The organism is Burkholderia sp. PU8-34, from assembly GCF_053427725.1.
Genome location: NZ_JBSAXC010000004.1, coordinates 398,302 through 590,670, shown reverse-complemented (window position 1 = coordinate 590,670; position 192,369 = coordinate 398,302). Strand labels below are relative to the sequence as shown.

Below are 192,369 nucleotides of genomic sequence, written 5' to 3'. Positions count from 1 at the left end.
ACGTCTAACCGCGTTACGCCCGTTATCGAATCCCGTTTCTATATTTCGATTGAGGATGTGCCATGACTCCGTCTGATGTAAAAGCCACGCTATCGTTCAGCGACAATTCGCCGAGCGTCGAAATGCCGATCTACAAGGGCACCATGGGCCCGGACGTAATCGACATCCGCAAGCTGTACGGCCAGACCGGCAAGTTCACGTACGACCCGGGCTTCATGTCGACGGCAGCTTGTAATTCGGCGATCACGTACATCGACGGCGACAAGGGCGAGCTGCTGTATCGCGGCTACCCGATCGACAACCTCGCACAGAACGCGGACTTCCTTGAAAGCTGCTACCTGCTGCTGAAGGGCGAACTGCCGAACGAAGCGCAGAAGAAGGAATTCGTCGACACCGTCACGAAGCACACGATGGTGCACGAGCAGATGCACTTCTTCTTCCGCGGTTTCCGCCGCGACGCGCACCCGATGGCGATTCTCGTCGCCGCAGTCGGCGCGCTGTCGGCGTTCTACCACGACTCGCTCGACATCAACGACCCGCGTCACCGCGAAGTGTCGGCGATCCGCATGATCGCGAAGCTGCCGACGCTCGTCGCGATGGCGTACAAGTACAGCATCGGCCAGCCGTTCGTGTATCCGAAGAACTCGCTGTCGTACAGCGCGAACTTCATGCACATGATGTTCTCGAACCCGTGCGAGGAGTACAAGGTCAACGACGTGCTCGTCCGCGCGCTCGACCGCATCCTGATCCTGCACGCCGACCACGAGCAGAACGCATCGACGTCGACCGTCCGTCTGGCCGGTTCGTCGGGCGCGAACCCGTTCGCGTGTATCGCGGCCGGTATCGCCTGCCTGTGGGGCCCGGCGCACGGCGGCGCGAACGAAGCCGCGCTGAACATGCTCGAGCAGATCGGCTCGCCGGACAACATCCCCGAATTCATCAAGCAGGTGAAGGACAAGAACTCGGGCGTGAAGCTGATGGGTTTCGGCCACCGCGTGTACAAGAACTACGACCCGCGCGCGAAGCTGATGCGCGAGACGTGCTACGAAGTGCTGACCGAACTGGGCCTGCACGACGACCCGCTGTTCAAGCTCGCGATGCAGCTCGAGAAGATCGCGCTGGAAGACGAATACTTCGTGTCGCGCAAGCTGTACCCGAACGTCGACTTCTACTCGGGCATCGTCCAGCGCGCGCTGGGCATCCCGACGTCGATGTTCACCTGCATCTTCGCGATGGCGCGTACCGTCGGCTGGATTGCGCAGTGGAACGAAATGATTGCGGATCCGGAGCAAAAGATCGGCCGTCCGCGTCAGCTCTTCATCGGCGACACGCCGCGCGAAGCGAAGCCGATCAGCGCACGCTAAGCGGTCCGCGGCGCGAATGGCCTTCGGGCCGTTCGCGTCGGGCGAAGCGCAACGTCAAGACACCCCGGTGGGTTTATCCCGCCGGGGTGTTTTTTTTGCGCGTTTTACCTGTCTCGGCGACCGGGCATTCGAGCGAAGGCGGGCGCCGCCGGATCGCGCGCGAGCGTTTGCCGATTCGGCTGCGGGCGATGCGCAATTCGACGCAATCGGCTGTGAGCGCAGCCGAAATCGACGCAGTTGGCGTATTTTGACTTCCGATAATGGTCTGGAACCCGGGCGGCGACACCGCAGGTCGCGCCAGCCGTCCCCTTGACCATGGAGGAGTCGATGTATTTCACGCAAGCGATCGTCCGCCGTCCCGCGCCGTCGTGCGGCGCTGGCCTCACCACCGCACAGCTCGGCGCACCCGATCACGACAAGACGCTGACGCAGTTCCACGGATACTGCGAAACGCTGCGCAAGCTCGGCGTCGAGCTGACCGAACTGCCGCCGCTCGACGCGTTTCCCGATTCGCACTTCGTCGAGGATGTCGCCGTCGTCACGCCGGAATTCGCGGTGATCACGCGTCCCGGCGCGCCGGCGCGGCGCGGTGAAATCGCGCACATCGAAGCGGCGCTTGCCGCGCATCGCGAATTGCTGCCGATGCGCACGGGCCGGCTCGACGGCGGCGACGTGATGCTCGTCGGCAAGCGTTTCTACATCGGCCTGACCGGCCGCACCGACGCCGACGGCATCGAGGCCTTTGCATCGCTCGTGTCGCCGTACGGCTACACGGTCGTCGCGGTGCCGGTGGGTGACGGGCTGCACCTGAAGTCGGTCGTCAACAGCGTCGGCGACGACACGCTGCTCGTCAACGAAGCGCTGGCCGGCCATCCGGCATTCGCCGGGTTTCGCCGGATCGTCGTCGCGCCGGCCGACGAATACGCGGGCAACACGCTGCGCGTGAACGACGCGCTGATCACGCCGGCCGGCTATCCGCGCGTGCATGCGAGCCTCGAGACGCTCGGCCTGCCGCTGCACGTGATCGACACGAGCGAGTTCCGCAAGATGGATGGCGGGCTGACCTGCCTGTCGCTGCGGTTCTAGCCGATGGCGCGTGGTCCGGTTCGGTCGGATAATGTGGCGCGCGCGCGGGGCGGTTGGCGCTCCGTGCGCAGACCACGACCCGACCGGAGCGAACGCGGATGCCCGACAAGAAGATGCAGCTCGACAAGATCGATCTCCGGATCCTCGACATTCTGCGCAACGACGGGCGAATCTCGTACCGGAAGCTGTCCGAGCTCGTCAACCTGACGCCGCGGCCGTGCCAGGCGCGCGTCGAGCGGCTCGAGGCGCTCGGGATCATCGAAGGGTACCGCGCGGTGATCAACGCGCCGCGCGAGACCAAGCCGATCGTCGTGCTTGCGCAGATAGTGCTCGCCGATCACGGGCGCTCGCAGGTGCCGTTCGAAGAGGAGATGCGAGCGAATCCTGCGGTGCTCGATTGCTGGCTCGTCAGCGGCACGTTCGATTTCCTCGTGCGGCTCGCGTGTGAGGATCTCGACGAATACCGCCGCATCGCGAACCGGTGGCTCGAGAGCTCGCGCTACAGGATCGAGAAGATCGTGACGACGGCCGAACTGCAGGTGATCAAGCGCAGCGCCGCTTGACGCGGCCGGTGGTGCAGGGCGGGCGCTGCGGATATCGGCGCCGTCGTCCTGGTCGGGCCGCGGTTCCGGTGTGTTTTGCGCGGCGCGGTTGTCCGTCGTCCGCCGCGTGATGCGTGCATCGATGGGTACGTCGGGCGCGACCTGAACCATCTTGCGAGCGACGCGGGAAACCGGGTCGTTTGCTTTGCATACCGAATCAAATAGATTTGATCGAATTTTTCAAGGTGAACACTATGGACGCTTTGCAAGCGACAGAGCGGTCGGTTTCCCCGTCGTCGACGACACTGAAGCGCCGTCTGCAGAGCCGCCATATCGCGATGATCGCGATCGGCGGCTCGATCGGCACCGGCCTGTTCGTTGCGTCCGGCGCGTCGGTTGCGCAGGCGGGGCCGGGCGGCGCGATCGCCGCGTACATCGCGATCGGGCTGATGGTCTATTTCGTCGTCACGGGCCTCGGTGAAATGGCCGCGCTGATGCCGGTTTCGGGCTCGTTCGCGATCTACGGCGAGAAGTACGTCGACGAGGGCTTTGGCGTTGCGCTCGGCTGGACCTACTGGTACAGCTGGGCCGTGACGATCGCGATCGAGCTCGTGGCCGCGCAGATCGTGATGCGCTACTGGTTTCCCGGCGTGCCGGGCGTCTGGTGGGGCGCGGCGTTCCTCGTGCTGATCTTCCTGCGAACACGCTGTCCGTGCGCGGCTTCGGCGAATCCGAGTACTGGTTCTCGCTGATCAAGGTCGTCACGGTGATCGCGTTCATCGCCGCCGGGCTGCTGATCGCGGCCGGCGCGATCGGCAACGGACACGCGGTCGGCTGGCGCAATTTCACGACGGGCGACGCGCCGTTCGTCGGCGGCGTGCACGCGATGATGAGCGTCGCGCTGATCGCGGGATTCTCGTTTCTCGGGACCGAGCTGGTCGGGATCACGGCCGGCGAATCGGAAAACCCGCGCAAGACGATCCCGCGCGCGGTCAAGCAGATATTCTGGCGGATCATGCTGTTCTACGTGCTCGCGATCTTCGTGATCGGGCTGCTGATACCGTACACGGACCCGAACCTGCTGAAGAGCGACGTGACCGACATCGGCGTGAGCCCGTTCACACGGGTGTTCAGCCACGCGGGTTTCCCGCTCGCGGCCGGCGCGATGAATCTCGTGATTCTCACGGCGGTGCTGTCGGCCGGCAATTCCGGCACCTACGCGGCCACGCGGATGCTGTACAACCTCGCATCGGAAGGGCGCGTGCCCGCGATGTTCGCGACGCTGTCGCCGGGCGGCGTGCCGCGCAACGCGCTGTACGCGACGATGGCGGTGGGCGGGCTGTGTTTCCTCACGTCGCTGGCGAACAACCAGAGCATCTATCTGTGGCTGCTGAATACGGTCGGCATCACGGGGTTCATCGCGTGGCTCGGCATCGCGGTCTGCCACTACCGGTTCCGCAAGGGCTTCCTGAAGCAGGGCTACCGGCTCGACCAGTTGCCGTACCGCGCGAAGTGGTTTCCGTTCGGGCCGCTGTTCGCGATCGCGATCTGCATCGTGATCTCGCGCGGGCAGGACTATCAGGCGTTCTTCGCGGCCCGCATCGACTGGATGGAGGTGCTGTCGATCTACGTGTGGATTCCGCTGTTCGTCGCGCTCTGGTACGGCCTGCGGCGGGAACCGCTAATCGGGGAGCGCGCCGACGCTATTTGTCCAGTTCGGGATAGTGCCGGAAGATCCCCATGTCGTTGAACGGGATGCGCCGTTCGGACGCGAGATAGCGCGCGATGGGCGGATGCTCCGCGACCCGGTCGTGCAGCCCGACCAGCCCCGCATGCTTGCGCTCGACGCGGGCCATCGCTTTCGGGAATGCGTAGCGCAGGCCCTCGATCAGCTGGAACATCGACAGATCGGCGTAGCTCAGCGCGTCGCCCGCGAGGTAGCCGCGCTTGTGCGGATTCCGTTCGAGCACGCTGTCGAAATAGCCGAGGAACTTCGGCAGGCGATGCGCGAGGAAATCCTTCGCGCGCGCGGCGGCTTCCGGCATCTGGTCTTCGTAATACAGGCCGCTCGCGATCGGGTGATGCGTGTCGTGGATCTCGGTGACGAAGTCGCTCACCGTCAGTTGAAGCTGATGCACCCATAGCCGCCCGGCTTCGTCCGTCGGCGCGAGGCCGTGCCGCGCGCCGAGGAACAGCAGGATGTTCGCGGTCTGCCCGACGATCTGGTCGCCGGCCTTCAGGAACGGCGGCGCGAACGGCACGCATTCCACCGATGCGCTGGACATCACGCGCATCATCGCCGGCACGCCCATGCCGCGCCCGGAGCGGCGCGCGACGTCCACGTATTCCGCTTCGGCGGCTTCGAGCGCGAGTCGCACGAATTCGCCGCGGCCCTGGATGTCAGGCCAGTAATAGAGTTCGTAACGCATGCTGTTCTCCTGTCCGTTGCATCGGCACGCCGACGGAGGGAGCCGGTGGCTGCCCGGCAACACGGCGGATACCCGGCGGCCAATGGCAGTCCAGGAAACGCCCGGCGTGCCCGGTTGCAGCGTCGTTTTCTCCGCGATTCGAGCCGGGGCGGCGTTGCGCCGATGGTCTGAAACGGATTCTAAAGCGCCTGACGATTCGATCGAAGCCGATTCCCGTTTCCTCGTATCGGGCCGGGAATTGGTTGGGCCACTGCGGGTTGGGCAACTGCCGGTCGGGTAACCGCGGGTCGGGCAATTGCGCAGAGGGTTCGGGGGCTGCGTTGCCGCGCAGCCCGGCATCGTACGGTTCGACCGGATCGATCGCGAATGTCCGGACGAATGGGCCGGCATCATGCCGGCCTGCCGGGCAGGCGGCGTCCGGGCGCGTGGCGCGCGAGGCTCGAGCACGATCGCGATGTGGCATGCGATGCGCGCCGGTTTGCACGTTCGCGCCGCGTCGGCGGAAATCGTGCAACACTGACGAGCCTTCCATGGCGCGCGGTGCCCGGCAGATCCCCCCGTGCGCCGTCGTCGTGCGCTGTGTCGGTGCGCGGCGTGCTTCGGCCGCCGCTTCGTTTTCTACCGTTTGACCTTGTCGAGGAGAAGATGATGAACGCACGTAGCATGATCGTTGTTGCAGGCATTACGCTGTTGTCGTCGCTGGCGTGTCACGCGCAATCGGCGGCGTCCGATGCCGCGGCGCCCGGAATGCAAGCCGCCCCGGCCACATCCACGTCGCCGCATTCAGTGAAAAAGGCGGAACGCGCGGCGAACCGTGCATTCGCGAAAAAGGTGCGGCTGGCGATCGTGAAGTCGCCCGGCATCGGCAATGCGCAGGTCACCGTGTTCGCGAAAGCCAAGAGCGGCGAGGTGACGCTCGCGGGATTCATGACCGACGAGGGGCAGGGCAAGGCCGCGGAGGACGCGGCGCGCAAGGTGGCGGGCGTGACGTCGGTGACGAACAAGATTCAGCTTCGCCTGGAGGGCGGTCAGTGACGTGGCGCACCGGACGCGAACCCTGGCGTGATGTCCGGCCCGGTGCGAGTGCATGAAAGCGCCGTCTCCGCAGCCGCGCAAGCAGCGCTTGCGCGAAATCACCGCGCCGCATCGCGAAGAACACTTCGCGGTTCGGCCGGCCGGGCAGTCACGCGAGGATCAGGGCCCGTTATTGGCGTGAACAGGCCCTGATCCGGTGAAAGACAGCGCGAGGCAGGCCGTCGCGCCACTGCGTGCGCGCCGCGCCGTGCGTGCGCAATCTGTCCGCGCTGTCGCCCCACCCGAACCTTGCCGCAGACGGGCACCGCGCATAATGTTTAAGCGCTGGCCCCGGCAGGAGAAGAGGTGGTATGTACTGCGCAAACTGCGGATCCGAGAACCTCGCCGGGGCCCGCTTCTGCGAAGCGTGCGGGGCCATGCTGTCGCGTACCTGTCCACGCTGCGGCCACGAGGCCAGCCCTTCCGCCAGATTCTGCAATGCATGCGGCGCGCCGCTGGCCGATGCGCGTGCGGAACCCGCGCCGAGCGCGGAGACGGTTTCCGCACCCTCGGTCGCACCGGTCCCGCCGATTCATTACACGCCGCACCACCTCGCCGAGCGCATCCTCGCCGAACAGGCGGCAATGGAAGCGCGGGGCGAGACCGCCGGCGAGCGCAAGACCGTCACCGCGCTGTTCGCGGACATGGCCGGTTCGACCGCGTTGATCCACGACCTCGACCCGGAAGAGGCGCACCGCCTGATCGAGCCTGTCGTCGCGCTGATGATGGAAGCGGTCCACTACTACGAAGGCTACGTGGCCAAGTCGCTCGGCGACGGCATCCTCGCGCTGTTCGGCGCGCCGATCGCTCACGAGGACCATCCGCAGCGTGCGCTGTTCGCGGCGCTGCGGATGCAGGACGCGATGCGCCGGCATGGCGACCGGATTCGTCTGGAGAAGGGCATTCCGCTGCAGATTCGCGTCGGCGTGCATACCGGGGAAGTCGTCGTGCGCTCGATCCGCACGGACGACCTGCATACCGATTACGACCCGGTCGGGCATACGATCCACATTGCGTCGCGGATGGAAGGAATCGCGACGCCGTCGTCGATCCTCGTCAGCGATTCGACCCACAAGCTGGCCGAAGGCTATTTCGAGTTCAAGGCGCTCGGGGCCACCCAGGTCAAGGGCATTCCCGAGCCGCTGTCGGTGTACGAGGTGCTGGGTCCCGGCGCGCTGCGCACGCGGCTGCAATTGTCCGCGCATCGCGGCCTTGCGCGGTTCGTCGGCCGCGACGCCGAACTGGAACACCTGCACGGCGCGCTGGAGGAGGCCAAGGCGGGCCGCGGGCGGGTCGTCGCGGTGGTCGGCGAGGCGGGGGTCGGCAAGTCGCGGCTGTTCCATGAATTCAAGGCGCGCTCGCGGCGCGGCTGTCTGGTGCTCGAAACCTTCTCGGTGTCGCACGGCAAGGCGTTTGCGAACCTGCCGCTGATCGAACTGCTGAAGAACTATTTCCAGATCGCCGCGGACGATGACGAACGGCGCTGCCGGGAAAAAGTCATGGGCAAGGCGCTGACGCTCGAGCGCAGCTTCGACGAACTCGTGCCTTACCTGCTGCATCTGCTGGGCAGCGCCGAACCTGGTTCGGCGCTCGCCGAGATGGATCCGCGGGTCCGGCGCGATCGCACGCTCGACGCGATCATCCGGCTGCTGACGCGCGAGAGCCGCGACCAGCCGATCGAGCTGCTGTTCGAGGATCTGCAATGGCTCGATCGCGAGACTGAAGCCTTTCTTGCCTGCCTGATCGAACAGGTGTCGGACACGCGGATCCTGCTGCTCGTGAACTACCGGCCCGAGTACCGGCCGGGCTGGCCATCCGCGGATCATTGCACCCAGTTGCGGCTCGAACCGCTGGGCCCGGCCGAGGCGCAGGGGCTGCTCACCGCGTTGCTCGGCGACGATCCGGGGCTCGGCCCCATCAGGCAACTGATCCTCGAGAAGACGGAGGGCAATCCGTTTTTCATGGAGGAAGTGGTCCAGGCGCTCGTCGAGGAGCAGACGCTCGTCGGCGAACCGGGCCGCTACCGGATCGTGCGGACACCGGCCGCGCTGCACATCCCGACCACGGTCGAAGGTGTGCTCGCGGCCCGTATCGACCGGCTCCCTGTCGCGGAGAAGGAACTGCTGCAGACGCTCGCGGTGATCGGCAAGGAGTTTCCGTTCAGCCTGATCCGGCGCATTTGCGGCGAGCGCGTCGCGCACACGGACGACGACCTGCGCCGGTTGCTGGCCCACCTGGAAGCCGCCGAGTTCATCTACGAGCGGCCCGCGTTCCCGGAAGTGGATTACTCGTTCAAGCATGCGCTGACGCAGGAAGTGGCCGGCCATTCGCTGCTCACGGAGCGGCGCAACGCGCTGCACGAGCGCACCGCGCAGGCGATCGAGGCGCTGTTTCCGACGCGGATCGCCGATTACTGCAGCGAACTCGCGCATCACTACAGCCTGAGCGGCAATCTTCCGAAGGCCGTCGAGTACCTGCATCGCGCGGCCCAGCAGGCGCTCCGCCACGCGGCGCATCCGGATGCGATGCATCATCTCGGCGCGGCGCTGGAGTTGCTGAAACGCCTGCCGGACACGCCCGCGCGCGCGCAACAGGAGCTGGCGCTGCTGCTCGCGCTGGGCCCCGTGCTGATGGATGTGCGGGGCTATGGCACGCCCGAGGTGGCCGCGACTTACTCGCGCGCGATGGCGCTGTGCGAGCAGGCCGGCGACATGTCGCAGCGCTTCGCGGCCCAATTGGGATTGAGGATCCACTTCATGACGCGCGCCGAGTATGCGACGGCGCGCGAACTCGGCAAGCAGATGCTGCGCACGGCGCGCAGCGCGAAGGATCCGGGCCTGCTGCTGGAGGCGCATGGCGCACTCGGCGCATGCCTGTTTCTGCAGGGGGATTTCGATCGCGCCCGTGTCCACCTCGAACAGGCACTGGCGATCTACGACCCCGAACAGCATCAGGCGCACGTGTTTGCGCACGGCGTGGATCCGGGCATCCGGGCCCTGAACTTTCTCGCGCTGCTCTCGTGGCTGCAGGGATACCCCGATCAGGCGCACGCGCGGATCCTGGAAGCGCTGGCGCTCGCTCAGAAGCTCGCTTATGGTCCGACGCTGGCGTTCACGCTGGCTTACGCGGCCGAGCTGCATCAGCTGCGGCGCGAGGTCGAGCCGACGCGCGAGCATGCGGAGGCGCTCTTCACCGTCGCGACCGAACTGGGGCTGCCGTACTGGCTCGCATGGGGAGCGATTTTCCGCGGCTGGGCGCTGACCGAGCGGGGCGGCCTGCTGGAAGGCATCGCACAGATGCGCGAAGGTCTCGCGGCGGGACGGGCAGCCGGCGGCGTGGATCAGCGCTCGTATTTTCTGTCGCTCGCGGCCGACCGCTGCCAGCGCGCGGGCGATGCGGACGCCGGCGCGGCGCTGCTCGACGAGGCGATGGCGATCGTCGCGAGGACAGGCGAACGTTGTTTCGAGGCCGAACTGCACCGTCTGAAGGGGAGCGCGATGCTCACGGGAAACGCGATGCACGGTTCACCGGAAGACGGCGCGGGCGCATCGTCATCCGCTTGCAGCGACGCGGCACAAGCGTGCTTTCTCAAGGCGATCGCCGTGGCGCGCGATCAGGGTGCCCGTTCGCTGGAATTGCGCGCGGCATCGAGCCTTGCGCGCCTGTGGCAGCGTGCGGGCCGGATCGACGAGGCCCGGCAAGCGCTGTCGGACGTGTATGGCCGCTTTACCGAAGGCTTCGACACGGCCGATCTGCGCGACGCGAAGGCGCTGCTCGATGCGCTCGAGTCCGCTCGCGCGCACCGCTGAACGCGAGCGGCGTGCGGTGCACACGATGCCGGCCCGCGCGCCGCGATTGCCGGGTAATGCCGATACAGGTATTGGCACTACCAGCCAAACCACTGTTTTTAATGGGTTTTTTCTCAATTCCGCCGCGCCGGAGCGCGATCTGCATGGCATAATCGACCGCATCCGCAAGGCTTGAAGTCATCACGACCCCGCATACCCATGGCACAGACTCTCTACGACAAACTGTGGAATTCCCACGTGGTCCACACCGAGGACGACGGTACGACGTTGCTCTACATCGACCGTCAACTGCTGCATGAAGTCACGAGCCCGCAGGCGTTCGAAGGGCTGAAGATCGCGCATCGCCCGGTGTGGCGCATCAGTGCGAACCTCGCCGTCTCGGACCACAACGTGCCGACGACGGATCGCAGCCACGGCATCGCTGATCCGATCTCGAAGCTGCAGGTCGACACGCTCGACGCGAACTGCGACAGCTTCGGCATCACCCAGTTCAAGATGAACGACGTGCGCCAGGGCATCGTGCACATCATCGGCCCGGAGCAGGGCGCGACGCTGCCCGGCATGACGATCGTGTGCGGCGATTCGCACACGTCGACGCACGGCGCGTTCGGCGCGCTCGCGCACGGCATCGGCACGTCGGAAGTCGAGCACGTGCTCGCGACGCAGACGCTGCTGCAGAAGAAGAGCAAGAACATGCTCGTGAAGGTCGAGGGCCAACTGCCGCGCGGCTGCACCGCGAAGGACATCGTGCTCGCGATCATCGGCAAGATCGGCACCGCGGGCGGCACCGGCTACGCGATCGAATTCGGCGGCTCGACGATCCGCGCGCTGACGATGGAAGGCCGGATGACGGTCTGCAACATGGCGATCGAAGCGGGCGCGCGCGCCGGCATGGTCGCCGTCGACGACACGACGATCGACTACCTGAAGGGCCGTCCGTTCGTGCCGTCCGGCGCGGAATGGGACCAGGCCGTCGAATACTGGCGCTCGTTCAGGTCGGACGACGGCGCGCAGTTCGACCGCGTCGTCGAGCTGAACGCGGCCGAGATCGTGCCGCAGGTCACGTGGGGCACGTCGCCGGAGATGGTCACGTCGATCGACGGCCGCGTGCCCGATCCCGAGCGCGAGAAGGATCCGGTCAAGCGTGACGCGATGGAGCGTGCGCTGGCCTACATGGCGCTCGAGCCGAACACGCCGATCGAGGCGATCAAGGTCGACAAGATCTTCATCGGCTCGTGCACGAACGCGCGCATCGAGGACATTCGCGCCGCGGCGTACGTCGTGAAGAAGCTCGGCCGCCGCGTCGCGTCGAACGTGCGCCTCGCGATGGTCGTGCCGGGCTCGGGCCTCGTGAAGGCGCAGGCCGAGCACGAAGGGCTCGACAAGGTGTTCACGGAAGCGGGCTTCGAATGGCGCGAGCCGGGCTGCTCGATGTGCCTCGCAATGAACGCCGATCGTCTCGAGCCGGGCGAGCGCTGCGCATCGACGTCGAACCGCAACTTCGAAGGCCGGCAGGGCGCGGGCGGCCGCACGCACCTCGTCAGCCCGGCGATGGCGGCGGCGGCGGCGATCGAAGGCCATTTCGTCGACATTCGCAAGCTGGGGTAACGAGACGGATCATGGAAAAATTCATTGTGCATACCGGCGTCGTGGCGCCGCTCGATCGCGAGAACGTCGACACGGACGCGATCATCCCGAAGCAGTTCCTGAAGTCGATCAAGCGCACGGGCTTCGGGCCGAACGCGTTCGACGAATGGCGTTACCTCGATCACGGCGAGCCGGGCCAGGACAACTCGAAGCGTCCGCTGAACCCCGATTTCGTGCTGAACCAGCCGCGCTACCAGGGCGCATCGGTCCTGCTCGCACGCAAGAACTTCGGCTGCGGCAGCTCGCGCGAGCACGCGCCGTGGGCGCTGCAGCAGTACGGCTTCCGCGCGATCATCGCGTCGAGCTTTGCCGACATCTTCTTCAACAACTGCTACAAGAACGGCCTGTTGCCGATCGTGCTGACCGAGCAGCAGGTCGATCACCTGTTCAACGACACGTACGCGTTCAACGGCTACCAGCTGACGATCGATCTCGACGCGCAGGTCGTGCGCGCACCGGACGGCCGCGAGTATCCGTTCGAGATCACCGCGTTCCGCAAGTACTGCCTGCTGAACGGCTTCGACGACATCGGCCTCACGCTGCGCCACGCGGACAAGATCCGCCAGTTCGAGGCCGAGCGCCTCGCGAAGCAGCCGTGGCTGAACCACAAGCTGGTCGGCTGACGTCGTCCTTCGGGCGGACGCACCGCGCGTTCGCCGGCGGGGCACGTTCGCAAGTCCGTCATGGGCGCGAACCGGCCCCGGCATTCACAACCTACCCAGTCAGGAATAACGCATGAAGATTGCAGTGCTGCCCGGCGACGGCATCGGTCCGGAAATCGTCAAGGAAGCTGTGAAGGTGCTGAACGCACTCGACGAGAAGTTCGAACTGGAAGAAGCGCCGGTCGGCGGCGCGGGCTACGAGGCGAGCGGCCACCCGCTGCCGGACGCGACGCTGAAGCTCGCGAAGGACGCGGACGCGATCCTGTTCGGCGCGGTCGGCGACTGGAAATACGACTCGCTGGAGCGCGCGCTGCGTCCCGAGCAGGCGATCCTCGGCCTGCGCAAGCATCTCGAGCTGTTCGCGAACTTCCGCCCGGCGATCTGCTATCCGCAGCTCGTCGACGCATCGCCGCTTAAAGCCGAACTGGTCGCGGGCCTCGACATCCTGATCGTGCGCGAACTGAACGGCGACATCTACTTCGGCCAGCCGCGCGGCGTGCGTGCGGCGCCGGACGGCCCGTTCGCCGGTGCGCGCGAGGGCTTCGACACGATGCGCTATTCGGAGCCGGAAGTGCGCCGCATCGCGCACGTCGCATTCCAGGCCGCGCAAAAGCGCGCGAAGAAGCTGCTGTCGGTCGACAAGGCGAACGTGCTCGAGACGTCGCAGTTCTGGCGCGACATCATGATCGACGTGTCGAAGGAATACGCGGACGTCGAGCTGTCGCACATGTACGTCGACAACGCGGCGATGCAGCTCGCGAAGGCGCCGAAGCAGTTCGACGTGATCGTCACCGGCAACATGTTCGGCGACATCCTGTCGGATGAAGCGTCGATGCTGACCGGCTCGATCGGCATGCTGCCGTCGGCGTCGCTCGACAAGAACAACAAGGGCCTGTATGAGCCGTCGCACGGTTCGGCGCCGGACATCGCGGGCAAGGGCATCGCGAACCCGCTCGCGACGATCCTGTCGGCCGCGATGATGCTGCGCTACTCGCTGAATCGTGCGGAGCAGGCCGATCGCATCGAGCGCGCGGTGAAAACGGTGCTCGAACAGGGCTACCGCACGGGCGACATCGCGACGCCGGGCTGCCAGCAGGTCGGCACCGCGGCGATGGGCGACGCGGTGGTCGCGGCGCTGTAAGCGGTGCGGCAGCAACGCAAGCAATAACGTAGAAAGGGCGCGAACGAGCCGCAAAATCGGCCCGTTCGCGCGCGGTGGGCCGTTGTGCGGCCAACCGGCTTTGTGTAGACTCGAGCGATGGCGCTGATTTCCCTGATCTCCCCGGTCCTGAAAACCCACGGCAACACTGCCCGTGCGGTTACGCGCGTCATCGTCATCACGAAAACCATTACCACGAAAACGATCATTAAACGCTGATCGTCCGTCGGTGCCCGCCTGTTTCCCCGCGCGGTCACGCCGGGGACGGAAATGGCGGGGAAGCTCCATTCAAAGGGTTAGTCATGAACGTAGGTCTCGTAGGTTGGCGCGGCATGGTCGGCAGCGTCCTGATGCAGCGCATGCAGGAAGAGGGCGATTTCGACCTGATCGAACCGGTGTTTTTCAGCACCAGCAACACGGGCGGCAAGGCGCCGTCGTTCGCGAAAAACGAGACTACGCTCAAGGACGCGACCAACGTCGACGAGCTGAAGAAGTGCGACGTGATCATCACGTGCCAGGGCGGTGACTACACGAACGACGTGTTCCCGAAGCTGCGTGCGGCCGGCTGGAACGGCTACTGGATCGACGCGGCGTCGTCGCTGCGGATGAGCGATGACGCGGTCATCATCCTCGATCCGGTCAACCTCGACGTGATCAAGGACGCGCTGGTCAAGGGCACGAAGAACTTCATCGGCGGCAACTGCACGGTCAGCCTGATGCTGATGGCGCTCGGCGGCCTGTTCCGCGAGAACCTCGTCGACTGGATGACGGCGATGACCTACCAGGCCGCATCGGGCGCGGGCGCGCAGAACATGCGCGAGCTGCTGTCGCAGATGGGCGCGCTGAACGGCGCGGTGAAGGAGCAGCTCGCCGATCCGGCGTCGGCGATCCTCGACATCGACCGCCGCGTGCTGGCCGCAATGAACAGCGACGCAATGCCGACCAGCCACTTCGGCGTGCCGCTCGCCGGTTCGCTGATTCCGTGGATCGACAAGGATCTCGGCAACGGCATGTCGAAGGAAGAGTGGAAGGGCGGCGCGGAAACCAACAAGATCCTCGGCAAGCCGGCGATGGGCGAGCCGGGTTCGATCCCGGTCGACGGCCTGTGCGTGCGGATCGGCGCAATGCGCTGCCACTCGCAGGCGCTGACGATCAAGCTGAAGAAGGATGTGCCGCTCGACGAGATCAACGGCATCCTCGCGTCGGCGAACGACTGGGTCAAGGTCGTGCCGAACGAGCGTGAAGCGTCGATGCGCGACCTGTCGCCCGCGAACGTCACGGGCACGCTGACGGTGCCGGTCGGCCGTCTGCGCAAGCTCGCGATGGGTGGCGAATACCTGTCGGCGTTCACTGTCGGCGACCAGCTGCTGTGGGGCGCGGCCGAGCCGCTGCGCCGCATGCTGCGCATCCTGCTCGACAAGTGATCCAGCGCGCTTGACGCGCGTTCACGACACGCCTGCACGCCCTTGACGGGGCGGCAGGCGTTTTTCATTCTGTGGTGTCCGGTGTCCGGTGTCCGGTGTCCGGTGTCCGGTGTCCGGTGTCCAGCGTCCAGCGTCCAGCGTCCGGAGGGCCGTGCCGCGATGCGCGCCCGAAACGCGAAGGCCCCGGACCGCTTGCGCGGCCGGGGCCTTCTTGCATCGATTCCTTTGGCACGAGGAGAAGATGCGACGCGAAGTATAAGCCACGTCATTCATCCTTCGTGGTTGATCACTGTAGGGATTTGCATCAATTGATGATGGATTTTTTATAAACTGCGGATGCGGCGCCGAGTGGCGGTCGTCGGACGAGCGCAGCTTCGCCGGCCGGCCGCCGCGGACGAATTCGGCCCGAAGCCGATCGTGTGAAGTAAACTACGCGGTTACGACGCGCAGACAAGCCGAAAGCGTCGCGTTCTACGCGGCGCTTTTGCATTTCTGCGGCGATTTTTTGACGCTTCTCAACGAGAATCCGAGCCGCGCGCCAGCGCGGCGATAGAGCCCACGATGTTCCGAATTTCCTTGTTTCCGCGTCAATCCCGGCTGGCGCGCGCGGTGCGCAGCGCGCTGGCGATTCTTGCGCTCGGCACCGCCGCGTCCACGTGGGCGTTCGGCGCCAGCGACGCCGCGGCGACCGATGCCGGTTCCGCGGCGCCGCTCACCGTCACGGCCCAGCCCGGCCAGTCCCTCAACGATCTCGCGATCGCGGTTACGCAGTCGCGCGACCCTGGCGTCATCGCGCGGGCAGGGCGCGCGCTGTTCGACGCCAATCCGCAGGCGTTCATGAAGCGCGATCCGAGCCGCCTGAAGGTCGGCGCGACGCTGACGGTGCCGGCGCTCGATGCAACGGGCACGGCGGTGGCCGCAGCGGGTGCGGCTGCCGCACCGGCTCCCGCTTCGGGGCCGGTGGCGCCCGCGGCGCATGCCGCGTCGGCGCCGCATCCGGCGTCAGTCGTGCCGGCTGCGCCTTCGGCATCCGTGACGCATGCGGCGCAGGCCGGCGAAGCACACGCTTCGGCTGCGACTGGTGCGTCGTCTGCCGTCGGCGCGTCCGCTGTTCACGGCGCGTCCGAAGCCGGCGCCCAGTCGGCGGCTTCACCGGCCGGCGCGAGCGGGCCGCACGTCTGGAGCGGTGCGATCCAGCCAGCGCCTTCGTCCGCCAGCGAAGCGGCGATGACGTCGATGCAGGGCGGCCCGGCGGGCGCGAATGCTTCCACGGCCGCGGCGCCGGTCGCACGCGCATCGCAGCCGCGGCCGTCCAGCCTGCAGCAATTGCTCGCGCTGAAGAATCGCGTGCTGATGGAACTGCAGAAACACGGGATCGGCAAGCCGGTCGCGGCGGATCGCGCCGCAGTCGACGCGGGCCGTGCGCAGGCGCCGGCCGCGCCGCGCCCGGCTGCGAACGCGAACGGCGCATCCGATGCGTCGCCGGCAGCGAGCGAGGCTGCGGTAGCGGGCGAGACCCCGAGCGCGGCGCAGCCTGAGGCGGCACCCGCGCGTCCGGCCGCACCCGTTGCGGTACCGTCGGCGACGGGCGCCAACGCGCAGATCGACTGGCGTGCGGTTTCCGCGGGCGGTGCGGCGGCCGTGGTGCTGATTGCCGGCTTCATGTGGCGCAAGCGCCGGAAAGCCCGCCGAGGCGACGTCGCGGCCAAGGGGGAGGCAACGGAGGCTGTATCGGGTGTGGCCGGCACCGACGACGTGACGCCGTCCACGGTGCGGGAATTGCCGGTCCAGCCGGAAATGCCGCTGTCGCGCGATGCGGAAGCGGACGTGCATCTGGCTGCTGCGATCGCGGTTGCTGCGGAAACGGCCGACGCGCGCGACGCGCAAGAAGCGGAGCATGCGGCGCCGGCCGACGAGCCGACGCGCGCGGATCGCGCGACGCACGACGCGACAGGCTCGGCGGATGCCGTCGGCGGCCAATCCGCCGACGCTTCGGCGACGCCGTCAGAGCAATCTGCACCGTTTGCGCCGCCGGTGTTGTCCGCGCAGTCGGAGCAGTCGGAGCAATCGACGCCGCCTGGATTGTCCGCGCCGCAGGCCGCCGACTCGCAGCAGGCGATTCTGCTGAACGCGATTACGGCGCTCAACAGCCTCGACATGCCGCTGCCGCCGCGTACGGCAGACGTGACTTCGCCGAAGACTGACGACGTCTCGGCGCCGCACGACCTTTCTGTTGGCGCCGCAATCGCAACTAACGGTCAAGTCGCACCCCGCCCGCCAATTGGCGCGGCGCATCCGGACCCGGAACATTCAGCCGACCACGAGGACGACCTCGAATGGGACGCGGATATCCCGCCGGCTGGCCATGAAGGCGCGTCGCAGGCGGCTGCGCCGACGCTGCCGCCGCTCGGCGGCGCGCAATTCGGCGCTCTGAAGCTCGATTTCGATCTCGATCTGCCGGCCGCGCCCGGCGCGGCGCTGCCGGCGCTGACCCCGGACGAGCTTGCGCGCATCGCGCGCAACAAGCTCGACCTCGCGCACGAGTACGTCGAACTGGGCGACCTGTCGGGCGCGCGGACGCTGCTGCAGGAAGTCGTCGACGCGAACGATGCTGCGACGCACCGCGATGCGCACGCGCTGCTCGCGAAACTGGCGGACGAAGCGTGATGCGGATCGCGCTGGGCATCCAATACGACGGCGCGGCGTTTTGCGGCTGGCAGTCGCAGCCGCACGGCAAGACCGTGCAGGACGCGCTCGAGCGCGCGCTGGCCGAATTCGCGCAAATGCCGCTGCACACGACGGTGGCGGGGCGGACCGACACCGGCGTGCATGGCCTCGGGCAGGTCGTGCACTTCGACACCGAGCTGGACCGCGCCGACTTCTCGTGGGTACGCGGCACCAACGCGTTTCTGCCGTCGACGGTCGCGGTGCAGTGGGCGAAGCCGATGCCGGACGCATTCCACGCGCGCTTCTCGGCGTTCGAGCGCACCTACTACTACGCGCTGTACGTGCATCCGGTGCGCTCGCCGATGCTCGACGCTCGCGCCGGCTGGATCCACACGCCGCTCGACGACGACGCGATGCGCGCAGCCGCGGCGCACCTGATCGGCGAGCACGACTTCTCGGCGTTCCGGTCGTCGGAATGCCAGTCGAAGACGCCGGTCAAGCACCTGTATCAGATCGACATCCGGCGCTCGGGCCATTTCATTCACTTCCGGTTCCGCGCGAACGCGTTCCTGCACCACATGGTGCGCAACCTGATGGGCTGCCTCGTCGCGGTCGGCCGCGGCCGCTATCCGGCCGAGTGGATCGAGGACGTGCTGGCCGGGCGCGACCGCAACCGCGCGGCGCCCACGTTCATGGCCGATGGGCTGTATCTTGCCCATGTCGGCTACCCGGCGGAATTCGCCGTCCCGCCCGCACACCTCGGCAGCGTGCCGTGGAGCGGCGTCTGGGCTGATCTGGATCCACAAACATGACGGACAACGCGCTTTCTTCCGCTTCCACGCCGGCTGACGTACCGCCGCGCACGCGCATCAAGCTGTGCGGGCTGTCGCGCCCCGACGACGTGCTGCACGCGGCGGCGCTCGGCGCCGACGCGATCGGCCTCGTGTTCTACCCGAAGAGCCCGCGCGCGGTGACGATCGCGCAGGCGGCCGAACTCGCGCGCCTCGCGCCGCCGTTCGTGTCGGTCGTCGGCCTGTTCGTGAACGCGACCGCCGACGAGATCGAGGCGGTCGTGCGCGACGTGCCGCTCACGCTGCTGCAATTCCACGGCGACGAGACGCCCGAGCAATGCGACGCGCTGGGCCGCGCGGCACGCCTGCCGTGGTTGCGCGCGGTGCGTGTCGGCCCCTCGACGCAATCGGCCGATTTGGTAGAATCGGCACTTCATTATTCGAAAGCGCGCGGCCTCCTGTTCGACACCCTCGTGCCGGACTACGGTGGCAGCGGCAAGGTCTTCGATTGGTCACTTATTCCAGCAGAGCTCGCGCGTCGGGCCGTTTTGAGTGGTGGGTTGAACGCGCAAAACGTCGGTGACGCGATCCGTCAGCTGCGTCCGTTCGCTGTCGATGTCTCGAGCGGCATCGAAGTGGAGGGCGCCAAGGGCGTGAAGGATCACGCCCGGATGGCGGCGTTCGTGCGCGCAGTGCGCGAAGCGGACGCCGGGTGATGCATGCCGGTGCGCGGCGCCCGAAAAGCGGGCCGCGCACCGTCCGATCGAGAGTGACACCATGTACAACCTTCCTGATGATCGCGGCCACTTCGGCCCGTATGGCGGCACGTTCGTTGCCGAGACGCTGATTCACGCGCTGGACGAACTGCGCGCAGCGTATGCGAAATTCCAGAACGATCCCGAGTTCGTTGCCGAATTCGAGCGCGAGCTGAAGCACTTCGTCGGCCGTCCGTCGCCGATCTATCATGCGCAGCGCTGGAGCGACACGCTCGGCGGCGCGCAGATCTACCTGAAGCGCGAAGACCTGAACCACACCGGCGCACACAAGATCAACAACGTGATCGGCCAGGCGCTGCTCGCGAAGCGGATGGGCAAGAAGCGCGTGATCGCCGAGACGGGCGCGGGCCAGCACGGCGTCGCGACCGCGACCATCTGCGCGCGCTTCGGCATGGAGTGCGTCGTCTACATGGGCTCCGAAGACGTGCGCCGCCAGGCCGCGAACGTCTACCGGATGAAGCTGCTTGGAGCTACGGTCGTGCCGGTCGAATCGGGCTCGCGCACGTTGAAAGATGCGCTGAACGAAGCGATGCGCGACTGGGTCACGAACATCGAGAACACGTTCTACATCATCGGCACGGTCGCGGGCCCGCACCCGTATCCGATGATGGTGCGCGACTTCCAGCGCGTGATCGGCGACGAGTGCAAGGTGCAGATGCCGGAACTCGCGGGCCGGCAGCCGGACGCGGTGATTGCGTGCGTCGGCGGCGGCTCGAATGCGATGGGCATTTTCTATCCGTACATCGACGATGCGTCGGTGCAGCTGATCGGCGTCGAAGCGGCCGGCGACGGGCTCGACACGGGCCATCACGCGGCATCGCTGATCGCCGGCAGCCCGGGTGTGCTGCACGGCAACCGCACGTACCTGCTGCAGGACGACAACGGCCAGATCATCGAGACGCATTCGGTGTCGGCGGGCCTCGACTATCCGGGCGTCGGCCCCGAGCACGCATGGCTGAAGGACACCGGCCGCGCGCAGTACGTCGGCATCACCGACGACGAAGCGCTGAAGGCGTTCCACGACTGCTGCCGGATCGAGGGGATCATCCCGGCGCTCGAATCGAGCCACGCGATCGCATATGGCGTGAAGCTCGCGCCGACGCTGCCGAAGGACAAGATCCTGCTCGTCAACCTGTCGGGCCGCGGCGACAAGGACATGCACACGGTCGCCGAGCGATCGGGCATCGCGCTCTGACCCCGACCGATGCGTGACCTGATCGAACAGCCGGCGGGCGGCGCCGCGAGCGAAGCGGAGGCGGTGCAAGCCGCCGTCGCCGCGCCGCGCGCGCCGCACGCCGGCATCGAATTGCACAACCGCGATTTCCTGACCGAGGCCGCGCGCCTGCCGGATGCGTCGATCGACCTGATCGTCGCCGATCCGCCGTACGGGCTCGGCAAGGACTACGGCAACGACTCGGACAAGCTTTCGGGCGACGACCACCTCGCGTGGACGCGCGAATGGCTGGAGCTGGCGATTCCGAAGCTCAAGCCGAGCGGGTCGATGTACGTGTTCTGCACGTGGCAGTACGCGCCGGAAATCTTCAGCTTCCTGAAGACGAAGCTCACGATGGTCAACGAGATCATCTGGGACCGGCGCGTGCCGAGCATGGGCGGCACGACGCGCCGCTTCACGTCGGTGCACGACAACATCGGCTTTTTCGCGGTGTCCAAGGCGTATTACTTCGATCTCGATCCGGTCCGCATCCCGTACGACGCCGACACGAAGAAGGCCCGCTCGCGCAAGCTGTTCGAAGGCAGCAAGTGGCTGGAGATGGGCTACAACCCGAAGGACGTCTGGTCGGTCTCGCGCCTGCACCGGCAGCACGCGGAGCGCGTCGATCATCCGACCCAGAAGCCGCTGGAAATCATCGAGCGGATGGTGCTCGCAAGCTGCCCGCCGGGCGGCCGCGTGCTCGATCCGTTCATGGGCAGCGGCACGACCGCGGTGGCCTGCGCACGGCAGGGGCGCGACTTCGTCGGCTACGAGATCAACGAAAGTTATTGCGCGATCGCGCACGAGCGCATTGCCGCGCTCGCAGCGCAGGCGTGCGCGTGAGTCGCGCCGCCACCGTGTCGCCGAACGAATCCAGGAAAATTGCCATGTCCCGTATCCAGCAGACCTTCGCAGCGCTCGCCGAACAAGGCCGCAAGGGCCTGATCCCGTTCATCACCGCGGGAGATCCCGACCCCGCCAAAACCGTCGACTTCATGCACGCGCTCGCCGAAGGCGGCGCGGACGTGATCGAACTCGGCGTGCCGTTCTCCGACCCGATGGCCGACGGCCCCGTGATCCAGCGCTCGTCCGAGCGCGCGCTCGCGCGCGGCGTCACGCTGACGAGCGTGCTCGCCGACGTGAAGCGCTTCCGCGAGCGCGACCAGAAAACGCCCGTCGTGCTGATGGGCTACGCGAACCCGATCGAACGGATGGGCGTCGACGCGTTCGCCGAGCACGCACATGCGGCCGGCGTCGACGGCGTGCTCGTCGTCGATTACCCGCCGGAAGAGGCGGGCGTGTTCGCGGAAAAAATGCGCGCCGCGCAGATCGATCCGATCTTCCTGCTCGCGCCGACGTCGACCGACGAACGCATCGCGGACGTCGGCAAGATCGCGAGCGGCTACGTGTATTACGTGTCGCTGAAGGGCGTGACCGGCGCCGGAAATCTGGATGTTTCGAGCATTGCGGGTAAAATCCCGGCCATCAAGTCGCGTGTGCCGGTTCCGGTGGGCGTCGGCTTCGGCATCCGCGACGCTGAAACGGCGCGCGCGGTGGCCGAAGTGTCGGACGCCGTCGTGATCGGCAGCCGTCTGGTGCAGCTCCTCGAGAGCGCCGCGCCGGAAGGCGCCGTCGCCGCGCTGAAGGCGTTCATCGCCGAGCTGCGCGCCGCGCTGGATGGCGCGGGCAAGACGGCCGCATAAACAACAGATGAAAGCGGGCCCGGGCGCATGTCGCCCGGCCCGCCATGGAACAGGAAACCATACGATGAGCTGGCTCGACAAACTGCTGCCGCCGAAGATCAAGCAGACCGATCCGAAAAGCCGCAAGGGCATTCCGGAAGGCCTGTGGATCAAGTGCCCGTCCTGCGAGGCCGTGCTGTATCGCAACGACGTGGAGGCGAACCTGCACGTGTGCCCGAAGTGCGATCACCACATGCGCATCGGCGCGCGCGAGCGCCTCGACGGGCTGCTCGATGCGGAAGGCCGCTACGAGATCGGCCAGGAGATCGTGCCGGTCGACACGCTGAAGTTCAAGGACAGCCGCAAGTACCCCGATCGTCTGAAGGAAGCGATGGACGAAACGGGCGAGACCGACGCGATGGTCGTGATGGGCGGCGCGATCCACACGCTGCCGGTCGTCGCCGCGTGCTTCGAGTTCTCGTTCATGGGCGGCTCGATGGGCTCGGTCGTCGGCGAACGCTTTGCGCGCGGCGCGCAGAACGCGCTCGAGCAGCACGTGCCGTTCATCTGCGTCACCGCTTCGGGCGGCGCGCGGATGCAGGAAAGCCTGCTGTCGCTGATGCAGATGGCGAAGACCACCGCGATGCTGACCAAGCTGTCGGAAGCGAAGCTGCCGTTCATCTCGGTGCTGACCGACCCGACGATGGGCGGCGTGTCGGCGAGCTTCGCGTTCCTCGGCGACGTCGTGATCGCCGAGCCGAAGGCGCTGATCGGCTTCGCCGGCCCGCGCGTGATCGAGCAGACAGTGCGCGAGAAGCTGCCGGAAGGCTTCCAGCGCGCGGAATTCCTGCTGAAGACGGGCGCGATCGACATGATCGTCGACCGCCGCAAGATGCGCGACGAGATCGCGCAGCTGCTCGCGCTGCTGCAGCGCCAGCCGGCCGACGCGCTGGCCTGATCCGGCGCACGGCAGGCATGCCGAACGCGCGTCGCCCGGCCAGCCGCCGGGCGGCGCGCTTCGTTTTTTGGCATAACGGACTCGATTGACGGTTTGACCCGATGAGCACTTTTCCCACTCTCGACGCGTGGCTTTCGCATCTCGAACGCGCGCACCCGGTCGGCATCGACATGGGCCTGACCCGCATCGGCCAGGTCAAGGCGGCGCTGCAGCTCGAATTCGCGTGCCCCGTGATCACGGTCGGCGGCACCAACGGCAAGGGCTCCACCTGCGCGTTTCTCGAGACGATCCTCGTGCGCGCCGGCTACAAGGTCGGCTGCCACACGTCGCCGCACCTGCTCGAATTCAACGAGCGGGCGAGGGTGAACGGCCAGACGGTGGCCGACGACGATCTGCTGCCGCACTTCGACGCCGTCGAAGCCGCGCGCACGTCGCTGCCCGAGCCCGTATCGCTCACGTACTTCGAATTCACGACGCTCGCGATCCTGCACCTGTTCGCATCGCGCGGGCTCGACGCGGTGATCCTCGAAGTCGGCCTCGGCGGCCGGCTCGACGCGGTCAACATCATCGATGCCGACTGCGCAATCGTCACGAGCATCGATATCGACCACACCGACTACCTCGGCGACACGCGCGAGAAGATCGCCTTCGAGAAGGCGGGGATCTTCCGCTCCGGCAAGCCCGCGATCTGCGGCGATCCGGCCGCGCCGCAGACGCTGATCGACCACGCGGAGGCCATCGGCGCGGACCTGTGGCTCGTCGGCCGCGATTTCCGCTGCGAGGCGCAGCCCGGCGCGGAACGCCAGCAGTGGAGCTACATCGGCCGCGACAAGCGCTATCCGTCGCTCGCGTATCCGGCGCTGCGCGGTGCGAACCAGCTGATCAATGCGTCGGCGGCGCTCGCCGCGCTCGAATCGCTGCGTGCGGTGCTGCCGGTGTCCGCGCAGGACATCCGGCTCGGGCTCGCGAACGTCGAGCTGCCGGGGCGCTTCCAGGTGCTGCCGGGCAAGCCCGCGATCGTGCTCGACGTCGCACACAATCCGCACGCGTCGGCCGTGCTCGCGCAGAATCTCGGCAACATGGGCTTCTTCCCGTACACGTATGCGGTGTTCGGCGCGATGCACGACAAGGACATCGAGGGCGTGCTGCGCCACCTGAAGGGTGAGATCGACCACTGGTGCGTGACGGACCTGCCGCTGCCGCGCGCGGCCAGCGCCGAGCAGCTCGAAGCCGCGCTGCACAAGGCGGGCATCGAGAATGGCCCGGATTCCAGCATCACGCGCTATCCGTCGCCGGCCGATGCGTTTCGCGATGCACTAAAAAGAGCATCGGAGAATGATAGAATCGTGGTTTTCGGCAGTTTCCATACGGTGGCCGGCGTGATGGCCTATCGTAAATCGCAGCAACACTGACTGACGGGCAGTTTCGGACTCAGCCATTCATGGGAATTTTCTCGTTCGGCAAAAAAGACGACGACGCGCCTACCCGGCGCGGTGGTCGCACCGGGGCCTCCCGGAATGTACGCACCGAGCGTACCGAGCGCGTCGAGCGACGCTCGCGCCGCACCGAGCGTCCCGAATCGGACGCGCTGCTCCTCGATCCGACCCTTCCTGAAAAGCAACGCGCGCGTCGGCGCCTCGTCGGCGCGATCGCGCTCGTGGTGGCCGCCGTCATCGTACTGCCGATGGTGCTCGACTCGCACCCGAAGCCGGTGACCGACGACATCTCGATCGACATCCCGAACCGGCCGTCGCACCAGGCGGCCGCGCCGCGCGACGAGGACGCGTCCGACGTGCAGGCGGGTGTCGCGCACGACGAGCCGCCCGCGTCCGACACGGCCGTGGCCGCGGCGCCTGCGCTCGCACCGGTCGCGAAGGACACCGGCAAGACTGCGCCAAAGCCGGCGGCGACCCCCGATACCACTACGACCGCGAGCGTCGCGCCTGAGCCGGCTGCGCCCAAGCCCGCCGCACCGAAGCCCGCGCTGAAGCCGGCCGCGCCGAAGCCCGCACCGGCACCGGCGCCTGTTGCGAACACCGCGTCGGACAGCGGCGACGCGGCGACGCCGTCGTCGCCGGCCGGCGCGCGGTTCGCGGTGCAGCTCGGTTCGTTCAAGGATGACGCGACGGCCCGTTCGTGGGCCGCGAAGTTGAAATCGGCGGGCGTGCCCGCATATGTCGAGCACCGCAAGCAGGCGGATGGCAGCGCGGCTACACTGTTGCGTGCGGGTCCGTTCGCGGATCGCGCGGCGGCGTCCGCCGCGATCGCGAAAGTGCGCGAAGCCGGACTGACCCAGTAACGCACGATGCTGACGGCTTTCGACTACGCTGTATTGGCGGTGATTGTGTTGTCGGCGCTGCGCGGTGCGTGGCGCGGCTTTGTTTCAGAGATTTTCGGGCTGATCGGCTGGATCGCGGCGATCGTGATCGCGAGCCGCTACGTCGGGCACGTGGTGCCGTACATGCCGGCGAACTGGCCGGGTGGCGCGCTGACGCAGTGGGTGCTCGCGTTCGCGCTGCTCGTGATCGGCGTCGTGTTCGTCGCCGGTGTCGCGAACGCGCTGCTGTCGCGGATCGCGCAGGTGACGGGCCTCGGCGGCATCGATCGCTCGCTCGGCATGATGTTCGGGCTCGTGCGCGGCGCCGTGCTGGTGGTGCTGCTGGTCGCGGCGGCCGGGCTGACCGAGCTGCCCAAACAGGAATTCTGGCGCGATGCGCTTTTGCGTCCGATTGCCGAACAGGGCGTGCACGAGCTGAAATCGCTCCTGCCCGACGGCATGGCCCAGTACGTGCGCGTATGACGCACGCACCGGGCAGGACGGAACCGTTTTTGTATCCTTGAAGGACATGCCATGTGCGGCATCGTAGGCGTTATCTCCCAATCCCCGGTCAACCAGCTGATCTATGACAGCCTGCTGCTGCTGCAGCATCGCGGTCAGGACGCGGCGGGCATCGCGACGGCGGACGGCAGCAATTTCCACATGTACAAGGCGAACGGCATGGTGCGCGACGTGTTCCGCACGCGCAACATGCGCAGCCTGCCGGGTACGGCCGGGATCGGCCAGGTGCGTTACCCGACGGCCGGTTCGGCGTCGAGCGAGGCCGAAGCCCAGCCGTTCTACGTGAACGCGCCGTTCGGGATCGTCCTGTCGCACAACGGCAACCTGACGAACTGGAAGCAACTGAAGGACGAGATGTTCCGGATCGACCGCCGGCACATCAACACCAATTCCGACAGCGAGGTGCTGCTCAACGTGCTCGCGCACGAGCTGCAGCTGTCGACGACGGGCTTCGAACTCGACCCGACCGCGCTGTTCAAGGCGGTCGCCGGCGTCCATCGCCGCGTGCAGGGCTCGTACGCGATCGTGTCGCTGATCGCCGGCTACGGCCTGCTCGCGTTCCGCGATCCGTTCGGCATCCGCCCGCTCTGCATCGGCAAGCTCGAGACCGAGCACGGCACCGAGTGGATGGTCGCGTCGGAGTCGGTCGCGGTCGAAGGCATCGGCTTCGAATTCGTGCGCGACGTGCAGCCGGGCGAAGCGGTCTTCATCGACAACGCAGGCAATTTCCACAGCCAGCAGTGCGCGCAAAGCCCGAGCCTGAATCCGTGCATGTTCGAGTACGTGTACCTCGCGCGTCCGGACTCGTGCCTCGACGGCGTGCCCGTCTACAACGTCCGTCTGCGCATGGGCGACTATCTCGCGGAGAAGATCAAGCGCGAGCTGCCGAACGTGCCGATCGACGTCGTGATGCCGATTCCCGATTCGTCGCGGCCGGCCGCAATGCAGGTCGCCGCGAAGCTCGGCGTCGAGTATCGCGAAGGCTTCTTCAAGAACCGCTACGTCGGCCGCACGTTCATCATGCCGGGCCAGGCGGTGCGCAAGAAGTCGGTACGCCAGAAGCTGAACGCGATGAGCATCGAGTTCAAGGACAAGCACGTGCTGATCGTCGACGATTCGATCGTGCGCGGCACGACGTCGCACGAAATCGTGCAGATGGCGCGCGATGCGGGCGCGAAGTCGGTGATCTTCGCGTCGGCAGCGCCGCCCGTGAAGTTCCCGAACGTGTATGGCATCGACATGCCGACGCGCGGCGAGCTCGTCGCGCACGGCCGCACCGACGACGAAGTCGCGAAGATCATCGGCGCCGACTACCTGATCTACCAGGACGTCGACGATCTGCGCCGCGCGGTGCGCGACATCAACCCGAAGCTCGAGCGCTTCGAGGCGTCGTGCTTCGACGGCGACTACATCACCGGCAACGTGACGCCCGAGTATCTCGATTCGATCGAGCGTGCGCGTCTCGCGCCGGCGTCGCAGGCGGATCGCGACGCGAGCGGCGACGCCGCGCGTTCGCAGATGAACCTGCAACTGTCGGTCGAGTGATGCCGATACACGTCGCTACATGCCGTCGTACAGGCGTGATACGATGTGGCCCTGCGTCGATTTGATCTCAGCTTGCGGACGCGGGGCCACTCCCCAAAACAGCTAAAGCGAAGGCCGGCGGCAGCCGGCCCGAGTCGACCGCTGTCGTACCGCACGAAGCCCGCTGATGCAGACGCATAGCGGGCTTTTTGTTTGGTCTGGTCCGTGCGGCGCAGCACGGACATCGAAAACGGAAAACGGAACATGGACGACTCCCTCAACTTCGACACGCTGGCCGTGCGCGCGGGCACGCTGCGCAGCGACTTCAACGAGCACTCGGAAGCGCTGTTCCTCACGTCGAGCTTCTGCTTCAAGAGCGCGGCCGAAGCGGCCGAGCGCTTCGCGAATTCGGAAGACTATTTCACGTATTCGCGCTTCACGAACCCGACGGTGACGATGTTCCAGGAGCGTCTCGCGGCACTCGAGGGCGGCGAGGCGTGCATCGCGACCGCATCGGGGATGGCGGCGATCATGTCGGTCGTGATGGCCGCGCTGCAGGCCGGCGACCACCTCGTCAGCTCGCGCAGCCTGTTTGGCTCGACGCTCGGCATGTTCTCGCAGATCTTCAGCAGGTTCGGCATCGAAACGACGTTCGTCGATCCGACCGATCTGAACGCATGGCAGGAAGCCGTGCGTCCGAACACGAAGATGTTCTTCCTCGAGACGCCGTCGAACCCGCTGACGGAGCTGGCCGACATCGAGGCGATCGGCAAGATCGCGAAGGCCGCGAATGCGCTGTTCGTCGTCGACAACTGTTTCTGCAGCCCGGTGCTGCAGCAGCCGCTGAGGCTCGGCGCGGACGTCGTGATGCACTCGGCGACGAAGTTCCTCGACGGCCAGGGCCGCGTGCTCGGCGGCGCGCTGGTCGGCTCGAGGGAATTCATCATGGGCAAGGTGTTCCCGTTCGTGCGCAGCGCGGGGCCGACGCTGTCCGCGTTCAACGCGTGGGTGCTGCTGAAGGGGATGGAGACGCTGTCGCTGCGCGTCGAGAAGCAGTCGGCGAACGCGCTGGAAATCGCGCGCTGGCTCGATTCGCATCCGGCCGTCGCGCGCGTGTTCTATCCGGGCCTCGAATCGCATCCGCAGCATGAGTTGGCGAAGCGCCAGCAGAAGGCGGGCGGCGCGATCGTGTCGTTCGAGCTGAAGGGCGACACGCCGGAGCAGCAGCGCGCGAACGCGTGGCGCGTGATCGACAGCACGAAGCTGATCTCGATCACCGGCAACCTCGGCGACACGCGCACGACGATCACCCATCCGGCGACGACCACGCACGCGCGCATCACGCCGGAAGCGCGCGCGGCGGCGGGCATTACCGAAGGGCTGATCCGTCTCGCGGTCGGCCTCGAGAACGCGGGCGACCTGCGCAACGATCTCGCGCGCGGCCTCGAAGGCTGAGCGTGTGCCGGTGGCGGCGTGGCGGGCGCGCAATGCACCCGGCCCCGCTCGCCGCGCCGGTCGGCTAGCAACGAGCGGGGCAGGGCGGCCGGGTGCATGGCGTGCCTGGCGCACAAAGGCGAACTACTCAGGCGAACTGCTCAGCCGAACCACTCAGGCGCTCGCCTGATCGCCGCAATCGAACCGATCGTGCCTGCCCGGCGGTTGCAACAGAATCGTTCAGCCGTGCGCTGCAGGTGTGCCACGCATCGCGTCCACCATCCACCGCAGCGTCTCGTCGAGCGGCGTGACGGGCAGCTCGCCCACCGCGCGCCGCAGCTTGTCGCGCGAGCCGCTGAGGCGCTTCACCTCGTTGTGCCGCACGAAGCGCGGATCGATCGTCACGTCGATCACGTAGCCCGCGATGCGCGACAGCATCGCCAGCACTTCCTTCAGCGAATACGCACGTTCCGAGCAGACGTTGAACGTCTCGCCGGCGGGTGCGGCTTCGATCAGCCGCAGATAAGCAGCCGTGACATCGCGCACGTCGGAGAAATCGCGGCTCACGTCGAGATTGCCGAGCGAGATCCGCGGTTCGTTGCGCGCGTAATGCGCGGCGAGCTTCGGCAGCAGGTACGCTTCGCTCTGGCCGACGCCCGTGTAGTTGAACGGGCGTGCGATCACGATCGGCAGCCGGTCGAACCAGAGCTTCGCCGCATATTCCATTGCAAGCTTGCTGACCGCGTAGTCGTTCGCGGGCGCCGGCGCGACGGTCTCGTCGAGCACGCCGGGCGTTGAATTGCCATAGATATTCGCGCTGCTTGCGAGCAGCACCGCGGATGGACGGCGGTCGAGGCCCGCGAGCGCGGCGAGCAGGTTGCGCGTGCCGACGATGTTGACCTGGTAGGTCGCCGCGGGCTCGTCTTGCGCGACATGCGCGCGAGCCGCGAGGTGCACGACCGCATCGGGCCGCGCGTCGGCCGCCGCCGCGCGCAGCGCTTGCGCATCGAGCAGGTCGACCGGCAACAACGTGCAGCGTGCGAGCGCCGGATCGTCGAGGCGCGGCGCGCCGGGCGCGACCGTGCCCCACACCTCGTAGCCGGCCGCTTCGAGGCGTTGCGCCATGTAGCGGCCGGTGAAGCCGGTCAGGCCCGTGACGAATGCACGGCGCGACGGGCGTTCAATACGTGTCATGGTGGCGATTCCGCGTCAAATCCGCTTCGACCATCATCTGGCAAAGTTGTTCGAGCGTCGTCTGCGGCGACCAGCCGAGCTTGGCTTTAGCCTTGTCCGCGCAGCCGATCAGCAGGTCGACCTCGGCCGGGCGGTAGAACTTCGGATTCACCTCGACGAGCACGTCGCCCGTCGCTGCATTGAGGCCGCGCTCCTGTTCACCCTTGCCGGTCCACTCGATCTGGTAGCCTGCGGCCGCGAACGCCATCCGCACGAAATCGCGCACGGTCTCGGTGCGGTTCGTCGCGAGCACGTAGGTGTCGGGCTCGTCCACCTGCAGCATCCGCCACATCCCTTCCACGTATTCGAGCGCGAAGCCCCAGTCGCGTTTCGCGTCGAGATTGCCGAGCTCGAGGCGGGTCGCCTTGCCGATCTTGATCTTCGCGACGGTGTCGGTGATCTTGCGCGTGACGAATTCACGGCCGCGCAGCGGCGACTCGTGATTGAACAGGATCCCGCTGCTGCCGAACAGGCCGTACGACTCGCGGTAGTTCACCGTCGTCCAGTGCGCGAACAGCTTCGCGACGCCGTACGGGCTGCGCGGATAGAACGCGGTGGTTTCCGTCTGCGGAATCGCCTGCACCTTGCCGAACATTTCGGATGTCGAAGCCTGGTAGAAGCGCGTCTTCGGGGTGACGACGCGAATCGCCTCGAGCAGGTTCAGCGTGCCGAGGCCCGTCACTTCGGCAGTCGTCGACGGCTGGTCGAACGACACGCCGACGAAGCTCTGCGCGGCCAGGTTGTACACCTCGTCCGGCTGTATGCGTTCGAGCAGGCGCAGGCTCGAGCCGGCGTCGGTCAGGTCGTGCTCGACAAGCGTGAGGTTCGGGTGCGTGTCGACGCCGAGCTCGGCGATACGCCAGAAATTGACCGAGCTGGTGCGGCGGTAGGTGCCCGTGACCTGATAGCCCTTGTCGAGCAGCAGCTTGGTCAGGTAGGCGCCGTCTTGCCCCGTTACCCCGGTAATGATGGCCTTGCGAGTTTGGCTCATGGCGATGTCCTAGTCGAAACGATGAAGTAGTTCAAGCAGTGGTGCGGGTGGCTGCCGCCGGCAGCGCGCTGCGCGCAGGGCCGCGCGTCAGGCGCCGCTCGAAGCCGTACCAGGTCGCGGTTGCATACGCGAGCGTGATCGCGAGCGCGAGCACCGCGGTCAGGTAGCGGTTCAGGTGCAGCGGCCAGAGCGCGTACAGCACGCTCAGGTGGATCAGGTACACGGTGTAGCTGACGGTGCCCACGTAGACGAGCACGGGGTTCGTCAGCACGCGCTGCACGATGCCGCGGCCGCGCAGCGCGATCACGACGATCGACGTGCACAGCAGCAGCGAGATGCTGTAGAGCGCGGCGTTCGACAGCGGCGTGTTCGCCGCGCGGAAGCGCGGGAACGACAGGTGCAGCCAGCCGAGGATCGCGAGCGCGACGAGCGCACCGACAACCGCGAGCGGATAGAACGGCTCGAGCGCGCGGCGGTCGCGGCGCAGCAGGATCGCGAGCAGCGCGCCGGCCGCGAGCAGATCCATGCGGAACGGCGTCAGGTAGTAGATCGGCCAGAACGAATCGAACCACGGCGTCGCGATCGCGCGCAGCACTGGCGCTACGACGATCAGCGCGGCCGCGATCCACAGCAGCGCGCGCTCCGAGCACCACAGCACGACGAACGGCCAGAAGATGTAGAACTGCTCCTCGACCGCGAGCGACCACAGCACGTTGAGGCTGTCGTGACCGATGCTGCCGAGCGACAGGCCGATGTTGGTCGAGAAGAACGCGAACCACGGCCAGTGCGGCAGCCAGCTCGCGCCGAACAGCAGCGTCGACACGACGAGCAGCAGCACGTACGGCGGCAGGATGCGCCGCACGCGGCGCGCGTAGAAGTGGCTGAAGTAGGACTGCCCGCGCGCCTTGCGGTCGAGCAGGATGCCGGTGATCAGCAGGCCGCTCAGCACGAAGAACAGGTCGACACCCATCCACAGCGGCGCCTTCAGCGCGTGCTGCAGGAACACGGCGCCCACGGCGATCGCGCGCAGCCCGTCGAGCGGCACGATGCGGCCGTGTTGCGGCACGGGGGTGTCGGCGGGTCGCGAGGCCGTCATTGTGCCGCTCCTTCGCGACGGGCCGCGCAGTGCGCCGCCATGTTCGCGGTGCCAAGCGCATTCGATGCGTGAACGTAATGCATGCCTTTAAATGGAATATCGAGTCGAAATCGATTCTAGGGAAAAGAAATCGGCAAAAAAACGCACGTCATTTCACTGACGAAAAACATTCGATAACCATTCGTTTTGCTACGCCGGTGAAATTCTCCCCGCGGCGGTGCCCGATCGGCCTCGCGATTCGGCATTTTCTACAGATCCGACCCCGTCGGGCGGTCGTTATTGCCGGCTGGCGGCGCTATTCGACGCGGGTTCCGGTTCAATATTTCACGCGGAAACATCCCCAAATATTTCCAAATTTCTTGTGATTATTTTTGCTTGTAACCTGCATCGCGTCGTTTGAAACCCATTTAGCGGCACGGCACGATGCGGATTTTCGTCGTTGCGCCGGGCCGCTGAAGCCTCGAATCTGGAGAAGCGCATTGCGACGTCTGATACTGGCCGGGATGACGGTGAGCGCAGCGCTCCTGACCGGCGCCGCGACGGCCGAAACGGTGTTGCCCGCGACTACTTCGTGGATCGGCAACACGTTCGGCTATGGCGACGGCACCTGGACGCAGATCGATATCCGCGCGATCGCGGTGACGCCTGACGGCAAGGTGTATACGAATGCGCCGTGGGACGAGAGCGGCGCGGAAGCGAGCGTCTACCAGGACGGCAGGATGCTCGGTTTCGCGGGCGGCACGCACGGCTGGGGCAACCTCGGCGGCAATGCGGTCGCGGTGAACAGCAAGTATGCGTATGTCGCGATCGGCGTCGGCAACGAGCGCGGCCACCTCGTGTCGCCCGGCATCTGGCCGGACAAGGGCAAGCAATGGTTCGGCATCTCGCGGCGCACGATCGGCGACATGAAGCAAGCCGCGCCGTTTCGCGCCGCGCCGCAGGTCGCGCCCGGCGGGCGGGCTGACGCCGGCCGCGCGCGGATGGCCGCGAGCTTCATGATGGTCAACGAGGTGCCGGCCATCGCGAAGCCGGAAGTGGGCGCGGTGAAGGCGGAAGTGGGCGGCCTCGCGGCCGACGACAAGACGCTGTTTGCGACCAACCCGACGCATGACGAAGTCGACGTCTACGACGCCGAGACGATGCAGAAGAAGGGCACGTGGAGCGCGCACGAGCCGGGCCGCATCGCGCTCGCCAGCGACGGCACGCTGTGGCTGCTGGCCGATACGCTCAACGGGCCCGCGCATCTCGTGCACGTGCGCGCGGACGGCCGCAAGCTCGACGACGCGCCCGCGCTGCCGGAGAACACCGACGCGGTCGACGTGACGGTCGATGCGAAGGGCCGCGTGCTCGTCGCCGACAACGGGCCGCGCCAGCAGATCCTGATCTTTGCGAAAGGCGGCAACGGCTATGCGCTCGCCAGCTCGTTCGGCGAGCGCGGCGGCATTTTCGCCGGCCCGGTGCCCGGCCGGCCGGGCCCGCAGCGCTTCAACGGGCTGACCGGCGTCGGCGTCGATCGCGCCGGCAACATCTATGTGGCGACGAACGGCATCGGGCCGCGTCACGACACGATCGGCGCGGGCCTCGGCGCGGTGCTCGAGAGCTACACGCCGGACGGCAAGCTGCGCTGGCAGGTGCAGGGCCTGCTGTTCGTCGACGGCGCGTGGCTGGACCCCGCGCGGCCGAACAGCGTCTACACGGGCAACAAGCGCTTCGAGCTCGACCTGTCGAAGCCGGCGGGCCAGGAGTGGAAGTACGCGGGGTTCCTGTCGAATCGCTTCAGGTATCCGGACGATCCGGTGTTCCACACCGACCAGTGGCCGGGCATGCCGATGGCGCGCCGCGTCGACGGCCGCACGTTCCTGTACCTGACCGACATGTACGCGGACCACCTGAAGATCTACCGCTTCGACGCGAAGCGCGACGGCGAGGTCGCGATCCCGTCGGGCCTGCTCGCGGGCCGCGCGCGGCCGGTCGACGCGGTGCCGAACAAGCCGCCGGGCGGCGACTGGATCTGGCGCGACGCGAACGGCAACGGCCGCCTCGACGCCGACGAATTCCAGACCAACACGACCGGCAAGGCAAAGGCGGGCGGCTGGGGCTGGTGGGTCGACACGAAGGGCGACATCTGGCGCACGAGCGACGTGCGCGGGATCCATCGCTTCCAGTACGGCGGCGTCGACAAGGCCGGCAACCCGATCTATTCGTACGACAAGGTCACGACCTATCCGATGCCGCAGCCGTTCACGCAGCTGCGCCGCGCGATCTACGAGCCGCAGACCGACACGCTGTACGTGACGGGCTACACGGCCGACGCGCCGCCGCAGCCCGGCATCAACAAGGAAGTCGGCCGCGTGCTGGTGCGCTTCGACAAGTGGTCGACGGGCTCGCCGGTCGCGCGCTACACGGTCGCGCTGCCGTGGCAGCTCGACGCGAAGCCGATCCTGGACCTGATCGGGATCACGGTCGAGGGCCGCTACATCTTCACGGTGGAGCCGGTCGGCAAGATCCACGTGTACGACAAGGAAACCGGCAAGGAAGTCGGCGTGATGAACCCGGGGCCGGAGGTCGGCAAGGCATCGGGCTGGGTCGACGTGCCGTTCGGCATCAGCGCGTTCCGGCGCGAGAACGGCGAGTACCTCGTGTTCGTCGAGGAAGACGCGCGCGGCAAGGTGATGATGTATCGCTGGAAACCGTGACGGGAGGCGTGCCGGAGTCATTAGGCAACGCACGTTCGCAGGCCCGTTGTCAGCGGGAACAGGCCCTTAGGCAAAAGCATGGATAAAGGCATACTCAAGAACGTTTCGATCAATTTCATCGGGCTGATCCTGCCGACCTTCGTGTCGCTGGTGACGGTGCCCGCGTACATTCACGCGCTCGGCGTCGAGCGCTACGGTGTCGTCAGTCTCGTGTGGACGCTGATCGGCTATTTCGGGATTCTCGATCTCGGGATGAGCATGGCCGCGCAGAACCACATCTCGAAGGCGCTCGCGAGCGGCGATGCGGCCGAAAGCGCGCGCGTGTTCTGGAGTGCATTCTGGCTGAACCTCGGCACCGGCATTGCGGGCGGGTTGCTGATCTACTTCGGCGCGTTCGTCTACACCGCGTATTTCACGAAGGTGTCGGCCGCGATGCAGCACGAGGTGTATCTCGCGCTGCCGTGGCTCGCGATCGCGATTCCGCTCGCGAACGTGTCGTGGGTGTTCGCCGGCGCGATCAACGGCGCCGAGCGGTTCGGCGTGTTCAACACGAACCAGACGATCGGCACGTTCCTGTTCCAGCTGCTGCCGCTCGGCGCCGCGTGGTGGATCGCGCCGAACCTGCAGACGGTGCTCGCCGCGGCGGTCGTCGCGCGCCTGATCGCGGCGGTGATGCTCGGCCACGCGAGCATCAAGGTGCTCGGCATCCGGCGCATCGATCCGCCGCAGTGGGGCACCGCGAAGGGGCTGTTCAACTTCGGCGGCTGGATGCTGATCGCGAGCACGACGAGCATGATCGCCGACACGCTCGACCGCGTGATGCTCGGCGCCGGCATGGGCGCGAAGTTCGTCACCTACTACACGGTGCCGCAGAACCTCGTCACGCGGCTCAACATGCTGCCGAACGCGCTCGTGCGCACGCTGTTCCCGCGCCTGTCGGCGGTCGGCCGCGACCATGCCGATACGCTCGCGCGGCAGTCGCTCGAATTCCTGAACGGCGTGTTCACGCCGGTCGGCATCGTGGCCATTTTCGCGCTCGCGCCGTTCCTGACGCTGTGGGTCGGCCCCGATCTGGCCGCGCATTCGGCGCCGGTCGGCCGCGTGCTGGTGATCAGCGTATGGCTCGTCGGGCAGGCGAGCGTCACGCGGATCCTGATCCAGTCGCAGGTCAATCCGGCCCGCGCGGCATTCGCCGGGCTCGTCGAGATGCCGTTCTTCGTCGGCGGCCTGTGGTTCGGCATCCATCATTTCGGGCTGATCGGCGCGGCGGTCGTCGTCGCGGCGCGCGCGCTCGTCGATTACGGCGTGCTGCTGTACCTGTCGGCGATCCGGATGCGCGCGATCGTGCTCGACATGGCCGCGCACCTTGCATTCCTGCTCGCGAGCCTGTTTCTCGCGCAGGCATGGCCGGGGCTCGTCGAGTCGGTCGGCATGTGCGCGGTCGTGCTGGTGCTGAACGTCGCGTGGTCGCTCACGATGACGCCGGGGCTGCGCGCGCTGGTGCGCGACCTGTTTGTCCGTCTCAATGCGAGGAGAACTGCATCATGAATCGCGATCTGGCGGAACACGCCGTATTGAATGTGGCCGCGGCCGATGCCGCCGCCGTGGCCGACTCCCGCGACGCCGCTGCGCTGCGCCGTGCCGCGCCGGCCGAACCAGCGCCCGCGCGCGATGCGTCCCGGCCGCTGCGCGTGGCGATCATCCACGACTGGCTCGTCACCTATGCGGGTGCCGAGCGGGTGCTCGAGCAGATCGTCGCGTGCTTCCCGGACGCGGACCTGTTCAGCCTCGTCGATTTTCTCGACGACCGCAAGTTCGTGCGCGGCAAGCCGGTGACGACATCGTTCATCCAGAAGCTGCCGTTCGCGCGCACCAAGTACCGCAGCTACCTGCCGCTGATGCCGCTTGCGATCGAGCAGCTCGACGTGTCGGACTACGATCTCGTGATCTCGAGCAGCCACGCGGTCGCGAAGGGTGTGTTGACCGGGCCTGACCAGGTGCACATCAGCTACGTGCATTCGCCGATCCGCTACGCTTGGGACCTGCAGCATCAGTATCTCGAGCAGTCGAACCTCGTGCACGGGCCGAAGTCGCTGCTCGCGCGGATGATCCTGCATTACATCCGCAACTGGGACACGCGCACCGCGAACGCGGTCGACGGCTTCGTCGCGAACTCCGCGTTCATCGCGCGGCGCATCAAGAAGGTCTACCAGCGCGACGCCGCGGTGATCTTCCCGCCGGTCGACGTCGACGGGTTCTCGCTGAACACGGTCAAGGAGGATTTCTACCTGACTGCATCGCGGATGGTGCCGTACAAGAAGATCGACCTGATCGTCGAGGCATTTTCGAAGACACCCGAGCGCAAGCTGGTCGTGATCGGCGACGGCCCGGAAATGCAGAAGGTGCGCGCAAAGGCCGGCCCGAACGTCGAGATCATGGGCTACCAGCCGTTCGCGGTGCTGCACGACCGGATGCGCCGCGCGAAGGCGTTCGTGTTCGCGGCCGAGGAGGATTTCGGCATCTCCGTCGTCGAGGCGCAGGCGTGCGGCACGCCCGTCATCGCGTACGGCAAGGGCGGCGCGCTCGAGACCGTGCTCGATCCGCATTCGGCCGCGCAGCCGACCGGGCTGTTCTTCGACGAGCAGACCGCGCACGCGATCGTGGCGGCCGTCGACGATTTCGAACGCGCGCCGCAGCGCTTCACGCCGCAAGCGTGCCGCCAGAATGCGGAGCGGTTTTCGGCGGACACGTTCCGGCGGCGCTTTCTCGACTATGTCGAGGCCGCGCTGCCCGGCGCGACCGCGCGACAGGGCGCCGGCGCCGTGCCGATGCCCGCGCCGCGCGGCCCCGCGACGCTCGTGCTCGACCAGAGCGGCGTGCTGGGCGGTGCCGAACTGTCGCTGCTCGAGATCATGAAGCACATGCGCGCGAATGCCGACGTGCTGCTGTTCGACGACGGACCGTTTCGCGCGGCGCTCGACGAGATCGGCGCGCGCGTCGACGTTGTCGACCAGGGCGCGCTCGCGGGCGTGCGCAAGCAGGGTGGCGTGTCGGCGGGGGCGCTGAAAGAGCTGATCCGGCTCGTGCGCGACGTCGCGCGCCGCGCGCGCCGCGCCGAGGTGATCTACGCAAACACGCAGCGCGCGATGGTGGTGGCCGCGCTGGCCGGGCGTCTTGCGCGCAAGCCGGTGGTCTGGCATCTGCGTGATATCGTCAGCGAAGCGCACTTCGGCCGCAAGCAGCTGCTTGCGATCAAGTATTGCGCGCGGCTCGGCGTGACGCGGGTGATCGCGAACTCCGATGCGTCCGCGCAGGCATTCCGTGCGCTGACCGGGTTCACGCCGCAGCACGTCGACGTCGTGTTCAACGGCATTTCGGCCGAACCGTTCGACGCGCTGGCCGGTGTCAGCCGGGCCGCGCTGCGCGCGCGCTTCGGCCTGCCCGAGCATGCGTGGCTCGTCGGCTCGTTCAGCCGGCTCGCGCGCTGGAAGGGGCAGCACGTGCTGCTGGAGGCGGCGGCGTGCCACCCCGACATGCACGTCGTGCTGGTTGGCGCGCCGCTGTTCGGCGAGGATGACTATGCGGCGCAGCTGCACGAATACGTCGCGCGGCACGGGATGGACGACCGCGTGCATTTCCTCGGGTTCCAGCGCGACGTGGCCGCGTGCATGAAAGCTGTCGACGTCGTCGCGCACACGTCGATCACGCCCGAGCCGTTCGGGCGCGTGATCGTCGAAGGGATGCTCGCGCGACGGCCGGTGGTGGCGGCGCGTGCGGGCGGTGTCGTCGAGATCATCGAGCACGACGACAACGGGCTGCTGTGCGAACCGGGCGACGCGCATGCGCTCGGGGAAGCGCTGACGGCGCTGCAGACGGATCGCGCGCTGCGCGAGCGGCTGGTGGCGAGCGGTTACGTGACCGCGCTGCGCCGGTTCGGCACGAAGACCTACGTGGAGCAGGTCGAGAAGATCCTCGCGGATACCGCGCGCGCGGCGAAGAAGCGCTAGCGCGTCGTATGCAAGGGGCGGAGGTACTGCCCCGGCCGCGAGCGGCATGAGTAAGCGGCCCCCGTGCGGCGATGCGCCGTGCGGGGGCTTTGTGCATGCTTGCGCAGGATGGTGCGGCGGGCCGAAGGGTGTCGCCGCGCCGATCTCTTCAGAGCGTCATGGCGGCCATCTGCGTGCCTCGTGTGGCGATATTCCGGGCGGGATGGTTGGCGTCGGAGAAGTTGGCAGGCGAGGTCGAACCATGCGGCCGCGTCAATCTGCCCGGGGTGGCGTGGCGATTCCGCGAAAGCACGCGCGCCCGCGATGGGGGGCCTGGAGCCCGGAGGCCCGGAGGTTCGGAGGTTCGGAGGCCCGGAGCGCGACGGCGGTCAGGCAAGCAAAAGCCCCCGCGCAGCACTCCACCGCGCGGGGGCTCGATTCCGGGCGTAACAGTCAGATCAGGTCAGACCGCCCGTTCAGGCGCCGGCGCGACAACCCGTGTGCCGCGCGACGGCTTGAAGCTTGCCGACCACAGCATCGCGGGACGCTCGAACAGCCGGTAGAACAGGTAAGCGACCGGGATCGCAAGCACGATGAACGCGAGCGATGGCCAGATCGACAGTTGCAGCTCGGAGTGGAACAGCACCGAGCCGAGGCAGACGAACAGCGGCAGGTGGATCAGGTACAGCGAGTAGCTGAAGTCGCCGAACCAGCCGAGCACGCGCAGCGGCGGCGTCGTGCGCGGCGGACGGGCGAGCGCGCGGTACAGGAAGCATGCGAAGCCGGCCGACCAAAGCTGGAACGCCCCGTACTGGCCGTAATGGAACGCGCCGCAACCGGCGGCGAGCAGCACGGCGGCCGCGGCGTACCACGCGCGCGACGGCACGGCGGCGGGCTGCGTCGCGCGCGCCTGCTGTGCGCGCACGTCCGCGATCCACGCGCCGATCGTCCACGACAGCCAGTACGACGTGAAGAACTGCAGGTCGTGCCGCTCGAGCAGCCATGCCGACGCGACGTTGACGAGCGCGACGATCGCCAGCACGGCCGGCATGCCGATGCGCCGGCGCACGGCGAACAGCAGCGGGTAGATCGCATAGAACTGCACTTCGAGCGACAGCGTCCACAGCGCGCCGTTCGACCCGTACGTATAGCCGGCGACGCCCTGCAGCGAGAACAGGTTCACGAGGAACGACGCCAGCCCGACATCGCGGATCTTGTGGCTGACGGGCTCGATCTGCAGGCTGATCGAGTCGAGCGCGAGCGTGAACAGCAGCGCGGCGAGCAGCACCGGATAGATGCGCGCGAAACGCCGCGCCCAGAAGTTCGGCGCGTTGAGCCGGTACGCGGGATCGGCGGCGAGCTTGAGCGCCGCGTTGCGGTGGATGCAGTAGCCGCTGATCACGAAGAAGATCGGCACGCCGGCCGAACCCCAGCCGAACGGAAAGGTCAGGTAGCCGACGATCACGCTCGGGTCGAGCGCATGACCGTAGGCGCGGTGAAAGCTCTGCATCCCGACCCAGACGACCTGCCGGCAGTGGAAGTAGGCGACGAGCAGCGCCGCGAAGCCGCGCATTGCGTCGATCACGTGCTCCTTGTGATCGGCGGCGGGCGGTGCATTCAAAGTCGATCCGCTGAAAGCTTGCATGCGATTCGGTTCCCTGGGACGAATGGACGGATGGTCCAATCGTAATCCGCAAGAATTCGTTCAATGAATAAAAAAAGTCCCGCCGTGAAATACCGGTATTTCACGTGTTGGTTTTATTCCGGCCAGATATCGGTTTCACGGTGCGGCCAATTATTTGTCGATTTTTTTCTGATAGTTTGAAGCTCCAGTTGATTGAAGCAAGGAGCGGCAAGATGGACATGCACTGGATCGCGAGCGCAGCGGTATTGCTGGTAATGGCCGTACTGTCGGCGTACCGCGACGCGTTGAAGAACGAACCGATTCGACCGGGCTTCGAGCGGGGCGGCGTGCCCTATATCGAGGAGTTCGAATCGTAAGATTTTGTATCCGGAAAATCGGTAAATTGTCGCTGGTCGGTGAATCGTACCGGCAATATCGACCGGTTGGCGGCGATTGTCCGTAAATCCGGAATGACAGGCAATGGGGCGATACCGGAAAGCGATGTCGAACGCATTTTCGGCGCGTTACCGTATCACCCGGCACCGTCCGGAAAATTATCGTGCTGCGTCGTGAAACGGCGCGGCGCAATCAACGCAATCAGGAAGCGATCATGTTGAAAGTTACCAAGGCCGTGTTCCCCGTTGCCGGTCTCGGCACACGGTTCCTCCCGGCGACCAAAGCGAGCCCGAAGGAGATGCTGCCCGTCGTCGACAAGCCGCTGATCCAGTACGCGGTCGAGGAAGCGATCAACGCCGGCATTACCGAGATGATCTTCGTGACCGGCCGCAGCAAGCGCGCGATCGAGGATCACTTCGACAAGTCGTACGAGATCGAGGCGGAGCTCGAGGCGCGTGGCAAGGAAAAGCTGCTCGAGCTGGTGCGTGGCATCAAGCCGAGCCACGTCAACTGCTTTTACGTGCGTCAGCCGGAAGCGCTCGGCCTCGGCCACGCGGTGCTGTGCGCGGAAAAGCTCGTGCACGGCGAGCCGTTCGCGGTGATTCTCGCCGACGACCTGCTGCACGGCGAGCAGCCGGTGCTCAAGCAGCTCGTCGACGTGTTCAACCACTATCACAGCTCGGTGATCGGCGTCGAAACGATCGCGCGCGAGGACAGCCGTTCGTACGGCGTCATCGAAGGCCGCGAGTGGGAAGAGGACATCATCAAGCTGTCGGGCATCATCGAGAAGCCCGCGCCCGAGGATGCGCCGTCGAATCTCGGCGTGGTCGGCCGCTACGTGTTCATGCCGACGCTGTTCGATCACCTGCGCAAGATCAAGCCGGGCGCGGGCGGCGAGCTGCAGCTGACCGACGCGGTGCAGTCGCTGCTCGCGCACGAGCAGGTGCTTGCGTACCGCTACTTCGGCACGCGTTTCGATTGCGGCAGCAAGATCGGCTACCTCAAGGCGACCGTCGAGCTTGCCCTGCAGCACCCGGAAGTCAGCCGCGAATTCGAGGCGTATCTGCGCACCTGTCTGCCCGCGCTGGCTGCCGTCGCATAAGTTTTCTTCGCGTCACGTTTCAGGTGGTGGTTGTTCCGTTGGCCCCGGTTCGCTTCGTGCGCCGGGGCATTTTTGCATGTGCGGGCGGCGGCGGCGCGGGGCTGCGCTCGGGGTGGCCCGGAGTGGTGTGTGGTGCCTCGCGCAGGCCGGCTGGCACGGCTAACGGCCCGGCTTGAGCGTATCCGCGACGAACGCCGCGACCGCCTTCCTTGCATCGGCTGAGGCCTTCCGGTCGTAGCCGAGGCTCGCGCTGCGTTCGACGCACGCGTCCGCATACGAGAACGGCTGCTTCGTGTCGGCATTGATGAGCTGCACATGCTCGTTCTCGACGATCTTGCAGTGGCGCAGCGTCTGCGCTTTCGGCTGCGCCACCGGCGGACTGAACGCGCGTCAGTCGAATGCGTGTGCGGCGAGACGCGCGGCGTGAAGTTGTCGATCGCGTTGCCGCCGGACCCGCGCATCAGGTTCATGAGCGGGAAGCGTCCGTTGCCGGCGCGACGCAGCGCAAACACGCGCAAAGGCCGTCAGGCGCAGGCATGGCGACGTCCTTGTTCATCGCGTATGACGAGCGTCCTGCTGCTGCTCGCGTAGTCCATCGCCTGACGCGCACAGGCCGGCTGCAAGCCAGCCGTGCACGGCCGGCATGCGTCAGCGCGCCGACGAACGCTGCGGCGCCGCGAAATGCCGGGCGAGCAGCGCGGTGGCCGGCTTCTTGTAGTCGAGCAGCTTCCTTTCGAGATAACGCCAGGACAGATGCGCGAGCAGCACCGCGAGCCCGAACTGCAGCATTTCGGGCAGCGCGTCCCGCACGAAATGCGGCAGCCGCGCGCGATTGTAGAGCCCGGGCATCACGCCGAAATGCGCGGGGATCAGATTGTGGAACAGGTAGAAGCCGTAGCTGATCGTGCCGAGGTACACGAGCGGCGCCCAGTCGAGCAGCGCGACGGCAGGGTGGTCGGGCTCGGTGACGATCCACAGCAGCAGCGAGCCGAGCGACGCGGACAGGCCGAGATCGGCGAGCCCCTCGACGCCATCGGGCAGCGCGACGCACGCGGGCAGCACGAGGAAGAACACGACGCCGGCCGCGCCGAGCCAGCCCGGCGGGATGCGGCGCAAGACGTGCGGCCCGTGATCGGCGAGGGCCATCGCGCCGATGCCGCCCAGCGCGATCAGCGCGAAATTCCACGGCGAGAACGCGTAGATCAGCACCGGCGACGCATCGGCGAGATAGAGCCCGAGATGCGCGGCCGCGCAGAGCGCGACCGCCGCGATGCCGAGCGCGACGTGCCGTGACGCGGGCATCGCGAGCAGCGTGAGCGGTGCAATCAGGTAGAACTGCTGCTCGACGGCGAGGCTCCAGAAGTGCGACGTGGAGCCGGGCCAGCCGTCCTTGACGACGCCGATCCACAGATTCGACAGGAAGATGGCATGCCATGCGAGGCCGAGGTTCACGCCGCGCTGGTAGAGCAGCGCATGCGCGATCGCGAGCGCGGCGAGCAGCAGGTAATACACGGGGAAGATCCGCAGCGCGCGCTTCACGAGAAAGAGGCAGAGCGCATGGCGGCGCGTCAGCGTCCCGTGTTCGATCGCCTGCCGGTTGCGGTGCAGCTCGCCGACGATCAGGAAGCCGCTGATGAAGAAAAACGTCCACACGCCGAGCTTGCCCACGTCGATCGCGAGGACGTGGCCCTTGTGGGACAGGAAGACGAGGATGACCGCGATGGCTCGCAGGCCGTCGAGTCCTTTGACGTATCTGGCTTCGCGCATGGGGGCGTCCGGGCATTGAGCGAGGCCAGTATAGGCGCGCAAATATCGAACGTAATTCGCGTTTTCGGCGCATACGTGAAGGCGTTTTTCTGCATGGCGGGTCGCGTCGCAGTCTGCGGAGCGCAACAAAACCTGCGGAAAACCCCGGGAAAACGCATAAAAGTACTGCACGAAGCGTCACGGCGCTTGTAGAATCCGGCGTTGAAGCGTGCGTGTTGCGCGTTTCAAGTATCCAACGACCACACCTGGTAGGAGAAACATGGCGACTTCCGCAAAAAAGGTGGCCAAGAAGGCTGCCGCACCGGCCAAGAAAGTGGCTGCCAAAAAAGCCGCGCCCGCGAAGAAAGTAGTGGCCAAGAAGGCCGTCGCTAAGGCACCCGCTGCTCCGACGCCGCTGAAGGACAAGTTCACCAAGGCATCGCTCGCAGTGCACATCGCTGAGCGCGCAGCTGTCGAGGTGAAGGCGGTCAAGGCAGTGCTCGCCGCACTCGAGAACGTCGTGCTGGGCTCGGTCCACAAGAAGGGCGCAGGCGAGTTCACGCTGCCGGGTCTGCTGAAGATCACGGCACAGGCTGTGCCGGCGAAGAAGAAGCGCTTCGGCAAGGATCCGTTCACGGGCGAAGAGCGCTGGTTCCCGGCGAAGCCGGCGAGCGTCCGCGTGAAGGCACGTGCGCTGAAGAAGCTGAAGGACGCGGCTGCGTAAGCAAGTGCGGCGCGACAGGCGCCGGCCGTATGCCACGCATACGCCGGCGGCTGTGGCGGTGTCCGACGATCCCCGTGCGCGAAAGTGCATGGGGATTTTTTCTGTGCGTCGCCATTGTTGGTGATCCGAATTGCTGCGACGCAATCGCCTCAACCGTCGTGCGGTTGCGCGGGCGTCTCGAGGTTGAGCTGGTAGAACGCCGCATCGAGCCAGCGGCCGAACTTGAATCCGACCTGCGTGAGCGTGCCGGCATGCGTGAACCCGAGCCGCGTGTGCAACGCGATGCTGCCGGCATTGGTCGCATCGATGCAGCCGACCAGCACGTGCACCTGCGCATCGCGCGCACGGCGAATCAGCTCGCGCAGCAGGCGCTCGCCGAGCCCGCGGCCGCGCTGCGCGTGATGCACGTACACGCTGTGCTCCACCGTGTACTTGTAGGCCGGAAACGCGCGGAACGTCCCCCAGCTCGCGAAGCCCAGCAATGTACCCGACGCATCGACCGCGCCGACGACCGGAAAGCCCCCCGCGCGCTTCGCCGCGAACCACGTGGTCATCGCCTCCGGCGGGCGGGGCACGTAGTCGTAAAGGGCCGTGGAATTGACGATGGCGTCGTTCAGGATCTCGAGGATGGCCGCCGCATGCTCGGCCTCGCTGCAATCGATCAGGCGCACGTCGTCGTGCGGTTCGGAGGGGTTCATTTGAGCTCCTGTTGGCTGGAGGAAATGTCGGATGGGCGGCGACGGATTCGACGCGGCAAGCCGGATCGTGCGATCGCGCGCGCCGCGCTTTCACGTGTCCGTCAGGCGCCCTTCGTGCCGGCCGCGGCGAGCCCGTCGCAAAGCACCACGACGTAGCGCGCCGAACGGGACGCGGGGTTGCTGAAGACGATCGGCTGATCGAGCCGCATCGCCAGGCAGTCGCCTTCGCGAAGCTCGTGGCACTGATCGCCGAGCGTGACGTCGATGCGCCCGTCGAGCACCCAGACCTGCTGGTGCACGGTGGCGTCGCGTCCGCCAGTCTCGTACGCGACGCGCGCGCCAGGCGGGAAATTCACCTCGACGAGCTGGATCGGTGACGGCCAGCCGGGCGGTGACAGATTACGCCGGACGTATCCGGATGCCGGATCGCGCCAGTGCGATTGCTGCGCGCGCCGCGCGAGCGGCTGGGCCGGCACGCCTTCGGGTTCGCCGTCGAACAGGCTGGCAAGCGATACGCCAAGCCCGACCGCGAGCTTGTCCAGCACGACCGCCGTCGGGCTCGCGGCGCCGCGCTCGATCAGCGAGATCATCGACCGGCTGACGCCGCAGCGTGCGGCCAGCGCGTCGAGCGTATGGCCGCGCATGGCCCGCAATTCGCGCACGCGGCGTGCGATGCGCTCGTTGACGTCGCTGTCGGCATCGTTATCCGTGGACACTGTCTGCTCCATCATAATGAAATTTACGTCCAGTATAGTAGAAACCGACAGCGGCAGAAACCTCGCTCGATGTGAGCCGTGTCGTATCCGGGGCGCAGGGCGTGAGCGGTCGTTGCGTGGCGCGGGCTGTCGGATGGATGCAGCGCGTCGTGCTGTGGTTCGCGTGGCGGGCGGTGGTGACGCCGGTATGCGGGCGTGTGATGCGTGGATGCGTGTGATTCGGACGATGCGGACGATGCGGACGATGCGGGCGATGCGGACGATGCGGGCGATGCGGGCGATGCGGACGATGCGTGTGATTCGGACGATGCGTGTGATTCGGACGATGCGGGCCGAGGGCCGAGGGCCACGCGCCACCGCGCCGACAACAGGTCAAAAAAAAAAGCCAGCCACGGCCGAAACCGATGACTGGCTTTCCAGTTCGGCGCGATGGCGTCGCAAGACGCCATGCACGCCGGGTATGTCGTCGTTTTTAGAACTTGTGACGCAGGCCCAGGGAGACCATTTCCTGCGAGCTCTTGCCGGCGAAGCCGTACGAGCCGATCGATGCTTGCGCGTCCTGGACCCCGTTGGCGCCGGCGCCGAAGCGCTGCTGGCCGGTAGCGTGCTGGTACGCGCCGAGCAGGTAGACGTCCGTGCGCTTCGACAGCGAGTAGTCCCCACCGAGCGAAACCTGGTGGTACTTCGCGTCCGTGTCGCCGTTCGCCTTCGTGTACGCGTAGCCGAGACCCAGCAGCAGTGCCGGCGATGCCTGGTAGTTCACGAACACGCGGCCGGTATTGAACTTCTCTTGCGACGTGAATGCCGACAGGTTGTCCGGCTTGTACTGCGCGAAGCTGTAGCCGAGGCCGAACGTCACCGGGCCGATGCCGTATTGGCCGGCGACTTGTGCGATGTTGATCGACCGCGCCGTTGCGTATGCGCCGACGATCGGGTTGTTCGAGACATCGAGGCCGGTCGCCGTCGGGCTCGTCCAGCCGCCTGCGCCGTTCGTAATCGTGCGATCGTCGCCGTTCTGCACGCGCAGGAAGCCGGCTGCGACGCCGAGCGGGCCGTTGTTGTAGGCAGCCGCTGCACTCCACGTCTGACCCGTGCCCGGACGGCCAGCGATGCCGCTCAGCGCGTACATGCCTTCGAACTGCAGGCCAGCGAACACCGGCGACGTGTACTTGATCGCGTTGTTGACGCGGATGCTGTTGTCGTTGTTGTCGACGTCGCCCGGGGTCGCGAAGTAGGAGCCGAAGTAGTTGTCGTTCGTCACGGCCTGGACCAGATCGACCGTCGGGTCGTACTGGCGACCCAGCGTCAGCGTACCGTACTGGGCGTGCTCGAGGCCCACGTAAGCCTGACGACCGAACATGCGGCCACCCTGGTTCAGCTTGCCGGTGCCCGGATCAAAGCCGTTTTCCAACTGGAAGATCGTCTTCAGGCCACCGCCCAGGTCTTCGGAGCCCTTCAGGCCCCAGCGGCTGCCCTGCAGGTTGCCCGACAGCATTTGCCACGAATTGTTGGCCTGGCCGTTATTGCCATGAACCCACGTGATCGACGTATCGATCAGGCCGTACAGCGTCACGCTCGACTGAGCGTGAGCAGCGCCGGTGGCGCCGAGCATGGCGAGCGAGAGGGCGGACAGTGCGAGCTTCTTCATCGTTGAGTTTCTCCACGCAGTGATTCGTGTTTCGTTATTTGTTGCGGATTGGAGAATAGCGCAGTGCTAACCGCGCAAGAAAGCTCAAAAAATAAAGTGTCTCGAAAACATCACAGCGTTGGAAAATCCATATATATCAAGGACATCAACGAATATTGCTATTTTTGGAATAGTTGACAAATGGTGCGCTGCGATTGTTGTGGGGTCTGATGCGCCGTGCGCGACGCATGCGGATTCCGTGCCAGCGCGGCAGGAATAGGGGGTGAGCAAACGTTTGCGATCGCTTGCATGGGCTCGGTGGGTGTAAACGCGGATGCAGGCGTGCGTGAGCCTGCGGCTCGGGGCGTGAAAACCGGGATTGCGGAAACCGCGTCGCTCGCGTAGGTGGGCGACGCACATGGGGAATGCTGCGAAGCCGTCAGCATGGGTTCGTCGCGCACGCAGCATGGCAACTGAGTGCGCATCTGCGTGGCGGTGTCAGGCGGCTGCGTCAGCCGGCGGGGGCGCGGCGCATCAGGTCCCGGGCAACTCGTCGCCGGCGGCCGCGTCGGTGCGCGCATGCGCGGCGCCGCGGGCCGCCGCGAATTCCGCGCCGAGCAGCAGCACGGCGGCCGAGAAGTACAGCCACATCAGCAGCACGGCGAACGACCCGGCCGCGCCGAACGCGCTCGCGGTGCCCGCGTGCGCGAGATACAGCGCGAACAGCTTTTTGCCGCCGGAGAACAGGATCGCGGACACGCTGCCGCCGATCGCGGCGTCGCGCCACGCGACGCGCGCGTCCGGCAGGAACTTCATCAGCGCGGCGAACGCGCCGGCGAGCACGGCGATGCCGACGACGAACTGCAGCACGTTGGTGATCGCGATGTACGGCGAATCGCCCCACAGCCATGTGCCGACGAACGTGATCGCGGTATCGAGCACGAGCGACACGATCAGCAGGAACGCGACGCCGAGCACGAGCCCGAACGAGACCAGGCGCACCCGCACGAGGCCGAGGACGCTCGACCAGCGGTTTTCGGTCGTCGGCCAGATCACGCTGAGCGCGGTGTTCAGCGATGCGAACGTTGCAGACGCGCCGATCGCCAGCGCGGCGAACGAGATCAGCGCGGCGACGCCGCCGCGCCCGCCGCTGCGGTGCGCGTTCTGCACGATGGTCTGCACGCTCGTCGCGGCATCGTTGCCGATCAGCTGGTGCGCCTGCTCGTACACCTGGCCGCGCGCGGCGTCGTCGCCATAGAACCAGCCGGCCACCGCGATCACCATCACGAGCATCGGCGCGAGCGAGAACGCGGAAAAGAACGCGATGCTCGCGGCCATCGCCGAGCAGCGGTCGGATGAAAAGCGCCTGAACGCGGTCAGCGCCCAGTTGGCCTGCTTTTTCGCCAGGCGTGTGGCTTCTTGAACGGGAATCGGTGATTTCATGGCATGTCGGAGCGCGACGCGGATCACGGCAATCGCTGTAAGCGCAGGAAAAAACGGACAATTCCGCATTGATCTGAAGAATGAGTCATAGTTGCGCGAACTGTCTATAATTCCTTTCAATTCCCCCCACGATAAAGCCGAGACCATCATGCTACAAATGTCCCGGCGCCAGTTCCTGAAAGTGACGGCCACGTCGCTCGCCGGATCGAGTCTAGCCCTGCTGGGCTTCTCGCCGACCGAAGCGCTCGCCGAGGTCCGTCAATACAAGCTGGCGCGCACTGTCGAAACGCGCAATACCTGTCCATACTGCTCCGTCGGCTGCGGCATCCTGATGTACAGCCTCGGTGACGGCGCGAAGAACGCGCAATCCAGCATCATCCACATCGAAGGCGATCCCGACCACCCCGTCAACCGCGGCACGCTGTGCCCGAAGGGCGCGAGCCTGATCGACTTCATCCACAGCCCGAGCCGGCTGACGCATCCGGAATACCGTGCGCCGGGCTCGGACAAGTGGGAGCGCATCTCGTGGAGCGACGCGCTCGACCGGATCGCGAAGCTGATGAAGGCCGACCGCGACGCGAATTTCGTCGAGACGGCCGAGGACGGTTCGAAGGTCAACCGCTGGCTCACGACCGGCATGCTGGCCGCGTCGGCGGGCAGCAACGAGGTCGGCTACCTGACCCACAAGACCGTCCGCAGCATGGGGATGCTCGCATTCGACAATCAGGCGCGTGTCTGACATGGCCCGACGGTGGCAGGTCTTGCCCCGACGTTTGGCCGTGGAGCGATGACGAACCATTGGGTCGACATCAAGAACGCGGACGTGATTCTCGTGATGGGCGGCAATGCAGCCGAGGCCCATCCGTGTGGTTTCAAGTGGGTGACGGAAGCGAAGGCGCACCGCAAGGCGCGGCTCGTCGTCGTCGATCCGCGCTTCACGCGCACCGCCTCCGTGGCGGACTTCTATGCGCCGATTCGCACCGGCACGGACATCGCGTTCCTGGGCGGCGTGATCAACTACCTGCTGACGAACGACAAGATCCAGCATGACTACGTGAAGAACTACACGGACTTCACGTTCATCGTGCGCGACGACTTCGCGTTCGACGACGGCATCTATTCGGGCTACGACGCGGACAAGCACGCGTATCCCGACAAGTCGAGCTGGGACTACGCGCTCGGCGATGATGGCTTCGTGAAGGTGGACCCGACGCTCGCGCATCCGCGCTGCGTGTACAACCTGATGAAGACGCACTACGCGCGCTACACGCCCGAGATGGTCGAGCAGGTGTGCGGCACGCCGAAGGACAAGTTCCTGAAGGTGTGCGAGATGCTCGCGTCGACGGCCGTACCCGGCCGCGCCGGCACGATCCTGTACGCACTCGGCTGGACCCACCACTCGATCGGCGCGCAGATGATCCGCACCGGCGCGATGGTGCAGCTGCTGCTCGGCAACATCGGCATTGCGGGCGGCGGGATGAACGCGCTGCGCGGTCACTCGAACATCCAGGGGCTCACCGACCTCGGGCTGATGTCGAACCTGCTGCCCGGCTACATGACGCTGCCGATGCAGGCCGAGCAGGATTTCGACGACTACATCAAGAAGCGCGTGCAGCATCCGCTGCGGCCGAACCAGTTGAGCTACTGGAAGAACTACAAGGCGTTCCACGTCAGCTTCATGAAGTCGTGGTGGGGCGACGCGGCGAACGCCGGCAACAACTGGGGCTACGACTACCTGCCGAAGCTCGACAAGCAGTACGACCTGCTGCAGACGATCGAGCTGATGAGCGCCGGCAAGCTGAACGGCTACATCTGCCAGGGCTTCAACCCGCTCGCGGCGGCGCCGTCGAAGGTGAAGACGTCCGCGGCGCTCGCGAAGCTGAAGTGGCTCGTGATCATGGATCCGCTCGCGACCGAAACCTCCGAGTTCTGGAAGAACCACGGCGAGTTCAACGACGTCGACGCGTCGAAGATCCAGACCGAGGTGTTCCGGCTGCCGACGTCGTGCTTCGCGGAGGAGCGCGGCTCGCTCGTGAACTCCGGCCGCGTGCTGCAGTGGCACTGGCAGGGCGCGCAGCCGCCGGGCGAGGCGAAGAGCGACCTCGAGATCATGTCGGGGCTGTTCCTGCGGATGCGCGACGCGTACCGGAAGGACGGCGGCAAGTATCCCGATCCGATCGTCAACCTGACCTGGCCGTATGCGAACCCGGAAAGCCCGACGCCCGAAGAGCTTGCGATGGAGTTCAACGGTAAGGCACTCGCCGACCAGCCCGATCCGAAGGATCCGACGAAAACGCTCGTGAAGAAGGGCGAGCAGCTCGCCGGCTTCGCGCAGCTGAAGGACGACGGTTCGACCGCGAGCGGCTGCTGGATCTTCTGCGGCGCATGGACGCAGGCCGGCAACCAGATGGGACGGCGCGACAACGCGGATCCGACCGGCATCGGCCAGACGCTCGGCTGGGCGTGGGCGTGGCCCGCGAACCGGCGGATCCTGTACAACCGCGCGTCGTGCGACCCGTCCGGCAAGCCGTTCGACCCGACCCGCAAGCTGATCGGGTGGAACGGCAGCGCGTGGACCGGCCCCGACGTGCCCGACTTCAAGGCGGACGAGCCGCCCGAGAACGGCATGGGCCCGTTCATCATGAACCCGGAGGGCGTCGCCCGTTTCTTCGCGCGCGCCGGGATGAACGAAGGCCCGTTCCCCGAGCACTACGAGCCGTTCGAAACGCCGCTCGCCGCGAACCCGTTCCATCCGAACAATCCGCAGGCGCTGAACAACCCGGCCGCGCGCGTGTTCCCGGACGACCGGGCGGCGTTCGGCAAGGTCGACCAGTTCCCGCACGTCGCGACGACCTACCGGCTGACCGAGCACTTCCACTACTGGACGAAGCACGCGCGGCTGAACTCGATCATCCAGCCGCAGCAATTCGTCGAGATCGGCGAGGACCTCGCGCAGGAGATCGGCGTCGCGCACGGTGAACGCGTGAAGGTGTCGTCGAACCGCGGGCACATCATCGCGGTGGCGCTCGTCACGAAGCGGATCAAGCCGCTGACGGTCGACGGCAAGAAGGTGCAGACAGTCGGCATCCCGTTGCATTGGGGCTTCAAGGGACTGACGAAGCCCGGCTATCTCGCGAACACCCTGACTCCGTCCGTGGGCGACGGCAACTCGTACACGCCGGAATTCAAGTCGTTCCTGGTGAAGGTCGAAAAGGCGTAAGGGGGCAGAGATGGCATTGCAATCGCTGGACATCAGGCGCGTCTCGGCCACCACCACGCCGCCGCCCACCGCGCGCGAGCCGGTGACGGGCAGCGTCGCGAAACTGATCGACGTATCGAAATGCATCGGCTGCAAGGCGTGCCAGACGGCCTGCATGGAGTGGAACGACCTGCGCGACGAAGTCGGCACCAACGTCGGTGTGTACGACAACCCGGCCGATCTGTCCGAGCATTCGTGGACGGTGATGCGGTTCGCCGAGTACGAGAACCCGGACGGCAACCTCGAATGGCTGATCCGCAAGGACGGCTGCATGCACTGCGAGGATCCGGGCTGCCTGAAGGCGTGTCCGTCGCCGGGCGCGATCGTGCAGTACAACAACGGCATCGTCGATTTCCACGAGGAGAACTGCATCGGCTGCGGCTACTGCGTGACCGGCTGCCCGTTCAACATTCCGCGGATCTCGAAGAAGGATAATCGCGCCTACAAGTGCACGCTCTGCTCCGACCGCGTCGCGGTCGGCCAGGAACCGGCCTGCGTGAAGACCTGCCCGACCGGCGCGATCGTGTTCGGCACCAAGGAGGACATGAAGCAGCATGCGGCCGAGCGGATCGAGGACCTGAAGGAGCGCGGCTTCGAGCATGCGGGGCTGTACGATCCGCAGGGCGTCGGCGGCACGCACGTGATGTACGTGCTGCACCACGCGGACAAGCCGTCGCTGTACCACGGGCTGCCGGACAATCCGTCGGTCAGCCCGATGGTGAAGCTGTGGAAGGGTTTCGCGAAGCCGCTCGCGGTCGCGGGCATCGCGCTGACGGCGCTCGCGGGCTTCTTCCACTACACGCGGGTCGGCCCGAACGAAGTGAGCGACGAAGACGAGGCCGCCGCCCGGGATGAAGCGCGACGCATCAAGGAGGACGCGAAATGAAGCACGACGACCCCAACCTGATCGTCCGCTACACGGCGAACGAGCGCACGAATCACTGGATCACCGCGATCTCGTTCGTGCTGCTCGCGCTGTCCGGGCTCGCGATGTTTCATCCGTCGATGTTCTGGCTGTCCGCGCTGTTCGGCGGCGGCCAGTGGACGCGGATCCTGCATCCGTTCGTCGGCCTCGTGATGTTCGTGTCGTTCGCGGTGATGGCGGTGCGCTACTGGCACCACAACCTGCTCGACAAGGACGACCGCCAGTGGCTGCGCCAGATCGGCGACGTGCTCGCGAACCGCGAGGACAGGCTGCCGGAGGTCGGACGCTATAACGCCGGACAGAAACTGCTATTCTTCGCGATGGTGGCGTGCCTCGCGCTGTTGCTGCTGTCGGGCATCGTCATATGGCGACGGTATTTCTCGTTCTACTTCCCGATCGGGGTGATCCGGGTCGCGGCAGTGGTCCATGCCGTCGCGGCGTTCGTGCTGATTGTCGGCATCGTCACGCATATCTATGCGGCGCTGTGGATCAAGGGCTCGATCCGGGCGATGGTGCGCGGCACGGTGACCCTCGGCTGGGCGCGCAAGCACCACCCGAAATGGTTCCGTGAAAGCGTGAAGTAGCGCACCAGAACGGGGCGGCGTGCCGCCCCGTCAGCCGTCGGAATCGCCGAAAGCGCCGATACGTCGGCGCTTGTTTTTTTGGAATACACAATCGTGACACAACGCATTCTCGAACCGAACGATATCGCGGCGCTCGATCGTTCGGCGATCCCGCGCTTCCGCCTGCCGGAGCGCGCAACGGTTTTCTCGGCGCGCGCCGCGCGCCTGCGCCAGCTCGCCGATCTGAACCCGATCGGCGGCTATCTGCGGCTGATGGCCGTCGTCGCCGACGCGCAGCACGCGTTGCTGCAGGAATGCGCCGCGCAGATGCCGTCGAAGGACGCGATCGCGCGCGCGCAGCAGCATTCGATGCCGCTCGTGCCGGCGCTGTCCGGCGAACGCGATCCGCAATGGCGCGACGTGCTGCACGACCTGCTCGACCGCGTCGAGCGCGCGGGGCTCGTGAATCCGTCGCTCGCGAAGCTGCTCGACCGGATGCGCATGATGGCGCCCGCCGAACTCGATGCGCAAGCCGATGCGATTCTTGCGCTGCGCTTCGCGGAGGTCGACCCGGCCACCGCGCCGTTCCTGATGGCCGCGCTGCAGATCGTGTGGACCGACCTCGCGAGCGGCACGCTGCCGGCCGACGTGCCGTTCCTCGACCAGCCGGGGCTGTGCCCGGTGTGCGGCACGCACCCGGTCGCGAGCGTCGTGCGCGTCGGCGGCCCGTTCCAGGGTTACCGCTTCCTGCAGTGCGGGCTGTGTGCGACCGAATGGCACATGGTGCGCACCAAATGTTCGCACTGCGATTCGACGAAGGGTATTGCGTATCACGGCATCGAGGGCGGCAGCGAAGCCGTCAAGGCCGAATCGTGCGACGAATGCAAGACGTACCGCAAGATCGGCTACCAGGAAAAGGACTACGATTTCGAGCCGCTCGCGGACGATCTCGCGAGCCTCACGCTCGACCTGCTGATGAACGAAGCCGGCTACCAGCGCAGTTCGCCGAACCCGCTGCTGTGGCCGGACGTGTCGCGGGAAGGGTGAGGGCGTGGGAACGGAGCGGGGCGGCGCGGAAGCGCCAACCGCTCTGCATGAGACCGAACCAAGCGCCAAAGCGCAAGGTTCGGCCGACATGCGGTCAACCGCGAAGCATGGGACGTGAGTAAGCGCTGAAGCGCCAACTCCCGTCGACCGCGAAGCATGGGACGTGAGTAAGCGCTGAAGCGCTAACTCACGTCGACAGGAGACCATAACCAGTGACCGAACCAGGCCTGAACGAACTGAATGCCGTACTCGCGCGCGTGCCGTCCGTCGAGCGCGTGCTGTCGTCGGCACCGCTGCAGCCGGTGCTCGACGAGTACGGCCGCACGCGCGTGCTGAATGCGGTACGCGCGGAACTGGAACGCTGGCGAACCGCCGCGCAGCACGATCCGTCGGCGGCCGAGCCGCTCGATGAAGCGCGCATCGCCGCCGCTGTCGCGCGCACGCTCGCCGCGCAAAGCGCGAGCGCGATGCGGGCGGTGTTCAACCTGACTGGCACGGTGCTGCACACCAACCTCGGGCGCGCGCTGCTGCCCGACGACGCCGTGCGCGCGGTGGTCGCGGCGCTCACGCAGCCGGTGAATCTCGAGTTCGACCTGGCGACGGGCCGCCGCGGCGACCGCGACGACCTCGTCGACGCGCTGCTGTGCGAGCTGACGGGCGCCGAGGCCGCGACCGTCGTCAACAACAACGCGGCCGCGGTGCTGCTGACGCTGTCGGCGCTCGCGTCGCGGCGCGAGGTGATCGTGTCGCGCGGCGAGCTCGTCGAGATCGGCGGCGCATTTCGGATTCCCGACATCATGAGCCGCGCAGGCGCGCGGCTGCGCGAAGTCGGCACGACCAACTGCACGCATCCGCACGACTACGCGGACGCGATCGGCCCACGCACCGCGCTGCTGATGAAGGTGCATTGCAGCAACTACGCGATCAGCGGCTTCACGAAGGAAGTGACGTTGCCGGAACTCGCACCGCTCGCGCGCGAGCACGGGCTGCCGGTTGCCGTCGATCTCGGCAGCGGCACGCTCGCCGACCTCACGCAATGGGGGCTGCCGCACGAGGCCACCGTGCGCGAAACCGTGGCCGGCGGCGCAAACGTTGTCACGTTCAGCGGCGACAAGCTGCTCGGCGGACCGCAGGCCGGCCTGATCGTCGGCGACCGCGCGCTGATCGCGAAAATCAAGCAGCATCCGCTGAAGCGCGCGCTGCGCGTCGGCAAGCTGACGCTCGCCGCGCTCGAACCCGTGCTGCGCCTGTACCAAGCGCCGGAATTCCTGCGTGAGCGGCTGACGACGCTGCGCCTGCTGACGCGCCCGCAACGCGACATCGCCGATGCTGCAGCGCGCGTGGCCCCGGCGCTGCAGGCCGCGATCGGCAGCGGCTACACGGTGAGCGTCGAGCCGATGTTCAGCCAGATCGGTAGCGGCGCGCTGCCGGTCGACCAATTGCCGAGCGCGGGGCTCGTCGTGCGCACGCCGGACGGCAAGCGCGGCGGACGCGCGCTCGCGCAGCTCGAGAAGCGGTTGCGCGCGTGGCCGCGGCCGGTGCTCGGGCGCGTCGCGGACGGCGCGCTGCGGCTCGACCTGCGCTGCCTCGAGGCCGCCGACGAAGCGGCATTCGTCGCGCAATGCGCGCGCGTCGCGGAGCCGGCTGCATGATCGTCGGCACCGCGGGACACATCGATCACGGCAAGACGACGCTGGTGCGCGCACTGACGGGCGTCGATACCGACCGCCTGAAGGAAGAGAAGGCGCGCGGCATCTCGATCGAGCTCGGCTATGCCTATGCGCCGCTCGACAACGGCGACGTGCTTGGCCTGATCGACGTGCCCGGCCATGAGAAGCTGATTCATACGATGGCGGCGGGTGCATGCGGGATCGACTTCGCGCTGCTCGTGATCGCCGCCGACGACGGCGTGATGCCGCAGACACGCGAGCATCTCGCGATCCTGCAGCTGCTCGGCGTCACGCACGGCGCGATTGCGTTGACGAAGTGCGATCGTGTCGACGCCGCGCGCCGCGCGCAGGTGCGCGACGAGATCGCCGCGTGGCTGCACGATTCCACGTTGGCTGGCGCGCCGATCTTCGACACGTGCGCGACGGTCGCGGACGATCCGGGCGTCGCGACGCTCAAGCGCCACCTGTTCGACGCGGCGTGTCGCTGGCGTGCGCGCCGCGCCGACGGGCTGTTCCGGCTTGCGGTCGATCGCGTGTTCACGCTGGCGGGACAGGGCACGGTCGTGACCGGCACCGCGTTTGCGGGGCAGGTGACGACCGGCGACACGCTCGCGATCGTGCGCACCGGCGAAGCGGCGCGTGTGCGCAGCATCCATGCGCAGAATCGCGCAGTCGACGCCGGTCGCGCGGGCGAGCGGTGCGCGCTGAATCTGGCCGGCGTCGACAAGGAAGACGTCACGCGCGGCGACACGGTGGCGGATGCGCGGCTCGTCGCGACGTCGCCGCGGCTCGACGTCGAGCTGACGCTGCTCGCGGACGCCGGGCTCACGCTCACGCACTGGGCACCGCTGCATGTCCATCTCGGCACGCTGCATCGCGTCGCACACGTTGCGTTGCTCGATGGCGATTCGCTGGCGGCGGGGCAACGGACGCGCGTGCAACTGGTGTTCGACGAACCGGTGTTTGCGCTGCCGGGCGACCGCTTCATCGTGCGCAATCCGCAGGCGACGCGCACGGTCGGCGGCGGGCGCGTGCTCGATCCGTTCGGGCCCGCACGCAAGCGTCGCACGCCGGCGCGCCGCGCATGGCTTGACGCGCTCGCGGCATGGGTCGACGAGCGGCGGCTCGATGCGCTGCTTGGCGAGGCGCCGCTCGGCATCCCGCGCGCGACGCTCATGCACCTGACCGGCTTCGCGCCGGATGCGCTGACGTTGCCCGGCGACGCACTGGCGATCGGCCAGCACGGCCCCGCGTCGAACGACGGCTGGGTGATCGCGCGGGCGCACTGGCGGGCGCTGCAGGAAAAGGCGATCGCGACGCTGGGTGCACACCACGAACGGATGCCGGACGAGCAGGGGCTCGACGCCGCACGTTTGCGGCGGATGGCCGCGCCGCTCGTCAGTGACGTGCTGTGGCGCGCACTCGTCGATGCGCTGGTCGACGGCGGCGACATCGCGCGAAGCGGCCCGTGGCTGCATCTGCCGTCGCATGCGGTGCGTCTCGATGCGCGCGAAGAAGCGCTCGCGCAAACGCTGCTGCCGCTCGTCAGGGCCGGACGTTTCGATCCGCCGTGGGTGCGCGATCTCGCCGGCACGACCGGCGCGGCCGAGGACGCGGTGCGCGCGCTGTTGCGCAAGCTGGCGCGGCGCGGCGACGTGCATCAGGTCGTGCGCGACCTGTTCTATCACGCGGACGTGGTGCGGGAACTGGCGGGACTCGTCGCACAGCTCGCGCACGCGCGTGCGGACGGCGTCGATGCGGCGACGTTCCGCGATGCGACGGGGCTCGGACGAAAGCGCGCGATCCAGATTCTCGAGTTCTTCGATCGCGTTGGGTATACTCGCTTCCACCGTGATCTCCACCTGCTGCGCCCCGATAGCGGTTGGCTCGATGCCATGGCGTAGGCACGCGTTTTTTCTCGAGGAAGGCATTCGCATCCGGTGGTGCGGCCGGACTTCAAATCCGGTTGGGGGTGTCAGACACTCCCGGGTAGGTTCGACTCCTGCTGCCTTCCGCCACACGGGTTTCAAGCGATTCAGGGGCTCCGATTGTAGAGTTCATCAATTGATGTCGTCTACGACACGAATTGGTTGTTTTTCCATAGATATCGGTCCATATATGGACAATTTTCCCGTCGCCGTCTCCCACCCCTCGCGCGCTTAGAGCCTCCCGTCCCGCTGCGCAAGTCGACGCGCGCTAGCCCCCCTTGCTCGCGTGAGGAAGATGCAGGCTTGTTCATATCGAAACGTCAAGCCGGTTCTTTCGAACACGTCCCGCTGAACTTTGCGTCTCACTCCTGTTTCTCGACAATAGCGTCGAGCGATTTCCGAAATTCGTCGAACCTCAAATCTTCCAACCCTTGCTGTGCGGCGTACACGCTTGCGGTCGACGCGAAAACATGGATGTGATCAAAGCGTCGAGCAGGCCTCCGTCATCTCGTCACTCATCGACTCTCGATCGTACATGTGGACATGATTCGCTCCTCCTTCTTCAACGGATAGATCGTGTCCACGAAAGCGGGTCATCACCAAACAGCGATTCGGCGAATGCCGCGCAAAGGCGCTGCGTGAGGCGTTGTTCAGCTTTACGGGCAAGCGGTGACGTTCAATTCCCTCGATGCGCCGCGCATTGCTCGGTTGCCTCGCCTTCCTGAACTGGAATGGCGAGTTTCGCGTCGTTCAGGACCGAATCGAACCGCGCGCGAAACGCCGGGTCCCGCCTTGCGAGAAGGCACGCCTCGACCCAGAGGGTAAAGCAATCGTCGCTTTGCAAGTAATCGTGGAGTTTCAAGAACGCGAAGCGCAGGTTGCACGTCAGCTCGTCCTGCTTCCAGTGCAATGATTCGATCAACAAGTCGGACTTGTCGTAAAAGTTGCAATAGAACGCGCCGCGCGTGTAGCCCGCCGCTTCGGCGACATCGGCCACGCTGGTCGACGGAAACCCCTTTTCGATAAAGAGCTCCCGAGCTGCTTCCACCATTTGCTCGCGCGTTTGCGCTCTTCGTTCCGCGTGCGTCAGCCTTTTGCGTTTCATTGGATGTCCATGAGAAGTCCAGTGTCCCAATGGGCGGATCGGAGCAGGCTGCCGGCTAACGCCTGACTAAAGATAAGGCCAATTCCGCGATGATGAATGATATGTTACTCAACAGTGATTGCTTTGTCGATTGAGACGTTTGAATCTATACTGCGGCTCTGATCGAGATCGAAATCGTCATGTCGAAGACAACAAATCGCCCGATACAAAAGCGCGCTTCCCCGCGAACGCCTGCCGTCACTTTGGAGGCCGCTGACGCGCGCGAGCCGCGCGGCGCACGCCGCAAGAGAGAGACGCGGGCCCGCTTGCTTGAGGCAGCGCTCAAGCTCATGGCCGAAAAAGGCATGGAAGGTGTCGCCATCAACGAAATCACCGAGGCGGCCGACGTCGGCTTCGGCTCGTTCTACAACCATTTCGAGTCCAAGGAGGCGATTTACGCGACGCTGGTTGAGTCCGTGTTCGAGGAGTTCGCCGACTGGCTCGATCGTCTCACGACCGGCTTGTCCGACCCGGCCGAGGTGATCGCCGTCTCCGTGCGCTATACGTTGATGCGCGCGCATCGCGAGCCACTTTGGGGCCAATTTTTGGTACGGGAGGGCTTTTCCTCGCGCATGCTTGACCGTGGACTTGGTCAGCGGTTGTTGCGGGATGTGCAAAGGGGCATCGTCGCAAAGCGTTTCGCCGTCGCGGATCCATTCGTCGCGTTCTTGTCCGTGGGTGGCACCGTGCTCGCCGCGGTGACAGCCGAACTGGGCATCGTTGCGCCTGGGGCACCGAATGCCGACGCGTTGAAGGCGTTGGGTTTCAGCGGTGAGCGACTCGCCGAGCGCGTTGCCGGAGCCTTGCTGGAAACCTTGGGCCTCAAACGGGGGGAAGCGGAAAAGGTCGCGACGCGTCCGTTGCCGGTCGTGGAACCCGCTGCCCAAGCCGACTGAAAAGCATTGCGGCAAGCCGTTCGGCTGACGGTCGGCAAGGCGGATAGGTAAGGCGGTATTCATTCCGCGAACCCCGAACGGGCTGCATTCGATCCCGAAGTCGGTATGACGTAGTTTGCGACGATGGTCGCGGGTGACGGACAATGGACCGTCGGCGCCGGATTCGATGAACGGCTTGTCGGCGTCATTGTCGACCCATCCGCGGCAGAGTCGAGGACGCGAACGGTCGCCGCCAGATGTCCCGCAATGGTCGTCAGCGCGCGACGATGACCGTCCGCCAGTGCGTCGTAACCGGCGGCTACAGGCTCGACGACCGTGCTGCGGCAAGTCAGCTTTCCAACGGCCTCTCCCGGCGGGCGAATACTCCAGATCGCATCGATGACCACCCGCGCATCGGGCCACGACTCGAAACGCTGCACGTGGACGGCAATGCGATAGACGGGCGCATCGCCTTTTTGCTTCGGATGGCGAGCGTTGAAGTCGCTCAACTGTTGTGTCGCTGCGATCGATAGGGCCGTGCGAATTTCATCGCTCAATGGCGACGCCCAGCGTTCGTTTTCGAGCACTTCAACCTGCGTCTCGCTGACCCTGACGACCAGCTGATTGCGGTCAACCTCGGCCGGCACGCTGACGGACTGAACGTCGATCAAGGCTGCGGAACTGGAAACGCTCGAGGCGGCCGCAGCATGCACACTCGGAGCCAGCGTATAAAACCGACTCGGCGGTGACGAGGCGCAGGCGGATAGCGCAAGCGCACACGCGGCTGCAAGCACTCGAATGGCAGCGCTGCGCCGATGCAATAGGTTGAACATCATTGACGATCCCCTTTCTTACCGAACACGAGTGCTTCGGGATGGCGTTCCAGGTAGTCCGCGAGCGCGTTCAGAGACTGCAACGTGCGGGTCAATTCCTGCATCGCCCCGTGAACGTCCGCTTGCATCGGCGAATCTTGTCCAAGGGTCGCTTGTGCCGCGTCGAACGTTTTCTGGGCGGATGCCAGCGTGGATCGCGCTTGCGGAACGACTTCCGTGTTGAGCTGACCGAAGAGGCGATTCGCGCTTTCGAGCGTGCCGTTCAGATTCGCCCCGATCTTGTCGAACGGAACTTGATTGAGCTTCTTGGCGATTTCGGCAATCTGCACTTGCAGTTCATCGAGCGTATTCGGCACGGTGGGCAGCTCAATCGGCGTGTTGCGCAGATCGACCGTCGCGTGCGCTGCATGCGGGAACATGTCGAGTGCCACATAAAGCTGGCCAGTGAGCAGGTTGCCGGTTCGCAATTGGCCGCGCAGCCCCTGCATGACGAGGTGTTGCAGCATGTCGTGCCCGCCCTGGCTATTCGGCGCAGGCAGCGACGTGTTCGAACGACGGCTGAGCCTGTCGGGATAGAGCGCCATGGTCACTTCCATGCTGAAGTTCTGAGCCTTCTCGTCGTACTCGAGACCGATCTTCGTCACTTGACCAAGCGTGATGCCGCGCAGATCCACCGGTGCGCCGACCGATAGTCCGCGCAGCGACTGGTTGAAATGCATGACGACATAGAGCGGTGCGCCGTCCGGCTCTCGCATGGCGTCGGTTTCGTCCGACGCGAGCCTGAACGTCGCGCCGTCGGCGGCTTGCGGGCCCGCATCCTGTCCCGGCGGCGCTTCGAAGGCCAGCCCCCCCATGATGACGGTGGCAAGCGATTGCGTGTTGAGCTTGAGCCCGCCGGAGTCGAGGCGCAGATCCACGCCGCTCGCGTGCCACCACCGCGTGTCGGTCCCGACGTACTTGTCGTACGGCGCATTGACGAACACGTTGACGATCACGCCCGATCCCTTGGGGGCGAGTGAAAAACCGACGACTTGGCCGACTTGAATCCTGCGGTAGAAGATGGGTGCACCGATATCAAGCGAGCCGAGCGAATCTCCTCGCAGCGTGTATTGATGTCCCTGCTGATCGGCGGTCACGATCGGAGGATTCTCGAGACCGGTGAAGGCTGTTTTGCGCAGGGTCGAGCGGCCAATATCGGCGCCGATATACGCGCCGGACAGCAATGTGCCAAGGCCGGATATGCCGCTCGCGCCGACGCGCGGACGCACCACCCAGAATCGCGATCCCTCGGTGGCGAACTTTTCGGCCTCCTTGTCGAGTTGGATCTTGACACGGACATGCCGAAGATCGTCCGATAGCGCGATAGTGCGCACGGTGCCGATCTCGACATCCTTGTATTTGACCTTCGTTTTGCCCGCCTCCAGCCCTTCGGCGTTATTGAAGGTCACGGTGACGGTCGGCCCTTCATCGGTGATGGATTTCACGAGAAGCGTGATACCGATCAGCGCCGAGATCAGGGGAATCAGCCATACCAGAGAAGGAAGCCAGCGGCTGCGAGGCTTGATCTCCGGATGCGGTAAGTCAGGGATTTGCATCGCAGGAAGGAATCGAATGAAGGGTTGTCGAAGCCGGAAGGTACGCGGCGATTACGATCGTGCGGGAGCGCGTGCCGGCCGGCGCCGGACGTTGTCCCAGATCAGGCGCGGATCGAACTCGTTCGATGCGAGCATGGTCAGCACGACGACCGAACCGAAGGCCAAAGCCCCCGGTCCCGCGGTGATCTGCGCGAGCGATCCGAAATGCACGAGTGCCACAGTGAGCGACACGACGAATACGTCGAGCATCGACCAGCGCCCGACGCGTTCCACCATGCGGTAGAGCTTGGCGCGCTCGAGCGGCTGCCAATCGGAACCGCGATAGGCGGCGACGGTTTGCAGCGTGAGAATGGCGAGCTTGAGCATCGGCACCATGACACTGGCGACGAACACGATCACCGCAAGCGGCCAGTCCCCCGAACGCCAGAAGTAGGCGATGCCGCCGAGGATCGTGTCGTCCTCGGCGCGACCCAACGACGAGGTGTGCATGATCGGCAAAAGGTTCGCCGGGATATAGAGCAAAGCGGCGGCAAGAAGAAGCCCGAACGTACGGGTAACGCTGTCGGGGCGGCGCTCGTGCAGCGGTGAGTGGCACCGAACACAGTGTGAATCGGATGCTTGCGCGCTGCGCGAGTGAACGAGCCCGCAGCAGTGACAGGCGATGAACCCGGCGTGCTTGGCGGTGACGGAGGCGGTTGCTGGCTGAGTAGCCGGCACAGCGCCGCCTTGTGCGTTACGCTGCTTGTTACGCCGACGGGTCAGCCCGGCGCGAGCGCCGCCCCGATTCATGACCTCGTCGCGAATCTCCCATAGCATGCACGGGTCGAAAGTAGCGATCACGCAAAACATCAGCGTCAACGCGCCGAACGCGAACAGCGACGTTCCCGGGATGACTCGCGCGAGACTCACCATCTTCACGATCGTGATCAGCACCCCGAGCATGAAAACCTCGGTCATGCCCCACGGACGCACGAATTGAACGAGGCGCAGCACAGCGTCGAAAGCGCGCGGTACACGGCCCGCACGCAGCGGTAGCAATAGATAGAGCAGGGCGACGAGTTCGAATGACGGGAACAGCATCGTCGTGCAAAAGACCATCGCTGCGACGACATGCATATGGCCTTTCCACAGCGCCTGCACGGCTTCAAAAAGCGTGGCGTGCGACGTCAGGCCATTGGTTTCCAGCGCGAGTACCGGGAACGCCTGCGCAATCAAGAACGTGATAAGTGCGGCGACCGTGACCGCGCAGACCTTCTCGAGCGTCAGACCGGCGTGGCGCACCCCTTTCATGCTTGCGCCGCAAGACGAGCAGTGCGCAACCAAACCGCGCAGACGCGGCGGCTTGCGAAAGAGAGAGTCGCACTCGTGACAGGCAATCAAATCTCGATGTTCCATATTGAAGAAAATCGAACGGACAAACGTGGACGACCGATCGTGGCGGGGCGGCCTGCTTCTCGCGTGCCGGCCCGCCCGATCGCAAATGGACCGAACGAGCGCGAATCAATCGCGCGACGCCGACTTCCCTGGCTCGGGCGGCAATTCGCCCATCGCCTGAAACAGCGCGGCGGTATCGCCGAGCCGTTGGCTCTGCGCGCGAACCGTGTCGAGCTGTGCAGTCAGAAACTGCTGTTCGCTAGCTTGAGCCGCCGATATCGGCAAGGACCCGAGCCGATAACGCGAAGTCGTTTCGTCGAACAGTTCATGCGCCGAGCGAGCCTCGCTTTCGGTCGATGCGAGCGTCTGCGCATCGTTTTCGAGCGCGGCGAGCGAATCGGCGACGTTCTCGAAGGCGGACAAGACTGTCGATTTGTAGTGCAGAACCGCTGCCTCATACGCCTCCTTCGTTGCACGCCGATGCGCCAGCAAGGCGCCGCCATGGAAGATCGGTTGCGCAGCGCTTGCACCGATCGCCCATATGCCGCCGGCGCCGGAGAGCAGGGCTGGCCAACTGAATCCGGCGCGTCCCATCGAGGCCGTCAGCGACAGGCTCGGGAAAAGCTGCGCCGTCGCTTGACCGACATCGGCTGCGGCCGCTTGCACAGCGGCTTCGGCGGCTTGAATATCCGGACGCGAGCGAAGCAACTGCGCCGGTACGGCGACCGGTAGGCGCTCGGGCAGCGCAAGGCTATCCAGATCGGGGACGCCAGGCGCCGCATCTGGCGTTCGACCCAACAGCACGGCCAGCGCGTGGACCGTGCTCGCGCGCTGCTGGCGCAGCGGCGGGAGGGTAGCGGCGAGCGCGGCGGCCTGCCGCGCGGACGCCAGTGCCTGCGCATGCGAGATCGAGCCGAGCGCTTGACGCTGCGCATCGTCGCGCGCGGTATCGCCGGCAAGCGTCACGAGACGTTCGGTGAGCGCGATCTGACGATCGAGCGCCGCGGCATTGATGGCGGTGCCGACGATATTCGCGGCGAGCGCGCGGCGCGCTGCGTCGAGTTCGTACGCCTGCACGTCGACGCGAGCCGCGCTGGCCTTGTTCCCGTAGCGAACAGCGCCGAACAGATCGAAGTTGTACTGCGCCTGCAACTGACCGACGAAGACGTTGTAGCGTTCGGTGCTTGGACCGATGCCGGGGACGACGGGCGAACGCGTACGCTCGACCTGCGCACCCGCGTCGATCGACGGCAACGTCGAAGCACCGATCTGGGCCCGCAGTTCCTGCTGCGCGGCATTCAGCGACCTCTGCGTGGCGGCGAGTGTCGGGTTGTTGCGCAGCCCTTCTTCGACAAGCGCATCGAGCGCGTCGGAGCGGTACAGCTTCCACCATTGCGGGACTGACGTTGCGCCGACATCGAAATATTGCGCTGTACCTCCCGCCGCGACGGTCTGCTGAGGTTGCGGCTGTGCCCCATAATGCGCGGGCGACGGCATCGCGGGCGGCGTACCGCTCGGGCCTAACGAACAGGCGCTCGCTGCAAGTGCCGCGAACACGGCGATAACGGCTGTCTTGATGGCAAGTTGCATGGTCAGATCTCCGCGTGTTCGACGACGCTCTGTTGCGGTTCGCGCTCGTCGCGGCGAACACGGAAGGAAGTCGCATAAAGGGCCGGCAGGAAGAACAGCGTGAGCACCGTGGCGATCGTGATGCCGCCCATGAGCGAGGTAGCCATCGGGCCAAAGAAGCCGGAACGAAGGAGCGGAATCAATGCCAGCACCGCAGCGGCGGCCGTGAGCATGATCGGACGGAAGCGCCTGACGGTCGCGCCGACGATTGCATCGAAACGGGGATGGCCGGACGCGATGTCCTGCTCGATCTGATCGACGAGGATCACCGAATTGCGCATGATGATGCCGAACATCGCGATCACGCCGAGCATGGCGACGAACCCGAACGGTTCGCCGAGCAGCAGCAGCGCGGCCACGACGCCGATCAAGCCGAGCGGTGCGGTCAGCACGACGATGAGCGTGCGCGCGAAGCTCTGTAGCTGGATCATGAGCAGGGTCAGCACCGCGATGATGAGGATCGGCATTTCGGCATTGATCGACGTCTGGCCCTTCATGCTTTCCTCGACCGAGCCGCCGACCACGATGCGATAGCCGATCGGCAGTTGCGCGCGAAGCTGGCTCAGTTGCCGGTCGACGTCGTGCGTGACGTCGATACCTTGCGCGTCGCCACGAACGTCGGCTTGCACCGTGATGGTCGGCTGCCGATCGCGTTCCCAAATCACGCCGTACTCGAGCGCCGTGCGCACATGGCCGAGCGTGCCGAGCGGCACCGGCCCGCTGGGTGTCGGAACGGCCAGGCTCGTGAGTTGCGAGGGATCGACGCGCTCGCTCTTGGGCGCGCGCAGATCGACGTCGATCAATTTGTCGCGCTCGCGGTACTGCGTCACCGTGTAGCCGGAAAGCGTCATGGCGAGGAAGTTCGATACATCCTGCGAGGTCACACCGAGTTGACGGGCCCGGTTCTGGTCGATTTGGAACGATAGGGAGCGCTCTTCCGGCTCATCCCAGTCGAACTGCACATTGCGTGTGCGTGCGTCGGCACGTACCTTGTCGGCCACCTTCTGTGCGATGTCATGCACCGTCGTGATGTTGTCGCCGCTCACACGGAATTGAATCGGATAACCGACGGGAGGCCCGTTCTCGAGTCGCGCCACACGTGTTCGTACGCCGGGGAACTGATTCTCGAGCGAGGCGTCGAGCCATTTCAGGAGCTTTTCCCGTTCTTTGACGTCCTTTGCCGTGATGACGAATTGCGCGAAGTTCGGCTGCTGCAATTGCTGGTCGAGTGGCAGATAGAAGCGGGGCGCGCCGGTGCCGACGAAGTCGACGACGCGATCGATTTCGGGGCGGCCGTGCAGGGTCTGCTCGAGGCGTTGTGCTTCACGCAGCGTCGCGGCGAATGAAGCCCCCTCGGGCAGGCGCATATCGACGAGCAACTCGGGGCGCTCGGAGTTCGGGAAGAACTGCTTGGGCACGCGAGTGAAGGCCGCCATGGCGACGGCGAATGCGATGGCCGTTACGCCCAGCACCAACCAACGGTGCTCGATGCACCAGGCCACCCAGCCGCCCATGCGGCGATAGAAACCCGTGTTGTAGATATCATCGCCGTGGCCGTGGCCATCGTGCTTGCCCGCCTTGCGTTCGGGGAGCAGGTGATAACCGAGCAGCGGAACGAGCACGACGGCGGCGAACCATGAAACGATGAGCGCGATCGCCGACACTTCGAAGATCGAGCGCGTGTATTCACCGGTGCTCGACTTGGCGAGGGCAATCGGCAGGAAGCCCGATACGGTGACGAGCGTACCCGTCAGCATCGGAAAGGCCGTGCTCGTGTAGGCGAATGCCGCCGAGCGCATGCGGCTCCAGCCTTGTTCGAGTTTCACGGCCATCATCTCGACGGCGATGATGGCGTCGTCCACGAGCAACCCCAGCGCGAGCACGAGGGTGCCGAGCGAGACCTTGTTCAGGCCGATGCCGAACAGATACATGCACAGCGACGTCACGGCGAGCACGATCGGGATCGAGATTACGACGACCATGCCCGTGCGCAGGCCCAGCGAGACGAGGCTGACCACCAGGACGATCGCGACGGCCTCGGCCACTGCCTCGACGAAATCGTCGACCGAATGCTTGACGGTGTCGGGCATGCTCGAGATCTGGACGAGCTTGAGCCCCGCGGGCAGGCGTGCTTGCAATTCGGCGCGCTCGCTATCGAGTGCCTTGCCTAGCCGGATCACGTCGCCGCCTGTCTGCATCGTGACGCCGATCCCGAGCACGGCATGGCCGTTCGTCCGCATCTGCGTGACGGGCGGATCGTCATAGCCGCGGTGGATCTTTGCGATGTCGCCGAGGCGGAACGTACGGCGATTCACCGAAATCAGCATGTCTTCGAGCGCATGCACGTCTTTGAATGCACCGCTCGTGCGCACGAATACGCGATCGTCGGGCGTGGTGAACGTGCCGACCGGCGCCACGGCGTTCTGCGCATCGATGGCGTGAGCGAGTTCCGCGGGCGTGATCGCGAGCTTCGTCAACTGCGTGTTCGAAATCTCGATGAAGATGTGCTGGTCCGGATCGCCGAAGTAGTCGACCTTCGCCACGCCAGGCACGCGCAGGAGCACGGTGCGCAGTTGGTCCGCATAGTCGTGCAGTTGCGCGGGCGAAAATCCGTCACCTTCGAGGGCGTAGATGTTCGTATAGACGTCGCCGAACTCATCGTTGAAGAACGGGCCGACGATACCCTGCGGCAGCGTTGCGCGAATGTCGCCCACCTTCTTGCGAACCTGATACCAGGTTTCAGGCACTTCCTTGACGGGCGCCGAGTCCTTCATCGCGAAGAAGATCATCGACTCGCCGGGGCGCGAATAGCTCTTGATGTTGTCGACGTAGGGCGCGGCCTGAAGCTGGCGCGCGATGCGATCCGTGACCTGCTCCTGTACTTCACGTGCGCTCGCGCCGGGCCAATACGTTTGAATGACCATCGTTCGGAACGTGAACGGCGGATCTTCGGATTGCGAAAGATGGGTGTAGCCGATGACGCCGAACAGCGTCATCAGACCGATCAAGTAAATCACGAGCTGCTGATGACGCAGCGCCCATTGGGAAAGATTGAAGCCGCCTTTGCCTTCGCTTTCGGCCTTGGGGGCGGTGGCGAGCGTGGCGTCGCCCGCCTTTTCACGGTCGACGATGCTCATGATGCGAAGTCCTCGGGATGCAGCGGGGCGACGGCTTGCACATGCTCGCCGGCGCTCACGGTATGGACGCCCTGCACGACGACGCGTTCACCGTCGTGCAGGCCTGCGGCGACTTCAACCGTCCGTTCGCCGTAGTTCGTGACGGTGACGGGACGCAACACGAGCTTGTCGGTGCCCGGTTGAACGACCCAGACGGCGGGCTTGTCGCCATCGTGGAAGAGCGCCGTGGCCGGCAGCTCGAAGGGGGAAGCGCCGTCGTTCGCGTGGGCCATATCGAACTGCACCTGAGCCGTCATGCCGAGCCGTATCTCGGGGGTCGGCGCAATGAGCGTGAGCTTCACGCGCCAGGTGCGGCTTTGCGGATCGGCGCTGGGCGCCACCTCGCGCACGCGTGCTTCGAATGTCTTGCCGGGCAAGGCCGACAGCGTGACTTTTGCGGTCTGGCCGACCTTGAGCGAATTCAGTGCGCTCTCGGGGGCGTCGCAGGCGATATCGACATCGCCACTCCAATCGAGGTGATAGACGGCCTGGCCTTGCTCGACGTTCTGGCCCGTATCGGCGCCCTCGGACTTGATCACGCCGTCGTGGTCCGCCACCAAAGTGGTGTAGTGCAGGTGGTCTTGGGCCAGCGCCATTTGAGCCAACGCGGAATCGCGCTGCGCGAGCGCCGTTGCATAGGCATTTTGCGTTTGCTCCAGCTGCGCCGGCGCAATCAGCTTGGCCTGCGCCTGCGCTTGATCCCGAGCGAGCTGCTGCTTCTGATACGCGAGTTGATGCTCGGCCGCATCGAGCTGAGCGCGTGCGCTCGCCGCATTGTTGCGCAGATCGGTGGGGTCGAGCAGTGCGAGCACTTGCCCGGCCTTTACCGTATCGCCCAGATGTACGCGACGCTCGGCGATTTTTCCGCCGACGCGGAACGAAAGTGCCGTCGAGTAGCGCGCCGCGACTTGAGCCGGCAACGAAGTGGCGTCCGGCGTACCGTCGGCATGCACGGCGAGCGCGACGACGGGCTTCACCTCGGGGGCGACAGGTTCGCGCGTATGACAAGCCGCGAGCAGGACCGCGCCGCAAACGGCGAGACAAAGGCCCGCCCGACGGGGCAACGCAGTGGAAGACGGGCGCGAGGACGACCGCGTTTCAAGACCGGGGAGTTTCACGATGTTTCCAAAGCAAGGGGTTAGCAAGAGGAAAGGGGACCGTTCATTCATCAGGGTTTTCACTGACGAGCATCGATCTGTGGTGACATTAAAGTCGAAGATGATAAACTTGTCAATTATGACTTGTGGATCTGAATCGATGAGCGATAAAAAAGAGACGAGCGCGCCGGTGAACGGTGGGCACCCCGGTTCGCGACGGCCCCGCCAAGGGGCCATGGAAGTCGGCGACGCTCATGCGGTGGACGGTGCGACCCCAGGCGAGGGCGACCGGCGCGAACCTCGCGGTGCGCGGCGCAAGCGCGAGACGCGTGCTCGCCTGCTCGAGGCGGCGCTCGCCCTAGTGGCGACGAAAGGTTTCGAGTACGTGACCATCAACGAGATCACGGAAGCGGCGGATGTGGGCTTCGGCTCGTTCTACAACCACTTCGAATCGAAGGATGCGCTTCATGCGGCGCTCGTCGATTGGGTGATCGAGGAGTTCGGCGACCGGCTCGATGCGCTTGTGAGCGGTCTATCTGATCCGGCGGAAGTGGTCGCGGTGTGCGTGCGACACACCGTGATGCGTGCGCGGCGCGAACCGGTTTGGGGGCGTTTCCTGATTCGCGAGGGATTTTCGGATCGCGCACTGCACCTCGGTATGAATCGGCGGTTGAGGCGCGATAGCGAGATGGGTATTGCAGCCGGACGCTTCGCCGCGGCCGATCCCTTCATGAGCCATGTCTCGGTGACCGGCATCGTTCTCGCGGCGATTGCCGCGGAACTCAATGTTGTCGCTCCGGGCCGATCCCCGGCCGAACGGGATCAGGACCGAGACGTTGCGCAAGAGCACCTTGCGGAGCGCGCCGCCGTGGCCGTATTGCAGGCGTTGGGTTTGGATCGTGTCGAGGCCGAGGGTGTCGCGCGGCGGCCGTTGCCGGTAGCGCCGCATTGACGGCGAGCGGACGGGCGTAACCGGGACGATCTCATTTCCCGACACACGAATTGCGGTGAAGATTCTCGGCATCGTGCGGCACCTCCGGCAATGGCTGATGGACGCCGCGCGCAAACTGGACGAGGAGTTGCCGCGAAAGCGCGAACACGTCGTGATCGACCGTCACGGCGAGCCAATTCTGCGCAAAGCGATCGCGAAGGAGAAACTCATCCCCCATTGATGACTCATTCTTTGTCGATCCGACTACCTGTCAGATCGAGTCCCGGCCAATACACCTTACAGTAACGCGGGCTCACCTGTACCGCTCGCGCGAGCGACCTTGGACGACATTGGCGAGCTTGCTCCCTGATTGATACATTTCAGGTTCCCGACAGCGTGCTTCGTCGGGCAGCTTCTGCCTTCCACGTTCCGTTTCGCACGAAAACCTACTGCGGCTGCTCGATCATCAGATACCGAACGACCAGCGCCGGATCGGTGATTTCCAAAATGAGACGGCGCAGAATGCGATTGCGCATGTGGTCCTCATCCAGCAGCCATGGACCGCCTACGTCGCTCAGATGACGGGAAATCGCATTGCGCATGGCGTCGCCTTCCGAAGGCGCGTCCAGCCGCACCGCCAGCAGCCCGGCGATTACGTCATCAAGCTCAATGCTCAAAGGCTTGGAATCAATCGTCAGGTTCAGCTTCATGGTCAACAAACATGGAAATCGTGTCCGCCGCAACAGCGAACGGCGTGGACTGGCTATTACGAGATGTCTGTGCCGGGTATCGGTTCGTCCAAGCCTGGAATCGAGCCGAAGCATGATTTTGCTGCCGCTTACCGCTTTGTCTTCACCTCCTTGAACTCCGCATCGACCACGTCCTCCTCCCTTGTTCCACCACCGGCCTCTTGACTGGCCGAGCCTTCTGAGCCACTGGCTGCCTGCGACTGCAGGTCGGCATACAGCTTTTCGCCGAGTTTCTGCGAGGCCGTGGCGAGCGCATGCACCCGGGCGTCGATCGCGGCTTTGTCGGAACCCTTGAGCGCCCCCTCGAGCTCCTTGATCGCGGCTTCGATCTTTTCCTTCTCACCCGCCTCCAGCTTATCGCCGTACTCGGTGAGCGCCTTCTTCGTGCTATGCACCAGGGCATCGCCATGGTTACGCGCGTCGACCAGCTCACGCATTCGGTGATCTTCAGCGGCGTGGGCCTCGGCATCCCTCACCATCTTTTGTATTTCCTCCTCGGACAGACCTGAATTAGCCTTGATGGTGATGCGGCTTTCCTTGCCGGTCGCCTTGTCTTTGGCCGACACGTGCAGGATGCCATTCGCGTCGATGTCGAATGTCACCTCGATCTGTGGCACGCCGCGCGGCGACGGTGGGATACCTTCGAGGCTGAACTCGCCCAGCAGCTTGTTGCCCGCGACCATCTCGCGCTCGCCCTGATAGACCTTGACCGTCACGGCAGGCTGGTTGTCGTCGGCGGTGGAGAAAATCTCCGAGAATTTGGTCGGGATAGTGGTGTTCTTCTCGATCATCCTGGTCATCACGCCGCCCTGTGTTTCGATGCCGAGCGACAGCGGCGTGACGTCGAGCAGCAGCACATCTTTGCGTTCGCCCGCGAGCACCGCGCCCTGGATGGCCGCGCCCACCGCCACGGCTTCGTCCGGGTTGACATCCTTGCGCGGCTCCCGGCCGAAAAACGCTCGAACCTTGTCCTGCACCCTCGGCATGCGGGTCATCCCGCCCACCAGAATCACGTCATCGATCTTGTCCACGGCCACGCCGGCGTCCTTGATGGCGATGCGGCATGGCGCCATCGTGCGCTCGATCAGATCTTCGACCAGTGCTTCGAGCTTGGCCCGCGTGAGCTTCAGCGTGAGATGCCTGGGGCCGCTCGCGTCGGCCGTGATATACGGCAAATTAATTTCGGTCTGCTGGGCCGACGACAGCTCGATCTTCGCCTTTTCGGCCGCCTCCTTCAGGCGCTGCAGTGCGAGCACGTCCTTCGACAGGTCGACGCCTTGCTCCTTCTTGAACTCGCCGATGATGTAGTCGATGATGCGCTGGTCGAAGTCCTCGCCGCCGAGGAACGTGTCACCGTTGGTCGACAGCACTTCGAACTGCTTCTCGCCCTGTACGTCGGCGATCTCGATGATGGAGATGTCAAAGGTGCCGCCGCCTAGGTCGAACACGGCGATCTTGCGGTCACGGTTTTCCTGCTTGTCCAGGCCGAAGGCGAGCGCCGCCGCGGTTGGCTCGTTGATGATCCGCCTCACTTCGAGGCCGGCGATGCGGCCGGCGTCCTTGGTGGCCTGGCGCTGGCTGTCGTTGAAGTAGGCGGGCACCGTGATGACGGCTTCGGTGACGGGTTCGCCGAGGTAGTCCTCGGCGGTCTTCTTCATCTTGCGCAGCACCTCCGCCGATACTTGCGGCGGGGCAAGCTTCTTGTCCTGCGCCTCGACCCATGCGTCGCCGTTGTCGGCCTTGAAAATTCTGAAAGGCATCAGGCCGATGTCCTTCTGCACTTCCTTCTCTTCGTAGCGGCGGCCGATCAGCCGCTTGACGGCAAACAACGTGTTCTTTGGATTGGTCACGGCCTGGCGCTTTGCCGGTGTGCCGACGAGCACTTCGTCCGCGTCCATGTACGCGACGATCGACGGCGTGGTGCGCGCACCTTCCGAATTTTCGATTACCTTGACCTGACTGCCTTCCATCAGCGCCACGCACGAGTTCGTGGTGCCGAGGTCGATGCCGATGATCTTGCCCATGGTGTTCACTCGCTCGATCTGGTTCGGGGAAGGTTACGTGAATCCCGCTCCGTTACGCCATCATCTCACCACGCATCCCGGTCAATACTCCATCTCGGGTGGTGACACGGCGGGCCGGACCTCTTCCTTCGGCAACTCAGCCACCACCGCGTCCGTAGTGAGGATCAGCCCGGCGACCGACGCGGCGTTCTGCAGGGTCGTGCGCGTCACTTTCGTCGGATCGACCACACCTATCTCCATCAGGTCCCCATAGGTATCGGAGGCCGCGTTCCAGCCGAAGTTGCCGGACTGCTCCAGCACCCGGTTGAGCACGACCGAGGGCTCTTCGCCCGCGTTCAACGCGATCTGGCGCAGCGGTTCGGGGATGACGATGCCTGCTGCGGTCCTGCGCTCCTGCTCCTGCCGCCGGACCACGACCCGATCATGCAAAGGGCAGATTTTCATGGTTGGCTCCGTATCGTCAGATACCTATGAGGATTCGGTTGCATGCCGAATCGACTGCATGGCGATTCCGTGCGGGTCGCTCAGCCAGTCCCCGAAGTCAACGCGGAGCGCCCGATCGCAGATCTTCCACGGCTTGACCGGGTCCCCTGGCCGGGGGCAACAGACGAACGTTTTGCACGTCCCGGCGTCCGGCGCGTCCGCGGCGCGCCCGCCTCGGACGCCGGCGTGCACGCAATGGGATCGCTGGCCGGAAAGGTTTCCTGCAGCGCCTCGTCGAGCAGCGCGTCGACGTCTGCGAGGTCCGAATGTGGCGTCCTGATGGTCATCATGGTTCACCTCCATGCCGAGCCCTACGCGGGCGCATCACCCCGCATGGCGTCATCGAACTCCCAGGTCAGCCGGGACGCCGGTGGCGGCGTGCCCGTCACGATATAGTCCGCGGCCACGCCTGCATCCCGCGGCGTAAGCCGCAGCTCGCCAAGTCGGGCCTTTAGAAACGCATCGGCATCCACGAGCCAGCGCTCGAGTTCCTGCTCGCTGGTGCCGAGCACCTGAGCGGCAGAGGCTCGCGGCACGGCTTCCATCCGACACAGCACCAGCGCCTGGCGCCACGACGTCGGCATGTCTGCAACAAGCGCTGCCACGAGTCGACGAGTTTCCTTTGCACTCAATTCCTCTTCGGGCGTGCCGTCGGCCGCCGGCGTCACGTCCTCGAGTCGCAGCACTTCGTCGGGTTGCCAGTATTCGAACAGGATTTCGTCATCGTCTTCGTGCGGCTCGCGCAATTGAACCGGCGGTCTGCCTTCCAGGGAGACCCAGCGGCCCTCGTCGGTCTGCCGGCGGCTCACTTCCTCGGCGAGTACGTCGAGCGCGATCTGGTAGAGCCACTGTCTCGGCTCGAGCTTGCGTGGACGCTGCGCGAGTCTTTCGCAGGCGCGGGCCAGCGTCTCGTCGACGACCTCATCGACGGCAGGGTCCCCCGGTGCGAGATCGCCGCGCGCCTGCAGGTAGGCGAGTTCGCGCTCCACGAAGCGCTTGAGCTCCGGCAGCAATGGGCGCACGAGCTCGCTGAACAGCGCCAGCCCGGCGCCAGCGGGACCGGCCGCCGCGTCTTTGAGTCGCCGCAACCCGGCGCGGCGCTCCTTGCGGCGCCAGTTGTCCTCGTGACGCAGATGGGCGATGTGGCGCTCGAGTTGCCGCTCCAGTTCCGCGAAGGACAGTTCGAGGGATTTGCCGAGCTCGGGCGATTCGTCTGAGCAGGCGAGTGTGGCATTCGGCAACCCGAGTCGGAGCCTTGCCCGGTAGAGACTGCGATGGCCGCTTCGTTCGAGGGTCGCACGTAACCGAACGAGTTCGGCGGGGAAGTGCGACAGGTGCGGCTGAAGGTGTCGGTCGAGGAGATTGCCAATCAGGCCTTTCAGGTCGGGGCGGGCAAGCTCCGAAATGTTCCGGTAACTGATCGCCGTTTTCATGACAGCCCTGCACGTCTTCCACTGGCCGCCGCATCGGAGGCGGCCGTCACTCCCTCAGGGGCGGGCGCGCGATCGCCGGCGGGACCACCGGCCCGACGCTTGCGCTGCGAGCTCACCGCATCCGGTGAGATTTCGCTTCGCACCCCTGACTCTGCCCGCTCGCTGTGTTTCCCAGACACGCGTCATCCGACGTCACGGGCATACGCCATTTGCCCTTCATTGCTATCCGGGCTGGCAAAACAAAATATAAAAACAGTTGCGAAAAAATCAAGGTCGTCGATGCACTGTTGGGCATCGCGGGCGACTGCAACGACATCCGCCCGGTGCGCGAACCGAAGCCGCGCAGAAAATGGACGCCGCGCACGGTAGTGCATGCGCCTTGGAAGCTCTCCCGCCGGGTCAGTAGATCGGGAATACGAAGTCCGGCGTCGGTGCAAACTGGATTCCGGAATCCGGGCAGGTAATGCGCCCTTTTACCGCGACCCGCTGGTTCAGATACGGCAATAGCAGCAAGTGTTCGGTGGTGCCGGCCTGGCCGAGCAGAATGTCGGTCACGACCTTGTCGCTGCACGGTGACGCGGCCGGACGATCCAGCCGGATCGTCGTATAGTCCCCCGGGGCGAACTCCCCGTTGCCCCGCTGGATCGTGCCGGAGATCCAGATGTCCTGCAGGGCCGGCAATGCCCGCGGCAGCGGCGCCACAGCAACCACCGCTCCAGGGAAGGCACCCGCGGCCAGGGCGGCCGCGGCGAGTAGCCCGCGTGAACGTACTTTCATGATGGTGCTCCCATTCCGCGATCGTTGCCGCCGTGCCCGCCCCGCGCCAGCATGGCAGGAGACGCGAACCTGTGCCGGCCGCATGGCGGAGCGCTGGACCGATCGGTCAGCGGGTCGGCGGCGTCGTACTCAGCTTCTCCGACAGCATCCGCTCGTACACGCCAAAGTGCAGATCGACCTCCTTTTGCGTGACGGGGGTGACCGTGATGTTGATCTGGTCAGGCAACAGGCCCAGCACAACCGCAACCGCGGCTTCAAGTTGCGGTGCACAAACCTTGTCCTCCGCCATCGTCGTGCCGACCAGCACGTCGTAGGTCTTTTCATGCCGGCAGACGACCTCGACGAGTCGCGCCCGCGCGCTCATGTTGTTGTCGATCGCGAGCCTGACGACCTCGGTCACAGTGCGCATCGTCTCGGTCGGAAAGCCCTTCGTCGAGCGCAGCCGGATACGATGCCTGCCCAGCGTAAGCCAGTCCGTGTCGAATTCCATGGCGTCCTCCGAATGCAGTTCCAAGCCGCTGCGATGATAGGTTCAAGCACCGAAATTTCAAGTGCAAAAATCTGCCGACGCACCTTGAAATTTTTCGCAGAGTTCCTATCTTAAGTTTCGCTCAGGCAGACGCGCGGGCCTCTTGATCCCGCGCGCTGCGTGTTTCGATTTGTTTGCCAACAGTCTGGCAGGCGAACTGGAGCGCGTAGGCCCGTTCGCCTCCCGGCTGCATTCAAGGAGGATACGATCATGAGCGATCTTTACTTCGGAACCGACCTCTTCAGCGAGTTCGACCGCCTGCAGCAGCAGATGGCGCAACTCTTCGGCGGCTTCCCGTCCAGCATCCGCGCCGGCCGGCTTGGCGCGTTTCCTCAGATCAACATCGGTGCGACCGACACGTCGATCGAGATCGTTGCCTTCGCCCCGGGCATCAACGCCACCGAACTCGACGTATCGATCGACAAGGGCTTGCTGACCATCAGCGGCGAACGCAAATCGACACAACCCGACACTGGAAGCGAGATGCGTACGTATGCGCAGGAGCGCTTTGTCGGCACCTTCCGGCGCGTCATCGAGCTGCCCGACACCGCCGATCCCGACAAGGTCCAGGCGCGCTACGAAAATGGCTGTCTGTCGATCAGTGTCGGCAGGCGCGAATCGTCCAAGCCGCGCGCCATCACTATCCAGTAATCCGAGGAGCCGATCATGACTGACACGACCCAACTGGCCGAACGCGACCCATCCACCGTAGCACGTCGCGACACCGAACAGCCCACGCGCCGGATCACGCTTGTCCCGGCCGTCGACATATACGAGGACAGCCAGGTCGTCACGCTATGGGCGGATCTGCCCGGCGTGACGAAGGACAAGCTGGACGTCAAAGTTCACGACAGCAGCCTCTCGATCGAGGCCGAGGCGGTGGTGCCAACGCCGGCAAATCTGCGGCTGCAGCATGCCGAGGTCCGCGAACCGCACTTCGCCCGGACGTTCACGCTGTCACCGGACTTCGATACGTCAAAGATCGAGGCGAGCCTCCAGGACGGGGTGCTGAAGCTGACAATCCCACGCCGCGACGAGGCGCGCCCACGGCGCGTTGAAATCAAGACCAGCTGACCCGTCGGCAACGGCAGGTCAGCAAGCAGGGCGGCAGCGATCGCGCTGCCGCCGTCGCGAACCAGGAGCAGGGGGGGGCCGGTGTCTGATGTCACGCAGGAGTCCTGGAAAGAACATGCGATCCATATTCGCACCATTCCCGTGCGACGGATCGTGACCCGCCTGTCCGCACCGGACGGCCACATCGCTATCGTCCGGATCGAACGGAACGATGAGGTGTTAGCCGACCGGCATCTGCCGCGTTTCAGCGAACGCTGAACAAGCGCGGCCGAAGCGCGGCGCGATGCGGTCGAGTACGCGGTGAAATTGATCGATCGCGGCGTGCTTGGGACCGTCGAAGCTCAGGGCGCGCTCGCTACCTGATGGGCTGGCCGCCACGCTCAAAACAGGTTGAAGCTGAATCGGAGGACGCTATGAATACCGATCTGAAAAAGTGGAACCCCTTCAAGTTCCTTCGCGGAGCTGCCCGCAAGTCGGATGCTGAAGGCCCGGAAAGCCCGCCGACAAGCGAACAGTGGCGGGCCTCGTGGCCTGACATTCCGCGACTGTTCTCACGCGAACCGTGGCGTGCAGTGGAGGAGTTCTTTCATGACCCGTTTGCAGGCCGTGGCGCGCTCGAACGATGGTTTGGCGACTTCAGTTCATCGCGCTTCCAGCCGCGCATCGACGTCGTCGATGAAGGGCAGGTGCTGCGCGTGACCGCCGAACTGCCCGGAATGGAGCGCGAAGATCTGAAGGTGAGCGTCGAGGATGGGGCAATCGTGCTGCGCGGAGAGAAAAAGCAGGATGTGCGCAGCGAGGAAAACGGCTGCTACCGGCTGGAGCGCGCCCATGGAAGCTTCATGCGCACGATCCCGATGCCGGAAAACGCCGACCCCGATCATGCTTTGGCAAAGTTTGACAACGGTGTACTCACGTTGACCGTGCCGAAATCGGAGCCGGCGCAGTCCGCGAGTCGCACGATCGATATCGGCTAGGGCAAGCACGCAAAGTGCCACGGTGGAGGGCGGATATCAGACGGTACGCGCCATCAACGCGGGCTGTCTCGACGACACCGGTTCGCCGGCGCGCTTTTTTGCGTGACGGCGTCGCGCTGCGTGGTAGCGCGGCCCCTATACGGCCTGCACTACGTGTCGTTTTTCTGCACCGTTCCCCTGCATTCGGGACCATGTTTTACGGGAGACGGAGATGCTCAGTCCACACGAATTTGCGACCTTGATGCTGGTTCGCCAGGCGCCAGAGCAGATCGACATGAATCGCGCCGAGCTTGACGCGCTGCTCGACCGCCAGCTGGTAAAGCTGGAACATTGCGCCGCAGGCGCACGCCGCGCGCACCTGACCGAGAAGGGCAAAACGTTCCTCGACGCGCTCCACCCGAGCGACACACCACGCCGAAGCCGGAAGACCGCAGGCAACGGCGGTGGGGAAAGCACGGAGACGCCTTCCGTGCAGGGTGGCCGCACAACGGAGATCGTGGCGCCAGGACGCGCAGGCTGAATGGCTGCGCGATCGCAACGACAAGCTTGTCGTCGCCGCCGTGACGTGCGGCCACAAGGTTACGTGAACCTCCCGGTAACCTCGCGGCGACGACAGCCGTCGTGGTAGCGGCCTCGCGCATTATCGGTGACCCGGGCCCGCGGTGCCATGAGGAATGCCGTGCGCGCCCGGTCGAACTGCAAATCCCGCATCGCCGGCTCGCTTCGGGCGCAACGCTCTGTAGGAGGTGTCATATGCAAACGGACAACGTAGGCAGCACTGCCCGACGAACTGAACAGCTGGGTCGACGATTTCGATCGCCATCTCTCGCAGGTCGTGGGGCTTGCACCTGCGTCCCGCCGCCAATATCGCTTCTTTGTCCGACGATTCCTGGCGGAGTATTGCCCGGCAACCGCCCGTGACCAGTGGGTGCCGCGCGCGGAGGAATGGCTCACCGCCTTTGTTCGCCAAGAGGCTGCACGTCTTCACGGACACCTGTCGCAGCATCTCGTTGCATTGCTCGATCCCGCGGATATCGAAGGTGTGTTGATTCGTGGTGCACAGGGCGTCCGATCGCTGACGATCGTGCCGGTTCCGAGACCCGGCGCCGAGCGGCACGGAGCGTGACCAGCTCGTGTGGCGTACTGAAGCAAAATTTTCGGAGGCGATGCGGCGGTGGGGAACCTACTCCCGCCCATTCGCATAAAGCGCGCTTGCCAGATAGCGCCGACGCACCTCGCGCAGTGCCGTCGCAAGGATGGCGCTGACAGGAAGCGCGAGCAGTACGCCGAAAAAGCCGAATAGTTGGCCGAACGCCAGCAGCGCAAAAATCACCGCGAGCGGATGCAGACCGATGCGCTCGCCGATGAGCCGAGGCGTAAGAAACGCCGTCTCGAGCACTTGCCCAATCCCATAGATCAAGGCCACCGCACCGAAACCGTACCAGTCGCCGAATTGGAGCAGCGCGGCGAGCAGCGCGAGTACGAGCCCCGTCGCGAAGCCGACATACGGGATGAAGACCGCAAGCCCGGTAAATAGACCGACAGGCAATGCGATGCCGAAGCCGGCGAGGCCCAGCGCGATCGGGTAGAACGTTGCGAGCACGACCATGACGAGCAATTGGCCGCGCAGATATTGCGACAGAATCTGATCCATCTCGGTTACGAGCGCGCACGTTTTGCCGAGCCACGGCCGAGGCACGAGGCTTTCGATCCGAGCGAAGAACTTACGCCTGTCGTAGAGCAGGTAGTACAGCACGAGCGGTACCACGACGACATTGCCCACCACGGTAACCAATGCGCTGCCGCCCGTGCGCACATAGCGCCATGCTGCAGGCTGCACCGATTGTCCGCCGCCTTCGAGCCGGCTCGTCAGTACGTTGCGCAAGCTCGACAAATCGAACGACCCGTCCAGGCCGAACATGGCGAGCTTCGGCTGCAGCCACGCATTGATCTTTGCCGTGAAACCTGGAATTTGCGCGGCGAGCGCCGGCAGCTCTGTTTGGATCACGGCGAACACGAGCAGCCCGAGCGACACGATGATCGACGCAAACAAAAGCATCATGACGAGCGCCGCCAGAGAGCGTGGAATACGCTGACGGACGAGCCATTCGACGCCGGGCTGGAGCATGTAGGCAATCAAGCCGCCAAGCAAGAACGGCGTCAGCACCGGACGCAAGATCCACATCAGCACGCCGAGCCCGACTACGAGGGCACCCCAGAGCACGGCCTGCCGCTGGTAGGAGTTGGGTCGCGCACGCGCTTGCTGCAGCTCGCGCGTTGCGGGTGGATTCGTCGACATCTTGGGGCTCGTGCTTGGCTGCCGTGGCTGCTTCTCGGGATCAGTAGACGACGACCGTCCGGCTCGACGCCTGCTCTAGATGCGATATATTGCACACAAATGATAAAACAATCAACCATGATTGTGAAATTTAATTATGTGCATACCGGCATCCGAGGATAAAGCCACCCCAGGCAGAGTCGCTGCGCAAGTACGGGCTCGCTTGCGATAGTTGACAAAAGTATCATCGATGAGTTTAATGTCATCAACAAGCCGAGCAATGAATCGGACGAGCAACCATAGAGACGATAGGAGCTGAGCGTGGAGACAAGTGCGCATCTTGGCGTTCCCGGATTGACTACTGCACAACCGTCGCGTCATCCCCATCCCACGACCAAGGCGTCGGCGTTGTCGTACTTGATATTTGACCGTCCCGACCTCGAACAGGCCGAGCGGTTTCTGAACGACTTCGGGCTGCAAACGGTCTTGCGAAACGAAGCGCTGTTGCTTTTGCGCGGCACCGGCCCGGCGCCGTTCTGTTATGTCGTTCGCCACGCGACGAAGGCACAGTTTGCCGGCTTTGGGTTGCAGGTCGATAGCAAGTCGGACCTGCATGCCCTGACCAAGCTCCCCGGCGCCTCGGGGGTGGAATCGTCGGACTGGCCAGGCGGCGGTTATCGCGTGACGTTGACCGACCCCTCGGGCTTTCGCGTCGATGCGGTCTGCGGCCTTCGCGAAGTTGAACCGTTGCCCCATCGAAACGCGCTTCAATTCAATTCCGTGGACGCGGCAGTACGAATCAACGACACGCAGCGCCCGCCGGCGGACGCGCCTGAAGTCATCAAGCTGGGGCATGTCGTGCTCGAGTTGGCGGACTTCCAGGAAACGTGCGCGTGGTACACACGGCACTTCGGTTTTATCCCGAGCGATGTGCAGACACTCCCGGACGGCTCACCCGCCGTCGCATTCATGCGTCTGGATCTGGGCGAGCGGCCAGCCGACCATCACACGCTCGCGTTGGCGCAAGGTTTCATTCCGAAGTACAGCCATAGCGCCTTTGAATTGATCGATGCGGACGCGGTCGGCATGGGGCAACGCGTCCTGCGCGAAAATGGTTGGACACACGCTTGGGGTATCGGACGTCATATTCTGGGCAGCCAGATATTCGACTACTGGCAAGACCCTTGGGGCGACAAGCACGAACACTACTGCGACGGCGACCTCTTCACGGCGGACATACCCACCGGCCAGCATGCGGTCAGCCGTGAAGCGATGGCCCAATGGGGGCCGGCGATGCCACGCAGTTTCACCAAGCCCAAGCTCTCGCCGTCGAGCTTGGCCGCCCTCATTCGCAACCTCCGACGCAGTCCGGATCTGACGGTGAGCAAGCTGCTGGCGCTCGCCAAGATATTCGCCTGACACCCCCGCATCTCCGAACATTAGAGGCTCGACACCATGTCACTGCATGTTTTGCATTATCGCCACGAAGGCCACGCTCGTTGGGGCGTGGTACGAAACGGCGCCATCACGCCTATTCCCGGCGAATTCGCGACGACGGCGGAATTTATCGCCGGGAATCCGGTTGAGCGCCTGCTCGAACTCGACGGTCCGACGATTCCCGAGTCGGCCGTGCAATGGCTCTCGCCTGTCACGGTGAATCAGCAGTTCATCTGCCAGGGTGCGAATTATCGCCAGCATATGATCGAATCCGGCATGGACCCGGATGTCAAGAAATTCAACATGATCTTCACGAAGGCCGCGAGCTGCATCGTCGCTGCTGACTCGAAACTGGTGAAGCCACACGAGGTACGGTTTCTCGACTATGAGATCGAGCTCGGTCTTGTCCTCAAACGCGACATCACATCCCGCGAAACGGTTACTGACGAGAACCTGCACGATTTCATTGCCGGCGCCGTGATCGTCAACGACTACTCTGCGCGCGACATCCAGATTCCACAGATGCAGTTCTACAAGGGCAAGAGCTATCGTACGTTTGGCCCTGTGGGTCCTTACCTTTGCCTGCTCGAAAAGCACGACATGCCGAAGCTGAAGGACCTCGTGCTGACGCTGACCGTCAACGGGAAGGTTCGACAGAACGATTCCACTTCGGGTCTTGTCTACGGCCCGGCAGAGACATTGACCGAGTTGTCCGGCGTTCATGACCTGCATGCCGGTGACTTGCTCGCAACGGGTACGCCATCCGGTTGCGCGCTGATCGTTCCGTCGCCGGAGAAGCAACGCGCCGCGGCACAGCTGCCCGAAGCGGAGAAATGGCGTCTTTTCCTCGCCTTGCAAGCGGATCGACCGCAGTACCTTCAGGATGGCGATGTGGTCGAAGCACGTATCGTCAGCCAGGATGGCTCGATCGATCTTGGCACCCAGCGCAACGTCGTCGTCGCAGAGGCCGCATGAAAGGCATTGCAAACGAGCAGGATGTCCTCGCTATCGAATCGCAGGGGCAACCGGCGGATATTCCGTCGAGCACCTACGAAATGATCTGCCGGGGCGCCGCCATCAATCCATCGGCACCCGCGCTTTCGTTCTTCGCGACCACGGACGACTACGCGAACCCGGAGCGCTGGACTTACAGTGAACTGGTGCGCGACATCACGCGCACTGCAAACATGCTGTCGCGACTGGGTGTACAGCGAGACACGGTCATCGCCTATGTATTGCCGAATCTGCCCGAAACGCACTTTGTGATCTGGGGAGGCGAGGCGGTCGGCATTGTCTGCGCGATCAATCCACTGCTCGAGAGTGACGCGATCGGCGAGCTGCTCAATGCCTCAGGCGCCAGCGTGATTGTCACACTGGCGCCGTATCCCGACACGGACCTGTGGCCGAAAGTGCAGGCGGTCTTGCACAAGGTTGCGTCGCTCAAGCATGTCGTGCTGATAAACCTTGCTGACCATGTGCCGGGCGAACAGCGATTTGCGGCCCGAATGCTTCAGCGCGACGAATGGTCGAGGTTGCACGGCGAGGAAGGTGTGCGAGGTGCGGTTCCTTCGCAGATCGCCATTCACGACTTCGGCGAAGCAGTCGCACGGGAGCCGGGCATGGTGCTCTGCACCTCACACCGGATGAACAGGGAAGACGTATCGTCCTACTTCTGCACGGGCGGCACCACAGGCCTGCCAAAAATCGCGATGCGCCGGCACGGCAACGAGGTGGCCAATGCATGGAGCGCCGGACAATTCCTCGGTGAAAGCGTTGGCCCGGGCAAGACGATCTTCTGCGGATTGCCGCTTTTCCACGTCAATGCCGTGATGGTGACGGGACTGCTGCCGTTTTCACGCGGTGCGCATGTCGTGGTGGGCACGCCGCAAGGTTATCGCGGAGAAGGCGTCGTCAAACGCTTCTGGGATATCGTCGCGCATTACCGGATCAACTTTTTCAGCGGCGTGCCGACCCTCTATGGCTCGCTGCTGGACGTGCCCGTTGACGGCCGAGACATCAGTTCGCTCGAATACGGGTTGTGCGGTGCTGCGCCGATGCCGATGGAATTGTTGCGTGCTTTCCAGGCGCGAACCGGAATCAGGATCCTCGAAGGCTACGGCCTCACGGAAGGTACCTGCATTAGCAGCGTCAATCCGCCGCTTGGCGAACGGCGGGTCGGCTCGATCGGCCTTCGTCTCCCGGGCCAGGCCATGAAAGCCGTGATGGTCGATGAAACGGGCCGTTATGCGCGGGACTGTGTGGCGGATGAGGTTGGCCAACTGGTGATCTCCGGTCCGAACGTGTTCATCGGCTATATGCGGCCGGAGCAAAACAGCGGCATCTGGATGGATCTGGCTGATGGCGGCAAATGGCTCAATACAGGCGATCTGGGACGCTGCGACGCAGACGGTTACTTCTGGCTCACAGGCCGAAAGAAGGAGCTGATCATTCGTGGCGGACACAACATCGATCCGGCAGCGATCGAAGAAGCCCTGCACCGACATCCCGCAGTGCAGATTGCCGCAGCAGTGGGGCGTCCTGACATGCACGCAGGCGAACTGCCGGTCGCCTATGTCCAGCTCAAGCCGGGCATAACGGCAAATGAAGCAGAAATGGCAGAGTTCCTGCGTGACGAGATCAGCGAACGAGCTGCGTTCCCCAAAGGCATACGGATCGTTGAAACGATGCCCTTGACGGGTGTCGGCAAGATCTTCAAGCCCGCGCTGAAGCGGATCGAAACCGTAGATGCCCTGCGGTCGGCGCTCGTGGAAGCTGGCGTCGAGGGCGCAGCCGTTAGCGTCGTTGAAGACGCGTTGCGTGGGATTTCAGTTCACGTCGAACTTCCCGACGCAGAACTTGAATCATCGGCGACTTCCGCGCTTGGACGCTTTCCGTTCGCGTTTTCAATCGCTGTCGCGGCGAGTTCCAGGAGCAGCGTTGACTGCAATGCTGCGTCAGAGACGCACCGGGTGTCAAAGTGACATGGTTTCTTACATTGACGCAGGCGTCCAGTCACTCGCATGCGCGGTGATGCCACGCCTGAATCGCGAACGTCACCGGTAATTTTGATTGGGGAGGAAGATGGGTATGGCGTCAGAGAGATCCTTGCGTTCGCTCGAGCGCCTCGTGATGCGTATTCACTAACGTGCCGGACAACTTGTCAAACTTGACTGCCGCGTAGAAGGGCAAAAAAAGTAACAGACGTTCGCAGTTCCTGACTCCACACGGTGCGGAGACAGTAAGCAAAGCAGGGAATCGGATAAGTCAAATCGTTGTATTTAGTATACCTACGTAACAAAGGAGACGATTTTTAGATTCGGTCTAAAGATACGAGAACCGATCCAACGATCCGGATCAATGGGCGGATCGTTAAAGCCGTGTGGACGATAAAAACTATTTAGCCGATGAGGCAGGAGAAGACGCGTGAGGAACTACTGGAAAGATGTTCGGCCTGCCGTTGTGGCGGGTTTTATCTGTTCGGCTGCGCTTGCTGGAAATGCGAATGCACAGTCGGCCGGAAGCTTTACCCTGTCGACGGGGTGGCTTCACGTAGCACCACAGGGTAATGCCACGCCGCTCACCGTGGAGAGCGTGGGTGGTATTGCCGTCAATCAGCAGTTATCGGGCACTGGTGCACACGCGTCGTCAACGGATACGCTCGGCATCAACACCGAGTACTACGTGACCGACAACATCGGCATCGCCACACTCATTGGCCTGCCACTAACAGTCAATCTGCAGGGCAAGGGGACGCTCGCGAAGTACGGCACCCTCGGCACGACGAGGCCGATGCCGCCCGCCATCGAGCTTCGATATCACCTGTTTGAGGCTCAGTCGAAATTTCGTCCTTTCGTCGGATTGGGCGTGAACTATACGTGGTTCACCCAGGTTCGCGCAACCAACGGCCAGTTCATCACCAATAGCGTTGGTCCTGGCGGATCGATACACGCGACCCTCAGTGCATCGTGGAACCCCGTGTTCGACGTCGGGGCAAATTACGCGCTTTCCAAACACTGGTCGGTCGGAGCGTCTGTCGGCTACATCCCGCTCAAGACGCACATGACTATATACGGACAGACCGCAACCGGAACGCAGATCGTTTCCAGGTCGACGCTCCGGATCGAGCCCATTAACGTCTTTCTGAACGTCGGCTACACATTCTAGCGCGGACGACCAGCGTTCCCGGACGTCAATCCCGGCGGCGGATTGTGCCGCTAACGCATCAATCGTGAGATTTCTCATGCTCATCGAAGACATCGAATACGTTATGTTTCGCCACCCGGACCTGGCTGCCGTCCGCAATTTCATGGTCGATTACGGTTTGCTGGATCTGCAACAGGGCGGCGACACGCTTTATCTGCGCAGCTACGGGGACGCGCCTTTCTCCTACGTCTCGACGCAAGGCGAGGCGGCGTTTGTTGGTGTCGGGTTCCGCGCGAGTTCGCGCGACGCGCTCGATACGTTGGCGGCCCGCTTTGACTCACCCGTGACCGATTGCCCGCATCCGGGCGGAGGCCTGTACACGGTGGGGGCCGATCCCGATGGCCGTCGGCTGGAGTTCGTGTTCGGCGCCGAACGTCTCCCAGTCGTTCCGTCGGGCGGCACTCCGATTGTGTGGAATGACGCCCATGCGAGGAACCGGCTGGGCCATTTCCAGCGCCCGGCCTTCGGCCCGTCGCACATTCAGCGGCTTGGCCATGTGGCCGTCTTCTCGCCGGACCCGCAGGGATTGATCTCGTGGTACGGCGACACCCTCGGCATGCAGCCGTCGGAACGGATCTACCAGGGCGACGAGAATCGTGTCGTGGCCGCCTTCATGCACCTGGATACAGGCGCAACATGGACCGATCACCACACACTGGCCATTGTCGGCGGCGAGGCGGTGGGCCTGGACCACGCCTCCTTTGAATGTCGCGATATCGATGACGTGGGCATCGGCCACATGGTCATGGCCGATAAAGGCTACAAGCACCGCTGGGGCATCGGCCGCCATTTCCACGGCAGCCAGATTTTCGATTACTGGACTGATCCCGCGGGCTTCCACATGGAGCATTACGTGGACGGCGACCTCGTCAACAGCGACTCGCCGACCCTGAGCTATCCGTTCGGACGAAATACATTGTTGCAATGGGGCCCGGCTTTCCCGGGTCTTTAAACCACCACCAGACATGACCGCGCCCACCTGAGCGGCTTGTCCGCTCGGGAGGGGACCTGGTCCGTAATGCCCTGATGCTTGCATCTGCGCAGCCTTCCCATTGGATCAAAAAGTGAAACGACAGATCCTCAAGACCATTCTCTTTGCCATGCCCAAGGTCCTCGACCTGACGGCTCGCCGCTTCCCTGCCTATCGCGATCGGCTAAAGGAGCGCGATCTCGTCGCGTGGATCGGGCTCATGGATCAAAGCATCGGTCGCGTCATCAAGTTCAAGAATGGCCGCATCCGGTCGTGTGCCGGCAGGCATCCGCAGCCCGACGTGCGCATGCTATTCAAGGACGTGGCCACCGCCCTGAAATTTCTCTCCGCCAGTCCGGACTACCTGGATATCATCCATGCGGCGAAAAATTTCAAGGTGGTTACTGAAGGCGACGATGAGTTGCTGGTGTGGTTCATGCAAACGCTGAGCATGATGCAAACCATCAGCCTGCCGATGGGTATGCCCATGCGCGACGGCACGCAGCGCTACACCACTTGCACCAATGGCGGCCCTTTATTCGTGTACGTGAAAAATGGACGCATCATTCGCGTGACGCCTGTCGATCTCGACACCAAGGATGCCCCGAGCTGGGAGATTGAAGCGCGCGGACGCCGTTTCAGCCCGCCACGGCGCGGCCTCGTCGCACCGCACGCATTGGCGATCAAGTCGCTCGTCTATTCGGACAAGCGCATCCTGCACCCGATGAAGCGAGTCGATTTCGACCCAGACGGCGAGCGCAATCCACAAAACCGTGGCAAGTCTGCCTATGTGCCGATCAGCTGGGACGAGGCGTTGGACATTGTCGCGAAAGAGATCAACCGGCAAAAGCGTGTTCACGGTCCGGGCTCCATAACGTTCCCCATGTCGTCGCACCACCAGTGGGGCAATATCGGCTACTACCTCAGTGCGTTGACGCGTTTTGCCAACCTGATCGGCTTCACACGGGTGGCCGCCAATCCGGACAGCTGGGAAGGTTGGTACTGGGGCGCCATGCATCACTTCGGCAACTCGATGCGCGTTGGCGTACCGTCCGGCTATGGCGGAATCGAGGATTGCCTGAAGGAAGCCGAAATGATCGTTTTCTGGTCTAGCGACCCGGAAAGCACGAATGGCGCCTATGCCGGATTTGAAGGTACGCCGCGGCGTCTTTGGGCAAAGGAACTGGGAATCGAGTTCGTCCATATCGATCCGCACTGCAATCCGACTGCCCAGTTGCTGGGTGGGCGATGGGTTCCGGTCCGACCGCAAACTGACGCGGCCCTCGCCACTGCAATTATGTATGTATGGCTGATGGAGGACCTGTACGACAAGGATTACGTCGCTAACCGGACGACCGGGTTCGACGAATGGCGGGCCTACCTGACGGGCGAGACGGATGGCGTGCCCAAAACGCCCGAATGGCAGGAGCTGGAAACTGGCGTGCCCGCCAAAGACGTCCGAGCCCTGGCGCGGCGGTGGGGGACGAGGAAGGTGTATCTCGCCGTCGGAATGACGGGTGCGGGATTCGGGGGGGCTGGACGCGGTGCGACTGGGGCCCAGTGGGCGCGTTGCATGATCATGATGATGGCGATGCAGGGTTGGGGCAAACCGGGCGTGAATTTCGGCTGCCTCGAAATCGGTGTTCCGCACGATCTGAATTTCTACTTTCCGGGCTACGCGGACGGTGGGATGTCAGGCGAGCTCGCGTGGACCGCGAACGCCGTGAACAACTATCAACGCATGCCGCACATCCTGACAATGAATCCCGTCAAGCAGATGGTCCCGCGGCAGCAGTTGCCCGATGCAATCATCAACGGCCACGCGACAGGCTACCTCTGGGACGGCATGTCCCAGGAAGCGCAGTTCGCGCCGTTTAGTTACCCGATGCCCGGTTACTCGCCGATCCGCATGATCTATCGCTATGGCGGCTCTGCCTTCAGCACTGTCACGAAATCGGGGCGCTGGGCCGACGCTTACCGTCACCCGAGCATTGAGTTCGTGGTCAATCAGTCAATCTGGATGGAAGGCGAGGCGAAGTTCGCCGATATCATTCTGCCCGCATGCACGTCGCTGGAGCGGTGGGACATCGGCGAATGGTCGAATTCCGGTGGCTACGCGCATCACGGCTTCAACACGGTCAATCACCGCATGATTACGCTGCAGCATAAGTGCATCGAACCTTTGGGCGAGTCCCGCTCCGACTATGACATCTTCACCGCTATTCTGACCCGTCTGGGACTTGGCAGTGTGTTCACCGAGGGCTGCGGCGAGTTGGACTGGGTCAAGCGGGTATTCAACTCGTCGGATTTGCCGGATCACATTTCGTGGCGTGAGTTCTGCCGTAAGGGCTACTTCGTTGTGCCGACCGAAAAACCGGAATTGCGACATCCAGTGGATATGCGCTGGTTCGCGGAAGGCCGGCGCAAGGATCTGCAGGAACCGCATCCGATGCCGTCGCAATATGCCGAAAAATTCGGCATGGGCTTGCAGACGCCCAGCGGCAAGCTCGAGTTCGTACCCGAGTTGCTGAAGCGGCACACAGCTGACAACCCGGAGCGACCGCCGGTGAACCGATACATCCCGTCCTGGGAGGGCTTGCGCTCTCCGCTGGCACAGCGGTATCCACTGCAACTGATCGCCACGCATAGCCGTTACAGTTTTCACACGCATTGCGACGGCAAGAACTCATCGGTCAACAGCATCGAAGATCATCGTGCGTTGATTGGCGGACATCGCTTCTGGCTGCTGAGACTTGGTGCCGTCGACGCGGCGGCCCGGGGCATTGCTCATCGCGATCTCGTCAAGGTCTACAACGACCGGGGTGCGGTTATCTGTGCGGCTGATGTATCGCCTCTGGTCACTGCCGGGGTAGTCAAGTCTTACGAGGCGAGCGCTGAATTCCAGTTGATCGAAATAGACGGGGAGCGCGTCGAAATTGGCGGTTGCATGAACCTGCTGACCCCAGATCGGCCCCAGACGGCGGGTACGAGCAGCATGAGTCCGAATTCATGTCTTGTGCAGGTGGAAAAGTGGAAAGGCGCGGACGCTTTCATGATCGGTCGAGCAGCGTGAGGAGCACACGATGAGCAAGTGGAATCTGGTTATTAAGGTCGGGCAATGCGAGAACTGCCAGAACTGCGTCATCGCTGCGCGGGATGAGCATGTTGGCAATGACTTTCCTGGGTACGCCGCGCCTGCCGCGGCCAGCGCCGAAAGCCCCATTCGCATCCTGCGCCGCGTGCAGGGCGAGTCCCACATGGTCGAAACGACGTACTTGCCGGTGATGTGCAATCACTGCGACGACGCGCCCTGCATGCGCGTCGGCGGCGATGCGATCCGCAAGCGATCCGACGGCATCGTCATCATTGATCCGGACAAGGCGCGAGGGCGCAAGGACATCGTCAAGTCCTGCCCGTACAAGGCGATAGTCTGGAACGAGGAACTGCAACTGCCGCAGACCTGGATCTTCGACGCGCATCTGCTCGATCAAGGTTGGTCGCACCCGCGTTGTCAGCAGTCGTGCCCGACCGAAGTGTTCGAAGCGGTAAAGCTCGATGACGAGTCGATGGCCGAAAAGGCTCGGCGCGAGGGCCTCAGCGTGCTGCAGCCCAACTTTGGGACGAAGCCACGCGTGTGGTACAGCGCCCTGGAGCGCTGGGACACATGCTTCATCGGAGGAAGCGTGAGCGCGCAGATTGGAGATGTGGTCGAATGCGTCGCGGGTGCGGAAGTGACCCTGTACGGCGGCGAGCGCATGGTGGCCGAAACCGTGTCGGACGGCTTCGGCGATTTCCGGTTTGGCGGCTTGACGAAGAGTAGCGGCGTTTACAAAGTCGAAATCCGTCATGCACACGGGGAGGCTTCGCGCCAGTGCGAATTAGGCGAAAGCGTCTACCTTGGCGAACTCAGCCTTGCTCCGTCTTCACGAAATATGGCGAATGACGGACTTCATTACGCTGCGTTATCCCAGGACCGCGATTCCGTCGCATCGTGACGGACTTTACATCTGAGCATGCCTGGCACGGAGAGCCATTCCACTCAATGACTTGAAGTCTGTCCGTTAGCAAGGCTCTGGGCAAACGCGAATCGAGTGTGCTTGACCGTTCAACAGAGCTGAATGCACCACGACGCGCACCGATTGGGCCGGATCGAAGCTGGCGGGCACGCGCTGAGCCGCATTCGTCGACTGCGCGCAAGGCGTCGCTGGGAGCCCGAAACGCGCTCATGCGCGGGCAACCAGCAGTCCCGCGATTACCCCTGCAAATATTTCGCCCACGCATACTCAATCTTCGCCGAACGCTTCGTCCGGGTACAACGCTTCGAGCGGATCAAGAATCGTCCTCACCCGCGTCAGTTCGACAATAAATTCGTCGACCAGGCCCAGCGCATCCAGCACCTGCTTGGAAAAGCTGCCTTCGCGGCGCGATGGCACCGGCGGCATGCTGTTCAAGATCGAGGTGCAGCTTATAGTGGCCGAAGCGGCGGATGTTGTGAGTCGGATACGGGCTCAGAAACTCGATGTCTTCGGCGCGCACTTGCTCGCCGTTTGCCGCCATCTCCCGCAGCGCCTGCATCATGTCCACCGTGTTCTGCAGGATCACGGCCGACGCGACCAGGTCATAGTAGCGTAGCCGTTTCTGCTGCTCCTCCGGCTCGTTCTCGGCGATCACGTCGCCACCGAACGACAGCCACTTGGAGAAGCCATTGTACGACTCGATTTTGTTCGTGTTCGCGGTGACCTCCTGGCGCAATTCGAGGCTGCCGATCCACTCAAGCAGGAACACCGTGCGAACGACGCTGCGCGGTCTCGAGCTTGTCCAGGCTCACATGCCGACGGTTGACGAACGAGAGCATGTGCGCGGTGACATCCGAGTCGAATGGTGTCGATCGGCGGGAAATAGTGAATATAAGTAGTTCGATATTTTCGGTCTGACGGGAGCAGTCGATGGGAACTCCGGGAATCAGCGCATGCCGCGTTTCCCCCGCATCGACTGGCTGAACGAAGCCGCAGCGTTCTCGCCAACCACGCCGCAAGCAGGTTCTCGTCTGATCAACGGCTTCGACGAGAGGCGTCTTCTGCTACGCGATAGGTGACTATCTGCGATGCGTCAGCTCGCTCAACCGCCAACCGAGAGATTAAACTCAAAACGGATAAACGCGTCAATTATGAGAGATCGATCTGGAATTGAGGCATGCAGAATCAACTTCCCGATATGCGAGACGTTCCAAAGCACCGTACGACCCGGCAACGCAATGCGAGAACCTCCGGCGCGTCCGCACAGGCGGGCGAACCGCGTCAGCCGCGTGGCGCCCGCCGCAAACGGGAAACGCGCATGCGTATGCTCGAGGCGGCACTCAGGCTGATGGCCGAAAAGGGTATGGATTGCGTGGCCATCGACGAAATCACCGAAGCCGCCGATGTTGGCTTCGGCTCGTTCTGCAACCACTTCGAATCGAAGGAGGGGATCTTCGCCGCACTGATCGAATGGGTTTTCGAGGAATTTGCCGACGCGCTCGACTGCCTTGTGAGCGGACTATCCGACCCGGCCGAAGTGGTCGCCGTTTGCGTGCGTCACACGCTGATGCGCGCGCGAAATGAGCCGGTGTGGGGGCAATTCCTGGTGCGCGAAGGCTTTTCGGCGCATGCGCTGCATCGCGGTCTGGGGCAGTGGTTGCGGAGAGACAGCGAAAGAGGCATTGCGGAGAAGCGCTTCGTGGTTACCGATCCGCTGATGACCATTCTCTCCGTCACCGGCACTGTTCTCGCGGCGATAGCGGCTGAGCTACACTCCGCTGCATCGCTTTTGCCCTCCTCTCGCAGGCAGAAAACGCTCGGAGTCGGAGATGAACGATTTCCGGAGCGCGCCGCAGTGGTCGTGTTGCAGGTGCTTCGTCTGGCACGCGCGGTGGCGGAGAATATCGCGGCGCGGCCTCTACCGGTGGCTGGGCTCGAATTTGATGCTGGCGGGGAAGCGGCGCGCTGATTGGACAGGCGCGCATCCATGTCCGACTGGGCAGCAACGCAGCCGTGCGCGCAGTCGCTTCACCAACTCTGTGGACAACCACGTCACGCTTTTCTCGGTGTCAATGTTCGACGAAGGCGGCAAGCAGGCGATTTTGAATGCGCAGCGAAACGACCTTGCCTGAACAATTCTCAGAGACTCCGTAGCGCAATCAAGGTACCTGGCCCTTTGGACACACGCGACGGGCGCCGGATGTTACAGAATCGTGGCAATGCGTGGGAAATCGCCGCACGAACGGTGACACACACCCGAGAATGATCAAGGTCAAAACCTTGCTGGAATTCCCTTGGGGGAGCGGTCCATTCAACGTAAATTTCTCCGCATGTTCGGACGGTTCGTGCCTGTCCCGGCGCAGCAAGACCGGCCAACAATCTCCCTGCCCCGAACGAACTGATCAAGCCAATCGATTGACGTGCCGGTCCGACTTGCGGCCCTTTTTCGCGATCGCACGGGCCGGAACGATTTCTTGAATGGTCGTCAGTGCCGTACGAAGTTCCTGCAACAGGAGTTCCAGCATGTCCGATGTCAATCACCCCATCCCCGTTCTGGCTCAATGTGCGCAAGACGCCGCCGAATACGGGATTGACGCGTGGCAACGTAGCGTATTGTTTCTGGACGTGCTGCGTGAGAGAGGGAATATCTACCTCGAGCACGCGATGTCCGGCAAACCCCCCGTCCTTGCGTTCGAATACGAAGTCGTCGCCGATGGCCGGGAATTGCCGCATCCGGCGAACTACGCGCTGGCGCGCATCGTCCCCCCGGCAGGGTCTCCCGAGACCGATCCGAAGAAACGTCCGTTCATCGTCATCGATCCGCGTGCGGGCCACGGGCCGGGCATCGGCGGCTTCAAGATGGACAGCGAGATCGGCATCGCGTTGCAGCAGGGGCACCCGTGCTATTTCGTCTTCTTCTTTCCGCATCCCGAACCGAGCCAGACGATCGAAGCGGTGACACGTGCCGAAATCGCCTTTCTCGAATGTGTCGCGCAGCGACATCCGGAGGCCGAAGACAAGCCGTTCGTGATCGGTAACTGTCAGGGCGGATGGGCAACGCTGATCCTCGCCGCGGCCGTGCCCGACCAGGTCGGGCCGATTCTGCTTGCGGGCTCGCCGGTGTCGTACTGGGCGGGCGTCGAGGGGAAGTATCCGATGCGTTACACCGGTGGCCTGCTCGGCGGAACCTGGCTCGCGTCGTTGGCAGGCGATTGCGGGAACGGCGTGTTCGACGGCGCCTATCTGGTCAACAACTTCGAGCAGATGAACCCGGCCAACACGTACTGGACGAAGCTGTACAACGTCTATGCGAACGTCGACACCGAGCGGGACCGCTTCCTGGAGTTCGAGCGCTGGTGGGGCGGCCACTTCCTGATGAACAAGCGGGAAATGGAATGGATTGTGCAGAACCTCTTTGTCGGCAACCGTCTGTCCGCGGGTGAGGTGGTGTCGGCCGACGGCAACGTGCGCATCGATCTGCGCAATATCCGGTCGCCGATCGTCGTCTTCGCATCGTGGGGCGACAACATCACGCCGCCGCCGCAGGCGCTCTACTGGATTGCGGATCTGTATGACAGCGTCGACGCGATCCGCTACAACGAACAGACGATCGTCTATTGCCTGAACGACAAGATCGGGCATCTGGGCATTTTCGTGTCGGCGGGCATCGCGAAGAAGGAACATGCCGAACTCATCAGCGCGCTCGACCTGATCGACGTGCTTCCACCCGGCCTGTACGAGGCAGTGATCGAGGATACGCATCCCGACCTGCCGGGGCTGGAGTTCGTCGCGGGGCGGTACCTGATTCGCTTCGAGGCGCGGGAAATCAGCGACATCCTCGCGCTTGGCGACGGGCGCGAAGGCGAGCGTGCGTTTGAAGTCGTCAAGCGCGTCGCCGAAATCAATCAGGGCGCTTACGACACGTTCGTGTCGCCATGGGTGAAAGCGGCATCGAATCCCTGGATGGCGGCATGGACACGACTAATGAACCCGGCGCGCTTCGAGCGGTGGGCGATGTCGGATGTCAATCCGGCGACGTGGGCTCTCAAGCTGATGGCCGATACGGTGCGGGCATGGCGGCAGCCCGTATCGCCCGGGAACTCGATGCGCGAAGGCGAGAGCCAGGTGTCGCAGGCGATCGTGAGTGGCCTGGAAGGGTATCGGGCATGGCGCGACGGCGGCGTCGAGATGCTGTTCAGGGCAGTCTACGAATCGCCATGGCTGGCGTCCCAGGTCGGCCTGAAGGAAGGCTCCGTACAACGCCGGGCGCACGAAACAGATAGCTGGATCGAGGAGGAGTTCAAGCGGCTGAAGCGCCGTGAGCTGGAAACGTCATTCGAGAGCGGCACGCTGCTGGACGGCGCGATGCGCGTGATCATCTATTGCGCCCGCGATCTCCACGTGGTCGACGAACGCCCGTTCAATGCGATGCGCAAACTGATGCGCGAGTCCGGGCTCGACGACACGATCCGGATCGCCGACCTCAAGCAAGTGGCGAAGCGTCAGACGTTCCTCATGTTGCTGGACGAGGAGCGCGCACTGGCGGGCCTCACGGCATTGTTGCCGGGCACGGCCGAGCGCCGTCGCGCGTTCGATGTGGCACGCACGCTGGCGTCCGTCCGTGGCGAGATCACGTCCGAGGAACAGGCGCGATTTGCACGCGTCGCCGAGACGCTCGGGCTGGAGCCGCGTGAGCGTCGCGCAAAATCGACCGAGTCTGTCTAAGAGTCCATCATGGAACACAAACGCGAAAAATATGAACGCCTGATCGCATTCGCGAGGACGTTGCCGGCCACGCCGACGGCCGTTGCACATCCTTGCGATCTCAGTGCGCTCGGCGCGGCGGTCGAGGCGGCTCAGCTCGGCTTGATCGAACCGATTCTGGTCGGCCCGTCAGCGAAAATCGCCGCGCTGGCCGACGAAGGCGGACTCGACATTTCGAACCTGCCGCTCGTGGACGCGCCGCACAGTCACGCGGCGGCAGAAGCCGCGGTGCGTGTCGTGCGCGAGGGACAGGCGCAGGCGCTGATGAAGGGTTCGCTGCATACCGACGAGCTGATGGGTGCGGTCGTCGCGCGCGAAACCGGGTTGCGCACAGCGCGCCGCATCAGTCACTGCTTCGTGATGGACGTACCGGGCCATGAGGATCCGCTGATCATCACCGATGCTGCCGTCAACATTGCGCCCACGCTCGAGGACAAGGTCCACATCGTGCAAAACGCGATCGATCTGGCTCACGCGTTGCAATTCCCCACCGCGCGGGTTGCGATCCTGTCGGCGATGGAAACAGTCAACCCGAAAGTGCCGTCGACGCTCGATGCGGCGGCGCTGTGCAAGATGGCGGACCGCAAGCAGATCGTGGGCGGCGTGCTCGATGGTCCGCTCGCGCTCGACAATGCGATCAACGTCGAAGCCGCCGAGCTCAAGCACATCGACTCGCCAGTCGCCGGTCGCGCAAATGTCCTCGTCGTGCCGGATCTGGAGGCGGGCAATATGCTCGCCAAGAGCCTGTCGTTTCTCGCGGGCGCCGACGCGGCCGGCATCGTGCTCGGCGCGCGCGTACCGGTGATCCTCACCAGCCGGGCCGATTCCGTGATCACCCGGCTGGCTTCTTGTGCTGTCGCATCAATGATCGCGCTTTGGCGACGTGATCCGTCACGTGCCGTCGTCAATTGAGCCGAGGACCCATGAACATCATTCTGGTTGTCAACGCGGGATCGTCGAGCGTCAAATTCTCCGTCTTCGCGGTGAGCGGCAGTCCGCTCGATCCGGTGTGTCACGGCAGCTTCGAGGAAATCCATACGGATCCGCGTGTCCATATCACGGACGTGCATGGGGCGGTAGTCGACGAGAAGCGCTGGCCCAAAGGCGAACGACTCGGACACGACGGCGCCGTTGCCTTCCTGTTCGACTGGCTGCGCAGCCACTCCGCCGGCTACAAGGCGATCGGCGTCGGCCACCGCATCGTGCATGGCGGTAGCCAGTATGCGTTGCCCGTACGCGTCGACGAGGGTGTCATCGCCAATCTCGAGACGCTCGTGCCGCTGGCCCCATTGCACCAGCCGCACAACCTTGCTGCGCTGAAGCTCATTGCCGAACGGCATGCGGATCTTCCGCAGGTCGCCTGCTTCGATACTGCGTTTCATCACGGGCAGCCCGCTATCGCGACGCAATTCGCACTTCCACGCGAAATCACTCAGCAAGGGGTGCGGCGCTACGGATTTCATGGTCTGTCGTACGAGTACATCGCCTCGGTACTGGCGCGCCACGATGAACGGGCGGCACGCGGCAAGACGGTGGTCATGCATCTGGGAAATGGCGCGAGCATGACTGCACTGGCGAATGGCAAGAGCATCGCGAGCACGATGGGATTCACCGCTGTCGAAGGGTTGCCCATGGGCACGCGCTCGGGTGCCGTCGATCCGGGTGTGCTTGTATGGCTGATGGATCATCACCACATGGACGCCCGCGCGATCGAGACGCTGCTGTACAAGCAGTCCGGACTGCTTGGCGTTTCCGGTATTTCCAGTGACATGCGCACGCTGCTCGAAAGCGACGATCCCGCTGCGGCGGAAGCGGTCGATCTGTTTTGCTATCGGATTTCGCGCGAACTCGGTTCCCTCGCGGCGGCCCTTGGTGGCCTGGATAGCATCGTCTTTACGGCAGGTATCGGCGAGCACTCGGCGCCAGTACGCGAGCGCGTATGCGTGGCGGCGGAATGGCTCGGCGTGTCGCTCGATTCAGGCTTGAATGCGCGCCACGGGCCACGTATCAGCACGTCCGACAGTGCCGTTTCGGCGTGGGTTATTCCGACCAATGAAGAGCTGATGATCGCATCGCACACTCTTGAGCTGCTCGAGGCCTGAATGGATGACATCCGGAACCTGCCCCTCGCGGGTCGTAAGGTACTGATCGCTGGAATCGCAAACGAACATTCGATCGCGTACGGATGCGCGCGCGCGTTTCGCGAGCTGGGCGCGGAACTGGCGATCACCTACGCGAATGAAAAGTGCAGAGGGTATGTCGAGCCACTCGCGCGGGAACTCGGCGTTGAGCTCATGATGCCGCTCGACGTGTCGAAGCCGGATGAAATGGACGCGCTGTTCGAGGGGATCCGCAATACTTGGGGCCGTCTCGACGTCGTGGTTCATTCGATCGCATTTGCGCCGAAGGAGGACCTGCAGGGCGGGTTGATCAACAGCTCCGCACAGGGGTTCGCGACGGCGATGGACGTGTCGTGCCACTCGTTCATCCGGATGGCGCGACAGGCCGTGCCGTTAATGGACCAGGGCGGGACGCTGTTCGCGATGAGCTACCTGGGCGCTTCGAAGGTCGTGCCGAATTACGATCTGATGGGACCGGTCAAGGCGGCACTCGAGGCCGCGTGCCGGTATCTCGCCCACGAGCTCGGACCGCGGGGCATTCGCGTCCATCCGATTTCGCCGGGGCCGCTCAAGACGCGTGCCGCATCCGGACTCAAGGACTTCGATCTCCTGCTCAATGAAGCGATCGAGCGCGCACCGCTAGGCGAGCTTGTCGACATCATGGATGTCGGGTTCGCGTGCGCGTATCTGGCCACACCTTACGCGCGGCGCATCACCGGCAACACGATGTTTATTGATGGCGGCGTCAGCATCATGGGCTGATCGCCGGACCTGTTCACGCTCGACGCATGGTTGCGTCGGGCTCGACGCCCGTTTTGGAGGGGCACTGATATGAGACTATTGATCGGTAATTTGCCGCCCGATACGACTGACGATGACCTGCGCGCGTTCGTGCACAAGTACATGCACGAGGTCGAAATCGGCCACATGACCCATCTCGACGGCGACGACCCGCATCTGGGCATGCTGCTCGAAATCCCCGGTGCGGAACAAAAGCTACTGGCGGAGTTGCAGCGCCGCCTGCATCACATGGTCTGGAAAGGATGCGCGCTATCCGTACATGTGATGCTGTTTGCCGAATGAGTGATTGCAACCAGCCTTCGCCGGTCCTGACGAACGTGATGTCGCTTACGCATGCCTGATTGGGCCGCCAGCCGCCGAAACGCCGATCCAGCAGATTCGGCGCCACGGGCAGGCGATGCGTCGAATCCGTGGTTGGCCAAGAACGTACTTTCGGCGTGGTGTCCGGATAACAGCCGTTCGACGCTGCAGTGACGCAGTCAAAAATCAGGGGCAGCAAAATGGGACATGCGAGTATGATCCCTCTTTAAGTCTGCTCGATTTCGGCATGCTCGCGCTCAAACTAACCCTTGTCCCGCTGTTCTTGCTTGTCGTTTCAATGTCGAGTAAATGGTGGGGACCATCGATTGCTGGCTGGTTGGCTGGTTTGCCCGTGGTGGCCGGTCCGATTCTTTTCCTTCTCGTGCTCGCACATGGCCCGATCTTCGGGGCGCATGCCGCCACGCTATCCCTTTCCGCCATCCTCGCGTCAGAAGCTTTCAATTTCTCATACGCATGGACCTGCCGCTCGCGTAAGTGACCTGTCGCACTAGTTGTCGGGCTCATCGCGTGGTTTATATCCGTGTGCGGCCTATCAATGTTGCCAACTTCACCGGGCCGCAACCGCCGCCATCGCGGCGGTGTGCTTCGGGCAGTCGTTCTTGCCACACAGCTCAGCGGTCGCCGCGGGCGCACCGCTTACGATATCCGACCTGGTAGGCAGGGTGGTCGCCGGCGCGGTGCTGACGGTCCTAGTCACCTCGCTATCTGGATGGGCAGGCCCCGCATGGAGCGGCCCGCTAGCAGTATTTCCACTTCTCGGAATCGTCTTATCGGTGTCGTCTCACCGCGCACATGGGCCAGCCTTTCTCATCTCGCTGCTTCGGGGCATGGTGCTTGGCAGGTTCTCGTTCGCCGCAATATGTTTGCTGCTTTCGTTCTCACTGCCTTACCAGCATCCACTCGTGGCCTTTACGGAGGCGGCAGTCTTAGCGATGCTCGTGCAATGGGGTACCAAGCGACTAGCAACGACGAGACGGTCAAAAATTCCGGAGCGGAGCATCGTTGCTACTGAATGACTCCCTAAACCGTGTATCGTCCGGGTCGAGTGCCGGCTGAGCGTCCGCTTTCACGTCTGAAAAACGCATCAGATGGATAAACAGGTGCGGACCGCGGAATTTTTAAGCATCCGTGTATCAAAGCGACAGGAATTGAGTGTTTTTGCCGCCTTTAAGTCTGTCGTGTGGCCGTTTCGCAGCTCAAAGCGACGAGAATTGGTTGTCAAACCGCGACATCAATTGATGAACTCTACAGCTGCTCCGATCCGTACGCATTCGCCGATCGTAACGATTGGCTTTCACGCCCGTGTCGCGATTGCATACACGTCGGCGTTCCATTGGCGGCCTAGCTCGTCAGCTTCGCTCACAGAAAGTCCCGCAGGGATGAGTTTTGTTTTGCGGACAGCATTGCGAATCTCTGTCGTCTACAACCTGTGCGACGGTTCTGCTCAGGCGCTTACAAATCAATCTGCGTTGGTGAATGTCATGAAATGCGCCTGGAAATCGAACTGATCTCCACCCCGCATGCCAGCCGGAGATTCCCCTTTGAGCATTTGACCCGGCGTGGTTCCGAAGCGCTCGCGGAAAGCACGGCTGAAGTTATTGGGGCTCGTAAAGCCACATTCCAAACTGAGGCGCTTGATTGATTCCCCGGAGGCATGGAACGACGGCGCGCTGAGCATCCGATAAGCCAGATCAAGACGCTTTTCGCGAATCAGCAGGGCGATGCCGCCGTCCTTTTCGAACGCACGATAAAGATGCGCACGCGAGATTCTGAATCGCGTCATTAGTTTTTGCGGCCCCAGTTCGACATCGCGGAGATGTTCGTCGATATAGGCAAGTATGCGATCCCGCAGCACAACACCCAGTTCAGACGGGTAGCCCGAGACCGTCGGAGCTTTCCCGCTCAGGTTCCCGGCAACCAGTGTCGCCAACGCGTCCTGGACCGCGGACGATTCCTCGGTGGAGATCGGGCCGCCTGCCACCGAAAACAATCCCTGCATGTAATCGATCAGCAACCGCGTGAGAGGCCAATCCGCTTTGAGCGTAAGGCCATGCAGATTTGTTCGCCCGACCATCTTCTCCAAACGCTCTCTCGGCACGGCTACGGACAGCCGGCTCCCGGCATCGGAGAGCGTAACGTACGGTTTAGCAAGATCGATGATGAAGACATCGCCTCGACTCGCGCGGAACGAAGGCCCACCGAAGTCTCCGGTGACGTCGCCGGACACAACAAGCTGGACCAGATAGTCCGCCAGATCGCTGGATACAATGACTTTCCTGTCACGTCGGCATTGCTGTGCGCTGAACGAGATGAGCGCGATTGTCCCGGCGCCGAATGCCCTTGAACGGATCGAAGCTTCAGGATTCACCTCGTCGGCAAACGAGCTGAGGAAGAACGGGCGAGTCACCTCGCGCCAGAAATCGCCACGCAGCCCGGATTCGACATGCGCGGTCGATATAACTATCTCGCCTTTCTTCATGATTCTCCATAAGAGGCCGCCGCGCGAATTCGGACAGCCAGATAAGTGGATTGGTCGAGGCCTGAGCCGGCGATAATGCTGGCAAAGGAACCGGAAAGATGACGAAGTAAATCCGACGGACGCACTCAGCAGCGTTCATGGCGAAGGTGGCCCTGGCCGCGATTAAAGGCGAGCGGACGCTGACCGAATTGGCCCAGCAGTTCGATACGCATCCGAACATTGCAGGAACGCGCGGCGGATGTATTGTAAGCGATCCATCATTGACGCCTCCCACACTCACTGATCAGAGGCGTCAATGATGGATCGCTTACGATTGATCAACTCGCGCGAGTCAATACGGCACGTGAACAATGGGTGAAGTTTTTTGATCCCGCTGTGTCTTGCGGTATCTGGGCGGGACGTTTCGCAGACTGATCAACAAGACACACTTGCAGTAGTTGACACATTCCGAGACGTACTTGCCGGCGCAGATCGCGGCGAAATTGAACAACGTGCCAGTGGGCCAGCAATCTCGCGGTTGATTCGACGCAGGTCAGAAAATGATGGGTTGTTCGGTCGCCCGATCTGCATTCTCGCTTATTGGTTGGCTGAGCAGAAACCTCGAAATCTAATGGAAAACCGGCCCAGCGCAAGCGACGGACCGAGTCTGCGGCCTTCACGCGTAGCGGAAGTCGGCTGATCTTCGGTACGGCCGCGCCCCTTCTTCGTACCCCGATAAGATCGACTAACCTGTAGCCATGCAGGCTGCATCTACGCCGTCACCATCGATACTGCTTCGCAACCCTGGCGCAATTTCGATGCCTGCTGATGGGATAAATTCAGGGCGATAGCGCGTCCTCGATCCGATACGTCGCGCGCATCGCAAGATCGATGGATCGACTGGCGACGACCCTGCCACGCTGGCTCGATGATCAGGCCGCGCGGCGGAGGAGGAGCCATGCAAGGAATCCATCACACGTTGCGCGTCGCAACGCTTGCCGTCGCGCTTTTTCTGCTTGCCGCGTGTGGCGGCGGAGACGGATCGGGCGGCAGCGCGAGTTCCGGCCCTCCGCCCGGCGGCATCCACCTGCAAGTCGTTTCGTTCGGCGACAGCCTGTCGGATGTCGGGACCTATGCGCCGATCGCGAGCGTGGTGGGTGGCGGGCGTTTCACGACCAACCCCGGGCAAGTGTGGTCTCAAGACGTCGCGCAGTATTACGGTGACACGCTGACTGCGGCGTTTACGATCGACGCGACGCACAAGCTGAGTGCGCAAGGCGGGCTCGGCTATGCGGAGGGCGGCGCCACGGTCGCTACGCCGGCAAACCTCAACGACTTCCTGACCGATGTGATCGGCAACATCGAAATGCCCGTCAATCAGCAGGTTTCGAGCTACCTGTCCGCTCATGGCGGCTTCAATTCGAGTCAGCTCGTGCTGGTCTGGGCGGGCTCGAACGACGTGCTGCGTGCCGGGGCGCCGCCGGCCGCCGCGCAGACCGTGCAGACCGCTGCCACCGCGCTGGCTCAGGTCGTCGCACAGATCTTGCAGAACGGCGCGACGCATGTCGTGGTGGTCAACGTGCCGAATGTCGGACTGTCACCGAAAGGCATCGCGTCGCCCGATGGCGGAGCGAACCTGACCCAGTTGTCGCAAGACTTCAACAACGACCTGAACGCTGCGTTGCAGGCCAACGGCGTTCAAGGCAAGGTCATCCAGATCGATTCCTATACGTGGGTGAACCAGATCGTCGCGAACTTTCGGGCGAACGGTTTTGTCGTCTCGAACACCGCCGTCGCCTGCGATCCCGCAAAGACGCCCGATGCAACGTCGTTGCTTTGCTCGCCGGCTACCTACGTGACGGCCAATGCCGACCAGACCTACATGTTTGCCGACGACCTCCATCCGACGACGCGCGTGCATGCGCTGTTCGCCCGGTTCGTGGAGCAGCAGATCGCGAGCAGCGGTCTTGGCCATTGACCGAAGGAACGCGTCGTCGCCGCAATCGCCACGATCCGCTGGAAGCGCAGCGCGAAATTTCGCCTCCGGGGCGTGGCAGCAACTTGCCGGGCGGCCCGTCGAACGGGCCGCGCCGTCAGCGCATCATTTGCGCTCCGGCAAGAACCAGTTCATCACGAGCGCGCAGATGCCGCCAGTCGCGACGCCCGATTCCAGCACGTTCTTCAGCGCATGCGGCAGGCTGTTGAGGATGTCCGGCACCTGCGACACGCCGAGGCCGAGCGCCAGCGACACCGCGATGATCAGCAGCGCGCGGCGGTCGAGCTGGATGCCCGCGAGAATGTTGATGCCCGACGCGGCCACCGCGCCGAACATCACCATCGCCGCACCGCCCAGCACCGGCTCCGGCACGGCTTGCAGCGCGCCGGCGACGACCGGGAACAGGCCGAGCACGACGAGCATCGCCGCGATCCAGATGCCGACGTAACGGCTCGCGACGCCGGTGATCTGGATCACGCCGTTGTTCTGCGCGAACACGGAGCTCGGGAACGTGTTGAACACACCGGCCAGCAGCGAGTTCGCGCCGTTCACGAGCACGCCGCCCTTGATGCGCTGCATCCACACGGGCCCCTCGACCGGCTGCTTCGAGATCTTGCTGGTGGCCGTGACGTCGCCGATCGCTTCGAGCGACGTGACGAGGTAGATGATCAGCATCGGCACGAACAGCGACCACGAGAAGCCGATGCCGAAGTGCAGCGGCGTCGGGATCTGGAACAGCGCGGCTTCGTGCATGCCGGTGAAGTCGAGGCGGCCGAGGAACGCGGCCGCGAGATAGCCGATCACGAGTGCGATGACGAGCGCGGTGCTGCGCACCCAGACGATCGGCACGCGGTTCAGCAGGATGATGGTGCCGAGCACGAGGCCCGACAGCGTCAGGTTCTCGGTGCTCGCGAACGTGCCCTTGGCCATCGCACCGTAGCCGCCACCCATGCTGATGAGGCCGACCTTGATCAGCGTGAGCCCGATCAGCAGCACCACGATGCCGGTGACGAGCGGCGTGATGAGGCGCTTGACGAACGGCAGGATGCGCGACACGCCCATTTCGACGAACGAGCCGGCGATCACGACGCCGAAGATGGCGGCCATCACGGTCTCGACCGGGGTTCCCTGCTTGACCATCAGGCTGCCGCCGGCGATCAGCGGGCCGACGAAGTTGAAACTCGTGCCCTGCACGATCAGCAGGCCCGCGCCCAGCGGGCCGAAGCGCTTGCACTGGACGAAGGTGGCGATGCCGGAGATCACGAGCGACATCGACACGATCAGCGTGGTGTCGCGGCTCGACACGCCGAGCGCCTGACAGATCAGCAGGCCGGGCGTGACGATCGGCACGATGATCGCCAGCAGGTGCTGCAGGGCGGCGACGAAGGCGACCGTCGGGGCGGGGCGGTCATCCGGGCCGTAGACGAGGTCGTGCGCGAGTTCGGCGTCGTCGGCGCCGGGGGAAGCGGGTCGGTCAAGCGAGGCGGGTTGCATGGCGGGAGGGCCGGTCAAGATGGAAAGTGCGGAATTTTAACGGAACGGCCCGCCGACGCCCTGCAACGCCGTCGCACGGCGATTTCCGGGCAGGCCGTCGACGCGCGTGTACTTGACGCCCACACTGAAACGCCGCATGTTCAGCGGATTGAACGAGCGGCGATCATTCCGCTGCTCGATCGCCGCGACGCAAGCAACCAGGCAGCCGTACGGCGCGCCGGACGCCGGCACGGCGACCCACCCAGGAGACGCTGGATGAACCCGTTTCAATTCCGCACCGTGCCGAGGCTGATCGTGGAGTTCGGCGCAGCGCGCAAGCTCGGCGCGCTGCTGCGCGAACGATTCCCGTCGCTCGCGCGGCTGTGCGTGGTCACCGATGCGTTCCTGCATCGCAGCGGCATGCTGGCGCCGGCGCTCGAAAGTCTCGCCGCGCACGGCTGGCAAGTGACCGTGATCGACGGCGTCGTCGCCGATCCGCCGGAACACGTGGTGCTCGAAGCGACCGCGCGCGCCGCCGAGGCTGCGGCCGAGATCGTGCTCGGCCTCGGCGGCGGGTCGTCGATGGACGTCGCGAAGCTGATCGCGGCGCTCGTGCCGGGGCAGCAGCCGCTCGCGGACATGTACGGCGTCGACAAGGTCACGAGCACGCGGCTGCCGCTCGTGCAGATGCCGACGACGGCCGGCACGGGCTCCGAAGTGACGGCCGTGTCGATCGTGACGGTCGGCGAAGCGCGCAAGATGGGCGTCGTGTCGCCGCATCTGCTCGCGGACGTCGCGATCCTCGATGCCGAGCTGACGCTCGGGCTGCCGAGCGCGGCGACGGCCGCAACCGGCATCGACGCGATGGTGCACGCGATCGAGTCCTACACATCCGCGCGGCTGAAGAATCCGGTCTCGGACATGCTCGCGGAAAAGGCGCTGACGCTGCTGTCGCGCAACCTGCTGACGGCCTGCGCGAACGGGCAGGACCGGTACGCGCGCGAAGCGATGCTGGTGGGCGCGATGTTCGCCGGGCAGGCGTTCGCGAACGCGCCCGTCGCGGCCGTGCATGCGCTCGCTTACCCGATCGGCGGGATCTTCCACGTGCCGCACGGCCTGTCGAACGCGCTCGTGCTGCCGCACGTGCTGCGCTTCAACGCGCCGGCCGCGGCGCCACGGTATGCGGAACTCGCGGCGATCGTCGTGCCGGCCGCAACCGGCAGCGACGAAGCGAAAACCCGCGCGCTGATCGACGAGATCGACCGGCTGATCGTCGCGACCGGGATCCCGCGCACGCTGCGCGAGGTCGGGGTGGGCGAGGGCGATTTGCCGCGGATGGCGTCCGAGGCGATGCTGCAGACGCGCCTGCTCGTGAACAATCCACGCGACGTAACGGAAGGCGACGCACTGGAGATCTACCGGCAGGCGTGGTGACGCGCGGCGCCGGCGCCGACATTCGCACCGAGTGGTTGCGTTTTCCGTCATTCGAGATCGTGTGCGGGCAGCAGCGGTATACGCGCATCGATGCACACCGGTATCGATACGCGAGCGGCACGTATCAGGCGGATATCGCGATCGACGAGGCGGGTCTCGTCATCGACTACGACGAGTGGCGGCGGATCGGCGCGACGCCCCCCGCGTGATGCATGCGCGTGGCGCGGCGGGCGATCGCACTCGCGCGATGCGGCGGCCTGACATCGGCTAGCGCGCGTCGGCCACCGTCACCTTGCCGGGGATCAGCTTCAGCGTGCTGAACGTGTCGGCGATGTTCTGCTGATAGGCGAGCGTCGCGTCCGTGACCGGCTGCACGCCATATCCGGTGCGCTTGAGCGCGATCTCGAGCGTCGCCGTGTCGAGGCCGACGAGCGGCGACAGCAGCGCCGCGACTTCCGGAACGTGGTCGCGTCCCCAGCGGTCGACCGCGTCCACTTCGTCGAGCAGCGCGCGCAGCACCTGCGGCTGCGCGGCCGCGTACTTGCGTGCGGCGAGGTAGTACTGCGTGTTGCGCACGAGGCCGTCGCCGTCCGCGATCACGCGCGCATCGAGCTGTCGCTGGGCAGCCGCCAGATACGGATCCCAGATCACCCACGCGTCGACGTTGCGCTGGACGAACGCGGCGCGCGCGTCCGCGGGCGTCAGGTAGATCGGATGGATGTCCGTGTACGCGAGGCCCGCGTGCTGGAGCGCCTTCACGAGCAGGTAGTGGACGTTCGATCCCTTGTTGAGCGCGACCTTCTTGCCGCGCAGTTGCGCGACCGAGCGGATCGGCGAATCGGGCAGCACGACGATCGCTTCGCCGTGCGGCGCGGGGGGCTCGTTGCCGATGTAGACGAAATCGACGCCCGCGGCCTGCGCGAAGATCGGCGGCGTCTCGCCGACCGTGCCGACGTCGATCGCGCCGGCGTTCAGCCCTTCGAGCAGTTGCGGCCCGGCGGGAAACTCGAGCCATTCCACTGCGACGCCCTGGCTCGCGAGCCGCTTCTCGAGCGTGCCGCGCGCCTTGAGCACGACGAAGTTGCCGTATTTCTGGAAGCCGACGCGCAGCCGCGTGCCGCCGCCTTGCGCTCGGGCCGCACGGCTCGCGAGCGGGCTGAGCGGGCCGAGTGCGGCGACTGAGGCGAGTGAAGCGAGCCCGGCGGCAGCGCCGTGAAGAAGCTGGCGGCGGCGCGGGTCCGCCGGCGCGGTTTCGACGGGAGGAATGCTTGTGTGCATGGACGCGTCCTGCGTGTGGAGAGCGGGCGAGCCTGCCGTGTGCGACGGCAGGCGCGATGCGCGGGCCGGGCTGCAGCAAGCCGGCCCGCGCCAGATCCACGACGATAAGCGGGCGCGCACGGCGTTCCAACCAACGATTGCGCATATGCAAATCAGCCGCCGGACGATCGGGCTGCAGCGTGCGCGATGGCGGATGACGCGCGACGCGCGCGAAGCCGGGGTCGCGCGTCGCACGAGCGGTCAATGCACGGCGACGGGTATTTCCTCGATCGAATCGACGCGGTCCGGATAGAACGCGAGGTGTGCGCGAATCGAATCGACGGACGGATACGGATGCTCGTAGGTCCACGCCGCGTTGACCGCGCGCGGGCCGCCGGACGGGATCGAGTAATACGCGCAGTCGCCCTTGTACGGGCAGTAAGTCGCATGGTCGGTGCGTTCCAGCAGCGCCATGTCGACGTCTTCGCGCGGGATGTAGAGCACGGCCGGATAGCTGGCCTCGCGCAGCGACAGCGCATGACGCGTGTCGGCGACGGTCTTGCCGGCGACGATGACCACGACGCGAGACTTCAGACGCTCGGTCGTGATCGGGTGATCGGGGCCCGGGATTTTCATGGGCCGGGTATTCGGGTCAGGACTGCTGGGCATGGGTTCGCTCCTGGACTCGGCGGTTCGCTGGGCGCCGCGACGGAAGGCGGCGCAGGCCGGGGTGCCGATATCGGCGGCCTGCACCCGATACCTTGCGCCGATTCCGGCGGTTTTGCCACCGGCAGCGACGCGGGCACGAAACCGGCACCATATCGGCACCATATCGGCACGAACGCGACACCAAGGCGGCACGAACGCGGCACGAACGCGGCACGAACGCGGCACGATATCGGCCGCCGCCGATGCTGCCCTCTGCTGTCCGATGCGATAAGCAATGGCGAATTAATTGGTAAGCGATCCGCGCGGCGCGCGCGAAGATGGCGCGACGTCACCGTGTTCCTTATCTTTCGTCCCTGCCATCATGAAAATTCCTGTCGTTGGGCACACCACGCATCGTGTGCCGTTGAAGGCGTTGGCCGTTGCGGTGTTCCGCGCAGCGATCCGTTCTGCGGCCGCGTCGCTTCTGTTTGCCGGCGCTGCGTCGCACGCGTTCGCCGCGCCCGTCACGGGCAAGACGCTCGTGTTCTGCACCGAAGGCAGTCCGGCCGGTTTCGACCCGGGCCAGCACACGACGAGCACCGACTTCGACGCGAGCACGCACACGATCTACAACGAACTGGTGCAGTTCAAGCGCGGCACGCTCGATCTCGAGCCCGGGCTCGCGACAAGCTGGGACGTGTCGCCCGATCGGCGCGTCCATACGTTCCACCTGCGGCGCGGCGTGAAGTTCCAGACCACCGCGTGGTTCAGGCCGACCCGGCCGTTCCAGGCCGACGATGTCGTGTTCACGTTCCGGCGGATGCTCGACCCGGACGACCCGTTTCGCAAGGCGTATCCGACGAGTTTTCCGTACTTCAGCGACCTCGGCTTCGAGCGCAACATCGAGCGGATCGAGAAGATCGACGACGACACGGTGCGCTTCGTGCTGAAGTCGCCGGACGTCGTGTTCGTGCGCAATCTGGCGATGGCGTTCGCGTCGATCCTGTCGGCGGAGTATGCGACGCAGCTCGCCGCGCGTCATCGCGAGGCCGACATCGACCAGTTGCCGGTCGGCACCGGGCCGTTCCAGCTGCGCGCTTACCAGAAGGACGCGGTGATCCGCTACGACGCGAACCCCGACTACTGGAAGCCGGACGACGTGAAGCTCGCGCATCTCGTGTTCGCGATCACGCCGGATCCGGCGACGCGCGTGCAGAAGCTGTCGGGCGGCGAGTGCCAGGTGTCGGTGTTTCCGCGGCCCGCGGATCTCGACACGGTGCGGCGCGATCCGAAGCTGACGCTGTTCTCGGGGATGGGCTTCAACGTCGGCTTCGTCGCGTACAACACGCAGCATGCGCCGCTCGACCGCGTCGACGTGCGGCGTGCGCTCGACATCGCGATCGACAAGGCCGCGATCGTGAAGACCGTGTTCAACGGCGACGCGAAGATCGCGTCGAACCCGATGCCGCCCGCGCAATGGTCGTACAACCCGCGGCTGAAGGACGCGCCGCACGATCCTGCCGCCGCGAAGGCGCTGCTGGCGCGCGCGGGTTTTCCGAACGGATTCGAGCTGACGCTGTGGGCGATGCCCGTGCAGCGCCCATACAACCCGAACGCGAAACTGATGGCGCAGCTCATCCAGCAGGACTGGGCGAAGATCGGCGTGCGCGCGAACATCGTCAGCTACGAATGGGGCGAGTACAACCGGCGCTCGAAGCGGGAAGGGCAGCACGACGCGATCCTGTACGGCTGGTCCGGCGATAACGGCGATCCGGACAACTGGCTCGGCACGCTGCTCGGCTGCGAGGCCGTGCACGGCAGCAACCTGTCGAAGTGGTGCAACGCGGAATTCGAACGGCTCGTCGACCGGGCGCGCGAGGATGCCGACGTCGCGAAGCGCACCGCGTTGTACGAGCAGGCGCAGGTGGTGTTCAAGGACCAGGTGCCGTTTACGCCGATCGCGACGTCGATCGTGTCGCTGCCGGTGTCGAAGCGCGTGCGCGGGCTTACGTTTTCGCCGCTCGGCGGGCACCGGTTCGACGGGGTGTGGCTGGAGTGAGAGGCTGAAAACGGACCCCGTGCGGCCAATTTGTGTCGGATAACTGATTGATACGTGATGATTCTGAAATGCACATTTGATTGGCATGCGAATCGACATGAAAATCGGTATGCAAAGCGGCAATCGAATGCAGTGCAGCAATCGTCCGGCCGATCGCCGGATTATTGACAGGTGCGAGATGGCCGGATCAGGCGATCGCGATTTCGTCGGAATTCGACAGGACGGCTGACCGCCGATTTGGCAAGGGATGTTGCATTCTTACTGAATGCATCGGGGGCGTCGGAATGTTTTTCTACCTGCTAAACGGCAGGCGGGCAGGCAGGCCGGCAGTCCTGAGGCACGTGCCGGCACTGCAGTCAAGCGAACGAAACCGATTTCGTATTGCAGGTTTTTACATTGTTTCAATTCAATAAACGTGTTCGATCCCGCAGCGTGTTACGGAATGAGTTTTTATTCATGGACGGCGTCAGAAATTCATAATTGGATGCTGACTCCAAATAATTTGAAATCGCCCGAGAATTTGGCTATATATTAGACGAACAAACGATGCCGGCCATCGTGCCGGCCGGCATCGAAACAGACGTGCAAACGAAGCCGAAATGCGCGATCGGCTGGTTCAGCGCGTCGCAGCGATCGAGTTGATCCGGGGGATGTGCAAGGGCCGATGCAGGTGCCGTTCACATATCGCGTACTGGCGAACGAGACGCAACGCCGCCGGAGCAACGCTACGTCATTTCGTTCAACGGTCGATCCATGACCTCATCAGAAGGAGGTTGTCATGCTGCAATACGCCAAGTCCCTGCTGCGCGACGAGCGCGGTGTCAGCTCGCTCGAATACGTGGTGCTCGCGGGTATCGTCGTAGTTGCGCTGGCGGCGGTCGGCACGATCCTCAGCAGCACTTCCGGCGGCCTGCCGAGCATCTTCTCGGCGCTGATCACGAAGGTAACCGGCATGGTCTGATCCCCTGATCCACGCGCCGCCGACGAACGCACGGATCCACAACGATTCGACGAATCCTGACGGGGCGCGCCGAAGGACGGCTCTCCTGATGCTCTACTTCGTGCAGTCGGTTGCGACGGTGGTGCTGGCATCGCTCGCCGCGCAGGATCTGCGCGCGCGGCGGCTGTCGAACCGCGCGGTGCTGGCGTTCGCTGTCCTGTATTTCGTCGCGGCGGCGCTTGCGCCCGATGCATTCGCGGCTGTCGCCGCGCACGTCGCTACGGCTGCGGCGATGCTGCTGCTGTTCGGCTGCTTCCGCCACGTCGGCTGGGTCGGCGGTGGCGACGTGAAGCTGGCGGCTGCGGTGTTTCTGTGGGCAGGCCCCGCGCGGCTCTTTCCCGTGCTGACGGTCGTCGGCGCGAGCGGGCTCGCGTGCGCGATCGCGATGCTCGCGGCCGCCCGGCAGCGGCGCATGGCGCCCGCGCGGCAGGCTGCCGCAGGTGGCGTGCGCGATGTGCCGTACGGCGTCGCGCTGGCCGCGGGCGGCATGCTGTCCGTCTGGACATCGATTCAGCACGCCGTGTCGATCACATAGCCGGGGGACAAGCGCCGCCATGCCCAAACCGCTGAGAATGGCCGCGATCATCATAGCCGCCGGCGTCGGCGCGTTCATCCTGCGCGAACTGTACGTCGCGGCGTCGACCGGCAAGCCGCCCGAAGTGTCGGGGGAGGACCGTGTGCGCGTCGCCGCGGCCGACCTGCCTGAAGGGCTCCTGCTGCGCGACAACGATCTGGCCTGGAAGCGCATCCCGCATGCGCAGGTGCCGCCAGGCGCATTCGTCGACACGCAGCCCGGCGCGGAGCTGAAGGGCGCGCTGCTGCGCAACGGCGTCGGCGCCGGTGCGCCGATCCGCGCGGAGAACGTGATTCCGGCCGGCGCGCCGGATTTTCTCGCGGCCGCGCTGAAGCCGGGCATGCGCGCGATCTCGGTGCCGGTCGACGACGTGTCCGGCAACGCGGGCCTGATCCAGCCGGGCGACTTCGTCGACGTGCTGCTGACCCAGCAGGTCGGCGGCACCGCGACCATGCCGGGCGCGTTCGAAGCGGAGACGGTGGTCCGGCGCGCGCGCGTGCTCGCGGTCGGCTCGGAATTCCAGCGCACGAAGGCCGCCAGCGCGACCGATGCGACCGCGCGTGCACGCACGGTCACGCTCGAGGTTGCGCCGCGCACCGCGCAGGTCGTGCTGGTCGCGACGCGCCTCGGCACGCTGTCGCTCGCGTTGCGCAGCTTCGCGACGAGCGACCGCAGGCAGCCCGCCGGCGGCGACGAACTGGAGCCCGACGCGGCGCCGGTGTGGGCGGGCGACGTATCGCGCGCCTATCGCGATGCCGGCGATACCGCGCGAGCGCCAGCCGCGGCGCGCGATGGCGGCACGCGGGCGCCGCCGCCGGGCAACACGGTCGTGATCTATCGCGGCTCGACAGTCGACGACGGATCGCGCGGTGGCAGCGTCGGCACGCCGGGATGGCCACCGCTACCGTCCGGATTGCCCGGACTGTCGGTATCGCAAGGTGCGCAGGCCGGGGGCGCTGCGATGGCAGACACGGCAGCCAACGCGGCGGCGCAGTTGCCGAAGGCGGCCGTGCCGCAATGACGGATCGGGCCGCGCCGCTCGCCGGCCGGCCGTTGACGGGAACACGCATGGTGCGCTTGGTACGTTGGTTCGCTCTGGGGTGGCTGGCCTGCGCGATCGCGCCGGGTGTCGCGTGCGCGCAGGCGGCGCGCGCGCAGGACGCCGGCGCGCCGCTGTCGATTGCGACCGGCAAGGGCGACATGCTGACGCTGCCCGAGCCCGCGGTCGCGATGTTCGTCGCCGATCCGAGCGTGGCCGACGTTCAGGTGCCGTCGGCACGCACCGTGTTCGTGTTCGGCAAGAAGCCCGGCACGACCACGCTGATCGCGCTCGGCGCGAACCATCGGCCGATCCTGCGCAAGACGGTGATCGTGCAGGCCGATACGCAGTCGCTGCAGGGCGTGCTCGACAGCCGGTTTCCGCAGTTGAAGCTGACGGTGTCCGGCGCGCCGGGATCGCTGATGGTGTCGGGCAAGGTGCCGAGCGCGGCCGACGCGGACGCGGTGATGCAGTCGCTCACGCCTTACCTGCACGACAAGGAAAAGCTCGTCAACCGGCTCACGCTGTCGCGCCCGATCCAGGTGAGCCTGCGCGTGCGCGTGACCGAGGTCGATCGCAACGTCGTGCAACAGCTCGGCATCAACTGGAGCTCGCTCGGCGGCGCCGGCAACTTCGTTGGCGGCCTTTTCAACGGGCGCACGCTGTTCGATACGACGACCAACCTGTTCAACCTGTCGCCGACGGGCGCGTTCTCGGTGCTCGGCGGGTTCAAGGCGGGACGCTGGTCGATCGATGTCGTGCTCGATGCGCTCGACCAGGAAGGGCTGATCACGCTGCTCGCGGAACCGAACCTGACCGCGATGTCCGGCGAGACCGCGAGCTTCCTCGCGGGCGGCGAGATCCCGATTCCGGTCGCGCAGAGCGGCAACACGGCCGGCGCGATCACGATCGAATACAAGCCGTTCGGCGTGTCGCTCGACTTCACGCCGACGGTGCTCGCCGAGAACCGGATCAGCCTCAAGGTGCGGCCGGAAGTCAGCGAGGTCGACCCGACCAACAGCGTGACGACGGGCGGGATCAAGGTGCCGGCGCTGACAGTGCGGCGCGTCGAGACGACGGTCGAGCTGTCGAGTGGGCAGAGCTTCGCGATCGGCGGGCTGCTGCAAAGCCAGACGAGCGACATCGTCTCGCAGATCCCGGGGCTTGGCCGCCTGCCGGTGATCGGCCGGCTGTTCTCGTCGAAGAACTTCCAGGACAACAAGACCGAGGTCGTCGTGATCGTCACGCCGTACATCGTGCAGCCGGCCGGGCCCGGCCAGCTCGAGCAGGCGCTCGATACGGTCGCGCGGCCGAGCAGCGATCTCGAGTTCGCCGTGCAGCGCAATCTCGGCCTCGACCTGATGTCGGGCGACACGCCGCGCCTCGTCGGCGCCGCGGGTTTCGTGTACTGACTCCGGAGGTGTGCCGATGCGAATTCGAACCACCGTCGTTGCGCTGCTGCAGCTGGTGCCGCTGTTGCTTGCAGGCTGCCTGTCGGCGCCGCCGCCGCTGAACCTGCCCGACGCGTCGGTGATCGGCTTCGACGGCGCGCGCGCGGTGCCCCCCGACTGCGCGAAGCTGATGCAGCCGTCGCATCTCGTCGACGCGGGCTTCGGGCGCGCCGGCGTGCCGTTCGGCTGCGCGACCTACACGAACCTCGCGACGATGCTCGCGCGACCCGAGGATCTCGTCGCGCCGGTGCCTTACGCGGGCGCCGACGCGGACGTCGCGGCCGGCGCGGTGCGCCGCTATGTCGAGGACCGCGTGAAGGAGCCGATCCCGGGCCGCACGCAGACGACCGGCACGCCCGGGCATTGAGCTTTCTTGCGCCGACTTTTGCCCATTTATGCTGATACCACCGCGCCCATGAACGTCCTCGACCGCCACAACGCCACACGCGCCGCCGCCGCGGCGAGCGCTGCCACCGCGGATCTCGTCGTGGTCGTGTCCGATCCCGGCAGCGCGGACGTGATCCGGCGCGTTGCGCAGGATCTGTCGATTCCGCGCGCGTACATGCAGACCGGCAATTGCGACGACGCGATCCGCCTGCTGCAGCAGAACGAGCGCTCGCCGCGCCAGCTCGTCGTCGACGTGTCGGACTCGGTGCTGCCGGTGTCGGACCTGATGCGGCTCGCCGAGGTCTGCGATCCGTCGGTGCGCGTCGTCGCGATCGGCACGCAGAACGACGTCGGGCTGTTTCGCAACCTGCTCGGCATCGGCGTCCAGGATTACATCGTCAAGCCGTTGACGGTCGAACTGATGCGGCGCACGCTCACGGCGACCGAATCGGTCGTGCAGGTGCGCACCGGCAAGACCGTGAGCTTCGTCGGCGCGCGCGGCGGCGTCGGCGTGACGACGGTTGCGGTGAGTCTCGCGCGCTGCCTTGCGGGCGAGAAGCGCCGCCGCGTCGCGTACGTCGACCTGAACCTGTACGGCGGCGGCGCGAACTCGATGCTCGGGCTGTCGAGCAACAACGGACTGATCGAGCTGCTGAACATGGACCAGCGTCCGGACGACGCGCTGTTCGACCGGATGTTCGTCACGAAGGGCGACCGGCTGCACGTGCTGTCGGCGGAGCTCGCGTACGGCGCGGACGTGCCGCTGCGCGACGCGTCGATCGCGCATCTCGTCGACATGCTGAAGGACCGCTTCCACTACGTGCTGTTCGACATCGGCGCGCGGGCCGGCCCGCTGTTCGAGGGCGCGCTCGACGCGTCCGATCTCGTGCACATCGTGGCCGACCGCTCGGTGCACGCCGCCTACGAGGCGGCGCGGCTCGCGCGCTTCGCCGAGGAGCTGCCCGGCGACCGGATCCTGTCGATGGTGCTGAACAACCCGCTGCCGCCGGTCGAGGGGCGCGTCGCGCGCGCCGATTTCGAGGACGCGTTCGGGCGCGTGAGGCTGCGCGAGCTGCCGCACGAGCCTCAGGCGCTCGCGGTTGCGGAAAACCTCGGCGAACCGGTCGGCAACGGGAAGCGCAACGGTTTCGCGCACGAGATCGCCCAGCTCGCGAACGGCATCACCGGTGAGTCGATGGTCGCCGCCGAGTCGTGGTACGCGCGGTTCATGAAGTGGAGGAAGGGATCATGAAGTTCGGCACCCGCAACCGTCCGCCCGAAGGCTTCGTGCCGGCTGCGCCACGCCCGCCGGCGGCCATGCCGGCGCCGGCGCCCGTGCGCGCGGCCGGCGCCGCCGACAGCCACGAGGCGCTGATCCGCTCGGGCAAGTTCGATGCGATCCGCGCGGCGGTGTTCGCGTCGATCAACATGTCGGCCGCGCTGATGAAGACGCGCGACGAGGTGCGCGCGGGCATCGAGCAGGTTGCCGCGCACACGGTCGAGCGCGAGCAGCTGAAGATCACGGCCGGCGAACAGATGCTGATCGTCGACGCGATCCTGAACGACATGTTCGGCGTCGGACCGATCGAGCCGCTGCTCGCCGACGACACGGTCACCGACATCCTCGTGAACGGGCCCGATCAGGTCTACGTCGAGCGCGCAGGGCGGCTCGAGCTCACGCCGCTGAAGTTCCGCGACAACGCGCACGTGACGAGCGTCGCGCAGCGGATCGCGGCGGCGGTGGGGCGCCGCGTCGACGAGAGCAGTCCGATGGTCGATGCCCGCCTCGCCGACGGCAGCCGCGTGAACGTCGTGCTGCCGCCGGTCGCGATGCGCGGCCCGTCGATCTCGATCCGCAAGTTCGCGAAGCGCGACATCACGCTTGCGCGGATGGCGCAGCAGGGCAACATCTCGCACGCGATGCTGCAGACGATGAAGGTCGCGTGCGCGTGCCGGCTGAACATCGTGATTTCGGGCGGCACGGGCTCCGGCAAGACGACGCTGCTCAATGCGCTGTCGCAGCATATCGAGGAGCACGAACGGATCGTGACGATCGAGGACGCCGCGGAACTCCAACTGCTGCAGCCGCACGTCGTCAGCCTCGAAACGCGGCCGGAGAACACCGAGGGGACCGGCGGGATCTCGCAGCGCGATCTCGTGCGCAACGCGCTGCGGATGCGGCCCGACCGGATCATCCTCGGCGAGATCCGCGGCCCGGAGGCGTTCGACGTGCTGCAGGCGATGAACACGGGCCACGACGGCTCGATGACGACGATCCACGCGAATTCGCCGCGCGACGCGATCAGCCGGCTCGAGAGCATGGTGATGATGGCGAACGCGAACCTGCAGCTGCTGTCGATCCGGCGCCAGATCGCGAGCGCCGTCAACCTGTTCGTGCAGGTCGAGCGGATGCGCGACGGCGTGCGCCGCGTCACGCGGATCACCGAGATCGTCGGGATGGAAGGCGAGGTGGTGATCACGCAGGACCTGTTCGCGTTCCGGCAGGACAGCGACACCACGCGCGACGTGGTCAAGGGCACGTTCGAGGTGTCGTCGCTGCGCCCGACGTTCTCCGCGCGCGCCGCGTACTACGGTGTCGAGAATGCGCTCGCGGAGGTGTTCCGGCCATGACAGCGGCGGATCTGTTCGCGGCATGCGCGTTCATCGTGATCCTCGGGATCGGGCTCGGAATCTCGTCGCTGATCGATCGCGTGCGCCACGCACCCGCGCAACGCATTCGCGCGCGGCTGCGCCGGTTGTCTGCGCCGCATTCGGGCGGCGAAGCGGAGGCGGCCGGAGGCACCGGCATTGCGCTGTTCAGCCTCGAGCGCCGGCACGGGCGCGCGCGCGCGTGGCTGCAGCATTACGTGACGCGCGTGCGTGCGGTGAGCGGCGACGGCGGCGTGCGCATCGTCGTGGCCTGCACGCTCGCCGGCGCGATCGCGGCGCTCGTGGCGGTCAGGCTGTTCGAACCGCCGGGAGTCCTGCGCCCACTGATCTACGCGGGGTTGCCGTTCGCCGCGTTGCGCGCAAGCTATCTCGGGCTGATCCGGCGTTTCCGCGTGCGTTTCCTCGAGGCATTCCCGGACGCGATCGACCTGATCGTGCGCGCCGTGCGCGCGGGCATCCCGGTCACGCAGGCGATCAGCACGGTCGGCGACGGCGCGGCCGAACCCGTGCGCTCGACGTTCCGGACGATGGGCGACAGCCTGCGGCTCGGTGCGGACCTGAAGGACGTGCTGACGCAGGCCGCGGACCGGCTGATGATCGCGGACTTCTCGTTCTTCACCGTGTACCTGCTGCTGCAGCGCGAAACGGGCGGCAGCCTCGGCGAGTCGCTCGACGAGCTGTCGGGCATCATTCGCGCCCGTCGCGACATTCGCCTGAAGTCCCGCGCGCTGACCGCCGAGAGCCGGATCACGACCCACATCATCTCGGCGATGCCGTTCGCGATCGTCGGGGTGCTGTTCGTCGTGAACCGGTCATACGTGATGCTGCTGTTCACGACACACGCGGGCCATGTGTTGCTGACGATCGCGGCCGTGCTGCTTGCGGTCGGGCTGCTCGTGATCCGCAAGATTTCCAGGCTGGATACCGCACGATGACGATGCCGACATTCGCCGCCCATGCGCTCGAGCTGCTGTTGCTGCTCGGCTGCGTCGCGCTCGCGCTGGCGACGCCCGGCGGCGGCACGCGCAAGCGGATCGCGGTGCGCGTGCGGCAGGCGGCGGGGCAGCTCGCGCCGTCGCTCGACGCGGGGCTGCGGCAGCCCGGCGACGTTCGCAAGGACCTGTCGCGGCGTCTGGCGGAACTCGGCGAACGGCTGCCGGTGCTCGATCCGATGCAGCGCGTGAAGCTCGGCCTGCAACTGGCGCGCGCCGGCTACCGCGACCGCCGCGCGGTGTCGTCGATGATCGGCATCAAGCTGACGTGCGGCGTGCTGCTCGCATGCTGCGCGATTGTGTTCAGTCCGACCATCCCGCGGTTCGGCGATTATTTCGTGATCCGCGCGCTCGCGATGATCGGCGCGTTCATGATCGGCATGATCGTGCCCGAGTACGTGCTCGGCGCGATGATCCGCCGGCGCCGGCGGGCGATTGCCGCATGTTTTCCGGACGCACTCGACCTGCTCGTGATTTGCACGATGGCCGGCAACAGTCTCGCGACCGGCGTGCGGCGCGTCGCGCACGAACTCGCGCGGATCTGCCCGCCGCTCGCCGACGAGCTGACCGTCTGCGCGGACGAGCTGACGTTGAGCGGCGACGTGTCCGCGACCCTGACCCATTTCGCGACGCGCGTCAACTTCGTGTCCGCGCGCTCGCTCGCGACGACGCTGGCCCAGTCGCAGCGCTACGGTACGCCGATCACGCAGGCGCTGCGGACGCTGTCGCGCACCGAGCGGACCGAGCAGATCGTCGCGCTCGAGGAACGGGCCGCGAAGCTCGCGCCGAAGATCACGCTGCCGATGATGCTGTTCATCATGCCGACCGTATGCCTGATCGCGGCGGGCCCGGCGGCGATCCGCCTGATCGAGGTATTCAAATGACACGAACCGCCGTGCGCGCGCTCGCGCTTGCACTCGTGCTGCCTGCGCTGGCCGGCGGCTGCAGCTCGCCGGACGTCCGCACGCGGCCGGTGCTGTCGCACAAGAGCGACGATCCGCAGACCGAGTTGCGGATCGCGGACAGCGCGCTGGCGGGCGCCAACGTCGAGCTCGCAGGGACGCTGTACGAGAAGGTGCTCGCCGCGCATCCCGATTCGCTCGCGGCGCGCGTCGGGCTCGGCGACGTCAACTACCGCACCGGCGATCTCGAGCGCGCGCGGATGCTCTATGCGGAGGCGGGCCGGCAGGCGCCGGCGGCACTCGGCCCGCAGCTCGGCCTCGCGCGCGTCGCGCTGCGGCAGCGCAGGCTCGACGAGGCCAGCGAGCGCTACCGCGCGCTGCTCGCCGCGCAGCCGAACCTGCCGCTCGCGGCCGAGGGGCTCGGCACCGTGCTCGACCTGCAGGGGCGCCACGCGGACGCGCAGGCCGTGTATCGCGACGCGCTGCGCGCGCATCCCGACGCGCAGGGGCTGCGCGTCGACCTCGGGCTGTCGCTCGTGCTCGCGAACCGGCCGCGCGAGGGCGTGAACGTGCTGCTCGACGTTGCGGGCCTGCCCGACGCGCCGTGGCAGGCGCGGCAGAATCTCGCGTTCGCGTACGGCGTGCTCGGCAATACCGATTCGGCGAAGAAGCTGCTGGCCGCGGACCTGCCGTCATCGGCGGTCGCCGACAACCTGCGCTTCTACGAGGCGGTGCGCGCGCGCCTTGCGTCGCGCGGGGCCGGCGCTGGCGCTGGCGCTGCGCTGCTGTCCGCTCCGGCGCCGCTGTCCGGCACTGCGGCGCAGCGCGACGCGCGTGCCGGCACGGAGGCCGCAAAATGACACGCCGGGCGATGGGCGCCCGCCAAGCGCGCGGCGTCGTGTCCCTCGAGTTCGTGCTGATGCTGCCATTCCTGCTGATGGTGCTGCTCGGCATCATCGATTGCAGCCTGCTGCTGTGCGACAAGGCCGTGATCACCAATGCGAGCCGCGAGGCCGCGCGCGCAGGCGTTGTCGTGCGCGTGCCGATGCTGACCACGACGCAGGTCAGCAACGTGGCGCTCAACTACACGCAGAACAGCCTGATCACCGGCGGCACCGCGACGCCGCCGGCCGTGACGGTGACACAGGCGAACGGCACGACGTCGGGCACCGCGCTGACGGTGACCGTGACCTATACGTACTCGGGGCTCGTGCTGGGCTCTGCGTTCAGCGCGCTGACGGGGCCGGTCACGCTGTCGGCGACGTCGGTGATGCTCTATGAGTGACACGGGCCGGCACGGCGGCGCATCCGGGCACGATCCCGCCGGCGACCGGCGGTGCGCGCATGCAGCCAGCCCGCCGCAGCGGGGCTCCGTCGCGTTGTTCTTCCTGCTGTTCCTGATTCCGCTGCTGTCGTTCGGCGCGCTCGCGATCGACGTCGCATGGGTGGCCGTGGCACGCAACCAGTTGCAGACCGCGGCCGACGCCGCGGCGCTGGCCGGCGCGGACAAGCTGTTGTCGTCCGGCGCGGCGACGCTGAACTGGACGCAGGCGGCGAGCGCGGCGAACGGCGCGGTTGCGCTGAACTCGGCGGCCGGCGCGGCGCTGTCGACGGGCACGGTCGCGACCGGCTACTGGAACCTGACGGGCAGCCCCGCGGCGATGCAGGCGACGACCATCACGCCCGGCGTGTACGACGCGCCGGCCGTGCAGGTCACCGTGTCGCGCGCGGCCGGCGTGAACGGCGGCACGATCCCGCTGCTGCTCGGCGGCCTGCTCGGCATTCCCGGCGCGTCGGGCAGCGCGACCGCGGTGGCCGTGCTGGCCGCGCCCGGCGGCATCGCGTCGGGCGGCCTGTTTCCGCTCGCGATCGACCAGTGCATCTACAACCAGTACTGGAATGCGGCGACCAACCAGCCGCTGATCAATCCGCTGACGAACCTGCCGTACGAGTTCATCATCACGAACGGCCAGACCTACGGCGCGTCATGCGTGGGCGGGCAGTGGACGTCGTTCCTGTCGACCGCGTCCGACACGACGACGATGAACGGGCTGATGGCGACCGGCAATCCGACGCCGCTCGCGATCGGCAACAGCATCTACCTCGCCACCGGCGTGAAGGCGACGCTCTACACGTCGGTGCCCGTCGGCACGACCGTTGTGCTGCCGGTCGTCACGCAGACGGCCACCAGCACCTACGTGCCGGTTGTCGCGTTCGCGGCGTTCCAGATCGACTTTGCGGCAGGCGGCACCGCCAAGACCATCCAGGGCCACTTTGTCGCCGGCATCAAGCTGAACGGCATCGCATCGGGTGTCGGCCCGTACTACGGCGTGTATGCCCCGCCGCGGCTCGCGCTGTGAGCGCCGGCCGGCCACGCGCGTGAACGATCCTCGGGCCGCACGCGGCGCAGCAACAGCAGCAGCGCGAAGAGGGTCACGGCCGGCCCGATCTGCGGCAGCTTCATCCACGGGTTCAGGTATTCGTACGCGGGCAGCGCCCACATGAGGACGACAGCCGTCTGCTCGCCGCGCCGCCAGCCGTCGCGCCAGCCGAGCGACGCGACGCACGCGAACGCGATGCCGAGCCACACGAGCTCGTAATGCCACAGGTACGGATTCGCGGCGAGCGTCGCGACCGCCAGCACCGCGCCGCGCAGGCGCGTGTCGGGGGTGCGAGCCCACACGATGCACGCGGCTGCGATCGCGATCGCGGCAATGCACACCTGGGCGACATAGGCGGCCGCGAGCGGCGCGCCGGCGATGCGCAGCGCGGCGAACGGTGTCGGCGACGCCAACCAGAATACGACGCTGTTCTCGAGGATGATCGTGCGCGCGAGTCCCGCGTTCGCGGCGAACAGGCGCAGCGACTGCACGCCGCACACGAGCACGCTGAGCGCGACGAACGCCACCGTGGCGATGGCGGCCCACGCGAACGTGCGCCACGCACGCGCGGCGATCAGCACGAACGGGAACAGCAGCGCCATCTGCGGCTTGATCGCCAGCAGGCCGATGCAGACGCCGGCCCACGCCGGCCGGCGGTCGGCCCAGTACACGGCCAGCGCGGCGAACGACGCGGTCAGGAACGCGTTCTGCCCGAACACCGCGGTGACGAACACGCACGGGCACCCGATCAGCACCAGCCAGCCGAAGCGTCGCGTGCCCGGCAGCGCGCCGAGCCCCGCGACGCGCCACACGGCGGAGCCGTACAGCGGGATGCCGGCGGCCACGAACAGCGGATACGCGATCGCAAAGGGCAGCAACGCGAGCGGCGTCACCATCGTCAGGTAGGTGGGCGGGTAGAGCCACGCGAGAAAGCCGTCGCGGCTGAATGGCGGGAACAGTGAGGTCAGGAGCCGCACGAATGCCGGGTAGTCGTACGCCTGCCACGGGGCGCCGTGCAGCATCACGTACGACGCGGTCCAGAACACGGCAAAATCCGCGCCGGGGCGCGTCGTGACCGTCGCGCCCGAACTGGCGCGTGCGCACACCCAGATCCACGCGAACAGCGCAAACACCGCCAGCGCGAACACGCTGTACAGCACGACCCGCTCGCGCGTTACCCAAGCCCGGACGGGGCGGGCGTCGACGCGCAGCGGTTGCTGGTAGAGATCCATGGTTGCGCTGCGCTACTTGACCGACATCTTTCGGGCGGGGTGGGCGGCGGTTGCCGGTGCCGCCGTCCGGCGGCGCGAGGCGGCCATCCGCTTGACCGGGAACGGCAGCAGCTTCGAATCCGGCTGCGCGTCGCCGTTCGGCGCGGATTGCGCGCGCGCGCGGCGTTCGGCGCGGTAGCGGCGCCGCACGAGATACACGGGGCGCTGCTTCGACTCGTGATAGATGCGCCCGAGGTATTCGCCGATCACGCCGATGCCGATCAACTGGATGCCGCCGATGAACAGCACGACCGAAATCAGCGACGCATAGCCGTGCACGGGGTTGCCGAACAGCAGCGTGCGCAACACGATGAACGCGCCGTAGACGAGCGCGAGCATCGCGAACGCGAGGCCGACATAGGTCCACACGCGCAGCGGCACCGTGCTGAAGCTCGTGATGCCTTCGAGCGCGAAGTTCCAGCGCCGCCAGCCGGAGAATTTCGAATGGCCGCCGCTGCGCGGTGCGCGCGTGTATTCGACGATCGCGGTGCGGAAGCCGACCCACGCGAACAGCCCCTTCATGAAGCGCCGCCGCTCCGGCAGCGCGCGCAGCGCGTCGACGACCTGGCGGTCCATCAGCCGGAAATCGCCGACGTTTTCCGGCATCTCGACTTCGGACAGCGCATTGTGCACGCGATAGTAGAGCGCGGCGGCCGCGCGCTGCATGAACGGATCGCACATCCGGTTGGTGCGCTTCGCCGCGACGACTTCGGCGCCGGCGCGCCAGTGTTCGATCATCGTGGGGATCAGCGCTGGCGGGTCCTGCAGGTCGGCGTCGATCAGGATCACCGCGGCGCCGGCCGCTTCGTCGAGGCCGGCGGTCAGCGCGGCTTCCTTGCCGAACCGGCGCGTGAGGTCGACGACGCGGATGCGCGGGTCGTCGGCCGCGACGGCGACCAGCCTGTCGAGCGTGCGGTCGTGGCTGCCGTCGTTGACGCAGACGATCTCGAAACGGATCGAATCGACCGACTCGAGAATCGGCAGGGTCTCGGCAAAGAACGCGTCGATCGCATCGTATTCGTCGTGAAACGGCACGACGAGCGATACCAGCGGTTTTCTGGCGTGCGTGGACATGCGTCCCCCCGAAAGATCCTTGCTGCGCGGCATCGTGTGGATCCTGATCCCGTTGTGGCCGGCGGCGGAGCGGTCGCGCTTCCGATCCTGAACGAATTCTGGTTCTGGTCTGGCTTGCCCGCGTTGCGCCTGGCCGGGCCGGGCGGCGGGTGTGCCGGCCATTGTACGCACGAATAGGCGATTCGTAATAGGGTTGCGCGGGTTTGTCCGGACAGCGTGTCACCGATGAAAACCGGGTTCGCCGGCGGTGCGCACAGCGCGCTAGCATGAGGCTTTCGGCGGCGACGGAGGCGGCCATGCAAGTCCAGGATTTGACGGGCGCATCGCTGGATTACTGGGTGGCGGTGGCGGAAGGGCTCGGCGCGCCGCGCGTCGACGACGCGGGATGCCGGGCCGTACGCGAGGTGGACGGTGCGCCGGTGCGGTTCGCGCCGTCGTCGTCGTGGGACGACGGCGGCCCGCTCGTCGAACGCCTGCCGTTCGCCGCGTTCGAGCGCGACGGCGGGCGCGGCGCTTGGCGGGCCGTGCTGCACCGCGCGGTGCCGGCTGCGGGCGAGCGCTGCACGTTCAACCAGTCGGGCCCGACACTGCTGATCGCGGCGATGCGCACGCTCGTCGCGTCGACGTTCGGCGACGACGTGCCGGATCTCGACATGACGAAGGCGCGGTGAAGGAGGGGGCGCCGCGCGCTCGCGGCATGACTGGCGCCCCGATCACGGAAGCGGTTCCGCGCGGACAAACATCGGATCGCGAAATGCCTGTTCGCTGCCGTGTGACTTGTACCGTTCGTGACCGTTGCACCGGCGGCAGCGCGCGATGCGATGCCGTCCGGCTCAATCCGGCTGCGACACGCTCCGCAGGAAGGCGCGCACGGCGGGCGCTTTCTCGAAGCGCCGGAAGGCCAGCGCGAGCTCGGACGTGATCGGCTTGCCCGCAAGCGGCCGGTAGACGACGCCCGGCAGCGCGACGCAGCGCGCGAGCGCGTCCGGAATCACCGCGACCCAGCCGTTCACGGACACGCACGCGAGCACCGCGAGCAACGCGCCCGGCCGCGCGGCGATCACCGGCGCAAAGCGCCCGCGGCGCGCAACCTCCAGCGTGCCGCCTTCCTGCTCGGGCACCGCGAACCGCGCGCCGGCGAGATCGGCGGCCTTGATCGTCTGCATTGCCGCGAACGGCGAATCGGCCGGCACGGCCGCGACGAACACGTCACGCTGCAGCGTGACGGTCCGGATCTCGCCGGGCAGCGGCATCGGCGGGCGGACATACGCGATGTCGAGCCGGCCCGCGCCGATCTGTTTCGCGACGTCGTCCATCGGCACTTCGCGCAGGTTCAGCTCGATGCGCGGATGGGCAGCGCGAAACGCGCCGACCGTGCGCTGCAGCGTGCCCGAATAGACGGCCGACGACACGTAGCCGATCTCGATCCGGCCTAGCTCGCCGCGCTCGGCGCGCGTCGCGAGTTCGCGGCCGCGCTGCAGGTGCTCGAACGCAGCGCTCGCTTCTGCGAGGTACGCCTCGCCCGCGGCGCTCAGCGCGACCGAGCGCCGCGACCGCTGAAACAGCCGCACGCCGAGCAGCCGCTCCGCCTCCTGGATCTGCCGCGTGAGCGCGGGCGGCGCCATGTCGAGCGCGTCGGCCGCGCGGGCGAAGTGAAGGTGGTGCGCAACGCTGAGGAACGCGCGGACGTGACGGAATTCGAGCTGGCCCATGATTGTAGAAATCGTCAATAAAACAACGTGGGAATGTCAATGACGGGCAATACCGGGCAAGCCTAGCATACGGCTAGGCGTGAACAGCCCCTAGTCCATCCTGCCCCGGAGTCACCGATGTCCCAGTCTTCCCCGGCGCCGCGCACGGGAGAGTCCGCCGCCGCGCCCGCGCCGCGCGGCGGTGCGCGCATGCCCGCCGCCGCGACGCTCGCCGTCGCATCCGCCACCTGTTCGCTGATCGTGCTCGACACGAACGTCGTCGCCGTGTCGCTGCCGAGCATCGCGCGCAGCTTTCACGCGAGCTTCGCCGACATCGAGTGGGTGGTGAGCGCGTACATGACCGCGTTCGCCGCGTGCCTGCTGCCCGCCGGCGGGCTCGCCGACCGTTTCGGGCGCAAGCGGATGCTGGCGGCCGGCCTTGCGGTCTTCTTCGCCGCGTCGCTCGGCTGCGGGATCGCGCCGTCGGCCGGGTGGCTGATCGCGGCGCGCGCGGTCAAGGGCATTGGCGCCGCGCTGCTGCTGACGGCCGCGCTCGCCGTGATTGCGAACCGCTTCCCGGACGGGCGCGAACGTGCCCGCGCGTGGGCGATCTGGGGGATGTGCATGGGTGTCGCGACCGCGATCGCGCCGCTCGTCGGCGGTGCGATCACGCAGTGGATTGGCTGGCGCTGGGTGTTCCTGCTGAACCTGCCGGTGTGCGCGCTGCTTGCCGTGGGTGCGCGCGTCGCGATCGGCGAATCGCGCGATCCGCACGCGAAGCGCGTCGACGCGGTCGGCAGCCTGCTGTTCGGCGCGGCGCTCGCGTGCGGGATTGCCGCGCTGATCGGCGCGCCGGCGCACGGATGGCTGGCGGCGGGCACGCTCGGCCGTTTCGGGCTCGCCGCCGCGCTGTTCGCGGGCTTCGTCGCAGCCGAGCGCTGGCAGGCGCGGCCGATGATCGACCTCGCGCTGTTCCGCGCGCCGCGCTTCGCCGGCGCGGTGCTCGCGATGTTCGGCTATGCGGCGTGCGCGCAGGTGATGATGACGTTCCTGCCGCTGTACCTGCAGAACGCGTTCGGCATGTCGGCGATCGACGCGGGGCTCGGGATGCTGCCATTCGCGTTCGCGATGATCGTCGGGCCGTCGTTCGGCGCGGCACTGGCGGCGCGCATGTCGTCCGGCGGCGTGCTCGCGGGCGGGCTCGCGCTGATCGGCGCAGGCAACCTGCTGACCGCGGCGCTGACGGCGAGCGGCGACTACCGGCTCGTCGCGCTCGGCATGTGGGTGACGGGGTGCGGCGCCGGCATCATGAACGGCGACACGCAAAAGGCGATCATGGCGTGCGTGCCGCCGCACCGCACGGGCATGGCGTCGGGGATCAGCACGACGACGCGCTTTACCGCGATCGTGACGGCCGTCGGCGTGCTCGGCGCGGTGCTGGCCGCACGTGCGCACACGCAGCTCGACCAGCTGCTCGCGGCGGCGCCCGACGTGCGCGGATTCGTCGATGCGCCGTTCATGTCGAGCCTGCTGGCCGGCGATCTCGCGCGCGCGCTCGGGCGCGTGCCGCCGGAGGCGGCGAGGACGCTCGCGGATGCCGCGCCCGCCGCGTTCGCGAGCGGGTTTGCCGATGCGCTGAACCTGAGCGGCGTGCTGGCGCTCGTCGGGGCGGTCGCGATCAGACGGTTGCTCGCGCAACCCGCGAGCGGGGCGTGACGGCGCGCTGCGCCGGCTTCGCCGGTGACGCGTTGGCCGCCCCGACGGGCGGCGCCGCCGCATCGGCGTCGAGCCAGCTTCGCGTTGCCTCGGCAATCAGTCCGTGCAGCCAGCGCACGCCGTCGACGCACGCGTCCGCTTCGTTCCAGGTCATCCGGTACACGATATCCGGCGGATCCGCCGGCAATGCGACGATGCCGAGCGGCAGCAGCTTCGCGTAGTGCCGCGCGAGCCGGACGGTCGTCGTGAGGATCAGGTCCGAGCGGACGAGCGCGTGCGCGGCCAGCTCGAAATGCGGCAGCGTGACGACGATCCTGCGTTGCAGGCCGACCCGTTCGAGCTGCCGGTCGATCGCGCCGGACGCCTCGAGCCAGGATGGCGTCGGACACAGCTGCTGCGCCTGCGCGTATTCGGCGGCCGTCATCCGGCCGCGCTTCACGACCGGATGCGTGACGCGCATCAGGCAGACGACGCGGTCGTCGAACAGGTCGTCCTGCCGGAACCGCGATACGCGCGCGGGACGGTTGTCGATGACGATGTCGAGTTCGCCGTCGGCGAGCGCGCGCTCGGCGTCGAAGCCGTCGCCGAGCGGGTGGAACACCAGTTGAGCGTGCGGTGCGCGTTCGCGAAACAGCGTGACGAGCTTCGGCACGAACAGCACGTTCAGATAGTCGGGGCAGCCGATCCGGTAGGTGCGCACCGATGTTTTCGCGTCGAACGTCGGCTGCTGGATGCGGATGAAGTCGATCACGCGCAACGCGTTGCGCAGCGGCTCGATCAGCCGCGCGCCGAACTCGGTCGGCACCATCCCGTAGCGGCTGCGTACCAGCAGCGGATCGTCGAGCAGCGTGCGCAGGCGCTTCAGCGCCGCGCTCGTCGCCGGCTGCGACATGTTGAGCCGCACCGCGGCGCGCGACACGGTCCGCTCGGTCAGCAGCACGAGCAGGATCCGCATCAGCCGTGCGTCGAGCGTCTCGAGCGCGTGCGTCGCGTCGTGCGGATCGGGGGAGGGGCCGATTCGGCCTAGTGTGTCCGGCATGGCGGAGCGATGCGGGTGCGCACGTGCGCACCTCCGACGTCGTCCGCCACGAGCGCGAGGCCCGTGCGGCGGGTGGCTTCGAGTTGCACGCCGATGTCTCCTTCCATGTGGAGGCGCGGGCATGCCGCTTGTATGCGCAGCGTCGGCCCAGTGCCGTGGACGTTATGTGCCGGATTCGTTCGCGAGTATGTGCGGCCGGCCAGGCAATGGGAAATTAAATATTCGGGTAGGTCTCATTCGGGAAATGAATGGAGGGCATCGGCAAGCATGGCGATTCGATGGCACGCAAATTGCTGCTACTGGTTTTTCACCGCTGGAGGGATGTGTCATGCAACGTGATCCTTTTCGTCATATGTGGCAGGCGCTCGCCGCCGGCTTCCTGATCGTCGGCGTTGCAGCGGGCGCGGGATGCTCGAAGCAGAGCAGCAGTACGTCAGGGACGGAGCAGGGGGCGTCGGGCAGCATGGCGCCCGCGCAGTCGGCGGGCAGCATGGCGCCTCCGCCGCCGGCTGCTTCAGGCGGCATGTCGAGTAGCGGCGGCGCTGCGGCAGGTGGCGGCACGGAGGGCGGTGCGACCGCGCCGGGTGCGGCATCTGCGCCATCGGGGGCGAGCGGCGGTTGACGCGTCACTCGCGGTAGAAGGGGCGCCGCCCGCGGCCTGTGCTTCGCGAGCGGCGCGTCGAATTCGCGCCGGGGTCGGAAGACGCTTGCGGCGCAGTGGGCGCGTGCGTGAAAAATCTGCAGCGGCGTTTGTAATATCAGCGGTTCACGAGCCGCGCAGGAAGCGCGAGCGCGCAGCCGGCCAGCATGCACGCGGCAAAACCGGACAGGCCCGCGCGCTGCGTCGTGTCCGCTTTCGAGGCCGAACGACCGCAGCGTGACAGTCCCGAACGCGCGCGGCTCGTCGCCGCTCCGCACGTGTCTGCTTCAACCGGCCGCATTGACAGGCTATTACCGGATCTTCAGCCGCGAGCCCCGGCAATTTCGGCACGAACCACGCCTCCCGCCTCGCCCGAACCCCCATCGTTTAACCATTGGAAACAGTTTGTTCACTGTATAGGGCATGATCTCCGGCGCATTGGCGGGCATACTGGCGGCCATGTTGTCGAATGCCGTCTGCGCGACGGCGCACTCCCCCCGATGCCGAACCCACTCTTTTTCAAATCCGTGCGATGGCTGCCTGTCGTGGCCGCTGCATGGCTCCTCGCCGCGTGCTCGACCGCTTCCGACGTCACCGCGACGTCCAACCCGAACGTCTTCACCGTGTCGACGCGCACGGTCGGCGTGGCGACCACCTGGGCGGATGCCCACACGAAAGCGGTCAACGAAGCGACCGATTTCTGCTCGCAGCGCGGGATGCGCGCGAGCATGAAGCAGGAATCGCTGAGCAACGGTCGTGGCGTGAACGCGCGCTCCGAACTCGCGTTCGAGTGCCATCCGACCTTCGAGGCCGAGTCGAACCCGCGCGGTTGAGCGCATTACGACTGCAGGGCGCTGAGCGACGCAGGTTCGCGCCGGCCTGACGGTCGCGTAACGTGACCGCTGCGCGCGATCATCACCCGCATGTCCAACGGGTAACCCGTCACCGGATAGCAGGTGAGGGATCGGCGCGTCCGCGCATCGCGTATCGCGACGCTGGCCGAAAGCGGCCGAATACGGCACCGCCCGGCCATTCCCGCCGTCGATCCGCCTTCAAGCGGCCGGCGCCTGCGCCTCGTACAGCTTCACGCACGCGGAGAAGTCGAGTCCGCCCAACCCCTGCTGGCTCATCGACTGATAGAGCTGCTGCGCGAGCGCGCCCATCCACACCGGCTGGCGTGCCTGCCGCGCGGCTTCGGTCGCGAGCCCGAGATCCTTCAGCATCAGGTTCGCGGCGAAACCGCCCGTGTAGCCGCGTGCGGCGGGCGTCGTGTCGCTGACGCCCGGATACGGGTTGTACGTGTCCGAGCTCCAGCAGCGTCCGGTCGACGTGTTGATGATCCCGGCCAGTACGGCCGGATCGATGCCGAGCGCCGCACCAAGCGCCATCGCCTCCGACACGCCCATCATCGAGATGCCGAGCAGCAGGTTGTTGCAGATCTTCGCGATCTGGCCGGTGCCGGTTGCGCCGCAATGCACGACGTTCTTTCCCATGTCGAGCAGCACGGGCCGAATGCGCTCGAACAGCGCGTGCTCCGCGCCGACCATGAAGGTCAGCGTGCCGGCCTGCGCGCCGCCCGTGCCACCCGACACGGGCGCGTCGGCGAGCGGCAGGTCGCGCTGCGCGGCCGCGTCGGCGACGGCGCGCACCGTGCCGGGATCGATCGTGCTGCAGTCGATCAGCGTCGCGCCGGCGCGCGCGCCCGCCAGCACGCCGTCGTCGCCGAGATAGACGCGCTGCACGTGCGGCGCTGCCGGCAGCATCGTGATCACGACCGACGCGCGGGCCGCGGCTTCGCGCGGCGAGCCGGCGGCCGTCGCGCCCGCGCGCACGGCCGCATCGCCGGCATGCGCGTCGACGTCGAACACCGTCAGCGCGTGGCCGGCCTTGAGCAGGTTGGCGGCCATGGGGCCGCCCATGTTGCCGAGCCCGATGAATGCGATTTCCATGTTGTTTGCTCTCCTGTCGACCGGACTTGGCGCTTCAGCGCTTAGTCCGGTCCCATGCTTCGCGGTCGACCGGACCTGGCGCTTTGGCGCTGAGTCCGGTCCGATGCATAACTGTCAGCGCAGCGCGATCGTCGTGTTCACGCCGCCGGCCGTCGCGTCATCGTCGAACCAGCGCGCGGTGACCGTCTTCGTCTGCGTATAGAACTGCACGACCTGCTTGCCGTACGGGCCGAGATCGCCGAGCTTCGAGCCGCGCGAGCCGGTGAAGCTGAAGTAGGGCACCGGCACGGGGATCGGGATGTTGATGCCGACCTGGCCGACGTCGATCTCGCTCTGGAACTTGCGCGCGGCCGCACCGCTCTGCGTGAACAGGCCGACGCCGTTGCCCATCGGGTTGCGGTTGACGAGCGCGATCGCGTCGTCGAGCGTGTCGGCTTCGAGCACGACCACCACCGGCCCGAAGATCTCGTCCGTATAGATCGACATGTCGGTCTTCACGCCCGAGAAGATCGTCGGGCCGACGAAGTTGCCCTGCTCGTAGCCGGGCACCTTTACGTCGCGGCCGTCGAGCAGCAGCGTTGCGCCGGCCTTCACGCCTTCGTCGATCAGGTTCGTGATGCGCGCATGCGCGGCCTTCGAGATCACCGGGCCGACGTCGGTGCCGGCCTCGTGCCCCGCGTTGACCTTCAACTGCTTGGCCTTCTCGACGAGATCGGGCAGCCAGTCGCGCGCGGCGCCCACCAGCACGACGACCGACGTCGCCATGCAGCGCTGGCCGGCCGCGCCGAACCCGGCGCCGACGAGCGCGTTGATCGTCTGCTCGCGATGCGCGTCGGGCAGCACGACCGCGTGGTTCTTCGCGCCCATCATCGACTGCACGCGCTTGCCGTGCTCGCTGCCGAGGTTGTACACGTGCGTGCCGACGCGCGTCGAGCCGACGAACGAGATCGCCTTCACGTCCGGATGCGTGCACAGCCGGTCGACCGCCGTTTTGCCGCCATGCACGACGTTCAGCACGCCAGGCGGCACGCCGGCCTCGATCGCGAGCTCGACGAGCTGCATCGTCGACAGCGGGTCCTGCTCGGACGGCTTCAGCACGAACGTGTTGCCGCACACGATCGCCATCGGGAACATCCACAGCGGGATCATGCCGGGAAAGTTGAACGGCGTGATGCCCGCGCACACGCCGATCGGCTGGCGCAGCGTGTACGTATCGACGCCGCCCGCGATGTTCTCCGCGAATTCGCCGAGCTGCAGCGTGCCGATCGAGCATGCATGCTCGACCACTTCGAGGCCGCGGAAGATGTCGCCCTGCGCGTCGGGCAGCGTCTTGCCCTGTTCGGCGGTCAGCGTCTGCGCGATGCGCTCGAGGTTGCGGCGCACGAGATCCTGGAACTTCAGCATGATGCGCAGCCGCGCGCCGATCGGCGTGGTCTTCCAGGTCTGGAACGCGCGCTGCGCGGACGCGATCGCGGCATCGACCTCGTCGACGGTCGCATACGGCACGCGGCCGATCACTTCCTGCGTCGCGGGGTTGACGACGTTGCCCCATTCGGGGGTCTGCGATTCGACGAACTGGCCGTCGATCAGCAGCTTGGCGGTGGGCAAGGCGAGGGTGGTCTGGGGTACGGCGGCGTTCATGAACGATCTCCGAAAGTAGCGGTAATGAGTAGCGGCAGTGCGATGAAAAGAGGTGCCCGCAGCCGCCGCGTGCGCGCGGCGGCCGGCAGACAAACGGGAAGCGGGGTGCGCGGTCAGTGGCGCGCGGTGCGCATCAGCCCCGTGCAGATCAGCGCGAACACGCCGAGGCCGACGAGGTAGGCGATCACGTAATGCGGCTGGCCGCCGCCGGCCTTCAGCAGCGACGTCGCGATCATCGGCGCGAAGCCGCCGCCGAGCACGCCGGCGAGCTGCACCGACAGCGAGATCCCGCTGTAGCGGATCTCCGCGGGGAACTGCTTCGCGAACAGCAGCGATTCCGGTGCATAGAGAATCGGGAACACGACGCCGAGGCCGAGCACGATCGCCCACCACGCGAGCGTCGTCTGCAGCGTGCCGAGCATCATGAAGAACGGGGCGGCGAACGCGCACATCAGCACGAGGCCGATTGCGAACATCCGGCGCTGGCCGATGCGGTCGCTCAGGTGCCCGCACAGCGGCATCGTCACGAGCGACAGCGCCGCGCCTGCCGTGATCGCCTCCAGCATGTCGGCCTTCGGCAGGTGGAGCTGCTGCGTCGCGTACGCAAGCGCGAACGTGACCACCATGTAGAACCATGTGTTCTCCGCGGCGCGCGCGCCGACGATCGTCAGCACCTCGCGCGGATGGCGGCGGATCGCCTCGAGCACCGGCGACTTCACGGCCTTGCCCTGGTGCTTCATCTTCTCGAAGTCCGGCGATTCGGGCACCTTCGCGCGGATGAAGGCGCCGAGGCCGACGAGCGCGATGCTTGCGAGGAACGGAATGCGCCAGCCCCACGACAGCATGTCCGCGTCGGGCAGCCGGGCGACCGCGGTCATCGCGAGCGACGACAGGATCAGTCCCAGGCCGACGCCCGTCTGCGGCAGGCTGCCGAACAACCCCTTGCGGCCTTCGGGCGCATGCTCGACGGCCATCAGCACCGCGCCGCCCCATTCGCCGCCGACGGCCATCCCCTGCAGGAAGCGCATCGCGATCAGCAGCGCGGCCGACCAATAGCCGATGCTGTCGTACGACGGGATCAGCCCGATGATCATGCTCGGCACGCCCATCAGCAGCAGCGTGATCATCAGCATCGACTTGCGGCCGATGCGGTCGCCGAAGTGGCCGAACAGGATGCCGCCCATCGGCCGGCCGATGAAGCCGACCGCGAACGTGCCGAACGCGGCCAGCGTGCCGACGACGGGGTCGAGCGACGGGAAGAAGATGCGGTTGAAGACGAGCGCGGCGGCCGTGCCGTACAGGAAAAAGTCGTACCACTCGATCGTCGTGCCGGTCATGCTGGCCCAGCCGGCCAGCAGGTGGTCCTTCGCGGTGCGCGCGGGGGCGGGCGCGGCAAGCTCCGCGTGCTCATCAAGGGTGGATCGGGTCTGCATGGCGTCTCCAACGTTATTGCCCGCGGCTCGTGGTCCGCAGGTCACGGTCGAGTATAGTTATGCGAAGATTCCTGTAGTACCGACAAAGAAACCGGTCTGATATGCAAATTTGCATATCAGACCGGCCCGGAGACTCCGCCACACAAGGCTTTCCTGCCGATGCGACACCTTCCCGAGCCGGTTTCCGGCAACCTGAACTGGGACGACCTGCGGTTCTTTCTCGAAGTCGCGCGCACGCAGCGCGCGAGCGGCGCCGCGAAGCGCCTGGGCGTCGACTACACGACCGTCGCCCGGCGCGTCCGCGCGCTCGAAGAGGCGATGGGCACGCTGCTGTTCGACAAGTCGCGCTCCGGCGGCTTCACGCTGACCGCGGAAGGCCAGCGGCTCGTCGCGTATGCGGACGCGATGGAGACGACCGTGCAGTCGGCGTGCGACCAGGTCGCGAATACGGGGCACGCGCTGTCGGGGCACGTGCGGATCGGCTCGACGGAAGGGTTCGGCTGCTTCTTTCTCGCGCCGCAGCTCGCGCAGTTTCGGGCGGCGCATCCGCATGTCACGGTCGACCTGCTGCCGGTGCCGCATTTCGTCAGCCTGACGAAGCGCGAGGCCGATCTGGCGATCACGCTCGAGCGGCCCGAGCGCGGGCCCTACGTGTTCACGAAGCTGTGCGATTACCAGTTGCGGCTGTATGCGACGCGGGAGTATCTCGAGGGCCATGCGCCGATTTCGTGCGTGGACGATCTCGCGCGGCACACGTTCATCAGCTATGTCGATGATCTCGCGTTCAGCAGCGAACTGCTGTACCTGGAGCGCGCGGTGCCCGGCGCGACGGCCGGGCTGCGCACGACCAGCGTGATCGCGCAGTACTTCGCGGCACTGCAGGGCGGCGGGCTTGCGATCCTGCCGTGCTTCATGGCCGCGCGGCAGCCGGCGCTCGTGCCGGTGCTGGCGGATGACGTTGTGGTGACGCGGTGTTTCTGGCTGACCTGCCGCGAGGACCTGCGCAAGCTGCGGCGCGTGACGGCGCTGTGGGATTACCTGCGCGCGGCGGCCGACGCGAACCGGGCGTTGCTGACGGGAGAGTCGGGGGACATGCGATTTGTAGGAGGGGGCGGCTAGTTGTCAGGATTCACACCGTCCCGGTGAGCAGACATCGCCGGAGCCGCACGCTGCCTGCACTGTAACAAGTGTTTGACTTCCGGACACCCATCCATCTGCGCCGGTGACCGCGCTCTTTGATATGCTGGCTCGGCTTTCATGCACTTCGAGTCGGTAACAGGAAGTGCGGCGAACTTGGCAACCACAGTGAGGGCCGGCCCCGGCAAGCACCATGGATAGCTGTCGCGAGGTGTTGCAACCCAATGATTACCTGGTGATGCTTGCATCCCTTCGGCAATGGGCAAGAGACGTCTGGGCCGTCGATCGATTGAGTGTCAGGGCCGAGATCATGCGGTTCGTCGACCTCGTCGAACGGAACACGCCAAACGACGTGTCGTTCAAGGCGCCGTTCGAATTGGCGAGATCGATGCTGGCTCTGGGGCGACCGCAATTGGCCCTGGATTGCATCGAGATCTTGCTTGTCGGACGAATGGGCATTTGGGAGGGAAAGCCGGTCGGGATCTATTCGTCGTTTGGTGGGCGGGCCATATCGTGAGCGTTGAAAATCATCGATATGCCGATGAAGAAGCGCACGGTGTCGTTCAGTCCGCGGATTCTGGCGATGAAGGGCTCGCTCTAACCGATGTTCCCGGCGTAACGTGTCACGTCTGCAAGGACGTGCTGTCCGCACTGGCAAGGTAGAGGCGAGTCATCAGCTTCCACTCGCGCCGCAACTCATCGTTGAAGAGATCGTCGCCGTAAAGAATGGCCCGGTGCAGCAGGGCTTCTCCGGTCGACTCAACGACAAACGCCGCCAGCCGCAGGTCCGGCCTGGGCACCGGCTCCCCGCATCTGCGAAGCGCGCTTTCGAGCAGGCCGGCAATGGCGAGGGAAACGCGTTTCAGATGCTGCGTTTTGCTCACCTTGCCCATCTGATCGAGCAGCACGCGATGCAACGCAAGGTCTTTGGCATACGCGTCCACACTGGTGTCGATCCACGCGTCGACCAATCGCGCTATCCCCTTGCCCTCCACTTCCTTGAAAGCGCTGGCGTACGTGTCGAGCAGGTTGTCGCAATGGCGTTTGATCAGTTTCGCAACGAGGGCTTCCTTGCTGGTGAAGTACTCGTAAAGTGAACCGACGCTGACACCCGCGGCCTCTGCAATGCGAGTCGTGCTCGTGGCATCGAATCCATCTCTGATCAAAAGCTGTCGAGCAGCCTCGAGTATGGCGTCAACGGTCATCAGGGACCGTCCTTGCCTCGGCCTGCGGCGCACGGCAATCTCCGCGTTCGCGCCGAATTTTCGATTTTTGACCGGCACCTTTTCCTCCTCGGCAAGCAGGTTCGCGGCGGCGACCGCGACGCCATGCGGATTTTAGCCTGATGCACGTGTGCTCGAATTTCGGGTCACGAGAGATCCGAGTAGGCGCCTGACAAGTCGTGCAGGTAGCCAGGCAGAAAGGCGTCGGATGGACCGGCGTCCGCGCGCCGAAATCCGAATGGAAGCAGGAAAGTGCGCCCTCTATGATGGGGGCGTAGTCAAGTTGCGACCTCGCGGGGCGGTACGCTGCGCCGCAGTACATTGCAATTGGCTTACGTTGGGTTGCATAGATAGACGGAGACATCAGTCACATGGAACTTGCCGCTTCACACGACCTGTCGTACTGGCCCGCGGACCAAACCGAGCCGTTCCTGGAAGTCAGCATTGGGGATGCGCTCGGAAACGCCGCAGCGCGTTGGGAAAACGAAGTTGCGCTGGTTGAGGGGGTAGGCGGGACCGACCGGCGCCGCTGGACGTATGGCGAGCTGCTGACGCAGTCACGCAAAGTGGCAGGCGCACTCCTGAGCCGCTTTCGCCCGGGCGAGCACGTCGCGGTGTGGGCATCGAACCGTCCGGAGTGGGTGCAAATCGAATTGGGTGCAGCACTTGCCGGTATCACGCTCGTCACTGTGAACCCGGCGTATCTCGCTTCGGAGCTCAAGTATGTCCTCAAGCAGTCACAGGCCAGCGGAATTATCGTAGAACCCGAGTATCGCGGAAGGAAGCTGGCAGATGTCGTGGATGAAGTAAGACCTTACCTGCCGCTGTTGCGGGAAATCATTTCGCTGACGCGTTGGGACGAACTTGTCGATGGTGCGTCAGCGTTTGCCGCATTACCCCGTGTCGAACCTGGCGATATCGCCCAGATTCAATACACATCAGGCACCACCGGCTTTCCCAAAGGCGCGCTTCTGACCCATCGTGGGTTGGCAAACAATGGGCGAATCTATGCGCAAGTGATCGGTGCCGGCAAAGGCGACGTATGGATCAACCCAATGCCGATGTTTCATACCGCCGGGTGCGGTCTCGTGACCTTGGGCGCACTGCAGACGGGAGGCACGCATGTGCTTCCGCCGGCTTTCGATCCGGCGTTGATGCTGGATCTGGTCGAGTCGGAGCGCGGGACATTGATGTCGGCGGTCCCCACGATGATGGTTCGTATTCTGGACCACCCGGCGTTGACGACCTTCGACCTGAGTTCCTGGCGAGTCGCCACGCTCGGAGGTGCACCTGTCCCGGCGGCGCTTGTACGGCGGCTCGAGAATACGCTTCGCGTGAAGGTGGGCATTGGCTTCGGGCAAACGGAAGCATCGCCCTATATCGCCCATACGCGCGAGGATGAGTCTCGCTCGGGTTGGGAACTGACGGTCGGGCGCCCCATGCCACATGTTGAAGTCAAAGTGGCCGATCCACGCAGCGGCGACACTGTGCCGATCGGCACATTGGGTGAAATCTGGACGCGGGGAAAATGCGTAACCAAGGGCTACTTCGACAACGAGGAAGCAACGCGGCAGGCGCTGACCGACGACGGATGGCTTCGAACCGGCGATTTGGGTTCGATGGCGAGTGACGGCTATCTCACCATCCAGGGAAGAATGAAGGAGATGATCATTCGCGGTGGCGAAAACGTCTATCCGCGCGAAATCGAGGAGGTTTTGCTTGGTCATCCAGCCGTCGCAGGTGTTTGCGTGGTCGGGTTGCCCGACGCCGAATGGGGCGAGATCGTCGCTGCCTTCGTCCAGCTCAGAGCCGGAAATGCCGAAGCAGAGCACGAGCTGACGGACTATTGCCGCGCGCGTCTCGCATCGTACAAGACGCCACGGGTCTGGCGTTTCGTGGACGCGTTCCCTCAGACTGCATCGGGAAAGATCCAGAAGTATGTTTTGCGTGATCAGTTCCTTGAAGAAGCACGTGCGGAAAAATCACTGGACGGCGCCCCGTAAATTGACGGTTACGACCTGGCGGGGGCACCCCCCTGCTGGATGCGGTTTTGTTCAAGAGCTCGCTGCGATTACAGGATACGGGCAACGCACTCGACTTGCCCGACGACAGTATGGATTCGATCGAATTCTATTTTGATTTTGTCTCGCCCTACGCGTACCTCGCATCGAATGCGATCGAGGCCTTGGCAGACCGTCACGGTAAAACGCTCCGTTGGTTGCCATTCCGGCTTGGCGTTGCGGTCGTCAAGGTAATGGGGCTGAAGCCGCTGCTTGATACGCCGCTCAAAGGCCCCTATGCCCGTCATGACGCGTCACGGATGGCGAAAGTGTTGGGTATGCCACTGACCGATGATTTCTCCATGTTCGACCCTGTACCCGCTCAGCAGTTGATGTACACGCAGCCGCTTGAAAAGCGGCCGGTGCTGGCGAAGGCGTTGTTGCGTGCACGTTGGGCCGAGGGGCGGAACCTCGGTGACATGGATGTCCTGTTCGACGTTGCCCGGAAAGCAGTGGGCATCGACGAGCAAGGTTTTCGAGAGACCATCGAATCGACGGAATCGCGTCGTGCCGTCAACGAGGCGACTCACGCTGCGGTCTCTCGGGGCGTGTTTGGTTCCCCGACTTTCGCAGCGGGAAACGAACTGTTTTGGGGCGGGGACCGCATTTGGCTGCTCGATCAGTTCCTTGCCGCCGGGGAGCGGTATGTGCCGGCAGCAGTCACGCCTCTTACCCCGCAGTGAATCGATCCACGCCCGCATGGCGTGAATCCGAACCAACTGTTCCACTGGAATATCGTGTGTTTCGCCCCAGGCCAGATACCCGATGGTGGAATTCAAAACTATCAGGAGCCCGAATGAAGACGCGCATAACCAAGCTTTTCCAGATCAAGTATCCGATCATTCAGGGAGGGATGCATTACGTCGGCCTCGCAGAACTTGCCTCTGCGGTTTCCAACGCCGGCGGCTTGGGCATCATCACCGCGTTGACACAGAAGACGCCTGAACTGCTTGCAAGGGAAATTGCCCGGTGCCGGGAAATGACCGACCAACCGTTCGGCGTGAATCTTACGTTCCTTCCGACGTTCTCGGCCCCTCCCTATCCCGAATACATCGACGCGATCAAACAGGGTGGGGTGCGCATCGTCGAGACGGCGGGTCGCAATCCAGAGCCCTACATGGCTAGTCTCAAGGGCGCGGGCATCAAGGTCTTTCACAAGTGCACGTCGATACGGCACGCCCTTAAGGCACAACAGATCGGATGCGACGCTGTCACTGTGGATGGCTTCGAATGCGGCGGCCATCCGGGAGAGGACGATATTCCGAACATGATCTTGCTGCCACGTGCGGCAGACGAACTGACCATTCCAATTGTTGCTTCCGGTGGCATGGCTGACGGGCGCAGCCTGGTGGCTGCGCTCGCGCTGGGTGCTGACGGCATCAGCATGGGCACACGGTTCGTTGCGACGCAGGAAGCGCCGGTCCATGAGAACGTAAAGGAAGCGATTGTCAACGCCTCCGAGCTGGATACGCGACTGGTGATGCGTGGCCTGCGCAACACGGAGCGCGTGCTCAACAATGCAGGTGTGGAACGTCTTCTGGAGATCGAACGCGAGAAGGGAGGCGATCTTCGTATCGACGACATCATCGACCAGGTGGCGGGTGTTTATCCGAAAGTCATGCGCGACGGCTTGCTCGATTCCGGTGCCTGGAGCTGCGGCATGGTTGCCGGCCTGATTCACGATGTTCCGACCGTAAAGGCCCTTGTCGACACGATCATCGACGAGGCGCAGACGTTGATCGGTTCACGGCTTCGATCGATGCTCGATGGCACGAGCGCAGACAAGCCGAACCCGAGCTTGGTCGAGGATGTGTTGGGATGATGCGTCGGTCGCCGCGGTGATCGATGCGCTGAAGGATGTCGCAAGGCAACAAACAAGGCAACAAACAAGGCAACAAACAAGGCAACAAACAGCTTACGGCGGCGCTGCTCTTTATAGTGCACAGCGATAACCCAATCCGCTTTTCCAGGCGCGGCACGCGACGGAGCGTTTAAAACACATGCGTCCCGTGCAACTCCCTATGCAATTCGATGCGCTGCGTGTCACGGATTGGTGTTAAATGTACTACGGTACGACGCCGGACGGACGGCGTCCGTCCGGCAGCGCCGTCCGTCGGCGTAAACCCGGGCGTGGAGTACGGCACGAAGTCAAGACAACGAATCGCGCGTGCCAGACGCGATCGAACCACGACGGCGGGTTTCATCTTGGATACCGAACCGCAAATTCCACGCTACAGCCTCGGCCTCGCGGCCGAAGTGCTCGCATCCGAGCAAAGCGTGCTGCGGCTGATTACGCGCAACACACCGTTGCCCGAACTGCTGGCCGAGGTCTGCCGGCGCGCTGAAGGGCTGCTCGGCGCGGGCGCGTCGTGCACGATCATGCTGCTCGACGAGGATGGCGTGCATATCCGCGTCGGCGCTGCGCCGTCGCTGCCGGCCCACTACGGCGCGGCGATCGACGGCGCCGCGATCGGCCCGATGGCGGGCTCGTGCGGCACGGCGATGCACGAGCGCCGCATGGTCGCGGTCGAGGACATCGCGACCGATCCCTTGTGGTGCGACTACAAGGCGCTCGCGCTGCCGCTCGGCCTGCGCGCGTGCTGGTCGGTGCCGTTCCAGGACGAGACGGGCGCCGTGCTCGGCGCATTCGCGGTCTACCATCGCGCGCCGCGCCGGCCGAGCAACGAGGAAACCGCGCTGCTGCGCGACATCAGCAACAGCGTCGGGCTTGCCGTGCACCAGGACCGGATCGCGCGGCAACTCGCGCGCAGCGAGGAGCATCACCGGCTCGTCGTCAACAGCCTGAACGAGGGCATCTTCGTGCTGTCGCATGACGGCATCATCGTCGCGAGCAACCCGAGCGCGCACCGGATGTTGCGCGCGAAGGGCAGCCTCGTCGGCCGCCACCTGTCGACGGTGATCCTGCATGAGATCCACGACGACGGCACGCCGATTCCGCCGGACGAGTGGCCGAGCCGGCGCGCGCTCGTGACCGGCATGCCTCTGCTCGACTATACGGTGGGCCTCGGCCTCCCGGACGGCGACGTGGTCTGGGTGCGCGGCAACGCAGTGCCGATCGGCAAGCCGGGCCGATCACAGGCCACCTCACAAGCCAACTCGGTGCTGGTCTCGTTCAACGACGTCGGCCCCGTGCGCGAAGCGCAACAGCAATTGCGCTACCTCGCGACGCGCGATGCGCTGACGGGCCTCTACAATCGCCGCTGGCTGTCCGACCGGTTGCGCGAGCTGTTCGACGCGCGCGACGGCGCGGCCGGCGCCGCGCGCGTCGCGATCCTGTTCATCGATCTCGACGGCTTCAAGAAGGTCAACGACACGGCCGGCCACGACGCGGGCGACGCGCTGTTGCGCAGCGTCGCGTCGCGGCTCGCGGGCTGCGTCGGCGAGCGGCATGCGCTCACGCGCGTCGGCGGCGACGAGTTCGTGGTCCTCGTCGACGACTGCGACGAACCGGACAGCCTCGCCGCGCTCGCGCGGCAGGTGATCGACGCGATCGCGCGGCCGTTCGAGGTCGCGAACAACGAGTACTACCTCGGCGTGTCGATCGGCATCAGCCTCGCGCCGCGCGACGGCGACGACGCGGCGACGCTGATGCGCAACGCCGATTCCGCGATGTACGACGCGAAGCAGCGCGGCCGCAACCATTTCACGTTCTTCACCGCGCAGCTCAACCTGCGGCTCCAGCGCCGCTTCGCGATCGAGCAGTCGTTGCGCCGCGCGCTCGCGTCGAATGCGCTGCGGCTCGCGTACCAGCCCGTCGTCGACGGCAGCAGCGGCCGCACGGTCGGCGCGGAGGCGTTGCTGCGCTGGACGAGCCCGGAGCTCGGGCCGCTGTCGCCGGCGGAGTTCATCCCGGTCGCGGAGGACACGGGGCAGATCGTCGCGATCGGCCAGTGGGTGCTGGAGACGGCGTGCCGGCAGGCGGCCGAATGGCGCCGCACGATCGCGCCGAACCTGATGATGGCCGTCAACCTGTCGCCTCGGCAGTTCCACGAAGGGCTCGTCGAATCGGTCGACCGCTGTCTCGCGCAGGCGGGGCTCGACCCGTCAGCGCTCGAACTCGAGATCACCGAAGGGCTGCTGATGAACGACACCGCGACCGTGCTGCCGATGCTCGAAGCGCTCACCGACATGAACGTGCGGATCTCGGTCGACGATTTCGGCACCGGCTATTCGTCGCTGTCGTACCTGAAGCGTTTCCCGTTGCACAACCTGAAGGTCGACCGATCGTTCGTGTCGGGCGTGCCGGAACACCGGGATTCGGTTGCGATCACGCAGGCGGTGGTGGCGATGGCGCATTCGCTCGGGATGAAGGTCACGGCCGAGGGCGTCGAGACCGAGGCGCAATCGTCGTTCCTGCGGCAGATCGGCTGCGACAAGCAGCAGGGCTACCTGTTCAGCCGGCCGCTCGAGCCGGACGACTACGCGCGCCGGCTCGGCGTGATGTGACGGCGCCGTTGCCCGCCGGCTGCACGCGGGGAGGCGCCGGGGGGCCGCCGTGCAAGGCGCCGGCGCGGCCGCGGGGCCGTGACGATCGGCCCGGTCGCGCCGCCGGGTATCAGGCCGGCTGTCCGCCGGCGCTTGCGCCGCCTTCCGGCTGGATCGCCATGCCGATCACCACGCGGTTCTTCCCTTCGTGCTTCGCGCGATACAGCGCGCGGTCCGCGGCTTCGATCAGCGACGTCATCGGCGTGCCGGCCGCCGGCACGACGCCCGCGCCGCCGATGCTGATCGTCACGTAGCGGCCGGTCGACGAATGCACGTGCTCGAGCCGCAGCGCTTCGATCGCGAGGCGGATCTTCTCCGCGAGCAGGCGCACGCCGCCCGGCGACGTGCCCGGCAGCACCACCGCGAACTCCTCGCCGCCGAAGCGGGCGGCGAGATCGCCCGGGCGGCCGAGGCAGCTTTCGACGGTCGCGGCGATCCGCTTGAGCACGTCGTCGCCCGACACGTGGCCGTACGTGTCGTTGTACAGCTTGAAGTTGTCGACGTCGATCATCAGCAGCGACAGCTCGGTGTGCTCGCGCGCGCTGCGCCGCCATTCGGCGTTCAGGTATTCGTCGAGATAGCGGCGGTTCGACAGCCCGGTGAGCCCGTCGGAATGCGTGAGGCGGCGCAGCTCGAGGTTCGCTTCGAGCAATTGCTGCTGCGATTGCCGCAGCGCGCGGTAGGCTTCGTCGCGCTGCAGCAGGTTGACGTACGAGCGCGAGTGGTAGCGGATCCGTGCGACGAGCTCGATGCGGTCCGGCAGCTTCACGAGGTAGTCGTTCGCGCCGGCCGCAAACGCGGCACTCTTGATCACCGGTTCTTCCTTCGTCGACAGCACGATGATCGGCACGTCGCGGGTCGCCGGATTCGCGCGGTACGCCTTCACGAGGCTCAACCCGTCGGTGCCGGGCATCACGAGGTCCTGCAGGATCACGGTCGGCCGCGTTTCGATCGCGGCAGTGAGCGCGTCGTCCGAGCGCGTGCAGTAGTGGAAGTCGATGCCGTCCTCGTCGGCGAGCGCGCGCCGCACGGCCTCGGCGACGATCGTCTGGTCGTCGACCAGCAGCACCATCGCCGGCACGTCGGTCGCCGGCGGCGTCTGCAGGGTCGCGCGCGCGGCTTCGAGCGCCGCGTCGGCGCCGTCCGCGGCGGACGTGCCGTCATCGTGGCCCGGGCGTCGCGTTGAGTTACTAGTCATGTCGATACCTGTTGTTGCCATTGCTGTCACGCAAGTCCATGTGATTCAGTTCCTGACGAGCGCCGTCAGTTCGCCCGCAATGCGCTCGAGCGGCAGGATCGCGCGCGCGGCGCCGAGCGTCGCGGCGGCTTTCGGCATCCCGTAGACGGCGCTCGTCGCCTGGTCCTGCGCGATCGTATGGTAGCCCTTCATCCGCATCGCCTTCAGCCCGATCGCGCCGTCGCGGCCCATCCCGGTGAGCAGCACGCCGATCACGTCGCCGGGCCAGTGTTCGGTCACGCTGCTGAAGAACACGTCGACCGACGGCCGGTACGGCGTCTCGGCCGGCTCGCGCGTGTATTCGAGCGTGCCGGCGCGCGTGATCCGCAGGTGGTCGTTGGTCGCGGCGAGCAGCGCGAACGACGGCTGCGGCCGGTCGCCTTCGCGCGCGATGCGCACGGTGAGCGGCGTCTGGCCGTCGAGCCATTGCGCCATGCCGTCCGCGAATGCCTGGTCGACGTGCTGCACGATCACGATCGGCGCGCCGAAATCGGCGGGCAGCGCGCCGAGGATCGACGCGAGCGCGGTCGGGCCGCCGGCCGACGCGCCGATCGCGACGAGCGGCCCGCCGTCGCCGCGCGCCGCCGTGCCGGCGGGGCGGGCGGCGCCCGCCGGCTTGTCGAGCAGCCGGCCGATCTGGTCGATCTTCGCGAGCAGCAGCTGCGCGGTGTCGCCGTTCGCGCCTGCGCCGAGCCGCGGCGTGTCGACCGCGTCGAGCGCGCCGGCGCCCATCGCCTCGTACACGCGCCATGCATTCGCGCCGATGCTGCTCGTCACGATCAGGATTGCGCACGGCTTGCCCGACGACATGATCCGCCGCGTCGCCTCGACGCCGTCGAACTTCGGCATGATCAGGTCCATCAGCACGACATCGGGCGGTTGTGCGGCGCAGAACTCGACTGCCTGCGCGCCGTCGGTCGCGACCCACAGCACGCGGTGCTCGGGCCGCCGCGCGACCGCGCGGCGCAACGCCTCGACGGCGAGCGGAAGGTCGTTGACGATGCCGATGTTCACGGACGGGCTTCTCCTATCAGGTCGCGGACGGCGTCGAGCAGGGTTTCGTCGTGGAAGCTGCTCTTCGCCAGGTAGTAGTCGGCGCCCGCGTCGAGTCCGCGGCGGCGGTCCTCCTCGCGGTCCTTGTACGACACGATCATCACCGGCAGCGATTTCAGCGCGGCGTCGCGCTTGATCAGCGTGACGAGTTCGATGCCGTCCATGCGCGGCATGTCGATGTCGGTCACGACGAGATCGAAATCGGCGCCGCGCAGCGCGTTCCAGCCGTCCATCCCGTCGACCGCGACGGTGACGGCATAGCCGCGTTTTTCGAGCAGCTTGCGCTCCAGTTCGCGGACCGTCAACGAATCGTCGACCACCAGCACGTGGCGGCGCCGCGCGACGGCCGCCTGCTGCGCGCGCTGCACCTTGTCGAGCTGGCCGCCGCGCACGAGCTTGTCGACCGAGCGCAGCAAGTCCTCGACGTCGATGATCAGCACCGGTTCGCCATTCTCCATCAGCGCGGCCGCCGCGATGTCCTTGACCTTGCCGAGCCGGCGGTCGAGCGGCTGGATCACCAGCATGCACTCGCCGCGGAAGCGGTCGACGGCGATCCCGTACGACTCCCATTCGTCGCCGATCACGACGGTCGCGATGGTGTCGCGCGCCTGTTCCGGCGGCGGCGCGCCGAGCAGCTGGTGCGCGGTGACGAGCCCGACCGGGCGGCCGTCGAAGCGGAAATGCTGCTGGCCTTCGAGCATGTCGATGTCGCCGCGCGCGAGTTCGAGCGTGCGGCGCACGTGCGCGAGCGGGATCGCGTACGCTTCGCCGCCGACCTCGACGAGCAGGCTGCGCACGATCGACAGCGTGAGCGGCAGCTGCAGCACGAAGCGCGCGCCGCGGCCCGGCTCGGTGAAGATCCGCACGGTGCCGCGCACGGCCTTGACCATGTCGTGCACCGCGTCGAGGCCGACGCCGCGGCCCGACACGTCGGTGACGCGGTCGCGCATCGAGAAGCCGGGGAGCAGCAGGAAGTCGAGCAGCTCGTGGTCGGACAGCCGCGCGGCCGTGTCCGCGTCGGCGAGCCGGCGCCGCACGACGGCCGCGCGCAGCGCGTCGAGATCGATGCCGGCGCCGTCGTCGCTGATGGAGATCAGCAACTGGCCCGCGCTGTGGCGCGCCTCGAGCGTCACGCTCGCTTCGGCCGGCTTGCCGCGCGCGATGCGCTCGTCGGGCGTCTCGACGCCGTGGTCGAGCGCATTGCGCAGCAGGTGGCCGAGCGGCGCGTCGAGCATGTCGAGGATGTCGCGGTCGACCTGCGTCGCAACGCCCACGATCGCGAACCGCACGCGCTTGCCGAGTGAACGCGCGAGATCGCGGACGATGCGCGGATACGCATGCGTCGCGTCGCCGAACGGCCGCATCCGGCAGCGCAGCGCTTCGTCGTAAAGCTGCTGCGCGAGATGCGTGCTGCGGCGGTCGAAGCGGTCGAGCTCGTCCAGGCGCGCGCCCAGCTGCAGCTGCAGGTTGCCGAGCCCCTGGCGCACGTCGTTCAGCGACGCGAGAGCGGCCGGGTCAAGCCGCTCCGCGAGCGTTTCGACGAGCACGTCGAGCGTGCGCGCGACGTCGCGCTGCGTCCGCTTGATGCGCAGGATCGATCCGGTGAACGGCTTCAGCCAGTGCGACTCGACGAGCGATTCGCCGGACAGGCTCAACAGCCGGTCGAGCTGCTCGGCGCGTACGCGCAGCATCCGCTGCGGATCGTGCCGGGGCCCCGGTTGGGTGCGTGAAGGCGGGGCGTCGGGCGCGACGGCATGCAAGCCCGGCGGCGGATCGGCGGGCGGGTGGCGCGGGAGGTCGCCGCCGCTGCGCGGCGATATCGCGACAAGCGCGGCAGCGTCGGGCGCGGAGCCGATGTGCGGCACTGCGACGCCTGGTTCCGGCGCGGGCGGTACTGGCGGTGCAAGCGGTGCAAGCGGTGCAAGCGGTGCAAGCGGTGTGAGCGACACCGCGCGTTCGGCGTGCTCGGCCGACGCGGCGGCCGGATCGAGTGCGGCCAGCCGCGCGGCCAGCGCATCGATGTCCGCACGCGAGACCGCCGCCGCCGGATCGGCGTTGCCGACGCGCAGCAGCAGGTCCACGCCATGCAGCAGTGCGTCGATGTGGGCGGCCGTCAGCGTCAGCTCGCCGCGCTGCGCGGCGACGAAGCATTCCTCCATCGCGTGCGCGACGTCGACGCCGTCCGGCAGGTCGATGATGCGCGCGGCGCCTTTCAGCGAATGCGCGGCGCGCATGCATGCTTCCAGCGCGGCTGCGTCGCCGGGCGCATGTTCGAGCGTCAGCAGGCCGCTCGCGAGCGCCTGCGTCTGCGTGTGCGCTTCATCGCGGAACAGGTCGAGCAGCGACAGCCGCGTCAGGTCGTCGTCGGTGCTCATCGCAGGCTCCTCGCAAGCGAGTCGAACACGCGATCGGTGTCCAGCAGGCCGATCGTCGTGTCGCGCCACGCGAGCAGGCCGCGCGTGTGCATCGCGGCCGCGTGGGTAAGTGTTGTCGGCACCGGCAGCAGCGCGTGCGCCGCGAAGCGCAGCACGCCCTCGACCTCGTCGACGGGCAGCGCGACCGCGTCGCCGCGATGCTCGACCACCAGCATCCGAGCATACGCGTTGCGCGACGCGTGCCGTGCGGCCGCGTCGCGTTCCAGATTCAGCAGTACGCCGAGGGACGCGGCGATCGTCAGCGTGCCGCGCACGTTGACGAGCCCGAGCACGGCGCCGTCGCGCCGGTGCGGCAGCGAATGGATCGGGCGCGGCCCGTCGATCTGCCGCAGCGCGGCGGCCGGCAGGCCGAGCCATTCGTCGGCGACGCGGAACGCGAGCGCGGACTGCAGCGCTTGCGCGTCGTCGGCGGATGCGGTGGATGCATTGAGTCTTGCGTCCGCAGGGGCAGGCTGCGACGCGGTGCGCGCGGCGCGCGCCGTTTCGGCGAGGTCCGCTTCGGTGAGCGGCCGGTCGAGCAGCTTCGCGGCCGCATGTTCGAACACCGGGCAGTTCAGGCAGCGGGTGTGCTCGACGAGCTGCGGGCACGAGCCGTTGCCTCGCGTGCCGATGCGATTCCAGCAATCGTCGACGGACCTGGCCGGAGCGCGGTCGTCACGCGCGGCGTGGGTCATGGGTTCCTCCCGGTTCGTTGGTCCGGTCCGCCGCCGCCGGCGCGACCGACGTGCCGCGCCGCGCGCTTGCCCGCTGCGCACGCAGGATCAGCTGCCGGGCGCCCGCCGCGTCACCTGCCGCGTCGCGCAGCGCCGCGAGATGGGTCAGCGCCTCGTAGTGAGCCGGGTCGAGATACAGCGTCTTGCGATAGCAATCCTGCGCGTCCGCATCGAGGCCGCGCGCATCGGCGATCAGGCCGAGCAGGTAGAACGCGTCCGCGTCGGGGCCGTGCGCGAGCGTGAACGCGTGCGCGGCGCGCTCGGCGTCGTCGAGGCGGCCCGTGTCCGCGAGCCGGCGGGCGTCGGCGAGCGTGGGCGCCGGGGCGGCGGGGGCGGTGGGCACGATATCGGGCGCGGCGGGCGCGGCGGGCGCGGCGGGCGCGGCGGGCGCGGCGTGCGCGGCGTGCGCGGCGTGCGCGGCGTGCGCGATGCGCGTCGCCGGCTGCCGCTGCGGCACGGCCAGCGGGCGGTGCAGGGTTGCCGTTGCGAAATGGGTTGCCGTGAAGGCCGCCGTGACCGGGGGCCGAACCGGCAACGGCCGCAGCGCCACCGACTTCGCAGACGCAGCGGACACGGCGGACAGCCGCTCGCCACTGTTCATGCCCGCGGCCGGCTCAGCAGCGGGCGGCGGCGCGCGATGGAACGCGAACGCGAGCGGAATGCGCGCGGGCGCCAGCGCATGCCGCATCATCAGTCCCGTCTCGGCCGGGCCGACGAAGATCGTGCCGCCGTCCGCGAGTTGCCGGTCGAGCAGCCGGATCGACTGGTCCTGCGCATGCCGGTCGAAATAGATCAGCACGTTGCGGCAGAAGATGAAGTCGTAGCGCGTGTCCGCGTCGAGCGGCAGGTCGAACAGGTTCGCCTGCACGAAGCGGACCGGCTCGCGCACGCGCGGGTCGAGCTGCCAGCCGCCGGCCGTTTCGCTGAAATGGCGGTCGCGGAATTCGAGCGGGTGGCCGCGAAACGCGTTGCGTCCGTAGACGCCGTCCCGCGCCCGCTCGATCGCGCGCGCGCTGATGTCGATCGCGTCGATCGCGAAGCGCGACGGGCCGATGCCGGCGTCGAGCAGCGCCATCGAGATCGAATACGGCTCCTCGCCGGTCGAGCACGGCACGCTCAGCACGCGCAGCGTGCGCGCCGGCTCGCGCACGAGCCGGGCGTCGGCCAGCCGCGCAAGCGCGACGAACGCTTCGCGGTCGCGGAAGAACCACGTTTCCGGCACGACCAGCGTTTCGATCAGCGCCTGCCGTTCGTCCGCGGACGCGTTCAGCCGCTGCCAGTACGCATCGACCGCGGCGCCACCGGCGGCCTCGTCGACGTCGTCCGGCATGCCGCCGGCGGATAGCGGTGTGTCGGGCGCGTCCGGCGCATCGGTCTGCGTGACGCGTGCGCGTTCGGCCACCGCGCGCGCGAGCGCACGGTGGCCGAGCGTCGCCGCATCCATCCCGGTTTCACGCGCGAGCCACGCTTCGAATCGGGGGTCGTTGGCGTTCATCATGGCCATCATCCGGCAAGCGCCTGCGCGGGCGGAAACAGCATGGCGCGCGCGTCGTCGTCGAGCATCTGCTCGACGTCGATCTGCTGCACGAATCCCGTCGCGTCGGCGGCGACCGGCCCGAGCCAGCGCGCGTGCGGCGTCACGATCCCGCTGTCGGCGAATTGCGCGGGCGCGAACTCGCGCACCTGCGTCGCGTGCTCGACGATCAGCCCGAGCCATCGATCGGCGCCGTCGGCCGTGTGCTGCTGCGCATAGCGCACGACGACGAGCCGCGTCGAACGCAGCGCGTGCGCCGCGCGCCCGAGCGCGAGCCGCGGCACGTCGATCACCGGCACCAGCGTGCCGCGGTGATCGATCACGCCGGTGAGCCAGGGCGGCGTGCCCGGCATCGATTTCACGGGTGCGAGCGCCAGTACCTCGACGATCCGCGTCGCATCGAGCGCATAGCGTTCGCCGTCGAGTTCGAAAAGAAGGAAAAGCATCGTGTCGTCCGCCCGAAGGCCGCGTGCGTCAGCCGTCGATCTTGAAGCGCGACACGCCGGTGCGCAGGTGGTTCGCGACGAGCGTCAGGTCGTCGATCGCCTGCGACGACTGGCGCAGCGACTCGGCCGTCTGCTGCGCGGCTTCCGACAGCTGCGACAACGCCTGCGTGATCTGCTCGGCGCCGGTCGCCTGCGTCTGCATCCCTTCGTTGACCATCTGGAAGCGCGGCGCGAGCGTCTGCACCTCGTGGATGATCTGCGACAGCTGGCCGCCGACCTGCTGGATCTCGCGCATGCCGCGCCGCACTTCCTCGGAGAAGCGGTCCATTCCCATCACGCCGGCCGACACCGCCGACTGGATTTCCTTCACGGTCTGTTCGATGTCGTAGGTCGCCACCGCCGTCTGGTCGGCGAGGCGGCGGATCTCGGTCGCGACGACCGCGAAGCCGCGGCCGTACTCGCCGGCCTTCTCGGCTTCGATCGCCGCGTTCAGCGACAGCAGGTTGGTCTGGTCGGCAACTTTCGTGATCGTCGCGACGACCTGGTTGATGTTGACCGCCTTCTCGTTGAGGATCGCGAGCTTCGCGTTCACCGAGCCCGCTGCCTCCATCACGCTGTGCATCATCTCTTCCATGTGCGCGAGGCCGCTCTGGCTCGCGCCCGCGAGCGTCGCCGACTGCTCGGCCACGCCGGCGACCTCGTTCATCGTGTGCAGCAGGTCGCGCGACGTCGCGAGGATCTCGCGGGACGTTGCACCGATCTCGGTCGTCGTCGCGGCCGTTTCGCTCGCGGTCGCCTGCTGCTCCTTCGACGTCGCCGCGATCTCGGCAACCGACGTCGTCACCTGCAGCGACGACTGCTGCGCCTGCGACACGAGGCCCGCGAGCTCTTCGGCCATCCGGTTGAAGCCGTCCTGCAGCGTGCCGAATTCGTCGCCGCGGCGCAGGTCGAGCCGCTGCGCGAGGTTGCCGGTGCGCATCGCGTCGTGCACCTCGACGAGCCGCGCCATCGGCCCCGTGATCGCGCGGAACAGCGCATAGCCGGTCGCGAGCGCGACCAGCAGCACGACGCTCAGCGCGGTCGCGAGCGTCGCTTCCGCCGTGTTGACCGACGTGCGGATCTGTCGTGCCGAATCGTCGGCCTGGGCGCGGTTTTCGTCGACCAGCACTTCCGCGGCACGGACCACGTTCTCCCACGCCGTCGTCACGTGCGCGAAGTCGGCCTGCGCGGCCGCGCGGTCGCTCGCCGCCGCATGTGCGGCGTCGTTCAGGAGCGGCAGGTATTGGTCGTATGCGGCCCGGAACGTGGCGAAGCGCGCCTTGTCGTCTTCGCGGAACAGCGTCGCCTCGTACTGCGCCGACGCCTGGTCGAGACGCCGCAGCGCTTCCGGTATCTGGTCGAGTTCGCGCTTCGTGCTGTCAGCGTCGCCGTCGACGAACAGTGCGCGTTCGAGCACCGTGTAGCTTTGATTGGTCGCGGCGCGCAGCGACGTCGACAGGTACAGGCCCGGCACCGAATCCCGCTGGAGGCTGTCGGCGGCGGCGTCGATCGCCGTCAATCGGGTGTATGAAATCGCGGCCATGACCAGCATCAGCACGAAGATCGCGCCGAAGCTGAGCACGATGCGCGTGCCGAGCGTGAAGCGTCCGCCGCGCAGCAGGGCGGGCAAAGGGGGCGTGCCGGCGCGGGGCGTCGCAGTGGCCATGTGTATCTCCCGGAGGGCTTGGGTCGTGTGGATCCTGCGGCGCGAAGTGCAGAGAAAACGATTCGGTCGCGGGTCGGCACGATCGATTGAATCGCTCCGGATAGGTGTCCGATTGCCGACGACCCGCATGCTGTCATGCGGCGCGTCTGATCGCAATCGAATTTTTTGCGCATTGCGCCATGCTTTTGCATCCCATTCAAGATAGGTCATTGTTCTGACAATTGGTGTAATTGAATTGAAATGCAGGATGCTTGCGATCAGGCATGTTTGGCACGCAGGCGGGAATGGGAACGAGAAGCGGCACGAGCAGCGGCACGAGAAGCGGCACGACGTCGCGAATGCACGCGGATTCGCGTGGCGGCGCGGAATCATTTGAAAACGAATTGAAAATTATCTGCGTGCCGGGCGGTGGCCGGAATGGCGATTTTCGCGCCGCGCGCCGCCGGTAAAAGCGGGGCAATGAGCGCTGTTTTCCGCATCGATCGATATCGCGCGTCGATGTTGCGGAACCGGGCTCGACAGAGGGCTTCGGTGGGACAGGGCGCGGTGCGCCCCATGGACGTGGTTGAAGCGGCAGATGGCTGCACGCGTCGCCGCGTGCAGCGCGGACTCAATGGCTGCGCGCGTACCCCTGGATCAGCGCGCGCATCATCCCCTCGATCGTCGCGTCGCGCAGATCGTCTTCCTGCGCGACGTCCTCGACGAGCGCGGCATACGCGGTGGCGAGCGTCACGCGGTCGACTTCATGGCGCTGTTCCATCAGCGTCACCATGCCGTCCTTCGCCAGATGAGCGGAGAACGCGCGGCTGCCGATGGTCTCGAATACGTCAATCATGGCGGCTCTCCCGAATGTTGCGGATGCTTTTCAGTGTAGTTGCTGCGGCGGGGCTCCGCACGGTCCGCCGCACCGCATGCGGGCATTCATCCGATGAAATTTCAAGGCGCCCTGAAGCTCAGCTTATCGACTTTTTGTCGATAAATTATCATGTTCAGACCGCGCTGCTGTTCGTGGTCGACACGCTGCCGCTCTATATGTATGTTTTCCGCTGCTGACTCCGCTGCTGGCGAAGGGACGAGACGCTCATGACTGCACGACTCACACCCGACATCGCGTCGAAATTCGCGTCGCTCGCGCTTGCGCACCTGACGCGCGAGTACCCGAACAAGCTCACGCACGCGCTCGCCGGCCCGCAGGACGTGCAGGCGCCGCGCGCGCTGCATCCGATCTTCTACGGCAGCTACGACTGGCATTCATGCGTGCATGGCTACTGGCTCGTGCTCCGTCTGCTCGAACGCTTCCCGGCGCTGCCGGAGGCAGAGCGGATCGTCGCCGTTGTCGACGCGCACCTGACCGACGCGAACGTCGCGGGCGAGCGCGCGTATCTCGCGCTGCCGCACAACAGCGGCTTCGAGCGGCCGTACGGCTGGGCGTGGCTGCTCGCGCTCGCCGCGCAGCTCGAGCGTGTCGCGCTGAAGGGTACGCTGCCGCAGGCCGCGCGCTGGGCGAAGACGTTCGCGCCGCTCACCGACATGTTCGTCGCGCGCTTCGAGGTGTTCCTGCCGAAGGCGACCTATCCGCTGCGTGTCGGCACGCATTTCAACACCGCGTTCGCACTCGCGCTGGCCTTCGATTTCGCGCGTGACACGCAACGCGACGGGCTCGCGGCGCTGATTGCCGACACCGCGAAGCGCTGGCACCTGAACGACGTTGCGTGCCAGGCGTGGGAGCCGTCGGGCGACGAGTTCCTGTCGCCCGCACTGATGGAAGCGGAGCTGATGCGGCGCGTGCTCGCGCCGGCCGAGTTCGACGGCTGGTTCGCGCGTTTCCTGCCCGATCTCGCGCGCGGCGAGCCCGCGACGCTGTTCGTGCCGGCAACGGTCAGCGACCGCAGCGACGGCAAGATCGCACACCTCGACGGCCTGAACCTCAGCCGCGCGTGGTGCCAGCGCGCGCTCGCAGGCGCGCTGCCGGAAGGCGACGCGCGCCGCGCACGGCTGCTCGACGCGGCCGACCGGCATCGGGACAGCGCGCTCGCGCACGTTGCCGGCGACTACATGGGCGAGCACTGGCTCGCGACGTTCGCGACGCTCGCGCTGGAGGCGTGACGCCCCGCTCGTTACTGATAGAAGTTCAGCGTCACCATCGCCGAGCGGCCCGGTGCCCACGTCGCGTAGATCGGGTACGCGCTCGAGTAATACTTCTTGTCGAACAGGTTCTGCACGTTCAGCTGCAGGTCCATCGTCTTGTTCACGCGCCACGTCGCGGCCGCGTCGAAGCGCGCGTAGCCGGGCGTCCACTTCTTGACGGTCGGCGACACCGACGCATAGGTCTTGCTCGCGACGGTTGCGCCCGCGCCGACGGTCAGCTTCGGCATCACGTCGTAGCTCGTCCACAGCGTGAAGTTGTGCTTCGGCACCATCACCATCGGCAGGCCCGATCCGCCGGGGTTGCCGGGGCCGGCGTCGGTCGTGATCGCGTTCAGGTACGAGTAGCCGCCGAACACGCGCCACTTGTTCGTCACGTTGCCCGCGAAGCCGAGTTCGACGCCGCGCACGCGCTGCGTGCCGGCATTGACCGTGTGGCCGAGCCCGTCGCTCACGCGCGCATTGGTCTTCTCGGTCTGGAACAGCGCCGACGTCAGCGACAGCCGCTCGTCGAGCACGTCCCATTTCGCGCCGATCTCGATGTTGCGCGAGCGCTCGGGCGTCAGGTCCTGGTTGGTCGCGGTGATCTGGTCGGTGCCGCCGCCGAGGCCTGCATTCGAGCCCGGCGGGTTCGACGACGTGCCGTACGACGCGTACAGGCTGACGTTGTGCACCGGCTTGAACACGAGGCCGAACTGGTAGCTGAACAGGTTCGACGTGTTCGACAGGTCGGCGACGCCGGCTTGCTTCGCGGTGATGTCGTAGCGGTCGAAGCGCAGCCCCGCGTTGAACAGCCAGCGCTCGGACAGCTTCATCGTGTCGAACATGTAGGCGGACACCGTGTCGGTGCGCGTGTTCGTCGTCGGCCCCGGGAAGCCCTTGTCGCCGTTCAGCACGATGCTGCCGGTCCACGGCATGTTCGCGTTCCAGCCGCCCGCGAGCGGCGTGCAGTTGCCCGCGACCGAGCACGGGCCGCCGGTGCGGATGTTGTTGCCCGCCGAATCGGACACCAGATAGCCCTCGTAGCGGCTCTGCTCGTGGCTGAACTCGACGCCGGCCGTCATCGTGTGCTGCATGCCGAACAGGCTCGCGCGTCCGGTCACTTCGGTCTGGTTCGCGATGCTGTTGAGCGCGTACTTGCCGCTCTTCGCCTGCAGGCCCAGCATATTCGGGTTCGACGCGAGAATCTGCGGGTTCGTCGCGACGTAGTCGAGCGTCGAGCGTCCGAACATCGTCGTGTTCTTCAGCTTCAGGTCGTCGTTGAAGCGGTGCTCGACGCGCACTTCGGCCGAATCGGTTTGCGTGTAGCGGTAATCGCGCGTGTTCAGCCCGAAGAACTGGCCGCGATCGGTCGGCACCGGCGTTCCGCCCGACGCGCGGAACGGCACGCTGAAATCCGGCATGTCGTAGCTGTTCAGGTGGTAGTAGCTGACCGTCACCGTGGTCGGCGTGTTTAGCCCGAACACGACCGACGGCGCGACGCCCCAGCGCTTGCTGTACACGTCGCTGCGGCCGGCCTGGTTCGCGTCGTGGCCCATCACGTTCAGGCGCACCGCGGTCGTGTCGTTGAGCTTGCGGTTCGCGTCGATCGTCGCGCGCTTGTAGCCGTCGGTGCCGAAGCCGATGCTGCCGTTGATGAAGTCGTCGTTCTGCGGCGTCTTCGTGACGATGTCGATGCTGCCGCCGACCGAGCCGCGGCCCGCGTACACCGAGTCCGGGCCCTTCACCACGCTGATCTGCTCGACCGCGAAGGTCTCGCGGTTCTGCACGCCCGAGTCGCGCATCCCGTCGACGAAGATCGAGTTGCGCGATTCGAAGCCGCGGATCACCGGACGGTCGGCCGACGGGTTCGCGGCCGCATCGCCGCCGAGGAACGTGATGCCGGGCACCGAGCGCAGCGCGTCGGCGAACGTCGTCACGTTCTTTTCCTTGATCAGCTGTTCGGGAATCACGGTGACCGCGCGCGGCGTATCGAGCAGCGGGGCGGTGAACTTGTACGACGGCGAGCGTTTCGCCTGCATGTCGGACACCGCGGACGACTGGACCGCGATTGTCGGTAGCGTCGCGGACGTGCTGTCGGCGGCGGCCGGTTGCGCGGCGGGAGCCGGGGTGCCGGGGGCGGCGGCTGCCGCGGACGTGGATTGGGCAGCGGCGAGGAACGGCGTCAGGAAAACGGAGCAATACAGCGCGGACACGATGGCACGCGGCCGCGTCTTGAACTGGGCAGGCATAGGGAAAGCAGCGGAAGGTCGGTGTTCGGGAGTGTGCTGGCGATGGCGGCGGACGGCGCCCGGGGTCATCGAACACGTCAATCTAAATGCGTATGATTCGCGTTTACGATCGCAATTGTAGGGATTGGTACGAAATATGTAAACACTTGAATGGTTTTTGTACTAAACCGGTCAGGTTGGGCATAAGCGGGCGGGGGCGGCCAGGCGGCAGAACGGGCGCGTTCGTGGCGGATCGGCTGCGTTCGAACACATGAGGGCATTCGAGAGCAGTGCGCGTACCGGCAGCACGACTGCCTTTGCATCGGGCGCAAGACCGCTTTCCATCGAGGGTTTCGCCCGGCGCGGCGGCGACTCGATACACTTCCGTACCGATTGGACAAGGCCCCTGATGGCGCGGCCTGAGCATGGAGACACGATGGACAAGAACGGCGCAGCGGCAGTCACTTACCGTGGCAACGCGATCGAGAACACGCACGTCGCACACGTTGCGGTGGTGGATGCCGACAGCAGGCTGCTGTACCGCTTCGGCGACCCTTACCGGATGACGCTCGCGCGATCGGCGGCGAAGCCCGCGCAGGCGTTGTCCGTGCTCGAGACGGGCGGCCCCGACCGGTTCGGCTTCGACGAGGCGGACGTTGCGCTGATGTGCGCGTCGCACAGCAGCGAGGACCGGCATATCGAGCGGACGCGGGCGATGCTTTCGAAGGTGCATGCGCAGGAATCCGATCTTCGATGCGGCGGGCATGCGCCGCTGTCCGACGCGGTATACCGGTCATGGATCAAGCGCGACTACAGCCCGACCGGCGTGTGCAGCAATTGCTCGGGGAAACACGTCGGCATGCTGGCCGGCGCGCAGGCGATCGGCGCCGCGATCGGCGACTACCATCTGCCCGCGCATCCGATGCAGGCGCGGGTGAAGCGCGTCGTCGCCGAAGCGTGCGGCCTGCGTGAAGATGAAGTCGAATGGGCGATCGACGGCTGCAACCTGCCGACGCCCGCATTTCCGCTCGATCGTCTGGCCCGCCTGTATGCGACCCTCGCCGACGGTGCGGACGCAGTGGACGCCGTGGAGGCTGGCAAGGGCTCGCCAGGCGAGCGCGTCAGCGCGCTCGCGCGCATTCATCATGCGATGACGCGCCACCCCGAGATGGTCGCCGGCGACGGCCGGTATTGCACGGTGCTGATGCGCGCGTTCGAAGGGCAGGTCGTCGGCAAGCTCGGCGCGGATGCGTGCTACGGGCTCGGCGTGCGCGCGTCGGAGCAGACCCGGCGCCTCGGCGCCAACGGCGCGCTCGGCATTTCGGTGAAGGTCGACGACGGCAACATCGACGTGATGTACATGATCGTCTGCGAACTGCTCGAGCGGCTGCAGATCGGGACGGCGGAGCAGCGCCGGCAACTGGACGTCTTCCATCGGCCCCCGATGCGCAATACGCAGAACGTCGAGATCGGTCACGTGACGTTCCCGTTCGAACTGCAGCAGGGTTGATCGCCCTCGCTGCGGAAGCGCGGCGGTGGCGGTCGGGCTCGCGACCGCCACGCCCGTTCGACGCGCCGCCCGGCCTGCTCGCCTCCTGCCGGGCATCCGGCACGATCCGTCTGCCACTCAGCGGCCAATCGCATACGAAACCGTGTCAAGCAGTGCCCCGATCGTCAAAGCGAGGCGCTTTTCAACAGCCTGCTACCGCCGGCCGCCGCGGATCTTCTGCATTTCCGCGTCCGACAGCTCGCCGATGTGCGCGAGGTGTTCCGCGAGAAACTCCCTCAATACCCGCAATTTCGCCGAGCTGCGCCGGTTTGCCAGATACGCCATGTAGATGAAGTCGCCGGTCAGCTTGTTCTGCAGCCGAAAGCGGGGCAGCACGGGCTCGAGCTGGCCGCTCGCCAGCAGGTCCCGCACCAGCCAGATCTCGAACTCCGCGATGCCGAGCCCCGCGCGGGTGGCTTCGAGCAGCAGTTCCGAGTGATCCGTGACGAGGTTGCCGGCCGGCAGGATGCTGTGCCGCGCGTCTTCATGAACGAGCTCCCAGCGCGGGTCGCCCTCCGGGTGAACGTAGCGCAGGCAATTGTGGTTCTCCAGGTCGTCCGGCGTGACTGGCCGTCCGCAGCGATCGAGATAGGCCGGCGCCGCGCACAGGATGCTGTCGTTGCGCGACAGCCGCTGGACGATCAGGTTGTCGAGATAGTTCTCGCCCTCGTGGATGTCGAGGTCGAAACCGCCGGCCACCAGGTCGTTGTGGTTGTCGGTCAGCCTGACGTCGAGCTGGATCGTCGGATAGCGTGCAAGAAACGGCGCGACGAGCGGCGCGAGATAGCGCCGGCCGAAGCCGACCGGCGCGGTGAGCTTCAGCGGGCCGCTCGGCTGCGCATTCAGCTCGGCGACGACGCGCAGCGTGTCGTCGAGATCCGCGATCAGCGTGACGGCCCGTTCGTGATAGATGCTGCCCGCTTCGGTCAGCGTCACGCTGTGCGTGGATCGGTACAGCAGCGGCACGCCGAGCACCTCTTCGATCGCCGATACCTTGCGCGCGACGGTGGACGTCGACACGTGCATTTCCTTCGCAACCGCCGAAAAACTGCCCGTTTCGACGACTCTCACGAACGCGCGCATCGCGCCCAGGTGATCGATGCCCGTCTCTCTCGCTCCTTTCCTCATCGTTCTCTCGCTATGGCGTCGCTGTTGCGTGGGACGCAAAACCGCTTTCGATAATACAGAAACAAGGATTTTTATGCAAAGGCATAGAATGCGAACGCGTCGCGCAGGCGGCTGGTACGCGAGGTGCCGAATCCGCTGCGCCGCGCGACGGCTCGCCCGGGTACGGGCGAGGCCGGCGACACGAGACAATTCTGGAGAGACACGATGGCTGGCAACGACTTCCGCGTCGAGACCGATCTTTTAGGTAAACGAAATGTTCCGGCGGATGCCTATTACGGCGTTCATACGCTGCGCGCGAAAGAGAATTTCGACATCACCGGGCGCAGCATCGCGTCGTTCCCTTACCTGATCATTGCGCTGGCAGCCGTGAAGGAGGCTGCCGCCGAAGCGAACTGCGAACTTGGCCTGCTGCCGAGCGCTTACCGGGACGCGATCGCCAAGGCTTGCGTCGAGATCCGCGAAGGGCATCTGCACGACCAGTTCATCGTCGACATCATCCAGGGCGGCGCGGGCACGTCGACCAACATGAACGCGAATGAGGTGATCTGCAATCGCGCGCTGGAAATCATGGGGCATGCGCGCGGCGAGTATGAATTTCTGCACCCGAACGAGCACGTCAATCTCGCGCAGAGCACGAATGACGTCTATCCGACCGCGATCCGGATCGCGACGTGTTTCGCGATCGAGCATCTACTCGAGGCGATGTTCTGCCTGCGCGAAGCGTTCGACGACAAGGCCGAGGAATTCGCCGGCCTGCTGAAGCTCGGCCGGACGCAACTGCAGGACGCCGTGCCGATGACGCTCGGCCAGGAGTTCTCCACGTATGCGGTGATGCTGACGGAGGACATCGCGCGCCTGCAGGAGGCGAGTGCGCTGATTCGCGAGATCAATCTCGGCGCGACAGCAATCGGCACCGGGATCACCGCGCATCCGGAATACGCGGAGAAGGCGCTCGTCGCGCTGCGCCGCATCACCGGCATCGAGCTCAGCACCGCGCCGAACCTGATCGAGGCGACGCAGGACTGCGGCGCGTTCGTGCAGATCTCCGGCGTGCTCAAGCGGATCGCGGTCAAGCTGTCGAAGACCTGCAACGACCTGCGGCTGCTGTCGAGCGGCCCGCGCGCCGGCTTCGGCGAGATCAATCTTCCGCCGATGCAGGCCGGTTCGTCGATCATGCCCGGCAAGGTGAATCCGGTCATTCCGGAGGTGGTCAACCAGGTTGCGTTCGAAGTGTTCGGCAACGACCTGACGGTCACGTTCGCGGCGGAAGCCGGCCAGCTCCAGCTCAACGCGTTCGAGCCCGTGATCGCGAGCGCGCTGTTCCGCAGCTTCAACCACCTGACCGCTGCATGCGTGACCCTCGCCGACAAGTGCGTGAGCGGCATCACCGCGAACCCCGACCGGCTGCGCGACACGATGGAGCGCTCGGTCGCGCTCGCGACCGCGCTCAATCCGTACATCGGCTACAAGAGCGCGACCTCGGTGGCCGCCGAGGCGCACGCGAGCGGCAAGACCGTCCGCGAAGTCGTGCTGGGCCGCAACCTGATGACCGAGGCGCAACTGGACGAGGCGCTGCGGCCCGAAGCGCTGATCCAGCCGCGCGTCTACTGAACGTTGCCGCGCGCCGGCGTTTGCAGCACGCGCCGCCGCGTGCGGCCGACCCCATCAGCGCTTCCACGGAAGCGCGACAGATCACAAATCCGATTGGAGACACACCATGAAGCACGCCAGCGAGCGCCCGGCTGATGCAGCCAGCGGCGCGGACACCCGCCACGCCGACCCGGACGCGCTGTTCGCGTCTCACGAAACCGGCTATGCGAAGCACTTGAAGCCGAGACACGTCCAGATGATCGCGATGGGCGGCGCGATCGGGACCGGCCTGTTTCTCGGCGCCGGCGGCCGCCTGCAGCACGCGGGGCCCGCGCTCGCGATCGTTTATCTCGTCTGCGGCATATTCGCATTCCTGATCATGCGCGCGCTCGGCGAACTCGTGATGCATCGCCCGACCAGCGGCAGCTTCGTGTCGTATGCACGCGAGTTCATGGGCGAACGCGCGTCGTTCGTCGCCGGCTGGATGTACTACCTGAACTGGGCGACCACCGGCATCGTCGACATCACCGCAGTCGCGATCTACATGAAGTACTGGGCCGTGTTCTCGGACGTGCCGCAGTGGGTGTTCGCGCTCGGTGCGCTCGCGATCGTGTCGACGATGAACATGATCGGCGTGAAGGTGTTCGGCGAAATGGAGTTCTGGTTCTCGCTCGTCAAGGTGGGCGCGCTGAGCGTGTTCCTGCTCGTCGGTACGGTGTTCCTGGCGAGCGGCCATCCGGTCGGCGGGCAGGCGCCGGGGCTCCATCTGATCGCGGAGAGCGGCGGGATCTTTCCGCACGGCATTCTCCCGGCCGTGCTGATCGTCCAGGGCGTGGTGTTTGCGTACGCGAGCATCGAACTCGTCGGGGTGGCAGCGGGCGAGACCGCCGACGCGCGCAAGGTGCTGCCGAAGGCGATCAACAGCGTGATGTGGCGCATTGCGTTGTTCTATGTGGGCTCGGTGTTGCTGCTGATCACGCTGCTGCCGTGGACCGCGTACAGCGCGCACGAAAGCCCGTTCGTGACGTTCTTCGGCAAGCTCGGCGTGCCGTACGTCGGTACGGTGATGAACGTCGTGGTGCTCACCGCGGCGCTGTCGAGCCTGAACTCCGGGCTCTATTCGACGGGACGCGTGCTGCGTTCGATGGCAATGGGCGGGTCCGCGCCGCGGTTCGTGTCGCGGATGAACGCGCGCGGCGTACCGTACGGCGGCATCCTGATCACGGTCGCGATCAACGCGATCGGCGTGCCGCTGAACTACATCGTTCCGGCGCAGGCGTTCGAGATCGTGCTGAACATGGCGTCGCTCGGCATCATCGCGACGTGGGGCTTCATCGTGATGTGCCAGATCCTGTTCCGCCGCAAGGTGAAGCGCGGCGAACTGAACGACGTGCCGTTCCGGATGCCCGGCGCACCGTTCACGTCGTGGCTCACGCTCGCGTTTCTACTCGGCGTGCTGGTGCTGATGGCGTTCGATTACCCGGGCGGCACGTGGACCATCGCGATGATTCCCGTTGTCGCGCTCGCGCTGACGGTCGGCTGGTATCTCGCGAAGCGGGGTGAGGCGCGCGCGCCCGCGGTGACGGGCCGGTCGCTGGCAGATCAGGCGAACAACGCGTGACGGTGGGGCTCGGCGGCAGGCTGTTCCGGATCGGGGCCGCATGCATCACGTGGCCTGATTCAACCCCACGCGGTCGCCGAGCCAGCGGCTGAAATCGCCGATCATGTCGGTGCTCAGTTCGTGTCCGGCCGGATACAGCCGCGTGTCGTGCGCGACGCCGAGCGCGGTGAGTTTCGCGTCGGCGGCTTCGGCCCATGAGACCGGCAGCTTGTCGTCGAGCCGGCCGTGCACGATCAGCGCATGCAACGTGCGCAGCGCGTCCCGCGGGGCGATCTGCGGATCGATCTCCGGCAGGATGCGGCCGCACAGCACCGCGAATCCGGCGACGTCCGCCGGCGACGTGAGGCTGACGCTCGCGCTCATGATGCCGCCCTGGCTGAAGCCGGCGATCACGGTCGGCAGCGGTGATGCGCCGTCCCGCTCGCGCAGCGCACGCACCAGCGCCAGCAGCTTCACGCGGCTTGCTTCCGCATGGGCCGCGTCGATCTCCGGGCCGTTCGGGCCGAAGCGCACAGGAAACCATGCGTGTTGTCCGGGCCCGAACGTGAGCGGGCCGCGCACGAACGCGATCTCGATGCGGGGATCGAGTGCGTCCGCGACCGCCAGCAGGTTGGTTTCGTTGCCGCCGACGCCGTGCAGCAGCAGCAGGCGGGCGGCCGGTCTGGCGCTCGCCGGGTGCAGGCGGTAGGCGAGTCCGGATACGGGGTCGTCGGTCAGGGGCAGAACGTCGGTCATTGCGGGGATCCATCAGGGGCGGGGAGGATGCCACAGTTTATGACGTTGTTCTGATGTCATAAATCGCGCGATTGCGATTGATTATTTCCTGTCTGGAATTGATTTCCGTAAGACGGCCCCATGAGCACACCGCTGGCTCGGTAGCCGAAAGCGACACCGGCCGCAACCGTTCTTTGATAGAATAGATACAAATTGTAGATACAAATTGGAGGTGGGGATGGATATCGCCAAGATCTTCAAGCACGGCGGGTCGCAGGCCGTGCGACTTCCAAAGGACTTCCGCTTTGAGACTTCCGAGGTCCGGATTCGCCGGCATGGCGCCGCGGTGATCCTGGAGCCGGTGCCTCAGGACTGGGCATGGTTGACTCCGCTAATCGGTCCCGTCGATGCCGATTTCGAGGCAGCGGCAACTACGCAGCCGGTTGAGCAGGATCGACCCGGACTGGACGTGTTCGAATGAAATACCTGCTGGACGCCAACGCGGTAATCGCAACACTCAAGGGTGATCCGGCTGTGCTGGCACGTCTGCGTGCACACCAGCCGTCCGATTTCGGCATGCCGTCGATTGTCGCGCACGAACTGTATTACGGTGCATACAAGAGCCAGCGGATGGCTGCGAATCTGGCGCGCATCGAAGCACTGCAGTTCGAGGTGGTCGAGTTTGACGCCGAGGACGCGCAGCACGCCAGCGAGATCCGTGCTCAGCTCGCGTCGCTCGGCACGCCGATCGGCCCCTACGACGTACTGATTGCAGGGCAGGCGCGAGCGCGCGAGCTGGTGCTCATCACACACAACGCACGCGAGCTTGCGCGGGTCGCCGGACTGCAGGTTGAAGACTGGCACGCCGCGGCGCCGTGAATAGGGCGCGCGGCTTCGTGCGCGGTCGTCAGGCTCGCGGTCCACGCCGACACGGCAGGCCCGTAGCGCGTGTCGTCGGCGAGTACGACGACCGCATCGAGATCGTCGAACGCGGCCACGGTGGGCACCGGCCCGACGATCTCCTTTCGCACAATGCGCGCATCGACGCGCGGACAGTCGCACACGGCCGGCTCGACGCGACGCGCATCCGGCATCGGCGAACGATTCACGAATGGGTTGAACTGATTTCTATGCCGATTTACGTTTTCATATTGAAAACATAAGCCACATCCGAATAATCAGGTGATAATGCGCAAACGTTTTACGTGGTGCGCAATTGCAATTGATTCCAGTGCGCGATAAGCAAAAAGTCATGCGCACCGATTTCCCGTCACGCCGCAAGCGGCAGCATCCAGCGGCTTCCTTCGTATGCCGGGTCGATAGTTAACGGCATCGGCGCCGAAAACTTTAGGAATTCCTGCCTAAAAATAATCATTTCGATTCTGTTAATAATCGATTGATTCATGGTCATCGGACCGTCATAAACCATCCCCGATAATTCGGCGCTCACATTCTTTCAATGGCACGCAAGGCGATTGAATCCGGATCGCCACGGGGAGTTGTACACATGACCATCCGCCATCGCATTACGTTGCTAGTCGTCCTGACGTTTCTCGCCCTGTCGGCGATCGGCATCTATGCCGTGATCCAGACGCGCAACAGCGCGTCCGAGGTTCGGCAAGTCACGCAGGGAATCGTGCCGAGCGCGCTTGCGTCCGCCGATCTCGTATCCGACGTGAAGAACATCCAGATCGCGACGATGACGCTGATCTATGCACCCGACAGCAATACCGCCGCGCAGGCGCGCGACGAGCTGAAGGCGAAGGAGGGCGCGCTGCGCGCAGCGCTCGACGTGCAGGCCAAATCGGCCGCGAGCCACGCGCAGGAAGGGCTCGTCGCGCAGGCGAAGGACAGCGCCGCGAACTACTTCGCGGCGATCGACGACACCGTGAAGATGAAGGCCGACGGCAAGACCGAGATGGCCCAGGCGTACCTGTTCGCGAACGTCGCGCAGTATCGCGACGAGCTCGAGGGCATCGTCGACACGCTGCGCGTCGAGAAGAACCGCCAGAAGGACGATGCGATCAGCGCGCTGAACGGCATGCTGTCGACCACGGCGACCGCGATCGCGGGCGTGGCCGGCACCGTGATCGTGCTGCTGACCGCGCTCGGCTATGTGCTGTACCGGCAGATCACGCGCCCGCTCAGCCGGATGCAGACGATGATGAGCGAGATCGCGACCAGCCAGGATTTCACGCGCCGCGTGCCGGTCGGCCGGATGGACGAGATCGGCCACTCGATCGTCGCGTTCAACGGGATGATCGAGAAGATCCAGGAGAACTCCGCCCAGCTCAAGCAGAAGACCGCCGACATCCAGGCGATGCTGCAGAACATGCAGCAGGGCATCCTGACCGTCGTCGCCGGCGGTGTCGTGCATGCTGAATACTCGGCTTACCTCGAGACGATCTTCGAAACCCGGGACATCGCGGGTCGCGACCTGATGGCGCTCGTGTTCGACGATTCGAACCTCGGCTCCGACACGCGCTCGCAGATCGATGCGGCCGTGCATGCGTGCCTCGGCGAGGACAGCATGAACTTCGAGTTCAACGAACACCTGCTCGTCAACGAAGTCGCGAAGCGCATGCCGGACGGCCGCGAGAAGTGGCTCGACCTGAGCTGGTCGGCGATCACCGACGAGACCGATACCGTCGTGCGCCTGATGCTGTGCGTGCGCGACGTGACCGAGCTGCGCGAGCTGACCGCGCAGGCCGGCGAGCAGCAGCGCCGGCTCGAGATGATCGGCGAGATCCTGTCGATCAGCCAGGACAAGTTCCACCAGTTCGTGAACAGCGCGAAGGGCTTCCTCAGCGAGAACGAGCGGATGATTCGTCAGCACGAGCGCGCGGACCACTCGGTCGTCGCGGCGCTGTTCCGCAACATGCACACGATCAAGGGCAATGCGCGCACGTACAGCCTGCAGCACCTGACGAACATCGTCCACGAGGCCGAGCAGGCTTACGAATCGCTGCGACACGCGGATGCCGGCCCCGACTGGAACCGCGACGCGCTGATGGACGATCTCGTGCGCGTGCGCGACGCGGTCGATCACTACGCGACGATCAACGCGGTCACGCTCGGCCGCAGCGGCGAACCGGCGCGGCAGGACGCGGGCCATTACCTGATGGTCGAGCGCGCGCACATCAGCGAGAGCCTGCGCGTGCTCGACGGCGTCGATCCGGCGAACGCGGGCGACTTGCGCGCGGCGCGCGATTCGGTGCGCCGCATGCTGAGCCTGCTCGGTACCGAGAGCATCGGCGACGCGCTCGCGGGCGTGCTCGAATCGCTGCCGTCACTTGCGGCGGAACTCGGCAAGGCCGCGCCCGTCGTGCGGATCGACAGCAACGGGTATCGCGTGCGCAGCGAGATCGGCGGCACGTTGAAGGACGTCTTCATGCACCTGCTGCGCAACTCGATCGATCACGGGATCGAGTCGCCCGACGCGCGCCGTGCAGTCGGCAAGGCGGCCGCCGGGACGATCGACATCGAGGTCGGTGTCGACGGCGGGATGCTGCAGATCGCGCTCAGCGACGACGGCCGCGGGCTCGCGCTCGACCGGATTCGCGGAATCGCGCGCGAGCGCGGCTGGATCGACGCGGACACCGAACGCACGCTGACCGACGAAGCGGTGGCCGAGCTGATCTTCCGGCCCGGCTTCTCGACCGCGCAGGCGGTCACTGAAGTATCGGGGCGCGGCGTCGGCATGGATGCCGTGCGCAATTTCCTGAAGCGCGAAGGCGGCGGCATCGCGCTGCGCTTCACCGACGACCGCCGCGGCGCCGCGTATCGCGCGTTCCAGACGATCGTGTCGCTGCCGGAAGCCTGCGCGGTGGACAGCCTCGGGCAGGCGGCGACGGACCGCGCGGACGCGCGTGCCGGAATGGCGGACGCAACGGAATGATCGTGCAGCAGGCTATTACGCATCTTGGCGCCGCGCTCGCGGGCGGCGTCATCGCATGGATCGCCGCGACGATCGTGTTTCGCATGCAGCGCGCGCGGCTCGCCGCGCGGCTGAGCGGCGAAGCGGACGCGCTGCGCGACGCGCTTTCGCAGGCTGAAGCGCAGGGCGGCGAGGCCGCCGCTGCGCACGCGGCACAGGCCGACGCATGGGCGAGCAAGGAAGCACAGCTTGCCGGCACGCTCGCGCAGCAGGCGGCCGATGCCGGCGCGCAGCGCGACGCGTTGCAGGCGGCGTTCGCCGAGCGGGACGCGCTGTCGCAGCATGCGGTGAAGATCGCGCACGAGGCGGCGCGCCTGCGCGGGCTCGCCGGCACGTTCGAGCGCTGGCACGAGCAGATGATCTCGCTGACCACGCAGAACCACGACATGCGCGCAAAGAACCAGGAGCTGTCCGCGATCGTCGCGCATGTGTCGATCGTGTCGCTGAACGCGTCGATCGAGGCGGCGCGTGCCGGCACGGCCGGGCGCGGCTTCTCGATCGTCGCGAGCGAAGTGCGCGGCCTCGCGGCGCGTTCGCAGCAGTTGTCGAACAGCTATCGCGACAGCCTGAACCGCAACGATCTCGTGACCGCGGCGACGTTCCAGGACATCCAGGCGGGCGGCAAGATGATCACGGCCGCGCTCGCGAGCGTCGAGACGCTTGCCGAACAGCTGCATGCGCGGCTCGAAGGAGCGGCGGCGTGATCAGCGCGCAGGCGAAGGCGAGCTTCGAGCGCATCTTCTTCGACGCGGCGCGCACGCGCCTCGCATCGGGCGGCGGCGCGTGCGACGTCGTGCCCGCGGCGGGCGACGAGCCGCGCGGCGGCCGTGCGAAACCGACGCTGCCCGAACAGATCGCCGTGCTGACGATCTCGGCGCTGCATTTCCGGCTGCTGCTCGCGCTGCGTTTCCGCGACGACGACGCGACGCGGCGCTATTTCGCGGGCAACGCGCAGCAGCCGCTGCAGGAAGCGTTCATGGAAGTGGCGAACCTGTGCTGCGGCGCGATGAACCAGGCGCTGACCGCGCCGTTTCCGGACCTCGGGATGTCGACGCCCTACCTGCTGAGCGGCGCGAGCATCGACTACCTGCCGGCGCTCGCGCCCGACCACGTCGCCGCATTCGACGTGACGCTCGACGGCACGGTGCGGATCGGCGCGACGCTGTGCGTGTGCGCGAACGCGCCGGTCGATTTCCACGTGCCGGAAGCGGCGGTGGTCGACGCCGGCGGCGAACTCGAACTGTTTTGACCGCAGCGGCCGCCGCCGCGGAACCGATTGCAAACTTCAACCCGAATCCAAGGACACGCGCGATGACCGAAGGCAAACCCGTCAGCAAGGTGCTGGTGCTTGACGAAAGCCGTGCGCACGCGGACGCGATCAAGCGCTTCTGCGACGACCACAACCTGATCGGCCTGACCGTGCGCCGCAACCGGCTGCTGAAGGTGCTGCGCTCGAACATCGATCTCGGCGCGATCCTGCTCGCCGAGGATTACGGCGGCTCGTCGGCCGAAAGCGCGATCATCGCGACGCAGATCGACGCGCTGCGCCCGGAACTGCCGATCATCCTGCGTCGCGACACGCACGCGTCGCGCGACGGGCTGCCGGATGCGCTCGCGCGCGTCGCATGCGCGACCTACGTCGCAGACGACATGACGCCGCTGCGGCGCGTGATCGACGAATACATCTTCAGCCTCGACTATCCGAACGCGCTCGTGCGCGGCATTTCGGAGATCACCGAAGCGCGGCTCGACAGCCTGTTTCCGGGGATGACGATCAGCCGCGACACGCCGTGCATCGTCCGCGACCAGATCATCTTCGGCGAGGTGTTCAGCCTGATCGCGCTCGACAGCGCGTGGTGCCGCGGCTACATGCTGCTGCAGACGAGCGAGCAGCCGCTGCTCGACATGATCGGCAGCACGCACGCCAACGGCCGCGCACCGGATTTCCGCGACGTGAACAGCATGCTCGGCGAGCTGACGAACCTCGTATGGGGCGCGTTCAAGAACCGCTATCTCGGCGATGCGGAAGCGCTCGCGCGCCATCCGGTGCAAGTGCCGCTGCTCGTCAACCACAAGCAGAAGTTCATCTCGTTCGGCGGTGACTGTCCGCAGCTCAGTTTCAAGTACCGGATGACCGACCCGGCGTCCGGCCGGTCGGTCTGTCTCGATCAGCGTTTCGTGTTCAGCCTGAGCTGGTCGCCGGAGGATTTCCGCGATTCGGAGCAGGACGTCGGGTCGATGGTCGATTCGGGCGAACTCGAATTGTTTTGAAGTGTTGAAGCATTGAGGAAAGGAAAGGGGAATATCACATGGCAAAGATTCTGGTGGTCGACGATTCGGGCACGGTGCGCGACGAAGTCGCGGGCTTCCTGCGCAACAACGGGCTGGATGTCGCGACGGCAGTCGACGGCAAGGACGGGCTCGCGAAGCTGAAGGCAACGCCGGGCATCCGGCTCGTGATCAGCGACGTGAACATGCCGAACATGGACGGCCTGACGATGGTCGAGAAGATTCGCGGCGAGCTCGCGAACACGGCGGTCAACGTCGTGATGCTGACGACCGAGAGCAGCCCGGCGATGAAGGAACGCGGCAAGGCCGCCGGCGTGAAGGGCTGGATCGTGAAGCCGTTCAAGGGCGACGCGGTGCTCGACGCGCTGAAGAAGCTCGCGGGCTGACGCGCGCTGCCGGGCCGATGCAGCGCGGCCCGATTGTTGCAGATTGCCGGACGCCGGATGCCCGAGGGCGACGCGCGTTCGGCGTACGCGCATGAAGTCGGACCGCACGCCTGCGAAGTGATGCCCGCCGACAGCCGCGACCGGCGTCGATCTCGCATCGGTGCCCGGCCGGACACACCGGTCACGGCACGTTCCCCTGATCTTAAAGATTCGTTCTGGCGGCCAGCGCAAGCCCGTTATTAGCGTGAACAGGCCCAGGCCTCCATCCGCGCCCCGATTGGACTATATTGATCCGTTACCGCACCGCGATCGATCTCAATCTGGTGGCCCATCATGAATTCGAATCCCGCTTCATCGGAACCCATTCTGCTGCGCGACGACCACGAAGGCGTCGTCACGCTGCGCCTGAACCGTCCGCAGCAGTTCAACGCGCTGTCCGAAGCGATGCTTGCGAGCCTGCACGCCGCATTCGAGACGCTCGCGTCCGATCCTCATGTGCGCTGCGTCGTCCTTGCGGCCGAAGGCAAGGCATTCTGCGCCGGCCACGACCTGCGCGAAATGCGCGGCAAGCCTGAACTCGATTACTACCGCATGCTGTTCGCGCAATGCAGCCGCGTGATGCTTGCGATGCGTGCGCTGCCGGTGCCGGTGATCGCGCGCGTGCACGGGATCGCGACAGCGGCTGGCTGCCAGCTCGTCGCCGCATGCGATCTCGCGATCGCGGCGGACACCGCGCGCTTCGCGGTATCGGGCATCAACGTCGGGCTGTTCTGCTCGACGCCGGCCGTTGCGCTGAGCCGCAACGTGGCTGCGAAGCGCGCGTTCGACATGCTCGTGACCGGGCGTTTCGTCGATGCGCCGACAGCGGCCGCCTGGGGCCTCGTCAATGAATCGGTGCCGGAGGACGCGCTCGACGCGGCGGTGGCGCGCAAGGTCGCGGAGATCGTCGCGAAGAGCCCGGCCGCGGTGCGCTACGGCAAGCAGATGTTCTACCGGCAGCGCGAGATGGCGCTCGACGAAGCGTACGCCTACGCGGGCGACGTGATGGCGCGCAACATGATGGAAGAAGACGCCGGCGAGGGCATCGACGCGTTCCTGGAGAAGCGGACGCCGCGCTGGCGGACGTGACGCGCACCAGCGCGCACGATGGAGCCCGACGACGTGCGCCGGGGGCTGCATGCGCACCCGCGCAAGCGGCGGGCATGACCGGACGCGCGGCGCCGGATCGTGTTACGTGAACGGCGCATCGCGGCGCAGTCCTGGACAGGACCGTGCGCCGCGACGGCACGAGCGGGACTTACCGTCCGTAGCTGCCCGTGCGCAGCGCCGGCTGCGTCGTCGATGCGCCCGGCGGCACGATCACGACCGGCACGCGGCGCGCCAGTGCGCACATCAGCTCGTAGCCGATCGTGCCGCTCGCTTCCGCGACGTCGTCGACCTTCACCTGATCGCCCCACAGCTCGACGCTCGAACCGATGCCCGCATTCGGGCACGGCGTGAGGTCGACGGTCAGCATGTCCATCGACACGCGGCCGACGACGCGCGTCAGCACGCCGTCCACCGCGATCGGCGTGCCGGTCGGCGCGTGGCGCGGATAGCCGTCCGCATAGCCGCATGCGACGACGCCGATGCGCATCGGCTGCTCGACCGTGAAGCGGCGGCCGTAGCCGACCGTCTCCTGCGGCGCAAGCGTCTGCACGCCGATGATCTTGCTGGTCAGCGTCATCGCGGCCATCAGCGGCGTGTCGGCGATGTGCCGCGACGCGCCGGTCGGCGATGCGCCATACAGGATCGTGCCAGGACGCACCCAGTCGCGGTGCGCGCCCGGATGCCACAGCACGGCAGCCGAGTTCGACACCGAACGCTCGCCCGGAATCCCCGCCGACGCCGCGTCGAACTGGTCGAGCTGCCAGGCGATCTCGCCGTCGTCGGCGTTCGCGAAGTGCGTCATCAGCGTGATCTTGCCGATCGACGGCGCGGCCGCGGCGCGTTCCCACGCGGCGCGGAATGCGGCGGGGCGGAAGCCGAGCCGGTTCATGCCGGAATTCATCTTCAGCTGGATATCGATCGGCCGCTGCGGCTTCGCGGCGATCAGCAGGTCGAGCTGCTCGTCGCAGTGGACGGCGACCGTCAGCTGGTGGCGCTCGACGAGTTCGACGTCGGCCGGCTCGAAGATCCCTTCGAGCAGCAGCACGGGCTTGTCCCAGCCGAGCTCGCGCACGCGCACGGCCTCGTCGAGGTCGAGCAGCGCGATCCCGTCCGCCGCCGCGAGGCCCGGATAGATCCGCTCGATGCCGTGGCCGTACGCGTTGGCCTTGATGACGGCCCACACGCGCGACTGCGCAGCGGTCTGGCGGATGAAGTCGAGGTTGTGGCGCAGCGCGTCGGGGCGGATGTGGGCGACGATGGGACGGGGCATGGCGTTGGCTCGTGTCGGATGTCGTTCGAGGCGCGGCGCCGCAAGCGCGCACCGCATGGGGAAGCAAGTCTGGCCCGCGACTGTCGGGCCAGTGTTGAGCGCTATGGTATTGGGGAATGACCAGTTTTATTTCGCGTATTTATCCACAATTTGGTGGAAATTGTGGCGATGCGGACGGCCATCGCAGGCGGCGCGATGGCCGCGCCGCCGAGCGCCCCATCTAGAAAACCGGTGCGCGATCAGCGCAGCGCAATGCTAAGCTCTCGGCGATCTTGTCATTCAATAATGTAATCATAAGGAGGAGATGCTGATGACGACGTCCCAGCTGTGCCTGTTCATCGTGGCGGTGCTGCCGTTCCCGCTGACGATTCTCGCGAAGGCAAGGAAGGGCTACGACAACCACACGCCGCGCGACTATCTCGCGAAGCTCGACGGCTGGCGCGCACGGGCGCACGCCGCGCACCAGAACGCGTGGGAGGCACTTGCGCTGTTTACCGCCGCGCTCGTCGTCGCGTGGCACGCGGGCGCGGACGCGCATCGCGTCGACCAGCTCGCGATCGCATTCGTCGCGATCCGCATCGCCTATACGCTGCTGTACCTGCTGAACTGGGCCGCGCTGCGCTCGCTCGTCTGGTTCGCCGGCATGGCGTGCGTGGTCGGCCTGTTCTTCGCGGCGCCTTGACCTGAATCGACAGGGCTGCGAGCGGCCTGTTATCTGCGCTGCGCGAGGCGCTCGCGCAAGAATTCGATGAAACGCTGCGTCTTCGCGGGCAGCAGGCGGGTTTCGGTGATCGCATAGACCGGCAACGGCTTGCCTTGCCATTCCGGCATGACGCGGCGAAGCCGGCCATTCGCCAGTTCGTCGGCAACGATTTCTTCCGGCAACAGGATGATGCCCAGATCGAGCGTCGCGAGGCGGCGCACCATGCCGACACTGTTGAGCGAGAATCGTCCACTGACCGCGACTTGAGCCGTTTGCTCCCCGTTCTGAAGCGTCCATGAACCCGAGCCGCCTTTCAGCATGCTCAAGCACTCGTGCCGCTCCAGATCGGCGGGCTCGTGCGGTTCGCCTGAGCGCTCGAGGTAGCCGGGCGACGCGTAGAGATGCGCCTGGAACGAAGCCAGTGGACGCGCAATCAATTGCAAGTTTTCCGACTCGCCGATCCGGATCGCGACGTCGAACGGTTCGCTCACCAGATCGATCCGCCGCGACGTGAGATCGAAATCGAACGTGATGCCGGGGTAGAGGTGCGCGAACTCGGCAATCAACGGCGCCAGATACGTCACGGCAAAATCCACCGGCAAGACCGTCCATTCGCTGCAGATCTTCGTCGGCCTCGCGCCGGAGAAGCAGGGCATCGTGCCGTTTCCGCTGATGCTGGAGCCGTCGGAGATTCCGGTCGTGCAAATGCCGGGCGTCAAGGTGCGTGTGCCGGCGGGGCGTTTCGGCGAGGTCCGTTCTCCGTTGGACCCGCCGACCGGGGTGACGATGATCGATATCTCGCTGGATGACGGGGCCGTGCTGGACGTGCCCGTCATCGCGGGCCACAGCGCATTCGCGATGCCGATCTTCGGCACGGTGGAAGTCGACGGTCAGGCCTTCGACCGCGACGATCTCAAGCTTCCCGTGTTCCCGGCACAGGCGGCTCCCCGTACCGTCGCGCTTCGCGCGCCGCATGGCGGGGTCAAGGTAATGTGGTTCGCAGGGCGGCCGAATCGCTAGCGCGCAGGCAGGCCGGGATCTGCAACGTCCACGCAAGCGGGCGTTGCAGATCGACGCGGTCATGCCGTGTGCTCCCTGACCATGCATTTTGCTTGGGAGAAATGACCCCGGAAACAGCGGCATTTTCGCTTGCGCGTTTCTTCCACGATCCGGCGGCGTGACGAGCCCGCTCATCCACGGCTTCGCTCGCTCCCACACGGTTCCGCTCGCTCGCCCCCACACGGTTCCGTTCTCGCTCCCCCATCTGTCTCGCCGGATCGTCCCCGGCAATTCCCGCCTCCGTTCGCGATCCGCGGCGCGATTCCGCCCGACGCGCATCGCCTCTCCGGGTTTTTCTCGATGCAATTACCTGTTGCGCATTTTTTTGTTGTCGTAGTATCGGCGTTGACAACACATGTTGCACTAAGGTCTAATTCGACATCGCATGTTGCGGTGCGGCTTGCTGTCGTCGTTCCACCCGGCCGCCGGGCCGGGCACATCGCTCAACTATGCGGAGAAATGCCATGAGTCGCCGTTCCTTCCTGAAAACCGCCGTGGTCGTCGCGATGCTCGGCGCGAGCATCGCGCACGCGGACACCAAGACGCTCGTCGTCGGCACCGACACGTCGTTCATGCCGTTCGAGTTCAAGCAGGGCGACAAGTACGTCGGCTTCGATCTCGACCTGTGGGCGGAAATCGCGAAGGACCAGGGCTGGAAGTACACGATCCAGCCGATGGATTTCGCGGGCCTGATCCCTGCGCTGCAGACGCAGAACATCGACGTTGCGCTGTCCGGGATGACGATCAAGGAAGAGCGGAAGAAGGCGATCGACTTCTCCGCGCCTTACTACGACAGCGGTCTCGCCGCGATGGTGCAGACCGGCAACACGACGATCAAGTCGATCGACGACCTGAACGGCAAGGTGATCGCCGCGAAGACGGGCACCGCGACGATCGACTGGATCAAGGCGCATCTGAAGCCGAAGGAGATCCGCCAGTTCCCGAACATCGACCAGGCATATCTGGCGCTCGAGGCCGGTCGCGTCGACGCGGCGATGCACGACACGCCGAACGTGCTGTTCTTCGTCAACAACGAAGGCAAGGGCAAGGTGAAGGTCGCGGGCCAGCCGGTCAGCGGCGACAAGTACGGCATCGGCTTCCCGAAGGGCAGCCCGCTCGTCGCGAAGGTCAACGAGGAGCTCGTGAAGATCAAGGCCGACGGCCGCTACGCGCAGATCTACAAGAAGTGGTTCGGCGCCGAGCCGCCGAAGATGTGAGCGTGACGTCGCATCGTGGCGCGGCCGGTTGGCCGCGCCGGTCTTGAACCGAATGGGGAGCGGTAAGTGAATTTCGATTGGTCGGCGATCTGGGCAGCGCTGCCGGACCTGATGGACGGGGTCAGGCTGACGGTGTTCATCGCATTCTTAGGGTTATTGGGCGGCTTCGTCGTGGGGATGATCGCGGGCATGTTCCGCGCGTACGGGCCGAAGTTCATGAACGTGCTCGCGCAGGTGTACATCGAGCTGATCCGCGGCACGCCGATCGTCGTGCAGGTGATGTTCCTGTATTTCGCGCTGCCGCTGCTCGCGCACATCCGCATCGACGGGCTGACGGCCGCGATCATCGCGATCACGGTGAATTCCGGCGCGTATCTGGCGGAGGTGGTGCGCGGCGCGCTGCTGTCGATTCCGAAGGGGCTGACGGAGGCGGGGCTCGCGATGGGCCTGTCGATGCCGCGCGTGCTGCTGAAGGTGGTCGGGCCGCTCGCGTTCCGGCGGCTGATTCCGCCGCTCGGCAACCAGTGCATCGTGAGCCTCAAGGACACGTCGCTGTTCATCGTGATCGGCGTCGGCGAGCTGACGCGCAAGGGGCAGGAAATCATCGCCGGCAATTTCCAGGCGGTCGAGATCTGGACCGCGGTCGCGGCGATCTACCTGGTTCTGACCGGCGCGATGACGCTGACGCTGCGTGTGGTCGAACGGAGGATGAAAATCTTATGAGCATGATCGAATTCCAGAACGTGTCGAAGAGCTTCGGCCACGTGCCGGTGCTGAAGCACATCGACCTGAAGATCGACGCGGGCGAGGTCGTCGTCGTGATCGGCCCGTCGGGCTCGGGAAAGTCGACGATGCTGCGCTGTATCAACGCGCTCGAGAAGATCACGGGCGGCGAGCTGCTCGTCGACGGGCAGAGCGTGCGCGGCAACGCGGCGACGATCCGCAATATCCGGCTCGAGGCCGGGATGGTGTTCCAGCAGTTCAACCTGTTTCCGCAGATGACGGCGCTCGAGAACGTGATGTTCGGGCCGATCCAGGTGCGCGGCGCGTCGCGCGCCGACGCGCGCGACCAGGCGATGGCGCTGCTCGACAAGGTCGGCCTCGAATCGCGGGCGAATCACTATCCGTCCGAGCTGTCGGGCGGCCAGCAGCAGCGCGTGGCGATCGCACGCGCGCTCGCGATCCGGCCCCGGCTGATGCTGTTCGACGAGCCGACGTCGGCACTCGATCCCGAACTGCGTCACGAAGTGCTGAAAGTGATGCAGGATCTCGCTACCGAGGGGATGACGATGATCGTCGTCACGCACGAGATCGGCTTCGCGAAGCGGGTCGGCACGCGCCTGCTGTTCATGGATCAGGGCGGGATCGCCGAAGACGGCCACCCGGTCGACCTGATCGACCGGCCGCCGACGCCGCGCCTGAAGGAATTCCTGAAACACGTGTCCTGAGCACGACTCCATCGACATGCAGCTCACCCTTACTCCCGTCATCACCGGCGCACCGTTCGACATCGGCGTGCGCCTCGGCGAACTCGCGCGGCCGGTGTTCGACGCATACATGCAGCAGAGCAGCGCGTGGCAGGCCGTCAGCCGCTGGCGTGGCCATCCGTTCGTGCGTGCGTTGCGGCAGGCGGCGCTCGCCGCCTACCCCGATCTCGTCGCGGAACTGGACGGCATCGCGGCCGGGCTCGGCTGGCCCGCGGAGGACATCTTCCTGTGGAATTGCCGCGGCGAGCTGATCCACAACGCGCCGGACGGCTGCACGACGCTCGCCGCGCAGGGCGCCGACGGCACGCGCTGGATCGCGCACAACGAGGATGGCGATCCGTTCCTGCGTGAACGCTGCCTGCTCGTCGACGTGCACCCCGCGGGCAAGCCCGGTTTCGTCAGCTTCTATTACCCCGGTTCGCTGCCGGGCCACACGTTCGCCGCGAATCGCGCGGGCATCGCGCAGGCGATCAACAATATCCGCATCAAGACGCCGGCCGTTGGCGTACCGCGGATGGTTCTCGCGCGCGCGGTGCTCGACGCCGCGTCGCTCGACGCGGCGGTAGACGTGCTGCATAAGCATGCGCGGGCGAGCGGCTTCCACCACACGCTCGGCGCGAGCGGCGACGCGCGGCTCCTGAGCGTCGAGGCCAGCGTCGCGCGCTGTTCGATCGTCGACGTCACGCGGCTGTCGGGCCACGCGAATCATCTGGTGCATCCGGGCTGCGAACGGGAAGGGCAGATCGTCACGCAATCGTCGGCGGATCGTCAGCGGCGTGTCGACGCGTTGACGCCCGGCATCGACGCGATCGGCGAAGATGCGCTGTTGCGCGTGCTCGGCGATCGTGCGCCCGAAGGACTGCCGATCTATCGCGACGATCCGGACGATCCCGACGACGAAAACACGCTTGCGACGGCGGTATTCGCGATCCGCGCATCGGGCATCGACATGTCGGTTCACCAGCACGGCACGCAGCGTTTCGCGATGCGCATCGTGCCCGGCGACAGCGCCGCGCGCGCATCGTGATTCCGCATTCAGATCTCGAATCCGGATTCCGAATTCAGACTCCGAATCCAGATCCCGAATTTAGCCCCCGATTTCAGCTCCCGATTTCAGCTCCCGATTTCAGCTCCATGAGGCAACGCATGACCACCGTATTCCATCGCGCGCCCCGCGCGACCTTGCCCGTTGCCGTCGCCGGCGACGGCATCGAAATCATCGACTCGACCGGCAAGCGCTACATCGACGCATGCGGCGGCGCGGCCGTCTCGTGCCTCGGGCACAGCAACCAGCGCGTGATCGACGCGATCAAGCGCCAGGCGCAGCAACTGCCGTACGCGCACACGTCGTTCTTCACGACCGCGGTCGCGGAGGAACTGGCCGACCGGCTCGTCGATGCCGCGCCGGCAGGGCTCGAGCACGTGTATTTCGTGTCGGGCGGCTCCGAGGCGATCGAGGCCGCGCTCAAGCTCGCGCGACAGTATTTCGTCGAGAAGGGCGAGCCGCAGCGGCGTCATTTCATCGCGCGCCGCCAGAGCTATCACGGCAACACGCTCGGCGCGCTCGCGATCGGCGGCAACGCGTGGCGGCGCGAGCCGTTCCTGCCGATCCTGATCGAAGCGCACCACGTGAGCCCGTGCTACGCGTATCGCGAGCAACGCGCGGACGAAACCGAGGAAGCGTTCGCGCAGCGTCTCGCGGACGAGCTCGAGCAGAAGATCGTCGAACTCGGCGCGGAAAACGTCGCCGCGTTCGTCGCTGAAACGGTGGTCGGCGCGACGGCGGGCGCGGTGCCGCCGGTGCGCACGTACCTGAAGAAGATTCGCGCGGTGTGCGACAAGTACGGCGTGCTGCTGATCCTCGACGAGATCATGTCGGGGATGGGGCGCACGGGCTACCTGTACGCGTGCGAAGAAGACGGCGTCGCGCCGGACCTGCTGACGATCGCGAAGGGGCTCGGCGCGGGCTACCAGCCGATCGGCGCGACGCTCGTCAGCGACGAGATCTACCGGACGATCGTCGGCGGCTCGGGTTTCTTCCAGCACGGCCACACGTATATCGGCCATGCGACGGCCTGCGCGGCGGCGCTCGAAGTGCAGCGCGTGATCGCGGAAGAGCACCTGCTCGACAACGTGAAGGCGCGCGGCGAGCAATTGCGTGCGCTGCTGCGCGAGCGCTACGCGGCGCATCCGTACGTCGGCGATGTGCGCGGCCGCGGCCTGTTCGTCGGCGTCGAATTGGTGCGCGACCGCGCGAGCAAGGCGCCGTTCGATCCGGCGCTGAAGCTGAACGCGGTCATCAAGCGGGAGGCGATGCAGCGCGGTTTGATGGTGTATCCGATGGGCGGTACGATCGACGGACGCCAGGGCGACCACGTGCTGCTCGCGCCGCCGTTCATCTGCACCGAGCAGCAGATCGGCACGATCGTCGAACGCCTGGCGGGCGCAGTTGATGCAGCGGTGGCGGCGGTCGGCGCCTGACGGAATCAGCGAACGGACGAACCATGACTTCTAGACTTCCCGCATTCGACCCCGCAACGGCGACCGACGCGCAGAAGGCCGTGCTGGACGAGATCCTCAGCGGCCCGCGCGGCAACCTGAACGGGCCGTTCCTCGGCTGGATCGCGAGCCCCGAGCTTGCGCAGCACGCGCAGCAGCTCGGGGCGTTCTGCCGATACCGCACGGGCTTGCCGCTGCGCCTGTCGGAGCTTGCGATCCTCGTGACCGCCGCACGCTGGCGCTCGCAGGCGGAGTGGCACATTCATCATCCGATTGCGCTCGATGCCGGCGTGCCGGCCGCGACCGCCGAGGCGATCCGGGACGGCGTCGAACCCGCGTTCGAGTCGGACGACGATGCGCTGATCTACGCGTTCGCGACCGAGCTGTACGACACGCGGCGCGTCAGCGACGCGACGTTCGCATGCGCGGAGGAGCGCTTCGGCCACGCGGTGGTCGTCAACCTGGTCGCGCTGCTCGGCTACTACGCGCTCGTCGCGATGACGCTCAATACGTTTGGGATGCGCGCGGAAGGGCAGACGGAACTGCCGTTTCCGGAATAGGCGGCGCGATGTTGGTCGTGGCAGTCACCTTCAACAGCATCGCGGCCCGTTGCGGGCGTATTTTCGGTCAATCGCCCAAGCGCAGAACTCGCGCCGGGAGAGCAACGGCGCGCCCGGATGATGCGATGCCATATGTTCGGCATAGCGCTCATAGTCCGGAATCCCGAACATCTGAAGGTAAGCCTGACGGATCGCCCTTGTCACGCCCGAGAGACGCCCATCATGTGCAACAGCGACATCCCGGGCGTGCATTGCCTGCATCGGCTGTGTTGCCCGTCTTGCCAGAAACAGCGTTTTCATGGTGAGCGCTCTCCTTATGTGCGTGCGACCGCCGGCGTCTCGTGAGCGGTGGGCTGTGCCTGGTGCAGTGCCTGCAAGCTCATCCTGATCGCGAAAGCACACATCGCCACCACCAGCACGACAAACACGCCACAAACCGCCGCATCCAGGTAGTTGTTGAAGGCGACCCGATGCATTTCCGCAATCGACTTTGCTGGCGCGAGCACGGTCCCGCGCGCCGCTGCGTCGCTGAACCGGTTCGCGAGCGCAAGGAAGCCGATGTGCGGATCGCTGCTGAAAATCTTCTGCAGTCCGGCAGTCAGCGTCGTGATCAAAAGCCAGGCGGTTGGCACGAGCGTCACCCAGACGTAACGCTCACGCTTCATCTTCATCAGGACGCTCGTACAAAGCAGCAGCGCGATGCCAGCCAGCATCTGGTTGCCGACACCGAACAGCTGCCACAGCGTGTTGATGCCGCCGAGCGGATCGACCACGCCCTGATAAAGGAAGTAACCCCACAACGCAACGCACAGCCCGGTACCGAGGAGGTTTGCGGGCAGCAGCTCCGTATTGCCGAGCGGCCGATAAACGTGGCCCAGCATGTCCTGGATCATGAAGCGGCCGACGCGCGTGCCGGCATCGACGGCGGTGAGAATGAAGAGGGCTTCGAACAGTATCGCAAAGTGATACCAGAAAGCCTGCATGGCGCTGCCGCCGACCACCTGGGCGAGTATCTGCGCCATGCCCACCGCAAGCGTCGGCGCCCCGCCGGCGCGCGACAGGATCGTGGTTTCGCCGATATTCGCGGACGTCTGGCTGATCATCTCCGGCGTGATGGTAAACCCCCAACCGGAAATGACTTGCGCCGCATGGGCCGCTGTGGTGCCAATGACCGCCGCCGGCGCGTTCATCGCGAAGTAGATACCCGGTTGCAGCACGCACGCGGCCACCAGCGCCATGATGGCAACAAATGACTCGGCGAGCATGCCACCGAAACCGATGAAGCGCATATGCGACTCGCGCTCGATCATCTTCGGCGTCGTGCCCGAGGAGATCAGCGAATGGAACCCGGACACCGAGCCGCAGGCGATGGTAATGAACAGGAACGGGAAGAGCTTGCCCGAAAACACGGGGCCGCTGCCGTCGATAAAGCGCGTGGTTTGCGGCATCGAGAGCGCGGGGGCAACGAAGTAGATGCCGATGGCCAGCGCGACGATCGTACCGATCTTGAGGAAGGTGCTCAGATAGTCGCGCGGCGCAAGCATCAGCCATACCGGCAGACTGGAGGCTACGGCGCCGTACAGGATGAGTGCCCACGCCAGTTGCGGACCGCTCAGCGTGAATGCCGGCCCCCACGTCGGATCGCTCGCGACGGCCTTGCCGGCGAGCAGCGCGGCGATCAGCAGCGCGGCACCGAGTATGGACGCTTCTCCAACGCGTCCAGGCCGGAAGACGCGCATGTAGAGGCCCATGATCAGCGCGATCGGAATCGTCGCCGCGATGGTGAAAAGGCCCCATGGGCTTGCCGTCAGCGCCTTGACAACCACGAGGGCCAGGACAGCCAGAATGATGATCATGATCGCGAGCACGCCGGCAAGCGCGAGCGAGCCGGGCACCGGCCCCAGTTCGATCTTGATCATCTCGCCGAGGGATTTCCCGTCGCGCCGAACCGACGCGAACAGCACGATGAAATCCTGCACGGCGCCGCCGATCACGACACCTGCAAGAATCCAGAGCGCGCCGGGGAGGTAGCCCATCTGCGCTGCCAGCACGGGACCGACCAGCGGGCCGGCGCCGGCGATCGCCGCGAAATGATGGCCAAACAGCACCCACCGGTTGGTCGGCACATAGTCCATGCCGTCGTTGTGTCGCTCCGCCGGGGTTTGGCGGGTATCGTCCAGTCGCAGAACACGCTCGGCGATGAATTTGCTGTAGAAGCGGTACGCGATGAAATAGACAATCAGGGCGGCCGTCACGAGCCACACTGCATTCACGCTCTCGCCATGCCGCAGCGCTACTGTCGCGAGCGCGAAGGCGCCCACTGCGGAAAGCACGCCCCAAAGAAGAATCGACGCGAGCCTGTTCATGGTGCCTCCTTGCAGACGCGCTGGGAACGGCCCCGTCATCGATACCGCGCAGATACGATGCCGCCTGACGGATGGACCCTGTCGGACGACTGGGAAACACGGGGCCAACTTGCAAAAAAATTACACCCGCACGGTCGCCGCTGCAAGCTGCGGCACGGCTATGTTCAGACAAGTCGACGCTTCGGCCATCCGAGTCCGTCGTCGGCCTCGGCTACAGCGTCGGAATGATGCCCGGAAACTCGAGATGGCTTTCGATGCGCTTCACGCCAGGCACGCCTTCGGCAGCGACCAGGACTGCGCGGCGCTCTTCTTCCGAGTCGATGACGCCCCAAAGATGGACGACGCCGTCTCTGACGATGACGTTCTCCCGCGGCAACGCCCAGCGTTGGTCGCGTAGTTCCGTCAGCACCGAGTCGCGTAGCGCGCTGTCATCCGGCGTTACCGGCGGCATGGACTTCTCGGGCATGCTTGCGAGCGCACGAATCAGATTGGCCCGGCTGACGATACCGACGAGCTCGCTGTCTTTCAGCACTGGAACGCGCTTGATGCGGAAACGCTCGAACGTGTCGGCGATCTCGTCGAGCGGCGTGTCTTCGGTCACCGCGATCACCCTGTCGCTCATGACGTCTTTCACGGCGTGCCCATGTTCCTTCACATAGATGCCCGCCAATTCGCGCGTCGACGCGAGAGCCTCGAGCCACCAGGCACGGCGACGCTTGCCCGTGCCAATCTCGACGCGATGCAGCAGATCGCCTTCGCTGACAAACCCGGCAACCCGCCCGTTCGCATCGATAACGGGCATTCCGCCGATGTGATTGTCCGCGAGCAACTTGGCCGCCGTATGTACCGTTGTCTCTGGCGTGACTGTGATGACAACGGGAGTCATGACGTCTGCAGCACGCATGGCATTCTCCTTGACGGTGGTCGTAGTCATTCGAACCCCGACGCCGCTGTGCATGCCCTCGCCGCCAATTCGGCAGCGTGTGGCATGGGTAATTTCATTCTAGTTCGCTAGTGAACGGCGGTCTCGCTGTCTCCGGCGGGGCGCGTCGGGCGGGAGTCGGCCGGCCACGAACAGTCATTTGCCCGACGCTTTGCCTGGACGTTCCGACGGCTGATCTACATGGGCGAGCAGCCAATCCGCTCCCCGCGCCTGATACCGATCTGCAGCGGGTCAGGCGTATCCGGCCGCATGTAAACGAGAGGCCGCTGGGCCGGGGCAGATGCACCCCAACGTAAAATTGGTACGCGTACCTGGTGTGAATTCGAATCCGGTCAACTCGTGCAGCGTGCCACGATATGGGCGACGAACCGCCGCGCCTCGTCTTCGATCGCCATCACGGTGCCCGACCGGCGCGTGGACGCAAAGTCGAGTCCGGCGAAATAGAGGCCGGCGATCGGAGCAATGCCGTCTTCGTGAACCGGCTGGTGTCGCTCATCGAGAACACCCGGTATGTCGATCCAATCGAAGTCACCCCCAAAGCCCGTGCACCAGACAATCGCTGAAATGTTCCGCTCGATGAGATCGAGCGACAGGATAGGTCGCTCGGGCAGGCGTGGAGCAACCGTCTCCGCCTCGTCCTCAGCGGCCGCGGGCGCGTGAAGGCCGCCAAGCTCGATGAATTCATCGATGCGGCTCTTGGTTTGCGCGGAGACCTGATCGCCGAACCGGACATTTTCGGCAAGGTCGTCGGCGAAGACGAGCCGGCCATCCTCCACGCCGATCAATCGCCCCAGCAGCACGACGCCTTGTGCGCTCAGAGACTGCAGGCTGATGGTGTGCAACGCACCAAGCATGGGCCGAGCAGCAACGCGGCCGGACGCATCGACGAAATCCTTGCGCGGCACGTCGAACATGCCCGTCTTCACCATCCACACGACAATGTCGTGCCCGCGATATCGTCGCGGCAGCCGGCCAATATGGCTCGTCGCGAGATAGGTCTCTCTGCCGGCCTGGATCAGATCTTCGGCGATCTGGCAGCCGGACTGTGCACTGCCAACAACAAGGACGGCCCCGGCGGGCAACGCGCTTGCATTGCGGTAGTCCGACGCATCGATTTGCACCGGGCCGTTCACCAATGCTGACGCGGCAGCCGGTCGGCGCGGCCGGTTCAGGCTGCCGCTGGCGGCGACAACGCTTTTGGCCCACCACGTCTGTTGCGGCGTCACAACGCGAAAGAGCCCGTCGCTTGAGTCCAGCTTCGAGACCGCGACGCCGGTGTGAACCGGGAGCTGGTGGCGCCGCGCGTAGTTTTCGAGCAGCGTCACAAATGCCGTGTGCGTCATGAATCCTTCCGGCTCGGCGCCTTGGTAACGATCGCCGGGCATGACGCTGTAGCGGTTGGGAAGATTGAAGTGGAAAGAATCCCACCGCTGGGTCCGCCAGGTCTCGCCGATTCTGCCGCGCTCCAGAACGCAGTGCCGCATTTTTTCCTGGGCGAGCGCATAACTGACGCCGAGACCGGCCCATCCGGCACCTACAACCACCGCATCCAGAACGCTCTTGTCTCCCATGACCGCCCCCGCAACATTCGTGTCGATCCGATAAATCGTCCTATTGGCAGAACATTGGCTCTGCCACGCGTTCAGCCGCTCAGCCGCGCCGCTCACCGGCATCGCGACATCGTTGGTCGAGACGGTTGCGCAGCACGTGGCGTTCAAGACAACCCTGCAGGAATTGCGACGAGCGACCACGGTGCCGGGCTGTCTTCACGGACGACGCTGCCCAACGATACGACGCGCGAAGCGCCGGCCCTCGTGGTGAAGAAGATAGGTAACCGAGAAGAAACGGGTAGTCAGGACTTTTCAGGATGAATGCCTGGTGCGGAACGTGCTGGAGCGCCTTTTCTAGAAAAAGGACCCCGCATGCCGACCAGGGCATGCGGGGCCAAGAGAGACAACTTGCGTGCGTGATGTACGGTTGCGTACGTTATGCGGCGACCGCTTCTTCCGCTTGCGGCTTCGTTTCGGCTACCGCGACATCCTGCCGGATCAGATGGTCGAACGCGCCAAGCGATGCCTTCGCGCCTTCGCCGACCGCGATCACGATCTGCTTGAACGGCACCGTCGTCACGTCGCCGGCCGCGAACACGCCGGGCACCGACGTCGCGCCACGTGCATCGACGACGATCTCGCCGTGCTTCGACAGTTCGATGGTGCCCTTCAGCCATTCGGTGTTCGGCACGAGGCCGATCTGCACGAACACGCCTTCGAGGTCGATGCGCTTCACGTCGCCCGAGCGCAGGTCCTTGTAGACGAGGCCGTTCAGCTTGCTGCCGTCGCCGGTCAGTTCGGTCGTCTGCGCCTGCGTGACGACGGTCACGTTCGGCAGGCTGCGCAGCTTGCGCTGCAGCACTTCGTCCGCGCGCAATTGCGCGCCGTATTCGACCAGCGTGACTTCGCGCACGATGCCCGCGAGATCGATCGCTGCCTCGACGCCGGAGTTGCCGCCGCCGACCACCGCCACGCGCTTGCCCTTGAACAGCGGGCCGTCGCAGTGCGGGCAGTAGGCGACACCGCGGTTGCGGTATTCGCGCTCGCCCGGCACGTTGATCTCGCGCCAGCGCGCGCCCGTCGCGAGCACGATCGTCTTCGCCTTCAGCACCGCGCCGCTCGCGAGGCGGATTTCGTGCACGTCGCCGGGAATCAGCGCGTCGGCACGCTGCACGTCCATGATGTCGACGTCGTATTGCTTCACGTGCTGCTCGAGCGCGGTCGCGAACTTCGGCCCTTCGGTTTCCTGCACCGACACGAAGTTCTCGATCGCCATCGTGTCGAGCACCTGGCCGCCGAAGCGTTCGGCGACGACGCCGGTCGCGATGCCCTTGCGTGCCGAGTAGATTGCAGCGGCCGCACCTGCGGGGCCGCCGCCGACGATCAGCGTGTCGAACACCGGCTTGTTCGCGAGCGATTTCGCAGCGCGCTCGCTCGCGCCCGTATCGAGCTTCGCGAGGATTTCCTTCACGCTGCTGCGGCCCTGGCCGAACGTTTCGCCGTTCAGGAACATCGTCGGCACCGCCATGATCTGGCGCGACTCGACTTCTTCCTGGAACAGCGCGCCGTCGATCGCGACGTGACGGATGCGCGGATTGATCAGCGACATCACGTTCAGCGCCTGCACGACTTCCGGGCAGTTCTGGCAGGACAGCGAGAAATATGTCTCGAACGCATAGTCGCCGTCGAGTGCTCGGATCTGTTCGATCACGTCGTCGTCGAGCTTGACCGGATGGCCGCCGGTTTGAAGCAACGCGAGCACGAGCGACGTGAATTCATGGCCCATCGGAATGCCGGCGAAGCGGATGCCGGCCGGCCTGCCGGGCTCGCCGATCGAGAACGACGGCTTGCGCTCGGCGTCGTCGCGGCGTTCGGTCACGGTCACGCGATCCGTCAGCGACGCAATCTCGTTCAGCAGTGCCAGCAGTTCCTGCGATTTCGCGCTGTCGTCGAGCGACGCGACGAGTTCGATCGGGCGCGTGATTTTTTCGAGGTACGCTTTCAGTTGGTTCTTGAGATTGGCGTCGAGCATGGCGTTTCGGATTCCGTATTGATATTTCTGGTCGGGCACGTCGTGCCGGGGGAGGGGGCGGCCCGCTCGATGCGGCGGCCCGCCGTCGCGCGCCTCGTGCGAGGCGCGCGCAGCGATCGTCAGATCTTGCCGATCAGGTCGAGCGACGGGGTCAGCGTTTCCGCACCCGGCGTCCACTTGGCCGGGCACACTTCACCCGGGTGCGCCGCGATGTATTGCGCGGCCTGCACCTTGCGCAGCAGCTCGCCCGCGTCGCGGCCGATGCCGTTGTCGTGGATCTCGCACAGCTTGATCTCGCCTTCCGGGTTGATCACGAACGTGCCGCGCAGCGCCATCCCTTCTTCCTCGATCAGCACGTCGAAGTTGCGCGACAGCGTGAGCGTCGGGTCGCCGATCATCGGGTACTTGATCTTGCCGATCGTGTCCGACGTGTCGTGCCAGGCCTTGTGCGTGAAATGCGTGTCGGTCGACACCGCGTAGATTTCGACACCCAGCTTCTGGAATTCCGCGTAGCGGTCGGCGAGGTCGCCCAGCTCGGTCGGGCAGACGAACGTGAAGTCGGCGGGGTAGAACACGACGACGGACCACTTGCCCTTGAAGTTCTCTTCCGAGACCGGCACGAAATCGCCGTTGTGGTATGCGGTTGCCTTGAACGGCTTGATTTGGGTGTTGATGATCGGCATCTGGTGTATTCCTTTGCGTCAGTGGTGAGTGGAGTGTTGCCAGTATCCGGGTTCACCCCGAGCTTGTGAAATTGCTTGTTTCAATCCGCGGCATCGGGATTTTCTATCTGCTTCCGGCCCTTGATTGGGTGGGGTGTGCGGGCGGAGCTTTTGACGCGTTGCGCGTGCGCGCGACGGGCGCCCGTTCTATGCAAGCGTGAGGGGGAGAGGGTGTGCAGCCGTGTGGATCGAGGCCTGCGCAATCCCGATGCAGGGCGGCTCTGTGAGCGATTCGGTTACGTCGTGTTCGGAGAACCGGCCGATTTTCCCGCAGGGCATACGCGATACCATTTGCAGAGGCGGTTTGGGGCGTTTGCGTTGCGCTGACGCATGTGCATTGCCGCCGCGCCCATCGGCTCAGACCTGATAGGGCACGCGAACGCCGGGTTCGGTGGCGGGGAAGTCTTTCGTGTTGCGCGACACGAGCAGCAACCCGTTTACTTGCGCCGATGCCCAGACGATCGCGTCGGGCAGGCGGATGCGACGTTCCTTGCGAATGGTCACCGCGCGATTCGCAACCGTGCTGTCGAGTGCGATGACATCGAATGACGAGAGCCATGCGCGAATCGGGGCTTCGTCATGCGTGGACGTGCCGACCAGAACCTCCATCCACGAGATCGTGCTGATCGCACGATAGTCGTAGCGGGCCAGCTCTACGCGGGCGGATTCCACGCCGCCCAGATAGTCGATCAGGATGTTGGTGTCGAAGAGAGCTTTTACCATTCCGAGCGCAGTTCCTCCTGATACGCGAGCCCGTCGACCGTGCGATCTTTCCAGAGACCGAAAACGTCGTCGGCGAGCGGGCGCTTGTGCAGGGCAATGTAGGCATCGATTGCGTCGCGGATGATTGCGGCGCGGGGACGATGTTCAGTCTCGACGATGACGGCCAACTCGTCGAGCTGGCCATCTGACAGATCCACCAGAATTCGGCTCACGGCAGCCTCCGATATATGATATGCATATCATATATACTCAATCGAGCGCATGCAAGACTCGGGCTATTGCGGCGGACGAGGCGTCCTCGCGAAACCGTTGTCCGGCAAGGCGAGAAGGTGCGCCGCTCAAATCCCCGCCATCTTCCTCAACCACTCCGCCAGCCGCCGAGCCCCGTCCGGCATGTCCGCGTCCTCGCGTGTGCACAGGTAGTAATCGCGCCCGTCGTCGAGCGCGTGATCGAACAGCTCTACGAGCTCGCCGTTCGCCAGCTCGCGCTCGACCAGCGGCGCGCGCAGCAGCGCGGCGCCGAGATCCGCGCGCGCCGCGCTCAGCGTCAACTGGCCGTCTTCGAACAGCGGCCCCACCGCGTGCGATACATGCCGCACGCCGGTGCCCTGCAGCCAGTTGACCCACGTGCTGCGATCCTCGTCGTGCACGAGCGGCGCATGGGCGAGATCGGCCGGCGTGCGGAACGGCCCGTGGCGCTTCAGGAACGTCGGGCTGCACATCGGCACCATCGCGCCCGGCAGCAGCCGCTCGCAGCGGTAGCCGGGCCAGTCGCCGGTGCCGAAGCGGATCGACAGGTCCGACGCGTCGCTTCGGTAGTTGCGGTGATGCGCGTACAGCACGGTCACGTCGACGTCCGTGTTGTCGGCCAGGAACGCGTGCAGCCGCGGAATGAACCAGCCGATGCCGAGCAGCGGAATCAGGCTGATGGTGATCTGCCGCAGCGACGACCGGTCGCGCACGAAGCGCGTCGCGCTGCGCAGCACCGAGAACGCCGCGCTGATCGAGCGGTAGTAGTCGCGCCCTTCGTCGGTGAGCGCGAGCAGCCGGCCCTCGCGCACCGTCAGCGGCGTCTGGATGAACGCTTCGAGCAGTTGCAGCTGATGGCTGACCGCCGACGGCGTGATGTCGAGTTCGCCCGCCGCCGCGGTGACCGACCCGAGGCGCGCAAACGCTTCGAACGCACGCACCGCGCGCAACGGCGGATCGTGTGGCAATTGTTCGATATTTTTCATGTATCGAATTTTATCGAAAAGTCAGGGTAAGCGACAACCTGAAAATATCTCGTGTTTACAGGGTGTTGAGTTAATGTGTCGAGAACGGCATAAGCATCCAACAATTGAGTATTTGGGGCGTGGGTGCCGAATATTTAATATTTTTCATGTTTTGATCCGATTCACCGATCCCCGCACATGAAAATCGCTTTCCTTCACGCCAGCCTCGCATTCTCGGCGGCCGCCCTGGTCGCCTCCGTTCCCGCGTTCGCGCAGTCTGCGCCGCAGACGGTCCTGATTGGTCTCGCCGCGCCGCTTACCGGCCCGTCCGCGCGGATCGGCAAGGATCTGCAGAACGGCGCGCAACTCGCGATCGACGACGCGAATGCGAAGCATCCGACCATCGGCGGCAAGCCGGTCGTCTACAAGCTCGTCGCGGCCGACGACCAGTCCGATCCGCGCACGGCCGTCGCGGTCGCGCAGCAGCTCGTCGACCGGCACGTGATCGGCGTCGTCGGTCACTGGAACACGGGCTGCAGCGTGCCGGCGTCGCGCGTGTACCGCGATGCCGGTATCCCGCAGATCGCGCCGGCATCCACCGGCCATCAATACACGCAGCAGGGCTACGCTACGGCGTTCCGCATCATGGGTCACGACGATGCGGGCGGCAACTTCACCGGCGCGTATGCAGTGAAGACGCTGAAGGCGAAGCGCATCGCGGTGATCGACGATCGCACGTCGTTCGGCGCGGGGCTGGCCGACCAGTTCATCAAGGGCGTGCAGGCGAACGGCGGTGCGATCGTCGATCGCCAGTACGTGAACGACAAGACGACCGACTTCAGCGGCGTGCTGACCGCGATCAAGGGCAAGCGCGCGGATCTCGTGTTCTTCGGCGGCCTCGATGCGCAGGCCGCGCCGATCGCGCGCCGGATGCGCCAGCTCGGTGTCAATGCGCGGCTGCTCGGCGCGGGCGGCTTCGTGAGCCAGACCTTCCTGTCGCTCGCCGGCAAGGACGGCGACGGCGTGACGGCGCTCGAACCGGGCCTGCCGCTCGACCGGATGCCGGGCGGCAAGGCGTTCGACACGCAGTACCAGACGCGTTTCCGCGCACCGATCGAACTGCACGCGCCGTTCGCGTACGACGCGGCGGCCACGCTGATCGCGGCCGCGCAGAAGGCCGGCACGACGAAGCCGGCGAAGCTGGCCGCGGCGGTCCGTGCGATCGACCGGCCCGGCGTGACGGGGCGGATCGCGTTCGACGCCGAAGGCAACCTGAAGGACCCGGCCTTCACAATCTACCAGGTGCGCGGCGGCAAGTGGACCGTCGTCGACGTGCTCGGCGGCTCACGCACCGCGACGAAATAAACGACACGGACGATCCCCATGACCGAAACGACCCAGACATCCGCCGCCGCATCCGAGGACACGCGCCTCGGGATCCTCGCGCGGCGCCGCATCGAAGCGGAAATCATCAAGCCGATCTACGAGATCATGAAGCGCGAGTTCGGCACCGAGCGTGCGCAGGCCGTGATCGCGGAAGCCGTGCGCGGCGCGGCCGTCGACGCGGGCCGCACGTTCGCGGCGCAGGAGCCGGACGGCACGAGCGTGAAGTCCTTCATCGCGCTGCAGGTGCTGTGGGAGAAGGACGATGCGCTCGACGTCGAAGTGCGGCGCGCGGACGACACGCATTACGACTACGACGTGCATCGCTGCAGCTACGCTGAGATGTATCACGCGATGGGGCTCGGCGAGATCGGGCACCTGCTGAGTTGCGCGCGCGACAGCTATTTCATCCAGGGCTATGCGCCGCGCATCGCGCTTACGCGCACCAGCACGATCATGCAGGGCGGCAAGCGCTGCGATTTCCGCTACGCACTGCAGCCCGCGCCGGAGAACGGCGATGCGTGACGACAACGTGAATG

166 protein-coding genes, 1 tRNA gene and 7 pseudogenes (1 of these 174 only partly in view) are annotated in these 192,369 nt (G+C 65.7%); 109 read left to right on the top strand and 65 right to left on the bottom strand.

Translation table 11 applies throughout. From position 1 onward, the window contains the following. Nucleotides 1-62 precede the first annotated feature (62 nt). The 4 genes and pseudogenes from gltA to ACV22Z_RS14005 all read left to right on the top strand — a co-directional run. Complete coding sequence (gene gltA, locus ACV22Z_RS14020; RefSeq protein ID WP_448076874.1) at nucleotides 63-1,364, top strand: citrate synthase; 1,302 nt, start codon at nucleotides 63-65, stop codon at nucleotides 1,362-1,364. A 327-nt stretch (nucleotides 1,365-1,691) separates the two neighbouring features. Beyond that, nucleotides 1,692-2,450, top strand: a complete 759-nt coding sequence (locus ACV22Z_RS14015; RefSeq protein ID WP_448076873.1) for a dimethylarginine dimethylaminohydrolase family protein — start codon at nucleotides 1,692-1,694, stop codon at nucleotides 2,448-2,450. 98 nt (nucleotides 2,451-2,548) lie between these two features. Next, a complete protein-coding gene (locus tag ACV22Z_RS14010) occupies nucleotides 2,549-3,013 on the top strand; it encodes an Lrp/AsnC family transcriptional regulator (RefSeq protein WP_448076872.1) in 465 nt (154 codons plus the stop codon). A gap of 233 nt (nucleotides 3,014-3,246) precedes the next feature. Next, nucleotides 3,247-4,667, top strand: a pseudogene (locus tag ACV22Z_RS14005) (amino acid permease); the annotation flags it as partial. A gap of 28 nt (nucleotides 4,668-4,695) precedes the next feature. Here the strand turns inward: ACV22Z_RS14005 and ACV22Z_RS14000 are convergent. Then, nucleotides 4,696-5,421 (bottom strand): glutathione S-transferase, encoded by a 726-nt coding sequence (locus tag ACV22Z_RS14000; protein ID WP_448076871.1) that lies wholly within the window; start codon nucleotides 5,419-5,421, stop codon nucleotides 4,696-4,698. Further along, nucleotides 5,393-5,953, bottom strand: coding sequence for a hypothetical protein (locus ACV22Z_RS13995; protein WP_448076870.1), 561 nt, complete (start codon nucleotides 5,951-5,953; stop codon nucleotides 5,393-5,395). Before ACV22Z_RS13995 ends, ACV22Z_RS14000 begins: the two co-directional genes overlap by 29 nt. A gap of 62 nt (nucleotides 5,954-6,015) precedes the next feature. Between ACV22Z_RS13995 and ACV22Z_RS13990 the strand changes: the two genes are divergently transcribed. The 20 genes from ACV22Z_RS13990 to ACV22Z_RS13895 all read left to right on the top strand — a co-directional run bounded on the left by ACV22Z_RS13990 (nucleotide 6,016) and on the right by ACV22Z_RS13895 (nucleotide 29,101). After that, nucleotides 6,016-6,456 carry a BON domain-containing protein gene (locus ACV22Z_RS13990; RefSeq protein ID WP_448076869.1) on the top strand — a complete coding sequence of 147 codons (441 nt, stop codon included), beginning with the start codon at nucleotides 6,016-6,018 and terminating at the stop codon, nucleotides 6,454-6,456. Nucleotides 6,457-6,806: 350 nt separating this feature from the next. Next, nucleotides 6,807-10,304 (top strand): adenylate/guanylate cyclase domain-containing protein, encoded by a 3,498-nt coding sequence (locus tag ACV22Z_RS13985; RefSeq protein ID WP_448076868.1) that lies wholly within the window; start codon nucleotides 6,807-6,809, stop codon nucleotides 10,302-10,304. Continuing rightward, nucleotides 10,273-10,479 (top strand): hypothetical protein, encoded by a 207-nt coding sequence (locus ACV22Z_RS13980; RefSeq protein ID WP_448076903.1) that lies wholly within the window; start codon nucleotides 10,273-10,275, stop codon nucleotides 10,477-10,479. The genes ACV22Z_RS13985 and ACV22Z_RS13980 overlap by 32 nt, the downstream gene beginning before the upstream one ends. 23 nt (nucleotides 10,480-10,502) lie before the next feature. After that, nucleotides 10,503-11,912, top strand: coding sequence for a 3-isopropylmalate dehydratase large subunit (gene leuC / locus ACV22Z_RS13975; protein WP_448076867.1), 1,410 nt, complete (start codon nucleotides 10,503-10,505; stop codon nucleotides 11,910-11,912). Between the two features lie 11 nt (nucleotides 11,913-11,923). After that, nucleotides 11,924-12,574, top strand: coding sequence for a 3-isopropylmalate dehydratase small subunit (gene leuD / locus ACV22Z_RS13970; protein WP_448076866.1), 651 nt, complete (start codon nucleotides 11,924-11,926; stop codon nucleotides 12,572-12,574). A 112-nt stretch (nucleotides 12,575-12,686) separates the two neighbouring features. Beyond that, entirely contained in the window at nucleotides 12,687-13,754 is a 1,068-nt protein-coding gene (leuB, locus tag ACV22Z_RS13965) for a 3-isopropylmalate dehydrogenase (RefSeq protein WP_448076865.1), read from the top strand. Between the two features lie 117 nt (nucleotides 13,755-13,871). After that, complete coding sequence (locus ACV22Z_RS13960) at nucleotides 13,872-13,991, top strand: 3-isopropylmalate dehydrogenase (RefSeq protein ID WP_448076864.1); 120 nt, start codon at nucleotides 13,872-13,874, stop codon at nucleotides 13,989-13,991. 83 nt (nucleotides 13,992-14,074) lie between these two features. Next, a complete protein-coding gene (gene asd, locus ACV22Z_RS13955) occupies nucleotides 14,075-15,196 on the top strand; it encodes an aspartate-semialdehyde dehydrogenase (protein WP_448076863.1) in 1,122 nt (373 codons plus the stop codon). Between the two features lie 561 nt (nucleotides 15,197-15,757). After that, complete coding sequence (locus tag ACV22Z_RS13950) at nucleotides 15,758-17,863, top strand: FimV/HubP family polar landmark protein (RefSeq protein ID WP_448076862.1); 2,106 nt, start codon at nucleotides 15,758-15,760, stop codon at nucleotides 17,861-17,863. Continuing rightward, complete coding sequence (truA, locus tag ACV22Z_RS13945; RefSeq protein WP_448076861.1) at nucleotides 17,863-18,675, top strand: tRNA pseudouridine(38-40) synthase TruA; 813 nt, start codon at nucleotides 17,863-17,865, stop codon at nucleotides 18,673-18,675. Before ACV22Z_RS13950 ends, truA begins: the two co-directional genes overlap by 1 nt. Continuing rightward, nucleotides 18,672-19,370, top strand: a complete 699-nt coding sequence (locus tag ACV22Z_RS13940; protein ID WP_448076860.1) for a phosphoribosylanthranilate isomerase — start codon at nucleotides 18,672-18,674, stop codon at nucleotides 19,368-19,370. The genes truA and ACV22Z_RS13940 overlap by 4 nt, the downstream gene beginning before the upstream one ends. Before the next feature lie 61 nt (nucleotides 19,371-19,431). Further along, nucleotides 19,432-20,625, top strand: a complete 1,194-nt coding sequence (gene trpB / locus ACV22Z_RS13935) for a tryptophan synthase subunit beta (RefSeq protein WP_448076859.1) — start codon at nucleotides 19,432-19,434, stop codon at nucleotides 20,623-20,625. A 9-nt stretch (nucleotides 20,626-20,634) separates the two neighbouring features. Next, nucleotides 20,635-21,486, top strand: coding sequence for a DNA-methyltransferase (locus tag ACV22Z_RS13930; RefSeq protein ID WP_448076858.1), 852 nt, complete (start codon nucleotides 20,635-20,637; stop codon nucleotides 21,484-21,486). Between the two features lie 44 nt (nucleotides 21,487-21,530). Further along, a complete protein-coding gene (trpA, locus tag ACV22Z_RS13925; RefSeq protein WP_448076857.1) occupies nucleotides 21,531-22,346 on the top strand; it encodes a tryptophan synthase subunit alpha in 816 nt (271 codons plus the stop codon). A gap of 64 nt (nucleotides 22,347-22,410) precedes the next feature. Continuing rightward, nucleotides 22,411-23,283 carry an acetyl-CoA carboxylase, carboxyltransferase subunit beta gene (accD, locus tag ACV22Z_RS13920; RefSeq protein WP_448076856.1) on the top strand — a complete coding sequence of 291 codons (873 nt, stop codon included), beginning with the start codon at nucleotides 22,411-22,413 and terminating at the stop codon, nucleotides 23,281-23,283. Nucleotides 23,284-23,384: 101 nt separating this feature from the next. Continuing rightward, nucleotides 23,385-24,695, top strand: coding sequence for a bifunctional tetrahydrofolate synthase/dihydrofolate synthase (folC, locus tag ACV22Z_RS13915; protein ID WP_448076855.1), 1,311 nt, complete (start codon nucleotides 23,385-23,387; stop codon nucleotides 24,693-24,695). A gap of 29 nt (nucleotides 24,696-24,724) precedes the next feature. After that, on the top strand, nucleotides 24,725-25,582 hold the full coding sequence (locus ACV22Z_RS13910; RefSeq protein ID WP_448076854.1) for an SPOR domain-containing protein: 858 nt from the start codon (nucleotides 24,725-24,727) through the stop codon (nucleotides 25,580-25,582). A 6-nt stretch (nucleotides 25,583-25,588) separates the two neighbouring features. Continuing rightward, the gene (locus ACV22Z_RS13905; RefSeq protein ID WP_448076853.1) at nucleotides 25,589-26,083 is read left to right on the top strand and encodes a CvpA family protein; all 495 of its coding nucleotides are present in this window, start codon (nucleotides 25,589-25,591) and stop codon (nucleotides 26,081-26,083) included. Nucleotides 26,084-26,134: 51 nt separating this feature from the next. Then, nucleotides 26,135-27,667: an amidophosphoribosyltransferase gene (purF, locus tag ACV22Z_RS13900; protein ID WP_448076852.1), complete on the top strand. Its 1,533-nt coding sequence runs from the start codon at nucleotides 26,135-26,137 to the stop codon at nucleotides 27,665-27,667. Between the two features lie 243 nt (nucleotides 27,668-27,910). After that, on the top strand, nucleotides 27,911-29,101 hold the full coding sequence (locus tag ACV22Z_RS13895; RefSeq protein WP_448076851.1) for an O-succinylhomoserine sulfhydrylase: 1,191 nt from the start codon (nucleotides 27,911-27,913) through the stop codon (nucleotides 29,099-29,101). A 219-nt stretch (nucleotides 29,102-29,320) separates the two neighbouring features. On the opposite strand, the gene ACV22Z_RS13890 is transcribed toward ACV22Z_RS13895, so the two are convergent. Genes ACV22Z_RS13890 through ACV22Z_RS13880 form a run of 3 tightly spaced genes read right to left on the bottom strand, consistent with a single transcriptional unit; the run spans nucleotide 29,321 to nucleotide 32,400 of the window. Beyond that, entirely contained in the window at nucleotides 29,321-30,274 is a 954-nt protein-coding gene (locus ACV22Z_RS13890; RefSeq protein ID WP_448076850.1) for an NAD-dependent epimerase/dehydratase family protein, read from the bottom strand. Further along, nucleotides 30,261-31,304 (bottom strand): GDP-mannose 4,6-dehydratase, encoded by a 1,044-nt coding sequence (gmd, locus tag ACV22Z_RS13885; RefSeq protein ID WP_448076849.1) that lies wholly within the window; start codon nucleotides 31,302-31,304, stop codon nucleotides 30,261-30,263. The genes ACV22Z_RS13890 and gmd overlap by 14 nt, the downstream gene beginning before the upstream one ends. A gap of 31 nt (nucleotides 31,305-31,335) precedes the next feature. Then, on the bottom strand, nucleotides 31,336-32,400 hold the full coding sequence (locus ACV22Z_RS13880) for an acyltransferase family protein (RefSeq protein ID WP_448076848.1): 1,065 nt from the start codon (nucleotides 32,398-32,400) through the stop codon (nucleotides 31,336-31,338). A 503-nt stretch (nucleotides 32,401-32,903) separates the two neighbouring features. Here ACV22Z_RS13880 and ACV22Z_RS13875 point away from each other — a divergent pair. The 3 genes from ACV22Z_RS13875 to ACV22Z_RS13865 all read left to right on the top strand — a co-directional run bounded on the left by ACV22Z_RS13875 (nucleotide 32,904) and on the right by ACV22Z_RS13865 (nucleotide 39,103). Further along, nucleotides 32,904-35,096, top strand: coding sequence for a hypothetical protein (locus tag ACV22Z_RS13875; protein WP_448076897.1), 2,193 nt, complete (start codon nucleotides 32,904-32,906; stop codon nucleotides 35,094-35,096). A 78-nt stretch (nucleotides 35,097-35,174) separates the two neighbouring features. Further along, a complete protein-coding gene (locus ACV22Z_RS13870; RefSeq protein WP_448076847.1) occupies nucleotides 35,175-36,644 on the top strand; it encodes a flippase in 1,470 nt (489 codons plus the stop codon). Next, entirely contained in the window at nucleotides 36,641-39,103 is a 2,463-nt protein-coding gene (locus tag ACV22Z_RS13865) for a glycosyltransferase family 4 protein (RefSeq protein ID WP_448076846.1), read from the top strand. The genes ACV22Z_RS13870 and ACV22Z_RS13865 overlap by 4 nt, the downstream gene beginning before the upstream one ends. A gap of 442 nt (nucleotides 39,104-39,545) precedes the next feature. Here the strand turns inward: ACV22Z_RS13865 and ACV22Z_RS13860 are convergent, their stop codons facing one another. Beyond that, a complete protein-coding gene (locus ACV22Z_RS13860) occupies nucleotides 39,546-40,727 on the bottom strand; it encodes an acyltransferase family protein (RefSeq protein WP_448076845.1) in 1,182 nt (393 codons plus the stop codon). Nucleotides 40,728-40,939: 212 nt separating this feature from the next. On the opposite strand from ACV22Z_RS13860, the gene ACV22Z_RS13855 reads away from it, so the two are divergent. Together ACV22Z_RS13855 and galU are read left to right on the top strand one after the other, a co-directional pair. Beyond that, nucleotides 40,940-41,083: a hypothetical protein gene (locus tag ACV22Z_RS13855; RefSeq protein WP_185732181.1), complete on the top strand. Its 144-nt coding sequence runs from the start codon at nucleotides 40,940-40,942 to the stop codon at nucleotides 41,081-41,083. Between the two features lie 233 nt (nucleotides 41,084-41,316). Further along, the gene (gene galU / locus ACV22Z_RS13850) at nucleotides 41,317-42,204 is read left to right on the top strand and encodes a UTP--glucose-1-phosphate uridylyltransferase GalU (RefSeq protein WP_205796609.1); all 888 of its coding nucleotides are present in this window, start codon (nucleotides 41,317-41,319) and stop codon (nucleotides 42,202-42,204) included. Nucleotides 42,205-42,363: 159 nt separating this feature from the next. Here galU and ACV22Z_RS13845 read toward each other — a convergent pair whose 3' ends face one another. Next, complete coding sequence (locus tag ACV22Z_RS13845) at nucleotides 42,364-42,576, bottom strand: hypothetical protein (protein ID WP_448076844.1); 213 nt, start codon at nucleotides 42,574-42,576, stop codon at nucleotides 42,364-42,366. A 276-nt stretch (nucleotides 42,577-42,852) separates the two neighbouring features. Then, nucleotides 42,853-43,971 (bottom strand): acyltransferase family protein, encoded by a 1,119-nt coding sequence (locus ACV22Z_RS13840; protein WP_448076843.1) that lies wholly within the window; start codon nucleotides 43,969-43,971, stop codon nucleotides 42,853-42,855. A 259-nt stretch (nucleotides 43,972-44,230) separates the two neighbouring features. On the opposite strand from ACV22Z_RS13840, the gene ACV22Z_RS13835 reads away from it, so the two are divergent. Then, the gene (locus ACV22Z_RS13835) at nucleotides 44,231-44,674 is read left to right on the top strand and encodes an HU family DNA-binding protein (RefSeq protein WP_042587451.1); all 444 of its coding nucleotides are present in this window, start codon (nucleotides 44,231-44,233) and stop codon (nucleotides 44,672-44,674) included. 149 nt (nucleotides 44,675-44,823) lie between these two features. Here the strand turns inward: ACV22Z_RS13835 and ACV22Z_RS13830 are convergent, their stop codons facing one another. The 4 genes from ACV22Z_RS13830 to ACV22Z_RS13815 form a co-directional block, all read right to left on the bottom strand. After that, nucleotides 44,824-45,372 (bottom strand): N-acetyltransferase family protein, encoded by a 549-nt coding sequence (locus ACV22Z_RS13830; RefSeq protein WP_448076842.1) that lies wholly within the window; start codon nucleotides 45,370-45,372, stop codon nucleotides 44,824-44,826. A 101-nt stretch (nucleotides 45,373-45,473) separates the two neighbouring features. Beyond that, complete coding sequence (locus ACV22Z_RS13825) at nucleotides 45,474-46,100, bottom strand: helix-turn-helix domain-containing protein (protein ID WP_448076896.1); 627 nt, start codon at nucleotides 46,098-46,100, stop codon at nucleotides 45,474-45,476. A gap of 460 nt (nucleotides 46,101-46,560) precedes the next feature. Then, a complete protein-coding gene (locus tag ACV22Z_RS13820) occupies nucleotides 46,561-47,736 on the bottom strand; it encodes a porin (RefSeq protein ID WP_448076841.1) in 1,176 nt (391 codons plus the stop codon). A gap of 513 nt (nucleotides 47,737-48,249) precedes the next feature. Continuing rightward, entirely contained in the window at nucleotides 48,250-49,158 is a 909-nt protein-coding gene (locus ACV22Z_RS13815) for a YihY/virulence factor BrkB family protein (protein ID WP_448076840.1), read from the bottom strand. Between the two features lie 148 nt (nucleotides 49,159-49,306). Here ACV22Z_RS13815 and fdnG point away from each other — a divergent pair, with 148 nt between their 5' ends. The 7 genes from fdnG to ACV22Z_RS13780 all read left to right on the top strand — a co-directional run bounded on the left by fdnG (nucleotide 49,307) and on the right by ACV22Z_RS13780 (nucleotide 58,640). Next, nucleotides 49,307-52,378, top strand: a complete 3,072-nt coding sequence (fdnG, locus tag ACV22Z_RS13810; protein ID WP_448076839.1) for a formate dehydrogenase-N subunit alpha — start codon at nucleotides 49,307-49,309, stop codon at nucleotides 52,376-52,378. A 10-nt stretch (nucleotides 52,379-52,388) separates the two neighbouring features. After that, nucleotides 52,389-53,303, top strand: coding sequence for a formate dehydrogenase subunit beta (gene fdxH, locus ACV22Z_RS13805; protein WP_448076838.1), 915 nt, complete (start codon nucleotides 52,389-52,391; stop codon nucleotides 53,301-53,303). Next, a complete protein-coding gene (locus ACV22Z_RS13800) occupies nucleotides 53,300-53,926 on the top strand; it encodes a formate dehydrogenase subunit gamma (protein ID WP_448076837.1) in 627 nt (208 codons plus the stop codon). The genes fdxH and ACV22Z_RS13800 overlap by 4 nt, the downstream gene beginning before the upstream one ends. Before the next feature lie 93 nt (nucleotides 53,927-54,019). Further along, nucleotides 54,020-54,952, top strand: a complete 933-nt coding sequence (fdhE, locus tag ACV22Z_RS13795) for a formate dehydrogenase accessory protein FdhE (protein WP_448076836.1) — start codon at nucleotides 54,020-54,022, stop codon at nucleotides 54,950-54,952. 212 nt (nucleotides 54,953-55,164) lie between these two features. Continuing rightward, nucleotides 55,165-56,604: an L-seryl-tRNA(Sec) selenium transferase gene (selA, locus tag ACV22Z_RS13790; protein ID WP_448076835.1), complete on the top strand. Its 1,440-nt coding sequence runs from the start codon at nucleotides 55,165-55,167 to the stop codon at nucleotides 56,602-56,604. Further along, nucleotides 56,601-58,526, top strand: coding sequence for a selenocysteine-specific translation elongation factor (selB, locus tag ACV22Z_RS13785; RefSeq protein ID WP_448076834.1), 1,926 nt, complete (start codon nucleotides 56,601-56,603; stop codon nucleotides 58,524-58,526). The genes selA and selB overlap by 4 nt, the downstream gene beginning before the upstream one ends. Nucleotides 58,527-58,544: 18 nt before the next feature. Continuing rightward, nucleotides 58,545-58,640 (top strand) — tRNA-Sec (locus tag ACV22Z_RS13780). 586 nt (nucleotides 58,641-59,226) lie between these two features. Here ACV22Z_RS13780 and ACV22Z_RS13775 read toward each other — a convergent pair. Continuing rightward, entirely contained in the window at nucleotides 59,227-59,655 is a 429-nt protein-coding gene (locus ACV22Z_RS13775) for a TetR/AcrR family transcriptional regulator (protein WP_448076833.1), read from the bottom strand. A 179-nt stretch (nucleotides 59,656-59,834) separates the two neighbouring features. Between ACV22Z_RS13775 and ACV22Z_RS13770 the strand changes: the two genes are divergently transcribed. After that, nucleotides 59,835-60,590, top strand: coding sequence for a TetR/AcrR family transcriptional regulator (locus tag ACV22Z_RS13770; RefSeq protein WP_448076832.1), 756 nt, complete (start codon nucleotides 59,835-59,837; stop codon nucleotides 60,588-60,590). Nucleotides 60,591-60,649: 59 nt separating this feature from the next. Here ACV22Z_RS13770 and ACV22Z_RS13765 read toward each other — a convergent pair whose 3' ends face one another. The 6 genes from ACV22Z_RS13765 to ACV22Z_RS13740 all read right to left on the bottom strand — a co-directional run bounded on the left by ACV22Z_RS13765 (nucleotide 60,650) and on the right by ACV22Z_RS13740 (nucleotide 70,294). After that, nucleotides 60,650-61,405, bottom strand: a complete 756-nt coding sequence (locus ACV22Z_RS13765; protein ID WP_448076831.1) for a PqiC family protein — start codon at nucleotides 61,403-61,405, stop codon at nucleotides 60,650-60,652. Next, nucleotides 61,402-62,997 carry a PqiB family protein gene (locus ACV22Z_RS13760; RefSeq protein ID WP_448076830.1) on the bottom strand — a complete coding sequence of 532 codons (1,596 nt, stop codon included), beginning with the start codon at nucleotides 62,995-62,997 and terminating at the stop codon, nucleotides 61,402-61,404. The genes ACV22Z_RS13765 and ACV22Z_RS13760 overlap by 4 nt, the downstream gene beginning before the upstream one ends. Before the next feature lie 51 nt (nucleotides 62,998-63,048). Then, entirely contained in the window at nucleotides 63,049-64,392 is a 1,344-nt protein-coding gene (locus ACV22Z_RS13755; protein WP_448076829.1) for a paraquat-inducible protein A, read from the bottom strand. Between the two features lie 105 nt (nucleotides 64,393-64,497). Beyond that, the gene (locus tag ACV22Z_RS13750; RefSeq protein WP_448076828.1) at nucleotides 64,498-65,961 is read right to left on the bottom strand and encodes an efflux transporter outer membrane subunit; all 1,464 of its coding nucleotides are present in this window, start codon (nucleotides 65,959-65,961) and stop codon (nucleotides 64,498-64,500) included. Nucleotides 65,962-65,963: 2 nt separating this feature from the next. Further along, entirely contained in the window at nucleotides 65,964-69,137 is a 3,174-nt protein-coding gene (locus ACV22Z_RS13745) for an efflux RND transporter permease subunit (RefSeq protein ID WP_448076827.1), read from the bottom strand. Then, complete coding sequence (locus ACV22Z_RS13740; protein WP_448076826.1) at nucleotides 69,134-70,294, bottom strand: efflux RND transporter periplasmic adaptor subunit; 1,161 nt, start codon at nucleotides 70,292-70,294, stop codon at nucleotides 69,134-69,136. Before ACV22Z_RS13740 ends, ACV22Z_RS13745 begins: the two co-directional genes overlap by 4 nt. A 139-nt stretch (nucleotides 70,295-70,433) precedes the next feature. On the opposite strand from ACV22Z_RS13740, the gene ACV22Z_RS13735 reads away from it, so the two are divergent. Next, nucleotides 70,434-71,225 (top strand): TetR/AcrR family transcriptional regulator, encoded by a 792-nt coding sequence (locus ACV22Z_RS13735; RefSeq protein ID WP_448076825.1) that lies wholly within the window; start codon nucleotides 70,434-70,436, stop codon nucleotides 71,223-71,225. 55 nt (nucleotides 71,226-71,280) lie between these two features. Beyond that, a complete protein-coding gene (locus tag ACV22Z_RS13730) occupies nucleotides 71,281-71,445 on the top strand; it encodes a hypothetical protein (RefSeq protein ID WP_448076902.1) in 165 nt (54 codons plus the stop codon). 205 nt (nucleotides 71,446-71,650) lie between these two features. On the opposite strand, the gene ACV22Z_RS13725 is transcribed toward ACV22Z_RS13730, so the two are convergent. The 6 genes and pseudogenes from ACV22Z_RS13725 to ACV22Z_RS13700 all read right to left on the bottom strand — a co-directional run bounded on the left by ACV22Z_RS13725 (nucleotide 71,651) and on the right by ACV22Z_RS13700 (nucleotide 77,160). Beyond that, the gene (locus ACV22Z_RS13725) at nucleotides 71,651-71,914 is read right to left on the bottom strand and encodes a hypothetical protein (protein WP_448076824.1); all 264 of its coding nucleotides are present in this window, start codon (nucleotides 71,912-71,914) and stop codon (nucleotides 71,651-71,653) included. Between the two features lie 128 nt (nucleotides 71,915-72,042). After that, on the bottom strand, nucleotides 72,043-73,977 hold the full coding sequence (gene dnaK / locus ACV22Z_RS13720) for a molecular chaperone DnaK (protein ID WP_448076823.1): 1,935 nt from the start codon (nucleotides 73,975-73,977) through the stop codon (nucleotides 72,043-72,045). 81 nt (nucleotides 73,978-74,058) lie between these two features. Then, nucleotides 74,059-74,406 (bottom strand): annotated as a pseudogene (locus ACV22Z_RS13715) (TCP-1/cpn60 chaperonin family protein); the annotation flags it as partial. A gap of 365 nt (nucleotides 74,407-74,771) precedes the next feature. Continuing rightward, nucleotides 74,772-75,893 (bottom strand): RNA polymerase subunit sigma-28, encoded by a 1,122-nt coding sequence (locus ACV22Z_RS13710; RefSeq protein WP_448076822.1) that lies wholly within the window; start codon nucleotides 75,891-75,893, stop codon nucleotides 74,772-74,774. A gap of 399 nt (nucleotides 75,894-76,292) precedes the next feature. After that, nucleotides 76,293-76,670 carry a hypothetical protein gene (locus ACV22Z_RS13705; RefSeq protein WP_448076821.1) on the bottom strand — a complete coding sequence of 126 codons (378 nt, stop codon included), beginning with the start codon at nucleotides 76,668-76,670 and terminating at the stop codon, nucleotides 76,293-76,295. Between the two features lie 106 nt (nucleotides 76,671-76,776). After that, nucleotides 76,777-77,160, bottom strand: a complete 384-nt coding sequence (locus ACV22Z_RS13700) for a hypothetical protein (RefSeq protein WP_448076820.1) — start codon at nucleotides 77,158-77,160, stop codon at nucleotides 76,777-76,779. Nucleotides 77,161-77,409: 249 nt separating this feature from the next. Here ACV22Z_RS13700 and ACV22Z_RS13695 point away from each other — a divergent pair, with 249 nt between their 5' ends. From ACV22Z_RS13695 to ACV22Z_RS13675, 5 genes are all read left to right on the top strand, one after another. Beyond that, nucleotides 77,410-77,850, top strand: coding sequence for an Hsp20/alpha crystallin family protein (locus tag ACV22Z_RS13695; protein WP_448076819.1), 441 nt, complete (start codon nucleotides 77,410-77,412; stop codon nucleotides 77,848-77,850). 15 nt (nucleotides 77,851-77,865) lie between these two features. Further along, nucleotides 77,866-78,273: an Hsp20/alpha crystallin family protein gene (locus ACV22Z_RS13690; RefSeq protein WP_448076818.1), complete on the top strand. Its 408-nt coding sequence runs from the start codon at nucleotides 77,866-77,868 to the stop codon at nucleotides 78,271-78,273. Nucleotides 78,274-78,354: 81 nt separating this feature from the next. Then, complete coding sequence (locus ACV22Z_RS13685; protein WP_448076817.1) at nucleotides 78,355-78,531, top strand: hypothetical protein; 177 nt, start codon at nucleotides 78,355-78,357, stop codon at nucleotides 78,529-78,531. 155 nt (nucleotides 78,532-78,686) lie between these two features. Then, entirely contained in the window at nucleotides 78,687-79,250 is a 564-nt protein-coding gene (locus tag ACV22Z_RS13680; RefSeq protein WP_448076816.1) for an Hsp20/alpha crystallin family protein, read from the top strand. A gap of 211 nt (nucleotides 79,251-79,461) precedes the next feature. After that, nucleotides 79,462-79,770 (top strand): hypothetical protein, encoded by a 309-nt coding sequence (locus ACV22Z_RS13675; RefSeq protein ID WP_448076815.1) that lies wholly within the window; start codon nucleotides 79,462-79,464, stop codon nucleotides 79,768-79,770. 663 nt (nucleotides 79,771-80,433) lie between these two features. On the opposite strand, the gene ACV22Z_RS13670 is transcribed toward ACV22Z_RS13675, so the two are convergent. After that, nucleotides 80,434-81,519 carry an AI-2E family transporter gene (locus ACV22Z_RS13670; protein ID WP_448076895.1) on the bottom strand — a complete coding sequence of 362 codons (1,086 nt, stop codon included), beginning with the start codon at nucleotides 81,517-81,519 and terminating at the stop codon, nucleotides 80,434-80,436. A 330-nt stretch (nucleotides 81,520-81,849) separates the two neighbouring features. On the opposite strand from ACV22Z_RS13670, the gene ACV22Z_RS13665 reads away from it, so the two are divergent. From ACV22Z_RS13665 to ACV22Z_RS13635, 7 genes are all read left to right on the top strand, one after another. Next, entirely contained in the window at nucleotides 81,850-82,947 is a 1,098-nt protein-coding gene (locus tag ACV22Z_RS13665; RefSeq protein ID WP_448076814.1) for a VOC family protein, read from the top strand. Nucleotides 82,948-82,983: 36 nt separating this feature from the next. Beyond that, the gene (locus ACV22Z_RS13660; protein WP_448076813.1) at nucleotides 82,984-83,940 is read left to right on the top strand and encodes a fumarylacetoacetate hydrolase family protein; all 957 of its coding nucleotides are present in this window, start codon (nucleotides 82,984-82,986) and stop codon (nucleotides 83,938-83,940) included. Next, on the top strand, nucleotides 83,937-85,946 hold the full coding sequence (locus tag ACV22Z_RS13655) for an acyl-CoA synthetase (protein WP_448076812.1): 2,010 nt from the start codon (nucleotides 83,937-83,939) through the stop codon (nucleotides 85,944-85,946). Before ACV22Z_RS13660 ends, ACV22Z_RS13655 begins: the two co-directional genes overlap by 4 nt. A gap of 442 nt (nucleotides 85,947-86,388) precedes the next feature. Beyond that, the gene (locus tag ACV22Z_RS13650; RefSeq protein ID WP_448076811.1) at nucleotides 86,389-87,129 is read left to right on the top strand and encodes an OmpW/AlkL family protein; all 741 of its coding nucleotides are present in this window, start codon (nucleotides 86,389-86,391) and stop codon (nucleotides 87,127-87,129) included. 76 nt (nucleotides 87,130-87,205) lie between these two features. After that, nucleotides 87,206-88,120 carry a VOC family protein gene (locus ACV22Z_RS13645; RefSeq protein ID WP_448076810.1) on the top strand — a complete coding sequence of 305 codons (915 nt, stop codon included), beginning with the start codon at nucleotides 87,206-87,208 and terminating at the stop codon, nucleotides 88,118-88,120. Between the two features lie 112 nt (nucleotides 88,121-88,232). Further along, nucleotides 88,233-91,211 (top strand): molybdopterin-dependent oxidoreductase, encoded by a 2,979-nt coding sequence (locus ACV22Z_RS13640; RefSeq protein WP_448076809.1) that lies wholly within the window; start codon nucleotides 88,233-88,235, stop codon nucleotides 91,209-91,211. Nucleotides 91,212-91,221: 10 nt separating this feature from the next. Next, complete coding sequence (locus ACV22Z_RS13635) at nucleotides 91,222-92,133, top strand: 4Fe-4S dicluster domain-containing protein (protein WP_448076808.1); 912 nt, start codon at nucleotides 91,222-91,224, stop codon at nucleotides 92,131-92,133. 334 nt (nucleotides 92,134-92,467) lie between these two features. Here ACV22Z_RS13635 and ACV22Z_RS13630 read toward each other — a convergent pair. Next, nucleotides 92,468-92,938: pseudogene (locus ACV22Z_RS13630) on the bottom strand (Tn3 family transposase); the annotation flags it as partial. A 414-nt stretch (nucleotides 92,939-93,352) separates the two neighbouring features. Between ACV22Z_RS13630 and ACV22Z_RS13625 the strand changes: the two are divergent. Further along, entirely contained in the window at nucleotides 93,353-94,123 is a 771-nt protein-coding gene (locus ACV22Z_RS13625) for a TetR/AcrR family transcriptional regulator (RefSeq protein WP_448076894.1), read from the top strand. A 433-nt stretch (nucleotides 94,124-94,556) separates the two neighbouring features. On the opposite strand, the gene ACV22Z_RS13620 is transcribed toward ACV22Z_RS13625, so the two are convergent. Then, nucleotides 94,557-94,679: a hypothetical protein gene (locus ACV22Z_RS13620; RefSeq protein ID WP_448076807.1), complete on the bottom strand. Its 123-nt coding sequence runs from the start codon at nucleotides 94,677-94,679 to the stop codon at nucleotides 94,557-94,559. Between ACV22Z_RS13620 and ACV22Z_RS13615 the strand changes: the two genes are divergently transcribed. The 5 genes from ACV22Z_RS13615 to ACV22Z_RS13595 all read left to right on the top strand — a co-directional run bounded on the left by ACV22Z_RS13615 (nucleotide 94,678) and on the right by ACV22Z_RS13595 (nucleotide 100,121). Beyond that, on the top strand, nucleotides 94,678-96,879 hold the full coding sequence (locus tag ACV22Z_RS13615; protein ID WP_448076806.1) for a DUF3141 domain-containing protein: 2,202 nt from the start codon (nucleotides 94,678-94,680) through the stop codon (nucleotides 96,877-96,879). The two genes, ACV22Z_RS13620 and ACV22Z_RS13615, sit on opposite strands and share 2 nt — an antisense overlap. 9 nt (nucleotides 96,880-96,888) lie before the next feature. Then, a complete protein-coding gene (locus ACV22Z_RS13610; protein ID WP_448076805.1) occupies nucleotides 96,889-97,830 on the top strand; it encodes a phosphate acetyltransferase in 942 nt (313 codons plus the stop codon). A gap of 11 nt (nucleotides 97,831-97,841) precedes the next feature. Beyond that, a complete protein-coding gene (locus tag ACV22Z_RS13605; protein WP_448076804.1) occupies nucleotides 97,842-99,020 on the top strand; it encodes an acetate/propionate family kinase in 1,179 nt (392 codons plus the stop codon). After that, entirely contained in the window at nucleotides 99,021-99,800 is a 780-nt protein-coding gene (fabI, locus tag ACV22Z_RS13600; protein WP_448076803.1) for an enoyl-ACP reductase FabI, read from the top strand. It begins immediately after the preceding gene. 78 nt (nucleotides 99,801-99,878) lie between these two features. Next, a complete protein-coding gene (locus ACV22Z_RS13595; protein WP_448076901.1) occupies nucleotides 99,879-100,121 on the top strand; it encodes a hypothetical protein in 243 nt (80 codons plus the stop codon). Nucleotides 100,122-100,128: 7 nt separating this feature from the next. On the opposite strand, the pseudogene ACV22Z_RS13590 reads toward ACV22Z_RS13595, so the two are convergent. Next, nucleotides 100,129-100,254: pseudogene (locus tag ACV22Z_RS13590) on the bottom strand (IS3-like element ISBvi3 family transposase); the annotation flags it as partial. 132 nt (nucleotides 100,255-100,386) lie between these two features. Here ACV22Z_RS13590 and ACV22Z_RS13585 point away from each other — a divergent pair. Then, nucleotides 100,387-101,176: pseudogene (locus tag ACV22Z_RS13585) on the top strand (hypothetical protein). Nucleotides 101,177-101,619: 443 nt separating this feature from the next. On the opposite strand, the gene ACV22Z_RS13580 reads toward ACV22Z_RS13585, so the two are convergent. Continuing rightward, nucleotides 101,620-102,639: a helix-turn-helix domain-containing protein gene (locus ACV22Z_RS13580; RefSeq protein ID WP_448076802.1), complete on the bottom strand. Its 1,020-nt coding sequence runs from the start codon at nucleotides 102,637-102,639 to the stop codon at nucleotides 101,620-101,622. Between the two features lie 137 nt (nucleotides 102,640-102,776). On the opposite strand from ACV22Z_RS13580, the gene ACV22Z_RS13575 reads away from it, so the two are divergent. Further along, nucleotides 102,777-102,938, top strand: a complete 162-nt coding sequence (locus tag ACV22Z_RS13575; protein WP_448076900.1) for a hypothetical protein — start codon at nucleotides 102,777-102,779, stop codon at nucleotides 102,936-102,938. Between the two features lie 638 nt (nucleotides 102,939-103,576). Further along, nucleotides 103,577-104,596, top strand: coding sequence for an SGNH/GDSL hydrolase family protein (locus tag ACV22Z_RS13570; RefSeq protein WP_448076801.1), 1,020 nt, complete (start codon nucleotides 103,577-103,579; stop codon nucleotides 104,594-104,596). Between the two features lie 123 nt (nucleotides 104,597-104,719). On the opposite strand, the gene ACV22Z_RS13565 is transcribed toward ACV22Z_RS13570, so the two are convergent. After that, nucleotides 104,720-106,108 carry a uracil-xanthine permease family protein gene (locus ACV22Z_RS13565; protein WP_448076800.1) on the bottom strand — a complete coding sequence of 463 codons (1,389 nt, stop codon included), beginning with the start codon at nucleotides 106,106-106,108 and terminating at the stop codon, nucleotides 104,720-104,722. A gap of 255 nt (nucleotides 106,109-106,363) precedes the next feature. Here ACV22Z_RS13565 and ACV22Z_RS13560 point away from each other — a divergent pair, with 255 nt between their 5' ends. Both ACV22Z_RS13560 and ACV22Z_RS13555 read left to right on the top strand, forming a co-directional pair. Next, complete coding sequence (locus ACV22Z_RS13560; protein WP_448076799.1) at nucleotides 106,364-107,521, top strand: iron-containing alcohol dehydrogenase; 1,158 nt, start codon at nucleotides 106,364-106,366, stop codon at nucleotides 107,519-107,521. 5 nt (nucleotides 107,522-107,526) lie between these two features. Beyond that, nucleotides 107,527-107,730, top strand: a pseudogene (locus ACV22Z_RS13555) (putative glycolipid-binding domain-containing protein); the annotation flags it as partial. 58 nt (nucleotides 107,731-107,788) lie between these two features. On the opposite strand, the gene ACV22Z_RS13550 reads toward ACV22Z_RS13555, so the two are convergent. Together ACV22Z_RS13550 and ACV22Z_RS13545 are read right to left on the bottom strand one after the other, a co-directional pair. Beyond that, nucleotides 107,789-108,799 carry a sulfonate ABC transporter substrate-binding protein gene (locus ACV22Z_RS13550; protein ID WP_448076798.1) on the bottom strand — a complete coding sequence of 337 codons (1,011 nt, stop codon included), beginning with the start codon at nucleotides 108,797-108,799 and terminating at the stop codon, nucleotides 107,789-107,791. A 240-nt stretch (nucleotides 108,800-109,039) separates the two neighbouring features. After that, on the bottom strand, nucleotides 109,040-109,447 hold the full coding sequence (locus ACV22Z_RS13545) for a DUF427 domain-containing protein (protein ID WP_448076797.1): 408 nt from the start codon (nucleotides 109,445-109,447) through the stop codon (nucleotides 109,040-109,042). A 361-nt stretch (nucleotides 109,448-109,808) separates the two neighbouring features. Here ACV22Z_RS13545 and ACV22Z_RS13540 point away from each other — a divergent pair, with 361 nt between their 5' ends. The 13 genes from ACV22Z_RS13540 to ACV22Z_RS13480 all read left to right on the top strand — a co-directional run bounded on the left by ACV22Z_RS13540 (nucleotide 109,809) and on the right by ACV22Z_RS13480 (nucleotide 122,860). Further along, nucleotides 109,809-111,485 carry an ABC transporter substrate-binding protein gene (locus ACV22Z_RS13540; RefSeq protein WP_448076796.1) on the top strand — a complete coding sequence of 559 codons (1,677 nt, stop codon included), beginning with the start codon at nucleotides 109,809-109,811 and terminating at the stop codon, nucleotides 111,483-111,485. 778 nt (nucleotides 111,486-112,263) lie between these two features. After that, nucleotides 112,264-112,446 carry a Flp family type IVb pilin gene (locus tag ACV22Z_RS13535; RefSeq protein ID WP_448076795.1) on the top strand — a complete coding sequence of 61 codons (183 nt, stop codon included), beginning with the start codon at nucleotides 112,264-112,266 and terminating at the stop codon, nucleotides 112,444-112,446. An 88-nt stretch (nucleotides 112,447-112,534) separates the two neighbouring features. Then, nucleotides 112,535-113,020 (top strand): A24 family peptidase, encoded by a 486-nt coding sequence (locus ACV22Z_RS13530; RefSeq protein WP_448076794.1) that lies wholly within the window; start codon nucleotides 112,535-112,537, stop codon nucleotides 113,018-113,020. 19 nt (nucleotides 113,021-113,039) lie between these two features. Next, the gene (gene cpaB, locus ACV22Z_RS13525) at nucleotides 113,040-114,080 is read left to right on the top strand and encodes a Flp pilus assembly protein CpaB (RefSeq protein ID WP_448076793.1); all 1,041 of its coding nucleotides are present in this window, start codon (nucleotides 113,040-113,042) and stop codon (nucleotides 114,078-114,080) included. Between the two features lie 47 nt (nucleotides 114,081-114,127). Next, nucleotides 114,128-115,510 carry a type II and III secretion system protein family protein gene (locus tag ACV22Z_RS13520; RefSeq protein ID WP_448076792.1) on the top strand — a complete coding sequence of 461 codons (1,383 nt, stop codon included), beginning with the start codon at nucleotides 114,128-114,130 and terminating at the stop codon, nucleotides 115,508-115,510. Between the two features lie 16 nt (nucleotides 115,511-115,526). Beyond that, a complete protein-coding gene (locus ACV22Z_RS13515) occupies nucleotides 115,527-115,916 on the top strand; it encodes a CpaD family pilus assembly lipoprotein (protein WP_448076791.1) in 390 nt (129 codons plus the stop codon). A 48-nt stretch (nucleotides 115,917-115,964) separates the two neighbouring features. Next, nucleotides 115,965-117,188 carry an AAA family ATPase gene (locus ACV22Z_RS13510; RefSeq protein WP_448076790.1) on the top strand — a complete coding sequence of 408 codons (1,224 nt, stop codon included), beginning with the start codon at nucleotides 115,965-115,967 and terminating at the stop codon, nucleotides 117,186-117,188. Further along, the gene (locus tag ACV22Z_RS13505; protein WP_448076789.1) at nucleotides 117,185-118,567 is read left to right on the top strand and encodes a CpaF family protein; all 1,383 of its coding nucleotides are present in this window, start codon (nucleotides 117,185-117,187) and stop codon (nucleotides 118,565-118,567) included. Before ACV22Z_RS13510 ends, ACV22Z_RS13505 begins: the two co-directional genes overlap by 4 nt. Continuing rightward, complete coding sequence (locus ACV22Z_RS13500; RefSeq protein WP_448076788.1) at nucleotides 118,564-119,541, top strand: type II secretion system F family protein; 978 nt, start codon at nucleotides 118,564-118,566, stop codon at nucleotides 119,539-119,541. Before ACV22Z_RS13505 ends, ACV22Z_RS13500 begins: the two co-directional genes overlap by 4 nt. Beyond that, on the top strand, nucleotides 119,538-120,482 hold the full coding sequence (locus ACV22Z_RS13495; RefSeq protein ID WP_448076787.1) for a type II secretion system F family protein: 945 nt from the start codon (nucleotides 119,538-119,540) through the stop codon (nucleotides 120,480-120,482). Before ACV22Z_RS13500 ends, ACV22Z_RS13495 begins: the two co-directional genes overlap by 4 nt. Then, nucleotides 120,479-121,360, top strand: coding sequence for a tetratricopeptide repeat protein (locus ACV22Z_RS13490; protein ID WP_448076786.1), 882 nt, complete (start codon nucleotides 120,479-120,481; stop codon nucleotides 121,358-121,360). The genes ACV22Z_RS13495 and ACV22Z_RS13490 overlap by 4 nt, the downstream gene beginning before the upstream one ends. After that, complete coding sequence (locus tag ACV22Z_RS13485; protein ID WP_448076785.1) at nucleotides 121,357-121,785, top strand: TadE/TadG family type IV pilus assembly protein; 429 nt, start codon at nucleotides 121,357-121,359, stop codon at nucleotides 121,783-121,785. The genes ACV22Z_RS13490 and ACV22Z_RS13485 overlap by 4 nt, the downstream gene beginning before the upstream one ends. Beyond that, complete coding sequence (locus tag ACV22Z_RS13480) at nucleotides 121,778-122,860, top strand: TadG family pilus assembly protein (protein ID WP_448076784.1); 1,083 nt, start codon at nucleotides 121,778-121,780, stop codon at nucleotides 122,858-122,860. The genes ACV22Z_RS13485 and ACV22Z_RS13480 overlap by 8 nt, the downstream gene beginning before the upstream one ends. Here ACV22Z_RS13480 and ACV22Z_RS13475 read toward each other — a convergent pair. Together ACV22Z_RS13475 and ACV22Z_RS13470 are read right to left on the bottom strand one after the other, a co-directional pair. Continuing rightward, nucleotides 122,824-124,113, bottom strand: a complete 1,290-nt coding sequence (locus ACV22Z_RS13475; RefSeq protein ID WP_448076783.1) for a glycosyltransferase family 87 protein — start codon at nucleotides 124,111-124,113, stop codon at nucleotides 122,824-122,826. The two genes, ACV22Z_RS13480 and ACV22Z_RS13475, sit on opposite strands and share 37 nt — an antisense overlap. Before the next feature lie 12 nt (nucleotides 124,114-124,125). Then, entirely contained in the window at nucleotides 124,126-125,226 is a 1,101-nt protein-coding gene (locus ACV22Z_RS13470) for a glycosyltransferase family 2 protein (protein WP_448076782.1), read from the bottom strand. Nucleotides 125,227-125,522: 296 nt separating this feature from the next. On the opposite strand from ACV22Z_RS13470, the gene ACV22Z_RS13465 reads away from it, so the two are divergent. Next, on the top strand, nucleotides 125,523-125,897 hold the full coding sequence (locus tag ACV22Z_RS13465; protein ID WP_448076781.1) for a phage protein NinX family protein: 375 nt from the start codon (nucleotides 125,523-125,525) through the stop codon (nucleotides 125,895-125,897). A gap of 162 nt (nucleotides 125,898-126,059) precedes the next feature. On the opposite strand, the gene ACV22Z_RS13460 is transcribed toward ACV22Z_RS13465, so the two are convergent. After that, complete coding sequence (locus ACV22Z_RS13460) at nucleotides 126,060-126,938, bottom strand: LysR family transcriptional regulator (RefSeq protein ID WP_448076780.1); 879 nt, start codon at nucleotides 126,936-126,938, stop codon at nucleotides 126,060-126,062. Between the two features lie 117 nt (nucleotides 126,939-127,055). Here ACV22Z_RS13460 and ACV22Z_RS13455 point away from each other — a divergent pair, with 117 nt between their 5' ends. Then, on the top strand, nucleotides 127,056-128,633 hold the full coding sequence (locus ACV22Z_RS13455; protein ID WP_448076779.1) for an MFS transporter: 1,578 nt from the start codon (nucleotides 127,056-127,058) through the stop codon (nucleotides 128,631-128,633). Here the strand turns inward: ACV22Z_RS13455 and ACV22Z_RS13450 are convergent. Further along, nucleotides 128,596-129,672, bottom strand: coding sequence for a LysR family transcriptional regulator (locus tag ACV22Z_RS13450; RefSeq protein WP_448076778.1), 1,077 nt, complete (start codon nucleotides 129,670-129,672; stop codon nucleotides 128,596-128,598). The genes ACV22Z_RS13455 and ACV22Z_RS13450 overlap by 38 nt on opposite strands. Before the next feature lie 328 nt (nucleotides 129,673-130,000). Here ACV22Z_RS13450 and ACV22Z_RS13445 point away from each other — a divergent pair, with 328 nt between their 5' ends. Together ACV22Z_RS13445 and ACV22Z_RS13440 are read left to right on the top strand one after the other, a co-directional pair. Further along, nucleotides 130,001-130,294, top strand: a complete 294-nt coding sequence (locus tag ACV22Z_RS13445; RefSeq protein ID WP_448076777.1) for a hypothetical protein — start codon at nucleotides 130,001-130,003, stop codon at nucleotides 130,292-130,294. Nucleotides 130,295-130,812: 518 nt separating this feature from the next. Continuing rightward, nucleotides 130,813-131,145 carry a hypothetical protein gene (locus tag ACV22Z_RS13440; RefSeq protein WP_448076776.1) on the top strand — a complete coding sequence of 111 codons (333 nt, stop codon included), beginning with the start codon at nucleotides 130,813-130,815 and terminating at the stop codon, nucleotides 131,143-131,145. A gap of 219 nt (nucleotides 131,146-131,364) precedes the next feature. Here ACV22Z_RS13440 and mmsB read toward each other — a convergent pair whose 3' ends face one another. From mmsB to ACV22Z_RS13425, 3 genes are all read right to left on the bottom strand, one after another. Next, the gene (mmsB, locus tag ACV22Z_RS13435; protein WP_448076775.1) at nucleotides 131,365-132,261 is read right to left on the bottom strand and encodes a 3-hydroxyisobutyrate dehydrogenase; all 897 of its coding nucleotides are present in this window, start codon (nucleotides 132,259-132,261) and stop codon (nucleotides 131,365-131,367) included. A gap of 114 nt (nucleotides 132,262-132,375) precedes the next feature. Next, the gene (locus tag ACV22Z_RS13430; RefSeq protein WP_448076774.1) at nucleotides 132,376-133,902 is read right to left on the bottom strand and encodes a CoA-acylating methylmalonate-semialdehyde dehydrogenase; all 1,527 of its coding nucleotides are present in this window, start codon (nucleotides 133,900-133,902) and stop codon (nucleotides 132,376-132,378) included. A gap of 113 nt (nucleotides 133,903-134,015) precedes the next feature. Continuing rightward, nucleotides 134,016-135,335, bottom strand: coding sequence for an MFS transporter (locus tag ACV22Z_RS13425; protein WP_448076773.1), 1,320 nt, complete (start codon nucleotides 135,333-135,335; stop codon nucleotides 134,016-134,018). A gap of 159 nt (nucleotides 135,336-135,494) precedes the next feature. On the opposite strand from ACV22Z_RS13425, the gene ACV22Z_RS13420 reads away from it, so the two are divergent. Together ACV22Z_RS13420 and ACV22Z_RS13415 are read left to right on the top strand one after the other, a co-directional pair. Then, nucleotides 135,495-136,454, top strand: coding sequence for a LysR family transcriptional regulator (locus ACV22Z_RS13420; RefSeq protein WP_448076772.1), 960 nt, complete (start codon nucleotides 135,495-135,497; stop codon nucleotides 136,452-136,454). A 211-nt stretch (nucleotides 136,455-136,665) separates the two neighbouring features. Further along, nucleotides 136,666-136,989 carry a hypothetical protein gene (locus tag ACV22Z_RS13415; RefSeq protein WP_448076771.1) on the top strand — a complete coding sequence of 108 codons (324 nt, stop codon included), beginning with the start codon at nucleotides 136,666-136,668 and terminating at the stop codon, nucleotides 136,987-136,989. A 106-nt stretch (nucleotides 136,990-137,095) separates the two neighbouring features. Here the strand turns inward: ACV22Z_RS13415 and ACV22Z_RS13410 are convergent, their stop codons facing one another. Further along, complete coding sequence (locus tag ACV22Z_RS13410; RefSeq protein WP_448076770.1) at nucleotides 137,096-137,755, bottom strand: TetR/AcrR family transcriptional regulator; 660 nt, start codon at nucleotides 137,753-137,755, stop codon at nucleotides 137,096-137,098. 311 nt (nucleotides 137,756-138,066) lie between these two features. Between ACV22Z_RS13410 and ACV22Z_RS13405 the strand changes: the two genes are divergently transcribed. From ACV22Z_RS13405 to ACV22Z_RS13390, 4 genes are all read left to right on the top strand, one after another. Then, a complete protein-coding gene (locus tag ACV22Z_RS13405) occupies nucleotides 138,067-139,698 on the top strand; it encodes an AMP-binding protein (RefSeq protein WP_448076769.1) in 1,632 nt (543 codons plus the stop codon). 47 nt (nucleotides 139,699-139,745) lie between these two features. Further along, nucleotides 139,746-140,438, top strand: a complete 693-nt coding sequence (locus ACV22Z_RS13400; RefSeq protein WP_448076768.1) for a DsbA family protein — start codon at nucleotides 139,746-139,748, stop codon at nucleotides 140,436-140,438. A 113-nt stretch (nucleotides 140,439-140,551) separates the two neighbouring features. Next, nucleotides 140,552-141,577, top strand: a complete 1,026-nt coding sequence (locus ACV22Z_RS13395) for an NAD(P)H-dependent flavin oxidoreductase (protein WP_448076767.1) — start codon at nucleotides 140,552-140,554, stop codon at nucleotides 141,575-141,577. Nucleotides 141,578-141,960: 383 nt separating this feature from the next. Then, nucleotides 141,961-144,222, top strand: coding sequence for a putative bifunctional diguanylate cyclase/phosphodiesterase (locus ACV22Z_RS13390; RefSeq protein ID WP_448076766.1), 2,262 nt, complete (start codon nucleotides 141,961-141,963; stop codon nucleotides 144,220-144,222). 109 nt (nucleotides 144,223-144,331) lie between these two features. Here ACV22Z_RS13390 and ACV22Z_RS13385 read toward each other — a convergent pair whose 3' ends face one another. The 8 genes from ACV22Z_RS13385 to ACV22Z_RS13350 all read right to left on the bottom strand — a co-directional run bounded on the left by ACV22Z_RS13385 (nucleotide 144,332) and on the right by ACV22Z_RS13350 (nucleotide 154,219). Further along, on the bottom strand, nucleotides 144,332-145,459 hold the full coding sequence (locus tag ACV22Z_RS13385) for a diguanylate cyclase (RefSeq protein WP_448076765.1): 1,128 nt from the start codon (nucleotides 145,457-145,459) through the stop codon (nucleotides 144,332-144,334). 45 nt (nucleotides 145,460-145,504) lie between these two features. Continuing rightward, entirely contained in the window at nucleotides 145,505-146,512 is a 1,008-nt protein-coding gene (cheB, locus tag ACV22Z_RS13380; protein WP_448076764.1) for a chemotaxis-specific protein-glutamate methyltransferase CheB, read from the bottom strand. Then, on the bottom strand, nucleotides 146,509-148,926 hold the full coding sequence (locus ACV22Z_RS13375) for a response regulator (RefSeq protein ID WP_448076763.1): 2,418 nt from the start codon (nucleotides 148,924-148,926) through the stop codon (nucleotides 146,509-146,511). Before ACV22Z_RS13375 ends, cheB begins: the two co-directional genes overlap by 4 nt. Beyond that, nucleotides 148,923-149,660, bottom strand: coding sequence for a chemotaxis protein CheW (locus ACV22Z_RS13370; RefSeq protein ID WP_448076762.1), 738 nt, complete (start codon nucleotides 149,658-149,660; stop codon nucleotides 148,923-148,925). The genes ACV22Z_RS13375 and ACV22Z_RS13370 overlap by 4 nt, the downstream gene beginning before the upstream one ends. Then, entirely contained in the window at nucleotides 149,641-151,194 is a 1,554-nt protein-coding gene (locus ACV22Z_RS13365; RefSeq protein ID WP_448076893.1) for a CheR family methyltransferase, read from the bottom strand. The genes ACV22Z_RS13370 and ACV22Z_RS13365 overlap by 20 nt, the downstream gene beginning before the upstream one ends. Before the next feature lie 8 nt (nucleotides 151,195-151,202). Continuing rightward, a complete protein-coding gene (locus tag ACV22Z_RS13360) occupies nucleotides 151,203-151,679 on the bottom strand; it encodes a chemotaxis protein CheW (RefSeq protein ID WP_448076761.1) in 477 nt (158 codons plus the stop codon). A gap of 28 nt (nucleotides 151,680-151,707) precedes the next feature. After that, entirely contained in the window at nucleotides 151,708-153,384 is a 1,677-nt protein-coding gene (locus tag ACV22Z_RS13355) for a methyl-accepting chemotaxis protein (protein WP_448076760.1), read from the bottom strand. A 610-nt stretch (nucleotides 153,385-153,994) separates the two neighbouring features. Further along, the gene (locus tag ACV22Z_RS13350; protein WP_448076759.1) at nucleotides 153,995-154,219 is read right to left on the bottom strand and encodes a hypothetical protein; all 225 of its coding nucleotides are present in this window, start codon (nucleotides 154,217-154,219) and stop codon (nucleotides 153,995-153,997) included. A gap of 14 nt (nucleotides 154,220-154,233) precedes the next feature. On the opposite strand from ACV22Z_RS13350, the gene ACV22Z_RS13345 reads away from it, so the two are divergent. Both ACV22Z_RS13345 and ACV22Z_RS13340 read left to right on the top strand, forming a co-directional pair. Next, nucleotides 154,234-154,437, top strand: coding sequence for a hypothetical protein (locus ACV22Z_RS13345; RefSeq protein ID WP_448076758.1), 204 nt, complete (start codon nucleotides 154,234-154,236; stop codon nucleotides 154,435-154,437). A 30-nt stretch (nucleotides 154,438-154,467) separates the two neighbouring features. Next, nucleotides 154,468-155,490 carry a DUF2891 domain-containing protein gene (locus ACV22Z_RS13340; protein ID WP_448076757.1) on the top strand — a complete coding sequence of 341 codons (1,023 nt, stop codon included), beginning with the start codon at nucleotides 154,468-154,470 and terminating at the stop codon, nucleotides 155,488-155,490. A gap of 11 nt (nucleotides 155,491-155,501) precedes the next feature. Here the strand turns inward: ACV22Z_RS13340 and ACV22Z_RS13335 are convergent, their stop codons facing one another. Then, nucleotides 155,502-157,760 (bottom strand): TonB-dependent receptor, encoded by a 2,259-nt coding sequence (locus ACV22Z_RS13335; RefSeq protein ID WP_448076756.1) that lies wholly within the window; start codon nucleotides 157,758-157,760, stop codon nucleotides 155,502-155,504. 415 nt (nucleotides 157,761-158,175) lie between these two features. Between ACV22Z_RS13335 and ACV22Z_RS13330 the strand changes: the two genes are divergently transcribed. Beyond that, nucleotides 158,176-159,249: an asparaginase gene (locus ACV22Z_RS13330; RefSeq protein WP_448076755.1), complete on the top strand. Its 1,074-nt coding sequence runs from the start codon at nucleotides 158,176-158,178 to the stop codon at nucleotides 159,247-159,249. Between the two features lie 192 nt (nucleotides 159,250-159,441). Here ACV22Z_RS13330 and ACV22Z_RS13325 read toward each other — a convergent pair whose 3' ends face one another. Further along, nucleotides 159,442-160,416 carry a LysR substrate-binding domain-containing protein gene (locus ACV22Z_RS13325; RefSeq protein WP_448076754.1) on the bottom strand — a complete coding sequence of 325 codons (975 nt, stop codon included), beginning with the start codon at nucleotides 160,414-160,416 and terminating at the stop codon, nucleotides 159,442-159,444. Nucleotides 160,417-160,620: 204 nt separating this feature from the next. On the opposite strand from ACV22Z_RS13325, the gene aspA reads away from it, so the two are divergent. Both aspA and ACV22Z_RS13315 read left to right on the top strand, forming a co-directional pair. Continuing rightward, nucleotides 160,621-162,027 (top strand): aspartate ammonia-lyase, encoded by a 1,407-nt coding sequence (gene aspA / locus ACV22Z_RS13320; protein ID WP_448076753.1) that lies wholly within the window; start codon nucleotides 160,621-160,623, stop codon nucleotides 162,025-162,027. Between the two features lie 106 nt (nucleotides 162,028-162,133). Then, entirely contained in the window at nucleotides 162,134-163,627 is a 1,494-nt protein-coding gene (locus ACV22Z_RS13315) for an amino acid permease (protein ID WP_448076752.1), read from the top strand. A 45-nt stretch (nucleotides 163,628-163,672) separates the two neighbouring features. On the opposite strand, the gene ACV22Z_RS13310 is transcribed toward ACV22Z_RS13315, so the two are convergent. After that, nucleotides 163,673-164,362, bottom strand: a complete 690-nt coding sequence (locus ACV22Z_RS13310; protein WP_448076751.1) for an alpha/beta hydrolase — start codon at nucleotides 164,360-164,362, stop codon at nucleotides 163,673-163,675. Nucleotides 164,363-164,579: 217 nt separating this feature from the next. On the opposite strand from ACV22Z_RS13310, the gene ACV22Z_RS13305 reads away from it, so the two are divergent. Further along, nucleotides 164,580-164,822 carry an antitoxin gene (locus tag ACV22Z_RS13305; protein ID WP_448076750.1) on the top strand — a complete coding sequence of 81 codons (243 nt, stop codon included), beginning with the start codon at nucleotides 164,580-164,582 and terminating at the stop codon, nucleotides 164,820-164,822. Beyond that, the gene (locus ACV22Z_RS13300; RefSeq protein ID WP_448076749.1) at nucleotides 164,819-165,220 is read left to right on the top strand and encodes a PIN domain-containing protein; all 402 of its coding nucleotides are present in this window, start codon (nucleotides 164,819-164,821) and stop codon (nucleotides 165,218-165,220) included. The genes ACV22Z_RS13305 and ACV22Z_RS13300 overlap by 4 nt, the downstream gene beginning before the upstream one ends. Nucleotides 165,221-165,276: 56 nt before the next feature. Here ACV22Z_RS13300 and ACV22Z_RS13295 read toward each other — a convergent pair. Next, a pseudogene (locus tag ACV22Z_RS13295) lies at nucleotides 165,277-165,435 on the bottom strand (aldehyde dehydrogenase family protein); the annotation flags it as partial. Nucleotides 165,436-165,611: 176 nt separating this feature from the next. Next, complete coding sequence (locus ACV22Z_RS13290) at nucleotides 165,612-165,791, bottom strand: hypothetical protein (RefSeq protein WP_448076748.1); 180 nt, start codon at nucleotides 165,789-165,791, stop codon at nucleotides 165,612-165,614. Between the two features lie 57 nt (nucleotides 165,792-165,848). Between ACV22Z_RS13290 and ACV22Z_RS13285 the strand changes: the two genes are divergently transcribed. From ACV22Z_RS13285 to ACV22Z_RS13260, 6 genes are all read left to right on the top strand, one after another. Beyond that, a complete protein-coding gene (locus ACV22Z_RS13285; RefSeq protein WP_448076747.1) occupies nucleotides 165,849-168,239 on the top strand; it encodes an ATP-binding protein in 2,391 nt (796 codons plus the stop codon). Further along, complete coding sequence (locus ACV22Z_RS13280; RefSeq protein ID WP_448076746.1) at nucleotides 168,236-168,982, top strand: methyl-accepting chemotaxis protein; 747 nt, start codon at nucleotides 168,236-168,238, stop codon at nucleotides 168,980-168,982. Before ACV22Z_RS13285 ends, ACV22Z_RS13280 begins: the two co-directional genes overlap by 4 nt. Beyond that, entirely contained in the window at nucleotides 168,979-169,527 is a 549-nt protein-coding gene (locus tag ACV22Z_RS13275; protein ID WP_448076745.1) for a hypothetical protein, read from the top strand. Before ACV22Z_RS13280 ends, ACV22Z_RS13275 begins: the two co-directional genes overlap by 4 nt. A gap of 62 nt (nucleotides 169,528-169,589) precedes the next feature. Next, a complete protein-coding gene (locus ACV22Z_RS13270) occupies nucleotides 169,590-170,549 on the top strand; it encodes a chemotaxis protein CheX (protein ID WP_448076744.1) in 960 nt (319 codons plus the stop codon). Between the two features lie 38 nt (nucleotides 170,550-170,587). Beyond that, nucleotides 170,588-170,953 carry a response regulator gene (locus ACV22Z_RS13265; protein WP_124598409.1) on the top strand — a complete coding sequence of 122 codons (366 nt, stop codon included), beginning with the start codon at nucleotides 170,588-170,590 and terminating at the stop codon, nucleotides 170,951-170,953. 333 nt (nucleotides 170,954-171,286) lie between these two features. Beyond that, nucleotides 171,287-172,081, top strand: coding sequence for an enoyl-CoA hydratase (locus tag ACV22Z_RS13260; RefSeq protein WP_448076743.1), 795 nt, complete (start codon nucleotides 171,287-171,289; stop codon nucleotides 172,079-172,081). A 169-nt stretch (nucleotides 172,082-172,250) separates the two neighbouring features. Here the strand turns inward: ACV22Z_RS13260 and alr are convergent, their stop codons facing one another. Continuing rightward, nucleotides 172,251-173,372 carry an alanine racemase gene (gene alr, locus ACV22Z_RS13255; RefSeq protein WP_448076742.1) on the bottom strand — a complete coding sequence of 374 codons (1,122 nt, stop codon included), beginning with the start codon at nucleotides 173,370-173,372 and terminating at the stop codon, nucleotides 172,251-172,253. Nucleotides 173,373-173,682: 310 nt separating this feature from the next. On the opposite strand from alr, the gene ACV22Z_RS13250 reads away from it, so the two are divergent. Continuing rightward, entirely contained in the window at nucleotides 173,683-174,054 is a 372-nt protein-coding gene (locus ACV22Z_RS13250) for an MAPEG family protein (RefSeq protein ID WP_448076741.1), read from the top strand. A gap of 29 nt (nucleotides 174,055-174,083) precedes the next feature. Here the strand turns inward: ACV22Z_RS13250 and ACV22Z_RS13245 are convergent, their stop codons facing one another. Beyond that, the gene (locus ACV22Z_RS13245) at nucleotides 174,084-174,950 is read right to left on the bottom strand and encodes a substrate binding domain-containing protein (RefSeq protein ID WP_448076740.1); all 867 of its coding nucleotides are present in this window, start codon (nucleotides 174,948-174,950) and stop codon (nucleotides 174,084-174,086) included. 648 nt (nucleotides 174,951-175,598) lie between these two features. Between ACV22Z_RS13245 and glnH the strand changes: the two genes are divergently transcribed. From glnH to ACV22Z_RS13215, 6 genes are all read left to right on the top strand, one after another. Further along, entirely contained in the window at nucleotides 175,599-176,351 is a 753-nt protein-coding gene (gene glnH / locus ACV22Z_RS13240; RefSeq protein ID WP_448076739.1) for a glutamine ABC transporter substrate-binding protein GlnH, read from the top strand. A 66-nt stretch (nucleotides 176,352-176,417) separates the two neighbouring features. Further along, on the top strand, nucleotides 176,418-177,074 hold the full coding sequence (gene glnP, locus ACV22Z_RS13235; protein WP_448076738.1) for a glutamine ABC transporter permease GlnP: 657 nt from the start codon (nucleotides 176,418-176,420) through the stop codon (nucleotides 177,072-177,074). Then, nucleotides 177,071-177,799, top strand: a complete 729-nt coding sequence (glnQ, locus tag ACV22Z_RS13230; RefSeq protein ID WP_034185930.1) for a glutamine ABC transporter ATP-binding protein GlnQ — start codon at nucleotides 177,071-177,073, stop codon at nucleotides 177,797-177,799. The genes glnP and glnQ overlap by 4 nt, the downstream gene beginning before the upstream one ends. A gap of 16 nt (nucleotides 177,800-177,815) precedes the next feature. Next, on the top strand, nucleotides 177,816-178,865 hold the full coding sequence (locus ACV22Z_RS13225) for a C45 family autoproteolytic acyltransferase/hydolase (protein ID WP_448076737.1): 1,050 nt from the start codon (nucleotides 177,816-177,818) through the stop codon (nucleotides 178,863-178,865). A 119-nt stretch (nucleotides 178,866-178,984) separates the two neighbouring features. After that, on the top strand, nucleotides 178,985-180,319 hold the full coding sequence (locus ACV22Z_RS13220) for an aspartate aminotransferase family protein (RefSeq protein ID WP_448076736.1): 1,335 nt from the start codon (nucleotides 178,985-178,987) through the stop codon (nucleotides 180,317-180,319). A 23-nt stretch (nucleotides 180,320-180,342) separates the two neighbouring features. Further along, nucleotides 180,343-180,897 carry a carboxymuconolactone decarboxylase family protein gene (locus ACV22Z_RS13215; RefSeq protein WP_448076735.1) on the top strand — a complete coding sequence of 185 codons (555 nt, stop codon included), beginning with the start codon at nucleotides 180,343-180,345 and terminating at the stop codon, nucleotides 180,895-180,897. A gap of 30 nt (nucleotides 180,898-180,927) precedes the next feature. Here ACV22Z_RS13215 and ACV22Z_RS13210 read toward each other — a convergent pair whose 3' ends face one another. The 9 genes from ACV22Z_RS13210 to ACV22Z_RS13170 form a co-directional block, all read right to left on the bottom strand. After that, a complete protein-coding gene (locus ACV22Z_RS13210) occupies nucleotides 180,928-181,197 on the bottom strand; it encodes a YbdD/YjiX family protein (RefSeq protein ID WP_448076734.1) in 270 nt (89 codons plus the stop codon). 14 nt (nucleotides 181,198-181,211) lie between these two features. Next, complete coding sequence (locus ACV22Z_RS13205; protein WP_448076733.1) at nucleotides 181,212-183,263, bottom strand: carbon starvation CstA family protein; 2,052 nt, start codon at nucleotides 183,261-183,263, stop codon at nucleotides 181,212-181,214. 211 nt (nucleotides 183,264-183,474) lie between these two features. Beyond that, nucleotides 183,475-184,167, bottom strand: coding sequence for a CBS domain-containing protein (locus ACV22Z_RS13200; RefSeq protein WP_448076892.1), 693 nt, complete (start codon nucleotides 184,165-184,167; stop codon nucleotides 183,475-183,477). A gap of 371 nt (nucleotides 184,168-184,538) precedes the next feature. Continuing rightward, nucleotides 184,539-185,924 carry a flavin-containing monooxygenase gene (locus tag ACV22Z_RS13195; RefSeq protein WP_448076732.1) on the bottom strand — a complete coding sequence of 462 codons (1,386 nt, stop codon included), beginning with the start codon at nucleotides 185,922-185,924 and terminating at the stop codon, nucleotides 184,539-184,541. A gap of 268 nt (nucleotides 185,925-186,192) precedes the next feature. After that, nucleotides 186,193-187,788 carry an alkyl hydroperoxide reductase subunit F gene (gene ahpF / locus ACV22Z_RS13190; protein WP_448076731.1) on the bottom strand — a complete coding sequence of 532 codons (1,596 nt, stop codon included), beginning with the start codon at nucleotides 187,786-187,788 and terminating at the stop codon, nucleotides 186,193-186,195. A 119-nt stretch (nucleotides 187,789-187,907) separates the two neighbouring features. Continuing rightward, complete coding sequence (ahpC, locus tag ACV22Z_RS13185) at nucleotides 187,908-188,471, bottom strand: alkyl hydroperoxide reductase subunit C (RefSeq protein ID WP_448076730.1); 564 nt, start codon at nucleotides 188,469-188,471, stop codon at nucleotides 187,908-187,910. Between the two features lie 396 nt (nucleotides 188,472-188,867). Beyond that, entirely contained in the window at nucleotides 188,868-189,233 is a 366-nt protein-coding gene (locus tag ACV22Z_RS13180; protein ID WP_448076729.1) for a PIN domain-containing protein, read from the bottom strand. Continuing rightward, complete coding sequence (locus ACV22Z_RS13175; protein ID WP_448076728.1) at nucleotides 189,227-189,445, bottom strand: ribbon-helix-helix protein, CopG family; 219 nt, start codon at nucleotides 189,443-189,445, stop codon at nucleotides 189,227-189,229. Before ACV22Z_RS13175 ends, ACV22Z_RS13180 begins: the two co-directional genes overlap by 7 nt. A 126-nt stretch (nucleotides 189,446-189,571) precedes the next feature. Further along, nucleotides 189,572-190,468, bottom strand: coding sequence for a LysR substrate-binding domain-containing protein (locus ACV22Z_RS13170; protein WP_448076727.1), 897 nt, complete (start codon nucleotides 190,466-190,468; stop codon nucleotides 189,572-189,574). A gap of 177 nt (nucleotides 190,469-190,645) precedes the next feature. Between ACV22Z_RS13170 and ACV22Z_RS13165 the strand changes: the two genes are divergently transcribed. The 3 genes in view from ACV22Z_RS13165 to ACV22Z_RS13155 are tightly spaced (at most 18 nt apart) and all read left to right on the top strand, a layout consistent with a single transcriptional unit that may run on beyond the window. Continuing rightward, complete coding sequence (locus ACV22Z_RS13165) at nucleotides 190,646-191,812, top strand: branched-chain amino acid ABC transporter substrate-binding protein (RefSeq protein ID WP_448076726.1); 1,167 nt, start codon at nucleotides 190,646-190,648, stop codon at nucleotides 191,810-191,812. An 18-nt stretch (nucleotides 191,813-191,830) separates the two neighbouring features. Next, entirely contained in the window at nucleotides 191,831-192,355 is a 525-nt protein-coding gene (locus tag ACV22Z_RS13160; protein ID WP_448076725.1) for an L-2-amino-thiazoline-4-carboxylic acid hydrolase, read from the top strand. After that, nucleotides 192,348-192,369, top strand: partial view of a Zn-dependent hydrolase gene (locus ACV22Z_RS13155; protein ID WP_448076724.1) — the 5' end (the start) only. Its footprint extends 1,229 nt past the window's final position; the window shows 22 of its 1,251 coding nt (coding positions 1-22); its start codon is at nucleotides 192,348-192,350; its stop codon lies beyond the right edge, outside the window. The genes ACV22Z_RS13160 and ACV22Z_RS13155 overlap by 8 nt, the downstream gene beginning before the upstream one ends.

Bases quoted from the DNA above. Each gene is read 5' to 3' on its own strand.
- gltA (WP_448076874.1), top strand. From the start codon at position 63: ATGACTCCGTCTGATGTAAAAGCCACGCTATCGTTCAGCGACAATTCG.
- ACV22Z_RS14015 (WP_448076873.1), top strand. From the start codon at position 1,692: ATGTATTTCACGCAAGCGATCGTCCGCCGTCCCGCGCCGTCGTGCGGC.
- ACV22Z_RS14010 (WP_448076872.1), top strand. From the start codon at position 2,549: ATGCCCGACAAGAAGATGCAGCTCGACAAGATCGATCTCCGGATCCTC.
- ACV22Z_RS14000 (WP_448076871.1), bottom strand. From the start codon at position 5,421: ATGCGTTACGAACTCTATTACTGGCCTGACATCCAGGGCCGCGGCGAA.
- ACV22Z_RS13995 (WP_448076870.1), bottom strand. From the start codon at position 5,953: ATGGAAGGCTCGTCAGTGTTGCACGATTTCCGCCGACGCGGCGCGAAC.
- ACV22Z_RS13985 (WP_448076868.1), top strand. From the start codon at position 6,807: ATGTACTGCGCAAACTGCGGATCCGAGAACCTCGCCGGGGCCCGCTTC.
- ACV22Z_RS13980 (WP_448076903.1), top strand. From the start codon at position 10,273: ATGCGCTCGAGTCCGCTCGCGCGCACCGCTGAACGCGAGCGGCGTGCG.
- leuC (WP_448076867.1), top strand. From the start codon at position 10,503: ATGGCACAGACTCTCTACGACAAACTGTGGAATTCCCACGTGGTCCAC.
- leuD (WP_448076866.1), top strand. From the start codon at position 11,924: ATGGAAAAATTCATTGTGCATACCGGCGTCGTGGCGCCGCTCGATCGC.
- leuB (WP_448076865.1), top strand. From the start codon at position 12,687: ATGAAGATTGCAGTGCTGCCCGGCGACGGCATCGGTCCGGAAATCGTC.
- ACV22Z_RS13960 (WP_448076864.1), top strand. From the start codon at position 13,872: ATGGCGCTGATTTCCCTGATCTCCCCGGTCCTGAAAACCCACGGCAAC.
- asd (WP_448076863.1), top strand. From the start codon at position 14,075: ATGAACGTAGGTCTCGTAGGTTGGCGCGGCATGGTCGGCAGCGTCCTG.
- ACV22Z_RS13950 (WP_448076862.1), top strand. From the start codon at position 15,758: ATGTTCCGAATTTCCTTGTTTCCGCGTCAATCCCGGCTGGCGCGCGCG.
- truA (WP_448076861.1), top strand. From the start codon at position 17,863: ATGCGGATCGCGCTGGGCATCCAATACGACGGCGCGGCGTTTTGCGGC.
- ACV22Z_RS13940 (WP_448076860.1), top strand. From the start codon at position 18,672: ATGACGGACAACGCGCTTTCTTCCGCTTCCACGCCGGCTGACGTACCG.
- trpB (WP_448076859.1), top strand. From the start codon at position 19,432: ATGTACAACCTTCCTGATGATCGCGGCCACTTCGGCCCGTATGGCGGC.
- ACV22Z_RS13930 (WP_448076858.1), top strand. From the start codon at position 20,635: ATGCGTGACCTGATCGAACAGCCGGCGGGCGGCGCCGCGAGCGAAGCG.
- trpA (WP_448076857.1), top strand. From the start codon at position 21,531: ATGTCCCGTATCCAGCAGACCTTCGCAGCGCTCGCCGAACAAGGCCGC.
- accD (WP_448076856.1), top strand. From the start codon at position 22,411: ATGAGCTGGCTCGACAAACTGCTGCCGCCGAAGATCAAGCAGACCGAT.
- folC (WP_448076855.1), top strand. From the start codon at position 23,385: ATGAGCACTTTTCCCACTCTCGACGCGTGGCTTTCGCATCTCGAACGC.
- ACV22Z_RS13910 (WP_448076854.1), top strand. From the start codon at position 24,725: ATGGGAATTTTCTCGTTCGGCAAAAAAGACGACGACGCGCCTACCCGG.
- ACV22Z_RS13905 (WP_448076853.1), top strand. From the start codon at position 25,589: ATGCTGACGGCTTTCGACTACGCTGTATTGGCGGTGATTGTGTTGTCG.
- purF (WP_448076852.1), top strand. From the start codon at position 26,135: ATGTGCGGCATCGTAGGCGTTATCTCCCAATCCCCGGTCAACCAGCTG.
- ACV22Z_RS13895 (WP_448076851.1), top strand. From the start codon at position 27,911: ATGGACGACTCCCTCAACTTCGACACGCTGGCCGTGCGCGCGGGCACG.
- ACV22Z_RS13890 (WP_448076850.1), bottom strand. From the start codon at position 30,274: ATGACACGTATTGAACGCCCGTCGCGCCGTGCATTCGTCACGGGCCTG.
- gmd (WP_448076849.1), bottom strand. From the start codon at position 31,304: ATGAGCCAAACTCGCAAGGCCATCATTACCGGGGTAACGGGGCAAGAC.
- ACV22Z_RS13880 (WP_448076848.1), bottom strand. From the start codon at position 32,400: ATGACGGCCTCGCGACCCGCCGACACCCCCGTGCCGCAACACGGCCGC.
- ACV22Z_RS13875 (WP_448076897.1), top strand. From the start codon at position 32,904: ATGACGGTGAGCGCAGCGCTCCTGACCGGCGCCGCGACGGCCGAAACG.
- ACV22Z_RS13870 (WP_448076847.1), top strand. From the start codon at position 35,175: ATGGATAAAGGCATACTCAAGAACGTTTCGATCAATTTCATCGGGCTG.
- ACV22Z_RS13865 (WP_448076846.1), top strand. From the start codon at position 36,641: ATGAATCGCGATCTGGCGGAACACGCCGTATTGAATGTGGCCGCGGCC.
- ACV22Z_RS13860 (WP_448076845.1), bottom strand. From the start codon at position 40,727: ATGCAAGCTTTCAGCGGATCGACTTTGAATGCACCGCCCGCCGCCGAT.
- ACV22Z_RS13855 (WP_185732181.1), top strand. From the start codon at position 40,940: ATGGACATGCACTGGATCGCGAGCGCAGCGGTATTGCTGGTAATGGCC.
- galU (WP_205796609.1), top strand. From the start codon at position 41,317: ATGTTGAAAGTTACCAAGGCCGTGTTCCCCGTTGCCGGTCTCGGCACA.
- ACV22Z_RS13840 (WP_448076843.1), bottom strand. From the start codon at position 43,971: ATGCGCGAAGCCAGATACGTCAAAGGACTCGACGGCCTGCGAGCCATC.
- ACV22Z_RS13835 (WP_042587451.1), top strand. From the start codon at position 44,231: ATGGCGACTTCCGCAAAAAAGGTGGCCAAGAAGGCTGCCGCACCGGCC.
- ACV22Z_RS13830 (WP_448076842.1), bottom strand. From the start codon at position 45,372: ATGAACCCCTCCGAACCGCACGACGACGTGCGCCTGATCGATTGCAGC.
- ACV22Z_RS13825 (WP_448076896.1), bottom strand. From the start codon at position 46,100: ATGGAGCAGACAGTGTCCACGGATAACGATGCCGACAGCGACGTCAAC.
- ACV22Z_RS13820 (WP_448076841.1), bottom strand. From the start codon at position 47,736: ATGAAGAAGCTCGCACTGTCCGCCCTCTCGCTCGCCATGCTCGGCGCC.
- ACV22Z_RS13815 (WP_448076840.1), bottom strand. From the start codon at position 49,158: ATGAAATCACCGATTCCCGTTCAAGAAGCCACACGCCTGGCGAAAAAG.
- fdxH (WP_448076838.1), top strand. From the start codon at position 52,389: ATGGCATTGCAATCGCTGGACATCAGGCGCGTCTCGGCCACCACCACG.
- ACV22Z_RS13800 (WP_448076837.1), top strand. From the start codon at position 53,300: ATGAAGCACGACGACCCCAACCTGATCGTCCGCTACACGGCGAACGAG.
- selB (WP_448076834.1), top strand. From the start codon at position 56,601: ATGATCGTCGGCACCGCGGGACACATCGATCACGGCAAGACGACGCTG.
- ACV22Z_RS13775 (WP_448076833.1), bottom strand. From the start codon at position 59,655: ATGAAACGCAAAAGGCTGACGCACGCGGAACGAAGAGCGCAAACGCGC.
- ACV22Z_RS13770 (WP_448076832.1), top strand. From the start codon at position 59,835: ATGTCGAAGACAACAAATCGCCCGATACAAAAGCGCGCTTCCCCGCGA.
- ACV22Z_RS13765 (WP_448076831.1), bottom strand. From the start codon at position 61,405: ATGATGTTCAACCTATTGCATCGGCGCAGCGCTGCCATTCGAGTGCTT.
- ACV22Z_RS13760 (WP_448076830.1), bottom strand. From the start codon at position 62,997: ATGCAAATCCCTGACTTACCGCATCCGGAGATCAAGCCTCGCAGCCGC.
- ACV22Z_RS13755 (WP_448076829.1), bottom strand. From the start codon at position 64,392: ATGGAACATCGAGATTTGATTGCCTGTCACGAGTGCGACTCTCTCTTT.
- ACV22Z_RS13750 (WP_448076828.1), bottom strand. From the start codon at position 65,961: ATGCAACTTGCCATCAAGACAGCCGTTATCGCCGTGTTCGCGGCACTT.
- ACV22Z_RS13745 (WP_448076827.1), bottom strand. From the start codon at position 69,137: ATGAGCATCGTCGACCGTGAAAAGGCGGGCGACGCCACGCTCGCCACC.
- ACV22Z_RS13735 (WP_448076825.1), top strand. From the start codon at position 70,434: ATGAGCGATAAAAAAGAGACGAGCGCGCCGGTGAACGGTGGGCACCCC.
- ACV22Z_RS13725 (WP_448076824.1), bottom strand. From the start codon at position 71,914: ATGAAGCTGAACCTGACGATTGATTCCAAGCCTTTGAGCATTGAGCTT.
- dnaK (WP_448076823.1), bottom strand. From the start codon at position 73,977: ATGGGCAAGATCATCGGCATCGACCTCGGCACCACGAACTCGTGCGTG.
- ACV22Z_RS13710 (WP_448076822.1), bottom strand. From the start codon at position 75,893: ATGAAAACGGCGATCAGTTACCGGAACATTTCGGAGCTTGCCCGCCCC.
- ACV22Z_RS13705 (WP_448076821.1), bottom strand. From the start codon at position 76,670: ATGAAAGTACGTTCACGCGGGCTACTCGCCGCGGCCGCCCTGGCCGCG.
- ACV22Z_RS13700 (WP_448076820.1), bottom strand. From the start codon at position 77,160: ATGGAATTCGACACGGACTGGCTTACGCTGGGCAGGCATCGTATCCGG.
- ACV22Z_RS13695 (WP_448076819.1), top strand. From the start codon at position 77,410: ATGAGCGATCTTTACTTCGGAACCGACCTCTTCAGCGAGTTCGACCGC.
- ACV22Z_RS13690 (WP_448076818.1), top strand. From the start codon at position 77,866: ATGACTGACACGACCCAACTGGCCGAACGCGACCCATCCACCGTAGCA.
- ACV22Z_RS13680 (WP_448076816.1), top strand. From the start codon at position 78,687: ATGAATACCGATCTGAAAAAGTGGAACCCCTTCAAGTTCCTTCGCGGA.
- ACV22Z_RS13675 (WP_448076815.1), top strand. From the start codon at position 79,462: ATGCTCAGTCCACACGAATTTGCGACCTTGATGCTGGTTCGCCAGGCG.
- ACV22Z_RS13660 (WP_448076813.1), top strand. From the start codon at position 82,984: ATGTCACTGCATGTTTTGCATTATCGCCACGAAGGCCACGCTCGTTGG.
- ACV22Z_RS13655 (WP_448076812.1), top strand. From the start codon at position 83,937: ATGAAAGGCATTGCAAACGAGCAGGATGTCCTCGCTATCGAATCGCAG.
- ACV22Z_RS13645 (WP_448076810.1), top strand. From the start codon at position 87,206: ATGCTCATCGAAGACATCGAATACGTTATGTTTCGCCACCCGGACCTG.
- ACV22Z_RS13635 (WP_448076808.1), top strand. From the start codon at position 91,222: ATGAGCAAGTGGAATCTGGTTATTAAGGTCGGGCAATGCGAGAACTGC.
- ACV22Z_RS13625 (WP_448076894.1), top strand. From the start codon at position 93,353: ATGCGAGACGTTCCAAAGCACCGTACGACCCGGCAACGCAATGCGAGA.
- ACV22Z_RS13615 (WP_448076806.1), top strand. From the start codon at position 94,678: ATGTCCGATGTCAATCACCCCATCCCCGTTCTGGCTCAATGTGCGCAA.
- ACV22Z_RS13620 (WP_448076807.1), bottom strand. From the start codon at position 94,679: ATGCTGGAACTCCTGTTGCAGGAACTTCGTACGGCACTGACGACCATT.
- ACV22Z_RS13610 (WP_448076805.1), top strand. From the start codon at position 96,889: ATGGAACACAAACGCGAAAAATATGAACGCCTGATCGCATTCGCGAGG.
- ACV22Z_RS13605 (WP_448076804.1), top strand. From the start codon at position 97,842: ATGAACATCATTCTGGTTGTCAACGCGGGATCGTCGAGCGTCAAATTC.
- fabI (WP_448076803.1), top strand. From the start codon at position 99,021: ATGGATGACATCCGGAACCTGCCCCTCGCGGGTCGTAAGGTACTGATC.
- ACV22Z_RS13580 (WP_448076802.1), bottom strand. From the start codon at position 102,639: ATGAAGAAAGGCGAGATAGTTATATCGACCGCGCATGTCGAATCCGGG.
- ACV22Z_RS13575 (WP_448076900.1), top strand. From the start codon at position 102,777: ATGGCGAAGGTGGCCCTGGCCGCGATTAAAGGCGAGCGGACGCTGACC.
- ACV22Z_RS13570 (WP_448076801.1), top strand. From the start codon at position 103,577: ATGCAAGGAATCCATCACACGTTGCGCGTCGCAACGCTTGCCGTCGCG.
- ACV22Z_RS13565 (WP_448076800.1), bottom strand. From the start codon at position 106,108: ATGCAACCCGCCTCGCTTGACCGACCCGCTTCCCCCGGCGCCGACGAC.
- ACV22Z_RS13560 (WP_448076799.1), top strand. From the start codon at position 106,364: ATGAACCCGTTTCAATTCCGCACCGTGCCGAGGCTGATCGTGGAGTTC.
- ACV22Z_RS13550 (WP_448076798.1), bottom strand. From the start codon at position 108,799: ATGCACACAAGCATTCCTCCCGTCGAAACCGCGCCGGCGGACCCGCGC.
- ACV22Z_RS13545 (WP_448076797.1), bottom strand. From the start codon at position 109,447: ATGCCCAGCAGTCCTGACCCGAATACCCGGCCCATGAAAATCCCGGGC.
- ACV22Z_RS13540 (WP_448076796.1), top strand. From the start codon at position 109,809: ATGAAAATTCCTGTCGTTGGGCACACCACGCATCGTGTGCCGTTGAAG.
- ACV22Z_RS13535 (WP_448076795.1), top strand. From the start codon at position 112,264: ATGCTGCAATACGCCAAGTCCCTGCTGCGCGACGAGCGCGGTGTCAGC.
- ACV22Z_RS13530 (WP_448076794.1), top strand. From the start codon at position 112,535: ATGCTCTACTTCGTGCAGTCGGTTGCGACGGTGGTGCTGGCATCGCTC.
- cpaB (WP_448076793.1), top strand. From the start codon at position 113,040: ATGCCCAAACCGCTGAGAATGGCCGCGATCATCATAGCCGCCGGCGTC.
- ACV22Z_RS13520 (WP_448076792.1), top strand. From the start codon at position 114,128: ATGGTGCGCTTGGTACGTTGGTTCGCTCTGGGGTGGCTGGCCTGCGCG.
- ACV22Z_RS13515 (WP_448076791.1), top strand. From the start codon at position 115,527: ATGCGAATTCGAACCACCGTCGTTGCGCTGCTGCAGCTGGTGCCGCTG.
- ACV22Z_RS13510 (WP_448076790.1), top strand. From the start codon at position 115,965: ATGAACGTCCTCGACCGCCACAACGCCACACGCGCCGCCGCCGCGGCG.
- ACV22Z_RS13505 (WP_448076789.1), top strand. From the start codon at position 117,185: ATGAAGTTCGGCACCCGCAACCGTCCGCCCGAAGGCTTCGTGCCGGCT.
- ACV22Z_RS13500 (WP_448076788.1), top strand. From the start codon at position 118,564: ATGACAGCGGCGGATCTGTTCGCGGCATGCGCGTTCATCGTGATCCTC.
- ACV22Z_RS13495 (WP_448076787.1), top strand. From the start codon at position 119,538: ATGACGATGCCGACATTCGCCGCCCATGCGCTCGAGCTGCTGTTGCTG.
- ACV22Z_RS13490 (WP_448076786.1), top strand. From the start codon at position 120,479: ATGACACGAACCGCCGTGCGCGCGCTCGCGCTTGCACTCGTGCTGCCT.
- ACV22Z_RS13485 (WP_448076785.1), top strand. From the start codon at position 121,357: ATGACACGCCGGGCGATGGGCGCCCGCCAAGCGCGCGGCGTCGTGTCC.
- ACV22Z_RS13480 (WP_448076784.1), top strand. From the start codon at position 121,778: ATGAGTGACACGGGCCGGCACGGCGGCGCATCCGGGCACGATCCCGCC.
- ACV22Z_RS13475 (WP_448076783.1), bottom strand. From the start codon at position 124,113: ATGGATCTCTACCAGCAACCGCTGCGCGTCGACGCCCGCCCCGTCCGG.
- ACV22Z_RS13470 (WP_448076782.1), bottom strand. From the start codon at position 125,226: ATGTCCACGCACGCCAGAAAACCGCTGGTATCGCTCGTCGTGCCGTTT.
- ACV22Z_RS13465 (WP_448076781.1), top strand. From the start codon at position 125,523: ATGCAAGTCCAGGATTTGACGGGCGCATCGCTGGATTACTGGGTGGCG.
- ACV22Z_RS13460 (WP_448076780.1), bottom strand. From the start codon at position 126,938: ATGGGCCAGCTCGAATTCCGTCACGTCCGCGCGTTCCTCAGCGTTGCG.
- ACV22Z_RS13455 (WP_448076779.1), top strand. From the start codon at position 127,056: ATGTCCCAGTCTTCCCCGGCGCCGCGCACGGGAGAGTCCGCCGCCGCG.
- ACV22Z_RS13450 (WP_448076778.1), bottom strand. From the start codon at position 129,672: ATGCCGGACACACTAGGCCGAATCGGCCCCTCCCCCGATCCGCACGAC.
- ACV22Z_RS13445 (WP_448076777.1), top strand. From the start codon at position 130,001: ATGCAACGTGATCCTTTTCGTCATATGTGGCAGGCGCTCGCCGCCGGC.
- ACV22Z_RS13440 (WP_448076776.1), top strand. From the start codon at position 130,813: ATGCCGAACCCACTCTTTTTCAAATCCGTGCGATGGCTGCCTGTCGTG.
- mmsB (WP_448076775.1), bottom strand. From the start codon at position 132,261: ATGGAAATCGCATTCATCGGGCTCGGCAACATGGGCGGCCCCATGGCC.
- ACV22Z_RS13430 (WP_448076774.1), bottom strand. From the start codon at position 133,902: ATGAACGCCGCCGTACCCCAGACCACCCTCGCCTTGCCCACCGCCAAG.
- ACV22Z_RS13425 (WP_448076773.1), bottom strand. From the start codon at position 135,335: ATGCAGACCCGATCCACCCTTGATGAGCACGCGGAGCTTGCCGCGCCC.
- ACV22Z_RS13420 (WP_448076772.1), top strand. From the start codon at position 135,495: ATGCGACACCTTCCCGAGCCGGTTTCCGGCAACCTGAACTGGGACGAC.
- ACV22Z_RS13415 (WP_448076771.1), top strand. From the start codon at position 136,666: ATGGATAGCTGTCGCGAGGTGTTGCAACCCAATGATTACCTGGTGATG.
- ACV22Z_RS13405 (WP_448076769.1), top strand. From the start codon at position 138,067: ATGGAACTTGCCGCTTCACACGACCTGTCGTACTGGCCCGCGGACCAA.
- ACV22Z_RS13395 (WP_448076767.1), top strand. From the start codon at position 140,552: ATGAAGACGCGCATAACCAAGCTTTTCCAGATCAAGTATCCGATCATT.
- ACV22Z_RS13385 (WP_448076765.1), bottom strand. From the start codon at position 145,459: ATGACTAGTAACTCAACGCGACGCCCGGGCCACGATGACGGCACGTCC.
- ACV22Z_RS13375 (WP_448076763.1), bottom strand. From the start codon at position 148,926: ATGAGCACCGACGACGACCTGACGCGGCTGTCGCTGCTCGACCTGTTC.
- ACV22Z_RS13370 (WP_448076762.1), bottom strand. From the start codon at position 149,660: ATGACCCACGCCGCGCGTGACGACCGCGCTCCGGCCAGGTCCGTCGAC.
- ACV22Z_RS13365 (WP_448076893.1), bottom strand. From the start codon at position 151,194: ATGAACGCCAACGACCCCCGATTCGAAGCGTGGCTCGCGCGTGAAACC.
- ACV22Z_RS13360 (WP_448076761.1), bottom strand. From the start codon at position 151,679: ATGCTTTTCCTTCTTTTCGAACTCGACGGCGAACGCTATGCGCTCGAT.
- ACV22Z_RS13355 (WP_448076760.1), bottom strand. From the start codon at position 153,384: ATGGCCACTGCGACGCCCCGCGCCGGCACGCCCCCTTTGCCCGCCCTG.
- ACV22Z_RS13350 (WP_448076759.1), bottom strand. From the start codon at position 154,219: ATGATTGACGTATTCGAGACCATCGGCAGCCGCGCGTTCTCCGCTCAT.
- ACV22Z_RS13345 (WP_448076758.1), top strand. From the start codon at position 154,234: ATGTTGCGGATGCTTTTCAGTGTAGTTGCTGCGGCGGGGCTCCGCACG.
- ACV22Z_RS13340 (WP_448076757.1), top strand. From the start codon at position 154,468: ATGACTGCACGACTCACACCCGACATCGCGTCGAAATTCGCGTCGCTC.
- ACV22Z_RS13335 (WP_448076756.1), bottom strand. From the start codon at position 157,760: ATGCCTGCCCAGTTCAAGACGCGGCCGCGTGCCATCGTGTCCGCGCTG.
- ACV22Z_RS13330 (WP_448076755.1), top strand. From the start codon at position 158,176: ATGGACAAGAACGGCGCAGCGGCAGTCACTTACCGTGGCAACGCGATC.
- ACV22Z_RS13325 (WP_448076754.1), bottom strand. From the start codon at position 160,416: ATGAGGAAAGGAGCGAGAGAGACGGGCATCGATCACCTGGGCGCGATG.
- aspA (WP_448076753.1), top strand. From the start codon at position 160,621: ATGGCTGGCAACGACTTCCGCGTCGAGACCGATCTTTTAGGTAAACGA.
- ACV22Z_RS13315 (WP_448076752.1), top strand. From the start codon at position 162,134: ATGAAGCACGCCAGCGAGCGCCCGGCTGATGCAGCCAGCGGCGCGGAC.
- ACV22Z_RS13310 (WP_448076751.1), bottom strand. From the start codon at position 164,362: ATGACCGACGTTCTGCCCCTGACCGACGACCCCGTATCCGGACTCGCC.
- ACV22Z_RS13305 (WP_448076750.1), top strand. From the start codon at position 164,580: ATGGATATCGCCAAGATCTTCAAGCACGGCGGGTCGCAGGCCGTGCGA.
- ACV22Z_RS13300 (WP_448076749.1), top strand. From the start codon at position 164,819: ATGAAATACCTGCTGGACGCCAACGCGGTAATCGCAACACTCAAGGGT.
- ACV22Z_RS13285 (WP_448076747.1), top strand. From the start codon at position 165,849: ATGACCATCCGCCATCGCATTACGTTGCTAGTCGTCCTGACGTTTCTC.
- ACV22Z_RS13280 (WP_448076746.1), top strand. From the start codon at position 168,236: ATGATCGTGCAGCAGGCTATTACGCATCTTGGCGCCGCGCTCGCGGGC.
- ACV22Z_RS13270 (WP_448076744.1), top strand. From the start codon at position 169,590: ATGACCGAAGGCAAACCCGTCAGCAAGGTGCTGGTGCTTGACGAAAGC.
- ACV22Z_RS13265 (WP_124598409.1), top strand. From the start codon at position 170,588: ATGGCAAAGATTCTGGTGGTCGACGATTCGGGCACGGTGCGCGACGAA.
- ACV22Z_RS13260 (WP_448076743.1), top strand. From the start codon at position 171,287: ATGAATTCGAATCCCGCTTCATCGGAACCCATTCTGCTGCGCGACGAC.
- alr (WP_448076742.1), bottom strand. From the start codon at position 173,372: ATGCCCCGTCCCATCGTCGCCCACATCCGCCCCGACGCGCTGCGCCAC.
- ACV22Z_RS13250 (WP_448076741.1), top strand. From the start codon at position 173,683: ATGACGACGTCCCAGCTGTGCCTGTTCATCGTGGCGGTGCTGCCGTTC.
- glnH (WP_448076739.1), top strand. From the start codon at position 175,599: ATGAGTCGCCGTTCCTTCCTGAAAACCGCCGTGGTCGTCGCGATGCTC.
- glnQ (WP_034185930.1), top strand. From the start codon at position 177,071: ATGAGCATGATCGAATTCCAGAACGTGTCGAAGAGCTTCGGCCACGTG.
- ACV22Z_RS13225 (WP_448076737.1), top strand. From the start codon at position 177,816: ATGCAGCTCACCCTTACTCCCGTCATCACCGGCGCACCGTTCGACATC.
- ACV22Z_RS13220 (WP_448076736.1), top strand. From the start codon at position 178,985: ATGACCACCGTATTCCATCGCGCGCCCCGCGCGACCTTGCCCGTTGCC.
- ACV22Z_RS13215 (WP_448076735.1), top strand. From the start codon at position 180,343: ATGACTTCTAGACTTCCCGCATTCGACCCCGCAACGGCGACCGACGCG.
- ACV22Z_RS13210 (WP_448076734.1), bottom strand. From the start codon at position 181,197: ATGAAAACGCTGTTTCTGGCAAGACGGGCAACACAGCCGATGCAGGCA.
- ACV22Z_RS13205 (WP_448076733.1), bottom strand. From the start codon at position 183,263: ATGAACAGGCTCGCGTCGATTCTTCTTTGGGGCGTGCTTTCCGCAGTG.
- ACV22Z_RS13200 (WP_448076892.1), bottom strand. From the start codon at position 184,167: ATGCGTGCTGCAGACGTCATGACTCCCGTTGTCATCACAGTCACGCCA.
- ahpF (WP_448076731.1), bottom strand. From the start codon at position 187,788: ATGCTCGACGCCAATCTCAAGAACCAACTGAAAGCGTACCTCGAAAAA.
- ahpC (WP_448076730.1), bottom strand. From the start codon at position 188,471: ATGCCGATCATCAACACCCAAATCAAGCCGTTCAAGGCAACCGCATAC.
- ACV22Z_RS13180 (WP_448076729.1), bottom strand. From the start codon at position 189,233: ATGGTAAAAGCTCTCTTCGACACCAACATCCTGATCGACTATCTGGGC.
- ACV22Z_RS13170 (WP_448076727.1), bottom strand. From the start codon at position 190,468: ATGAAAAATATCGAACAATTGCCACACGATCCGCCGTTGCGCGCGGTG.
- ACV22Z_RS13165 (WP_448076726.1), top strand. From the start codon at position 190,646: ATGAAAATCGCTTTCCTTCACGCCAGCCTCGCATTCTCGGCGGCCGCC.
- ACV22Z_RS13160 (WP_448076725.1), top strand. From the start codon at position 191,831: ATGACCGAAACGACCCAGACATCCGCCGCCGCATCCGAGGACACGCGC.